Genomic DNA, 228,683 nt, shown 5'->3' with positions numbered 1-228,683 from the left:
TATTGAACATGTGTTCATTTAATCGCCAAAACCGACTCGGGTCAATCACCCTGTGGGGTGTGACGCCACGTCCAATGCGTGTTTCTAGGGTGGGTCAGGCCGACTGATAGACCGCGCTGACCTCGGCGCGAATGATGCGCGCGATCAGGGCACAGTCCTCGGTGTTGAACGTCAGGGGCAGGCGCATATCGATCAGCCCCGCCAGAACCGCGTCGGTTTGGGGCAGGTCCTGCGACGGGGCATAGCGCCAGTGCTGATAGCGCGAGGTAAAGGCCACCGGATCCGCCGCGCCGAACCATTTGAGCTCCACCCCTCGCGCGGCACAGCGGTTGATCACCTCAACCACGCGGTCCCCATCCCAACCGTCCAGCAGGAACTGGATGGACGACCCAACGATGCGTTCCTGCGGCGGGCGGGTGATGATGCTAAGGCCCGGTGTGTTTTCCAACCCCGCCTCAACAGTGCGATAAAGCGCGTTCCAACGATCCACCTGTGTCTCGATATCCCGCAACTGGGGACGCAGGATCGCCGCACGCAGGTTGTCCATCCGCCCCGACACATTGGGTGTTTCCATGCGCAGCGCCTCAAACACCTCGGGCGCGGGCGCGGCCAGATGGCGGTCGTATAACATATAGGACCCCGACAACAGGATCGCGCGCGCCATGATTTCGGGATCATCCGAGATCAGGAACCCGCCCTCGCCCGAATTCATGTGTTTATAGGTCTGCGTCGAATAGCACCCGATGACGCCGTGCCGCCCCGAGGGCACGCCGTTCCACGCCGCCCCCATGGTATGCGCGCAGTCCTCAATCACCTGAACACCGTTCGCATCGCAAATCGCCATCAGCGCGTCCATGTCGCAAAGATGCCCGCGCATATGCGACAACATCAAAACCCGCGCGCCGGTTTCGCCGATCATCCGTTCCAGATGGGTCAGATCAATCACCAGATCGCGGGTCACATCGACAAACACCGGCACCGCGCCCACGGCGGCAATCGCGCCGGGCACTGGGGCCAATGTGAACGCGTTGGTCAGAACCGGATCGCCCGCGCAAACGCCAACGGCCCGCAATGCCGCCCCAAGCGCATAGCCCCCCGACGCCACGGCCAGCGCGAATTTCGCGCCGGTATAGGCGGCGAATTCCTGTTCCAACAGGGCGACCTCGGCCACCTCATCCCCGATGGTGTTATAACGGTGCAGGCGTCCGCCGCGCATCACCGCAATCGCGGCCTCAATCCCCGCCTCGGGGATGGGCTCCTGTTGGGTAAAGGCGCCGGTGAACCGCTCCATCACGCACCTGCGGGGATCAGGCGGTCCACGATGCCATCCAGATCGTCATAGTGATCCAGCAATGCCTCGGGGTTCAGGTCGGCCACCGCACGTCCCGTCGGGCCGAAAGTCACCAGAACACAGGGGATACCCACGGCGGCGGCGGTTTTGCGATCCGTGATCGTGTCCCCGATCAGGATGCTTTGCGCGACATCGCCGCCCACCCCGTGGACCGAGGCGACATAGGGCGCGGGGTCGGGCTTGCGCGTCGGCAATGTATCCGCCCCGATGAGCGAGCCAAACAGATCCCGCACCCCCAGACGCGTCAGCAACTCTTGCGCCAGCCCCTCGGGCTTGTTCGTGCAGACGCCCACACGAACACCGGCCGCGCGCAGACGTTCGACCGCCGCGACCGCACCGTCGTACATGCGCGTATGCCGGTCCAGATCGCGCGCGTAATGATCCAGAAAGATCGGATGTTCTCGGTCAATGTCGCCTTCGGTGAACTCGGGCAGGACCCGCTCGAACCCAAGGGTCAGCATCGCCCGCCCCCCGCGAAACGCCGTTGCCGCATCCGCCACAGGGTCCAAAGGCGCACCATGCCCCAAGGCCACAAAACAGGCGTTCGCCGCGTCGATCAAATCGCGGCTGGTATCGGCCAAAGTGCCATCAAGGTCGAAAATCACGGTGCGCATATCTGCCCCCTGCTCGGCCAAATACCGCCGATCTATTGAAACTGTTCGAAACGCGTTTTGAACACGCTGGGCCTTGCGATCAAGCCATTCCCCGATAAAAGGTGCACATAACGCAAATAAAGAGGCGAGAGCATGGCAACCGCGCTGATCATTTTGGCCGCAGGTCAGGGAACACGCATGAATTCGGACCTACCCAAGGTCCTGCACCCGCTGGCGGGTGTGCCCCTGATTCAGCACGCAATCGACAGCGGGGCCGCCGTTTCGCCCGAACGCACCATCGTTGTGACCGGCCACGGTGCCGATCAGGTTGAGGCGGCTGTCGCCCAGATCGACGACACGATCACCTGTGTGCGCCAAGAGGAACAGTTGGGCACCGGCCACGCGGTCTTGCAGGCGCGCGCGGCGCTGGACGGGTTCACCGGCGATGCGATCGTTCTGTACGGTGACACGCCGTTCATCGGACAGGACACAATTGAGGCCCTGACCGCCGCCCGCGCCCAACACGACGTGGTCGTTCTGGGGTTTGAGGCCGCCGATCCCGCGCGCTATGGCCGTCTGGTGGTTGAGGGCGATCAACTGACCCAGATCGTGGAATATAAGGACGCGACCGAGGATCAGCGCGCGATCACCCTGTGCAACAGCGGGGTTATGGCCGCCGATGCGGGGGTTCTGTTCGATCTGCTGGACGGTCTCGGCAACGACAACGCCTCGGGCGAATACTACCTGACCGATGCGGTGGCGATTGCCCGTGCGCGGGGCCTGTCGGCGGGCACCGTGACCTGCCCCGAGGCCGAGACGCTGGGCATCAATTCACGCGCGGAACTCGCCCGCGCCGAGGCCGTGTTCCAAGCCGCCAAACGCGCCGAGGCGATGGATAACGGCGTCACCATGTACGCCCCCGACACCGTATTTTTCGCCCATGACACCTATGTCGGGCGCGATAGCGTCATCGAACAAAACGTCATCTTTGGCCCCGGTGTCACCGTCGAAAGCGGCGTCAAAATCCGTGCGTTCAGCCATCTTGAGGGCTGTCACGTCTCGCGCGGGGCGACCGTTGGACCATTCGCCCGCCTGCGCCCCGGCGCGGAATTGGCCGAGGAGGTCCATATCGGCAACTTTGTCGAGATCAAGAACGCGGTGATCGACGAGGGCGCCAAGGTCAACCACCTGTCCTATATCGGCGATGCGCATGTGGGCCAGGCCACCAATATCGGCGCGGGCACGATCACCTGTAACTATGACGGCGTGTTCAAACACCACACCGAAATCGGCGCGCGCGCGTTTATTGGGTCGAACACCATGCTGGTCGCGCCGGTGCGCGTCGGGGATGAAGCGATGACCGGCTCTGGCTCGGTCATCACGACGGATGTGCCGGACGGGGCCATCGGCATCGCCCGCGCCCGCCAAGCCAACAAAGACGGCCTTGCCCGCCGCCTGTTCGCCAGCCTGCGCGCCGCCAAGGCCGCAAAAGCCGCCAAAAACAAGGAAACCAACTGATGTGTGGAATTGTCGGAGTTCTGGGCCAGCACGAGGTCGCGCCGATCATCGTCGAGGCGCTGAAACGGCTGGAATATCGCGGCTATGACAGCGCGGGCATCGCCACTGTGAACAACGGCGTTCTGGACCGTCGCCGCGCGGTGGGCAAGTTGATCAACCTGTCCGACCATCTGGTGCACGCACCGCTGGCCGGTAAAGCGGGGATCGGGCACACCCGTTGGGCCACCCACGGCGCGCCCAGCGTCAAGAACGCCCACCCCCATACCTCGGGGCCCGTCAGTGTCGTGCACAACGGCATCATCGAGAACTTTCGCGAATTGCGCGCCGAACTGGCCGAACAGGGCCGGACCTGCGCCACGGATACGGACACGGAAACCGTGGCGATGCTGGCCGCGATGTATCTGGATCAGGGCATGACACCGGTCGAGGCCGCCCGCGCCACCATCGCGCGGCTGGACGGCGCATTTGCCCTGTGCTTCCTGTTTGAGGGTCAGGATGACCTGCTGGTCGCGGCGCGCAAGGGCTCACCCCTTGCCATCGGGCATGGCGACGGTGAGATGTTCGTCGGATCAGACGCCATTGCGCTGGCCCCGATGACCGATCTGGTGACCTATCTGGATGAGGGCGACATGGCCGTCGTCACCCGCGCAGGCGCAACGATCACGGATGCCTCTGGCGCGCCCGTTACCCGCGAAACCCGCCAGATCGCCCAAGAGGCCACCCGCGTCGAAAAGGCGGGCCACAAGCATTTCATGGCCAAGGAAATCGCCGAACAACCCTCGGTCCTTGGGGATGCGTTGATGCACTATCTGGGGCGCGATGGGCATACGATCACCCTGCCCGACGCCCTGCCCGATTTCACCCAGTTCGACCGCATCACCATGGTGGCTTGTGGCACGGCGTCCCTTGCCTGTCAGACTGCGAAATACTGGTTCGAACAGATCGCCCGCATTCCGGTCGAAATCGATGTGGCATCCGAATTCCGCTATCGCGAACCGCCGATCCCCGCGCGCACCTTGGCCGTCTTTGTCAGCCAGTCGGGCGAGACCGCCGATACGCTGGCCGCGCTGCGCTATTGCAAGGGCAAGGCCGCGACGATCCTGTCGATCGTGAACGTGGCCGAAAGCTCAATCGCGCGCGAAAGTGACGTTGCCCTGCCCATTCTGGCCGGTCCCGAAATCGGCGTCGCCTCGACCAAAGCGTTCACCTGTCAGTTGACCGTGCTGGCCCTGTTGGTGATGCGCGCCGCCCATGAACGCGGCGAGATCACGCAGGAACAACTGTGCGATTTCATCGGATCGCTGCGCAACCTGCCCGGTTTGATGAGCGCGGCCTTGGGCATTGAGGATCACACCCGCGACATCGCCGCCAAACTGGCCGAGGCGCGCGATATCCTGTTCCTTGGGCGCGGAGCGATGTTCCCCTTGGCCCTTGAGGGCGCACTAAAGATCAAAGAAATCAGCTATATACACGCCGAAGGTTATGCATCGGGCGAACTGAAACACGGCCCCATCGCACTGGTCGATCAGCACGTGCCGGTGATCGTGATGGCCCCCCATGACCGCCTTTTCGACAAGACCGTGTCCAACATGCAAGAGGTTCTGGCCCGTGGCGGTCGCGTGGTTCTGATCACTGATGCCAAGGGGCTTGAGATCGCGGGCGACGGCGTGTGGCAACACATCACTATGCCCACGATCGATGAGGTCTTCGCGCCGATCCTCTATGCCCTGCCTGCGCAACTCTTGGCCTATCACACGGCGGTGGCCAAGGGCACGGATGTGGACCAACCGCGCAACCTTGCCAAATCGGTGACCGTAGAATGACCCGCGATCAGGTGCTGAGCGCCCTGCGCGCCGCCGCCGATCCGGCGCGCGCCGAGGGTCTGTCGAAACACCACCGCACCGCGTCCATGGTGATGGGCACGGGCAACGCGGTTTTGGCCGATCTGGGCGCGCAAATCCGAGCGAGTCTGGACGTTTCCGAACGTGTCGCACTGGCGCGGGAGTTGTGGGCGACCCAAATCCACGAGGCACGGATCGTTGCCACACAGGCGCTGAAACAGGCGCGTTTGCGCCCCGATGACGATGCGTGGGCCGCGATGGTCGATTGGGTGGCCGAGGTCGATTGCGCCCCCGTCGCTGATCACCTGATCCGTGCGGGGCAAAAGCGTGTTCTGGCCGATCCCGCACGTTTGGACACCGTGGCCGAATGGGCCGCCGATGACGCCCTTTGGCCGCGCGTGATCGCGCTTGGGCTTGGGCAGTCGTGGACGGGGATGAAATTCCCCAAGGACGCCGATCTGACCCACCGCGCGCGTGTGGTCGAGATGACCATCGCCGCCCTGCCCGATCACCGCCGTCCGGTTCAGGGCGCGGTGACGGAGGTCCTGTGCGATCTGGCCAAGGTCGATCCCGACACGACGCGCCACATCCTGAGCACACATGGCGACGCGATGGCGGGCGCGGTGCGCAAATCGCTGCTCCGCGCGCTGCCTGCCTAGCCCTTATCGCGCAGCTCGCGGCGCAGAACCTTGCCCGTCGCGGTCATGGGCAGGCTGTCCGCGCGCACCACGCGACGCGGGGCGACGTGGGGGCTGATCCGGTCTTTGACAAGGGCGATCAGCCGCGCCTCGGCCCCCTCCCAAACGGCCCCATCGCGCAGAACCACATGGGCGACGACGATCTCTGTGCGCTCGGGGTCGGGCACACCCACAACGGCGGCCATCAGAACATCGGGATCGGACAGCAAACAGTCCTCAATCTCGGCCGGACCGATGCGGTAGCCCGCCGAGGTGATCACGTCGTCGTCCCGCGCAACAAAGGTGATCAACCCCGTCCCATCGTCCCAGCCCAAATCGCCAGTACAGAGCCAATCGCCACGATATTTGCGCGCGGTGTCCTCGGGCTTATTCAAATAGCGCAACATGGCCACCGGCGTATCGCGGCGCACGCAAATCTCACCCGCTTCACCGGCGGGCATCGGCGCACCGTCGGGGCCCTGAACCTGCACCTCGACGCCCGGCACCGCGCGGCCCATCGCACCGGGGCGCGTGTCCATCATGCCGGGCACCGAGGCAAGTGTCAGATTGCATTCGGTCTGGCCATAAATCTCGGAAATCTCGACATTCAGTGCCGCCCGCCCCCATGTCAGCAACTCGGCCCCCAAGGCCTCTCCGCCGCTGGTGATCGACCGGATATCGACGCCCGCCGGCACCGGTGCCTGTCGCATCATCTTGAGCGCGGTTGGTGGCAAAAACAGGTTGCGCACATTGTGGCGCGCGATCAGGTCCCACGCGGCGGCGGGGTCGAATTTGCGCATCCGCATACTGACCAACGGAACCCCGTAATAGAGACACGGCATCGCCAGATCCATCAGCCCCCCGATCCACGCCCAATCCGCAGGGGTCCAGCCGCAATCGCGGGGCTGGGGGAACATGCGATGCTGCACCTCAATCGCGGTCAGATGGCCGATCAGGAACCGATGCGCGTGCAACACCCCCTTGGGCGCGCCGGTGGTGCCCGAGGTATAGATCAGGACCGCTGGATCATCGGCATTGGTATCGACGGGGGTCTCAATCGGGGTAGCCTCGGCGATCTGGTCCCAGAACCCGCCGTCCTGATCCGCGCGCACCACCGCACCAATGTCGGGCAGATCGTTACGTATCCCATCCAGCTTCGCCGCGCCCTCGCCATTCGTGACGACCAAGCGTGTAGAACTATCCGACAGCCGATAGTGCAGCGCATCCGCGCCAAACAAGGAAAACAGCGGCAGGATAATCGCGCCGACCTTATAGGCCGCGAAATGGGTGATCAGAACGGGCGCCCCTTGGGGCAGGATCACCGCCACCACATCGCCGCGCCCAACCCCGTGACCGCGCAACACCGTGGCCAGACGGTCGGATGCATCGCGCAACTCTCCATAGGTCCAGACGCGGTCGCTATCGGACGCATCAATCAACGCGGTGCGCGTCGGGTCGTCCTCTGCCCAACTGTCACAACAGGCACGCGCGATGTTGAACCGCGCGGGCACATCCCACGCAAACCCCGCGCGCATCTGTTCCCACGACGTGCTTTCAGGCAGTAACCGGCGATTGTCCAAATTTGCCCCTCCTCAAAATTGAACGCCCGTTCAGATTTGCAGATTTCGCGCCACTGTCAATCCCCTGCCCCCGACCAAGGTCGCAAGGTCAGGCACAGCTATTTTATGCCTTGGCGCTTGCCCTTGGGGATGGGCGCGCTTACCTTCACGCAATGGCGCCCAGATTGATCGATCCCTTTGCCCGCGCGATTACCTATTTGCGCGTTTCCGTCACCGACCGGTGCGATTTTCGCTGTGTTTATTGCATGGCGGAAAACATGACCTTTCTGCCGAAAAAAGAACTGCTGACGCTCGAAGAACTCGACCGTATGTGCAGCGCGTTTATCGGCCTTGGCGTGGAAAAGCTGCGGATCACGGGCGGTGAACCCCTTGTGCGCAAGGGGATCATGACGTTTTTCAACAGCATGTCGCGCCATCTGGACAGCGGCGCGTTGCAGGAACTGACGCTGACGACCAACGGCTCGCAACTGGCGCGCTATGCGGATGACCTTTATGCCGCCGGTGTGCGCCGCGTAAACGTCTCCCTTGATACGCTGGATGAGGACAAGTTCGCCCGCGTGACCCGCTGGGGTCGGTTGCCGCAGGTTCTGAACGGTCTGGATGCGGCCCAACGCGCGGGCCTGCGCGTCAAAATCAACGCCGTCGCGTTGAAAGGGTTCAACGAGGATGAGCTGTTCACCATGACCGAATGGTGCGCCAGCCGCGGCATGGACCTGACATGGATTGAGGTCATGCCGATGGGTGATCTCGGCAATGAGGACCGCGTCGGGCAATACTGGTCCCTCAAGGACGTGCGCGCCATGCTGGCCGAACAGTATACGGTCACCGATCTGGCCGAGCGCAGCGGCGGTCCCGCGCGCTATGTCCGTCTTGAGGAAACCGGTCAAAAGATCGGGTTTATCACCCCGCTCAGCCATAATTTCTGTGAAAGCTGCAACCGCGTGCGCATGACCTGCACGGGGGAACTCTATATGTGTCTGGGCCAAGAGGACCGCGCCGATCTGCGCGCGCCCCTGCGTGACAGCCCCGGGGACGACGCCCCCCTGATCGCCGCCATTCACAAGGCCATCGGACTGAAACCCAAGGGCCACGATTTCGACTATTCGCGCCAGCGCGCCGATGGTCAGGTGTCGCGCCACATGTCCCACACGGGCGGGTGATCCGCGCGCCCTTGACCTTCCGGACACGGTCTATCACGGTTGGCCAAACGCCACCTGAATAAGGCCTGATATGAGCACCCCAATTGATCCCGATGCCCTGAACCGACTGGCCGATGTGGCCGTGAATGTCGGTCTGAACCTGCAACCGGGTCAGGACCTGATCCTGACCGCCCCCGCCGAGGCCCTGCCGCTGGTGCGCGCCGTTGCCGCCGCCGCCTATCGCGCGGGTGCGGGCGTGGTCACGCCGATCCTGTCCGATCCGGGGGTGACGCTGGCGCGGTTTGAACATGGTTCGGACGACAGTTTCGACACGGCTCCCGCGTGGCTCTATGCCGGTATGGCAGACGCCTATAACAAGGGCGCGGCGCGCATGGCAATTGTCGGCGAGGACCCGATGCTCTTGTCCGAGCAAGACCCTGAAAAGGTCGCCCGCGCGGGTAAGGCCAATTCGATTGCCTATAAACCGGCGTTGGAAAAGATCGCGAACTTTGCCATCAACTGGTCGATTGCGTCTTACCCGACGCTGGACTGGGCGAAACGCATTTTCCCCGATATGACCGATGACGACGCCGTCGCGGCCCTTGCCGATGCGATTTTCGCGGCCTCGCGGGTCAACACGCCCGACCCTGTCGCCGCATGGGATGCACATAACGCCGCCCTTGCGACGCGGACCAAATGGCTGAACGAGCAACGGTTCTCCGCGCTGCACTTTACCTCACCGGGTACCGATCTGACCGTGGGTCTGGCCGATGGCCACGAATGGCACGGCGGCGCGTCTGAGGCGCAAAACGGCGTCGTCTGTAACCCCAACATCCCGACCGAAGAGGTCTTTACCACCCCACACGCCGACCGCGTGAACGGCACGGTGCGTTCGACCAAACCTTTGTCGCATCAGGGCTCTCTGATTGACGAGATCGAGGTGCGGTTCGAAAACGGCGTGATCGTCGAGGCCCGCGCGGCCAAGGGCGAGGCCGTCCTGCAAAAACTGCTCGACACCGACGAGGGTGCCCGCAAATTGGGTGAGGTCGCGCTGGTCCCGCATTCCTCACCGATCTCGCAATCGGGCCTGCTGTTCTACAACACGCTCTACGATGAAAACGCGGCCTGCCACATCGCGCTGGGGCAATGCTATTCCAAATGTTTCCTCGATGGCGCAAGCCTGACGCCCGAACAGATCGCGGATCAGGGCGGCAACAGCAGCATGATCCACGTCGACTGGATGATCGGCGGGCCGGACACCGATATCGACGGGATCACCGCCGACGGAACCCGCGTTCCGGTGTTTCGCGGTGGCGAATGGGCCTCGCCGGCCTGAAAGGCCGCAGATGAATAACAATAAAACGGGGCGCAATGCGTCCCGTTTTTCATTTTAACAACCGGCACCAACGCAAGTCCTTGCGCAACCTGTTGAAACCCCCACCGGTTTAGCGATAGCCTTAGCCAACGCGAACCTTACCCTTACTGCGGAACACTCCCCGATGATGAACGGCGAAACCGTGATGATCGTTTCGACAATGCGAAACGAAGGTCCCTACATCCTGGAATGGGTCGCGCATCACGCGGCATTGGGCGTGGATGAGTTCCTGATCTTTACCAACGACTGCGACGATCACACCGACGAGATCCTGTCGCGTTTGGGCCGGACCTTGCGCGTGCGACAGGTGCCCAATCCCAAAACCATGTTCCCCGAGCGCGGCAACTGGCAGGTGATGGCGCAACGCTTTGCACGCAAGTTCGGGGATTATCAGGCCGCCGACTGGATCTACCACACCGATGCTGACGAGTTCCTGCAAATCCGCACGCCCGAGCGCACATTGGACAGCTTTTACTCCGCCGCCGCGGAACAGACGGGCGATTTCCACGCGGTCTCCTTTACCTCTGTGCCGTTTTCCTCAGCCGGGGAAAAGGCTCTGGACGCGCGCCCCGTCCAGAGCCGCTATACCCGCATGAACAAACATTACGCGGATCACAGCGAGGGTGACAAACCCCTGATCAACGCGGTCAAAACCATGTTCCGCAATGACGTCAACTTTGACCTGCGCCGCAATCACCGCCCCTATATGACCGCCTTTTCCACGGAGGGCCTGACATGGGTCGATGGGTCGGGCAATGCGCTGGGTCCCGAATATACGGACACGAAATACAAGGCGATCAACGCCACCACCTCAACCAAACTGGCGCAGATGAACCACTATGCGATCAAATGCGCCGAGGCCTATCTGATCAAGCTGGACCGTGGCGACGTGGTCGGTTCGGACCGTCTGGGACGGGACACGAATTACTGGACCAAATACAACGCCGACGGCGATGAAACGACCGAATACGCGACCCTCTCCCCACAGGCGCAAACCCTGTTCGATCAGTTCCTTGCAGACCCCGCTCTCGCCCGCCTGCATCAACAAGCGCTGGAGGTTCACCAAGGCAAAATCGCCGCGATGAAACGGGACCCCGAATGGTGTCGCGTGGCCGGTATGCTCGGCCTGGACTGGGGCACGGATGTGGTCGAGGCGACCACCTGAGGCCCCAAAAACAAAGGCGGCACCCGTGGGAATGCCGCCTGTGCGTAGATCAAATAGGACTGGCGATCAGGCCATGCCCAAGGCCTCTTTGTACATCTCAAGAACCGCCTCTTCCTCGGCGATTTCGTCGCTGGACTTTTTGCGCAGGGCGATGACCTTGCGGATCACCTTGGTGTCGTAGCCGCGCCCTTTGGCCTCGGCCATCACCTCTTTTTGCTGATCGGCGATGTCTTTCTTTTCGGCCTCAAGACGCTCATAGCGCTCAATGAACTGGCGCAGCTCTTCTGCGGTCACACGATAGGTGGTGTCGGTCACGGGATCATTCATCGCGGTCGGCCTCATGCGTTTATGGGTTTCCTGTTCGATAGCCTTGCCGCCCGCGCCATGCAAGGGCTCAAAGGGTTGCGCCCCCACGCGTCATGCGATAGCGGCAAGGAAACCGCACGAAGGAACATCGCGATGGAATGGTTGATCTGGATTGGGGCCGCAATTTCGGTGGTCGGCATGGTGGGGCTGGTCTGGTGCATCCTGCGGGTTGCCCGCGCCAAAAAGGCCGGTCTGCCCGAGGACGCCATGCGCGCCGAATTGAAAAAAGTCGTCGCCCTGAACATGGGCGCGCTGTTCGTGTCGACCATCGGGTTGATGATGGTTGTCGTCGGTATCTTTCTGGCGTGATCAGAACCGGTTGCGGTCGGCGAAACGCTGGCCGTTTTTGATCAGATCGGTGATCAGACCGGATTCCGACCAGAACCCCGCGTCCTCGTCCTGAAGGGCGCGCAGGGTGCGGCGCAAGGCCATCAGGCCATCCTCATCCGCGACCTGCATCGGACCGCCCTTCCACTTGGGAAAGCCATAGCCACTGACCATCGTCAGGTCGATGTCCAACGGGTTGTGCGCGATCCCTGCCTCAACCAACAGGGCACCGGTATTGGCCATCGCCGCCAAACAGCGCTGGATGATCTCGTCGGCGGGCATCACACGCCCGTTTTCGGTTGGATGCGCCACCGCGCCAGAGCGCAGCGGATTGCGCGTGAACCCATAGTCGCGAAACGCCGCCATCACCGTGTCCCGCGTTGCGCCGCGTTTCAGCGCATCCTCGGCCGCCCACATGCACGCCCCCCACACGGACGACCCGATGCCGCCCGCGCTGGCCCGTGACAGGACCGGATGCTTGCTGAGCTTGCGCAGCAACACCACCAGCCCCGACAGGGCCGCCAGATCGGTGTCGACTGTGTGCAGCACCTCAAACAGTTTGCTGAGATGCGGGCGGTCGGCCAATTGCACGCCAACAACGCGGTTGGGCGCGGGGTAATCGGCAAAATCGCCCGCCTGCCCTAACGGCAAACCGACGCAGAGCAAGGCCGCGCCGTTCAGACGTTCTTGGGTCGCCTTGCCCTGTGCCGCGTCCGTCTGGATCACCAGATCCGAGCTCAGCGCGCCGGTGCTGGGCCCCGCCGCGCTAAGGCGCAGCAAACGGTCCTCACGGACCTGCGGCACCATGCGTTTGGCGGCGATCGCCTTGGCGTAGACCTCTTTCACCTCATCGCGCGCGGCCTCGGCCCTGTCATCAAGGATCGCCACCCGCATCCCCGCGTCCAGCGCCATGATCGCCCAACCGGCCATCGCCGCGCCACCGCCCATGATCACGCAGGTCTCAAAGGTTTTGGGCACGGTCCCCTTGGGCAAACGCATCTGACCTGCAACTTTTTCGGCCCACATCACATGGCGCATCGCACGCCCCTCGGGCGCACGGCGGCATTCGTCATGCAACTCGGCCTCAAAGGTCAAACCCACCTCATAGGGCAGCATCTGCGCGGCCTCGACGGCCTCGACGATCTTTTGCGGCGCGGGATGATTGGCGCTTGCGACCTTGTCGCGATAGGTTTTGATCGCCGCCGCAAAGCCCTTACCATCCCTAAGCACATCGGTTTTCGCCCCGACCGGACGGGGGCCCGCCCCGGCCTCAAGCAGTTTGCGCGCATAGTCCAGCGCGGCAACGCTCTGGTTGCCCAAAAGGACCTCGTCGATCATGCCAAGGCGTTTTGCCTCAAGGGCCGCGATGGGTCGTCCGACCAACATCAGCTCCAGCGCAACCGCCGGTCCCACCAGACGCGGCAAGCGTTGCGTGGCCCCGCCCGACGGCGGCAGGCCCACGGTCACCTCAGGCAGGCCCACGTAGGATTTGTTCGCCGCCGCGCGGTAATGCCCTGCCAACAACAGATCACACCCCGCCCCAAGCGCGGTGCCGTGGCTGCAGACCACAACCGGTTTTGAACTATGTTCAATCGCCAGACAGAGGTCAGACAAGGTCGGATCGGCCTGCGGCACGTCGATCTCGGCGCGCTCAACACTCGACGGAAAGGTGCGCCCCTCGGCGCGGATCAGGATCAGCTTGATCTCGGGATCGGCCAGAGCCGCGTTCAGCGCATCCATCAGATCCGCACGCATCCGCGCCCCAAGCGCATTCGCCGGGGGATTGTCCAGAATGATCTGCCCGATCCCACTGCTTGTCGGCACCAACCGCGCGCTTGTCTCTACACCGTCTTTCACACCACACACCCTACGAAAAAGGGCGACCGTTTCGGGCCGCCCGTGCGTCCTTGGACAATTTGTACCTGTACAAGGAAAAATCGCAAGATTTTAGGATGTTGGGCCGCGCTTAAATCGGCATGTTGTCGAACAAATCGTCGGCATCATCATCTTCGAGTTGCTGCTCGAATTTCCGCAGATCGGCGGGCACAGGAAGACCCAGCGCACGGAATTCGGCGATTTTTTCCCGCAATTGTTCCTGCAGGACATGCCGGTCATCGGGACGTTTCTCAATCTCTTCAAGGATCAAGGCGATGCCAGCTTTCAAACTTTCCAGTGCCATTTTTAGGTCCTCCCTAATAGCCAGTGAAACTCAGGACGCGCAGGTCGCGCAGAACGGGGTGGCGGGCAGAATGTCCAGCCGCTTGGCCGAAATCTCATCGCCGCAGGTCACGCAGACACCGTAGGTGCCATCATCAATACGCGCTAACGCATTGCGAATACGTTCAATTTCAGCGATGCCATCAACCCCGATACGCTCGAGCACTTCGTCCTCTTCCCTCTCGGTGGCCAGGTCCTCCCAGTCCTTGGCCTGATGAGAGTCCAGTTCATCTTCGATATTATGAAGCCGTGTGTCCAGTTCACGCAACCGTGCGATCAGGGCTTTTTTACGCTGTGCCAGATCAATCATCACATGCTTCCTTTCTGTGCATTTTTCACAGAAGTATCACCGTTTTACGATTTCGTGACCTTGACCCAAGTCAATTCGCTCGGACGCATCTTGAAACACATTGCAAAAATCGCATATGTTATATGAAAGCTAGAAAGGAGTGACTCGTTATGTCGCCGGAAGTTAAAGCATTTTTCGACGAGGCCACCTTTACCGTGTCTTACGTCGTCAAGGACCCGATGTCCAACAAGGCCGCCATCATCGATAGCGTGCTGGATTTCGACTATGCCTCGGGTCACACCGACACGACCTCGGCCGATGAGGTCATCGCCTATGTCAAAGAACAGGGGCTGGATATCGAGTGGATTCTCGAAACCCACGTCCATGCAGACCACCTGTCGGCCGCGCCCTATATTCAGGAACAGGTCGGTGGCAAAATCGGGATCGGCGAAAAGATCACCGTGGTTCAGGACACGTTCGGCAAGGTCTTTAACGAGGGCACCGCGTTTCAACGTGACGGCAGCCAGTTCGACAAGCTGTTCGTGCAAGGCGACAGTTTCCACATCGGCCAGTTGCGCGGGGATGTCCTGCACACGCCCGGTCACACGCCCGCCTGTCTGACCTATGTGATTGGCGACGCGGCCTTTGTGGGGGATACACTGTTCATGCCGGACTTTGGCACGGCGCGCTGCGACTTCCCGGGCGGTTCGGCGGAAACCATGTACGAAAGCGTGCAGAAAATCCTGTCCCTGCCCGAAGAGACCCGCATCTTTGTCGGTCACGACTACAAGGCCCCGGGGCGCGAGGAATTCGCATGGGAAACCACCGTGGGCGAGCAAAAGGCCAAGAACATCCACGTCGGTGGCACCAACCAGCGCGAGGATTTCGTGCGGATGCGGACCGAGCGCGATGCGACCCTTGGCATGCCGCGTCTGATTGTCCCCTCGTTGCAGGTGAACATGCGGGCCGGTCAGATGCCCGAACCCGAAGATGACGGTCACGTCTATCTCAAGGTGCCGGTCAACAAACTGTAATCAACCATCCGCCCGCCCTGTCACGGGGCGGGCGCAGCGGGGCTTTGGTCCCGACAGGAGCGCGAACAAGTGATTGAACAAGATTGGATCTACGGCTTTGTCGGCGGTTTGCTGATCGGGCTGGGCGGGGCCGTTTACCTCTTGGTGAACGGCCGCATCATGGGGGCGAGCGGTATTCTGGGCGGCCTCATCGACGGCAGCGGGATGCGCACGTTCTGGGAACGGGTGTCCTTCATTGCGGGCGTGGTTTTGATGCCCGTGCTGCTCTACCCGATGTTTGAAAATGTGGACACCCACGCGACCTCGAACCTGTTGGTTCTGGTGATTGCGGGGCTGTTTGTGGGGGTCGGCACGCGGCTGGCCAATGGCTGTACCTCGGGGCACGGGGTGTGCGGGATTTCGCGCCTGTCGCTGCGCGGGATTTCGGCCACGGTGTTTTATATCATGGCGGGCGGTCTGACGATTGCCCTGCTGCGTCATGCGTGGGGGCTGATCTGATGCGGAACCTGTTTGCTTTGCTGGCCGGCGCGTTGTTTGGCGCGGGCCTGTTTATCTCGGGCATGACCGACACAACCAAGGTCCAAGGGTGGCTAGACGTGTTCGGAGCATGGGATCCGACGCTGGCCTTTGTGATGGGCGGCGCGATCATCCCGATGTTCTTTGCGTGGCGTCTGACCGAGCGGCGCAAGCCCGTTCTGGGCGGTGACTTCCCCACCCCGCCCGAGCCCAAGATCGGCAAGAACCTGATCGTCGGATCGGTCATGTTCGGTATCGGTTGGGGCATGGCGGGTCTGTGCCCGGGTCCGTCGATGGCGTCGCTGTCCTATGGCGGGGTTGGCGGATGGGTGTTCTTTGCGGCGATGGTGGCGGGGATGATCCTTGCCGTGCCGGTCAAGAAACGCGTCTTTGCCACGGCCTAACACCCGCGATTAGGTTGCAATTGCGCGCCCCGGTGCCACGTCAGGTGCCGGGGCGTTTTCCGTTTGCACACCCGAGATATCGTCGCCAATCGCCTTAGCCCCATCGGCCACCGCGATACGGATCGCCCGATCGCCGCGCCAGCGCCCCAAACGCCCGTGCATCACCGGCGCGTGTCCAAAGGTCTCAAGCGCGACATCCCCGACATCCGCCCCCGAAAGGGCAATCGTATCCCCGACGGCCCAGTTGGACACCGCCGACACGGGCGCGCGGAACCGTGACAGGATCGCCTCCATCTCAACCGAACAGCCAAGGGCGGCCAGATCGTCGCCGGATGGCGCGACCTCCGCCCCCGCCGGTTCGGGGTCGGCGTCGCGCGACCGGTCGGGCAGCAGGATTTCGATCTGTTCCACCGTGCCGTTTTCGAATTCCGCAGACAGGCGATGACGCAGGAACGGCCCCTGCCCCATTGCAAACCGCACGACGCGCGGATCGGTCAGGAACCCGTCGATCCGCGCCTCCTCAAATCCGGCACCGCCCAGAACCGCATCGACAAAAGCGCGCAGCATTTCGTAATCCACACGGGTCGGCGCACGGGGTTCTGGCGCACCCGCAGGCAAAATCCCCGTCAGGGCAAACACGACCAGCGTTCCGACAAATCCCGATGGCAGGGCGCAAATTCCCCCGCCCTTGACCAGCAGGAACAGTGCGCCCGCGCCCATATCCGACACCGGCGCCACATCAGGGGGGACATCCACGCCAAGATCGCGTGCGGTGACGCCCAACCCGTGCTGCATCTGGGCGACCTGCATCAGGGCCAGCGCAAGGGACGTTTCCGCCGTCTCAACCGGTGCACTGGCCACGGCTGCGCGTTGGGCCACCATCCGGCGCAGAACCGATTGCGTCATGAACCCCGTTCCTTTGCATTGTCAAAACCAATGCGGCCAGAATGGCGGCCCATCCTTACCAAAGCGTTAGCGCGTGGCGGATTTGTTCAACGGCAATGTGACCCGAAACGCCGCGCCGCCCTGCCCCGGCAGATAGGCAATCGCGCCGCCCAGTTTGGTCATGATCTCACGACAAATGGCCAAACCCAGACCCGCGCCACCGGCGGCGTTCCGGTCCGACAGGCGCGCGAACTTTTCAAAGATAATCGCCTGACTTTTCTTGGGAATTCCCTGTCCGTTGTCGATGAAATCGACCGCGACGCGCTTGCCGATATTGCGCACCTCGACCCGCAGAACGGGGTCCTTGGCGTCACAATATTTCTGGGCATTCGCGATGATGTTGATGAACACCTGCGACAGGCGATCCGTGTCGGTGAACAACGGCACCGCCTCGGCCAGTTCATTGCGCCGGATGCGCAGCGCCCGCCCCTCCCCGGGCACCGAGGTCGCCGCCACCGCGCGGTCCAGCAGATCGCGCAGCGACCCCGGCTGTTCGTTCAGCGACACCTGCCCGTTTTCCAGCACGCTGAGGTCCAGAAGGTCGTCCAACAGCCGCGTCAGGCGAATGCCCTCTTCGTGGATGATGCGGGAATAGCGTTGGCGCTCGTCCTTGGAGACTGAGCCCTCATCCATCAGGATTTCGGAAAACGCGCGGATAGACGTCATCGGCGTGCGCAGCTCATGGCTAATCTGGCTGAGGAACGCGTCCTTTTGCACCGACAGTTCGGTCAGCTTTTCGTTCGCCTCGCGCAACTGGCGCGCGGTGCGCTGAAGCTCGGCCGATTTTGCCTCAAGCTGGTTCGAGTATTCCATCATCTGGGCGGTCTCGTCGGCCACCTTCATCAGGTCCTCAACCGAAATCGAGGCGCGCCCGACGATCTGACCGACCATGGCATGCGCCGTGGCCGCCCCCACAGAGCCCGCCAATTCCCGTTCCAGCCGCGCCAGAAACGCGGGCGTAGTGTCGGGCAGGAAGCCGCCCTTGCCTTGGGTTTCGGCGGCGTTCTGGAACAGGGTCTGCGCCTCGTCCGAGCCCAAGATCCGCTGGGACATGATCAACAGGTCCTCGGCCTCGGCGCTGCCTTCTTGCCAGCCGTGACCGGCGTTTGTGTGTTCAAACACGTTGACGAATTGCGCGCCCTGCAGACGCTCCAATGGCGACGGGAAGGTCATGGTCGACACGAACAGAAACACGATTGTGTTCAAGGACATAGACCAGAACAACGCATGCAATAGCGGGTCGTCAATGCGCACGGTGAACAAGGCCTGCGGGCGCAGCCATCCGATGCCCCACGGCCCCTCGGACAAGAGCGCCGCACTCATCACGCCATCGGGGCCAAAGCTGGGCAGGAACAGCGTATACATCCAGACGACAAAGCCGATGATCAGCCCGCCAATCGCGCCCTTGCGCGTTGCCCCGCGCCAGAAAATCCCACCGATCAGCGCGGGCAATGCCTGCGCCACGCCGGTGAACGAGATCAACCCGATGGACGCCAGCGCGGCCGATCCCCCCGTCAGGCGAAAATAGAGGTAGCCAAGGACCAGAACCCCCGCGATGGAGATCCGCCGCGCGCCAAGGACGACCTTGCGCACGTCGCCCGATACCGTTGCGCCCTCATGCTGAAAGCTCAGCCACAGAGGCATGACGATGTGGTTGGACACCATAGTCGACAGGGCAATCGCCGCCACGATGACCATCGATGTGGCCGAGGAAAACCCGCCCAGAAACGCCAGCGTCGCCATCGCCTCTTGACCCATGGACAGGGGAATGGTCAGCACGAACAGGTCGGGGTTTGCGCCGACGGGCTGTGTGGCAAGGCCCACAACCGCGATGGGCACGACAAAGAGGCTCATCAAAAACAGATAGAGGGGGAAGGCCCAAGAGGCAGTCGCCAGATGCCGTTCGTCGGCGTTTTCCACCACCATGACCTGAAACATCCGTGGCAGGGTGAAAATCGCCGCCCCCGCAAGGAAGGTCACCCCGATCCAGCGCCCGCCGTTGATCGGCGTGTCGGCAATGGCGGAGTTGCGCATCGTCTCGGCCACCGCCGAGGGACCGCCGCCCACGCCCCAGACCACAAATACGCCCACAGCCAGCAACGCGATCAGTTTCACGACCGCCTCCACCGCGATGGCGGTGACCACCCCGTGGTGGCGTTCATTCGCGTCCAGATTTCGCGTCCCGAACAACACGGTAAAGATCGTCAGACCGGCCGCCACCCACAATGCCGTCGCGTTCAGGTCTGGCAGGGTCCAACCGGAATTCGAGCCGCTTGCAAAGACCGAGAACGACAGCGTAACCGACTGAAGTTGCAGCGCAATATAGGGTGTCGTCCCCACCACCGCCAAGAGGGTCACCAGCACACCCAAGGCGTTCGATTTCCCGTAGCGCGACGAGATCAGGTCGGCGATGGAGGTGATCCTCTGGGTCTTGCCGATCCGTACCAGCTTGCGCAGGGCCCACCACCAGCCCACCAGAACAAGGGTCGGCCCAAGGTAAATCGGCAGGAATTCCAGACCCGAGCGCGCCGCATAGCCCACCGCCCCGTAAAACGTCCACGCCGTACAATAGACCGACAAAGACAGGGTATAGACCAAGGGCGAGCGCAACCACCCCAACCGCCCGCGGATCGCGCGCCGTTCGGCCACAAAGGCGACGATAAACAGCAGGGCCACATAGGCCAGACAGACCCCGACCAGCAGGTTAAAGGCGATCATCAGACGCCTCCGCGCGGGTGGGATCCTGTGTCTCTTCCTGATGGCGGCGCAACCGCGCGGCCAACAGGAACGCCGCCGCGATCAAAACAAACCAGACGATAAAGATATAGACCACCTGCTCCACCAGACGCGGCTGCCCCCCCGTTTCGCGGGTGAACAGAACCAGCATCATCAGAAACAGCCCCAGAAACGGCAACAGGCGGGACATGTCCATCGCCCGCCGCCCGCGATAATTGCGCCGCGCCAGATACAGAGGCTCGCGCGGGCGCTTCACTGGGCTACGAGGTCCCGAACAGCGGCAAGGACATCAGTGTTGGAAAACGGCTTGGTCATAAAGCGGCTGACCCCAAGGTTTTCGGCGATCTCGCGATCCTTGCTCTGGCCCTTGGCGGTCAGCATCAGAACCGGCATCCCCGAAATCGCGTCATCGCCACGGATGTCGCGCAGGATTTCAAACCCGCTGCGCCCGGGCAGCATGACATCAAGGATCACCACATCGGGTTGCTTGTCGCGCACGGCCTCAAACGCGTTCTTGCCGTCGGAATGGGTTTGCACATGCCATCCGTCGCGCGCCAGAATGAACCGGATCGCCTCAATGATATTCGGCTCATCTTCGATAAGCAGTACGTCTCGGCCCATCAGTCTCCCCCCTGAATACGCCTTGTAGGTCGGTGAACTATCACCAAAGTCGTAGCCCATGTCAAAGGGCGTTACCGCCAACGCCGGACACATCCGCGAGAATTGACGGCTCGCGCCGCGCGGCACAGTTGTCTTGGGAACAGATCCGGCAGGACGTCCCGATCGGCAGTACAGGCTCGGCACTATCGCTGGTTGCAGGCAAGATCAACATCGCGGCCTCGAAAATCGGCGGATCGCTGAACGCGCCGCCCAGACGCGGGCGGCAAATCGCATAGGTCTGGAACCGCTGTGGCGGGCGGCCGGATTGCTCAACCACCGCCGCGATTGGCGTCATCGGATGGGTCAGCGCGGCGTAGAGCGGCCACAGAGGACAGGCCGCGCCATAGCGGGGCAGCTCAAACCCCGCGACCGGTTTGCGCACGGTCAAAGTCCCCGACCCGTCGCACATCACCAAACCGGGGGTCAGGCCGATGTCCTCTTCACCCAAACTGGCGATACGGCGAAAAACCGTCATGATATCAACGCCAAACCGCGCCGAAATCACACCGGGGTCCAACCCGTTCTCGGTGATTGCGGCGATCAGATCGGCCCGTAGCAAATGCGCGGCGTCCGTCTGATACTGGCCCAAGGCGCGCAAGGCCAACTCCCGCGCATGCGGGGATTCAAGCTCGGCCGCGCCCTCAATCAGGGCCTCTGGCGTGCCCGCCTGTCCCTCTAGTTCGGCAAGGTGATAGTCATGGCGGCGCAGGAAGGCGTCGACCTCATCCTGTGGCAGGGTCTTTTCCTGTGCCCCCTCGGCCCCATCGTCTAGATAGGTCACCAGCGCCTGCGCCCCTTCGGCCAAGCGGTGACTGTCGTCGCGCAAGTTCCGGTGGAACCGCATTTGCCAGTCGCGGTCCAGATCGGTGGTGTCCGCCAGAATGTCCGCAGTGGACCGGATCGCGGTCACGGTCGACAGAACCTCATGCAACGCCGCCGACAGGAACGGGTCATGGGTCAGACGGTCTGACAACATTTCTACCAGTCGCTCCAGTTCTTGGACACGTTCCTGCCGCTCGACCAGAATCTGCGCCCATGCGGGAAAGCGATCCGCGAACCCCTCGACCTGAAGCGCCTCTTGGGGCGCATCGGTCTGGGCGGCGACCACCTGCCGCAACCCGTCCAGCAGCGCGACCTCGGCCCCTTCTGTTAGCGCTGACGCATCCACGGACAGCGTTTTGGCTATATCTACAAGGAGTTTGCCGCCGATTCTGCGCTTGTTATGCTCAATCAGGTTGAGGTAACTGGCCGAGATGCCGACCGCACGCGCCAATTCCGATTGTCGCATACGTAGCATCATGCGTCGTTCGCGAATCCGCGTCCCCGTCAAAGCACCGCGCGACATGGTGAAACCCCTGTGTTTTCATGCACTTTCTGCAGGTGCACGTTAAAATGTTTACAAGACACCCTACACACCTGTTTAATTTTTTACAAAAAAATTGTTTCTTTAAAAGCCGTTGTTGCGAAATTTTCGCTCAAGGCCCGATACTGGACACACCTTGTAAAAGGTAGTGGTCCGCGCGGAGGAGGCGCTTTGGGCCACGGTTCACAAAACGGGAGGATTTAATGTCCAAATCGAATTTCACGCGTCGTGGTGTTCTGAAGACGGGTGCCGTTGCCGGCGCAGGTCTGGCACTGCCGACTTATCTGAATGCTGCAAGCCACGGCTTTACCAACGAGCCCACCGGCGGCACGGTTACGCTTGGCTTTAACGTGCCGCAGACCGGCCCCTACGCGGATGAGGGTGCGGACGAGCTGCGCGCATATGAGCTTGCTGTTGAGCACCTGAACGGTGGCGGCGACGGCGGCATGCTGAACACCTTCAGCTCGAAAGTTCTCGAAGGTAACGGTATCCTCGGCAAAAAGGTCGAGTACGTTACCGGCGACACCCAGACCAAATCGGACGCAGCCCGCGCATCGGCCAAGTCGATGATCGAAAAAGACGGCGCTGTCATGATCACCGGCGGTTCGTCCTCGGGCGTTGCGATCGCTGTTCAGGGTCTGTGTCAGGAAGCTGGCGTTATCTTTATGGCCGGTCTGACCCACTCGAACGACACCACCGGTAAAGACAAGAAGGCCAACGGCTTCCGTCACTTCTTTAACGGTTACATGTCGGGCGCTGCTCTGGCACCGGTTCTGGCCAACCTCTACGGCGCTGACCGTAAGGCCTATCACCTGACCGCCGACTACACCTGGGGCTGGACCCAGCAGGAATCGATCGCGGCCTCGACCGAGGCTCTGGGCTGGGAGACCGTCAACGACGTGCGCACCCCGCTGGCAGCGACCGACTTCTCGTCCTACATCGCTCCGGTTCTGAACTCGGGTGCTGACGTTCTGGTTCTGAACCACTACGGCGGCAACATGGTGAACTCGCTGACCAACGCTGTTCAGTTCGGTCTGCGTGAAAAGCAAGTCAACGGCAAGAACTTCGAAATCGTTGTTCCGCTGTTCTCGCGTCTGATGGCGCGTGGTGCTGGTGAGAACATCAAGGGCATCCTTGGTTCGACCAACTGGCACTGGTCGCTGCAGGACGAAGGTTCGAAAGCCTTTGTGAAGTCCTTCGGCACCAAGTACGGCTTCCCGCCGTCGCAGGCCGCACACACCTGCTATGTACAGACCCTGCTGTACGCAGATGCGGTTGCCCGCGCCGGTTCGTTCAACCCCTGTGCAGTTGCAGAGGCTCTGGAAGGCTACGAGTTCGACGGTCTGGGCAACGGTCCGACCCTCTACCGTGCCGAAGACCACCAGTGCTTTAAGGACGTTCTGGTTGTGAAAGGTAAAGAGAACCCGACCTCCGAGTTCGACCTTCTGGAAGTTGTCGAAGTCACCCCCCGTGCTCAGGTTGAGTACGCCCCCGACCACCCGATGTTTGCCGGTGGCTCGCTGGGCAGCTGCAACCCGGGTGCATAAACCTGTGAACCCGTTCGGTCGCGCCTTATGGCGCGGCCGGATGTCTATGCCGCGCCCGACCGCATGGGGCGCTAAAAACCTTCAAACACACAGCAGGGGTGGGGACCGATGGACGCGATCCTTCTTCAGACCCTAAACGGGCTAGACAAGGGCTCGGCCTATGCGCTTATCGCGCTAGGTCTCACGCTTATTTTCGGCACGTTGGGCGTTGTCAATTTTGCGCATGGTGCGCTGTTCATGATCGGAGCTTTCTGCGCGGTGACATTGTCGCGCATTTTCTCGTGGAGCTACACGGTCATTGACGAAACCAAAACAGACTTTCTGGGCAACCCCCTTAAGGTCGATGTTCCCTATGTACAGGCATGGTTTGGCGATGAGATGGGGGCGGCGATCATCGACTGGTCCGTGCCTCTGGCGATCCTTTTTGCCATTCCGATCATGATCTTCATCGGCTACGCGATGGAGCGCGGCCTGATCAAACATTTCTACAAGCGTCCGCACGCGGACCAGATCCTTGTGACCTTTGGTCTGGCGATCGTTCTGCAAGAGGTGGTGAAATACTATTTCGGCGCGAACCCGATCCCGACCCCCGCACCTGATGCCTTTAAGGGCAGCTTTGATTTCGGGGCGTTTCTGGGGATGGAGCCGAACGCGATCATCTACCCCTATTGGCGCATGGTCTACTTCATGTTCGCAGGCATCATCATCGCTGGCGTGTTTGCGTTCCTGCAATTCACGACCTTTGGTATGGTGGTCCGTGCAGGCATGGCCGATCGTGAAACCGTGGGCCTCTTGGGCATCAACATCGACCGCCGTTTCACCATCATGTTCGGCATTGCCGCCGCAGTCGCGGGCCTTGCCGGTGTGATGTACACCCCGATCAATTCGCCGAACTACCACATGGGCATGGACTTCCTCGTTCTGTCCTTCGTTGTGGTGGTTGTTGGTGGTATGGGCAGTTTGCCGGGCGCCGTTCTGGCGGGCTTTATGCTGGGCATTCTGGAAAGCTTTGCCTCGATGAACGCGATCAAGTCGCTCATCCCCGGCATTGACCAGATCATCATCTACCTCGTTGCAATCGTGATCCTGTTGACCCGTCCGCGCGGTCTGATGGGGCGCAAAGGCGTGATGGAGGACTAAGATCATGTTCGGCCTTGATAGCAAAGACACCAAGCTATTGCTTATCGTTGCGGTGCTGGCCCTTGCGGCACCGTTCATCCTGAACCCCTTCCCCGCCGGCAGCGAACTGGCTCAGTTCAACGCAGGCTATCCCGACCTGATGCAGCGTTTCGTGATCTTCGGGATTTTCGCGATCGGGTTTAACATCCTGTTCGGTCTGACCGGATACCTGTCGTTTGGCCACGCCGCGTTTCTGGGCGTGGGCTCCTACTCGGCGGTTTGGATGTTCAAACTGTTGTCCATGAACGTCATTCCGGCGATCATCCTGTCGGTCATCGTGGCGGGTCTGTTTGCCCTGCTGATCGGCTATGTGTCGCTGCGCCGGTCGGGGATCTACTTCTCGATCCTGACGCTGGCGTTTGCACAGATGTCGTTCAACCTTGCCTATTCGGTTCTGACCCCGATCACGAACGGTGAAACCGGTCTGCAACTGACGCTGGACGACCCGCGCGTCCTTGGCCAAACGGCCACGGCTGACGGCTCGATCCCCGTGACCAACCTGTTCGGTCTGGAAATGCGGTCGACCTATGAGCTGGTGCTGGGCGCATGGAACTTCCAGTTCAACGCAGGCTACTACCTCAGCGCGATCATTATGCTGGCCTCGTTCTACATGGCGATCCGCATCTTCCGCTCGCCCTTTGGTCTGATGCTGCGGGCGGTGAAAACCAACCAGACGCGTCTGAACTATACTGGTATGAACTCGCGCCCCTACACGCTTGCCGCGTTTGTGGTGTCGGGCATGTATGCCGGTCTGGCCGGTGGCCTGATGGCGTCGATGGACCCGCTTGCCGGTGCCGAGCGGATGCAGTGGACCGCCTCGGGTGAGGTTGTTCTGATGACCATCCTTGGCGGGGCTGGCACGTTGCTGGGTCCGGTTCTGGGGGCTGGTTTCATCAAGTATTTCGAGAACATCTTCTCGAAAATCAACGACAACGTGCTGCACGGCTGGTTCGCCTTCCTGCCCGACGGGATGGAAGATCTGCTGGTCACCATTGTTCACCCGTTCGTGGGCAAGGGTTGGCACCTGACGCTGGGTCTGTTGTTCATGATGGTTGTGATCTTCTTGCCCGGTGGCCTGATCGAAGGTGGTCAACGCCTCGGCAAACTGCTGCGCCGCAAGTCGGCCAAGCAGGACGACGAAGATGCCAACAAATCCGCATCCACTGCGGCCGAATAAGGGAGGTTTGACCAATGGGAATCCTAGAAGTCAAAGGCGTTGGTAAAAACTTCGGCGGCCTCAAGGCACTGTCGGATGTGAACCTCAGCGTTCAGGAAAACACCGTTCACGCGATTATCGGCCCGAACGGGGCCGGTAAATCCACCCTGCTGAACTGTCTGGTGGGCAAGCTGATCCCCGATACGGGCTCGGTCATGTTCAACAACCAGTCGGTTCTGGGTCGCAAGCCGCACGAGATCAACCAGATGGGCATCTCGCGCGTGTTTCAGACGCCGGAAATCTTTGGCGATCTGACGGTTCTGGAAAACGTGCTGATCCCCTGTTTCGCAAAGCGTGACGGCGCATTCCGCCTGCACGCCTTTGAAGGGGTCCGTCGCGAAAAGGAACTGATGGAAAAGGCGATGCAGATGCTGGAGGACGTCAACATGGCGGACAAACGGCATATGCATTCGGCCTCGATGAGCCGCGGCGACAAACGGCGTCTGGAGATGGCGATGTGCCTTGTTCAGGAACCGAAACTGCTGCTGCTGGACGAACCCACCGCAGGGATGGCGCGCGCCGATACCAACAACACGATCGACCTGCTGAAGGAGATCAAGGAAAAGCGCGACATCACCATGGCCATCATCGAACACGACATGCACGTGGTGTTCAGTCTGGCCGAACGCATCACCGTTCTGGCGCAGGGCACGCCCCTGGTCGAGGACACTCCGGAAAACATCAAAGGTCATCCTAAAGTACGGGAAGCCTATCTGGGCGAAGCCCACTAAGGTGCGCGGAAAGGACAAGTCATGAATGTAAAACCGGACTTCTCGAAAAACGCCAATCAGGCAGCAACCGCACCGGCCTTTTTGTCGGTCTGGGATATGCACGCCTACTACGGCGAGAGCTATATCGTCCAAGGTGTCAGCTTTAACGTCCATGAGGGTGAAATCCTTGCCCTTCTGGGTCGTAACGGTGCAGGCAAAACGTCCACCCTGCGTGCGATTGCACGTCTGGACGATCCTCAGGTCACCCATGGTGAAATCTGGCTGGATCACGCCCCCCTGCACAGCATGAAAAGCCACGAGGCCGCCGCCGCAGGCATCGGCCTTGTGCCCGAAGACCGCCGGATCATCCCCGGTCTGACGGTCGAAGAGAACCTGCAACTGGCCCAAATCGCCCCGCCTATCGGCTGGTCGATCGAACGTCTGTATGAGCTGTTCCCGCGTCTTGGCGAACGGCGCAAACAAGAGGGCGTCACCCTGTCGGGTGGGGAACAACAGATGCTGGCGATTGCGCGGGCCCTTGCCCGTGACATCAAGGTTCTTTTGCTGGACGAACCTTATGAGGGTCTGGCACCTGTGATTGTGGATGAAATTGAAAAAACACTGATCCACATCAAGGAACAGGGGATCACAACGGTCATTGTTGAACAGAACGCCGTGCGCGCTCTGGAACTGGCAGACCGGTCTGTGATCCTCGACACCGGATCAATCGTCTTTGATGGCAGCGCGGCCGAAGTTCTGGAAAACGAAGAGTTGCGCGCCGAATATCTGGCGATCTGATTTTTAGCCGCATCGGGGCGCACACCGCCCCGATGCACTTTTACGAGACGTCTTTGACGAGGGAAGACAGACAATGACCGATAAGACATATCCCCCTAGCGAGGATTTTGCGGCCAAGGCACATATCAATGCGGAAAAGTACCAAGAGATGTACGCCGCATCCGTCAACGACCCCGATGCATTCTGGGGTGAACATGGTAAACGTCTGGACTGGATCAAGCCCTACTCCAAGGTCAAGAACGTCTCTTTTGCCCCTGGCAACATTGACATCAAATGGTTCGAAGACGGTAGCCTGAACGTCGCCGCCAACTGTATCGACCGCCATCTGGAGACCCGTGGAGATCAGACCGCGATCATCTTTGAACCCGATGATCCCAACGAAGCCGCCCAGCACATCACCTACAAAGACCTGCACCGCAGCGTCTGCCGCATGGCCAACATCCTTGAGGATATGGGCGTGCGCAAAGGTGACCGTGTCATCATCTACCTGCCGATGATCCCCGAAGCCGCCTATGCCATGCTGGCCTGTGCGCGCATCGGCGCCATCCATTCGATCGTGTTCGCGGGCTTCTCGCCGGACGCTCTGGGTGCACGGATCAACGGCTGTGACGCCAAGGTCGTCATCACCGCAGACGAGGCCCCCCGTGGTGGCCGCAAGACCGCACTGAAATCCAACACCGACGCTGCCCTGCTGCACTGCAAGGACGACGTCAAATGTCTGGTCGTACGCCGCACCGGTGGTCAGACGACTTGGATCGACGGTCGTGACTATGACTATAACGAACTGGCACTTGAGGCCGACGATCACTGCCCCGCCGTTGAGGTGAACGCCGAAGATCCGCTGTTCATCCTCTACACCTCGGGTTCGACCGGTCAGCCCAAGGGCGTCGTGCACACCACCGGCGGTTATCTGGTCTATGCCTCGATGACGCATGAGTACGTGTTCGACTATCACGAGGGCGACATCTTCTGGTGTACCGCGGACGTGGGTTGGGTCACCGGCCACAGCTACATCGTCTACGGGCCGCTGGCCAACGGTGCGACGACCATCATGTTCGAAGGTGTGCCCACCTACCCCGACGCCGGTCGCTTCTGGGCCGTGTGCGAAAAGCACAAGGTAAACCAGTTCTACACCGCACCGACCGCCATCCGCGCCCTGATGGGTCAGGGCAACGAGTTCGTTGAAAAATACGACCTGTCCGACCTGCGCCTGCTGGGCACCGTGGGTGAACCGATTAACCCCGAGGCATGGAACTGGTACAACGACGTTGTCGGCAAAGGGAACTGCCCGATTGTGGACACGTGGTGGCAGACGGAAACCGGTGGTCATCTGCTGACCCCGCTGCCCGGTGCGACGCCTCTGAAACCGGGCTCGGCCACCACGCCGTTCTTTGGGGTTCAGCCGGTCGTTCTGGACGCGCACAGCGGTCAGGAAATCACCACCACCGAGGCCGAAGGCGTGCTGTGTATGAAAGACAGCTGGCCTGGTCAGATGCGCACCGTTTGGGGCGATCATGAGCGGTTCGAAAAGACCTACTTCTCGGATTACAAAAACTACTACTTCTCGGGTGACGGGTGCCGCCGCGATGCGGATGGCTTCTACTGGATCACCGGTCGTGTAGATGACGTGATCAACGTGTCGGGTCACCGTATGGGTACCGCCGAGGTCGAAAGCGCCCTCGTCGCCCACGCCAAAGTGGCCGAAGCCGCCGTGGTCGGGTATCCGCACAACATCAAGGGTCAGGGCATCTATGCCTATGTCACCCTGATGAACGGGATCGAACCCACGGACGAGCTGCGCAAAGAGCTGGAAACCTGGGTCCGTTCGGAAATCGGACCGATCGCGAAACCCGACCTGATCCAGTGGGCACCGGGCCTGCCGAAAACCCGTTCGGGCAAGATCATGCGCCGCATCCTGCGCAAGATCGCCGAGAACGATTACGGCGCTCTGGGCGACACCTCGACCTTGGCTGATCCGGGCGTTGTGGACGAACTGATCGACAACCGGATGAACCGCGTCTAATCCACGCCCTCCGACTCAAGACACGAAAACCGCTGCGCATTGCGTGGCGGTTTTTTTATGGCAGCCCGCGAACACAGGGCCGTGACGCACGCAAAAGTGCAATTATCCGGTGTGCCATGCGAATAATTGACCATTTTTTAGGCAGAAATACCTGTGCACACCCCCGAAAGTCGGGGGCGCATTAACTTTCTGTCATAATCACCGGCTATGTCAGGCAGTATAGATTTACGTTACCAGATATTTGTCCGACCCGTGTTTTGGGCCGGTGAGTAAGTAAAAGGGTCGGCCACGCCGACCCTTTATTTTGTTCAGCACCCTGCGGGGGTGATATCGCCGATCTGGCTCAGGCCATCGACACCCGCTTCGCACTGGCCGGTCTCGGTGAACTCCACCACATCGCTACACGCCGCCACACCCAGCATCAGGGCGATTGCCAAAAGAACCTGTTTGCTCATCCCGATCTCCATCATCTATCTGGGGTCATAATCGCCCCCCTGCCCCGAACCGTCCATGATCCAGCGCAAAAAGAAAAGGCGCCCGTGTGGGGCGCCTGATCCGTGGCAAGGGTTTGCCGGTTATTTCAACGCGGCGTCGGTGACGGCGCTGGTCCATGCGGCCTCACCCGGATGGGCGGTGATGACCGGATCAGACCCGCCCGACAACAGCGAGGCGACCGTGCGCTCAAAATCAGCGGGGTCCAGCGCGCCGTTCGACCCAGCGGTCAGTTTAGCAACCTCGCCCATCATGCGTTTTTGGTGCTTTTCGGTCTGTGCGCCGGTTTCGTCATATTCCAGAACGATCTCGGCGGCCTCATCGGGGTGCTCTTCGGCGTATTTCCAACCCGCCATCGAGGCGCGGACGAAACGGGCCAGCTTGTCGACTTCGGCGGGATCGGACAGCTTGTCCTCCAGCACGTAAAGACCGTCCTCAAGCGTCGCGACGCCCTGATCCTCGTATTTAAAGGTGATCAGATCGTCCGGCGAAATGCCCGCATCCACGACCTGCCAATATTCGTTGTAAGTCATGGTCGAGATACAATCGGCCTGTTTCTGCAACAGCGGATCAACGTTAAAGCCCTGCTTCAGGACCTCGACGCCATCATCGCCGCCCTCGGTCGAAATGCCCAGTTGCGACATCCAGCTGAGGAAGGGGTATTCATTGCCAAAGAACCAAACGCCAAGGGTGCGACCCGGGAAATCCTCAGGGCCGGTCACGCCGGTTTCCTTGAGACAGGTCAGCATCATGCCCGAGCTTTTGAAGGGTTGGGCGATGTTCACCAAGGGCAGACCGCGTTCCCGCGCGGCCAAGGCGGCGGGCATCCATTCCACGGTCACATCCGCGCCGCCACCTGCAATCACCTGTGTGGGCGCGATGTCGGGACCACCGGGTTTGATGGTGACGTTCAGGTCCTCATCGCCGTAGAACCCTTTTTCAAGGGCGACGTAATAGCCTGCGAACTGGGCCTGCGTGACCCATTTCAATTGCAGGGTCAGATCATCCGCCGCATAGGCCCCGCCCGTGGTCAGGAACGTTGCGGCCATCAATGCCGTCGTTAGCTTTTTCATAATACAACCTCCAAGTTGCGTGCGTTTTTCATCCGCTTTGTTGTGTGGGTTAACCCCTTTGAGAAGGGTGCCAGAAGGTCACCCCCTTTTCTATCGCCGCCACGACGCCATAAAACATCGTGCCCGCGACGGCCGCGACCGCGATCTCGGCCCAGACCATATCAAGGCCCAGACGCCCGACCTCGGTCGAGATACGAAAGCCCATCCCCTTGATGGGCGAGCCAAAGAATTCCGCGACAATCGCCCCGATCAGGGCAAGGGTGGTCGCGATCTTTAGCCCGTTGAAAATAAACGGCATTGCCGCAGGCAGGCGCAGTTTGAACAGGCTCTGCCAATAGCCCGCCGAATAGGTTTTCATCAAATCACGCTGCATCGCGGTGGTGTCGTTCAGACCGCCCACCGTGTTCACCAGAACCGGAAAGAACACCATGATCACCACGACCGCCGCCTTGGAATGCCAATCGAACCCGAACCACATGACCATGATCGGGGCGACCCCGACAATGGGCAGGGCCGCCACGAAGTTTCCGACCGGCAGCAATCCGCGCTTCAGGAACGGCACGCGGTCGATCACCACCGCCGTGACCAGCGCGGCCAGAACCCCGATGATGTAACCCGACAGGGCGCCCTTGACGAACGTCTGCACGAAATCGACCCACAAGATGTCCAACGATCCGGCAATGGTCGCGCCAATCGTGCTGGGCGGCGGCAGGATCACCGCCGAGACGTTCAGACCGCGCACCATGCCCTCCCACAGGATCAACAGGGCCGCGCCGAACAGAACCGGCGCTCCGATCTTGGCCGCGCGGGTTTTGCCCATGGGACCGTTCACCAGACGTACGTTGATCCACCACAGGATCGCCCACGCCGCTAGAGATGCCAGAACCCAGATCATCGCGCGCCCTCCCCCATCAAACGCAGGGCGAGGCGTTCAAGCCCCCCCACCGCGATGACCAACAGCGCCGCCAGAATGGCCGCCGCGAACAGGGCCGTCCACATGATCATCGGCTCGCCAAACTGGGACCCGATCAGCATCCGCGCGCCCAGACCTTGGATCGCGCCGGTGGGCAGTTCGCCCACGATGGTGCCCACAAGGCTGGCCGCGATGGCAACCTTCATCGAGGCAAAGAAATAGGGCAAGGACGCTGGCAGACGCAGTTTCGAAAAGATCTGCCCGCCACTGGCGTTATAGGTCCTGAGCAGGTCAATTTGCATCGCATCGGGACTGCGCAGCCCCTTGATCATGCTGACCAGCACGGGGAAAAAGCTGAGGTAGGCCGCGATGATGGTTTTCGGCACCTCGCGGTTTTCGATCCCCACCGCGTTGGACAGCACGATGATCATCGGGGCCAGCGCGACAATCGGGATGGTCTGGCTGATGATGGCCCATGGCATGACGCTTTGTTCCAACGTGCGGCTGTGCACGATCCCAAGGGCCAGAGCGACGCCAAACACCGCCCCCGTCACGAACCCGAACAACGTGGTCTTGAGCGTGATAAACCCGTGATAGATCAGGCTGCGTTTGCTGGTGATTTTCTTTTCCGCCGTCACCTCCCACAGTTCCGCCGCGACCTGATGGGGCGCGGGCAACAGGGGACGTTCTTGGGCCATGGTGTCGGCCACGATTTCGGCAAACGACGGGTCCGTGCCCTGTCGCGCCGCCTGATCCAGCGTCCATGTGGAATTCATCACAACGGCGCCCGCGTACCACAGCGCGATGATCGCCGCGACGACCACCAGCACCGGCAAGAGCGATATGCGCAGCCGCTCAATCATAGGCATGCCCCGCGCGCAGACCTTCGCGCACCCGATGCGCGATTTCCAGAAATTCTGCACTATCGCGGATGCTTAGAGGGCGTTCTTTAGGCAGAGGACTATCAATCACATCGGTGATCCGACCCGGTCGGGGGCTCATCACCACGATCTTGGTCGACAGATAGACCGCCTCGGGGATCGAGTGCGTTACGAACCCGATCGTCTTTTCCGTCCGCGCCCAGAGGTCTAGCAATTGCTCATTCAAATGGTCGCGCACGATCTCGTCCAGCGCACCGAACGGTTCGTCCATCAACAAGATGTCGGCATCAAAGGCAAGGGCGCGCGCGATACTTGCGCGCTGCTGCATCCCGCCTGACAATTGCCACGGGTATTTGCGCGCAAACCCCGACAGTTCGACAAGGTCCAGAACCCGCTCAACCCGCTTGTCCTGTTCGGCCTTGGAAAACCCCATGATTTCGAGGGGCAGCTTGATGTTCCCCGCAATCGTGCGCCACGGATAAAGACCCGCCGCCTGAAATACATAGCCGTATGAGCGTGCCTTGCGCGCCTCATCTGGCGACAGACCATTCACGGTCAGTTGCCCGCCCGTCGGCGTCTCAAGCCCCGCGACACAGCGCAGAAACGTCGTTTTCCCGCACCCCGACGGGCCAATGAACGATACGAAATCGCCCTTGTTGATCTGCAAATTCACATCCGACAGCGCATGCACGGGGCCATCGTTGGTCTCAAAGGTCAGGTCGACGTTTTGGGCGTCAATCACTGGCTTTTTCATAGGTTTTGTCTTTCATTCCCCGGGTTGGATCCGAGGTTATAATCCCTGTTTGGCCGCGCCCTGAGGCGCGACCGAAGTGTTCTTAGACGCCCGTCGCGGGAATGCCCGACCGCTCGACCGGGCGCGGGGCGGTCAGTTCTTTCCACTTGGACAAGGCGGTGTTGACGGTGCCATTCGGATCGCGACCCACAAACTCGCCATGACCCTCTTTCGCCTTCAACTCACCATTGTCCACGGCCACATATCCCCGCGTCAGAACATAGCGCGGCAGGGCGCTGACCTCGACACCCTCAAACACGTTGTAATCGATGGCCGAGGCCTGCGTATCCGCCGAAATGGTCTTTTTCATCGACGGGTCCATCACCACGATATCCGCATCCGCCCCGACAAGGATCGCGCCCTTTTTCGGATAGCAATTCAAGATCTTAGCGATGTTCGTGGATGTGACCGCGACGAACTCGTTCATCGTGATGCGACCGGTTTCCACCCCATAGGTCCACAGAACCGGCAACCGGTCCTCAAGACCACCGGTCCCGTTCGGAATCTTGGAAAAATCGCCAACGCCGAACCGTTTCTGTTCCGTGGTAAACGCGCAATGGTCCGTCGCGACACAGCTCAGCGTGCCCGACGCCAAACCGGCCCAGAGGCTATCCTGATGCTGTTTATTGCGGAACGGCGGGCTCATCACGCGGCGGGCGGCGTGATCCCAATCGTCGTTAAAATACTCGCTCTCGTCCAACACCAGATGCTGGATCAACGGCTCCCCCCAGACGCGTTTGCCCTGCATCTTGGCGCGCCGGATCGCCTCATGCGACTCCTCGCAAGACGTGTGAACAACGTACAAAGGCGCCCCTGCCATATCGGCAATCATGATGGCGCGGTTTGTCGCCTCACCCTCCACCTGCGGCGGGCGGGAATAGGCATGCGCCTCGGGGCCGTTGTTCCCATCGGCCAGCAACTTGGCGGTCAACTCGGCGACCACATCGCCGTTCTCGGCGTGAACCAGTGGCGTCGCGCCCAATTCGGCGCAACGTTTGAATGACGCGTAGAGCTCATCGTCATTCACCATCAACGCGCCCTTATAGGCCATGAAATGCTTGAACGTGTTGATCCCACGCTCTTGCACGACGGTCTGCATCTCGTCGAAAACCTGCTCGCTCCACCACGTGATCGCCATGTGATAGGAATAGTCACAGGCCGCCTGCCCCGACTTGTTGTCCCAGACCTTCAGCGCGTCCAGCAAACTTTCGCCCGGCGACGGCAGGGCAAAATCGACAACCATCGTCGTCCCACCAGCCAAGGCCGCGCGCGTGCCCGACGCAAAATCATCCGCCGAATAGGTCCCCATGAACGGCATTTCCAGATGCGTATGCGGATCAATCCCGCCAGGCATCACATAACACCCCGTCGCGTCCAGAACCTCATCCCCGCTCAGACCCTCACCGATCTCGACAATCTTGCCGCCCTCGATCAGAACATCCGCCGCATAGGTCAAATCCGCCGTGACAATCGTTCCGCCTTTGATCACCGTGCTCATATCCGCACTCCCTGTCCATCTTCGGGGCTTTTGCCCCTTCATCTTGGTTCAAATACTCCGGGGGGTCCGGGGGGGCTGGCCCCCCGGCGTCGCTCACCCCACCACCTCGGCACAATCCAGAACCGCGTGCAACAACACATCCGTGCCCGCAGCCGCCCATTCGGGGCTGATCTCTTCGGCCTCGTTGTGGCTCAGACCATCCACACAGGGGCACATGATCATGGCTGTCGGGTAAATCTCGTTGATCCAGCACGCATCATGCCCTGCACCCGACACGATATCCATGTGGCTATAGCCCAGATGCTCGGCCGCGCCCCGCACCATACCGACCAGTCGTTCGTCAAACGCGGGCGGCTCGAACTGGCCGACCACCTCGGTCTCTAGGCTCACCCCGATCTCTTCACACAGTTTCGGCGCGCGGTCGTAGAACTCGGTCAACATCGCCTCAATCACTTCGGGCAGGTGGCTGCGGAAATCGACCGTGAACACGACCTTGCCCGGAATGATATTGCGTGAGTTCGGATAGACATCCACATGGCCAATGGCGCCGACGGCGTTGGGCTGATGCTTCATCGCGATCTCATGGACCAGTTCGGTGATCCGCGCCATGCCGCGCCCTGCGTTCTTGCGCATCGGCATGGGGGTCGACCCGGTGTGGCTCTCCTTACCGGTCACGGTGCACTCAATCCAGCGCAGGCCCTGCCCGTGCGTCACCACGCCGATATCCTTGCCCTCGGCCTCCAAAATCGGGCCCTGCTCGATGTGCAACTCAAACATCGCATGCATCTTGCGCGCGCCGACCTCTTCGTCCCCGATCCATCTGATCCGGGACAGCTCATCCCCGAACTTTTTGCCCTCGGCGTCCACGCGGTCATAGGCCCAGTCCATCGTATGCTTGCCCGCGAACACGCCCGAGGCCAGCATCGCAGGCGCAAAGCGCGTGCCCTCTTCATTGGTCCAGTTGGTCAGAACGATGGGATGCTTGGTCTGCACGCCCATGTCGTTCATCGACCGGATGACCTCTAGCCCGCCGAGAACCCCCAGAACCCCGTCGTATTTCCCGCCCGTCGGCTGGGTATCAAGGTGCGATCCCATATAGACCGGCAGGGCCTCGGGGTCCGTGCCTGCGCGGGTCGCAAACATATTGCCCATCTTGTCGACGCCCATGGTCATGCCCGCGGCCTCGCACCATTTCTGGAACAACGCGCGGCCCTCGGCGTCGGCATCGGTCAGGGTCTGGCGGTTGTTGCCCCCCGCGATACCTGGGCCGATCTTGGCCATCTCCATCAGACTGTCCCACAGGCGTTGGGAATTGATTTTCTTGTTTTCGCCAGGTGCGGCCATGTCGGGTTCTCCGTTCGTATTGGGGGACCCGAGGTTCAGCCCGGATCGCCCGTGCAGTGCGTTAGTCCAGATTGTCCAGCACGTCTTTGAGCGTGCCAATCAATTGATCGATATGGGATTTTTCGATGATCAGGGGCGGCGACATGGCGATGATATCGCCCGTTGTGCGCACCAAGACCCCGCGCTCATAGGCGTCGAGGAAGGCTTGGAACGCGCGTTTGGTCGGTTCGCCCGTGATGGGCTCCAATTCAATCGCGCCGATCAGACCCATGTTGCGCACGTCAATCACGTGGCGCGTGCCCTTTAGCGAATGCAGCGCGTCCTCCCAATAAGGGGCCAATTCCGCCGCGCGCTCAAACAGCCCCTCTTCGCGGTAGGTTTCCAGCGTCGCCAGACCGGCGGCAGAGGCGAGAGGGTTCCCCGAATAGGTATAGCCGTGGAACAGCTCGATCATATGTTCGGGCCCCTGCATGAACGCGTCGTGGATTTGCGAGGTGGCCAGAACCGCGCCCATGGGCACAACGCCGTTGGTCAGACCCTTAGCGCAGGTGATCATGTCCGGCATCACCCCGAAATGGTCGGCGGCAAAGGGCGCCCCAAGACGACCGAAACCGGTGATCACCTCGTCAAAGATCAACAGGATGCCGTGTTTATCCGCAATCGCGCGCAGCCGCTCCAGATAGCCCTTGGGCGGCAACAGAACACCGGTCGAACCGGCCATGGGTTCGACAATCACGGCGGCAATCGTTTCGGGACCATGCAGCGCGACAAGACGTTCCAGATCATCGGCCAGATGCGCGCCGTGCTCGGGCTGACCACGGGTCCATGCGTTTTGATCGGGCAGATGGGTGTGGGGCAGATGATCGACACCGGTCAACAGGCTACCGAAAAACTTGCGATTATTGACGATGCCGCCCACGGAAATTCCGCCGAAATTCACACCGTGATAGCCGCGCTCGCGCCCGATCAGACGGGTACGGGTGCCCTCACCCCGTGCGCGGTGATAGGCGATGGCGATCTTCAGGGCCGTCTCAACGGATTCAGAGCCGGAGTTGGTGAAAAACACATGATCCATGCCATCGGGCGCCATGTCGCGCAGGGCACTGGCCAGTTCGAACGCCTTGGGATGGCCCATCTGGAACGCGGGCGCATAGTCCAACTCGCCCGCCTGCTGGCGGATCGCCTCGACGATCTTGGGACGGTTGTGACCGGCATTACAGCACCAAAGACCCGCCGTGCCATCCAGAACCTGTTTTCCCTCGGCGGTCGTGTAATGCATGCCATCGGCGGACACGAACATACGCGGGTTCTGTTTGAACTGGCGGTTTGCCGTGAACGGCATCCAAAAGGCGGACAGATCGTTGGGGGCGGATTTCCGGTCAAGCGCCATGGTGCGGGTCCTCTCGTGTCGGTTTTGGTTTATTTTGGCCGGTTGTACCCCGGCAGACGCCAAGTTTGACCATTTGGTCAGGAACACGCTAACAATTGGAAATCACCAGTCAAGCGCAACCCAGCCGATTCTACGGGGCAGATGTAGAATTATTGCCCACAGTTTAACAAAGTGATGAATTTTTTTGCGGTGCCAATTTCACCCGTGTTTGCGGGCTTTGCGACTAGACAAAAGGTGAGAGGACCACGTAAACGAGGCTGTCATGACAGAAAAGCAACCTCAGACCCGCATTCAGCGCAAAAACACCGCCGCCATCCTAGAGGCGGCGCTGGATGTGTTTTCGCAATATGGTTTCCGCGGATCGACGCTTGATCAGATCGCCCAGACGGCGGGTCTGTCCAAGCCGAACCTGCTTTATTATTTCCCGTCCAAAGAGGCGATCCACACCGGCCTGTTGTCGCGGTTGCTGGACACGTGGTTGGACCCGCTGCGCGAAATGGATCCCACTGGCGATCCGATTTCGGAGCTGATGGGCTATATCGACCGCAAACTGGAGATGAGCCGCGATTACCCCCGCGAAAGCCGCCTGTTTGCGAACGAAATCCTACAGGGCGCGCCGCGCATCATGGGTGCGATCGAGGGGGAGTTGAAATCGCTGGTGGATGAGAAAACCACCGTGATCCGTCAGTGGCAGGACGAGGGTAAAATCGCCAAGGTGCACCCCTATCACCTGATCTTTTCGATCTGGTCCCTGACCCAGCATTACGCCGATTTCGACGTACAGGTGCGCGCGGTTCTGGGTCCGGATGAGGTCGACCCCTTCCCCGAGGCCAAGACCTATATCGATACGTTGTTCACGAAACTGCTGACCCCGTAAGCGGGATCATCCGTCCGACTGCGCCTTTTTCTCCCACCGGCCCGATTCCTCGGACCAGTATTCGGCGGGCACACCCGCGCCGGTCAGGTCTTTCCATTGACCGCGCGCGTGTTGAACAGCGTTCGGATCGCGCCCGTCAAACAGGATCCACGCCCGTTGCACCAATGAGACATCGTTGGCCGTGACCCCTGCCCCATCAATACACATCACCGCGCCATATCCGGCGACGGCGGTGTCCTCGGGGCCGATCAGGATCGGTTGATCATCGTCAAAATCCCCGCCCCGCAGACCGTGGGGCAGGAACGCATCGTCGTGCATCGTCCACAAAGACGTGTCCAGCCGCGACAGACGATCCGCGTCCCGCCCGCGCACCAGAACCCGCATCTCGCGCTCATAGGCTTTGGTCAGCAAGGTCGCCGCCGTCGCCTCGGCCGAGTTGTGGGTCAGGTGATAGAACAGGACACGGGACAAGGCTTAGCCCTCGTATTTATCGGCGATCAGACGGTTCAGCGCCCGAACACCCCACCCCGTCGCACCCGCAGGCGCAAGAGTCGTGTCGGACTTGACGCTGGCCACACCGGCGATGTCCAGATGGATCCACGGCGTGCCGTCCTTGATGAACCGTTGCAGGAACTGCCCTGCGGTAATCGACCCCGCCGGACGGCCACCGACGTTTTTCATATCGGCCACGCGCGATTTCAACTGTTTATCATAGGCGGGCGACAGGGGCATACGCCATGCGCCTTCGGCCTCGCCCTTCGCCGCGGCCAGAAACGCATCACAGAACGCATCGTCGTTGGAAAACACACCGGCGTTTTCATGGCCGAGGCCAATGATGATCGCACCGGTCAGCGTAGCAAGGTTGATCACACCGGTGGGTTCGAACCGCTCTTGCGCGTACCACAGAACATCGGCCAGAACCAAACGGCCCTCGGCATCGGTGTTGATGATTTCAACCGTATCGCCCTTCATGGATTTCACCACGTCGCCGGGACGTGTAGCGGTGCTGGAGGGCATGTTTTCCACCAGGCCGACCAGACCGACGACATTCGCCTTGGCCTTGCGCAGGGCCAGAGCGCGCATGACGCCCGACACGACGCCCGCGCCGCCCATATCCATGGTCATGTCTTCCATACCGGCGGCGGGCTTCAGGCTGATCCCGCCGGTGTCAAACACCACGCCCTTGCCGACCAAGGCCAACGGCGCCGCATCCGCCGCCCCACCGTTCCAGCGCATGATCACAACCTTGGACGGGCTGGCCGAGCCTTGGCCGACCGACAGCAACAGGTTCATGCCCAGTTCGGCTAATTCGGCCTCTTCAAGGATTTCGACCTCTAGCCCCAGTTCCTGCATCGCCGCCAGACGGGCGGCGAAATCGTCCGTGGTCAGGATGTTGGCCGGTTCATTCACCAGATCGCGGGTAAAGAACACGCCCTCGGCCACGGCCGCCATCGGACCGGCCTTGGCGGCCAGTTCTTCGGGCTTGGACGCCATCATGGTGACAGGGCCGCGCGTCTTGGGCTCTTCGGATTTATGCGGGCCGAAGTCATAGGCGCGCAGAGCAAAGCCAAACGCGATTTCGGCGGCGTGTTTGTGGTTGCCGCTGAGGATCAGAACCGCCTGTTCGCCCTGCATCTTGGCCAATGCGGCACCTGCGGCGCGCGCCTCTTCAACCGAACAGCGTTTTTCCAAACGCACCACATCCACCGCATCGGCAGCCATGCCCATGGGATAGGTCACGCTCAGGATATCGCCATCCTTGGCCTTGGCGAATTTCTCGCCCGCGACCAGACGCATAATCCCTCCGCGCGTCAGCTTGTTCACCCGCCGCGCGCCCGCATCCAGACGGGCATCCGCGCCGATAAACACCACCACGCGACCGGGGGCGGCGGCGATCTGGTCCAGATCGGTTTCGGCAAAGGTGATTTCGGGGGGCGTGGTCATTGCGACTCTCTCCTGTCGGGGGAAATTGGCGGTTTTCCTCTTACCTAGCCCCTGTGGCCGTCCAAGACCAGTTTGCAGTTTTCCCTACCCCCCATTTCGTCTAGGTTGCGGCAGACTCGTAAAGGTCCTTGGGGGGACTGTGTGCCTAAATTCGACCGCTATCTGCTGTCCCAACTGACGGTTCTGTTCGGTTTTTTCGCGCTTGTCCTGGTATCGGTATACTGGGTCAATCGGGCTGTGCGCCTGTTTGACCGGCTGATCGGAGACGGCCAATCGGCGATTGTGTTTCTGGAATTCACCGCCCTTGCCCTGCCCAATGTGATCTCACAGGTCTTGCCCGTCGCGGCCTTTGCCGCCGCGATCTATGCCACCAACCGCCTGTCGTCGGACAGTGAACTGGTCGTGGTGCAGGCCACGGGATATAGCGCGTTTCGCCTTGCCCGTCCGGTGGTCATGTTCGGCATTCTGGTTGCGATTTTGTTGTTGTTGATCAACAACTTTCTTGTCCCCCAAAGCCGCGCCCAACTGGCCGAGCGTCAGGCCGAAGTGGCCGACGATGTCACCGCACGGTTGCTCAGCGAGGGGCAATTCCTGACCCCTGTCAAAGGCGTCACGTTCTACATCCGCGAAATCAACGCGGGCGGTGAATTGCTGGACGTGTTCCTAAGCGATGATCGCAGTGAGGGCCGCCAAACCATCTATACCGCCGAGCGCGCCCTGTTGTTGCCCAGCGATCAGGGCCCGCGCCTCGTGATGTTTGACGGGATGGTGCAGAACCTGTCGGGCAACCCCCAACGCCTTGCCGTCACTCGGTTCAGTGAATCCGTCTTTGATGTCGCCACCCTGATCAACGTCACCAAGGCGCGCAATCCGTCGATCAAGGAATTGCCGACCCTGACCTTGCTGCGCCCCAGTGCCGATTTGCTGACCCAGCTGGACCGCCCCGCGTATCAGCTTGCGCTTGAGGCGCATACGCGGTTGGCCGAGCCCCTGTTGTCCATTGCCGGTGCCTTGATCGGGTTTGCGGCGTTGATGTCGGGCAGCTTTAGCCGCTTTGGCACATGGCGGCAGGTGCTGACCGCGATCGGGATGCTGATCGTGCTGAAACTGATCGACAATAGCCTGATCGGCGCCGCCAATGATGGCGCGGGCCGCTGGCCGCTGCTCTACATCGCGCCGGTTCTCGGGGTCGTTCTGGCGGGGCTGGTTTTGTGGCGGATCGACCATCCACGCGCAGGGCGCAGAAAGGCGGTCGCGGGATGAAGCTGCAACTCTATATCGCGCGCAAGTTCCTGTTGTCGCTGGCCATGGTTCTGGGCGTCTTTGTGGTGTTCACGATGCTTTTGGACATGGTCGAACAAATCCGCCGGTTCGGGTCGGACACGATTTCCCTGTCGCAGGCGTTGGGATTGGCCGCGCTGAACACGCCTGCGAATATCTATGAAATCCTGCCCCTGATCGTTCTTCTGGCGACGCTGGTTCTTTATATGTCGCTGGCGCGGACGTCGGAATTGGTGGTGACCCGCGCGGCGGGTCGGTCTGCCGTGCGCAGCCTGTTGTCGCCGCTGGTGTCGGTTCTGTTGGTGGGGGCAATCTGCGTGGGCGTCCTGAACCCACTGGTCGCGGCCACCTCCAAAGAGCTTGAGACCCTCTCCAACCGCTATTCCCGCGGGATTTCCAGCGTTCTGTCGATCAATGCCGACGGGCTGTGGCTGCGCCAAGGGGATGAGGATGGCCAGACGGTGATCAAGGCCGCGCGCTCAAACCTTGACGGGACGGTGTTGTTCGACGTGACCTTTATCGGGTTTGCCGCCGACCAAGGCCCCACCTACCGGATTGAGGCCATTCGCGCGGAACTAACCGACGGGGCATGGGATTTGACGGATGCGAAACGCTGGGACCTGTCGGCGCCGGTGCACAACCCCGAACGCACCGCCGAGGTCAGCGCGACCCTCTCCGTGCCTTCGGACCTGACGCGCGACCATATCCGCGACAGTTTCGGCGCACCCGCCTCCATCCCGTTCTGGGACCTGCCCGCGTTCATTGACAGCCTTGAGCGCGCAGGCTTTAGCGCCCGCCACCACCGCGTCTGGTGGCACATGGAACTGGCCCTGCCCGCGTTCTTTGCGGCGATGGTTTTGATTGCCGCAGGGTTCACAATGCGCCATACGCGATTTGGTAAGACGGGCACGATGGTCATGGCCGCGTTGGGGGTGGGTCTCTCTTTGTTTTTCCTGCGCAATTTCGCCCAGATCCTTGGCAATAACGGCCAAATTCCCGCCGAGCTGGCCGCGTGGTCCCCGCCTTTGATCGGGATCATGATGTCGCTAGGCCTTGTCCTGCATCTGGAGGACGGTTGATGCGGGGGATGTTGCGGGCCCTGACACTGGCCGCCGGTCTGGCGCTGGCCGCGCCTGTGGCCGCACAGGATGCGCCGCCCGCCGCGACCCTGATTGCCGATCAGATCCGCGTGGATGGCCTGAACCGTCTGGTGGCTGACGGCCATGTCGAGATTTTCTATGACGGCTACCGCGTGCAGGCCGGATCGATCACCTATGACCAAGACACGGACCAGTTGCTGATCGAGGGCGAAATCCGCCTCACCTCGCCCAGTGGGACAGTCCTGACCGCCGAGGCCGCTGAACTGTCCGCCGATCTGACCAACGGGATTTTGCGCTCGGCCCGATTGGTGCTGGATCAACAGTTGCAACTGGCCGCCGCGCAGATCGACCGCATCGACGGGCGTTATTCGGTTTTGTCGAAAACGGTGGCCTCGTCCTGTCGCGTCTGTGCCGGTCAGGTGCCCCTGTGGCGCATTCGCGCCGAGCGGATCATCCACGACGAGGACGCGCAACAGCTGTTCTTTGATCACGCACGGTTTGAGGTGGCGGGCGTGCCCATCGTCTATCTGCCCCGTCTGCGCCTGCCCGACCCCACACTGGAACGCAGCAACGGGTTCCTGATCCCCGATCTGCGCGTCTCAAACACCTTGGGCACGGGTCTGAAGGTGCCGTATTTCTTTACGCTGGGCGATCATGCGGACCTGACCCTGTCGCCCTATTATTCGACGCGGACCAACACGCTTGAGGCGCGGTATCGTCAGGCGTTCCGCTTTGGCGAGATAGAGTTGAACGGCGCCATTAGCCGCGATGACCTGCGCCCAGGTGAGACGCGATATTACCTGTTTACCGAAGGCGAATTCGACCTGCCCCGCGACTTTACCCTGCGGTTCAAAACCCGCTCGGTCAGCGATCCGGCCTATCTGTTGGACTATGGCTATTCCGACGCGGACCGCCTGACCAGTTCCGTGTCGGTCGGGCGCACGCGCAAGGACGAATACATCAACGCCGAAATCCTGCATTTCAACTCGCTGCGGGCCTCCGAAGATAACGCGACCCTGCCGACGCTGTTGACCAATGTGGAATACAAGCACCGCTTTGCCCCCGCCACGATCGGCGGCGTGGCCCAGACCAAGGTGCAGGTGTTCAGCTTTGAACGCCGTTCGGATGCGGATGCCGTGGGCCGTGATGTCGCCCGCCTGAGCGCCGAAGGCAAATGGCGGCGCAACTGGCAGACGGGCAACGGGGTTCTGATCTCGGCCCTTGGGCAAGTGAATTTCGACTATTACGTCACCTCGGACGACACCACGACGCCCAGCCCCGAAACCCGCATCGCCCCCTTTGGCGCGGTCGAACTGCGCTGGCCCCTTGTCAAAGGTGGTGCAAACGGGGTGAGCCATGTTCTGGAACCCGTGGCCCAGATCGTCTGGAGCGACACAGATACCAGCGCCATCAACAACGAGGATAGCCTCAGCGTCGAGTTCGATGAGGGCAACCTGTTCTCGCTCAGCCGTTTTGCCGGTCAGGATGCCTATGAACAGGGCCTGCGCGCCAACATCGGGGCGACGTGGACGCGGTTTGACCCCGATGGGTGGTCCTTGGCGGTTGCGGGGGGCCGCGTTTACCGCGCCGACAACCAGAACCAGTTTCCCGATGGCACGGGCCTCAATGGACGTCTGTCGGATTGGCTGTTGGCGGTGCAATTTGCCACCGCGCAGAACTTTAGCCTGATCAATCGCGCCGTGTTTGACGACGGGTTGGATTTCACCCGAAACGAGTTGCGCCTCGATTGGAGCCACGACGCGCTGGACATCAGTTCGTCGTTTATCTGGCAAGAGGCCAACCTGACCGAAAACCGCCCCACCGACAGTTCGGAATGGGTGATGGATCTGGCCTATGATGTCACACCGAACTGGACCGCCAAGGCCGACTGGCGCTATGACTTTTTGACCGATGACGCGTCCGAGGCGGGGATCGGCCTTGAGTACCGCAATGAATGCGTCAGCCTTGACCTTTCACTCTCGCGCCGGTTTACATCCTCAACAAATGTCGACCCGTCCACGGATTTCGGTTTAACCATTTCCTTGGCCGGATTTGGCGCCACCGGTGACACCACCCGCTATCGCCGCAGTTGCCTGCGCTAGTAGCACACGAGCAGAACGAACGGACCGCAGAAATGAACAAAATCACGCGTCTCGCCACGACTTGCCTGCTGGGGGCGACCATGCTTGCCGGAGTGCTGCCCGCGACGGCCCAGCAATCCAACCCGTTCGCGCCCGCCGTGATGGTGAACAACCGCGCCGTGACCAATTACGACATTGAGCAGCGCATCCGGTTCATGGAGGTGCTGAACACCCCCGGCAACCTACAAGAACAGGCCTATGACGCGCTTGTCGATGACCGTCTTCGTCTGGACGCTGCCGCCGCAATCGGCATCCGCCTGAGCGACGAAGAGGTCCTCCAAGGCATGACCGAATTCGCCGGTCGCGCCAATCTGGGGCTTGAGGAATTCGTGGCCGCATTGGCCCAAGAAGGCGTCTCGCGCGAAGCGTTCCGCGATTTCGTGGCCGCCGGCATCGCATGGCGTCAGGTCGTGCGCGCCCGTTTCGGCCCCCGCTCGCAGGTGAGTGAAGCCGAGATCGACCGCGCGCTGGCCCTACAGACACAGGCGGGGTCTGCGCGGGTTCTGCTGTCGGAAATCATCTTGCGGGCCGACACGCCCGAATTCGCGGAACAAGCCCAAGAGCTTGCCCCGCAACTGGCCGAAAACATCCAGAGCACGGACGCCTTTGCCGCCGCCGCGCGCCAGTATTCGGCGTCGCAATCCGCACAACGCGGAGGCCGGATTGATTGGCTGGACCTGACGCAATTGCCGCCCGCGATTGCCTCGAACGTGTTGACCCTTGGCCCCGGTGAGGTGACCGATCCGATCCCCGTGCCGAACGCCATCGCCCTGTTCCAACTGCGCGCGCTGGAAGAGACCGAGCCCAAGCCGCTGGAAACCCAGTCGGTTGAATATATGCGCTATGCCGTACCCGCAGACGGGCGTCTGAGCGCGGATGAGGTGGTTGCGCGTCTGGACACCTGTGACGACCTGTACGGTATCGCCAAGGACCAGCCCGAAGAGGCGCTGAGCATTGAGACGCTGGCGATTGCCGATGTGCCCGCCGATGTCGCCCTTGAACTGGCGAAACTGGACGCGAATGAAACCGTGATCCGCCCGCGCGGCGAAGGGGCCGAGGTTCTGATGCTCTGCGCACGGACCGCGATTTTGGCCGAGGACATCGACCGTGAGGCCATCCGCGGTCGCCTGTTCAACCAGCGTCTGACCTCTTACGCCGACAGCTATCTCCAAGAGCTGAAGGCCGAAGCCATCATCCGCCAGCCATGAGCTCCCCCGCCCCGATTGCCCTGACCTGTGGCGATCCCGCCGGTGTGGGCCCCGAGGTGTCGGTCAAGGCATGGCAGGCCTTGAAGGACGAGGTCGATCTGTTCTGGATCGGCGATCCGCGCCATTTGCCCGAGGGCACCCCGTTTGCCGAAATCGGTAATCCGGGCGAGGCGCACGCGGTTGGCGCGACGGCCCTGCCCGTTCTGCGCCACGATTTCGCCGCGCCCGCCACGCCGGGCACGCCCGATCTGGCCAATGCGCCCGCGACCGTCGCGGTGATTGAGCGCGCCGTCGCCCTTGTCCAGTCCGGTGCGGCCAGCGCGGTTTGCACCAACCCGATCAACAAGAAGGTCCTGAAGGACGGCGCCGATTTCGCCTATCCCGGCCATACCGAGTTTCTGGCGGCCCTTGGCGGGGTGGATCGGGTGGTGATGATGCTGGCCTGTCCCGAGTTGCGGGTGGTGCCGGTGACGATCCACATCCCGATTACCGAGGTGCCCGCCGCCCTGACCCCTGATCTGCTGGAAGAGACCGCGCGCATCACGGTTAACGCCATGATCCGCGATTTCGGGATGCCCGCGCCGCGTGTGGCCGTGGCCGGTCTGAACCCCCACGCGGGCGAAGGCGGCGCAATGGGTCACGAGGACATTGACGTCATCGCGCCGGTGATCGAGCGCCTGCGCGCCGAGGGGATCGACATTCACGGGCCGCGCTCTGCCGATACGATGTTTCACGCCGAGGCGCGGGCAGGCTATGATGTGGCCCTGTGCATGTATCACGATCAGGCCCTGGTCCCGATCAAGACGATTGATTTTGCATCGGGGGTGAATGTGACGCTGGGCCTGCCGTTTGTGCGCACCTCGCCCGATCACGGGACGGCCTATAATATCGCGGGACGCGGAGTGGCGGATGCGTGCAGCCTGATCGCCGCGTTACGTCTGGCGCAGGACATGGCCAAGGCGCGGGCGTGAGCGCCCGCTGAAACGTTGGAATTTGAGTATTTTTGCCAAGATGAAGGACCAAGCGCATGGCACAGATGGATGACCTGCCCCCTCTGCGCGAGGTGATTGCGACCCATGAGTTGCGGGCGAAAAAGTCGTTGGGGCAGAATTTCCTGTTGGATTTGAACCTGACGGCCAAGATCGCGCGGGCGGCGGGCGATCTGAGCGGCTGTGACGTGTTGGAGGTCGGACCCGGCCCTGGCGGGTTGACGCGTGGGTTGTTGGCCGAGGGCGCGAGGCGTGTCTTGGCCGTCGAAAAGGACAGCCGGTGTTTGCCCGCGCTGGCCGAGATTGCGGCCGCCTATCCCGAGCGGTTGGAGGTGATCAACGGGGATGCGTTGGAGGTTGATGTCAGCGCGCATTTGACCCCACCGATCCGTGTGGTGGCGAACCTGCCCTATAACGTCGGGACGGAATTGCTGGTGCGCTGGTTGACGCCCGCCGAATGGCCGCCCGCGTGGGACAGTCTGACGTTGATGTTCCAGAAAGAGGTGGCCGAGCGGATCGTGGCGCAGCCGGGGTCCAAGGCCTATGGCCGGTTGGCCATTCTGGCGCAATGGCGGTGTGAGGCGCGGATCGTGATGACCTTGCCGCCCGAGGCGTTCAACCCGCCGCCCAAGATCCATTCGGCGGTGGTGCATCTGAACAAGCTGGACGCGCCACGGTTCCCGGCGGATGCGGCGGTCCTGTCGCGTGTGGTGGCGGCCGCGTTCAACCAGAGGCGCAAGATGCTGCGCGCGAGCCTCAAGGGACAGGCCCCCGATATTGAGGACCGGATTCGCGCGGCGGGTCTGGAACCCACGTTGCGAGCCGAACAGGTGTCGATCGAAGGGTTCTGTGCCCTTGCGCGCGAAATCGCCCGATAGCGCATGAAAAAGCCCCCGTTTCGGCGGTGAAACGGGGGCCAATGCCGGAAGTATTCAGCAGGATGATTATTCGGCCGCGGGGGCCTCGGCGTCGGGGGCCGGTGTCGCCGCCTGATCCTCTGCCGGTTTTTTCTTGCGGGTCGAGGTCGCAGGCTTTTTCGCGCGGGGTGCACGTTTGCGCGGCGCGTCTTCTTTGGCCTCGGGCGTTTCGACCAGCGTGCTTTGGGCGTCGTTGTCGCCCTCGACCGCCATCACGTCTGCCGCCTTGTCATCGGATGCAACAGGGGCCTCTTCGGTGTTGGTCGACTTGGGCTGTTGATCAGAGTTCTGTTGCGATTGATCGCGCGATTGACGGTCGCGTTGGTCGCGGTCTTTCTGGGCCTCTTGTTGTTCGCGGCGCGCTTCTTGTTCGCGCTGCGCCACACCCAAGAGACGGGTGTAATGTTCTGCGTGCTGCTGAAAGTTTTCAGCCGCCACCGGATCGTTCCCCAGTTGGGCATCGCGGGCCAACTGGTTGTATTTGTCGATGATTTGTTGCGGGGTGCCGCGCACCTTGCCCTCGGGGCCCGAACTATCGAAGACCCGATTGACGATATTGCCCATAGAGCGCGAACGGTTGTTCTTCGACCGCGAACGTGACTTGGAAGATCTCATGTTTTTCTTATATCCAGCCTGCTTTGGCTTGTTGGGTCGCGCGCTGTTGTTTCTCCGCCCAACAGGCACAACACGTCGACAGTTTTCCGGCAATTAAACAAGGGGGAGGCGAATGTCCGCGTCCCACATCCTGTTAGGACGACTAAAACCATGCCTGAAATAGCATGACAAGCAAAAAAACGCGAATTTGCCGTGTAAACCCCAGTGTCCGGTTATCTTAACACGAAACGGGGTTAGGAAAAGCTTAATCTCGCCAACGGGCCAAAGCGCGCGTTATGCGGCCCACCGAGGGCGGGCCGCATAGATGCCGTGAGTGTGGATTAGAAGGTCGGCAGCGCCGGCAGGGGTTGACCCAGCCAGGTTTCGGAAATGGTGTTCAACTCGCCGCCCAGTTTCTTGTGCAGGATGAACACGTTGACCCATTGCAGCAGGTCAAAGTTGCCCTTTTTAACGCCGATGAAGGCGGGGCTTTCTTTCAGGATGAACTTGGTTTGCAGGCCCATGTCCGGATTGCTTTCGGAAATCGCGGCGGCAAGGGTGTTGCCCGAGACCAGCACATCAACCTGACCCGACAGGAAGGCCGATTGGGTCGCGGCATTGTCGCCAAAGCGGACAATTTCGACACCTTCGGGCACCAGTTTGGTCAGTTCCAGATCCTCAAGCGTGCCGCCCGTCAGGCCCACTTTCATCCCGACCAGATCGGCGGGCGAGGAAATCTCTTTGTCCCCTGACGCAAAAGCACCGGAATAAAACGGCGCATATGCGGCCGAGAACCAGATCGATTTCGCACGGCCCGGGTTTGCACCCATGGTCGCGATCACCAGATCAACGCGGTCGGTTTCAAGGAACGGGATACGCTGTTTCGAGGTCACAGGCACCAGTTCCAGTTCCACGCCCAGATCCTCGGCGATCAGTTTGGCGACATCGACGTCATAGCCCTCATACTCGCCCGACGGACCCAGCGCGCCAAAGGGCGGAAAGCTCTCGGGGATTGCGATTTTGACCGTGCCGCTCTCCAGAATATCGGCCAGATCGGCCATCGCGGGCAGTGGCAGCGCCATGAGTGCGGCGGCGACCAGACCTTTGATCAGTTTCATTTTGCGTCTCCTGTTGGTTGCTTTGGTGTTTTTAGGCCGCGGCAAGACCCGCGTCCGTTTTGGCGGTCCCTAACCGTCGTTCCAATCGCCGGGACCACAGCGACAGGGGGAAGCACAGCGCAAAGTAGATCAGCGCCATAAGCGGGAAGATGACAAAGGGCTCGGTCCCGTCGACCGGCGCATTGGCCCAGCGTTTGCCAATCGCCATCAGGTCGTGAAAGCCGATGATATAGGCCAGAGACGTGCCCTTGATGATCTGCACCATCAAGCCGACCGTCGGGGCCAGAGACACCTGAAACGCCTGTGGCAGGATCACCCGCCGCAGGGTCGACAGAAACCCAAGGCCAAGCGCATAGGACCCTTCCCATTGGCCGTCCGGCACGCTCTCAAGCGCGCCGCGCCAGACATCGGCGAAATAGGCGCTTGCATAGATCGTCAGGGCCGCGATGGCCGCGACCCACGGGTTGACGTCGATCCCCGCCAGACGCGGCAGGCCAAGCCCCAAGATGAACAACAGCATCAACAAAGGCGTCGATTGGAACAGCCAGATATAGGCGATCGCAAACCGGCGCGCGACTTTGGACGGGACGATCCGGCAAAACGCCACCCCCGCCCCGATCAGGCCCCCGCCCAGAAACGCCACCAAGGACAGGTAGATCGTGAACTGGGTCGCGTGGATCAGTTGGAACAGGACCACGCCCTCGGGCGCGCCGAATATGGAGACGAACAGATCCTTCATCGCGCCGTCTGCCATGCAAAGAATTTCCGCTCTAGCGCATAGAGCAGCGCCTTGAACGCCAGCGAAATCAGGATGTAGATCGCCGTCAGGGTCAGAAACACCTCGAATGAGCGGAACGTGCGGCTGTCGATATAAAGACCCGCTTGGGTCAGGTCGCGCACCCCGATTTCCGAAATCACACCGGTGGTGAGGAACAGGAAAATGAACTGCGCCCCGATGGCGGGCACCATCATCGCCACCGCTTGGGGCAACAGCACCCGCAGCAGGATGACAAAGGGCGGCAGGCCAAGGGCGCTTGCCGCCTCAATCTGGCCCTTGCCAACGGATTGCAGGCCGGATCGGATGATCTCGCTGAAATAGGCGGAAAAGTTGATCGACAGCGCCAGCAGCGCATGCGCCCAGAACGGCCATTGATAGCCGATCAGCGCTGGCAGGCCAAAGGCGATGAAAAACAGCTGCACGATCAGGGGCGTGTTGCGGATGAATTCCACGTAACCCGTTGCGATCTGGGACAAAACCGGCACCTTATAGTACCGCAAACTGGCCAGACCGGCGGCCAGAGTGAACCCCAATATCCCCGCCAACAGTGTCAGGCCCGCACTGATCAGTGCGCCCTCAATCAAGAGGCCCAGATACTCCGGGCTTCGGTAAATCTCAAAGAACCTCAGGTCCAAAATGCGCATCCCCAGTCGTCAGACCCCAACGGGGACAGGCGGGACGCGGCGGGTCAATGCGGGTGGACCCACCGGCGGACACTGCACGGTGATCTGCCTAAAAAACCGGCTAAACCACGGGGAAGGGATGAAATTTTAATGACTATTTGGTCAAAATTTATGGCGCACGACCCATAACAACGCGATCGCGCCCGTCGAAATCGGGGGCAATCGCCACGTCGATCAGACCCGCGTCGCGAAACATCGCGGCGACGGCGGGCCCTTGGGTCGGGCCGATCTCAACCAGCACCCGACCGGCGGGCGTCAGATGATCCCGCGCCCGTTCGGCAATCCGGCGATAAAACGCCAAACCGTCCCCGAAATCGGTCAGGGCGATCTCGGGCTCATACCCGCGCACATCGCGCGACAGGCCGTCCATCTCATCGGCGGCGATATAGGGCGGGTTCGACACGATCAGGTCAAAGCGCGCGTTGCCAAGGCCGACATCCCACAAATCGCCCTGCCGGAACTCCGCACGCGCGGCCACGCCGACGGCCCCCGCATTGCCCCGCGCAACATCCAGCGCGGCCATGGAAATATCGGCCCCGAGCCCGCGCGCGCCTACCCGCTCGGCCAATAGCGTGATCAGGATACAGCCCGATCCGGTGCCAAGATCCAGAACCGTCTCAAAGGACCCCGACAGCGCCTGTTCGATCAGGATCTCGGTCTCGGGGCGTGGGTCCAGAACATCGGGGGTGACGTGGAATTCGCGCCCGTAAAACAACCGCTTGCCGATGATATGGGACACCGGTTCGAACGCGGCGCGCCGAGTAATGGCCGCCTGAAACGCCGTCACAACGTCGTCCGCAACCGGATCATGCAAGGCAATCGTCAACCGCCCCGCATCGACCCCCATCGCATGGGCCATCAAGCGGCGCGCGTCACGGACGGGATCGTCCACCCCTGCCCCGCGCAGCGTGGCAATGCCGCCCGCCAGAACCGTGGTGCCGCGCGGCGCGCTCATTCCTGCATATCGGCCAGTTTGCGCGCCTGATCATCGGCAATCAGGGCATCAATCACCTCATCCAGATCGCCCATCATCACCTGATCCAGCTTGTAGAGCGTCAGGTTAATGCGGTGATCCGTCATGCGCCCCTGCGGGAAGTTGTAGGTGCGGATACGCTCGGAACGGTCGCCCGATCCGACCTGCGATTTGCGATCGGCGCTACGCTCGTCATCCATACGCTGCCGCTCCAGATCATAGAGCCGCGTGCGCAGCACCTGCATGGCAATCGCGCGGTTCTGGTGTTGGGACTTTTCGGAACTGGTCACGACAATACCGGTGGGCAAGTGCGTGATCCGCACCGCCGAATCCGTGGTGTTGACGTGCTGTCCCCCCGCACCCGAGGCCCGCATCGTATCGATCCGGATGTCGGTGGCAGGGATGTCGATGTCGACCTCTTCGGCCTCGGGCAAAACCGCGACCGTGGCGGCCGAGGTGTGAATGCGCCCGCCGCTTTCGGTTTCGGGAACACGTTGCACGCGGTGGACGCCGGATTCGAATTTCATCCGCGCAAACACGTTGTCGCCCTGAATATTCGCGACGACCTCTTTGATGCCGCCCAGTTCGGTCTGGGTTTCCTCCAGAACCTCGAATTTCCAACCCCGCCCCTCGCAGTATCGTTGATACATCCGCAACAGATCACCGGCGAACAGGGCGGCCTCTTCGCCCCCCGTTCCGGGCCGGATTTCAAGGATCGCAGGGCGCGCATCGGCGGCATCCTTGGGCAACAGCGCCAGTTGCAGGGCGTGTTCCATCTCGGGGATGCGGGCGCGCAGAGCGGGAATTTCCTCTTCGGCCAGATCGCGCATTTCGGGGTCGGACAGCATCGCCTCGGCCTCGGCCAGATCGTCCAGCGAGGTGCGATAGGCGGCGATTTGTTCGGCGACCGGCTTTAGCTCGGCGTATTCGCGGCTGATCTTGGCGAAATCCTCAACCCCGCCTTGGGCCAGCGAGGCCTCAAGGAATTCAAAGCGGTTGGTGATTTGATCGAGTTTGTCAAAAGGAACCATGCGGTTGTTTTGCCGATGCAAAGGGCGCGGTCAAGTGGGGTCCGCCGCCAGCGCGTCCAACCATCCTTGAACACGGCGGCCATTCACACCCGTGTCCGACACGCCAAAGCGCAAACGGGACAGGATCACGGGGGCCGTACCGCCCTCAACCGCGACGACAGTTACGGTGGCATAGTCGGGAAACCCAAAGACCAAGGACCGCGTCACATAGGTGATCCGCCCCGACGCCACATCGCCCGCAATCCGTTTGGTACGGGGCGTGGCGGCGATGATCGCATCCAGCCGCGTCAGGACCTCGGACGGGGTGGCGTTCAACACGGGCACGGATAGATCACCGCCGTCAGGGCGCGCAAGAACACCCCCCGGTGCAGGGGATCGCGCGGTCAGGGGGTCGATATGCCATGCCGCCGGATCGGTCGGGGCAACGCGGACGGCCAAGACCGTACCGACAATGATCAACCCCACCATCCACAGCGTGTTTGACAGCCACCCCTGCATATCACTTATCCCTTTTATTCCAGCCATATAGGCAGCAAAGCTCAACCGCAACATGAGCACCCGCAATCGCCGTGGCGCCGGTGGTGTCAAACGGCGGGCTGACCTCGACCACATCGCCGCCGACCATATTGATCCCCGCGATATCGCGCAGCATGATCGCCGCCTGTGCCGATGTCAGGCCACCCCAAACCGGCGTCCCCGTGCCGGGCGCAAAGGCGGGGTCCAGCGCGTCAATATCAAAGGTCACATAGGCCGGATGATCGCCGACGATCTCACGGATCTGGCGGGCAGTTTCGGCCGCGCCCTGTTCGTGCACGCGGCGCGCGTCGATGATGTTGACGCCCATCGTGTCGGGGTTTTCGGTGCGAATGCCGATCTGAACACTGCGCGCGGGGTCGATCAGGCCCAGCTTGACCGCCTTATAAAACATGGTGCCGTGGTCGATGCGGGTCATGTCATCGTCCGCCCACGTGTCCGAATGCGCATCGAAATGGATCAGGGACAGCGGCCCGAACCGCTCGGCATAGGCGCGCAGGATCGGGAAAGAGATATAGTGATCCCCGCCAAGCGTCACCGTCCCCGCGCCAGCATCCAGAATCGTGCCGATATGCGCGGTCAGGCGGTCGGGAAACTGCGCCACATGGGCATAATCGAACGCCAGATCGCCGTAATCCGCGATGGCCAGTTCGACAAACGGATCATAGCCATCCCAGCCATAGGGCGGATCGAACGCCTGAAGCGTGCTGGCCTCGCGGATCGCGCGCGGGCCAAGGCGCGTGCCCGGACGGTTCGTGACCGCCTGATCAAACGGCACACCCGTGATGGCAAGGTCGACGCCGGTCAGATCCTTGGTGTATTTGCGGCGCATAAAGCTGGTCGCGCCACCAAAGGTATTCTCAAAGCTGGACCCGCGAATATCCTTTCGCGTGAAGGCGTTATCGACCTCTTTTGAAGCATCTTCCAGCGCCATAATCGCCCTTTCCCTATGTGATCCCGATCCGGTGTTGGGCCCAGATTAGACCAAAGGGCGGCGAATACCAGTGGCGTTTCATTCAGGGGAAATCGCGGGTGACGTCCTTGGCATAGATCCAGTCGAACCGGCCCAGAACCTGTTTCGGGGCGATCCGGCTGGCCAACCCCAGAACGGTATGCGCGGCCATGCGGACGGGCGCCGATGTCAGGTGATAGTTGCGCGCGTTTTTCGATGCGGCCTCGACGATGCGGGTACAGCGATCCTTGCGCGCGGCCTGATAGGTGCGCAGGGCCGTGGCGCGGTCCTCAGGGTGCTGCGCCAAAAGCGACGTCAGGGTCCATGCGTCCTCAAGCGCCATATTCGCGCCCTGCGCCATGAACGGCAATGTCGGATGGGCCGCATCCCCGATCAGGGCGGCGCGATCTGCCACCCAATGGGGCGCGACGGGATGGCGGAACAGGCCCCATTGATTGACCGTCTCCACCCGCGCCAACAGATCCTGAACCGCCGGTGCAAATTCTGAAAACGCGGCGCGCAGGTTGGCGGGATCGTCCTCTTGGGTCCAGCTTTCGGCACGCCACTCGGCCTGTTCCTGAACGGCGACGATATTGGCCATGGTTCCACCGCGCAGGGGGTAGCAGACCAGATGCCGACCGGGCCCCATGTAAACCGTGGCAACGCGGGGCATATCGGCAGGTGCTGGCACGGTGGCGCGCCACGCGACCTGACCGGTGAAAAACGGATCAGCCGCGCCATTCAGAACGGGACGCAGGCGGGAATGCAGACCATCCGCCCCGATCACCAGAGATGCGCCAAATTCCGCGCCTTGGGCCGTGGTGACGCGGGCGCAAGTGTCTGTCAGGTCAATCTCGGACACTTTTTGCAGCAGGCGGATTTTGACACCCGCCTCACGCGCGCCTTCGGCCAGAATGTCGATCAGATCGGCGCGATGGGCGAAATGGTATCCCGCCCCGTCACTTGGCAGGCTCAGGTGGCTGACCACCCTGCCCCGACGGTAATCGCGCAGGGCAACCGCCTGACCACGGATCGTGCGGGCGCGCAACGCCTCGCCCAGACCCAGCGCCTCTAGAACCACTGCACCATTAGGCGAAATCTGTAGACCTGCGCCGACCTCACGGATTTCTTCGGCCTGTTCCAGAACCGTCACCCGCGCCCCGCGCAGGGCCAGCGCCCGCGCCGCCGCCAATCCGGCGATCCCTGCGCCCAATACCGTGATTTTCTGCCCGATCAGCACTGCCGCCCCCCGTAATCGCCCGCCATCCAGTGCAGACAAAAACACCGGGACCCGTCGGCCCCGGCGCATATCGCATTTCAGTCCGCCAGAGGCGCCTGATCAATCGTCGCGGTGGACTTTTTCGCGACGCTCATGACGTTCCTGCGCCTCAAGCGACAGGGTGGTCGTGGGACGCGCGTCCAGACGTTTCAACGAAATCGGTTCGCCGGTGTCCTGACAATAGCCGTATTCGCCCTCATCAATCCGGCGCAGTGCAGAATCAATCTTCGACACCAGCTTGCGCTGACGGTCGCGAATCCGCAGCTCTAGCGCGCGGTCGGTTTCCTCGCTTGCGCGATCAGCGATGTCGGGAATGTTGCGTGTTCCGCCCTGCAGGCCCTCAATCGTGGACTTGCTCTCGTCTAGGATTTCAGCTTTTTGCGCCAACAATTTGCGGCGGAAATATTCCAGCTGCCGCTCATTCATGAAAGGTTCGTCCTCAGCCGGACGATAATCATCTGGCAAGAAATTCTCGGCCTTCATACCTGCTCCTTCTCGCAGGCCGGGCGCCGTAGACGTACTATTTACACTCACCCGGCTCTCCTATGGCTGGCGTTTATCCCAACGCGGCGAGGTTGTCACTAGCGTATAGACCGCGAATGTGGCTTTTATTAGGGCCAAGTTCATATTTACACGCACAAGCCCCCGAGGACCTATGAAATTTTCGTCGACGGACACATATGTCGCAACTGATGACCTAACTGTCGCGGTGAATGCCGCCGTGACGCTAGAGCGGCCTTTGTTGGTCAAAGGGGAGCCCGGAACCGGCAAAACAGAACTGGCGCGTCAGGTGGCGGCGTCCCTGAACCTGCCGATGATCGAATGGCACATCAAATCGACCACCCGTGCGGCGCAGGGCCTTTATGAATATGACGCGGTCAGCCGTCTGCGCGACAGCCAACTGGGCGATGAACGCGTCCATGACGTGTCCAATTACATCCGCAAGGGCAAGCTGTGGCAGGCGTTTCAGGCCGAGGGGAAATGCGTTCTGTTGATCGACGAGATCGACAAGGCCGACATCGAATTCCCGAACGATTTGCTGCAGGAACTGGACCGCATGGAATTCCACGTCTACGAGACCGGCGAAACCGTGCGCGCGACCACGCGGCCCGTGGTGATCATCACCTCGAACAACGAAAAGGAACTGCCCGATGCGTTTTTGCGCCGGTGCTTTTTCCACTACATCCGCTTTCCCGACATGGACACGATGCGCAAGATCGTTGAGGTCCATTATCCGGGCATCAAACCCGCCCTCCTGAGCAGCGCCCTAAGCGAATTCTTTGACATCCGCGAGACGCAAGGTTTGAAGAAAAAGCCCAGCACGTCCGAGGTTCTGGATTGGCTCAAACTGATCCTTGCCGAGGATCTATCGCCCGAGGACCTGAAACGGGACGGCGCGAATGCGCTGCCGAAACTGCACGGCGCGCTGCTGAAGAACGAGCAGGACGTGCAATTGTTCGAACGTCTGGCGTTTATGGCCCGTCGGGCGCGCTGATCGCAGGCAATTTACCGCAGAATGTCGCCGGTCCGACCGTGGACCGGTTGCGTCTGCCACGGAATAGGTCAACATCACCCTATGTCATCCATCACCATTCGCCCGATTCAGCCCGACGATTACGCCCAATGGGCCGAGCTGTGGCGTGGATACCTTACGTTTTACGAGACCACCCTGCCCGATGAGGTTTATCAGTCCAGTTTCGACCGGATGCTGGGCGATGATCCGCGGGATTTTAGCGGGATGCTGGCGCTGGACGGGGATCGGCCTGTGGGGTTGGTGCATTACCTGTTTCACCGCCACGGCTGGAAGGTCGAAGAGGTCTGTTATCTACAGGACCTGTTCACCCTGCCCGATATGCGCGGACGTGGTGTCGGGCGCGCGTTGATCGAGGCGGTCTATGACGCCGCCGATGCCTATGGCGCGCCGTCGGTTTATTGGCTGACACAGGATTTTAACGCCTCGGCCCGTATCCTCTATGATCAGGTCGGGACATTGACGCCGTTTATCAAATACCAAAGGACCTAGTGCGATGCGGTTTATGATTGCTGTTGGGATTGCGGCCTTTCTCGCCGCCTGTACGCCGCAGACCAGTGCGCCCACGGCGACGCCGGAAACGACACGCGCCACGGCGGCCCTGCCCGATCTGCCCGCGATGCGCCGCTTTTCCAGCACGACCGCAACCGCACCTCAACGTCCCAACAGCGAAATCGCCGCCGATTTCATCGACCTCGCCTTTCAGATGGAAAGCGGTCGCCGCCTGTTGTTCCTAAGCCGCTTTAACACGCCCATCACCCTGCGCGTCACCGGCCCCGTTCCGGCAAGTGTCGGCCCCGACCTGTCGGCCCTGCTGTCGCGGTTCCGCCGTGAGGCGGGCATCGACATCACCCGCGTCTCGGCCAGCGCCGAGGCCAATATCAACATCGAAATGCTGCCGCAGGCGGAACTGCAACGTCTGGTCCCCCAAGCGGCCTGTTTCGTTGTGCCGCGCGTGACCTCGTGGAACGAATACAAACGCGAACGGCGCAGTGCGACGCTGGACTGGATCACCCTGCGCACCCGCGAAAAGGTGGCGATCTTTATCCCCAATGACACCAGCCCGCAGGAAATCCGCGACTGTCTGCACGAAGAGATCGCACAGGCGCTTGGCCCGCTGAACGACCTGTATCGCCTGCCCGACAGCGTCTTTAACGACGACAATTTCCACACGGTCCTGACCGGTTTTGACATGCTGATCCTGCGCGCGTTCTATGACCCCGCGCTGGCCCCCGGCATGACCCGGTCTGAGGTTGAGGCCCGTTTGCCCGGCATTCTGGCCCGCCTGAACCCCGCGGGTCAGCGTCGCACCGTCGACGCAGCCCCCCGCGCCACGACCCGCGACTGGATTGATCAGATCGAAACCGCGCTGGGACCGGGCACCGGCCATTCCCGCCGCATCCGCTCGGCCAAGTCGGCGGTGAATATCGCACAGGCCAACGGATGGGGCGACAACCGCCTTGGGTTCAGCCTGTTCGCGCTGGGGCGTCTGGAACTGGGCGAAGATGCCGATCTGGCGTTTCAGGCCTTTGTCGACGCGGGCAACATCTATGCCCAGAGCAGCGTGACCGAAATCCAAGAGGCCCATGTCGCCATGCATCTGGCGGCCTTTGCCCTGTCGGCGGGTCAGGCGGATTTGGCATTGCGGGTGGTGAACGCCCATCAGGGCACGGTGACACGGGCGCAAAATGCCGCGTTGCTGGCAACATTGTTGATGATCAAGGCCGAGGCGCTAGATGACCTCGGGCGCGCATCCGAGGCGCAATCGGTGCGTCTCGACAGTCTGGGCTGGGCACGATATGGGTTCGGCACAGAATTGCAGGTGCGCGGACGTTTGGCGGAAATCGCCGCGCTTAGCCCGGGGAGTGGGAATTCATGATCGTCATCGCAGGCCTGATTATCGGTTTGGTATTCGGTTTCATCCAAGGCAAACGCCGCAAGGGAACCGGTTTTGACATCGCCCATAACATGGCTGTTTATGCGATCGCCTTTGCCCTGCTCGGGATGGTTCTGACGGTGATCATCGACCGCTCGGTCGGATAAGGCATGTTTCTGCCCTTTTTCCAGACCCTGCGCGACGCCGGTATTCCGGTGTCTTTGCGCGAATATCTGGGGTTTCTGGAGGGGGTTCAGCGCGGTCTCGTCACCTATGACATCGACGGGTTCTACTATTTGGCCCGCACCGCCATGGTCAAGGATGAGCGCAACCTAGACCGGTTCGACCGCGCCTTTGCCCATGCGTTTCAGGGTCTGGAACAGATCACCCCGCAGGATGTGATGAACGCGGTCGATCTGCCCGAAGACTGGCTGCGCAAGATGGCGGAAAAGCATCTAAGCCCCGAAGAACGCGCCGAGATTGAGGCGCTGGGTGGCTTTGACAAGCTGATGGAAACCCTGCGCGAGCGTCTCAAGGAACAACAGGGGCGCCATCAGGGCGGCAACAAATGGATCGGCACGGCGGGCACCTCGCCCTTTGGTGCCTATGGCTATAACCCCGAGGGCGTCCGCATAGGTCAGGACGAAAGCCGCCACAAACGCGCGGTCAAGGTCTGGGACAAGCGCGAGTTTCGCAACCTCGACGACACGATCGAACTGGGCACGCGCAACATCAAGGTCGCGCTGAAACGTCTGCGCCGCTGGGCGCGGGATGGCGCGGCACAGGAACTGGACCTCGACGGCACGATCAAGGCCACCGCCGATCACGGATACCTCGACGTCAAAACACGGCCCGAACGGCGCAACGCGGTCAAGGTTCTGCTGTTTCTGGATGTGGGTGGCAGTATGGACCCCTATATCCGCTTGGTCGAAGAGCTGTTCTCGGCCGCACGGTCCGAGTTCAAGCATCTGGAATATTTCTACTTTCACAACTGCCTGTACGAGGGTGTCTGGCGCGACAACGCGCGCCGCTGGGATCAACAGACCGCGACATGGGACGTGCTGAACACCTATGGCAGCGACTACAAATGCATCTTCGTCGGGGACGCCAGCATGTCGCCCTATGAAATCGCCATCCCCGGCGGCGCGAATGAGCATTGGAACGAAGAAGCAGGCCAAGTTTGGTTAAATCGTGCGCGCGAAAAGTGGCCATCGCATCTTTGGCTGAACCCTGTGCAGGAACGCTATTGGGACTACACGCAATCCATTGGTATGATCCGTCAAATCTTTGAGGACAGGATGGTGCCAATGACATTGCAAGGGATCGAACGCGGCATGAAGGAACTGGGCCGATAGCCATGCGCCGTCCGCCGCGATCCGCGCTGGCCTATCTATGGGCGCGCCACCCGATTGCCTTGGCCGGATTCGTTCTGGCCACGCTGGCGGTTCTGATCCTCAGCTTTCGCTTGATCACCCACACCATCTATTGGGCCGACCCCGCCAAACGCGACCAGAGCATTCAGCCGTGGATGACGCCGCATTACGTGTCGATGTCGTGGGATGTGGACCCCGAGGTCGTGCTGAACGTCACCGGCCCCAAACCACCCAAGCGCCGCCCCAGCACGATTGACGATTACGCCGAGGCACTTGGCGTGCCGGTGTTTGATCTGATCCGAGATATTGATACGGCCATCGCCGCAGAACGGGCTGGCCCATGATCGAGGGTCTGATCGAGCTGGTGCCGCGCTACGGGCCGTTCATCCTTGCGCTGGGGACGTTCTTGTCCTGTCTGGCCCTACCGGTGCCCAGTTCCCTGTTGATGCTCAGCGCGGGGGGCTTCATCGCCAGCGGCGATATCTCCGCCATCACCGCGATCGGGGCCGCGTTCATCGGTGCGGTTCTGGGCGATCTGACGGGGTTTCACATCGGACAACGCGGCGCACGGATACTGGCGCGCCTGTCGGGAGGGCCGAAACGCGCGCGTCTGATGGCGCGGGCGCGCACCGCGCTGCGCCAACGCGGCACGCCCGCCGTCTTCCTAAGCCGCTGGTTGTTCAGCCCCCTTGGCCCCTATGTGAATTTCGCGGGGGGCGCGGCCGCCCTGCCCCTGATGCTGTTTGCGCGCGCCGCCATCGCGGGTGAGGCGGTTTGGGTTCTGACCTATACCGGCGCGGGCTATCTGTTTGCCGAGAACCTGATCTGGATCGGCACGGTTTTGTCGGATGTGACGGGTCTGTTGGCGGCGCTGGCGGTTTTGACGGTCTGCGCGCTGTGGCTGCGCACGGCCCTGCGCCACCGCCACGACCGTGAGACATGACGCACGGTTGCCACCGCCCCGCCGCGCCCCAATATTAGACGCATGTTAAAGCTGACCCCGATTCTGCTGGCCGTGCTCTATGGCCTGATCATGTACCGGTTTTCCGTCTGGCGGACGGGCCGCGAGCTGACCGCGAAATCAAGCCCCATGTCGGACCCGACCCTGCAGGGGTTGCTGGATCACATGGCGCGGGCCTTGGAGATCAAAACGATCCCCGTGCACATCTATGACATCGAACCGGTGAACGGCTTGGCCGCGCCGGACGGGCGGATTTTCATCACCCGTGGCTTTTACGACAAATACCGCGCGGGCATCGTCAGCGCGCCGGAAATGGCCAGCGTGATTGCGCATGAGCTGGGCCATGTGGCGCTGGGACATGCGCGGCGGCGGATGATCGACTTTTCGGGACAAAACGCGATGCGCGTGGCATTGGGCATGGTGTTGTCGCGGTTTCTGCCCGGAATCGGGGTCTATATCGCGAATGCGCTGGGATCGTTGATGGCGGCACGCCTGTCGCGTCAGGACGAATATGAGGCAGACGCCTATGCCACCGCTCTGTTGGTCAAATCCGGCATCGGGGCAGAGCCGCAAAAAACATTGTTCACCAAGCTGAACCGCCTGACCGGAAACACCTCGGGCAAGGCCCCCGTGGCGGCATGGTTGATGAGCCACCCCAAGACCGAGGACCGGATCGCCGCGATCGACGCCAACCTGCAAAAGTGGAACGCCGACACGATCGCAGACTAAAGCGCGCCCGAGCGGCACAAGGGTCCCGTTCACCGGATTTCAACGCCACGCCCTCAAAGGCCCGTTTTTTCTGAACAGCAGGCCGAACCCCGCCCCGCGTTTCAGACGATCCGCCCCGATTTGACGCGAATTTCGCACCAATTCCCCCCGTTTCATCACACGAAACCGTCAATGGATGCTTTTCTCTGCTGCTTTGGTCGCGTATAACCGGCCCGATCAAAAGGCGCGGATCCCACGAAAAACGTGGGCGCAAGAGCACCATCGAGGACGGTATGACCAAACATTCCCATGACGCGGATGTGGCCTTTATTCAGGCCCTGGCAGAATTGCTGCGTGAAAACGACCTGACCGAGCTACAGGTAAAACGTGAATACGCCGAAGACGACAGTCTGGACGTGCGTGTCTCGCGTGCGGCCCCGGCACCGGTCGCCGCCCCTGCCGCCGCAGCCCCCGTTGCGGTTGCGGCCCCCGCTGCAGCGCCCGCCGCTGCTCCGGCAGCCGCCGAGACACCCGAAGATCCCGCACAACTGCCCGGCGCGGTGACCTCGCCCATGGTTGGCACGGCCTATCTACAGCCCGAGCCCGGCGCGAAATCCTTTGTTGCCGTGGGTGACAAGGTGGCCGAGGGCCAGACGATCCTGATCGTCGAGGCGATGAAGACCATGAACCACATCCCCGCCCCCCATGCCGGCACGGTCAAGCGCATCTTCATCGAGGATGGCACCCCTGTCGAATTCGGCGCCCCTCTGATGATCATCGAATAAGGGGCCTCCCATGTTCGAGAAAATCCTGATTGCCAACCGCGGCGAGATCGCCCTGCGCGTCATCCGCGCCTGTCGTGAGATGGGCATCAAATCGGTTGCGGTGCATTCAACCGCCGATGCCGACGCGATGCACGTGCGTATGGCGGATGAGGCCGTTTGCATCGGCCCGCCCTCGGGCACGCAATCCTATCTGTCGATTCCGGCGATTGTGTCGGCCTGTGAAATCACCGGCGCGGATGCGATTCACCCCGGCTATGGGTTCCTGTCCGAGAACGCCAGTTTCGTTCAGATCCTAGAAGATCACGACATCACCTTTATCGGCCCCTCGGCGGAACATATCCGCCAGATGGGCGATAAGATCACCGCCAAAGACACCGCCAAGGCGCTGGGTATTCCGGTTGTACCGGGCTCGGACGGGGGTGTGCCCGACGTCGAGACCGCCAAACGCGTGGCCGCCGACATGGGCTATCCGGTGATCATCAAGGCGACCGCCGGTGGTGGTGGCCGTGGCATGAAGGTCGCCACGACCGAGGCCGATCTGGAAACCGCCTTCCAAACGGCCCGCAGCGAAGCCAAAGCCGCTTTCGGGAATGACGAAGTGTACATGGAGAAGTACCTCCAGAAGCCGCGTCACATCGAAATTCAGGTGTTTGGCGACGGCCAAGGCGGTGGCGTCCATCTGGGCGAGCGCGACTGCTCGCTACAGCGTCGTCACCAGAAGGTCTTTGAAGAGGCCCCCGGCCCCTGCATCACCCCCGAAGAGCGTGAGCGCATCGGCACCATCTGTGCCAACGCCATCGCCGAAATGGGCTATCGCGGCGCGGGGACGATCGAATTCCTCTATGAGGATGGCGAGTTCTATTTCATCGAAATGAACACCCGTCTGCAGGTGGAACACCCCGTCACCGAAGGCATCTTTGGCGTCGATCTGGTGCGCGAACAAATCCGCGTGGCCGAGGGCATGAAGATGTCCTTTGCCCAAGAGGACCTGCAACTGTCGGGTCACGCGATTGAGGTGCGTATCAACGCCGAGCGTCTGCCGTCCTTCACCCCCTGCCCCGGCAAGATCACGGCGTTCCATGCGCCCGGCGGTCTGGGTGTGCGGATGGATTCGGCGCTGTATGACGGCTATTCAATCCCGCCCTATTACGACAGCCTGATCGGCAAACTGATCGTGCACGGTCGCGACCGTCGTGAGGCGCTGGCCCGTCTAGAGCGTGCCTTGGGTGAGCTGATCGTCGACGGTATCGACACCACGATCCCGCTCTTCCATGCGCTCTTGGCCGAGGAAGACGTCCAGACAGGGAACTACAACATTCACTGGCTGGAAAAATGGCTGGAGACCTATCAGGGCTAAACGCCTGAGGTTTTCAAACCGGTTATTGCACAGGCGTCCGTCCATCGGACGCCTGTTTTTTTGACCACACCGACAAAGGTATGCCCCCTGTCGTCAAACAATTGGCTTGCTCCAATCGGGCCATAGCCCCACATCTGAACCATGCGCGATTTTACCCTGACCCCTGAAATTTTGCTGAACGCCTATGCGTCCGGAATTTTCCCCATGGCGGAGTCGCGCGACGATCCGGACCTGTTCTGGGTCGACCCGCGCGAACGCGGCATCATCCCCATCGGCGGGTTTCACATGTCCCGCAGCCTGCGCCGCCAGATCACCCGCATGCCGCATGAGGTGCGGTTCGATACGGCGTTCGCGGACGTGGTGGACGCCTGTGCCGACCGGCCCGAGACATGGATCAACGATCTGATCTTTGACCTCTACACCGACCTGTTTGCCGCCGGTTTCGCCCACAGCGTTGAGGTCTATGACGCCAATGGCAAACTGTTTGGCGGGGTCTACGGGGTCGCGCTGGGGCGGGCGTTCTTTGGCGAGAGCATGTTTTCGCGCCAAACAGGCGGGTCGAAAATCGCGCTGGCCTATTTGATGGATCGGTTGGAACGGGCGGGATACGACCTGTTTGATACGCAGTTCCTGACCGATCACCTTGCCACGCTGGGCGGGATCGAAATCCCGCGCGCAGACTATAAGGCGCGTTTGGCCGATGCGTTAGAGGATGTTGCCGATTTCCATGGGGTCGACACCCCGACGCCTCAGGCGTTGGTGCAACGGATGACCCAGACGTCGTAACGCGGGTGGTCCAGCGCGCTCAGCGCGGGGCTGGACGCGATCATCCAACCGGCAAAGGCCACGTCGCCCTCACCAACATTGGTGACCGTCAGATAGGCGAACGCGTCACTGGCCGGATCATCGGTCGGAAAGCGGCATTCGCCAAGGGCGATCTCAATGCGCTGGTAGCCGGTCTTGGTGTTGTTGGGCAGATCAATCTCGGCCACCTGACCCGACACACGGTCCAGAACGCGGATCACCGCGCCGGTGCCCGTGGACACCTCAACCTGTGTTTCTTCGGTGACGAATTCATCCTGCGGAAGAGGCGAATATTCCAACGTCGGTTCGCTCTGGTCGATAGGCGGCAGCGGTTCGACCGTGATGTCTTGGGCCCACGCGGCCCCCGCCATCACACCCGCAACCACGGTCCCGCACAGCGCGCCGCGCATCAGCTATCCCCCGCCGCCGCGCCAACGAATTTCGTCAGCAACTCGATCAAGCCGACGGCCCCTTGGGTGTCGATGATCTCTTCTCCGGGTTCCAGATTGATGGGCGACCCACCGGGAACGATTTCGATGAAGTTCCCGCCCAGCAAGCCCTCGGACGCGACGATGATACCGCTGTCGTCGGGCAACAGGATGTCGTCCTGCACCGTAAAGGTCGTATCCGCGCGAAATGTCGTGGGGTTCAGATCCAGACCGGTGACGGTGCCGATTTTGACACCCGCCATGCGCACATCGGTGCCCACGGCGATCCCTTGGACCGAGCGGAACGACGCGCCCAGCTCGTACACACCGCTGGGGGTGCTGCCGACGCCGGTCGCGTTCACGACGTAAAACAAAAAGCCCGCAGCCGCCGCCAATACGGCACCGCCTACAGCCACCTCTGTCGCGTTTTCAGCCATCGAAACGGGCCCTTATTCCGGCTGCCAAGCCTCGTAATCGCGGCGTTCCACCGGATCGGGACGACGCAGCGAGCCCGCAGGCGCATAGGCCAGCGCGGTACCGGTCAGGTTCTCGGAATGGGGTTGTTCCCACGACTTGTGCGCAAGGGGCGCCTCGGTCGGGGGTTGGTCGTAGGTGTGGTGCAGCCAGCCATGCCAATCGGCGCTGATGCGGCTTGCCTCGACCTCACCGTTGTAGATCACCCAACGGCGGCCACCGTCGCGGGTCGTGTAATAGACATTGCCCTGATCGTCCTCACCGACTTTGACGCCTTTGCGCGCGGTGAAGATTTGGGTGCCGATGGTCTGGCCGTTCCACCAGGTCACCAGACGAAGAAGACCATTCACAATGCCCATGAAACCCTCCGGTAGCTATCCCATTCCATATGGACCATTGACGCGCCAAGGTCCAGTGCCAAGGCGCGCACAATGGGCCAGATCGGCTTATTCCTGCGTCTGGCGCGCGGTCACTTCGATCTCGATCTTCATTTCGGGGTCCAGCAGCGGGCAGGAAATCATCGTCGCCGCCGGACGGATCTCGCCAAAGAATTCCTGCAGCACGGGGAAACAGGCCTCAAAATCTTTCCCCTCGGGCAGGATATAGGTCACGCGAACGACGTCCTCCATCCGTGCCCCGCCCTGTTCCAGCGCGCCTTTGATCGTGTTCAGCGCATTGCGGCACTGATCCGCAACATCGGCGGGCATGGTCATGGTGTCATAGTCATAGCCCGTGGTGCCCGACACGAACACCCAGCCATCTTGAACCACGGCACGGGAATAGCCGATCTTGGCTTCAAACGGGGAACCGGACGAAATCAATTTGCGCGACATGGTGTGTCCTCTCTGAACGCGTGTTTTTCCCCATGTGCATCGGGTCCGTGTCCGCGTCCAGATCAAATCGGCAGGGCCAAGAAAAAACCCCGCCGGCGATGCGCGCGGCGGGGTTTTCGATGTCGTCTCAGCGCGGACTTAGCTGGCGCTGGCGTTTTCTTTTTTCTCGCTGTCGCCGTAGATCATCAGCGGGTTGGCGTCGGAAGTGACGGCCTCTTCGTTGACGACGACCTCGGTCACCTCTTCCATGCCCGGCAGGTCGAACATCGTGTCCAGCAGGATGTCTTCCATGATCGAGCGCAGGCCACGTGCACCGGTCTTGCGTTCGATGGCGCGTTTGGCAATCGCCATCAAGGCATCGTCGGTAAAGGTCAGCGTGGTGTCTTCGAGTTCGAACAGGCGCTGGTACTGTTTGACCAGAGCGTTCTTCGGCTGGGTCAGGATGGTGACCAGAGCGTCCTCATCCAGATCCTGCAGCGTGGCAATCACGGGCAGACGACCGACGAATTCGGGGATCAGACCGAATTTCAGCAGATCCTCGGGCTCAAGCTCATTGAACATCTCGCCCACGCCGCGGGTGTCGTTTTCCTTGACCTCGGCACCAAAGCCGATGGCCGACCCTTTACCGCGCTGCGCGATGATCTTTTCCAGACCGGCAAATGCGCCGCCACAGATGAACAGGATGTTGGTCGTGTCGACCTGCAGGAATTCCTGTTGCGGGTGCTTGCGGCCACCTTGGGGCGGAACGCTTGCGACCGTGCCTTCCATGATCTTCAGCAGGGCCTGCTGAACGCCCTCGCCCGACACGTCGCGGGTGATCGAGGGGTTGTCGGATTTGCGCGTGATCTTGTCGACCTCGTCGATATAGACGATGCCGCGTTGGGCGCGTTCGACGTTATATTCGCTGGCCTGCAGCAGTTTCAGGATGATGTTCTCAACGTCCTCACCGACATAGCCGGCCTCGGTCAGAGTGGTGGCATCGGCCATGGTAAACGGCACATCCAGAATACGCGCCAGCGTCTGCGCCAGCAGCGTCTTACCGCAACCGGTCGGACCGATCAGCATGATGTTGGATTTCGCCAGCTCAATCTCACCGGATTTCGACGCGTGGTTCAGGCGTTTATAGTGGTTGTGCACCGCCACCGACAGAACCCGTTTCGCATGGGCCTGACCGATCACGTAATCGTCCAGAACCTCACAGATTTCTTTGGGGGTCGGCACACCGTCCGAGGATTTCAGAGCCGAGGATTTGGTCTCTTCACGGATGATATCCATGCACAGTTCCACGCATTCATCACAGATGAAAACGGTGGGACCGGCGATCAGTTTGCGAACCTCGTGTTGGCTCTTGCCGCAAAAGGAGCAGTAGAGCGTGTTTTTCGAGTCGCTGCCGGAAGTGTTCGCCATGATAATCCTCTAAGGCTGTGCCCCGCCGTTTTACGGGGCCCGCCCTGTCCTGAACGTGTGTTACACCTCCAGCCTAGGGCAGAGATTTTGCGGGCACAACGCCAAAATCACGCGTTGTGCCCAAGTTCAGTTCACGCTTATGCGCCTTCGTCGCCTTTGACGCGATTTTCGACGATCTCGTCGATCAGACCCCAGTCTTTGGCCTGTTCGGGATCCATAAAGTTGTCGCGTTCCAGAGCGTCGACCACCTCTTTCATTTTGCGGCCGGTGTGTTTGACATAGATCGAGTTCAACCGATCCTTCAGCTTTTGCGTCTCTTGGGCGTGGATCATGATATCCGTCGCCTGACCCTGATAGCCGCCCGAGGGCTGGTGCACCATGATACGCGAGTTCGGCAGCGAGAAGCGCATGCCGGATTCACCCGCCGCCAGCAAGAGCGAGCCCATCGACGCCGCCTGCCCGACAACAAGGGTCGAGACCTTGGGCTTGATGTATTGCATCGTGTCATAGATCGACAGACCGGATGTCACGACGCCGCCAGGGCTGTTGATGTACATCGAGATTTCCTTGGACGGGTTCTCCGCCTCTAGGTGCAACAACTGTGCCACGATCAGGCTGGCCATGCCGTCATGCACGGGGCCGGTTACAAAGATGATACGCTCTTTCAGAAGGCGCGAGAAAATGTCATAGGCCCGTTCCCCGCGCGAGGTCTGTTCGACCACCATGGGGACAAGGTTCATATACGTTTCAATAGGATCGTTCATGTGTGCCTGCCTGTTGCTTTGGGCATCCTAAGCCCGAGAAACCAAAAAGAGTCTTAGGGCTGCGTCCGCCGACCTTCAAGGGGCGACGGGCGCGGCCGATGGTACTAGCGCTTGATATCGCCGTGATCGAGAACCGGCGACGCGTCGATGTCGCCTGCGTTCAATAGCCCCGCCACACGTTCCAGGGCGGCCACGATCATGGCCTGCTCCCAATCGGGTAGACGGTTGAATTCTTTGATATAACGCTCTTGCAACGGATCGGGTGCGCGGTCGATGGCCTCGCGCCCCGCCGTGGTGATGAACAGGTTCATCTGCCGCCGGTCGGTTTCCGAGCGCTGACGCTCAACCAACCCCTTGGCCACCATCCGGTCAATCAGCGTGGTGATCGTCGCCTGCGACACCCCCATGCGCGAGGACAGCGCCTTGGGCGTGGTGTGGTCCGTTTCGGCCAGAACCTGCAACACGCGGATTTGCACCGCGGTCAGTCCCGCAGCCTTGGCCAGTTCGCGGCCATAAATCTCGGTCGCGCGTAAAATCCGGCGCAGGGCGATCAGGCTGACATCCGTTCTGTTCACAAGGTCCTCATGCATTTTTCTATGGTCCAGTGAACCGGTAATCGCGCGCCCCTGCAACCAGATATTTCGTCAGCCAAACAAAGCACCATTAACCTTTCCTGACAGGAAAATAATTGTATTACTAATGATTTTTACCCTATTTTTGATGATTTTATGAATTTTTACTTAGGTTGTTGAAATTTTGTAAGACTAAGTATATATCCCCCAACGAACGGAAAAGAGGAAGAGATCATGCAGCCAGCCAAACCATCGTCCCGTGGACCCATTTCCTTTCGTCAGCCCGTACGCGGCGACGGCGAAGCGATTTGGAACCTTGTGGCCGACTGTGCGCCGCTGGATCGTAACTCGATGTACTGCAATCTCCTGCAATGCGATCATTTCGCCGACACCTGCGTCGTGGCCGAGCAAGACGGCCAGATCGTCGGCTGGATTTCGGGCTATATCGTCCCTGACGATCCCGAGACCCTGTTTGTGTGGCAGGTCGCTGTGTCCTCGGCCGCACGGGGTCAGGGTCTGGGGCGGCGGATGCTGCGCCACATCGTGGACCGCGAGGTCTGCGCCGATGTCAGCCGCATGCAAACCACGATCACGCGTGACAATGACGCGTCGTGGGGTCTCTTCCGTGCCTTTGCCAATTCCATCGGGGGCCGCCTCAGCGATGAGCTGCACTTTTGCCGCGAGCGCCACTTTGGCGGCGCGCATGACAGCGAACACATGGTGACCATCACGCTTGATAACGCGGTGACGGCCAAAGCCGCCTAACCCCGCCCCCATTTATCCAAGATTTCACAAGCAAGGACTTGTTATGACGACTGTATCGACAGGCGACACCACTATTTTTGAAACCCGCGAATCCGAGGTCCGCTCGTACTGCCGCGCGTTTGACACCGTTTTCACCACCGCGACGGGCAGCACGCTGCGCGACACGGAAGGCCGCGAATACATCGACTTTCTGTCGGGGTGTTCGTCCCTGAACTATGGGCACAACGATCCGGACATGAAAATGGCCCTGATCGAGCATATTGCCGGCGACGGCATCACCCATGCTCTGGACATGTACACCGACGCCAAAGCCGCGTTCCTGAGCACGTTTGAGGACCTGATCCTGAAACCGCGTGACATGGACCACAAGGTGATGATGACCGGCCCGACCGGCACCAACGCGGTTGAGGCCGCCCTGAAACTGGCGCGCAAGGTCACGGGCCGCCAGAACGTCGTCGCCTTTACCAACGGGTTTCACGGCATGACGCTTGGCTCGCTGGCGCTGACCGGTAACTCGGGCAAGCGCGGCGGCAGTGGCGTGCCCCTTGGCAACGTCACCCACCTGCCGTTCGAGGGCGCATTCGGCCCCGATGTCGACACCCTGCCGATCATCGAAGAAATGCTGGGCAACCCGTCCTCGGGCATGGACGCCCCTGCCGCGTTCATCGTCGAACTGATCCAAGGCGAAGGCGGTCTGAACGCCGCTACGCCCGCATGGGTTCAGGGCATTGCAGCCCTCGCTAAGAAACATGGCGCCCTGCTGATCGTGGACGACATCCAAGCCGGACTGGGCCGCAGCGGCAGCTTCTTCAGCTTTGACCAGATGGGGGTTGAACCCGACATGGTCACGCTGGCGAAATCACTGTCAGGCTTTGGCCTGCCCTTTGCGGCGCTGTTGCTGAAACCGGAACTGGATATCTGGTCGCCCGCCGAACACAACGGCACCTTCCGCGGCAACACCCATGCCTTTGTGACCGCGCGCGTCGCGCTGGAAAAATTCTGGTCCGACGACCGGTTCCGCAACCAGATCGCATTGAAGAGCCAAGTGCTCGAAGAGCGCCTGAACGCGATTGCCGCCCGCATCCCCGGCGCGACCCTGAAGGGCCGTGCGATGATGCAGGGTGTCGACGTCGGTTCGGGCGAACTGGCCGGTCTGATTTGTGCCGAATGTTTCGACAACGGCCTTATCATCGAAACCTCGGGCGCCCATGATGAGGTGGTCAAGGTTCTGGCCCCGCTGACCACGCCGATGGAACAATTCAAAGAAGGACTGCAGATTCTGGAACGCGCCGTGGACACCGTCCTGCCCCAGAAAATCGCAGCAGAATAAGAGAAGACTATGATTATTCGCGACTTTAACGAACTGAAGAACACCGACCGCGCCGTATCGGATGCGCAATGGACGTCCGTGCGGATGCTACTGGCCGACGACAAGATGGGGTTTTCGTTCCACATCACGACGCTGGCCGCCGGATCGGAACACACGTTCCATTACAAGCACCACTTTGAGAGCGTCTATTGCATGTCCGGCACCGGCTCGATCACCGATCTGGCCACCGGCGAGACCCACGATATCCGCCCCGGTGTGATGTATGCCCTGAACCTGCATGACCATCACACCCTGCGCGCGGATGAGGAACTGGTCATGGCGTGCTGCTTTAACCCGCCTGTGACGGGAACCGAAGTGCACCAAGAAGACGGCTCTTACGCCCCTGCGGATTAATAGAGGACGCCCCCTGAACACAGGGCGGCGAAACCATGTGACACATACTGTCGAAAAAATCGGCGGCACTTCGATGAGCCGCCTCGTGGAGCTGCGCGACACGCTGTTCCTGAACCGTGATGCCGATACCCCTTATGGCCGCATTTTTGTGGTCTCGGCCTTTGGCGGGATCACCGACCTGCTGCTTGAGCATAAGAAAACCGGCACGCCTGGTGTCTATGCCCTGTTCCGTGATGGCGCAGAGGCGGGTGACTGGCGCGCGGCGCTGGACGCTGTGGCCGCGACGATGATCGAAACGCACAGCGCGATCCTGACCGACGAGGGCGACATCCAACGGGCAAGCGCCTTTGTCACCGACCGCGTGGCGGGTCTGCGCGATTGCCTGGACGATTTCGAACGCCTGCGCGCCCACGGACATTTCCGTCTGGACGATCAGTTCAAGCTGGTGCGCGAAATGCTGTCCGGTCTGGGTGAGGCGCATTCGGCCTTTGTGGCGTCGCTCTATCTGGGCGACGCGGGCCTCAGCACGCGGTTCGTCGATCTGTCGGGCTGGGACAACGGGCCGGACCTGACGCTGGATCAACGCATTCAGGCGGCCCTGTCGGGTGTCGATCCCGCGCGAGAATTGCCCATCGTCACCGGCTATACCAAATGCCGTCGCGGGCTGATGACCGAGTTTGACCGCGGCTATTCCGAGGTGACATTCGCCAAAATCGCCGTGCACAGCGCCGCGTCCGAGGCGATCATCCACAAGGAATTCCACCTGTCCTCGGCCGATCCCAAACTGGTCGGCACGGATGCGGTGCACACGATTGGCCACACGAATTATGACGTCGCGGATCAGCTGTCGAACATGGGGATGGAGGCGATCCACCCCAAGGCGGCCAAGATGCTGCGTCAGGCGGGCATCCCCCTGCGGGTGACCAACGCGTTTGACCATGGCAACCCGGGCACCGTCATTGACGACACCCCTGCCCCCGCCCCGCGCGTGGATATGGTGACGGGTCTGAATGTGCAGGCGCTTGAACTGTTCGAACCGGATATGGTCGGCGTCAAAGGCTATGATGCGGCGCTGCTGGATATCCTGACGCGCCATGACGTGCGCATTGTCGCCAAGACCTCGAACGCCAATACGATCACCCACTATGTCGACAGCACGCCCGAACGTCTGGCCCGTGTCGAACAAGACATCGTCGCCCAATTCCCCGGCGCGAATTTCAGCCAGAGCGAACTGGCCGTGGTCGCCGTGATCGGGCGTGACCTTGGCGGGTTGCGTGTTCTGACCCGTGGTCTGGTGGCGCTGGAAACGGCGGATGTGGTGCCGGTGGCCGTGCAACAGACCACCCGCAACGTGGACGCCCAGTTCATCGTGCCCCGCACGGACAAGGACCGCGCGATCACCGCGCTGCACGAAACACTGGTCGAACAGGCGCGCGCGCCCCTGCGTCGCGCGGCATGATCTGACACAAAGCTTGCGCATTTGTTATCAAACGCCCCCGCCAAACGGATTTTTTCTGTGGCGGGGGCGTTCCTTTTTCGGTCAATATCGGCGCAACGGGATGCGAAAAAGGATAAGAACATGAAAGTTTTAGCGGCAAGCGTAGCAGCCACCGCAGTGATCGGCACCACGGCCTTGGCCGAACCGACCCCCGCCGATTGGGACAGCATCCTGTCCGCCGCCGAAGGTCAGACCGTCTATTGGAACGCATGGGGCGGTTCGACCGTCACGAACGATTTCATCGCATGGGCCGGTGATCAGGTGGCCGAACGCTATGGCGTCACGGTCGAGCACGTCAAACTGTCCGACACCGCCGATGCCGTCAGCCGCGTTTTGGCCGAAAAGACCGCCGGTCAAGACGATCAGGGCGCGATCGACCTTATCTGGATCAACGGCGCGAACTTTGCCTCGATGAAGGAGAACGGGTTGCTGTTCGGTCCGTGGGCGTCGGATCTGCCGAACTGGGCTTTTGTGAACCCCGTTGAAAACCCCGCCGTTGTGGGTGATTTCACCGTCCCGACCGATGGCTTGGAATCCCCGTGGGCCATGGCACAGGTGGTCTATTATTATGACACCGCCCGCCTGCCGTCCCCGCCGACAACGCCCGCGGCTTTTGCCGAATTTGCCGCCGCCAATCCGGGCCGGTTCACCTTTCCCCAGCCGCCGGATTTCCTTGGGACCACCTATCTGAAACAGACGCTCTATGATCTGTTGGACGATCCCAGCGTGTTGCAAAAACCCGTGGCGGATGTCGATTACCCCGCCGTGTCACAGGTCCTGTGGGACTATCTGGACGATCTGACGCCGAACCTGTGGCGTTCGGGCCGGGCCTATCCGCAAAACGGGCCGCGTCAGATCCAGCTGATGGCCGATGGCGAGATCGACGTCGCGATTTCCTTCAACCCCAATATCGCCTCGAACGCGGTTGAGAACGGCGAACTGCCCGACACGGTGCGCACCTTTGTCACCGACAATGGCACCATCGGCAACGCCAGCTTTGTCGCCATCCCCTATAACGCGACCGCCAAAGAGGGTGCGATGGTTCTGGCGAATTTCCTGCTGTCGCCCGAGGCACAGGCGCGCGCACAGAACCCCGCCGTTCTGGGCTATGGCACGGTGCTGTCGATGGACGCCCTGTCGGACGAGGATCGCGCCCTGTTTGACGCGATTGATCTGGGTGTTGCGACCCTGACGCCCGCCGAACTGGGCACCACCTTGGCCGAGCCGCACCCCAGCTGGGCCACCGCGCTGGCCGAGGATTGGGTCAAACGGTACGGCGTGACCCAATAAATGCTGCGCCTGTTTCCGGCGATCACGGTGATCGTGCTGTTGCTGCCCGTTCTGGCGGGTCTCATCGGCACGGTCGCGCCGGGATTTGGCTATTTTCCGGCGGTCGGGGGCACCTCCCTGAGCGTTCAGCCGTTTCGCGACCTGTTTGACTGGGCGGGGTTCATGCCCGCCCTTAGCCTTAGCCTGCGCACGGGTCTGGTGGCGACGGCGGCGTCCTTGATCATCACCATGGTTCTGCTGGCCGGATGGCATGGCACGCGCGCGTTTCGCTGGGTCGAACGGGTGCTGTCCCCCTTGCTCTCTGCGCCCCATGCGGCGGCGGCGTTCGGGATTGCCTTCCTGATCGCGCCCTCGGGCTGGATCGTGCGGGCCCTGTCCCCTTGGGCCACGGGGTGGGAGCGTCCACCGGATCTGTTGATCGTACAGGACCCCGGCGGCTGGGCCATGATCGCGGGGCTGGTGGCCAAAGAGGTGCCGTTCCTGATGCTGATGTCGCTGGCCGCCCTGCCCCAGACCGCGCCCGAGCACAGCCTGCGCATCACCGCCGCCCTTGGCTATGGGCGCGTTGCGGGCTGGTTCAAGGCGATCTTTCCCCGCCTTTATGCGCGCATCCGCCTGCCGGTTTACGCGGTTCTGGCCTATTCCCTGTCGGTCGTGGATGTGGCGATCATTCTGGGGCCGAACACACCGCCCCCGTTGGCCGTGCAGGTCGTGAAATGGATGGGCGATCCGGACCTGAGCATGCGTCTTGTGGCCTCGGCGGGGGCGGTGGTGCAACTGGCCCTTGTGATCGGTGTTCTGTGCCTCTGGCGGTTGATGGAACTGTTCGTGACCTATGCCGGTCTGCGCGCGATCGATGGCGGGCACCGGATGCGCCGCGACGGGGCCGTCCGCGCGGCGGGCCTTGGCCTTGGGGCGATTTCGGCGGGGATGGTGATCCTTGGCCTTGCCGGTCTGGCGGTCTGGTCCGTGGCGGGATTCTGGTCCTTTCCGAACGCCCTGCCCGACGCAGTCTCAAGCCGCAGCTGGATGCGGTTCGGTCCAAACCTGATTGCCCCCCTAGGCCAGACATTCGTCATCGCGGGCGCGGCCACGGGCATTGCCCTCTTCCTGACGATCGCATGTCTAGAGGCCGAGCATCGCCACGCCCTCACCCCCGCCAGCCGCAGCCTGTGGATTCTCTACCTGCCCCTGTTGGTGCCGCAGGTGGCGTTCTTGCCGGGATTGCAGGCGGTTACCCTGCTTCTTGGTGGGGGGACGCATCTGGGGATGGTGGTTCTGGGCCATCTGGTGTTTGTGCTGCCCTATGTGTTCCTGTCACTGGCGGGACCGTGGCGGCAATGGGATGCACGGTTTGATACGGTCGGCGCGGCCTTGGGCGTCACGCCGAACGCGCGGTTCTGGCGTATACGGATGCCGATGATGGTTGCGCCGGTTCTGACCGCGCTGGCGGTTGGATTGGCCGTGTCGGTGGGGCAATACCTGCCCACCCTGCTGATCGGGGGCGGACGTGTGCAGACTATCACGACCGAGGCGGTCGCGCTGGCCTCGGGCGGGGATCGTCGGGTGATTGGTGTGACCGGTTTGGTGCAAACCGGCGCGGCGATGCTGGGTTTTGCCGCCGCGCTGCTTTTGCCACGGATGCTGTGGCGCAATCGACGGGGGATGAGGGCATGACCATGCGCGGGCTAGAGTTACAAAACCTGCAAATCACGATCAACGGCGCGCCCTTGGTGACCGTCAACACCACCGTCGCCCCCGGTCAGGTCGTCACGATCATGGGGCCCAGCGGGGTTGGAAAATCCACCATTTTGGCGGCGATCACTGGATCCTTGGCGCCCGCGTTCCGGTTCTCGGGTCAGGTGATCCTGAACGGCACCGATGTGACTCGCCTGCCCCCGCCCGCGCGCCGGATCGGCATCCTGTTCCAAGAGGAACTGTTGTTCCCGCATTTGTCGGTCGGCGCGAACCTTGCCTTCGGGCTGCAGCGTGGGGCCAAGGACAGACGCGCAGTGATCGACGCGGCCCTGAACGACATCGGCCTGCCCGGTGTGGCCGACCGCGATCCCGCGACCCTGTCGGGCGGGCAAAAGGCGCGCGTGGCATTGATGCGGATGTTGCTGTCCGACCCGCAAGCGCTGTTACTAGATGAGGCGTTTTCCAAGCTGGACACCGACCTGCGCGCCCAGATGCGCGATTTGGTCTTTACCCATGCCCGCGCGCGGGATTTGCCGGTGCTTATGGTGACACATGATCATGAAGACGCCGCCGCCGCCGGTGGGCCTGTGATCACGCTCTAGTCCGGAAAATCCGACCGTTTCGGCAAGCCCGACAATTGGTTTGACCGCACACTGCGCAGCAGCTCGACCAGCATCGCGGTGTATAGCCCCATGTTCAACAGCCCATTCGCCGCCGTCATCCCGCCCAGGATGCGCCAACCCGGGTCCAGCAACACATCCCCGAACCCCAGCGTGGTAAAGGCGACGATGGCGAAATAGACCGCGCCCTCAAGCGTGTTGAACAGATCCAGCCACAGGAACGTAAACGCCCACAGCCACACCGTCGCCGTAAACACCCCAAGGATCATCAGCACCGCCAGCACAAGAACCAGCGTCAGCTTGGGCCGGTGCGGTTCACGCAACAGCCACGGCGTCATCCGCGCAACCATCCCCTCGGCCAGCCAGAACCCAATCGCAGCCATCACGATCGAGGCAAGGATCACAGCCGTTCCGATGATTAATTCCACATGCATATCAGGACCTTATCACGGATAGCTCGCGTAAAGACGCTGTTGGCTTTGCAATAGGGTCAGCTGCAACCCCAACCGGCTATACTCGCTGCGCAATGCGCCCACACGCGGGTCATCGGGGGCCAATGTGCCAAGGTCACGCAGGACCTCAGACCGACGATGTTCAAGTTCCGATATCTCGCGCCCAAGGTCGTAATAGCGCATGCCGTGGCGGTGGGCTTGGGTCAAGTCCGCCTGTGCCTGCGCGGGACAAACCGCGCGCATCGACACGCCCGACCGGCCAAGGGAATAGGCATTATCGACCGTACAATAGAGCGGCAGGCCCGCCTCACGCCCCGCCCGCCATGCGGCCACATCGGGGGCGACACCGTACTCGGCACAGGCCTCGGCGTGCTGATCGACATAGTTCAGATCGCGCCCTGCGGCCCCGTCGGCCTGACCAATCGCCTGCCAGTTTCCGGCGCGGCATTCATCCTCGCTTAGGGTCGCGCAGGATGACAGGACCATCGCCGCAAGCAGTGCCAATAAAATTCCGAAACGCATCGCAGACCCCTGAAATAAAAACAAAATCGGGCCCCGCCATAGGGCCCGATCCGGTGTTGATCGTCAATGCCAAAGGCAGGTCATTTTTTGCGCATCGCGTCCAGCAACGCCGCGCCAAGTGCCCCGTTGCCCCCGCCAGCATTCCCGCCAGTCCCACGCGGTGCGCCACCGCCACGGGGACCACCGCCGCGCGGGCCACCCTTGCCACGACCCGCGCCGTTTCCACGCGGGCCCGCATCACGGGCGTTACGCTCCTCTTTGGCCGAGGCCCCGCCGTCCTTGCGCATTGTCAGACCGATGCGTTTGCGCGGGATGTCGACCTCGGTCACACGGACACGCACCACATCGCCGGTTTTGACGACCTCGTGCGGGTCTTTGACGAACCGGTCGGCAAGCTGGCTGACATGGACCAGACCGTCCTGATGCACGCCGATATCCACAAACGCGCCAAAGGCCGCGACGTTGGTCACCGTGCCCTCAAGCGTCATGCCGGGTTTCAGGTCCGAAATCTCTTCAACCCCGTCGGCAAAGGTCGCGGTTTTGAACGTCGGGCGCGGGTCACGACCGGGCTTTTCCAACTCGGCCAGAATATCGCGCACGGTCGGCAGACCAAAGGTGTCATCGACGAACTGCTCGGCCTTAACCGAGCGCAGCGCCGCCGTATCCCCCATCAATGCACGAATGTCGCGCCCACAGGCCGACACGATCCGGCGCGCGACGCCATAGGCCTCGGGGTGGACGGATGAGGCATCCAGCGGTTCCTCGCCGTCGCGGATGCGCAGGAACCCCGCGCATTGCTCAAACGCCTTGGGACCCAGACGCGCCACACCCAGCAAATCCTTGCGCGAGCGGAACGCCCCCGCCTGATCGCGGTGCGCCACAATCGCATCGGCCAAGGTCGGCCCAAGGCCAGACACATGCGACAACAACGCCGCCGACGCCGTGTTCAGGTCCACCCCGACCGCGTTCACCGCATCCTCAACCACCGCTGCCAAGGCGCGGCCCAGACGGTGCTGATCGACGTCGTGCTGATATTGGCCGACGCCAATGGCCTTGGGTTCGATTTTCACCAATTCGGCCAGCGGGTCCTGCAACCGGCGTGCAATCGACACGGCCCCACGCAGAGACACGTCCAGATCGGGGAATTCCTTGGCCGCAAGTTCGGACGCCGAATAGACCGACGCACCCGCCTCGTTCACGACGACCTTGGTCGGGGCCTTGTGGCCCTTGGGGATCATGGCGATGACATCACCGACCAAACGCTCGGTCTCGCGGCTTGCCGTGCCATTGCCAATGGCGATCAGCTCGGGCCCATGACGCGCGATCAGACGCATCAGGGTGTCCTGTGCGCCGCGTGTATCGTTCTTGGGTTGGAACGGATAAATCGTGTCTGTGTCCAGAACCTTACCCGTGGCATCCACCACCGCGACCTTGACGCCCGTGCGGATACCGGGGTCCAGACCGATGGTCGGGCGCGATCCGGCAGGCGCGGCCAGCAACAGGTCCTTGAGGTTCCGTGCAAACACCTGAATCGCCTCTTCCTGCGCACGGGCACGCATGTCGCCCATCAGGTCCAGCATCATGCTCAGGCTCAGTTTCACCCGCCACGTCCAGCCCGCCATCTTGCGCAGCCACTGATCGCCCGCGCCACTGCCCCGCACGTTCAGGCGCGCCGCAACCATCTCTTCGGCGCGCGCGGCGCCGGTTTCGGGGTCCGGCGCGATATCGACGGTGATCACGCCCTCATTGGATGCCCGCAGCATGGCCAGCGCACGGTGCGACGGCACGCCTTTCCACAGCTCACGATGGTCGAAATAGTCCGAGAATTTCGCGCCCTTGGCCTCTTGGCCCTCGACGAGTTTGGCCACCACATAGGCGTTGTCCTGCATGAAGGCGCGCAAATCGCCCAACAACCCCGCGTCCTCGGACAGGCGTTCGGACAGGATATCGCGTGCGCCGTTCAGGGCGTCCTTGGTGCTTGGCACAGCTTCGGTGATGTAACCGGCGGCCAAGGCTTCGGGATCGGCGTTGCGGTCGGCCAGAATGGCCTCAAGCAGCGGCTCCAACCCGTTTTCCCGCGCGATCATCGCCTTGGTGCGGCGCTTGGGTTTATAGGGCAGATAGATGTCTTCCAGCGCGGATTTCGTATCCGCCTGCGCAATCGACTTGGCCAGATCATCGGTCAGTTTGCCCTGATCGGTGATCGATTGCAGGATCGTCGCGCGCCGCGCCTCCAACTCGCGCAGGTAGGACAAACGATCCGACAGCGTGCGCAGTTGTGTGTCGTCAAGGCCGCCTGTGACCTCTTTACGATAGCGCGCCACAAAGGGCACCGTCGCGCCCTCATCCAACAGGGCAACCGCCGCGTTCACCTGCTGGGGACGGGCCCCGATTTCCGTCGCGATGGTCTGGGAAATGCGATCCATTTGGCCTCCGTTCGAAATGGACTCCTGTTGTATCTGGCGCCATCGCCAAGGCCAAGAGCCGATCGACAGCCCCCACGCCGAACCACGTCAAAACGCGGCGGGGGCGCGGCGCGGGCCACAGGCGCGACGTTGACCCGCCGCCACCAACGCATGGAACGTTAGGCCACAGGTTCCAATGCGCGCTCGGCCCGCGCGGCCCAATCGGCGCGCTCTTCGGCCAACGCCTTGGCCGTCGGGTTGCGCCATTTCGACGGGGCCGAGACAAAGCCCAGCGCGCCAAGCTCTGCGCCCAGCGCCCTGATGTCCAGTTCGGTAAACAGCTCGCTCGTCTGCCCTACACCCGTGCCTTCAAACCGGTAGGCCGTGCCGTTCAACGCATCGATCACCGCCGGTCGCTTGCCGGTAAAGCTCTCGAATTGCCACAGAAAGTCCTCGAAAATCCGACCGGGGCGGCGTTTGACAATCGCGATCTGATCCTCGCCGCCCATGAAAAACGCCGCAAGGTGCAGGGCCGAGCTGTCGCTGGAAATGATATGCGTCGCGGCCTTGTATTTGGCGATCTGCACCTCAAGCGGTTCGGCCTGCGGATGAAAGATCGTATAGCCCTCATCCATCAGCAACTGCTCGATCCGCGCTTCGGCCAAATAGCGGCCGCGTTTGGAAAACAGCTTGGAGCGCGAGATATAGACCTTCTGCGCACCCGCCGCCGGAATGTCTTTGGCGAAATGGCCGTGGACATAGTCGCGATATTCGGGACAGGCCCACATCATATCGTTCGTGCCAAACCCCTGTGGCGCGATGATCAGACGCTCAACCGACACGGGCTCAACCGGCGCTTGGACATTGGCGAGCACCGGATCGAAATGCGCCAGCCATCCCCGTAGGGGCCGCGCATAGCGTTTGGGCCATGTCAGTTTCTTTTTCGGCAGAAAGACCGAGCCGTCCACGGGCATATCCACGTGGTTCAGGGCCCAGAACCGCCCTGTGCTCTCGGCCAGAAAATGCCCGAAATGCTGATACAACAACCCGCCATAGAGATGCGTGCCCTTAAGATGCTCAACCGGCTCAGGTGCCTTGCCCTTGGGTTTGGCAATCGTGGCCAAATCCGAGGTCCGGTAACAGGTGCTGTCGTCTACAAACACACCATCGGCGGTATAGACCCCTCCGGGACGACGGACGCCACTGCGCTTGCCCGCGCCAAAGGGAACAACGATCGCATTCTCTAAAACCTGAATGCGCGGCGCCAAGGGCACCTGCGGGTCAAAAGCCATAAAACACCTGTTCGCTCAACGCGTCTAACGTCCTCTAGTGTTCATGGCGCGTCAAGTCGCAGAATTCCCTCTGATCACGCCTTGCTAACGCTTGTGTCATAGGGTCATCCCCCCGTATATTCACACAAAAGCAATCACCAACAGGCAGATTTCCATGACCCTTACCCGCCGTCCCGTCGCCTCTTTGTGGATCGGGGAAAAGCTGAACTATCTGAACCAGCTGTGCCTCAAGTCCCATATCCTGCACGGGCATCCCACGACGCTCTATTGCACGGACAATGTGACCAACGCCCCCGAAGGTGTGGAAATCCGTCCCGCGTCGGAAATCATGGATATCGACATGGAACTGGTGAACGACACCTCGGCCAGCTTTCTGTCCAATGTGTTCCGTTACAAAATGATCCAGAAGACCGGCGCGCTGTGGATTGATTGCGATGCCTTCTGCCACAAACCGTTTCCCGACGAATGGGACTATGTGTTTGCCGGTCACGGCATGCGCGGCGCGCTGAACTGTGGCGTTGTGGGCCTACCCCAGTCCTGCGACCTGATGGATATGCTGCTGGATTACTACGACAACCTGCCGGACTATCCCGAATGGTGGAACAAGAACCAGCGCAAGAAGATGGACCGCATCGCCGGCAAGTTCAGCCACGGCGCCGCGATTTATAAGACCGAGCGCACAGCGTTCGGCCCGCAGGCCTTTACCCATTACGTCAACAAGGCCGGATTGATGGACAAGGCGATGACGCCTGATGTCCTCTACCCCGTGCCGTTCCAGTTGAACGACATTTTCTACGGTCCCTACTGTAACGTAGAGGGCCATTTCACCGACGCCACCGTCTCGGTCCATCTCTATACCAACGGGACCAAACCGTGGTGGCGCAAGAACCCGCCCCTTGCCGGTAGCTATGCCGCCCGTATGTGCGAGCAGACCGGCATCGACCCGACGCTTGCACTGGATTGATCCCTGACCAAGGTATGAACCTGCAAAAACACGTCAGCCCGCACGGCACCGTCATGGCGGTGTCGATGATGAAGGACGAAGCACCCTATCTGCTGGAATGGTTTGCGCACCATCTGGCAGTGGGGTTTACCGATATTCTGGTCTACACCAACGACTGTTCCGACGGGACGGATGATATGCTCATCCGGCTGGAAGAGCTTGGCCTTGGCTATCACCGCAGGAATGACATCCCCGAGGGGATCAAGCCGCAACCTTCGGCCCTGAAATACGCCCAAGCCGAACCCAAGGTCCAAGAGGCCGATTGGGTTCTGGTGTTTGACGCCGATGAATTCCTGTCGATCAACCACCCCTCGGGCACCATGGACGGGATGTTGGACGATGCGGTGGCCCAAGGGGCAAACGGCATCGTCATCACATGGCGGATTTTCGGATCGGGCCATGTGGTCGACTGGTCCCGCGATCCGGTGACCGAACAATACCTCTATGCCGCGCCCGCGCATTGGAACCTTGGCTGGGGTGTGAAAACCCTGTTCAAGTTCGATCCCGACTACTGGAAGCTGGGCATCCACCGTCCCAAGATCAAAAACCGCCATCTGAAAACCGGTTTCCCTGATGAGGTCAAATGGCTAAACGGGTCGGGAGTTCAGATGGAGGACTATTTCAAGTTCCGCGGCTGGCGTTCGATCCGGCGCACCATCGGCTATAACTGGGCGCAGATGAACCACTATGCGGTCAAGGGCATCGACGCCTATGCCGTGCGTAAATTCCGCGGCAACGTGAACAACAAGAAAGACAAGTACAACGCCGATTACTGGTCCCTGCAGGACCGGAACGAGGTCAAGGATACCGCGATCCTGCGCCACTCCGAAAAGCGGGCCGAGATCATGGCGGAACTCCTTAAGGATCCGGTGCTGAACCGGTTGCATTTTGCGGCGCTGGACCGGCTTGAGGCGCGCTTGGACGAGTTCAAACAGACCGAGGCCTATGAGACCCTGAAATCCAGCCTGATCGAAGCGTCCAAGGTCCCGATCACCGATGTGACCGCCAAACCCCCGAAACCCCGCGATCCGGCCAAGATCGCCGCATTGATGAGCGAGGTCGAACAGCAGGTCGCCGACAAACCCAAGACCGAGCGGCGCAATCCCGTTGTGGCGGGCTGGGACGATGATTTCCTGCCCGCGCCGGTGCACCCGCAGGCGCGCGATCATATCGAGATCGTCGTTAATCACGGTGTCAAAATGCCGGTGGACGCGGCCGTGTTCGGACCCAATGCGCTAGAGCGCGTCGCGGCGGGCAAATACGCGCGCCGTCACATGCGCTATATCGCGACGCTGGTCGATAATCCCGATCGCTTGCTGATCATCGGGGGCGAGCTTGGGATCGTCGGGATGCACGCCCTTCAGATGTTGCCGCAAGTCACCGTCATGGTGAATTTCCAACGCAGCGACCTGTTGCGGTTTGCGCGTGACATCGTGGCCCTGAATGACCTTGAGGACAGCGCGCGATTGAAACTGACCGACGGGCCGCTGTGCTTTGCCACTGATGGCGACGATCAGGCATCAGGCTTTGCGGCGATGATGGCGGATTACAAACCGACCGTCCTGCGCGTCTGTGACCCGACCATTTCCCCCACGGTTCTGGCGAACACCCCCCTTGGGCGGTTGCGGCGTGTTATTCTGCCCGAAGAATTGTATAAAACACCGGAAAAGGCGGCGGAATACGCCGATGCGCTTGCCCCCAAGGGGTTTGTGCGAAACGAGAATTGGGAAGATCGCGGCATGATCGTGTTTGACATCAAACCCGCCATGACCATGGCCCCGTCGGCAACTGCGGGGGCGGCAGATGCTTGAGCACGGGCGCAAGATTTTCATCGTCTCGTTCCAGAAAACCGGCACGACCTCGCTGGATCATGCGCTGCAATCGCTGGGTCTGCGGGTGGCCGAGGTCTATACCAGCCTGAACAAGATCCTCGACCCGACCGCGCCCAATGCGCGCGAGGTGATCCTGAACCACATCATTGAGCGGATGGAAGAGGTCGACGCCATTCAGGACAGCCCCCTGCCGTTCTTTTATGAGGATCTCGACCGCGCCTTCCCCGATGCGAAGTTCATCGTGGTGCATCGTGACGCCGACAGTTGGCTGAAAAGCTTTGTGAACTTCTTTCACAACAAGAGCACACCCCTGCGCCACTGGATGTACGGGGTTGACCAGATGGAGGGCCATGAGGCCCGCATCAAGGACATCTACATCGAACAGAACCGCAAGATCCGCGCCTATTTCGCGGATCGTCCGGGCAAGCTGCTGGAGATGGACCTGACACGCGGCGATGGCTGGTATGAGTTGATCACCTTTCTGGGTCCCGATTTCGTGCCGCCCTTTCCGCGCAAGAACGTCGGCAAGACCGAGGTCAAAGGCGCCAAACAGGCCCCGAAACCGGAACCTAAACCCGCACCAAAGGCCCCCGTGGTCCAAACCGGCACCCCGACGCCCCTTTTTGATGGTGACGGCATCCGCGCGCATCTGATCGACAGTGGCTCGGACCAACTGGTCGTCTCATTCCCCGATCTGGTCCATCCGATGGGGCGTGGTCATGCGGGTTGGGGCCACGGGTTTCTGTCCAAACGCGGTCTCTCGGCCGTCCATATCGAAAACGACAGCCCCGATTGGTACCAGACCCCCGACTTTTTCGCCGCGATGGAGGCGATCCGCGCCGCAACAACCGGTCGGGCCAAGATCACCTATGGATCGTCCATGGGCGGTTATGGCGCGCTCTTGGGCGCAGGCGCGGTCGGGGCCGAGCGCGCCTTGGCCCTGTGCCCCCAGTATTCGATTGATCCTGCGGCGGTGCCGTTTGAAAACCGCTATGCCCCGCATGCCGCGCGCCTTGGGGCGTTCCGCTATCGGCTGGACGATCATGTGTCGGCGGATGTGGAGTATACCCTTGCCTATGATCCGGTCCATGCCGAGGACCGCAAGCACGCCCGCCTAATCAAGGGCGCCCTGCCCGCGCATGCCCTGCCGGTCTATTGCGCAAGACATCATATCCTAAGCTGGATGCTCTATAACGGGGTCAAGGACACGCTGGCCAAGTTTCTGGCGGGCACGGCCACGCGGCGCGATCTGCGCGCGGCGGTGCGCAAGGGGCGCAACGCCTCGGACGGCTACCGCGAGCGGATGGAGCGGCGCGCTGTGCGCTTGGGGCATAAAAAATTGGCCAAACGGGTCTTTGCCCCCGTCCCTGCACCCGCGCCCATCAGCACACGGCGCGATCTGCGCGTGATCCTGCATGTGGGCCTGCCCAAGACCGGCACATCCTCCATTCAGGCGCATCTTTACGCCAACGCGGACGCCTACCGTGCGGCCGGCATCCATTACCCGACCGACCAGATTTCGATGCAGGACCTGAACCATACGTGGATGTCTCAGGACCTGCGCGCGGGTGGACAAACGGATGCGCTGATCCACGCGCTGAACGCAACGCCCGCGGTCTGTAACACCGTGATCCTCTCGGATGAGAGCCTGTTCGTCGAACTGCCCGGCCTGTCACAACCGGCGCGCGACGCCGCACGGGCGGCCCTGGCCCCCCATTCCGTCGATCTGGTCCTGTTTGACCGTGATCTGGACGCGTGGAAGCGCAGCTTTTACATCCAGTCGATCCAGAACCGCCGGAACAAGCGCCTTTTGCCCCATGAAACCGCGCTGAACCTGTGGCAAACGCCCCTGACCTATGACGCGTTTTTCGACACGGACTATTGCCGGACCCTGACCGATTTCGACGGGATGGAGACGCAATTGGCCGACTGCTTCGGGGCCGCAAACACCACGCGTATTCACTTTGACAAGGACAAGGACAGCATCGACACCTTTTGTGACGCCGTCGGCATTCCGCGTCTTGGAGGTGCGGTCGAGGTCCACAAGAACCCCTCGATCACCGATTGTGAGGCCGAAGTCCTGCGACAGGCGAATGCGCTTGGGAACCCGCATGCGTGGCTGATCAAGAACGTGATCGAACTGCCCCCGCATATTCCCGCCGATAAGGTGCGCAAAAATCGCGCGGCCAAGATCGCCGAGGCGGCGGCGGTCTTCCCCTGGGCCAAGTTGCAGTGCATCGAAAACGGCCCCCTGCGCCTGAACGCGGATGACTTTTCCGACACGGTCGAACGTCTGCGCAGCCGCGCGATGGCCTTCACCGCGCTGACCGGTGTCACATCGTGACGCGTAAGGGCGAAGACACGACGCGGCCCGTGATCCTGCGTGCGCGCAACGGGGATGTGATCCGCGCCGATGAAACCGGCCTAACCCTGCGCCTGTCCGATGAGGTGGTCGCGGATTTGCGCCGCCGCCTCGGCGCGACTGGTGCGCCCGCCTATATCGACGCGGCCTGTCTTGGGGATGTGGACGCGTGGGACCTGCGTGACATCGGGGATTGGATGCTGTTTCAGGCGCGCCTGCCCGGCACGGACGGGCCGCGCGGATACCGGCGCGCCCATGCGGGCGGTGCGGTGATTGCCGAAACCGGCGGTCCGGTCTGGGGTCTGTTTTCCATTGGCGGATCGCGGCGCGCGCTTGGTAATGGGGGCGCGGTGCGCTTTCCCTATCATGTGGTGACGGCGGATGATGACATCGGGGCCAGCGGCCATGCCGGTCTGTCCCCCGCCGCGCCCATAGCAACCGTCGATCACCTGCCCGAGGCGACCTTGGACAGCGCGATTGCCAATGCCTATGTCACCGCGCGCCACCGTGCGATGCGCGCTCTGCCCCTGATCTATACCCGTGGCGAGAGCGATGACGCCGCGCGCCTGTCTGACCTTGCCACCGGTCCCGCCTATGACAACCTGATGGCGGCGATTGGAAACCTCAGTGCCGTTGCCGACACCATGGGTAAACCCGCCCGCATTCTGGCCATCGGGATCGACTACCTGCGCGAGGATGTCCTGACACCGCTGGGCGCGTTTGAGTCGGCGATGCGGGATTTGGTTGCGCGGATCGACAATGCCCTCTGGACGCGCGGGTTTTCTGCGCCGGTCATCACCACGATGTTCGACGGATCGGTCCCCGACCGGATCGCGGCGCAATGGGCGCTGGCCCTGCGCCCGCCCAGCCCCTCGTACATCGTGACGGGGCCCAGTTACGCGTTTGACACCGACCGCCATCACCGCCTGACCCCCGCCGGTCTGGCCACCCGTGCCTGTGTCGAGGCGGCGGCGATTGACGCCATGCACGCGGGCGACGGGTGGCAATGCCCGATCCCCGTTCTGGCCGAAACGGACAAGCGGCGCACGCGCATCACCGTGCGATTTGCGGGCCTGTCACCGGTCTGTGTCGATGCGGACGACCCGTTCGGCGCGGGGGCGGATGCGGGGTTTGACCTGATGGGTGACACGGGCGGCGCGGCGATCACCGGCATTGCGCGCGACCCGAACGATCCTTGCGCCCTGATCATAACGCTGTCGGATGCCCTGCCGCGCGGGGACATCACACTGCGCTATGCCTATGGGCGGGCGGGCGCGGTGCGCGATGACTGGGCCAGCGACGCCTATGTGGGTGCGCGCCGATGGGCCCTGCCCGCCGAACTGGGGGTCTATGGATGAGCCTATTTATCGACATCGACCTGCCCAAGGGATGCCTGTTGACGGGTGATACCCCCACGCCAGTGGTTGAGGTCGGCGATCTGGGCGCGACCTATTTCACCGCGCGCGATCTGGGCGAGACGTGGAATGGCGCGCGCCCCGCGAAACCCAACAACGGCAACGCCCGCGCGGACACCATCGCGGGCCGTGCGGTGATGGTCACGACGGACGGGGTCAATTGCGGCTTTGCGGCCGAGGGGATCGCGGTCGGCACATCGGTATCCGTGGCGATCCTATTTCACCGGTTTCACGGCGCGCGGGCGGGCACCCTGTTCACCCTGAACCCGCAGGACGGGCGCGATTACCTGTTCCTATCCGGTGAAGTCGGCGAGGTGCGCCTCGCCACCCGCGACGGGGACAGTGACCTGACCCAGCCCCTAACTGCCGCGCCCTTTGACATGGTTCTGTGTCAGGCCGGTCAGACCGGCGTTCAGATGGCAGTGAATGGCGGTGCGCCGGTCAAGATGGCCCAGACGGGGGCGATCACCGGCGGCCTGTGCGATCTGTTCATCGCCTGCCGTTCGGATCGTGCGGGGATCAAGAAAACACTTGGCCATGCGGCGATTTCCGATCTGTGGCTCTGGCCCGAAACCGATATTTTCGCGCCGGAACAGGCGACGACGCGCGCCGCGCTCTGGCAGTTTCAGGAACAGGTGAACGCCCATGGGATTTGATCCGAGCAGCATTCAGGGCGACAACATCGCCGTCATCTGGATCGACGATATGATCGACGTGTTCACGTGGCGCAATGCGTTTGGCGTGACGATCCAGACCCCGAATATCGACCGGTTCATGGCGCGCGGTGTGCGCTTTGCCAATGCCTATGCGACCGTGCCCCTGTGCGCGCCGTGCCGCGCAGAGCTGGCCACGGGCCTCTCGCCCTATCGCACGGGTCTGGTCGATCTGAACCGGCTGTGGCGCGATGAACTGCCCCCGACCGCCGCGTGGCAATACGACCTGCGCCGCGCGGGATGGGAAACCTTTACCACCGGCAAGACCGATGGCAATTACAAACCCATGCCCGAGGAATACCGCCGCGTCCTGTTCCACCACGATGTGGAATGTTCCGACAAGGGTGGGCGCAAGGGCATCAAACCCTATCTGAACAAGGGTCCGGGGATCGAGGGCGTCAACCACCCCAACGATCAGGGTGAGCAGGACAATAAATTCTACGACTACTGGGTGGCGCAGAACGCGATTGACCACCTGAAAACCCTGTCGCCTGACCGCCGTCACCTGATCCAACTGGGTTTCAAACATCCGCATTACAATCTGGTCTGTCCCGACCGGTTCTATCAGATGTACGACCCCGATCAGATCACATGGCCCGAGATCGCGGCGGCCGAGGATTTCACCGGCCCGCAACCGGGCATGGCGGTCTATGAGCTTGCCTATATCGTCAACGGCCAGTGGACACCGGAAAAGGCGGGGGATGAGGCATGGCGACAGGTGGTACGCGGCTATTTCGCGGCCTGCTCGCATGTTGATCATGAGATCGGGCGGTTTCTGGACGCGCTGGAACAATCGCCCATCGGTCAGAACACGACGGTGATCCTGCTGTCGGACAACGGGTTTAATCTGGGCAACCACGACAGTTTCCATAAGATGAGCCAATGGGACAGCGCCGCCCATGTGCCGCTCGGCCTGTGGAACGCAAAGATGCAGGGCGGCGCGGAGATCGTCACGCCTGTGTCCCTGCACAATGTCCCCAAGACCATCATGGACCTCGCCGGTCTGCCCTATCGCGCGGATTGGGTGTCGGGGCAGAGCCTGTTGCCGCTGATCAACCCCGCGTTCGGCGATTATGACCAAAGCAAATCCCCGATCAGCAGCGTCTTTGGCACCCTGTCCGTGCGCCCCTCGGTCGAGGGTCTGAGCCAGTACCGCTATTTCCGCTATCCCAATGGCGAAGAGCATATTTACGACGTGGTGAACGATCCGGGCGAGACGACGAACCTTGTCGAAACCGGCCCGCTGGACGCGCTGCGCGAGGAATTGACGCGCGGGGCGCTGGACCTCGGGCTGGACCTGCGCGGGTTTGAAAACCCCGCCGATGGGGTCAATGCGATGATGGCCGTGGATGGCAGCGTCGTCATGGCGGGGGGCAAGCGCGATAACCACTATTGGGCTTACGGCGCGGCGGCGGAAAACATCCAAGAGGATGAGGACGGCGGCCACGACACCCTGTGGTATATGGCGGGGCCGGATGACTATGTCCTGCGGGTGCCGCCCAATATCGAAACCGTGCGCATCGCCACGGTCGTCGCCCGAAATGAGGCCGGTGCCGAAACCGGAGATCGCACCGCCAAGGTGCAACGCATCGTCGCCCACCCCAACAGCCCGATCACATTCGAGACCTCCGAACGGGTCAGCGTCCATGTCACGGGCAGCAACCGAGGCGACCGCATGATTGGCCCGAAATATTCCGGCGCAGAGTTCCACGGCGGCACCGGCGATGACGTCATGATCGCGAAATCCAAGCGCAAGAAAGACCAGAACCGGTTCTTTGGCGGCGCGGGGAATGACACGTTGCACGGCGGCGCGGGCAAGGACTATCTGGACGGCGGCACGGGGGATGACGTGATCCACGGCAATTCCGGCAACAACACGATTGTCGGCGGCTATGGCAATGACACGATCACCGACGGCCCCGGCACGTCCAAGATCGACACAGGGTTCGGGCGCAACACCATGGTGATCGAGGAAGGCGACGATATCCTGACCATCGGCACGGGCGAAAACACCATCACCGGCGGGCCGGGCAAGACACGCTATATCGTGGGATACGGCGGCAAGACGGTGATCACCGACTGGCACGCGGGCGTCACCATCGACCTGAGCGCCTGGCCGGATGAGCCCGAAGTCACCGTGTCGCCCGATGGGATCGACATCACCTTGGGGGCCAGTGTCATCGTTTTGAACGGCGTTCGCGACGTGGACGCGGTGCGCGCCACCTTGATCGGGCCGGACACGGAATGAGCACGGGCGCGCCCCATGACGATGACTTTGTTGCCGCGTCAATCGCGCTGCAACTGGGCGATATGGGCGCACATCCCTTGCGCATCGACGACACCACGCGCGCGGCGGCGGTGGCGGGCAGCAGTGGCTCGGCCCTGATCTGGGACGCGGCGGGCGAACGGCCGCACGCGGATAATGGCTGGACCCTGAATGCCGGAAAAATCGTTAATGAAAACAAGTTCGTAAATACGGACAAGGCCCTTGGCACCCTGAACGCATTGCGCGCGGCGGGGGCGGATTTTGACATGGTGATCGACATGCAGGATCGCCGGTTGAGGAACCTGATCCCGACAGGCGACCCCGCGCGCCATCCGGTCATCTGTTTCAACCGACGCGTCGGGGATACGTCCCGCATTTTGTGGCCCCTGCCCGGTTACCACGATCTGGACGCGGCGGGGTTTCTGGGCCCCCATCCCGCGCCCGATATCCCCTGGGCCGACCGACAGGCCAAAATCGCGTGGCGCGGTAATCTGAACGGGCGGCCCGACCCCTATGGCGATCCGCGCCGCGAGGGGCCGCGCCTAAAGCCGCTGATGCGCAAACATGCCCGTGGTCAAATCAACGACGCCCGCCTGAAACGCGCCATTCACAACTTCCCACGGATGCGGGTGGTCGCCCACACCTATAACGATCCTCGGTTCGATGTCGGGTTCACCGGCGCGGATTCGGTCGATTTGAACAATGTTCCCCATGCGCGCGACCTGATGCGCCCCACCATGCCACAGGCGGCGTTTTTCGATTATCGCTATATGCTGGTCCTGCGGGGGATGGATGTGGGGTCGTCGTTCTATTGGTCGTTGCGCTCGGGCGCGCTTGCTCTTGTGCAGGACTGCGCGTTTGAAACCTTTGGCTCGGGCCATTTCAAACCGTGGGAGCACTACGTCCCCTTTGCCGCCGATATGTCGGATTTTGATGAGCGGGTCGAGTGGTGCCTCAGCCACGACGCCGAGGCCCAAGAGATGGCGCAAAACGCGCGCGCCGTCTGTGAAATGCTGGCCCGCGCGGATTTGCGCGACCGGATCGCGCGGGGCGTGGTCGACGGGATCCGCGCCGCCCTTTAGTGCGGTGGGTTCGTGCTGTTCTGGAACTCTTGCACGCGCTCGGGCCAGGTTGACCGGATATAGGCCAGCACATCCCAGATCTCATCATCGCTTAGGACGTCACCGAAACCGGGCATGCCACTGGTGAACCCGGTGACACCCCGCGCGGCAAGCGCCGCCTGACCGCCCAGACGCGTATAGGAAAATAGCAGATCGTTATCGTGGTGCCACGTGTGCCCCGTCGCGTCGTGGGGCGGCGCGGGCAGGATTCCGTTTTCATCGGGGCTCTGCCAATCAGGCTGGCCCTCTAGATTGGCACCATGGCACACGGCGCAATTGTCCGCATAAAGCGCCTGACCATTGGCCAGATCACGCCCCTCCATCTCATGGCCCGCGTTTGCTGCTCCGGCCCAGAGACATAGAATAACCGCCAGATTCCGCATGATGGATTGCCCCCACTTCATGCATCAAACCTAGGACGCGGCCCCCGCCAAGGCAAGGGCCGCAGGCCATCACATATTCAGGATACGGCGCGCGTTTTCCTTGAGGATCAGGGGCTTGACCTCTTCCTTGATTCCGATGGTGTCAAAGTCCTTGAGCCACCGGTCCGGCGTGATCGCGGGCCAGTCCGACCCGAACAGCATCTTCTTCTTCAGGATCGAGTTCGCGTATTTCACGAAAATCTCGGGGAAGTATTTCGGCGACCAACCGGACATGTCGTAATAGACGTTCGGCTTGTGCTGGGCGACGGCAAGCCCCTCTTCGGTCCACGGGAAGGACGGGTGCGCCATGACAATCGGCGTGTCGGGGAAATCGACGGCGACATCATCCAGATACATCGGGTTGCTGTATTTCAGGCGCATGCCCATGCCGCCCCGCATGCCCGACCCGACACCGGTCTGACCCGTGTGGAACAGCATGATCGCGCCCTCCTCCGCGATGGCCTCATAGAGGGTATAGGCCGCCTCGCGGTCGTTGGGATAAAACCCCTGCATTGTCGGGTGGAACTTGAACCCTTTGACGCCAAATTCGCGCACCAAACGCCGTGCCTCACGCGCGCCCGCCTTGCCCTTGTGGGGATCGATAGAGGCAAACGGGATCAGGATGTCGCTGTTTTCCGCGCAGATCTCGGCGACCTCTTCGTTCTTATAGCGGCGGAAGCCGGTTTCGCGCTCGGCATCGACGGGGAAGATCACCGCGCCGATCTTGCGGTCACGAAAGTATTCGGCGGTTTGCTGAACGCTAGGCAGCATGCCGTCGGCCCCTGCCGGGTTTTTGAAATACTTGGCCATTGCGGCCTGAAAATCGTCATAGCCATCGTCACGCGGGCCACAGCAGGGCTCTTCGGCGTGGGTGTGGAAATCGATGGCGATCAGGTCATCTATGTTCATTGGCCTGTCCCTTTGGTTGGTGTGGTGTATTTCGTCAAAAGCTGGATCAGCTGGCCAACTTCGGCGGCGCTCAGCCCGTGGTGATGTTGGGTGTCATGCCCGAAAAAAGCGCCCTGATGTCGTAGGGTGAATGCGCTGCCCGCCTCGGTCAGGAACAGGCACACCGCGCGGCGATCCTCATCGGGAATGACGCGGCGGACGTGGCCCTGATCCTCAAACCGGCGGATCATCTTGGTCATCTGCGCGGCTTTGATCTCTAACCGTTCGGCCAGTTGCCCCTGACGCACGCCGGGGTTCTGATGGATCAGCCACAGCACGGAATATTCGCCGGGACGCAGGTCAACGCCCTGAAACGCGTCGAAAAAACGGTCATATGCGCGCAATTGGGCAAGGCGCAGATGCAACCCGATAGAGGTCTCTAGCCCCCTCAAGCGCACCGCATCTACCTGCGGCGCCTGCAAAACATCCGATGATTTCGCCACGCGCGATCCTCCACCCTCAAAATAGTGGTAGGCAATAACAGTTTCCTCGTAAAGTATTTTCTCTGGAAACTAATTCGACATGGACTTAGGCCACCGCCTGATGTACCTCGATCACATTGCCTTCGGGGTCGTGAAAGAACACCTGATGCCATTCCTTGGCAAAGGCGGTGCCGTAGTCCGAATAGGGAATGCCCTTGGCGTCGAGCAACGCAAGGAACGCGGCGATGTCGTCGGTGCGAAATGCGATGTGGCCGCGTTCGACCGGATTGATCACCTCGCCATTGTCAAAGGCCACGCGCAGGTTCTTTTCCGCCAGATGCATCTGCATCGCGCCATCCGTGGCAAAGCGGATCTTGCCCGCATAGCCCTTGCCATCCTTGGCCTCGGGGCGCGGAAAAGACGTGATCGGAATATCGTCCAACCCCAAGACGTTGGTATAGAAATCATGCAGCCGGTCGACGTCCTCGGACACATAGTTGATGTGATGAAATTCCAGCTTCATAACCGCCTCGCCTGTTGTCGTGCCCCATAGACTAGCACCACGCTCAGGCGTGCGAAACGCCCTGAATACGGGGCACATAAAAAGGCCGAGCACCTGATTGAACAGGCGCTCGACCGTGCGGGGTGGCTGGTCTAGGGCGGGATGTCCTGCCCTAGAAGTCGAGATTGAAGGTCAAAGACGCGCCATAGCTTTCATAACCCGAGGCCCCGATCCCGTCATAGAAACCGACGATCTCGGAATACATCCCGCCGCCGTTGTCATAGGCCAGACCCAGTTCGACCCGTGCGCGCGCGCCCTTAAGATCACTGGCGGAAATCGCGGCGGACCCACTGCCGTTGACGATGTTGTAGGACCCCTGCAGCCCCCCGTTAATCGTCCAACCGGGTGCGTTGTCGCCCAAAGGCGCCTCGAAATCGAGGGCCAGCGCGACCTGTCCGATCTCCAGCGTCTGCTTGCCGATCAGATTGCCCAGACCGTCAATATAGGCCTCTTGGGTGTCCGAGCTGTAGGTCGCCGAAATTGTCGGGAACAGGGTCACATCGCCGTGCTGCATCTCGCCCGAGAGATCACCGTGCACCAACAGACGCTCGGTATCGAAATTGTCGGTGAAGGTGCCAAACGGGCTGATGTCATTACTGGATTGGCCATAAAGGACATAGGCGTTGTAATAGAGCGCCTGATCCTTGGTCCGCCCCGAAAGATACGGCCCCACCAACCAACCGGTCCCATCGACCGAGACCGCGCCGTCGGTTTGATCTGCCTGATCGATTTGCAGCATCCCCCCAAAGGCAAGGTCCGGCGTGATCCACGTATGCGCGCCGAATGCCCCATGGACATAGGTCGTTTCGGCGGTGCCGATTGTGCTTTGGCTGCCCGTTAGATTGAACCAGAACGGCAGGTCCGCGCCCGACTTGATGTCAAAGGCGGTCGTGCCCCCTTTGGTCGAGAACTGGAACGCCCCGCCGCGACGCCCAAAGACGATGGAGCGCAGCTTGGGCTGATGGTTCAGCAACTGGGCCGAGCGCGCGGCGATAAAGGTCGCGATCTCTTCTTCGGTCTCTTCAACCGACTGATCGGCGATGGTTTCCACCGAAGATGCCTCATTCCCCGCGCCATTGGCGGCAAAGGCCACGCGTTCTGGTATCGACACGGTCACATCGCCCGCGCCCGACGGCGTGATGGTGATGGTATAGACCGCGCCACTGCCCGAAACGGCGGTTGCACTGCCGTTGGTGACCACAACGTCACCCGCAACGAACCCTGTGACCACCTCGCTAAAGGTGGCGATGACGTCAAAGGTCGTTGTGCCCGACACGGACGACGGCAGACCGGACAAGGTCACGGTCGGACCCGGATCGGCCTCGCCCTGCACAGTGACGTCGAACGGGTTTTCATCCGCATCATCGTTGCCCAAGGACCACGCGAATTGGAACGCGCCACTGTCATCGGGGCTGATGTTGAAGGTCAGTTCGGACGTCCCCCCCGGCGCGACCGTGCTGACCGAGATGCTGGTCGAGACAACGGTGACGTTGCTGGGGCTGGTGGTGGTCACGCCACCGAGGTTCAGGGTGTTCGTGCCCGTGTTACTGATCGTATAGGTCAGGGCCGCGGTCACCCCCTCAGGGCGGCTGTCGGTCAGGGTATCGGTGCCCCCGTCCGCGACCGCACCGCCGCTGCCACCCGAAGTGACCTCGATCTCGGGCGCCCCGACAGAGGTCCCCACCACCGCGATGTCATAGAGGTCATCCCCCACATCGTTGTTGGCAACGACCAGATCAAAACTGAACACACCATCAAGCGTCGGGGTATATGTCACATCGAACGTCGCCGTCCCGCCCAGGGGCGCAACGGACGAGGTGCTAAAGGCCGTGACGCTGTCGATCGTGACGTTGACCGGATTGGCCTGTTGCAGGTTGAACAGGGTCAGGGTGTCGGTGCCCGAGTTTTCCACCGTAAAGGTCACCGTCACCGGCACGCCTGCCGTCTGGGTCCCTTGGGCCAATGTGCCGCCATCGTTGACAGACCCGCCGATCGACGCCGAAACGCCAATGTCTGGAAAGCCGGAGGCGGAACCAGTGACCGCGATGTCAAAATTCGTCTCGTCCGCATCGTTACTGACCAGATCGATGTCGAACCCATAGGCCCCCGCAATCGTCGGGGCGTATTGGATAACCATGTTGGTTGTCCCGCCCGGAACAAGGGTCGTGCTGCCGATCACCAAAGACGACACGGTCGCATTGGCCTCCCCGCTAATCGCGTTGGCCAAAGACGGCGTCGTGATGTTCAGGGTATCCGTGCCCGTGTTTTCAATGGTGTAGGTCACCGACACCGTGTTCCCCGCAACCCGCGTGCCGTGCCCATCCGTGCCCCCATCAGTGAGCCCCCCCGAAATGGACGACGAGATCGCGATCTCGGGCGCGCCCGTCGCCGTGCCCGACACCGTTACGTTATAGGGGTTTTCGTCGCTGTCATCGTTCACCATCGACAGGTCAAAACCGAACGCGCCCGCAATTGTCGGGGTGTAGTTCACGGTGAAAGTCGTGGAGCCGCTAGGGGCAACCGTGGTGCTGGCCGGGGCGGAGATGCTGTTGACCGTCACGTTGCTGGCCCCCGACGACGTCGCCGTCGCCAAGGTCAAGGTGTCGGTGCCGGTGTTTTCCACCGTCACGGTCAGGGCAACCGCGCCTGACGCCGTCTGACTGCCCTGCGCCAAGGTGCCGCCATCGGCAACCACGCCGCCGATCGACCCGCTCAGACCGATTTCGGGCGCGCCCGTCGCCGTGCCCGACACCGTTACGTTATAGGGGTTTTCGTCGCTGTCATCGTTCACCATCGACAGGTCAAAGCTGAACGCGCCCGCAATTGTCGGGGTGTAGTTCACCGTAAAAGTCGTGGAGCCGCTGGGGGCGACGGTGGTGCTGGCCGGGGCCGAGATGCTGTTGACCGTCACATTACTCAGGGCCGAGGACGTCGCCGTCGCAAGGGTCAAGGTGTCAGTGCCGGTGTTTTCAACGGTAAAGGTTACCGCGACCGCACTCGCCGCCGTCTGCGTCCCTTGGGCCAAGGTGCCGCCATCAGCCACTGCCCCGCCAATCGACCCGCTCAGCCCGATTTCAGGCGCGCCCGTCGCGTCGCCGGAAACGGTCACGTTGTAGGGGTTTTCGTCGCTATCATCGTTCACCATCGACAGGTCAAAGCTGAACGCGCCCGCGAGTGTCGGGGTGTAGTTCACCGTAAACGTCGTGGTTCCGCTGGGGGCGACCGTGGTGCTGGCCGGAGCCGAGATGCTGTTGACCGTCACGTTGCTGGCGCCCGAGGACGTCGCCGTCGACAGGGTCAAAGTACCCGTGCCGGTGTTTTCAACGGTAAAGGTCACCGCGACCGCGCCTGCCGCCACTTGCGACCCCTGCGCCAAGGTGCCGCCATCGGCAACCGCGCCGCCGATCGACCCGCTCAGCCCGATTTCGGGCGTGCCCGTCGCCGAACCGGATACGCCGATGTCAAAGGTCGCCTCATCCGGATCGTCACTGACGATGTCCAGATCAAAGGTGAACAGACCCGGAGCCGTCGGCGTATAGGTCACGTCAAGCGTGGTTGACCCACTGGGCGCGACGGTCGCGCTGGCAAGGGAAATCGCGTCGACCGTGACGTTGCTTTCGTTCGAAATGCTGCTCATTAACGACGGCGCAGTCAGGGTCAGGGTCCCCGTACCAGTGTTGGAAATGGTGTAGGTCACGGTTCGCTGGACCGCGGCCGCCTGTCCGCCTTGGAAATCCGTATCTCCGTCATTCAGGCTGCCAACGGCAGAGGACGACACCACTGCGATGTCGGGCGTCCCGACCGCCGAACCGGTCGTGCTGAACGTGAACGGGTCCTCATCGGGATCGTCACTGCCCACGGCAAAGTCAAAGCTGAACGCGCCCTCGGCTGTCGGGACATAGTGGATGATCAAAGAGGTCGTGCCGTTCAGCGCCGACAGGGTCTGGGACCCGATGGTCACGGCGTCGATGGTCACGTTGCTTAGGTTCGACGCATCGCCCGCCGAAGGCAGGTCGATGTTCAACACATCTGTGCCGAGGTTCGAGATGTCATAGATGGCGAAATTGGTCGCCCCGACTGTCGCGCTTGAGCCTGCCGAACCGGTGCCGCCGTTGGCGACGGGGGTGCCTTGGGGGTCATCAAAGGCAATGTCGGGCGAACCTGTCCCCGTGCCCGAAACGGTAAAGTTATACGGGTTTTCGTCCGCGTCATCGTTCACAAAGCTCAGGCCAAAGCTGAACGAGGTCGCCAAGGTCGGCGTATAGGCGACGGTAAAGGTGGTTGTGCCACTGGCCGAGACTGTGCTGCTGGCAGGGGCCGAGATCGAGTTGACCGTGACATTACTCAGGGCCGAGGACGTCGCCGTCGCAAGGGTCAGGTCGGCGTCGCCGCTGTTGGCCACGGTAAAGGTGATCGTGGTCTGTGCCCCTGCTGCCTGATTGCCCTGCGCCAAGGTGCCACCATCGGCAACTGCACCGCCGATATCGGCAGAAACCGAAATCTCGGGCAGGTTGACGAGGGTATAAGTTTCTTCCGTGCTTGGTGTCGTGTTGCTCAGGGCGTTGCCAGCCAGGTCCTCGATATTCTGGGCCCCGTCGAAGGTCAGACCGACGGTTCCGTTAAAGGTGGCCAGATCGCCGCCCGATACGGTGACGTCATAGACAGACGCGCTTACCGCAGACACAGCGCTCACGCTGCCCGTGGTCCCACTGCCGTCAAAGTCGGAGGTGTCAACGTTCTGAACGTCCTCGTCAAAGGTAACGCGGAACACCAAAGTATCCGAATTGGTCGAGGCCGCCGCCGGAGTCTGGCGCAGGACGGATGTGACCGTGGGGGCCGTGGTGTCGCCACCGCCGCCGATCGCTCCACTGCCGCCCGAGAAGGTATAGACAAAGCTAAAAGGCACGCCGCCATAGCTGCCGCTGACCGTACAACCGGAATTACAGGTCACATTCGCGGAAGAGCCGTTGCTGATCGTGCCAGTGGTGCCGCTGTCATGTTGAACTGTATAGGTCAGAACACGCGGGTCGGGATCGGAGGGAAGATCCTGAATCGTGAAATTCGTCGTGCCGTTGGAAAACTGTTCAATGAAGATGAAATCGTCATTGAACGCCCAGTCGCCGGGGATAGGGCCACCGGTCACTTCGGCGCAATTGTCACGGATAAAGTTCAGGCCCAATTGCTGGTTCACGGCGATGCTGGGACAGTCGGTGACAGCCGCCTGCGCCGGACCACTTGGCGCAAGCCACATCGTCGCCGCCAGCATCACCATCATCAGCGCCGAAAAAACGCGCGTCATCACAGAGCGCCCTGCCCCAACCAATTTCCCGCCCGTCGCGCGGCCGTTCAAAAAATTTGTCATCTCTTCCCCAGTTGGCCCAATTGGCCTGTCCGTAACCCTTTGGCGGGATGCGCGAATGGGACCTAGCAGGTCAGTCGGCCCCAGACCGGCCCCCTCCGCACACAACCGCTTTGCCACAGGTGCGATCAATTTCTGGGGGCACACTGGCACAACCCATGGCCGAACCAGAAACCCAATCACACGTTTCTGTCACCCGCCTGACTAAAGTGTCGGAAAAAGATCATAGGCTGATTTTCAGACGCCCACGCCCAAGCGCGCATGGGCCAATGATTACTATGCCAAGGCCCACTTTATTTCGGGCCGCTCATTTCTTTTTCGGATGTGCCGGCGTCCATAGGACCCGCGACACACCACTCGGGGAGGATCAGATGTCAGAACCGTTTCTCGCGGAAATCCGCATGATGGGGTTTAATTTTGCGCCACGGGGATGGGCGTTTGTGGATGGGCAGATTTTGCCGATCAACCAGAACCAGTCGCTCTATTCCCTGCTGGGGACGACCTATGGCGGGGATGGGCGCACGACCTTTGCCCTGCCCGACCTGCGCGGGCGTACGCCCCTGCACAAGGGCGATGGCCATACTTTGGGTCAGCGCAGCGGGGCCGAGACCATGACCCTGAGCGCGGCAGAAACCCCCAGCCACAGCCACGGCGTCAAAGCCTCATCCACCCAAGGCAATAATCCCTCGCCCGCGAACGCCGTTCTGGGCGCTGAAACGGGTACGGAATTCGCCTATGGCGCGCCGGAGGTGGCGTCGATGACGCCCCTACGGACGGGGACCGTGACCAACGCGGGCGGCGGACAGGCGCATGAAAACATGCAGCCCTATCTGGCCGTCAGCTTTTGCATCGCCCTGCAGGGCCTGTTTCCCTCGCGCAACTGAATTATCGGAGGACATTGGAATGTCAGACCCTTTTGTAGGTGAAATCCGGATGTTTGCCGGTACCTTTGCGCCGCGGGGATGGGCGTTTTGCGACGGTCAGCTGTTGGCGGTGTCACAGAACGACGCGCTCTTTTCGCTTTATGGGACAATCTATGGCGGGGATGGGCGCACGACCTTTGGTCTGCCGGATATGCGCGGACGCCTGCCCATCCACCAAGGATCGGGCCCCGGCCTGTCGACGCGCCGGTTGGGCGCCAAGGGCGGTGCGGAACACGTCACCCTGACCACGAACCAGTTGGCCAGCCACACCCATGACATGATGGCAAACACCCAACCGGGCACTACGGTTGCCCCCGCAGATATGGTCACGGCCCAAGGTGTCGGCGTCAGTTTCTACGCCGAACAGGCCCCAGACACGATGATGGCCGCCACCATGCTGAGCAACTCTGGTGGCAGCCAAAGCCACACCAACCTGATGCCCGCGCTCTGTGTGAACTTTATCGTCGCACTGTTCGGCATCTATCCCAGCCGCCACTAGGAGATCGACATGTCAGAACCGTTTATTGCCGAAATCCGCATTTTCGCTGGGAATTTCGCGCCGCGCAGTTGGGCCTTTTGCGATGGCCAACTGTTGCCAGTGTCACAGAACACCGCCCTGTTTTCCCTGATCGGGACGACCTACGGGGGCGACGGGCGCACCACGATGGCCCTGCCCAACCTACAGGGACGCGCCCCTATGCATCCCGGTCGCGGCCCCGGCCTGACCGACCGGCGTTTGGGCCAAACGACAGGCGTGGAAAACGTCACCCTGAACGAGACCCAACTGCCCCGCCACTCGCACACCGTGCTTGCCACAACGACCCCGGGCGTGTCCGGTCCACCCACGAACAAAAGTGCACTGGCCCGCAACGGGTTTGGCGACACCCTTTATCAATCGGACACGACCGAGAACCTTGTCGATCTCGCCCCCGAGGCGATGTCGCATGACGGCGGCGGCCAGCCCCATTTCAACATGCAACCCTATCTCGCCCTGAATTTTATCATTGCACTGCAAGGTCTCTATCCGTCGCGCTCGTAACGCGCGCCGTGCTCACCGCAGTCCACACAAGGGACGACCACATGTCTATTGAACAAACCATCGACGACGCCACCCCCGTCATGCCCGACGACTCTGTGTCCTATTACCGCGTGTTCATCGCGGCGGTTCAGGACGACGGTGCGCTGGTCTATTTCGACCAAACCACGGAAAACGGCCCGTTCAACAGCACCGCAACCCGCCTTGGCGCAGCAAGCTATGCTACCTCGCCCCTGTCGGCATGGACCACACTGGACGGCTATGTGTCCATTCTGGCGCAGGACAGGGCGACCCATAACCTGACCTATATCACCGAAAACACCGCCGCAGGTGAGGACCGGTTCATCGACCCTGTTGATCTGGGCCGTCCCTCGGGGGTCAGTGCCTTTGGCAACTCTCTTCTGACCAGCGGCCTCGACGGTTTGACCAATGTCTTTGCCCTGTCTCAGGGCAAGGACGGTCAGATCTGGTGGAAATACGAAAACCCGCCACAGATCGTTGAGACGGTGCAATTCGTGGTTCCCCCGGGTATGACCGAGCCGGTGCAGGTCGTCGCCAAAACCGCCTACCCGCCGGAACAGCCGTGGTCGGACTGGGTGCAAATGCCCGGTGCCTCATCGCGCCTGACGGCCTGTGCCAATGCCGATGGCCGCATCATCCTGTGCAGCGTCAATTCAAACCGCCAACCCTATATCAATTTTCAAACCGGCACCGATCCGTTGGCCCCCGAAATCTGGGCCGGATGGCAACCGATGATCGATGGCGCGGTTGTTGCGATTGATCAAATCGAAATGGCGATGGATGGTGCGTCGCTTGTCCATATCTTTGGCCGTTCGGGGTCGCGGATTTATATGAAGGCGCAAACCGACGTGAACTCGGATACCTTCTCGGACTGGGTTCTCTTTGCCGCGTTTGAGCAGCAGATTCAGGACATTGCGGTCAGTTACTGCGCCGATGGCGGCCTTTACGTCGCGGCCCATGTCGGGTCGGGCAACGACAGCCCCATCTACGCCACCTATCAAGTGGCCAACCAGACGCATCACTGGACCACGCCGCGCGTGGCGACCTTTATGCGCGGCACGGGGCCGACGGCGATCTCCCTGTTTCCGAACGCGGACGGCGCTCTGAACATGTTCCTCTACAACGGGGCGGACCGGACCCTGTCCTACACCGCACAAGAGAGCGGCGCGTTCTGGCGCACAGGCTGGACCCCGATCGGGGAAAAGGTGGCCAATTACGCGGTTACACAGGACGTCACGCCATCGGCGGGTGACATCGGGGCGGACTAGGGTGACGCACCCCCTGCCCCTACATCACGCAACGCGCTATGGGCTGCACCTGCGGCCCATAACGGACGACGATATGGGTTTTCTGACCGCGCTTTACCGGTCAACCCGAGAGGACGAATTGAACCTTGTTCCGTGGTCCGAAGCCGACAAGCAGGCCTTTATCGAGATGCAGTTCACGGCCCAGCACAGCCATTACCAGAAACACTATCCCGATGCGCTCTGGCTGGTGATGGAACAGGCGGGACGGCCCATCGGGCGGCTCTATCTGGAACGCTGGGGGCGCGAACATCGCATCATCGACATTGCCCTGATGCCCGAGGCGCGTGGGCGCGGGATCGGACGGGCGGTGTTACAGGACGTGATGGATGAAGCCGCGCGCGCCGGAAAACAGGTCGGCATTCATGTGGAAAAGACCAACCCCGCCATGACGCTCTATCATCGGTTGGGGTTTCAACAGGCCGAGGATAAGGGCGTTTACGACCTGATGATCTGGACCGTGCCCGCCCCTGTCCGTGCCTAAGGGTTAGCCGAAAATCGCCTCATACTGCAGCCCCTCGTCCGTTTGGGCGACGGGCACCAGAAACAGATCAACAGGCCCCAGATCAACGTGGTTCAGGCGATAAGTCCCCTGCGCCAGTTGCAGGTCCGCAGGCCCCTGCCACAACAGCGAAAACGCCCCGCCTGCACGATCACCAGTGGCCAGCGGTTTGACCTCAACCAACCGCAAGCTCAGCGCAGGCTCCACCGAAACAACATCGAAGGCGGCCTCTAGAAAGGGCACGAAATCCTTTTGCGTGGCGTGTTTCGTGTCGAGCATAGCCAATTTCCCTCCAGCCATAACACTTTGAAGCTAGGGAATTTCGCGAGGCCTGCCAACCTTACGTCTCCGGGCTTGCGAGATGATTTTAGCATGCATGACGTAAACCCGCTCTGATCAGTAAACTACGCGACAGAAATCGTTAAATCACCGGCATTCCGCGCTGCATCAATTAACCATTTGTTAACCTTTATTAACGCCCGTGATAGCGTCAGTGCCACGTTCATGATTTGGCCTGTGGTATGTTCCGAAACACATTTATTACCCTCACCGTACTTGTATCCTCTATCACGCCGGCATTTGCCGACACATGGATTGAGGGCACCGTTACCCACATCCGCGATGTCGACACGATTGAGGTTGCAGACATCCCAATCCGTCTCAACGGGTTGGATGGACCAGAACTATCCGAAAAAGGCGGAAAAGCCGCCAAAGAGTGGATGATTAACCTCGTCACTGATGCCACCCTTAAATGCGCTTTAAACGGGGATAAAACATATGACCGCCTCGTGGGGAGTTGCTACCTAAACGACGGGACGGACATTGCGGCTCTTGCGGTTCAACAGGGGCATGCCCGCGATTGCCCACGCTATTCTGGCGGCCGCTATTCGGCTTTTGAAACCAATAAAAGTCAGCAACTGATCCTACATAAGTACTGCCGCTAGGCACTATGGCGATGACAATATCTAGAACCGCGCGGCCCATCGTCATCGCGTGTATTTTGACCTTAGCCCAGTTCCCAACCCCTTCGGCCAGCCACTCTGGCGGGTTGAATAAAGACGGCTGCCACGCAGGCTCTCGCCCCTATCATTGTCATCGCCCACAGGTCGAAACGGCGTCCAACAGTCCTGCTGTCAAGAAATCAAAAACCGGAATTTGTCACGCCAAAGGCACGCGGTATTACCATCAAACCAAAAGGTTCACCACCTACAAAAACGTAGATGCTTGCTTACGGTCGGGAGGCCGGTTGCCAAAACGTTGATCGGGCGAAACGCGGATAGCTTGGGTCATGGCGGAGGAGGTGGGATTCGAACCCACGGTACGCTTTCACGCACGCCGGTTTTCAAGACCGGTGCATTCGACCACTCTGCCACTCCTCCGGTCAGGGGTGCATACTCGCTGAAAATTGATTCTGAAAGCGTCCTTGCTGGCCGTTTTTTGCCACCGGTGGGTGCAGGCCACTTTCCATACCCCCTTGTGCCCGCTATCATGACGCGCAAAGGCTTGGGGACAGGCAGATCGGGCCTTTGGGACAAGCGAAACATCAGTTTTCGCGCACAGAGGGGCATGAGGAATGACGCAGTTGGCAAAAGGGCGGCTTTGGGTGGCGCTCTGCAGTATCGCAGCGCTGAGCGCCTGCGAGGAAGGCGCGTCCCTGTTCGGGACCACAACCACCGCACCGGAAACCAGCACGACGACCACCTTGGTCGAGCGCGACGTCGAAGCACCCGATGTGTTTCAGGCAAATGAAAACGGTCTGTGGGACGGGCGTCCGTCGCTGGGCGGGGTTTGGGTTGCCTCGACCGACGCGACCGACCCTGAGCGTGTGATCATCCGCAACGAGACCAACGGCAAGTTCGTGATCGGGGCGCTATTCCGCCGTGAACGCGAATTGCCCGGGCCGAAATTGCAGGTGTCCTCGGACGCGGCGGCGGCCATCGGAATGCTGGCCGGTCAGCCGACATTGTTGAACGTCACGGCCCTGCGCCGCGAAGAGGTTCCGGTTGAGCCGCCGGTTGAGGCAACCGCGCTGGCCCCCAGCGAAGAGATTGAGACCGAAACCTTGGCCGATGATGATGCGATTGCGGTTGCGGCCGCGGCCCTCGACGCCATGGACGACACCAAAGAGGGCGCCCCAGCCGCCACCACACCGGCACCTGCCGCGGCTCCGGCGGCGACCTCGTCCCTTGAGAAACCGTTCATTCAGGTCGGCATCTTCAGTGTCGAGGCCAACGCCACCCGCACGGGCAAGATCCTGCGCGATGGGGGTTTGGTGCCTGAAATCCTGGCCCAGGAAAGCAAGGGCAAACCGTTCTGGCGTGTGATCGTTGGCCCCGCTGGCAACAGCTCGCAGCGCGCCGCCCTTTTGAAGACTGTCAAAGAGTTGGGCTATACCGACGCCTATTTCGTTACCAACTAGACCGAAGCACCTGCGCGGAAACGAGACAAGAGACGCCCCATGCGACACCTGATTGCCTTTGTGACGGCGCTGTGCGCCCTGATCAGCCTATCCACCGCGGCCACCGCCGCATTCGAGACCCGCGCGACGGCGGCCTATGTTCTGGACCAGACGACCGGCACGGTTCTGTTGTCCAAGAACGCCGAAACGCCCCTGCCGCCCGCGTCGATGTCGAAACTGATGACGCTGAACATGCTGTTTGAGGCCCTGCGCGACGGGCGCGTGTCGCTGGACACCCAGTTCACCGTCTCGACCAAGGCCAAGAACATGGGCGGCTCGACCATGTTTCTGGACGAAACCGACCGCCCCACCGTGGCGCAGTTGATCCAAGGGATCATCGTCCAGTCCGGCAATGACGCCTGTGTTGTCGTGGCCGAGGGGCTGGCGGGCACCGAAGACGCCTTTGCCCGTCTGATGAACCAACGCGCACAGGCGCTTGGGATGACCTCCTCGACCTTTGCAAACGCCTCCGGCTGGCCCAACCCGAACCAGCGGATGAGCATGAAAGACCTTGCCACGCTGGCCAACCGGCTGATCACCGAATTCCCCGAATACTACGGCTATTTCGGTCAGCCCGAGTTTGATTTCGATGGCCGCGCGCCGCAAAACCGGTTCAACCGCAACCCCCTTCTGCGTCTGAACATTGGCGCCGACGGTCTGAAAACCGGCCACACCCAAGAGGCGGGTTATGGCCTTGTGGGGTCGGCCGTTCAGGGCAACCGCCGTGTGATCGTGGTGATTTCCGGCCTGAATTCCGAGGCCGAGCGCGCCGAAGAGGCCGAGCGTTTGGTCAACTGGGCGTTTCGTCAGTTCATTCAGCGCACGGTGGTCAAGGCCGACGCGCGCCTGACGGACACGCAGGTTTGGCTCGGCGATGCGCATCGCGTGGGTCTGGTCGCCGGTGAGGACGTCAACCTGTTGGTGCCTGCGGTTCTGCAGGGTGAGATCAGCGCGACCGTGGAATATGAAACCCCCGTCACCGCGCCGGTGACCAAGGGCCAACCCCTTGGCGAGTTGGTGATCGACATGCCCGACATGGAACAGGTGCGTGTGCCCCTGCTGGCGGAAAACGACGTGGCCAAGGGCGGCTTCCTGCCCCGTTTGCGCACCGCCGCAACGGTCCTGTTTGAAAAGATCAACTCCGAGGCCGCAGGCCTGTGAGCAAGGGTCGGTAAACATGGGCGCGGGCCTGTTCATCACGTTTGAGGGCATCGACGGCTCGGGTAAGTCGACCCAGGCCCGCCTGTTGGCCGAGCATCTGCGCGCTACGGGCCGCGCCGTGCATCTGACCCGTGAACCGGGTGGGTCTACGGGGGCCGAGGACATCCGCGCGCTGGTTTTGCAGGGGGATCCGGACCGGTGGTCGCCGGAAACGGAACTGTTGCTGTTCACCGCCGCGCGCCGCGACCATCTGGAAAAGACCATCTCGCCGCGCGTGGCCGCCGGTGACATCGTGATCTCGGATCGCTTTGTCGACAGCACCCGCATCTATCAGGGCATCACACGGTCCCAACTGCGCGCCGAGGTGGATCAGCTGCACGCGCTGATGATCGGGCGTGAGGCCGACCTGACCTTTCTGATCGACATGGACCCCGAAACCGGCCTGTCCCGCGCCAAGGGGCGTGGCGGAGCGGAAGAACGGTTCGAGGACTTCGGCCTGTCCCTGCAACAGGCCAGCCGTCAGGGCTTTCTGAACCTTGCCGATGAATTTCCCGACCGCATCGTGGTGATTGACGGCAACCGCCCGCAAGAGGCCGTCTCCGCCGACATCGCCGCCCATATGGACCGCGTATTGGGATGAGCACGGATCTCGAAGACATCCCCGAGGCTGACCGCGTCGAAGGTGCCCCGCACCCGCGTGACACCGCACGCCTGATCGGGCAATCCCGCGCCGAGGCCGCGTTTCTTGAGGCCTATAACACGGGCCGGTTGCACCACGGATGGCTGATCACCGGTCCGCGCGGCGTGGGCAAGGCGACGCTGGCGTGGCGGATCGCGCGGTTCCTGTTGGCGACCCCACCTGCGGGAGATGACGGGTTGTTCGGCGCGCCGCCCCCGCCCGAAACATTGGACATCGCACCGGATCATCCCGTGGCCCGCCGGATGCAGGCCATGGCCGAACCCGGTCTGTTCGTGCTGCGCCGCGCGTGGGATGACAGCAAGAAGCCAGCGCGGATGAAAACCGTCATCACCGTGGATGAGGCGCGCAAGCTCAAGACCTTTTTCTCCCTCTCCGCGACCGATGGCGGACGCCGCGTCGTGATCGTCGATAGCGCGGATGAGATGAACCCGAACGCGGCCAACGCCCTGCTAAAACTCCTCGAAGAGCCGCCCGCCGATGCGATCCTGATGCTGATCTCGCACCAGCCCTCGCGCCTGCTGCCGACGATCCGCTCGCGCTGTCGCGAATTGCGGCTGGACACGCTGGGCGCCGATGACATGGAACAGGCCCTGATCCAAGCGGGCGCGGATGTAACCGACCCGACCGCCTTGGCCGCGCTGTCCGGCGGATCCGTAGGCGAGGCAATCCGCCTGACAAACCTCGACGGTCTGGACATGTACCGCACCCTGCTGGCGCTGTTTGCCGGTGCGCCGCGTATTGATCGCCCGCGTGCCCTTGCCCTTGCCAACAGTGTCACCGGCAAAGGGGCCGAGGCGAAACTGGACCTGTTACTGCGCCTGTTGGACCTGTTCCTGATCCGTCTGGCGCGCACCGGTGCCGGCGCCCCGCCTGTCCCCGAGGCCGCACCGGATGAGACCGCGATCCTGTCCCGGCTTGCCCCGAATGTGACCGCCGCCCAAGGCTGGGCCGCGCTGGGTGCGGAACTTGGCGGCAGAATCCGGCACGGACGGGCGGTCAACCTTGACCCTGCGGCGCTGATCCTTGATACCGTCCTTAAGATTGATCAGACGGCGGCGAAATTTGCCGCCTGACAGGCAGGCGCATGAGCACAATTCCACATATCACCGACAGTCACTGCCATCTGGATTTTCCGGATTTCGCCGATGAATTGCCCGACGTTATTGAGCGCGCCGTCGCCGCCGGTGTGACGCGGATGGTGACGATCTGCACGCGCCTGCGCAACGAACCCACCGTGCGCGCCATCGCCGAACGGTTTGACCCCGTGTTCTATGCCGCAGGCACCCACCCGATGAGCGCGGCGGACGAACCCATGGCGACCGTGGACGAGCTGATCGCCCTGTCCCAGCATCCGAAATTCGTCGGCATCGGCGAGACCGGCCTTGATTACCATTACACCGCCGACAGCGCCGAGGTGCAGAAACAAAGCCTGCGCATCCATATCGCCGCCGCACAGGAAACCGGCCTGCCTTTGATCATCCACGCGCGCGCCGCCGATGACGACATGGCCGATATCCTGCGCACAGCCTACGACGAGCGGCCCTATAGCTGTGTCATGCATTGCTTTAGCTCATCTGCCGAACTGGGCCGCGCGGCACTGGACCTTGGGTTTTACCTGTCGATGTCGGGCATCGCGGCCTTTCCGAAATCGCAAGAGCTGCGCGATATATTTGCCGCCGCGCCGGTTGACCGCATTCTGGTCGAAACCGACGCGCCCTATCTCGCGCCCCCGCCCCATCGCGGCAAGCGCAACGAACCCGCCTACAGCGCCCTGACCGCACATGTCGGCGCGGATGTGTTCGGCATGGATTACCCCGCCTTCGCGGCCCAGACACAGGCCAATTTCGACCGCCTGTTCTCCAAGGTCAGCGCCTATAAGGCGGCCGCATAATGGCGCGGATGCATTTCACCATCCTTGGCTGCGGCTCATCGGGCGGCGTGCCACGGTTGGGCAATAACTGGGGCGATTGCGACCCGACCAACCCCAAGAACACGCGCACGCGCTGTTCCCTGTTGGTCGAACGCGAAGATGACACCGGCATCACCCGCGTGTTGATCGACACGACACCGGACATGCGCGCGCAACTGCTGCGCGCGGGTGTTGGCGAACTGGACGGGGTGATCTACACCCACGCCCATGCCGACCACGTGCATGGCCTCGATGACCTGCGCCAGATCGTGTTCAACATGAAATCCCGCCTGTCGGTCTGGGCCGATGGCGCGACGCAAGACGCCCTCTATTCGCGGTTCGGCTATGCCTTTATCCAACCGGCGGATTCGCCCTATCCCCCGATTCTGGACATGCACACGATCAAGGGCGACGTGACCATCTCCGGCGCGGGTGGCGACATCACATTTACCCCCCTGCGCGTCGATCACGGCAGCATCGACGCCCTCGGGTTCCGGATCGGCGATCTGGCCTATATCCCCGATGTGGTCGAAATGTATGACGAGACATGGCCGAAACTGGACGGGCTGTCGGTGTTGATCCTCGACGCGCTGCGCCGCACGCCGCACCCGACGCACCTGCATCTGGACAAGGCGCTGGACTGGATCGACCGCCTGTCGCCCGCGCGCGCCGTGCTGACCAATATGCACATTGATCTGGACCATGACACCGTGGCCGCCGAGACCGCCGATCACATCGATCCGGCCTACGACGGGATGACCCTGACGCTGGAGCTCTAGCATGAACGCGCTGATCGACGTCATCCTGCCGGTGTTCCTCGTTCTGGGCTTCGGCTATCTGGCGACGTGGCGCCGCTTCATCACCGAACCCGCGATTGACGGGCTGATGAAGTTTTCCCAGAACTTCGCGATCCCCTGCTTGCTCTTTAGCGGGATTTCGACGCTGGACCTCGGACAGAACTTCGAAATCCGCCTGCTGCTGTCCTTTTATACCGGCGCGATTTCGGGCTTTACCGTCGGCCTTCTGGGCGCGCGGTTCCTGTTCAAACGCGACTGGGAGGACTGCGTCGCCATCGGCTTTATCGGGCTGTTCTCGAACTCGCTCCTCCTTGGCCTGCCGATCACCGAGCGCGCCTATGGCCCCGACGCCCTCGCCCCAAACTACGCCATCATCTCGATCCACGCGCCGATCTGCTATTGCATCGGGATCAGCGTCATGGAAACCGTCCGCAACCGTGGTAACGACGCGCTCTCGACCCTGCGCGCGATCCTCAAGGCGATGTTCAAAAACGCGCTGGTGATCGGGATCACTCTCGGCTTTATCGTGAACCTCTCGGGCCTCACCCTACCCGGCCCCGTGTCCGAGGCGCTTGGCCTGATGATCCGCGCGGCCCTGCCCGCCGCGCTCTTCGCCCTTGGCGGCGTCCTCTATCGCTACCGGCCTGAGGGCGACCTGCGCGCCATCGCCTTTGCCTGCGCGCTCTCGCTGCTGCTCCACCCGATGATCACCTTCGGCATGGGTACGGCTCTGGGCCTCAGCACCGGCCAGATGCGCTCGGCGGTCCTGACCGCCTCCATGGCGCCCGGGGTCAACACCTACCTGTTCGCGAACATGTACGGCGCCGCCCGCCGCGTCGCGGCCTCCTCGGTGCTGATCGGCACGGCCATGTCGATCCTGACCATCTGGGTCTGGCTGGCCATCCTGCCCTGACGCCCCCTTCATCTTGGCCCAAATACTCAAACAAAAACCGGGCCCAAAGGCCCGGTTTTCTCTGTTCCAAAACTGTCAGCCAGATTAGCCCGGCGACATCCCGCGCAGCCGCTCCGAGCGACGGCGCAGCAACTCGACCGTGGTCAACAGGGCAATCGAAATCCCAACAAGGATCGTCGCCACCGCCAGAATGGTCGGGCTGATCTGCTCGCGCAGACCGGTGAACATCTGCCACGGCAGGGTCTTTTGACCGGCCGAGCCGACGAACAGAACCACAACCACCTCATCAAACGAGGTGATAAAGGCAAACAGGCCACCCGAAATCACACCAGGCAGGATCAGAGGCATTTGGATCTTGAAGAACGTGGTCACGGGATCCGCGCCCATATTCGCCGCCGCACGGGTCAACGACCGGTCAAACCCGACCAGTGTCGCCGTCACGGTGATGATCACGAACGGAATGCCAAGGGCCGCATGCGCCAGAACCACACCGACATAGGTGCCCTGTAGGCCGATCCGGCTGTAGAAAAAGTACATACCAGCCGCCGAGATGATCAGGGGCACAATCATCGGCGAGATCAGGATCGCCATGATCGCGCGCCGGAATGGCACGTGATCTTGGCTGAGACCCACCGCCGCCAGCGTCCCCAAGGACACCGACAACAGCGTCGCAACCGGCGCGATTTGAACCGAGTTCACCAGCGCTTGCTGCCAGTCGGGATTGCTAAAGAAATCCTGATAGTGCTTGAACGAATAGGCATCCGCCTCAAACGCCAGCATCCCCGGCGTGAAGGTGAAAAAGTTCTCGGCGTTAAAGCTGAGCGGGATGATCACCACAATCGGCGCGATCAGAAAGAACAGGATCAGGCCGCACAGCACCTTAAAGGTATAGTGCCAAATGCGCTGACCCGTTGTGGCATAAGGGGGTAGTTCCATGGTTTTTCTCCTTAGCCCAAGCTGACGTTGTCGATGCCGACGATCTTGTCATAGACCCAGTACAGGATCAGAACGACCGCCAACAGAATGGTGCCCAAGGCCGCCGCCAGACCCCAGTTCAGCGAACTGGAAATGTGATAGGCGATCCGGTTGGAAATGAACGTCCCGGTGGTGCCACCCACCAGTTCGGGCGTGATGTAATAGCCGATGGCCAGAATAAAGACCAAGATACAGCCCGCCCCGATCCCCGGCACAGATTGCGGGAAATAGACGCGCCAGAAGGCCACCCAGTTCGTCGCGCCAAGGGATTTGGCCGCACGCACGTAATAGGGCGGAATGGTCTTCATCACGGAATAGAGCGGCAGGATCATAAACGGCAACAGAATATGGGTCATGGCCACGATCGTACCGAACTGGTTGTTGATCATCACCAGACGATCCGCGTCATCCACAATGCCAATCCACACAAGGATATCGTTGATTACGCCCTGTTGCTGCAGCAGGATTTTCCACGCCGAGGTCCGCACCAAAAGCGAGGTCCAGAACGGCAACAGCACGAGAATCATCAACAGGTTCGACGTGCGCATCGGCAGGTTGGCCAGCAGAAACGCAATCGGATAGCCGAGGATCACACAGCTGCCCATGATCATCAGGCTCATGAACAAGGTGCGCTTGAAGAGCAGCATGTAGATCTGGCGATCTTCCGGCAGGCTCTCAATCCCGTCGGGCGACTTTTTCAGGTCAACCGAGGCAAGGAAATAGCCGCTGGTGTATTCGGGGGTGAAGGCCTTGATCGTGCCCCACACCTCGGGATCGGTCCAGCCTTTGTCGGCTTTGACGAACAGGTCCTTGGTGGTGGTGACCTCAAACGTGGGCACCGCAGCAGCAGCGTCTGCGATCAACGCCGCGCTCTCGCCGCTAAAGGCCGAGGCCGCGTCGGGGTTTGCGATCAGGTCCGTGTAAAGGGCCAGATAGACCGGATGCCACGGCTCTTCCTCGGTGACGCTATCGCCATCTTTTTCTGCAATCGTCTTGGCAAAATCGGAATAGATCGACGCGGTTTCCGGCAGCGCCTGCTCGGCGGCGGGTGAAATCGCGAAGGGATCGGTCGAAGCCGCCATCAGCGCGGCCCAAGTCGCGGGCTCTTCCCACGCGGGGTTCAGCGCGACGAATTGATCGGTGTAGTCCTCACCGAAATCATCAACGCGGCGGCCCGTTTTACGGAACATCGAGGAGATACCGGTGGTTTCATAGTTTAGACGCGAACCCAGACGGGTGTGCGTTTTCAGTTCTGCCGCCGTGACCATGTCATAGGTCATCATGCGGTAGACGTCTTCAGGCGGAGCCTCGCCCGCTTCGTGATCCCAGTCTTCCAGCGCGACAACAGTGCGCGGCAGGGTCTCGGAAACGATGGCGTTCTCGACCGAGCGGAACAGCATATCCGCAATCGGGCCAACAAAGGTCACCAGAATAAAGATTAGCAGGGGTGCGATCAGGGCAAGGGCACGCAGTTTCTGCGCCCGCAGGGCACGCTGCAAACTCTTTTTCAATGGGGTGCCGTCGGCCGCAAGCACCGGGCCGGCTTGGGAGGCGTCGCTCATACCGTTTCCTGTTGAAAATGTTGTTTTTATTTGGTGCGGGGGCCCGTTGTCAGGCCCCCGCAAGCGTTAGGTCAGAGACCTATTATTTCGCCAGCCACGCCTGGAATTTTGCATCCAGATCGTCGCGGTAATCAGCCCACCATTCGTAGTTGTACAGGAAGGTGTTGGTGGCGTTTGCTGGATCGGTCGGCATGTGCGGAGCCATGTCGATGCCCAGCGTTGCGTGCTGACCTACCAGCGGTGCGGACGATGCACGTGCCGGACCGTAGGAGATGTATTTCGCCTGATCCGCCAGACGCTGGGTGTCGGTTGCGAAGTGCAGGAAGTCCATGACGCGAGCCAGACGGTCTTCGGGCAGACCGGCGGGAACGATCCAGCCGTCAAGGTCGAACACCTGTGCGTCCCACAGCATCGCTACGGGCTGGTCCTGCTCTTCGATCAGCGAGAACAGACGACCGTTATAGGTCGAACCCATTACAACTTCGCCATCAGCCAGCAGCTGGGGCGTGTCAGCACCGGCCGACCACCAGACAACGTTGTCTTTGATGGTGTCCAGTTTCGCCAGAGCTTGGTCCTGACCAGCTTCGGTCGACAGAACGTCGTAAACGTCGGCCTTGGCTACGCCGTCACACAGCAGTGCCCATTCCATGTTGTTGATCGGACGCTTTTCCAGCGAGCGCTTGCCCGGGTAAGCTTCGAGATCGAAGATCGCGCAGATGTCGGTCGGCGCGGTGTCGCCCACCAGATCGGTGCGATAGCCAACGGTGGTCGAGTAAACGATCTGCGGGATGAAGCAATCCGAGACCAGCAGGTCGCCAAAGTCTTCCGAGGCGGGGGTGCCATCGGGCGCAGCGGCCAGAACTTCGTCGTGGTCGATTTCCAGAGCCAGACCTTCGTCACACAGACGGATCGCGTCCGAGGCCACAACGTCAACCAGGTCCCAGGTGATGTTGCCAGCTTCGTTCATGGCGCGCAGTTTGGCCACAGCTTCGTTCGAGCTTTCGTCCCAGACAACTTCCAGACCGTCGTGATCGGCCTTGTAGGGATCCGAGTATGCGTTGGTTTGCGACGCCTGATAGGCACCGCCCCAGCTGACCAAGGTCATGCTGTCGGCCATGCCGTGGCCTGCGGCGTACGCCGAGGCAGCAGCGGCGATGGCGCCGGTCGAAAGCATAATTGTCTTGAGTTTCATGCTTAGTCTCTCCTTGTTTACAGCCCGTTTGTCTTGGGGGCCCCACACCACCGGGCAAGGTCGCGGGGTCATCTCATCACGCGCGGGGACTTAGGCGTCCAGCGCGCGACAATCTTCTGCCAACCAACCGATCTCAATCATCTCGCCGGCTTGCAGGCGACGTTGGTCGGGGGCGTTACGGGTTTTGATGACGAAATCGTCACGGCCCGCGACGCGCAGTCGGGTTCTAAAGATATCGCCCATGTAGATGAATTCCATGACCTCAGCCTTGAGCGTGCGCGCATCAGGGCTTAGGCGGTCCTTGTTGAATTCAACGCGTTCGGGGCGGATCGACACCTTGGTGCGCTCACCGGCCTTGGACACGTTTACGGGCATTGCATCGATCAACTCACCACCGTCCAATTGGACCACAGCGCGTTCGGAATTGATTTCCTTGATCACGCCTTCAAGTGTGTTGTTCTCACCGATGAACTGGGCAACAAAGCTGTTCTCCGGCTTTTCATAGAGCAGATCCGGCGGCGCCAGTTGCTGGATGCGACCGTCGTCAAACACCGCAACACGGTCCGACATGGTCAAGGCCTCGGTCTGGTCGTGGGTCACGTAAACCGTGGTGATCCCCAGCGAGTGCGCCAGATTGGTGATCTCGAACTGCATGTGTTCGCGCAGCTGTTTGTCGAGCGCGCCCAGCGGTTCGTCCATCAGAACCAGTTCCGGTTCAAAGACCAACGCACGGGCCAGCGCGATACGCTGTTGCTGACCACCGGACAACTGGGTCGGACGGCGGCCGCCGAAATCGCCCATCTGGACCATCTCTAGGGCGCGTTTGACCTTGGCCTCACGCTCGGATTTGCCCAGCTTGCGTACCTCAAGAGGGAAGGCAAGGTTTTCGGCAACCGTCATATGCGGGAACAAGGCGTAGTTCTGGAACACCATCCCGATGCCGCGTTTGTGCGGGGGGATGTTGTTGATCGGCTTACCATCCAACAGGATTTCGCCGTGCGTTGCGGTTTCAAACCCCGCAAGCATCATCAGGCAGGTGGTTTTGCCGGACCCCGACGGGCCGAGCATCGTCAGAAACTCGCCTTTGCCAATCGAGAGGTTAAGATCTTTGACGACGAGAGTTTCGCCATCATAACTTTTTTGTACGCGATCAAAGACCACGAAACCGTTTTCGGGCGCGGTGGACAAAATGGCTCCCCTGTTTTTCTCGGGCCGATTTGTTCGGCCACTTAGAATCCTTATTGCTTTGACGGTATCATCCTATGTCACGCATGCAACCACGTTTCCAAAACGACCGGCAACCGGCATTTTGCGACTTGTCCGGCGCTAGCACTGTGGAAAATTTGACAGGTACATAGCCAAATTTCCGTGCAGATCCCTTTGAGCCATGGTGCCTTCACGAGTCAGCGTTTCGCGAAAACCGTTTAGCCTGACTAATTTTTTTCCATCTGGCAAAAGTTTAGGCCAGATCGGACCCCATAGCGAGTAAATTTTGGGCACACCATGCACAAGAGAAAGGGCGCCCAAAATGGACGCCCCTAGTTTCTGCACCAAAATGGCCTGACTTAATTGCCCGCGGCCTGATTGACGCCCGCCACAACCAGGCTGGGCGTGATCTGGTCGATCACACGACCCCAACGGGTGACAGGCTGCTCGGCGACAAAGATCACGTCGTTGGGACGCAATTCGAACCGTGTCGCGACCAGCAGGTTCGCGGCATTGCTGGCATCAAGGTTATAGGCGGTGACCGCGTTATATTCGCGGGGATCCTCGGACCCGCGCAAGACATAAATCTGGCGCACGTTCCCCGTTTCGGTCGGAATACCACCCGCCCCGTCATAAATCGCATCCGCAAGCGTGGCCTTTTGACCGAACGGCAGGGCAAAGCGTGTCTGCGTGCGCACCTCGCCTGTCAGATAGACATAGTCCTGTTTGACCGCGCCAAGTTCCAGACGTGTCTCAAAGTTCTGACGCGCCTCGGCCAATTGAGCACGGCGGATCGCGACCTCGACCTCCAGTTCATTCAAGGCCTGCACACGGGCGGTCTGTTTGAACTCGGCCAACCGGATTTGTTCGGCAAAATAGGCCTCGGCCTGATCCAGCTGGAATTCGGTATCGACAAAGACACTGTCCCCTTCGATCAACTGAATCCGTTGCAATCCGTCTTGCGCGTAAAGCTGACGCAAGGGCAATTGATAGAGCGCGCCCTGACGATAGAGCCGCACCGTGGTATAATCGGGATCGACATCGGTCACGCCACCGGACAGGGCCAGAGCCTCATCCAGATAGAGCGGCGTCAAGGTGATCGAGGCCACACGCGGCGAACTGACCGCGCCCCCGATCGACACTTTTTTCGAGTTGAACTCGGCAATCTCAAGGCTGAACGTGGGGTTGATCTGGTTTTCCACCAAGGCACGGAAAATCTCGGCCTCGGCCTCTTCCAGCGTCATCTGCGCAATCTTCACACGCCCCACATCGGGGATCGCAATCGCGCCATCGTCCTGCACGGTATAGCCTTGGCGACGGCTTTGCGCGGCAAGCAGACCGCTGAGTTGTTCAACGGATGTCTGCGCCCCGCTGGGTGTGGCCAGAACGATCACGTCGCCAACACCGATCTTATAGGGACCTTGGGTCACGGCGGGCGGCAAACGGGTCTCAAGCGCGGCGGGACGGCGTTCGGGCACATTGGCGGTGGGCGGCAGGGCCCCTGCCCCACGCAAACTGCTCGCGCTTCCGGCGGTCGTGTTGAAAATCGCCGGCAGGGCCTGCGGTTCATAGGTCGTGCGGTTTGCCACCAACACCGTTTCTGTCGTCAGCGGGACCACGCGGACCTTGGCCCCGTCCGACGCAATTTCCTGAACCTTGGGGCTGTGATAGGCGACGCCACAGGCCGACACGCCCATCGCCAGACACAGGGCCGCAGCCCGCGTCAGCGCGCGGCGGCTCAAGGACATTTCACTCACTGTCTTGGTCATTGGCGACCATCCCTCTTATTCATTCCGTCGTAACCTAGGGCCGCAGTTGGCGCAGTGTCACGTTTCCTATTGTCGGGCCCAGCCATTGGCTGGAATGCAAAATCGTCCCGTCTGTGTCGGCGATCCAGTAGAGGTTCAGGAACTCGGCCTGCGCACCATAGCAGTTCTCGATCATCAAACGGATGTCACGCGGTCCATCGGGCAATTCCAGAACCCCGGGACCACTGTCGGTGATATCACAGACAAAGGCGCGGGTATCGGCCTGAATGTCGCCGGTCAATTCGGTATGAAACCGCTGAACCCGGCCGGGTTGGCGCGCCTGCAACAGGGCATTGGTCTGGGACACATCCGCCGCCAGCAGATCGCCCCCCAATCCCCGCGTCGCAATAATCAACCCGTCGCGCGTCGATAGGGTTGAGCCATCCACGCCCAGCCACGTCACAACACCACGGTTTTCATTGATCGGTACAAGACCCGAGTTCTGCCCACGATCGGTCAGGATCACCACAGAAACCGGCGATCCATTATCAATTGCCCCCTGCACCCGCAGCGCCGCGAGATCCCGTTCCGCCGTCGTATAGAGGTCCGGCAAAACGGCTGCGGCCAGTTTGGTCTGGTTTGCACCGCTGCATCCGGCCAAGGCCAAGGCAAGGGCACCGGCCCCGAATATGCGCAGTCCCATACTCATCGCCAGAATTTCCCCCAGCGTTGTGCCAACAGCGGGTCATGCAGATCGCGCGTCACATCATAGAGACGGTTGCGCACGTTCAGGCGTTGCCCCCCGTCACGCGTGGTCGGCGAAATCGTGGTGCCAAAACCCGATTGGGACGGCTCGCCCGACAGCCACGACAGGGGGATGCTCAGACGGATGCCCTTATCAAAAGAGCCCTCTCCGAAATCCTCGAACGAGACATCTGTCAGGGTAAAGTAGGCCCCCACGCGCATACCGTTGGCAAACTCACGGTCCAGCGTAAACGTCGCGCCCCAGTCGCCCGCCAGATAACGGCCCGCGTCGATCCGGCCCAAATACCCGTTGCCAAAGTCATAATAGGCAGAGGCGTGACCGGTCAGGACATCATAATCCTGAAAGCCGAACAGGATATCGAAATCCCGCTGCTTGGCATAGTTGACCTCGACCCCAATGGCCAAGGGGCTATCGATCGGCTTCCACAGAACTTCGCCCGAAACGCCGCCGAACATCCGCTCAAGATAGCCCGCCGAAACACGACCATAGAGGTTCGCCCCCGGACGGAAGAAATATTCGCCCGTCAGGTGGGTGACCTCAAAATCGCTTTCGCGGTCATAGATGTTAAAATCCGAGCGCACATGCGGCAGAACGGAATTGGAGGGCCGTGTGCTCTGATCAAGGTTGCCGATCACCGGCTGACGGAATCGGCCCGACAGGATCACACCGGGGCGCGGCACATAAGACAGATCAAGCTGTGCCCCCAAATCGGCACGCACAGGGTTATCGGGATCAAACAACGACGGCGCCAGGTAGGCCCCATAGTCCAGCGAGAATTTTGGAAAGGCCGTCGCCAACAGGGCCTCGGGTGCGGGCGCGTCATCCGCCGCATCCGCGATATCGGCGCGCACATAGCTTTGCCATGTGCCGTCCAGTTCGAATTCCAGTTCTTCAAGATCGCTACGCTTCAGGGTGATGCGCGACAAAGGCACACCCGCCTTGGACGGGATCAGGACAAAGGTGTCCACCCCACCCGGCAGTGTATTGGCCAGAACGCGCCCTGCCCGTCCCAAAGCCTGTGGCGCGATGTCATAGCGACCGGTGGTCAGGTGGACCGTGACGCGATCGGCGCCAAGATTCACCGCCTCGACCGTCAGGCCCGCATCGGTCAGACGCTCGGCCACGCGGTTGCGCAGACCCGATGTCTGTGCCGCATCCGTGACCCAATCCTCGGACCAGCCAAGGGCGCTTGCCGACTGACGCGGGGCAATCGGTTCCGGCCCGATCTCACGCCCCCCCGGGATCGCAGGCGCACGCGGGTCCAGAACATAGCTCAGGACGACACCGACCTCGGATCCGTAGATGTAATAGCCGCCCAGATTGACCCCGTTATCAAAGGCGTAATCCGCGCCGAAACTGAAAGGGCTGCGCCGGTCAAAGCCAAGTCTGGCGACCTCTTCATCATAGGCGTCAGAGGAATATTCGGCCTTGAGGGTCAACCGGTCGTTAACGTCCCATTCTATTCCGCCAAACAGGGCCGCGGGACCACGGAACCACGTTCCGAAATCAAGCTGGCCCGTCTGACTGATATCCCCCGGTCCAGGTCGGGTATCAAAGCGGTCATCCAGAATGCCCAACGGGTTGTCGAAACTGTTATAGCTGCCCAGTCGCCCCCAGCCGATCCCGCCAGACGCACGCAGCGCCGGGCCAAAGGATTTAGAGGCCACCAGATATTCCGCCCCATACACGCCGGTTCCGCCAAAATCGCGCAGACCAACCGCAACGGCAGGCGTGTATTCGCCCTCATCCACGAACCGATAGTGAACGTCAAACGACCGGTCATAGCGGCTTAGGCTTCCCCCGAGATCATAATCCTCAAGATAGGCATAGCGAAAACTACCCGTCAGGCGATCGGTAATCTGAAACGTCAACGTGTTGCGAACCACGCCACTGTAATAGCCGCTGGTAAGTGCAAGGTTTCCGTCAGGCAGGCTATAGGCCGTTGGCGTATCAATAAGACCCGGCAAACCGTAAAACGACAGGCTGGGCCGTGTCTCGGCATGCACCACGGGCGCCGCCCCACCAAGGCATAGGCTCGCAAGTAGGATCTTGGGATATAGCTGCTGCGACATAAGCTCGGGGTCGAATGATTTATATTTATTGATGTGTACACAAATCCGTGCGGACTTGGCTAGTTTGAAACGAGATTTTTCTCTTTGGGGAGATCTAATTTTTTCTATATAAGCACCGAAAGCACATAGAAAAAACGACAAATCGAGGCCCCGGGCATGAAGGCACTGACATCGCTGTTTACACGCAAAAAACCGCGCACTGTGCCCCAGCGTTTTGACGCCCCGATTGCACCCGACGATGCGTTTTTCGCCATTGGTGACATCCATGGGTGCGATGACCTATTTGCCCGCCTGATCGACCGTATCCTTGCGCGCCCGGGCGATGCCCCGATCATCTGTGTGGGCGACTATGTGGATCGCGGCGAGGAAAACGCCGCTGTGCTGCGCCGTCTGATGGAGCTTGACCGCGCCCTTGGCGAGCGTTTTGTCTGTCTTCTGGGCAACCACGAAGACATGTTTTTGAAGTTTCTGGAGGCACCTGAAGAACGGGGCGCACGATGGCTGCGCTATGGCGGCTTGCAAACCTTGGCAAGTTTTGGCCTGCGTGGTGTCAGCGAGGGCACGAACGGTCAGGCCCTGATCGACGTGCGCGATAGGCTGCGCGATGAACTGGGCCCGATTGAGGCATGGCTGCGCGATCGCCCCTTGTCGTGGCAAAACGGGAATGTCGTCGTGGTGCATGCAGGGGCTGATCCGGCGGTGCCATTAGACCTGCAAGACCGCGCGACGTTGATGTGGGGGCATCGCGACTTTGACCACCTTCCGCGACAGGACGGGGTCTGGGTTGTGCACGGCCATACGATCACCCCGACACCGACGGTCAGCAACGGGCGTATCGCGATTGACACCGGCGCCTATGCGACGGGGCGCCTGACCGCGGCAATGGTCGTGCCGGGCGATGTGGAATTCATTCAGGCCTAAATTCCGACGCGCCCAACGAAAAACCCCCGACGCGCCTGCATCGGGGGTATTCAATGTGACCTGCGCTGGCCGCGATCAGTTGTTGTAATATTTCGCCCCATAGGCCGCATAGGACCCATAGCGCCCGCCATAGCCATAGCGCTTCATGCCTTCAGGGCTGACCTGGCCCAGAACAAGACCGGACACTTTCTGACCCACGGATTCAAACATCCGCAAGGCGTCTTGCACTTGGGTTTTCGAGGTCGTGTCCCATTTCACCCCAAACAGCACCGCATCCGCGTGTTTGGCGATGATACGCGCATCCGGCACAACCAGAACCGGCGGCGTATCAATGATGATGACGTCATATTGTTCTCGGGCTTTCGCAATAAAATCGCCAAAAGCCGATGACGAAAACAGGTCGGCCGCGTTCACCTTGGCTTCTTCGCCAATCAGGATATCGGCCTTGACCCGCGGATCGTTGATGACACAATCCTCAAGCAGGGCGTCGCCCTTGATGACAGCGACAAGCCCCTGTTTCTGATCGGTGTTCAGATACTGACCAAAGACGCGGCGACGAATATCACCCTCGACCAAGAGCACCTTTTTGCCCATCCCGACAAAGTTCTGGGCAAGGGACAGGGACACAGTGGTCTTGCCCTCGCCTGGAAGGGACGAGGTCGTCAGGATCACCTGCGGCGGCGTGTCGAAATTCGACAACATGATCGACGTCCGCAGGTTGCGCACCGCCTCGGCCGCGGCAGATGTCGGTCGGTCGGCCAGATACTGGATGACATCCTTGCGGCGACGCACCGGCACCATCGGCAATTGCCCCATCACAGTGTAGCCGGTCGTTTGCTCAAGGTCCGCAGCCGTGCGGAAGGTTTGCGCGCGTGTCTCCAACAACAAGACGATCAAAGCGCCGATGAAAAGCCCCACAATAGCAGCCATCGCAATCGAAATCCCCACGCGCGGTTCACTGGCTTGGGCGGGGATCACGGCGGTGGACAGAACCCGACTGTCGGCCTGTTGAATACCTTGCTGGGCAGCGGTTTCCTTGAGGCGACCCAAGAAGTATTCGTACAAAAGACGAGATGCCTCGGCCTCGCGCGTCAATTGCTGCAACGCGATCAGATCGTCACTTTGCTGGGCATTCTGGGCCTCTAGGCGGACCGCAGCCGCCTCAAGCGCGCCGACCTGCTGGGTCGCGCGGGTCAGGTTTGTCTGCGCCTGATCCAGCAAAAGCGCAAACCGCTGATCAAAACCGCGGGCCTGTTCCGGCGTCGGATCAAGCGGCAAACCGGCAAAGAGGCGATCCAATTGGGGATCTTGAGCAACCGTGACCTTGGCCGAACGGGTGTCGTTCATCACCTCTTCTAGCGCCTCAAGCCGCTGGCGTGCTGCGGCGGCGGACACATTCGCGGTCACAATGCGATCCCGCAGGTCCTTCATCTGACGCTCTTGCGCCTGAAGGTCCTCAAGGCTGATCAGATCGGTTTGCGCATTAAATTCTGCCACGCGGGACTCTGCGACCTCAAGCTCTTGCTTCAGTGTCGCAACCTGATCAGTCAACCAGACGGTCGCCTTTTCGGTGGCCTCGAATTTCACGGCGATCTGATTTTCGATATAGAGTTCGGCGATCGTGTCGGCGATCAGCGCGGCCTTAACCGCGGATTGGCTGGAGACCGTGATCTCAAAGACAAAGCTCTGGGGAATGTTGCGCACGGAAACGGACTTGAGCAGGGTCGCAATCACCCTGTCGGTCTCCATACGCAGGGCCTGTTCGGCCTCGGGCTCGGCGGCCTCAGGCCTGCCAAGCACCCCTTTCACCCACGACTTCAGTTCCGACACACGGCTGGGCGGGTTCAGAGTTTCGTTGAACTCGGGATCGTCGCGCAGGTTCAGTTCTTCAACCACATGCCGCATCAGGCCGCGACTGCGCAGGACTTCGACCTCCGAGTTCAGCTCAGTAGATTCTCCGCTCAGGCCCCCAACGACACTTTCGATATCCACGATCTGGGCAGGCTGGGTCTCTAGGATCACAACAGAGGTAGAGCGGTAGATCGGCGTCGCGACCCCAAGGGAATAGAACACACCCAGCGCCACGCAAAGAAACGCCACCACCGCGATAATGAACTTGCCGCGCCATAAAATGCCAAACACCTGCCCGAGGTCGATCACATCCTCCCCGCCAGAGGTCGCATGTGCCATTGGGCTTTTGGATAGCGAGGGAAAATTCTGGGTCATGCGCGTTTATTCTATTCCTGCGTATCTGCGTCTCAGATGTCCCTGTATCGGGACGAAAATCGTTTGAAAATCGCATCCGATTCTAGACGGATATACCCCGAAAGAGGGGCGTCGGTCCAATTTTGGTCAAAAACCACAAAAATGGGAAAAAACGCAACCCGTGAATCAATTAACCCTCACTGGCTGCGATAAATCACTAAAACCTCACCGAATTGGGTATTGATTCGCATCAAAAGTATGCAGGTCGTCGCAAATTTGACGGGCAGTTCGTCAGATTTTCTCGCATTTGCGGCAAAATTATGCCGGTTCAGGAGGTTAACGAGTTTTTTTTAAACTTCGTCGTTCCAATCGGTCCCGAATTCGGTATTTCGTGGTGACGTCAGAGCATCGCGTTGCTATGCGTAGAGACAATTGCCGACCTTATAGTTTGGGAGCCCTCCTCATGTTTAAGTTTTTGACCCCCGCCGCCGCAGCTCTCTGCCTGTTGGCGCCCCAAGCACAGGCGCAGGCCCTTACCGTTCAAAGCTGTCAGGCCGCCGCACAGGCGCTGGCCGCTGCCGGCGCTGCCAACGCAGCCGCGATTGGCCTGAGCCAAGCCCAGATCGCGCAATGCACCTCGATCCTGCAGGCCAATGGCTTTACCGCTTCGCAGGCTGCTCTGGCATCGACGGGTGTCGCAGCCGCAGGTGGCGCCGCCGCCCTGCTGGTGGCGCTGGTTGCCGGTGCAGGCGAAAGCACCTCGACGACCACGACGACCAGCACTACGTCGACCGCTCAATAATTTGTATGGGTCGGGGGGCCAATTTCTGGTCTCCCACCTCTTTCGTTCCTGTGACCGGTGCCACGCGTAGAGGGATAGTCCATTGAAAGACGACGCTTATTATGACCTCATTGAAGGTCAGATTGCTCCGTTTCCCACCACTAGACCGTCCAAACTGAATGTCCGGTCCAAGCGGTCATTTCGTACCTTTTACTTCGCTACGAAGCGCGTGCTCGATATTTTCGGTGCGGTGTTCGGGCTGCTTTTGATTTTTCCACTCCTGATCGGTGTGGCACTGGCCATCAAAATCAATTCCCGCGGTCCCGTCTTTTTCCGCCAGGAACGCTATGGCCTCAACGGTGAGCTGTTCCGCATTTACAAATTCCGCACGATGTATAGCGAAAGCGGTGATGCAACGGGCGTGAAACAGACCACCAGCAACGACAATCGTGTCACGCCAGTGGGTGCATTTCTGCGCCGCACCTCGATTGACGAACTTCCGCAGCTGATCAACGTCCTGAACGGCACCATGTCGTTCGTTGGACCGCGCCCGCATGTGCCGAACATGCTGGCTGCAGGTGTTCGGTATGAGGATTTTGACCGCCGCTACATGTATCGCCACGGCATGTTGCCCGGAATTACCGGCCTTGCGCAGGTCAACGGCTATCGCGGGCCGACCTCCAGCTATGAGGCCGCACGCGGTCGACTTGAACTGGATCTGGAGTATATCCGCACGGCCTCTCTGTACGGTGATTTCAAAATTCTGGTGAAAACCATTGCCAAGGAATTGCTGCGGGGCGGCTCTGGACACTGAACGCCGCAAAAGTGACGTAAGGGCATTTGAACCCCGCTCCGGTCCCTACTGGCGCGGGGTTGTTTGTTTCTCCTAAGCTGAGGTCAGGGGCCACGCACCCCACTGAGGGAGGAGAATTCATGAAGATCACTGCAGCGGTTCTTGAAACCAGCGGCATTGAGCGCGATTTCGACCGCGCCAAGGCCCTGACGGTACGCGATGACATCGACCTTGCCCCGCCTGGACCGGGTGAGGTCCTGATCCGGCTGGCTGCCGCGGGGGTGTGCCATTCGGACCTGTCGGTGATCAACGGCACCCGTCCCCGCCCCGTTCCAATGGTTCTGGGGCATGAGGCCTCGGGCTTTGTCGAAGCCTTGGGCGACGGCGTTGACGATCTGGCCGTGGGCGATCACGTGGTCTGTATCTTTGCGCCCGGCTGCGGCACCTGTACGCCCTGCGCGTCGGGCCGCCCTGCCCTGTGCACCCGTGCCGCCAAACACCACAGCGTGGGCGAATTGATGACCGGTCATCGCCGCCTGTCGATGGATGGCCGGCCTGTGAACCACCACACCGGCATTTCCGCCTTTGCCACCCATGCCGTTGTCGCGCGGCCAAGCCTGATCCGCGTGGACGCCGACATTCCCCCGACCATATCTGCCCTGTTCTCCTGTGCCATGCTGACCGGCGCGGGGGCCGTGTTCAACACCGCCAAAATCGCACCGGGGTCCAAGGTCGCGGTCGTCGGCCTTGGCGGTGTGGGTCTGTCGGCGATCCTTGGCGCGGTTGCCGCCGGCGCGGGTGAGGTCATCGCCATCGACCCGTTCCAATCAAAACTGGACACCGCGCGCGACATGGGCGCCACGCAAACCGTGACCGCCGACGCCCAAACGGTTGAGGCGGTGCGCGATCTTACGGGCGGCGGCGTGGATTACGCGTTTGAACTGGCCGGATCGGTCAAGGCGTTGGAAACCGCCTATGACTGCACCTGTCGCGGGGGCACGACGGTCACGGCGGGATTGCCCCATCCGGATGCGCGCATGCCGCTGAACGCGCTGAACCTTGTGGCCGAGGAACGCACCCTAAAGGGCAGCTATATCGGCTCCTGCGTGCCCAAGCGCGACCTGCCGCGCATGTTCGCCCTGCACGCCCAAGGGAAACTGCCGGTGGAAAAGATGCTGACCCATCGTCTGCGCCTTGATCAGATCAATCTGGCGATGGATCAGTTGGACAATGGCACGGCCATCCGTCAGGTCATCGAATTCGACTGACCCCTGCTGCCCCGGTTAGGACCGGGGCAGCAACCCCGACAGATACTTGCCATAGGCGGTTTTCTCGAAGGTCTTTGCGTGTTCGGCCAGCTTTTCCGCGTCGATCCACCCTTTGGCGTAGGCGATTTCTTCGGGACAGCCGGATTGCATCCCCTGCCGCTCGGACAGGGTGCGCACGAAATTCCCCGCGTCCAGCAATGACCCGTGCGTACCTGTGTCCAGCCACGCATAGCCACGGCCCAGACGTTCCACGGACAGCGCCCCCTCGGTCAGATAGCTCTCAAGCAAGGTGACAATTTCCAATTCACCACGCGCGGATGGGGTCACCTCCCGCGCGCGACGTGGCGCATCGCCATCAAGGAAATAGAGGCCCGTCACCGCATAGTTGCTGGGCGGATCTTCGGGTTTTTCGATGATTTCGGTCACCGTGCCCTCGTCGTCAAACCGCACCACGCCGTATCGTTCCGGATCGGCCACGCGATAGCCAAACACGGTGCCACCGGTCGCGCGCGTATCCGCCGCCATCAACATCTCGGGCAACCCGTGACCAAAGAAGATATTGTCCCCCAGAACCATCGCGGACGGCGCACCATCCAAGAAATCCTCGGCCAGGATATAGGCCTGTGCCAAGCCATCGGGGCTGGGTTGTTCGATATAGGTGAAGGACAGGCCCCATTGCGATCCATCGCCCAAAAGGCGTTTGAACTGGGCCTGATCGTCGGGGGTGGTGATCACCGCGATGTCCCGAATACCCGCCAGCATCAGAACGGAAATCGGGTAATAAATCATTGGCTTATCATAAATCGGCATCAGCTGTTTGGACACCGCCATCGTCAACGGAAACAGGCGCGATCCCGTTCCGCCCGCCAGAATAATGCCTTTGCGGTTGCTCATACCACGTCCTTCAACTCGGTTAAAACTGCACTCAATTCACTGCGCCAAGCGGGGCGGTCGATCCCGAACACATCCGCCGTCGCCGCACAGTTCAGGCGCGAATTGGCGGGGCGTTTGGCGGGGGTGGGATAGTCCGCGCTGGGGATATCGGTGACCGCCACGTTGCGCCCCGCCTGCGTGAAAATCTCGCGCGCGAAATCGGCCCAACTGACGTCCGGCGCGCCCGAAAAATGATAGGTGCCGGACGCGGACGCGTCATCGGTCAGGCGGCGCGCGATGATCACACAGGCCTCGGCGATCGCACGCGCGGGCGTGGGGCCGCCCACCTGATCCGCGACGATGGTTAATGCGTCGCGGGTTTCAGACAGGCGCAGCATGGTTTTGACGAAATTCCCGCCGTGGGCCGAAAACACCCAAGACGTCCGCAAGATCGCATAGGGCGCGCCGGACGCGATCACGCCCTGTTCGCCCGCCAGTTTGGTCCAGCCATAAACGCCCAAAGGGGCCGTCGGGTCGGCGGGGGAAAACGGCACCTCCCCCGCGCCATTGAACACGTAATCAGTCGAAATCTGCACAATCGGGATGTTCAGATCGGCGCAGGCCTGTGCCATCGCGGTCGGGGCCGCGCCGTTCACCGTGGCGGCGGTGGGTTCATCGGTTTCCGCCGCATCCACAGCCGTATAGGCGGCGGCGTTGATCACGGCATCGGGGCGCAACGCGGCTATCTGCGCCGCGCAATCGGCGGGCCGCGTCAAATCCGCCTCATCCCGCCCCAGGAACCGCGCATCGGGCAGGATACGGGCCAATTCGCGCGCCACCTGACCGGTTTTGCCAAAGACCAAAATCATGCGTTGATCCCCTGCCGCGTGCCAACCCCGTCGCGATCCAACAGGGCCTGCCACCACGCGGTGTTGTCCAGATACCAGCGCACGGTCTTGCGCAGGCCCTCGTCGACCGTGACGCTGGGCCGCCAGTCGAGTTCGTCGCGAATGCGTTTGGGATCAATGGCATAGCGCTGATCATGCCCCGGACGGTCGGCCACGAATGTGATCTGATCCGCATAGGAACCCGACTGTTTCGGGCGCATCTCATCCAAAATCGCGCAGATGGTTTTCACAAGGTCGAGGTTGGTGCGCTCATTCTCGCCACCCACATTATAACTGCGGCCAACCTGGCCCGCCTCCAGCACACGCAACAAGGCGTCGGCGTGATCCTCAACATAGAGCCAATCGCGGATGTTCGACCCATCGCCATAGATCGGCAAATCCCGCCCCGCCAGCGCGGTCAGGATCACCACGGGGATCAGCTTTTCAGGGAAATGATACGGCCCGTAATTGTTCGAACAATTGGTCAGCAGCACCGGCAGACCATAGGTTTCATGCCACGCGCGCACCAAATGGTCGCTTGACGCCTTGGACGCCGAATAGGGCGAACGCGGATCATAGGCGGTCGTTTCGGTGAACTTGACCGACGGATCATCGGGGAGCGAGCCGAACACCTCATCCGTGGAAATATGCAGGAACCGGAACGCATCGGGCCGCCCTGCCCCGTCCCAATAGGCGCGCGCGGCCTGAAGCAGAGTAAAGGTGCCGATCACGTTGGTCTGCAAAAACGCGCTGGGTCCGTCGATTGAGCGATCCACATGGGATTCGGCGGCCAGATGCATCACCTGATCGGGGCGGTGCATCTCAAAGATCCGAGCCATCGCGGCGGCGTCACAGATATCGGCGTGCTCAAACGCATAATTCGGATCTTCCGCAACGCTGGCCACATTCTCCAGACAGGCCGCATAGGTCAGCGCGTCGACATTCACCACCTGATGCCCGCGCGCAATCGCCAAACGCACCACGGCCGAGCCGATGAACCCCGCGCCGCCCGTCACCAAAATCTTCATCAATAGTCCCCAAATTCAAACGGGCTGTGCCACTCGGCCAATGCGGGCGCGGCGATGTCCTTGTCCGACAGGACGGGCGTAATCCCCGCCAACGGCCAGTCGATCCCGACACTGTCCCAGCGCACCGCACCGTCACAGTCCGGCGCGTAATGATCCGTGCATTTATAGATGATTTCGCTGTCCTCTTGCAGGGTCATAAACCCGTGCAAAAACCCCGCCGGCACCCAGAGCTGCACCCCGTTCTCAAAGCTCAACTCGGCCCCGTACCATTGCCCATAGGTCGGGCTATTGCGGCGCACATCGACGGCGACGTCAAAGATCGCGCCACGACCACAGCGCACCAGTTTTCCTTGTGCATGCGGGGGCGATTGGTAGTGCAACCCGCGTACCGTTCCGACCTCACGCGATAGGGAATGGTTGTCCTGCACGAACTCGGGCAGGTCCACCCCCGCCTCAATCAACCGCGTCTTGTTCCAGCTTTCCGAGAAAAACCCGCGATGATCCCCGAACCGCGCCGGAGTGATGCGCAAAACGCCGGGTAAATCGACCTGTTCAACCTGCATGACTTGCCCCCTTAATCCGCTGCGACCGTAGGGCAAATCTGGTTAACCGTCCATGAAGCAAAACAGGTTTAAGAGCACCCATCGCGCAAAATCGTAGTCGATGCGGATGTCAGGAAAATGGTGCCCCCACACGGACTCGAACCGCGGACCCACTGATTACAAATCAGTTGCTCTACCAGCTGAGCTATAGGGGCACTGACGCCGATTTAGCGTTGGATTCGCGGGGGCGCAAGGGGTTACCTGTTGGCCCGCGCCAAAAGAAGCACCGCGACCAATCCAACGCCAATCACCAGCAGGGCTGCGGGCGATGCGTCGTTGATGTTTTCAAGCGAGGCTTTCTCATAGACCCGCGTCGCCAGCGTATTGAACCCGAACGGGCGCAGGAGCAGCGTGGCGGGCAGTTCCTTGACGCAATCGACGAACACCAACAGCAACGCCGTCCCGATGGAGCCACGGATCAGGGGCAGGTAGACCTCAACCAAGGTGCCCCGCGCCGACCGCCCGAGAGAGCGCGCCGCCATCGGCAAGCTGGGCGTGACGCGGCCAAATGCGGAATCCGCGGCGCCTTGGGCAATCGCGAAAAACCGCACGCAATAAGCATAGATGACGGCAAAGGCAGAGCCTGTCATCAACAGACCGACGCGGTCCTCGGTGAAACGTTCGAGAAACGCCGCCAAGGCATTGTCCGCCGCCGCCATCGGGATCAACAGCCCCACCGCCAGAACCGCACCCGGCGCGGCGTAGCCAAGGGTCGTCACCGGCAACAACAGGCGCGGGAGTTGCTTACCGCTGAGCCGGACGCCATAGACAAGGAACAGGGCCGCCGTCACTGTCACAAAGGCCGCAATCCCGCCCGCAGACAGGGTATGCCCCAGCGCCCGCAACAGACCCGGCGCCAACCAGCCCGAAGTCGCATCCGCCGCGTGATAGCCGATCACCGCCGTCGGCAAGGCAAAGCCAAGCGCAAAGGGCACCGCACAGAACAGCATCGCCAACAGGCCCTGCAGGCCGGTCAGTTCGATCTTGGTGATCGGGCGGCTGTGCCGTGGCGGGTTAAAGAACCGCATGCGGCGGCGGCTGACCTTTTCCATGCCCATCAGGAACAGGATCATCACAAGGATCACCGACGAAATCTGGGCCGCGCCGCCCGCGTTGCCACCCTCTAGCCAGACGCTAAAGATACCGGTGGTCAGGGTCTGCACGGCGAAAAATTCAACCACGCCGAAATCGTTGACCGTCTCCATCATCACGATGGCACAGCCCGCCGCGATGGCCGGACGCGCCAAGGGCAGGCCCACACGGCGGAACCGCCCGAAAGGACCGGCCCCAAGGGCACGGGCGACTTCATACGTGCCGCCGGATTGTTCGCGCAGGGCCGCGCGGGTCAGCAGATACACATAGGGGTAGAGCGACACCGACAGAACCAGAATGGCCGCACCACGCGACCGGATTTCGGGGAACCAATAGTCGCGCGCGCTGCTCCAGCCGAAAATCTGGCGCAACAGGGTCTGAACCGGCCCCGCGTATTCCAGAAAATCCACAAGCGCATAGGCCCCCACATAGGCAGGGATCGCCAGCGGCAACAGCAACAGCCATTCCAGCCACCGCGCGCCGGGAAAGCGGTACATCGTGACCAACCACGCCGCCCCCGTCCCCATCGCCGCCGCAAGGGCCGCAACGCAGACCATCAAGACGCCCGTGTTCATCACGTAACGCGGCAAGGTCGTCGAGATCAGGTGTGGCCACACGTTTTCCGCCGGAAACAGGGCCATGCCCACCACCACAAGGATCGGCAGCATCACCAAACCCGCAATCACCACGGCCCCGATAGACCACGGATCAACGGAAACCACGCGGCGGCGACCCGCCAGAACTTGAGCATTTTGGTCAGTCATGGCACCGCCCTACAGGAAAGCCGTTTTACTGTCCAGAAATCCTGATGTAACCATGTGGTAACGCACAGCAAAACGCAGGGTCCAATGCAGATAGCCTATCACCTTGGGGTTCATTGCACCGACGAAGAGCGGTTGCTCAAATGTCTGTTGAAAAACAAGGGCAAGCTGGCCGAACAGGGGATCGGCGTTCCCGGGCCGGGCCGCTATCGCAATGTGGTGCGCGAACAGATGGTGGAACTGCGCGGGCGCCCTGCCTCGGCCGAACATCAGGAAAAGCTGCTGGGCGTCATTGCCGAGAACGAAGAGATCAGCCGCGTCGTCCTGACCAACCCGTCCTTTATGGCGGCCCCTGCACGCGCGATCCAGACCGGCCAGTTTTACCCGAACGCCGATCAAAAGACCCATTGGCTGTCGCAACTTTTGCCGGGGGCGCAGGTGGAATTCTTTGTGGCCATCCGCAACCCCGCCACGTTCCTGCCCGCCCTGATGGCCGAGACCAAGGCCGCAGGCCCCGAGGTGTTTTTGGGCGACACCGATCCATTGGACCTGCAATGGTCGCCCTTGATCGAAAAGATCCGCCGCGCCAACCCCGAGGCCTCGGTAACCGTCTGGTGCAACGAGGACACGCCGCTGATCTGGCCGGAAATCCTGCGCGAGATGTCAGGGCATGAGCCCCACACCCAACTGGACGGCATCTATGACTTCCACGCCTCGATCATGACCGAGGCCGGTATCCGCCGCATGTTGGCCTATTTCCAATCGCATCCCCCCGTGAATGAGGTTCAGCGCCGTCGCGTGGTCGCGGCCTTCCTCGACAAATTCGCGAATGAAGACGAGATTGAGGTCGAGATCGACCTGCCCGGCTGGGACGAGGATCTGGTTGAATCCATGACCGAGGCCTATGAGGAAGACATCTTTGCCATCGAACGGATGGCGGGGGTGAACCTGATCACCCCCTGATCGCCCTCTGATACCCTCGGGCGATCGGCATCCGCGTCTCGACCACCTCTGCCCACCAGCTGCATCCGGCGGGAATGATGTCGTCGTTGAAATTGTATTTCGGGTGATGGACCGGCGCGGTGTCGCCATTGCCGATCAGGATATAGGCCCCCGGTCGCGCGTTCAGCATATAGGCAAAATCCTCCCCCCCCATGATCAGGGGCGCCTCGTCGCATGCGCCTGCCACACCGCGCGCCACATCCGCCGCATAGTCCGTTTCGGAGTCCGTGTTGGTCATCACCGGATAGTTGCGCCGATAGACCACCTCGGCCTCGGCGCCATAGGCGGTGGCCGTCGATTTGGCCAGCGTGGTCAGGCGGTCCTCGACCTGATCCTGCACCTCTAGTTTCAGCGTCCGCACGGTGCCGCGCAGATGCACCGATTGCGGGATCACATTGAACGCGGTCGATGAGGTCTGAAAGCTGGTCACCGACACAACCACCTGTTCCACGGGGTCGATATTGCGGCTGGCAATGGATTGCAGGCCCAGAACCACGTGACTGGCCACGACGGTCGGATCAATCGTGTCGTTGGGTTTCGCCGCATGGCCGCCCTTGCCGTGGATGGTGATGTCAAACACATCCGTGGCGGCGAAAAATGGACCCGGACGGATGGCAAAGCTGCTGGGCTCCATGCCCGGCCAGTTGTGCATGCCGTAGACCTCTTGGATACCGAACCGCTCCATCAAGCCGTCCTCGACCATCTCGCGACCGCCGCCGCCGCCCTCTTCGGCGGGTTGGAAAATGATCACGGCGGTGCCGTCGAAATTGCGCGTCTCGGCAAGGTATTTCGCCGCGCCCAGCAACATCGCCGTGTGCCCGTCATGGCCACAGGCGTGCATCTTGCCTGCCTCACCCGATGCATAGGGCAGGCCCGTTTCCTCATGAATGGGTAGCGCGTCCATATCCGCGCGCAGACCGACCACGCGCCCCTTGGTGTCCGTGCGCCCACGGATCACGCCGACAACGCCCGTGCGCCCGATGCCGGTGACCACCTCATCCGCGCCGAATTCGCCCAGCAACTCGGCCACCCGCGCCGCCGTGCGATGCGTATCAAACAGCAATTCGGGGTGGGCATGGAAATCACGACGCCATTCAGTGATCTCACCATGCAGTTCGGCGAAGCGGTTTTTGATGGGCATGGCGGACCTTTGGGCTGGATGTCATTTGCAACAAAACCTGTGCCCGAGACGGGGCAAGGTCAAGGGGCGATAACGCCCCCTCACCCGCATTTGCGCCCCTATCCCGCAGGGGTTGCACCCTTGCCCAGTTTTACCGCGCCCAGCCACGACAGGGCCAACATCCCCGCCGCCACCAACAGGCACAGGGCCACGCCCCCGATCTGATAGCTCAGCCCCGACAAAACCGTGCCCAGCAACCGACCGGCGGCATTCGCCATATAGTAAAACCCGACGTCCATGGTGACGCGGCTGTCACTGGTGAACGCAAGGATCAGATAGGAATGCAAGGAACTGTTCACCGCGAAAATCGCCCCGAACAGCAACAGCCCGATGATCAAGGTAACGGTCAACCACGGGGCGGCCCCGCCCGACACGGCGACCAAGGCGGCCAGCGCGGCGGGGATCGCGACCAGTGCCCCCACCCAAATACGCGCGGCCCGCACCATTTCGGCCGTCGGGCGGTCCTTGGCGCGCAACAGGCGCGGCGCGTTGGCCTGCACCACGCCATAGAGGATCGTCCAGAGCGCCATAAACGTGCCGATGGTAAAGAACGCGGCGCGGTTTCCGGCCTCGGACCCATCCGACAGAACCGCATAGAAATAGACCGGAATGCCGACGACAAACCACACATCGCGCGCGCCAAACAGGAATACCCGCGCGAAGGACAACCAGTTCACATCGCGGTTTTTCGACAGGACCTCGCGGAACTTGGCGTCCTTACGCCCGCGCGGCAGACCCGATGGCATACGCAGCGCCACAGCAATCAGGATCACCGCCAGAACAACCGCCATCCCGATGACCGAGGGCACAAATCCGAACAGACCCAGCGCCGCCGCCCCGCACAGGAACCCCGCACCTTTGACCGCGTTTTTGGACCCCGTCAGGATCGCGACCCAGCGGAACAAGCCGCCCTGCCCCTTCGGCGCCAACAGTTTGACCGCCGATTTCGACGACATCTTGGCCAGATCCTTGGCCACGCCCGACGCGCCCTGCACCGCCATTACAAACGCCACCGAGGCCGTCACGGACCAATCGGGGTTCAACTGCGCCAGCGCGATCAGCGCGACGATCTGAATGCCGAGACCCGCGTAGAGGGTGCTGGTCAGCCCGAACCGCGCCGCCAGCCACCCCGCAGACAGGTTCGTCACCACGCCCGCGATTTCGTAAAGGACGAACAGATAGGCCAGTTGGACCGGCGAAAACCCCAGCGTATGAAAGTGCAGCAGCACCAGCATCCTGAGCGCCCCATCCGACAGCATGAACGCCCAATAGGCCGCCGTCACCGCGATATAGGCGGCCAGACCCTCGGGACGGGCCGTGTCACTGTTCGTCCCCGTGCTCATAGCGAGGTGCCAACCATCAGGGCCACGTCGACCAAACGGTTCGCATAGCCCCATTCGTTGTCATACCAGACGTACAGTTTCACCTGCGTGCCGTTCACCACCATGGTCGAGGGCGCGTCGATAATCCCGCTGCGCGGATCGTTGGTGTAATCGGTCGACACCAACGGGCGCGTCTCATAGCCCAGAATGCCGTTCAACTTACCCTCCGCCGCGTCAGACAGCATCTGGTTCACTTCCTCAACCGTGGTTTCGCGGTTCACCTCGAACACGCAATCGGTCAGGGACGCGTTCAACAGGGGCACGCGCACCGCATGGCCGTTCAGCTTGCCCACAAGGTCCGGATAGATCAGTGTGATCGCCGTCGCGCTGCCCGTGGTGGTCGGGATCAAACTGTTCAGGGCCGAGCGCGCACGGCGCAGGTCCTTTGCCGGTTTGTCGACGATGGTCTGGGTGTTGGTGACATCGTGGATCGTGGTGATCGAGCCGTGCTTGATCCCCAGACCCTCATGGATGACCTTGACCACCGGCGCGATACAGTTGGTGGTACAGCTTGCGGCGGTGACGATGCGATGGCGGGCGGGCTCATACACGTCGTTGTTCACGCCAAACACGATATTGGCGGCGTCCCCGTCCTTGACCGGTGCGGACACAACGACCTTTTTCACGCCAGCGGTGAAATAGGGTTCGATCTTGGCCTCGGTCTTGAACACGCCGGTACAGTCGATGACGACATCCACGCCGTCCAGCGGCAGATCCTCAATCCGCTTTTCGCCAAGGCAAGGAATGGTCGTGCCGTCGATGGTGATCGAGGTCTCATCGGCGGAGATGTCCGCGTCCCAGCGCCCGTGCACGGTGTCGAATTCCAACAGATGCGCGTGCATCGCCGGATCGCCCACGGCGTCGTTGATGAATGCGATCTTTGCGCCGCGCTCCAGCAACGGGCGCAGGGCAAGTTTCCCCATCCGGCCAAGGCCGTTCAATGCATAGGTGGTCATAGCGTATCCTGTAGATGTGACAGACCGTCCAGACGCTGTTGCAGCGCCGAGCGGTCAAGGGTTTCAAAGGGCAGCGCGACAAAGGCCGAAATCCGCGATTTCAGCGCGCCATAGGCCTGTTGAAAGGCCAACATTCGTTCGGCCCGCGTGCCGGTTGCGGTGACGGGATCGGGGATGCCCCAATGGGCGCTGACGGGCAGACCGGGCCATGCCGGACAATCCTCATTCGCGGCGCGATCGCATACGGTGAACACGAAATCCATTTGCGGCGTGCCCGTTGCCATCATGTCATCGACGGTCTTGGGGTGCAGGCCGGTCGTGTCGTGCCCCTTGCTGCGCAGCAACTCGCCCGCGACCAGATGGACATCGCGCGCGGGCGTGGTTCCGGCGGAAAAGGCGTTGAACCGCCCCTGCCCCAGATCGCGCAACAGCGCCTCGGCGAAAATCGAGCGCGCGGAATTTCCGGTACACAGGAACATCACATTCATCACCCGATCCGTGCCCGCCACGGGGGCGGGGTTGCACAGGGCCGGACGCCCGCGACAGCAATCGGCGAACATGAACTCAACCAGACCCGAGGCCGTGTCTACGTCCGCCGTGTAACGCAAAGATGTCCCCGCGCGGTCCTGACGGATCAACCCCGCCCCACGCAGGGCGGACAGATAGACCGATAGGGTGGAAGGTTTGATCCCCGTTGCGGAGGCGATCTCACCGGCGGGCAGCGCATCGGGAAACCGGCGCATCAGCATCCGGAACACCGCCAGACGCTGGGGGTGGCCAAGGATCGCGAATTGGTCGTGATGATCTATTTCCATATTTCGTGAAATACGGAATTAGTCGAGTCGTCACAAGGCCAGAGTCACCCTGTCACAAAAGTTTCACGCGGCGGGGAACAGGCCCTCGGCACTGGGAATGGCGGGGGCGATGTCGTCCATCAACTCGACACAGCGCTCCGGCGTATCGCCTTTGGCGATGTCCTCGAACTGGGCCAGAACATTGCGCAGATGCATCGCGCCCAGCACGGCGGCGGCGCCGGCGGCCTTGTGCGCGACGCGGGCGGCATTGGCGTAATCGCCCTCATCCGTCAGCGCGCGCAATTCGCCCATGGCGGTTTCGCTTTCGCTGAGGAAGGTGTTGAAATGCTGCTGCAACAGATCATCGCCTAGCGCCTCACGCAGGCTCTCGAACAGTTCCAGATCCAGCAATTCGCCATTCACCGGCGGCAGCGCGCCCTCAGGGGTGACCGCCGCAGGGGTCGGATCGGGCGTGGCGGCAGGCGGCTCTGCTCCCTCGCCTTCGGCGGCGGGACGACCGCGCATAATGGTGTTCAGGGCCCGTTTCAGATGACTTTGACGCACTGGTTTCACAACGACCTCATTCATTCCACTATCGATAAACAGACGAAACTGATCGGGCATGGCATGGGCCGTGACCCCGACAATCGGCACATCGCGACAGGCCCCGCCCGCGCGAATATGTTTGGTGGCCTCGACCCCGTCCATGCGCGGCATCGAGATATCCATCAGGATCCCGTCAAACCGCGTGTCCGTGGCCAGATCGACCGCCTCTTGGCCATCGACGGCCTCGACCACCTCATGCCCCAGCGAGATCAGCGTCTCGCGCAGGATGCTGCGGTTGATCTCGTTGTCCTCAACCACCAACAGGTTCAGCGGGCGGAAGAGATCGACCACCTCGGCTGAGGCGGGTTGGGATGCGCTTTGGGCACGGCGGCGCGCGATGGGCAGACGAACGCGCAACGAGAACGTGCTGCCCTCGCCCAGACGGCTGGTCACGGAAATCTGGCCACCCATCGCATCGGCGGCCCGTTTCGCGATCCCGAGGCCAAGACCCGAGCCTTCATTCTTGCGGGCATAGGACCCGTCCAGCGTTTCGAAATTGTCGAATATCCGGTCGAGGTTTTCCTCTGCGATACCGGGGCCATGGTCACGCACCTCAATCAGGATATCGACATCCTGACGGGTGACGCCATATGTGGCCCCATAATACACCGATACGCCCGGCGGTTTGGTGAATTTCACCGCATTGCCGATAAAGTTGAACACCACGTTTTTAAACAGCTGTTCGGAGGCCAGAACGCTGATGTTGTCGACGCAATCGGGGCCAAGGGTCACCTCGACCATACTGCCCTGCGTCTCGGCCTGCAGCGCGGCCATACCGGCCAGATCGCGCACCAAGGCCAGCGGGTCGAAAACACTCTCGGGGTAAACGGCAGACGACCCGCTCTCCATGCGGGTCAGTTCAAGGACGTTGTTCACCTGTTCCAATGCGGTGACGCCGCACCGCTCGGCCACATCGACCAGCCAGTTCTGTCGGTCATCTAGGCGGGTCGTGGTTTTCATCAACTCGATCCCCGCCAGAATGCCGTTCAATGGCGTCCTGAGCTCATGGCTCATCACGGTCAGGAACCGCGTTTTGGCCTCTTCGCCCTTCATCGCGTCATTGCGGGCGCGTTTGAGGTGATCCTCACGTTGCAGACGGCGGGAAATGTCGCGCACAAAGGCGATGACCAACGGCTTGTCCCCTGCCCCATGCGCCAAACCGATCGACACCTCGACCGGTACAATCGTGCCGTCCGCGCGCCGCGCATCCATGCGGATCAGGCGGTCATAGGCCCGATCCGAGGTCGCCCGCTTGCGCAGGCGATCAATCTCGGCCTGAATAGAGACCTTTTCCACCCGCCCCTGTACGAACAGGTCCAGATCGCTGAACAGGATCGCGTCGCGCTTGTGGCCCAGCATTTGTTCGGCCGAGGGGTTGAATTCGATGATCTTGCCATCGGAATCGATCACGATGATCGCGTCCTGCGCGGAATGCAGAATGGCCTTCATATTGGCAAGGGCGCGGGAATAGCTGCGGCTTTGGTTGCGCTGTCGTTTCAACAAAACCGCCCCCATCACCAGCACAATCGCCAGCGCCACCAACATCAGGAACGTGCCCGAGGCGAACTGGATCAATGAATTGCGCAGGTCGGTGCGGCTGTTAAAGGCCTCTTGCATCAGCTCCTGCATGACCAGCAACACCACATCGCGTGTGCGGTCGTTCAAGGATTGCAGGGTCGCGATCATCTCGCCCATTGCATCGATCAGCCCTTGATCCGGACCATCGACAATCGGAATGAACCGGTCAAAGAACGGGCGGTAGAGTTTACCGCCGGTCAAGCCGTCATCACGCTCTTCGATCAACTGGCCCAGTTGACTGCGGTTCACCAGATCGACGCGACTGTAGAAAATGTCGAATTTCTCGCGGACAAGGTCCAGGGCCTCATCTATGTCGCCCTCACCGTGAAACGCGTCATCATGCGCCTCAAGCAGAGCGAATTGCAGGTTTTTCAGGTCCACCTCAAGCTGAGAGACGACCCATGTCAGGTCGTCACTCTCGGCAATGCGGCGGTTTAACTGGCGCTCGGTTTCCACCAACATGAAACCGGCCAAGACAAGGGCAAAGGACAGAAATACCGCCCCTAATGCGTAGATCGCATATCTTCCCCATGACGCACCTGCGGGCGCTAATGGGGCATCTGCAAAATCTCTACTCAACCACTCGTCCTAACCCGGCTGGCCGACCGTCACTCGACGGTCAGTGTTTCCAACTGCCATACGCTAAGACCATATACCAATTCCTGTTGGAATTCCTCACTGCGATCGTAGGGGAATACGATCCAAAGAGGACCTTTTTCACGGCGGGAAAAGGTCTCCCCATCCATGTGATAGGCGATAATCGGGTAATCGGGGCCGATATCGTCCTTGGTGATCGTCACCGAATAGTCGTTCAGGGCCTTTGCGATGATGCTCTCGGGTTCGCCGCCAAGCACCTCCATCAGATCGGACAGCGCGACGCCCGTGAACCGGATTTCCCCATCCGTCCAAATGGTTGTCGTGGTGTATTCGGTTTTCGGCAGCGCCATCAGCGCGTCCAGATCAAACGCCGCCGTGTCCCCGACATTGGTCAGGGAAATCGCGCCCGACACGGTCAGGATTGCGTCGTCTGCGGGCGGCGCAAAGTCGACATCTATCAATTGGCTATGTTCGAGCCCCCCCATTCGGGTGTGTGTTTTGGAATTTTCCATCAAGGGTTGTGCCAATTGCGCCTGCACAATCGACCCAGTTTCACCCGAAAATTGCAGTGCAGTCGCAGCATTTCCCGCCGCACCCGCAAAGGCCGCAACCGGAGTCGTTACGGCCATTCCCATGATCAGGGCTGCCGCAGGAATAGTATTCCCGAATTTTTTCAGTACGTTAAACAAGACATCCCCCATCAGAGTACATTTCTCACTCTAAAAGTGATATGTAAAACGCACGCTCGCCTCAATCTGGCCAGAAGGCCGTGCGATTATACTAAAGTATGTATCCGAAACTAATTGGTTGTGGGTCGGTTTACGGATTGCGTTTTTTCCCGATAATCAATGGTGCAATAAGTTATTTTGCCGCACTGATACGAGTATCGGCACACACGTAGGGATACATCACGGTGGAAGATTTTACCCCTAAAGAAACTGTAGGAACGGGTAGCATGAGTGATAGCGACAAGATCCGCATTTTGATCGCGGACGACCACGGAATGATTCTGGACGTCTTGTCCATGTACTTGCTGGCGCAGAACGACATGGAAGTGTCGACCGCCAGCAATCTGGATGAGGCCTTGGCGCTGGTCGCGGAACAAGGCACATTCAATGTGGTTTTGCTGGATTACAACATGCCCGGAATGAACGGCCTTCAGGGGCTGGGTCGCATGATCCGCGCGAACGGGGCGAACCCAGTGGCGATCCTGACCGGCAACCCGTCGCGTCGCATGATGGATGAGGCCATCGCCGCAGGCGCCGCCGGTATCCTGCCCAAAACCATCCCTGCCCGCAGCCTTGCCAATGCAATCCGGTTCATCGACGCCGGTGAGACCTACATGCCGCTCAGCCTGATGCGCGAAGAGGCCAATGCGCCCACGTCGGATTCCGGTCCGCTCAGCAACCGCGAGATGACCGTGTTGCAGTATCTGGGCGAAGGCAAACAGAACAAGGAAATCGCCAAGGCGCTGGACCTGACCGAGGCAACGATCAAGATGCACGTCAAGTCGATCTGCAAAAAGCTGACGGCGAACAACCGGACCCATGCGGTGATCAACGCGCGCGATCTGGGCCTGCTCTAAGGCCCATTTCTTTCCACATCACGGGCGGCGTGCGGATCAGGTCCGCATCGCCTCTTCGATAAAGCCGCGCGCCCGTTCGATCGCGGCTTTTTTGATCTGGGACACCCGCCCTGTGGTCACGCCCATAATCGCGGCGACCTCATAGACGTTCAGTTCCTCAACATAATAGAGCTGTAGCACCAGCGCCTCGCGCTCGGGCAGACGTTTGATCGCGCCCTTCAACAGAACCCGCATTTGCGACATCTGGGTCTGATCCTCGGGCGACATTTCATTGTCGCGGAACAGCATGGATTGATCCGTATAGACCTCATCCAGCGACGACACACGGTTGGCCTGAAACCGGTTCTGCCACGATTCATATTCGTCAATCGACAGGTCCAGCTTGTTCGCCACCTCTTGGGGGTCCGGCGTGCGCTGAAGCTTTTGCTCCAACTCCTGCGTGGCCGCGCGCACCTTGTTCTGCATTGTGATCGTCGTGCGGCACAGGTTCGAATTGCGCCGCAGGAAATCAATGATCGACCCGCGCACACGGATCGCTGCATAGGCGGCAAAGGCAACGCCCTCACGCGTGGTGTATTTCTGGGCCGCATCGACAAGGCCCAGATACCCCGCCTGCAACAGATCATCGATTTCGATAAACCGACCGACCCGCCCGTGGAAATGCCACGCCAACCGGCGCACCAGATCCATGTTCTCCTCGACCAGACGGTCGGTGTCGTTCTTTTGCTCTTGATAGGCCTTGGGTCCGATCATAGCCCCGCCTCCGCGGCATAGGCCCGTGTGGGCGACGGGGTCTCGACCGGCTCGACCTCTTGGGTAGGCATCGGACGGCTAAAGATGCCGCGACCGGTGGATTTCACCACCGCCTCAACCGGATCGCATGGATCGGGCAGACGCGGCGGGCTGAACGTCAGCCACTCTTGCGCCCAGTCCTTCAGCATCTCGCGGCTCGGCACGGTCAGGCAATCCACCATCGCGCCCCCCGAACTGACCCAGCCCAAGGGCAAGGCATGACCCGCCAGAACGGCCACTTCCTCGGCCAAGGGCGGCAGATCGTCCATCAGGTCCAGCGCAACAACCGGCGCGAACGGGGTCCACGGGGCAATCGTCTGGGCCAACCGGACGGGATGCATCCCCGTCGACAGGGCCAGAACCACCTGCACCGGCCCGCCTGCGCGGATGTCATCGAGCATGGCGCGCATCGCCTCACGCGTGCCCGCACAGACCGTGATCCGCGGGGCACAGGCCTTGGGCACGGCCACGGCGCGCTCCTTGGCGGGATCGGTATGCGTCACGGACCAGCCCAGCAAACGCGCCTTGGCGTCGATAAAGGCCGCATCCGCACGCGATCCGTCGGTGCACAGGGCAATCTCGGGACGGCGACGGGGCGATCCGGTCTCCATCGCGGCGGCAATACGCAGCGCCAAAAGGGATTTTTGCATCATCGACGGACCGACAATCACGATCCGTGGGGCGCGCATCACCCGCGCGCCACCCGGGGCCAATAAGGGACCGGCGACATTGGCCAGAAACCCGTCCAGATGATCCGCCATCTCGTCGCGCAACTCACCGCGAAAGGCGGGCGAATAAATCGGCCACCCCCCCGCAGGGGCGCGGGGATCGGGGGTAAAGGCCGCCACATTCGCACCACTGCGCAACGGCGTTCCCTCATCTTGGACCGGCAGACCGGCGCGCAACGTCTCACCTGTGGCGGGCACCGCCACAGGGGCGGCGCGGGCGGGCTCGATGCCCGACTGCGGCGCGGCGTCCTGCGCGACGGCGGGGGTCTTGCGCTTGCGTTTGCTCTTGCGCTTGGGCTTGTCTGCCACGGCAACGGGGCTGCTCGGCATCGGCGGCAGGGCCAAGGGATTGTCGATCTCCACCGGCGCATCCACCGCTACATCGACGGCCACCGGCGTCTCAACCGGCGCCTCTTCACGAAGACGCGCGTCGATCAGGTGCTGAAAATCCGGCACCAACGGCGCGGGGTCAGGCTCGGCCGCCGTCGTAGGGGCCCCAGCCGCCTCTTTGGGCGCGCCCTGCCCTGTTTCACCTGGAATGGTCGCGGTGATTTCAAACAATCCATCGCGCCGCCCCGTCGACAGGATCAAGGCCTCCGGCCCCAAACGGGCGACCACCTCTTCCATCGCGGCGGCGCTGTCTTTTGCACGTACGACAATCGGTACCATCACTCTGACCTCACAGGTTCACTCGACCCCATCGGCGCGGCGGGTTGCCCCCCGCCCAACGTGGCCACAACTTCGATACGGCGGTTATCGGGCAGTTCATTCACCGCCAGAACGATCGCGTCACTGCCCCGTCCCGAGACAAACCGCGAGAACGCCCGCCGCAGCAGCGGCGACACGATGACAAAGGGTTGACGCCCTTGGGCCGCCATATCCTCACTCACACGCGCCAAGGCCGTCAGCATCGTCTCCGCCAAGCCGTTCTCCAGCATCAGCGGTGCATCGGGTCCTTGCTGCTGCCGTGATCTAAGCAAGAGCTGTTCCAACTCCGGCTCCAGCGTCACCAAAGGCAGCGGTTGATTGAGCGGGACCAGCTGCTGGATCAGCAGCGCGGCCAGTTGCGGACGCAGGGACTCGGCCATTTCCGCAGGGGCCATGTTGCGCCCCGCCAGTTCAGACAGACCCTCCAGAATGCGGCGCATATCGCCAATCGGGATGCGGTCGGCCAACAGATGACGCAGAACGGCGGTCAGGCTGTGCAGCGGCACCAGTTTCGGCACCACCGCGTCCACCAAGGTCGGGCTGACCTTTTCCAGACGGCTCAGCAACACCTGCACATCATCGGGGCCCAGCAACTGGGACGCGTGTTTATAGAGCATCTGGCTGAGATGCGTGGCGATCACGGATTCCGGCTCGACGACCACGTGATCATCCGCTTCGGCCTCGGATTGCTGGTGCGGCTGGATCCAGACCGCATCAATCCCGAACGAGGGGTCTTTGACGTCAACGCCTTTGAGCTTCATCTTGGACAACCCGCCCGGCAGGGCCAGCTTGCGGTCGGGATAGCACGTGTCCTCGGCCACGATCGTCTGGCCGATGCGAATACGGTACTGGTTCGACCCCATCGTCAGGTCATCGCGGATACGTACCCCCGGCACGACAAATCCCATGGCCTGACTGACCTCGCGCCGGATCGAGGTGATGCGACTAACCAGAGGGCCGCCATTGCCGTCCTCGATCATGGAAATCAGGCCATAGCCAATCTGGATCGAGATCGGGGAATAATCCGTGACCTCATCTGCGGTGATTGTACCGGGTGCGTTGGTCGCCGGGACCTCGCCCATCTCGACGGTGGCGTCGTCCTCTTCGGCATTCGCGCCATCGGCGCGGTGGGCCAGAAACGCCGCCCCGCCCGCCGCCAAGGCCGCCACGATGAACAACATGTTCGGCATCCCTGGCACCAGACCAAGGATCATCATCACCGCGGCCACCGGCACCCATGCGCGCGACAGGTTCACCTGTTTGCCGATATGGGTCGCCATGTCATTTGTGGACGACACCCGCGTCACGATGATCGCCGTCGCAATCGACAGCAACAGCGACGGGATTTGCGCCACAAGGCCGTCGCCAACGGACAACAGGACATAAGCCTGAGACGCATCGATCAGGGCCATGCCATGCTGGCTTGCGCCGATGATGATGCCGCCTACGATGTTGATCACAAGGATCAGGATACCGGCCACCGCGTCGCCTTTGACGAACTTGGATGCCCCGTCCATCGCGCCGTAAAAATCGGCCTCTTCGGCGACATCGGCGCGGCGCGCCTTGGCCTCGTCCTGGGACAGGATACCGGCGTTCAGATCGGCGTCGATGGCCATCTGTTTGCCCGGCATCGCGTCCAGCGTGAAACGCGCCGATACCTCGGACACGCGGCCCGCGCCCTTGGTGATCACCACAAGGTTGATGATGACCAGAATGGCAAAGACGAAAATCCCGACCGCAAAATTGCCCGCGATCACGAACTCGCCGAACGCCTCAATCACGCGCCCCGCCGCGCCCGATCCCGTGTGCCCCTCGGACAGTACGATCCGCGTCGACGCCACGTTCAACGCCAGACGCAAAACGGTCGCGATCAACAAGAGGCTGGGAAAGCTCGAAAAATCCAGAGGGCGATAGGTGTGCATCGCAACCATCAGGATAAGAAGGGACAGCAGGATATTGAAAACAAAGAACATATCCAAAAGGAACACCGGCAGCGGCAGCACCATCATCGCCACCACAGCCAAGATCCCGAACGGCAGGAACATGCCGCCCAAACGCTCTACCGGACGCATGATCGACAGATCAGCCATGCGCGTATCCTTTGGCGTTCTGGGTCTGTTGGGCCAAGCGGTGCTCGGTCATGTGGGGTCTCCTGCTGGGCCGCGGGGCGGCGTCGGTTCCCCTGTTATTTGCAAGAGCCGTGCCACCTGAGGCGGCGTTGATCCTCACGCGCGCGCGAGGCCTGTCCGGACAGGTTTCGCGCCGGTCTGGCACGGGGCTTGCAGACCTTGGCGAAACGACGCGATCTGTTGATAGGAGAAAAAGATGCGCCGCCCCGCCTTTCCCATGCGCCTTGGCCTGATTGGCCTGACGCTTCCGCTGTCGGCCTGTTTGTGGTCCGGCTCGTCGCACACCACCGCGATGGAGGCCGTCCCGATGGACGCCAGCGCCAGCACCGAAATGCTGGCCCAGACCAAGGACAATCTGGACGCCCTGACCCCGCCGGCACCGACCCCCGCCAAGATGATGATGGTGACCGAGGTGACCCCGACGATCAAAGGTCTGGGCTATAGTCAGGTCAGCACCCAACCGGGCAAAAGCCTGAACGAAAAGCGCCTGATGGCGATCCGCGCCGCGCGCCTTGAGGCGATGCGCGATCTGACCGAACAGGTGCATGGCATTCGCCTGACCTCCCAGACCTCGATCCGCGATATGGTCCTGCGCTCGGACACCCTGAACGGGGTGGTTTCGGGTGAAATCCGCGGCGCGCGCACCGTGCGCATCACCCCCAAGGACAGCGATACGTTCGAGGTGGTTCTGGAACTGGACCAATCGACAATCGGCTATATCGTGAAATCGGCCAAAGGTCATATGTAACAATGATTTGGCGTGCGCTCCTCATCCTTATTATCAGCTTTGCAAGCCCCGCATGGGCCGCGAAAACCGAAACCCAGTGGGTTGAGGCCGTCGGCTATGGCACCATCGAAAACGGCGTCTCCAGCGACAGCGCACGGCGCAGCGCGCTGGCCGAGGCGTTGATCTCGGCGGCCATTTCGGGCGGCGCGAAATTGCAGGGCTATACGGCGATGGATAAGGGGCGGATCGTGGCCGATTTGAACCTGTTGCGCCCCACCGGATCGGTGCAACAACACCGCGTCGTCGAGCAGAGCCTCAGCGGTAATGTCTGGCGCGTCAAAATCCACGCCCTTGTCGGCGTTATGCCCCCGGACAGTTGCATCGGGCGCCGCCGTCTGGACGTGATCGCCTATGCGCCGCGCTATGACCTGACGCCCTACGCGCCCGCGTGGGTCGGCCCCATGGCACAGGACCTGTTCAACGAATTTCTGGACCGGATTGAGCGTCACCGCGCCACCGACCTGACCCGCGCCACATCGCGCGCCTATCACCACCGCCCGCGCGGGGATCGCGCAATGTATGACTATGCCACCCTGACCCGTGGCAGCATTCCCGACACGGGGGGCGAGCACGCCTTCACCGCCGAGATCAGCGCGAATATGCTGGCCGGTGACCGGATCGAGATGACCTATCGCCTGACCTTTATCGCGCCCGACGGCACCCCCGCCGAACGCATCCTGCGCACCGAGGCCGACCTGCCTGGGCAATCGGCGTTTTCGGCCCTGACGGGATCGAACCGGACCAAGGTCATGCGCACCCTGATCGCCGATGTGGGCCCCGCGTTGACGTCGATGGTGGACGGGCTGTCCTGCCTGCCCCCGACCAGCCGCGCGATTTATGCCGATGGTACGTTGCAGGTTCCGATCGGGCGCAAGCACGGTCTGAAACGCAATGCGCTGGCCTTTACCGGCGACCCGAAGGACCCGTTCGCGGTGCTGGAGATCGTCAAGCTCAGCAATACCATGACCACGCTGAAACCGCTGGACGCCAGCCGCAGCGCGGCCAGTTTCGCGGGCGAAGACATCTATTTCTTTGAGGCCGATCTGTGATCCGCGGGGCCCTCATATCGGCCCTGTGCCTCTGGCCCATGCCCGCCCTTGCCACCGTGGATGCATCCGACGGCCTAAGCCCCCGTGAGATCGAGGAAATTGTGATTTCTGCAATGACGGAGGCAGGCGTCTCAGGCACACCGGAATTGCCCAACGCGCGGTCCTTTCCGGCGTGCAGCACCCTGCCGTCCGTGACCCCGCGTGCGGGGGATTGGAACACGCTGTCCCTACGCTGTGGCACGCCGTTCTGGACCCGCGCGATCCGCACCAACGCGAACGCATCGACCACTCGCCCCACGGCCCCGCCCGTGGTCGCAGACGGTACACCGGTCGTCACCCTGACGCAGAGCCTGAGCAAGGGCGTGGTGATCGAACCGCGCCACCTGACGCTGGTCCCTGCGGGCGACGTAGTCGGCCAAACGGTTTTTGTCGACCCGGCCCGCGTGATTGGTCGCCGCCTCAGCGTGAACCTTGGCCGTGGTCGCCCCGTTCAGGCGCGCCATTTGGACATTCAACATCTCATCGAAAAAGGACATCCCGTGGCTATAACTTTTCAGAATTCGGTCGTTGAAGTAGCGATGCCTGGAAAAGCGCTGGAGAGCGGACAAAGAGGAGATCTGATCCAAGTTCGCAATATCGCCAGCGGGCGCATCCTTCGGGGACGAGTTGTGGAACGCAACAAAATCGTCGTCGAAGCTAAAATGAACTGAAAAATGGCCGTTCGCGTAAACAAATCAGGAGAGCGCCATGGTTGATTCCGTGTCCAACCCCGGCAACCGGGTCCGACTTCACAAGGTTGGAACGGATGCCACAAACACCGCTGGTAAAGGGGCCCAAGGGTCCGGGAATGTTGCGGGCACCAGCCCGACAACCGCCACAGACGATGTGTCCCTCAGCCAGACCGCCCAGACCCTGCCGTCGGGGCTTGATGTCGGACCGCCGTTCGATCTTGAACTGGTCAGCCGGATCAAAAAGGAAATCGCCGAAGGGCGGTATCCCATCGATTACGAACGCATCACCGATAGCCTGTTCGAGAGCTATCGCGACATCGTTAACTAAAGGACTGGCTGCCAAGATGGACCCGATTTACGTCTTTACCGTGGCCGGTCTGGCCGCCGCCGTGACCAGCGTGTGCAGCATCACCCCTGCCGTGATGATCATGCGCCGCATGCACACACGCAGCAAAGCCTTGGACGCGCAAATCAAGCGTCTGCAAGACACGATTGAACAACAGGATCAGCGCCTGCGCCGTCTGGACGATCTGGCCGCCGATCTGGTGCATATCCGTGCCGATATCGACTGGATGGCCAGCGAACAGATCGTAGACCGCGCTGTGGCGATGGTCCGTTCGGGCGCTGGTGCGGAAGATATCTCGACGGAAACGGGCGTCACGCTGGATGAAGCGCGCGCCCTTCAGAAACTACGCCGCCACTAAGATCGCTTTTGCGATCAGCGGCTCGCGCGCGTGGCACAGGAAACCCCCTCGTCCTGTCCGTCACGCGCGCACCAGTTATCAAACAGTTTAACCGCCATATCCTGCGCCTCTTGGCGGTCTTCGACCCCCATCTCTAGGGTCAGAGCATCGCGCAGCAGGCCCGCGTGTTCCACATTCACCGCCGCCGCAACCGTCATCCACGCCAGCGCGCCGATCTGATCGGGTTCCGGACGGACCTCGTTTTTCACGCGCCCGAGGGCCAGCATGGACGCCGCATCACCACCTTTGATCCGCAGCATCAGGTCTTTTTCCAACTTGGTCGCGACCAGTTCCATGGTGTCTTCGGCTGTTTCAAGCTCTAGCAACTGAACCAGTCCGACCGACTGTTTCACGCCGCTCAGACGCGCGCGCCACGCCCAATAGAGGGCCTCACGGTCGTTGCGCGGTACTCCCTCGCCCTTGACCAACAGGATGGCCAGATTGTGCTGGGCCTCGGGGTTACCGTCGGCCGCCAGATCGCGAAAGGCGCTGACCGCGATGATCTTGTTGCCCGCCTTATAGGCCGCGACAGCCTCGGCGAACTCGGCGTCGTTATGGGCCGCCGCCATGGCACCCCCTGCCATCCAAGCCGCCACGAGGGTCAGCCCGATGCGTGTCCTCAGTTTGTTGTGCATGTTATCGTCCCGCCATCATAGCCAGTTGCAGGTATAACAACCGTGTCCGGCGGCCGGTTTTGCCGCGCTCATAGACCACCACGCGCGGACGCATGGTTTCGGTCGTTTCGATTTCGATGTCGATCGAGTCCGGCAAATGCACGTCGTAATCGCGCAGCGTCTCGACCGGATCGAGCGTAAAGCGGCCCCGAAACGTCTGATCGATCCACGCCCGCGCCAAAGCTCGACCAAGGATGTCTGGCAAATACCGTTCCACTTGGGGGCGGTTGCGCAAATAGACCTCGGCATCGACGAGGTTCATGGTTTGATCAGGGGCGTCAGCGTCCAAAATCTCGGCACGGGGGGCGGACGCGCCGTATTGTCCACGGTGCGTGATCCGTCGAAGCGCGGGCACCAAGGCCCGGGAAATATTGCGGCGCAAATCCATACCACCCGTCCAAGTCTGATCCCCCGCCTGTTTTGCGGGTCCTAATCAGAGTAACGGCGCAAGGCCCGTTTACCTTAGGAATTGCGGGCGCGGGCCTGTGCGCGGGCCTCGGACATCTCGATCATGCGGCGCGTACTGAGCAGGGTCATCGGCATCCCATCCAGCCGCGATTGCAGACTGTGGCGGCGATCCTGAAGGGCGTCGACCTCGATCTGCAACAGGCGCTTGGACAGTTCCAGCGCCCCTAGGGCCCGCGCCTTGATCGCGCTGTCATGGGCCAGATCGGCCACCACCGACATCGCCCCGTCGTGCAAGGCTGCGTTGATCCGCGCCAGCGCGGTTTCGATCTCCAGAATGCTTGCACTGACCTGACGCGGATACTCCTCACCCGCGTTGCGGCAATAGGTTTCGAACGCCTCGATGTCCAACAAGGGCTGGGTGGAGGAGTCTGATTGATCCGCCGCGTCTTGCCATGCGCTTGACGCATGCGCACGCGGGGTGGCCTCGGGGCGATCTCCAACGACCCGCAACTGGTGCTGGATCTGGCGCAGGCTGATGGGTTTACTGAGAACCTCATACATGCCCGCCTCTTGGCACGGGGCCAACACGTCCTCAACCCGATGGGCGGTCAGACCGACGATGCGCGCAGTGTGCGACCTCCCTCCGGCGAGAATACGGCGTGTCGCCTCCAGACCGTTCAGGCGCGGCATTTCCAAATCCATAAAGATCAGATCGAACGCCTGTGCCTCAGCCGCGGCGAGAGCCGCCAAGCCGTCGCGCGCCTCGCTGGCACTGACGCCTTGCAAGTCCAACCAGTGATGCAAAAGCGACCGATTGATATCATTGTCATCGGCCACCAGAACGTGCAGCTTCTTTTGCGGCGCACCGGCTGGGGCACCGACAATTGTGTCCGCAATCGTGTCGCTGACATCGGGGTCGGGTCCAAGCAAAGCAAACCCCACCTTGACGCGGAAGGTCGTCCCCGCCCCCACGCGAGACCGCACATCGACCGTCCCCCCCATAATATTGACTGAACGTTTGACGATATTCAGGCCCAGACCCGTACTGCTGTGCAGTTTGTCGACCGCCAGACTACCGGTTTCAAAGGCGGTGAACAGATCGGCGATTTTGTCCTGCTCAATCCCCGGCCCCGTGTCCGACACCGACAGGGTCATGTCCAACCGGTCCTCTTGTACACTACAGCGCACCAACACCGTCACCGTCGCGCCGGGGGCGTATTTCAAGGCATTCCCGATCAGGTTTTGCGCGGCCCGTTGCAACAGGTGTTGATGACCGCGCACAAGGTACTGCCCGCCCAGATCCGCCTGAAAGCGCAGATCGATCCCTTGGGCCTTGGCCAACGGCATTTGAGCATTCACCAGTTCCCGTAGCAGGCGCAGCGGGTTGAAATCCACCGTCGGGATCACGTCCGAACCGACGTTTTCCATTCGCACCAATTCCAACAGGTTGCTGACCTCCTGCAAGGCCTCATTGGCGTTCAGGCGCAGCCCCGCAACCAGCTTGGCCTGATCAGCGGGGGAAATACCCCCGCCCTCAATCAAATCTGCCGCCGCAATAATCGCGGCCAAGGGGGTGCGCATCTCATGGCTGATCACGCCCAAAGCGCGGGTTCGGCGGGCCTCTTTCTCGCGCAGTTCGTCGCGCGCCTGTGTCAGGGCATCCTGACGGTCGGCCATATCGCCTGCGGTCGTGCGCTCATCCTCGCGCAGCACGATCACAAAACTATCCAACCGGCGAAACGAGACCGCACTGATCCGGATTTCGGCGGAAACCCCCTGCCCGTCCGGTGTGTCGATGCGCACACCAAAGGGCCGACCGGACAGGGACTGTAACGCCTCGGTGCGGTTGCCCTCTATCATCAGGCGCGACGCATTCGCCCCAAGGTCCAGCACACGGTCAAGCGGACGCCCCAGCAACTGGGGCTCCGTTTTCGACACCATGGCGGCGAACTGAGGATTGGCGGTTTCGATATTGCCCAATTCGTCCAGAACGGCCATGCCGTCCTCAACCGCATCAAACATCATCCGCAGGCGACGCTCTTTTCGGCGCGCACGCAGCAGATCGGCATTCAGCACCTCCACACGCTCACGCATGCGGCGGAACTTGCCCTCCATGTCCTCGACATCCAGCCAAATCGCATAAAGACCGCCAGGCGCGGCCTTTTCCAGATAGGACACGCCGCACACAACCTCACGTGACGCGCCGGCGTCATCAACAAAGCTCAGAACCGCGCGCATGGTGTCACCGACCTCGCGGGTTTGCTGAAGCAGCAACCGGCATTCAGCCGAATTCAGCGTCTCCACAACCGCAGCCGCAGAGATATCCAAAGCCTTGGCCTTTGAGTTCTCGAAGACGACACGCAGGTTGCCGTCCAGCAAGAAAACCGGAAAACGGCTTAGCTCGACAATTTCCTGCATGAGGTTGTTTTCGTCGCCACGTGACATCACGAACTTTCTAACGCCGTGCCTTGGCGTCGGAGGATCTGGTACAAAGCACAGCGCAAAACAGGGAACACACATCCCATGCCGCGATCCAAAAACAGCATGGTCTTTAGTACAGATACTGTTCTTTAGTTTTAGTCACAACGCAAGGGCGGAAGGAAGGTTTTCACACCACCGCCCCGCTTTCATGTGATTTTTCGCATAATTTTCAGGCAAGGCGCGTTCCCTGACCAAGTCACCGGGCCGTGGCACAGCCCTTGCATGGGTGGAGAAAACGAAAGGAATACCGATGTTTGATACCAGTGACGCCCGTATGGCTTGGCCCGCAGGGGACACAGAACCCCGCGCAATCACCGTGGAAATCGTACGGTTTGACCGGAAGGGCCGCGCGCGTCGTCGTGTCCGCGCCCTGAGCGATTATCTGGCGCGCTGGTTCGGCTGAACCGGCGCCTTAATCGCGGGTCTTGCGATACTGCCAATAGCGGACCGCAAAGGCGACCGAACCCGCCGCCATCATCACCCATGCTATCACATCGATGGCCGGCAAACGTCCGGCCAGTTCGACCATGCCCGCGGGTTTCATGCCGATCATCACGATCAGACCCGCCGCAATCACCAGAAACATCCGGATACGACGACACATGGCGCAGGTGGTCCCGAACATCGCTGCGCCCCTATTTCCGGCTATAGACCAGACGGATGCGCCGGTCCTGATCGCGGGCTTTGTGCAGGCGCTGTTGATGGGCCTGCATTTCGGCGCGCGCCTTGTTCACGCAATCAATCACCTCGCCCATCGTGGACAGACCCCATTCGGCCGTATCCCCCGACAGGGGCATGGTGCCCATGAACGCCATCGCCTCAGAGCGCAGGGTGTTGTCCAGCGACCGCATCCGTGCCGCATCGCCCTCTTTGGCGGCGGCACACATGTCCTGTGCCAAAGCCAACAGATGCGCCCCGTGGGCGGTATGTGAGGGATTGCTCATTCTTTGTCGGGCTTGCCTTTGCCCTGATCGACATCCGCCGCAATATCGGTCCACGCCGACAGGATACCGGAAATCGCCTCGTGCGCTTGGCTCAGCTCACAGTTTTCTTCGCGCTTGAACGCGCGCAGGGTCTGCAGGCGGCAATATTCATAGAGCTGGAACAGGCGCACCGCCAAATCCCCGCCCTTTTCGAAATCCAGGCTGGATTGCAGGATATAGATCGCCGTGAACGAGCGGTTGATGTGATCGCTGGGAAAGGCATTCCCGGCGGACTGGGCCGCACTAAGGACCTCTAGGGATCGCTCCAGTTCCCGCAACGTGGTCTGAATGATCTCGTGTGAGCTCTGCACCTCGACCGAGGCCGGATTGTTGGCCTTGCGGTATTTTGTGCGGGCGAACGCTATGTTCATCGGATCGTCCCCTGACTTCGAGTTTTCACCTTGTGATACATTCGACAACGTCACACATCCCTAAACTGTTAATGTTTTAAGGGCTTTTTGAACACTCAGGCCGCCCGCAAACGGCTTACTGCGAGAACCATACCAACTTCGCCACCGGCCAGCAGAGCAACGCCGGTTAAATCGCGGGTACGCGACAAAACCCCACGCAGCGGGCGCAAAAGCACCAGTTGCTGACCCAGCAATTCGTCGACCGGAATGGCCAGTTGCTGAACCGAGTTGCGCACGATGACATAGATTTTCTTGGCGTCGCCCTCGGGCGCGGTGTCATCGTTGTCGCTGGCATTCAGGCTCCCCGCCAGAGCACGGATCGGGACATGTTCGTCCTTACCAATGCGCAGGATTTTCTGGCCGCGTTCTGCCGAGATTTTCTTGATCGACGGACCGTCGCCCTGTTGGATGCGCAAGATGCTGTCGATGGGCACGACGTAGCGCACATCGCGCACGCGCACGACCATCCCGTCCAGCACCACCATCTGTAGCGGCATCGCCAGATAGAACCGCATCCCCCCACCCGGCAGTGTGACCGCGCGGAATTCGCCGTTCTTCTTCTTGATGATCTTTTTAACCTCGTCCCAGCGTTCGCCCTCAACGGCGGCGGAACTGTCGTCCTCAAGGATGATGCTGACGCGGTCTTCTTCGCGGTGAACCGAGGCGTGCAGTTTCGTGCACGGCTCATCCGAGCGCAAACGCAGCGTGATGATCGACCGCAGCAACCCGCGCAGTTCCTCCATCACGTGCTGATCCAGCATGGTGTCGCCGCCCTCGCTGGACAGGCGAACCTCACGCCCGTACTTGCGGGACTCTGTTTCCACAAAGGCCCCCAGCGGTTTCAGCAGCACATCAGCCGGACGCGACCGCATCGCGACGCTTTCTTCCTGCAGCATGTTCAACTGTTCGCTGAGTTGCGCCTCGGCCTCGCTGACCTGTTGCAGCTTCAGCGAGAACGCCTCAATCACATCGCGCAACACGCGGCGCTGTTTCAGGTCAAAGGCGGGGATCGCCGCATCGCGCACGGCGGTGTCCAACTCATGCATCAGATCGGCGCTACACAGATCGGCCAGCATGTGCTGCACCATCGACTGACCGGCTGAAATCTCACCAATCGTTTCCAGCATGGCCAAGGTCTGGGTCGTGCTGATCCCGCCGCCCATGTCTTGGGCCGGTCCGGCGGTGTCCGCGCCTTCCTCGTCTTCCTCTTCCAGTTCCTGAACCTCAAGCGCGAACTGAAGGCGCAGATTGTCCATCTTGGGACACATCAGCACGATCACCTCGGTCATCTGGGGTTCATCCAGCGTCGTCGCGATCAGGAAGTCAAAGATCGTCTTGTCTTCCTGAAACACGGTGACGTTGGTAATCATCGTCGCCTGACCGGAACTGACCCACTCAAGGAACTTTTCGGCCAGTTCATCGTCCTCGTTCAGGTCCGCGCGAAGAACAAAGAAGTTATTATTGTTTTCAATGCACTCAACGGCGACCTTAACGCTTTCTGGTGACAGAACGCGGTGGAACGACTTGGGCAGGCCTAGACGTTTTTCGATCGTGCGTGCCGTGACCAGACCGCTGGAGGCGAAACAGGCGTTCGAGGCTTCCTCGAACAGTTTCTCGATCATCGCGGTGTCAGGTGTATCGCCCTGATCCAGCGCGTCAAACACCAGTTCCATCGTGTCGACAAAGCCGCGCGCGATGTGGGTCAGCAGGCCATCCGGCTCGGCCCCGCCCAGTTCCACCCGCGAGAACAGGTCGATCAGGGCCATGGTCAGCTGGGCCGCCGTGTCCATCTGGTAATGACGGCTGGCGTGATAGGACAGGCGCATCAACCGGTCAAAGCGGCGGAAGTTGCGTGAGCGGTCATCGCCGCGCGCACGGATGTTGTCCAGCACGTCGCGGATCTGGCTCAGCGTGTCAAAGATATGATCCGCACACCACGTCGCCAGAACGGCACTGGGCAGGGTTTCGACCGACACGCTGCCCTCGGGCAGGACAGCCTCAATCGCGGCCAGTTCTTCGTAGAACTTCAGTTCGGCCGCGCGGAAATCCTCGTGGTTTCCGGCCTTGCCGAGGTTCTCGGCGGCCTCGACCACACGGACACAGCCCGTGGGTTCAGCGATGTCGATGATCCGCTGGGACAGGTCCTTTTGATCGGCGTCCGACGGTTGTTCATCGCCCGCCATCTTGAGGCCCATCGCGGACACTTCTTGGAAAATGCCCTGCAGCGCCTCGAACATGCCCGGCATGTCATTGGCCAGGTCGGTCTGTCCACCGCCCTCGCCAAATACCTCGGCCAGTTTTTTCTGGATCGTCTCGGTGACGGTTGCGATGTCCTCGGCCACACCTTCGGCGGTCGGGGCGTCGTTGGCCTTGGCGGCCGTCACGAATTCGCCCAGCGTCTCGGACCAATCGTCCAGACCCATCTGTTCGGCCGCATAGGCGAGGCTATCGACCTTGCCCCACGCAACCTTGAGCGTCGCCTCGGCGGTGTCGCGCGGCGTCTGGATCAACGAGGTCAGTTTCTCCACGGTGTCATTCACCATGTTCGTGAAGATCTCGCGATAGCCCGGTTCCTCAAGACGGCTGGATTTCGGCGGCGGGGCCGCGACGGCCTCGACCACGGCGGTCATGCCACCGGTGCCGCCACTGTCGATGGCAACCATCTGGGGACCGTCGCCCTCGGCGGGTTCGGGGGCCGGTTCGGGCTCGGGTTCGTCTTCGGAAACAGGGACGCCTTCGCCCTTGTCCTCGAAAATATCGTAATCGTCGTTTCCGCTGCTCGAGCCGTCATCATCGGCGGCCAGTTCGCCCAGCATGCTGAACGCATCCATCAGACCCGCGGGGGGTGCTGCGGGGGCCTCGGCGGGCGCGTCATCACCTGCGGGTTCTTCGGCGGGCTCTTCCGCCGTCTCTTCGGCGGGCGCGTCTTCGGCCGGCTCGGCCTCTTCCGGCTCGTCCTCGGCAGTCTCAGTCGGCGCGGCGGTCTCTTCGGGTTCAGGGATTTCCTGACCGGTGCAACGCGCGATCGTCGCCTTGAGCTGATTGTTAAGATCTTCGGACGGTGCGGGGTCCACGTCCGCACGGTTGGCGGCAGTTTCCTCCAGCATGTTACGCAGCACGTCGCCCGCATAGAGCAGCACCTCAAGGATGCCCTCATCCAGCGGCACGCCGTCGTCGCGCACCAGACCGATCAGGTCCTCGGCAAGGTGGGCGCGGCTTTCGACCACGGCCAGACCCAGAACCCGCGAGTTCCCCTTGAACGTGTGAACCGCACGGAAAAGGGCACTGACGTGTTCCGTCTGGTCGCCTTCACCATCCTGAAGCGCCAACAGCGCCTCTTCCATAGCGTCGAGGGATTGGCCGCCATCATCTGCGAAAAGGGCCCAGATTTCGTCCATTTCGTCCGACATCGTCTCCGCTGCCTTTCTGTTCGGTCACACGTCCCCAGGGGGGTCTTTCAAATCCCACACCTGTGGGGGGCGGATGATCAGGCGGCCATCAAGGACCGCATGACCCGTGTCAGTTCGTCGCCGGTTTTTTCCTGCAAATCGTGGGACACCGTACCCGACGGCTTTGCCACGACACCGTCGGCGCCCAGTTCCCGTGCCTTGGCCGCGTGGGGCGAACCCGACACCGTCACCGAGGACAACATGCAGATCTTGGCCCGCGTGCGCAGTTTGGCGTGGCGCAGGAATTCCAACCCGTCCATCACCGGCATCTCGATGTCCAAGAGGATCAGATCCACGTCGGGGTTCTCTTCCAGCTTGTCCAATGCCTCTTGGCCGTTGTTTGCCTGTGCAATCATGGTGAAGTCAGGCAGCGTTTTGAGGAAGCTCGAGATATACAGCCGCATCATCGCAGCATCGTCGACTACCATTACTTTGTAGGTCATGTGCTTTCCTTTTGTGCTTTCACACGTTTTGACCATGGGTAAGTGGGGCGGCGTCACACCGCCCCGCACCCATTAAAAGTTACCGAAACCGCGCTCATCGACATCGCCCGAGCCTGTCTTGCCGCGTGCCGAGGACGGGGCCGGTGCGCCACCGCCGCCACCGATCATCGACTTGATCTTGGCCAGCATGTCAGGCGACAGACCGTTCAGACCAAGGCCTTCCAGACCGGCGACCGAGGTTTCGACCTCTTTCAGCGAGAAGCGGTTCAGCTCCTCTTTGATCAGGTTGTTGGCCGAGGTCATTTGCTGGGCCGTCGCGGCCAGTTCATCCGCCTGCTCGCTGGTGGCCAGCGCCGTCTTGGCAACTTCGCCGATGGCGATGTTGATCTGGGCCACACCGCGCGACTGCTCGCTGGAGCTGCGGTTGATGTCTTCGACAAGGGTGCGCACGGCGTCGATGTCGTCGGCGATCTTTTCAAAGGCCTCGCTGGTCTCGCTGGCGATTTTCACGCCCGAGGTCACACGCTGGGCCGCATCTTCGATCAGATCCGAGGTTTCGCGTGCCGCTTTGGCTGAGCGCCCGGCAAGGTTGCGCACCTCTTGGGCCACCACTGCGAACCCGCGACCGTGCTGACCGGCGCGTGCCGCCTCGACCGCCGCGTTCAGAGCAAGCAGGTTGGTCTGGAATGCGATTTCGTCGATGACCTTGATGATCTTGGCGATATCCTGCGAGGACGAGTTGATGCCCTGCATGGCGGTGACCATGTCGGAAATCTTGCCCTTGCCGTTCGTAGCCATATCGGAGGCCGCCAGAACAAGGCTGTTGGCGTTGCGCGCGGCTTCGGCGTTGGCTGTGACCTGGCTGTCGGTTTCCTCGGCGCTGGCCGACACCTCATCCACAGACGAGGACGCGATTTGCGAGTTGGTCGCAAGCGAGCGCGAGGCCTCGTTCATCTGGATCACAGTCTGCGACATCTGGTCGACCTGCGATTTGATGTTCGAGAAGCTGAGGTTCAGGCTGTTATAGCAGCGTGCAAAGGATTCAATGATCTCTTTGTACTCGCCCTTATAGCCGCTGGCGTCGACCTCATTGGACAGCTCACCGCGGATGATCGCATCCGACAGTTCGGTGATATCGCCGACCATTTTCTTCATGTTGACGCGAACCGCCTCAAGCGTGTCGTAGATAAAGATACGCTTACCCGAATAATGCTCGGCATTGGGCAGAACGTCGAAATCGCCCTCGCCCCATGCGGCGACCACGGCCATCGCGCGTTTCTTGGTGCGGATGTGGGCCTGTACCATTTCGTTGACGCGGGTTGCGATCGCGGCGGTCATTTCCGGATAGCTGTCTGCATCCACGAAGACGTCGATATCACCCACGTCATGCGCAGCCGCCATCGCCACCAGTTCATCGTTCAGACGTTTGCGCACGTTGGTCGCTTCGATCTCGGCACTGCGGTCTTCCAGTTCGACCACCAGCCAGTCGCTTGCGTCGCGTTTGTTCGGGTCGAACATCGGCGTCACGGTGAAATAGAGATGCGTATCGCCAAGGTGGATTTCCCCGTCATGCGGGCCCGACATCCGGTCAAGGATGCGGCGCTGATGCGAGGGGTCTGCGTGGAAGATGTCCACGTTCTTGCCCACGAGGTCATTGGCGCGGAAATGCGGCAGGGCCGTGCGCAGCTTGTCCTCAATTTTCTGGAACATTTTCACCGTTGCGTCGTTCGCAAAACGGATCACGTAATCCGCATCCGCAATCAGGATGGGGGTCCGCATTTTCTCAAAGCACTTCGTAGCCGGCGTCTCCAGCCACTTGCCCTGTTCGCTTGCCGAGCTGTCCGTAGTCATTGGTTCGGTTCCTTCAAAAGTGTCACCCGTGGGGGACGTGTCTGTCTGTGTCTGTCCGGTCGGGGCCGGTGAGGTTGATGCCGCAGACCCTGATGCGGCGGCGGGTTGGGCTGGCTTTCGCCTTGGCGCGGCCCTTTTTCTCGGGGGCTTTGGCGCGGGGGCGGAGCTGGCCTGGTCTGGCGTGTCCGCTGTACTGCTCCCCTCGGGCGGAGCCGCGCCATCAACCCAATCCAACGGATTGTTGCGTAGGGTCTTGGGCGGTGCCTTGGGTGGGCTTTTGGACGGGCTACGGCCTCGCGGTCGCTTTTTGTCCTCGCTCATCCTGCTTCCCTTCGTTCCTCGTTAACCGGTTCACCTTGAAACCCGCTCAGCGCGATCTGCGCCAAAGCGGCATAATCTTCTGCCCCTGCTGTACCCGGGGCGTGGTCGAAAATGCTGACCCCCTGCCCCGGCGCCTCGGACAGGCGCACGGAATTGCGGATCGGCGTGGGCAACACGGCCTCTGCGCCGAAATGGCGTTCCAGAATGCGGCGCACCTCGCGATGCACCCGCAAACGCGGAATGTAGCGACACAGCAGGAACCGCAGCTTGTCCCAGCTCTGATCGTTGTCCTGCATCGTGCGCATCAGGCGGTTGATGCCCTGCAGGCCAAGGAAATCGGCCTCGACAGGGGCCAGCACGATGTCACTTTGCGCCATGATCGCGCCCAGACGGGGCGACCATACGGGCGGCGCATCCATCAACAGCCAGTCCGCGCCGCACATATCCAGCGCGACCTCGTCCACCGTCCAATCGGTCGTCGAGGTGCCCGGAATGATGCGCAGACCCTCTTCGCTGTCGATCTCGGCCGGCGTGCCGTCCTGACCTTCAAGCCACTGGGCCACGGTCCAGTCCGCACCTGCATCCCCAAGGCCCAAACCGGCGCTGAGATGCATTTGCGGGTCCAGATCGGCCACCACCACGTTCTGACCCGCGCGTGCCAATGCCGCGCCAAGGTTGATCGCTGTGGTCGTTTTGCCGACGCCGCCCTTTTGGTTGAAGATCATGATCCGCATGGCTTAGGCATCCACCTCGACAGCCAGTGAGACATCGCTGTCGGACACCAGCAGGTTTTCATCCAGCAGGATCGCCACGCGCTCATCAATCCGGCCAAGGCCGCTGACGACGCTGCGCCCTGCATTGGCGGGACCGTTGTTGGTGCGGTCGATCTGGCTGGCGGGGATTTCCAGAACCTCGCTGACGCGGTCCACGATCAGACCCATCGGCGCCTCGCCCACGTCCAGAACGATCACGACCGTGCGCTCGTCATACTCGCGCTCGGGCATGTTGAACCGCAGACGCACATCCATCAGCGGGATTACCTTGCCACGCAGGTTGATCACGCCCTTGATGTAAGCGGGCACATCAGGGATCCCCATGATGCGTTGCATCCCGACGATCTCGGTCACCACGCTGATGACCACGCCGTAATCCTCATCCCCGACTTTGAACGTCAGGTACATATCGTCGATGTTGTCGTCCTCGACCGTCCGAACCTCATCGGCTTCATTCGCGGCCTCGCGCGCCACAGCCTCGTTCATGTCATCGTTCCTTTCCCGTTTCGGTTCATTCCGACATCGCCCTATCGGGCTGGGGCCGTTTTTCCGCGTGCCCCGACCGAGTCGAGCAAGCACACGGGTATTTCATCCAATGGAACCAGTTGCTCGGCGGCTCCGGCCTCCCATGCTGCAAGGGGCATGCCGAAAACGACTGAACTGGTCTCATCCTGAGCCACACAGCGTCCGCCTGACGCTCGGATCTCCAGCAATCCCTGCGCGCCATCGCGGCCCATACCTGTAAGAACGGCAGCCGAGCAATTCCCGTTAGTCGCTTTGGCCACCGATTTGAAAAGCACATCAACCGAGGGGCGAGAAAAACAGACGGGGTCCCCGTCCACCATCGAGATGAAGTAGGACCGGCCATGTTTGACCACCGTCATGTGCTTGTCCCCACCCGGCGCGATATAGGCCACACCAGGGGTCAGCTCGTCCCCATCGCGGGCCTCGCGCACGCTGACCGTACAACTGTCATTAAGGCGGCGCGCAAAGGACGCGGTAAACCCTTTGGGCATGTGCTGGGTCACGACAATAGGCGGAGAAGTAGCTGGAAAATCTGGCAAAATCCGCGCCAACGCCTGCACCCCGCCCGTCGACGATCCGATCGCGATTACCCAATCGCGATTGTATTTCGCCGATGCCGTTTCGGCACTGGGCGGCAGGTGGTTGATGTGCTCGCCCAGCTTGCGCAGACGCGCCGTCGCCGCCGCCTTCACGCGCCGGCGGATTTCGACCATCATATCGGCCAGACCCGTGTCCGATCCGACCACAGGTTTTGAAATCACATCGACCGCACCCGCCTCAAGCGCCTCAACCGTGACTTGCGCACTGCGCCGCGTCATGGACGAGATCACCACGGTCGGAATCGCGCGGTCCGGCATGTAGGTCTTGAGAAAACTGACCCCATCCATTCCCGGCATTTCGATGTCCAACGTGATCACGTCGGGCTGCTTGGTCTGAAGCATCCGCGCCGCCATCTCGGGCGAGGCCGCCGTGCCCATAATCTCGATACCAGGGTCTTTGCCCAAACCCAGCGACAGGATCCGTCGGATCATGGCGGCATCATCGACGATCAGCACCTTGATCGGTGGACGATCCGCCATCAGCCGTCCCTCCGATAGATACCGGGTTCGACCTGTTTCCACTTGGATCCCAAATCACGGATCGGTTCGGTGACCGAGGTGACCAGCCATCCGCCGGGTTCCGTGACCTCATAGACCGCGTTCAGGGTTGCGACCTGATCGGCGCGGTCGAAATAGTAAAGAATGTTACGGCAGAACACGACTTGGAACGGGTTCTTGAACGGGTAAGGCGTCGCCTTGAGGTTCATCCGGCGGAAGGTACAGGTCGCGCGGATTTCCGGTTTCACCTGAAACTGTTCAATACCCATCGGCGTGAAATAGCGTGCAAGGATATCGGGCGGCGTCTGGTCGAACTGGCGTTTCGCGTAAACGCCCATCTCGGCGCGGTCGACCACCGGCGCACTGATGTCCGTGCCCAGAATACGGGTTTTCGCCAGCGCGCCCTGCCCCAGCGTTTCGGCAATCAGAATGCCGATCGTATAGGCCTCATCACCGGTCGAGGCGGCCGCGCTCCAGATGCGGATTTCTTCGCGGTGCTGCAGGTCCGGCAGGATCATATTGGTGAAGTTGTCCAGCACCTCACGCTCACGGAAAAAGAACGTGTGGTTGGTGGACGCCGCATGCATCACCGCCAATTGCACCTCATGGCGCTCGGACCGGATGACATCCACGGCCAGACGGTTCAGATCGCCGCAATCAAACGAGCGCACCACGCGCATCAGGCGCTGACGCAGCAGTTCCTTTTTATGATCGGGATAGGTGATCCCACAGCGTTGGCTGAGCCAGCTGCGCAACTGATCATACCCGTTCTGGTCAACTTGCGGATCGTGCATCAAGACGCGCCTCCTTGGGACAAACGCTCTCCATCCAGAACGACGGCCACTTCGCCCGTGCCCAAGAGCGCACAGCCCCAGCTGGCGCGGACATTGGCAAGCGCGCCCACCATGGGCTTCATGACCACCTGCTGGCGGTCCAGAACCTCATCCACGGGTACGGCGATCTGACCGGTTGTGGTTTTAAAGACGATGGTGACCATGTCGCTGAGGGGGCGCAGGTCGCTGACGTTCTCGTCATAGAAATGCTCTAGTCGGCACACCCGAACGAACGCGCCACGCAGGCGCATCATCTCGGCGCCGTTATCGGCCGAAATCTCGACCAGATCCTGCGAGTTGGGTTTGACGATTTCGGCGATGTCATCGACCGGAATGGCGAACATGCGGCTGCCAAGGCGCAGGATGATACAATCCAGAAACGCCAGTGACACAGGGATATGCAGGGCCACATCGGTGCCCTTGCCCTCGGCGCTGTCTACGGTAATGCGCCCGCGCAGTTCCTTCATGGTCTGGTTCAGAACGTCCATGCCCACGCCACGGCCCGACAGTTTGGACACGTTTTCGGCGGTGGAAAAACCGGGTTCAAAGATGACCTTGTTCAGAACGGCGGCTTCGGGCACCTCATCGGGACCGAACAGCCCCTTTTCGCGGGCCTTTTTCAGAATGCGTTCGTGGTTCAGGCCGCGCCCGTCGTCGGACACCATAATACGGACTTCGCTGCCGACCTGTGCGGCCCCAAGCGTAATGCGGCCCTTGCGGTTCTTGCCGTTGGCTTCGCGTTCTTCCGGGCCTTCCAGACCGTGGTCGGCGGCGTTGCGCAACACGTGCAAGAGCGGGTCATAGAGACGGTCCGACACCAGCTTATCAATTGCGGTATCGCCGCCCTCAATCACCAGATTGATGGATTTGCCGGTCTCGCGCTCCATCTCGCGGATCATGCGGCGCAGACGTTTGAACACCTCGTCCACCGACACAAGACGCAGGTCCGTCGCGGCATCCTGCACCTCGCGCACGATCATCGACAGACGGTGCGCGGCGGCATCAAAGCTGTTGAGTTCCAGCCCCTGCAATTCCGGCGAGTTCACGGTCTCGGACACGCTCAGCGACAGTTCCCCGACAAGATCCATCAAGCGACTGATCTTGTCCGAAGACACACGCATGAGTGCGCTGGCCTGTGGGGCGTCGGTTGCGACCTCGGGTTCGGTGCTCATAGTCAAAGCCCCTTTCCGCAGGAACGTGGCAACGGCCCCCGCCAATTATGTTGGTTCTGCTGCGTCATCATAGACACCCATGCCCATTGGTTCTCCGGCCCTTTGCAAAAGGCGGGCCGTTTCACCAATCAGGCGGCATCATCCTCGGACGCGTCGAAGTTGAAGATACAGACCCCGTCAAATCCGGTGGACTTGAACAAGAAGGTCTTCTTCATCGTTTCGACAAAAGTTCCGTGGGTTTTTTCAAAGTTCTTCAAATCCGCCATGGAACCGAAAAACACATTAACCGAGATATCCCCTTCCTTACTGATCAGAATGGTCAGTCCGGACAATTTGCACTCGGGGATTGCGCCCCCTAGTGTTTCAGTCACGAACGGTGCAGCAATCTGAGCAGCGTCGAGGTTGGGAAATTTGAGGTGGTACGTTTTTGAAAGCATCTGAGCCTGCCATTCATTCGGGGGACGTCGTCTGCTAGAAAAAACGGTCGTGGGGTGAATAATGTAAGGCTATCGGAGGTATGGATTCACATACTCTTTTGGGGGTCGAGTATGTACACCTTGGTGATTAGTCATTTATTTTTATATACTTAACTGTCACGAGTGCGACAAAGGCCATTCGACCCAACCTAACCCGCGTTGTCATTTTTCCGACAGGCGTCAATGACACATCACGGATCCGTGAGGATTTTACTACTTTAGCGTTTTTCAGGATTAAAATCGTTTTTTAAACCTCAAAATCGTTTTTAAATCCGCATTTTCTGCATGTTTTTTGTGAGTTTTCCCTAAAAAAGCCGAACACCGTTCCGTTTTGATCGGTTAACTGGCCATGGGCGCGCCGACTTGGCACGATCCCTGCTTTTTCATCCTCAGCAACTATGGGGATGACTATGTGCCAGATTACGATTATCGCGACCGGCCTTAATGTCGGGGATACGTTGAAGGACCTTTTGGCCCGCCGTCGCGTATCCGCGCTTGTGACCGAAGACCTGCCCACTGAAAAATCCGCGGTGCTTGTGTGTTCTGCCAAACACGAAGCCACCGTCGGCCACAAGGCCGTTCTGGATACCGCCCGCCGCATCGGCGCCCAATCCGTTATTATTATCGAAGAAGGCGCAAGCGCCCCGCTCTTCACGCAAGAGATGGGCGGGCGTCTGACGCGGTTTGCACTGACCGATGGGGGCGCGGCACCGCTGCGCAACGGTTGGTTGCTGACGCTGGTCGATGTGATGGCCGCACCGTTTTGCGGTATGGTTGCCGGTGACCGGGCCACGGGCAAGCTTATGGACATGGCCGCGCGCGTCGCGAAAACAGATGTGACCGTGTTTGTGAACGGCCCCACCGGATCGGGCAAAGAGGTTCTGGGCAAACTCATCCACGCCTATTCCCCGCGCAAATCGGCCCCGTTTATCGCCATCAACTGTGCAGCGATCCCCGAAAACATGCTGGAGGCGATCCTGTTCGGCCATGAAAAGGGTGCGTTCACCGGTGCATCCACCCCGAACAAGGGCATCGTGCGCGCGGCCCAAGGTGGCACGCTGATGCTGGACGAGATTTCGGAAATGCCGATGGGCCTGCAGGCGAAACTGCTGCGTGTTCTGCAAGAGAAGACCGTCACGCCGCTGGGGTCGCAAAAAGAGGAAAAGGTCGACATCCGTGTGATCGCCACCTCGAACCGCAACATGATGGCCGAGGTCCGCGCCGGTAAATTCCGCGAAGACCTGTTCTATCGCCTGAATGTTTTCCCGCTCAGCACTGTCGCCCTGAACGACCGCAAGGATGACCTGCCCGCGCTGGCCGTTGCGATGATCCGGCGCCACACGGCTGAGGGCACGGCCCTGCCGATTCTGTCCGATAGCGCGATCCAGACCCTGATGGATCACGATTGGCCGGGCAATGTGCGCGAGCTGGAAAACATCATCCAACGCGCGCTGGTTCTGCATGAGGACGGCATCATCACCTCCGACGATATCATGATCACCGCGACCGATGGCCTGTGTGCCGTGGCCGGTGACGTGGATCTGGCCGAGACCGCCGTCCACGCCGCGTAACGGAGGCCGCTATGAGCAGCATCACTGGTATCGGGGCGGCCCAGAGCCTTGCCCTATCCAGCGTCGCGGCCCCGCAAAAGCCCGCGCCTGTCGCCAAACCCCAAGAGACCCAAGGCCCCTCGTTCTCTGAACGGATGGGCGGAGCCGTGGACCAGCTTGCCGAAGCCCAGAAAAAAGCCGCCGACGCGGCCAAGGATTTCGAGATGGGCCGGACCGAGGATCTGGCGGGTGTCATGGTCGAACAACAGGTCGCCTCGCTGGGCTTTCAACTGACTTTGCAAGTGCGCAACAAGGCCCTGACGGCCTATCGCGACATCATGAACATGCCGGTGTGATCCCGCAAACCCGATAGAGGCCAGACCAGAGATGGACAGCACGACCAATATCACAAACACCGATCAGGCCTCGTTGACGGGGCGTGCCCGCGGGATGCTATCACAGGTACAACGCCTGTCCGACCAACCCGGTGTGCGCCGCGCCCTGCCCGGCATCGCGCTTGTCGCCGCCGCCGTGATCGGCCTGTCGGTCTATATGTTCCTCGGCCAGACCAGCCAGATGGCCCTGTTCCCCTCTATGCCCGAGGCCGACAAGGCCCGCGCGCTGGACGCTCTGTCCAGCAGCGGGATCGAGGCGAACCTCGACATCGCCACCGGCAACATTCGCGTCCCCAGCGACGATTACCACCGCGCCAAGATGATCCTTGCCACCGTCGGCCTGCCCCAAGGGACGCCGGACGGCTATGCCACCCTGACCGACATGCCCATGGGCACCAGCCGCTCGGTCGAGAGCGCCCGTTTGCGCCAGATGCAGGAGTTGGAACTGGCCCGTTCCATCACCGAATTGCAGGTGGTTCAGGCCGCCCGCGTCCACCTTGCCCTGCCCGAACGCACCGCCTTTGTCCGCGACACGCAACCGCCCCGCGCCTCGGTCTTTTTGCAACTGGTCCAAGGACGCAGCGTCGAAGAGGAACAGATCCGCGCGATTGTCAGCCTCGTCACCACCTCCATTCCCGGCCTGACCCGCGCGAACGTCTCTGTGGTCGATCAGACCGGCCGCCTGTTGTCCAGCGAGAGCGACGACCCCATCAACGCGATGACCAACACGCAGATGGCCCACCAGATGCGCCTTGAGGCCCTGTACCGCAGCCGCATTGAATCCCTCATCACCCCCATCGTGGGCTTCGGCAATGCGGCGGTTGAGGTGACGTTGGACATGGACTTCACCCGCTCGGAAATCACGCGTGAGGAATACGATCCCAACGGCATCGCCCTGCGCAGTGAGCAAAACAGCAACCAGCAAAACACCAGTGACAACGCCCGCGGCATTCCCGGCGCGGTCGCCAACACCCCGCCCGATGAGGCCGCACTTGAAAACGCCCGCCCGGGTGAAAACGTCACCGCAGGCGGCCAGAACGGCAGCAGCAGTTCCTCGGCTACCCGCAACTATGAGGTCAGCCGCCGCGTCGAAACCACCCAACCCGCCAGCGCCCGCATCGTTCGCATTAACGCCGCCGTTCTGGTGCGCGCCGCCGAAACCATCGCGGGCGAAACCGGCGAAGAAGACACGGCCGACACGGCGCTGCTTGATGACATCGAACGCCTGACGCAAACGGCCATCGGCTTTGATGCCGAGCGCGGCGATACCATAACCGTCTCCAGCCGCCCGTTCATCGAAACTTTCGAACCTGTCTCTGCCGCGTGGTATCAGGAACCTTGGGTCTTTGACGCCGGTCGTCAGGCCGCGCAAATCTTGGCACTGGCCGTGATCATCCTTGGCATCGTGCGCCCGATCCTGAACCGCGTGTTGCTGCCCGCCCCCGCCTCGCCCTTGGCCAGCCCGTCGCTGGGCACGCCCGTTGAGGTCGCCGAGGGCGATAGCCTAGAGGACCTGCGCCGCCGTCTGGGTGCCGATCTGGACCCCGAGGACTTCGACGGCACCAGCAGCTATGAGGCCAAGGTGTCCCTCGTCCGGCATCTGGCGGAGTCCGACACCACCCGCATCGCAACCGCATTCCAAGCCCTGATGGAAACCGAAGGGGAGGCCGCGAAATGAGCGCACTAGGACCCTCCGCCATTCCCGGCAGCCTGCCGCTTGAGGAACTGACCGGCACGCAAAAGGCCGCCATCCTGATGATGCTGTTTGGCGAACAGGGCGCATCGAACGTGCTGCGCATGATGTCGCCCAAAGAGGTTCAGGACCTCGGCGCGGCAATGTATTCGGTGCGTGGCGTCGATCATGACACGGTAAACGCGGTTCTGGACGAATTTCTGAACCACCTGCGCAGCCAGACCGGCGTCGGTGTCGGCGCGAACGCCTATGTGCGCACTGTGTTGACCGAGGCCTTGGGCAGCGACAAGGCCCAATCGGTCCTCAGCCGCATCACCAGCAGCAGCTCGGAACGCCCGATCGAAATCCTTGACTGGATGGACGCCAATTCCGTGGCCGAACTCATCCTCGATGAACACCCGCAGATCATGGCGCTGATCATTTCATCGCTGGACTATCAACTGGCGTCCGAGGTTCTGATCCTCTTGCCCGAGGACATCCAACCCGACATCGTGCGCCGGATTGCCTCCCTGAACACGGTTCAGCCCGAGGCGTTGCGCGATCTGGAACAGGTGATGCAGCGCAAGTTCAAGGCCAACACCACCCTGCGCTCGTCTCAGATCGGCGGCATCAAGGCGGCGGCGCGCATCATGAACTTTACCAAACAGGACGTCGAAGGTCGCATCCTCAAAGAGATCAAGAAAGAGGACAAGGACCTTATGCAGTCGTTGCAGGACAACATGTTCGTCTTCGACAATCTGGTCAAATCCGAGGACCGCGCCCTGCAAACCCTGCTGCGCGAGATCGCGCCGGAAATCCTTGTCATGGCGCTCAAAGGGGCCGACGACACGCTTCAGCGCAAGCTGTTCGGCTGTATGTCGACCCGTGCGGCGGCCAATATCATGGACGAAATGGACGCCCTTGGACCGGTGCGCCTGACCGATGTGCAGATCGCCCAGAAAGAAATCGTCGATGTTGCACGGCGTATGGCCGATGCGGGCACGATCGTTCTGGCCGGTCGCGGTGGTGAGGAAATGGTATGACCGACACCCCCGACCCGCAGGGCCCCGCGCCCCTTGGCCCCGACGACATCATGAACCTTGTTCGCGCCGCCCGCGCCAACGGGTTTCAGGCGCGGTTCGACCACACGACCGATCGCAATTTCCGGCGCGCCGATCTGGCCAAGGCGCCCCCCGCTGCGCCGGATGCGGCGGTTCTGGCCAATCCCGAAATCGAAGAAGACGCCGAGGATGTGGTCGAGGAAATCCTCGCCCCCGCCCCGCCCCCGATCGATCTGGAGACCGAACGCGCCAGCGCACACGCCGACGGGTTCGCCGCCGGTCTGGCCCAAGGGGACGCCGAGGGCCACGCGCGCGGCATGGCCGAAGGCCAGGCCCGGGCCGAGGCCGAACTGGCCGAGGCCCGCGCCCTATTTGAGGCGGCAACCCTGCGTCTGTCCCATCTTGAGGCCGCAGGACTGGGTACGCTCACGGACACAATTGCCGAGGCCGTCAAAACCCTTGCCGCCCAACGCGCGGGGCAAATGATCGACGAGATGCCCGCGCCATTCGTGAAACGGGTTGAGGCCTTGGCGGACCGTGTGGCCCAAGGGGTCGCCGCCGTCACCGTGCGCCTGAACCCCGACGATTTCGCCGCGATCAAACCGCATCTGGCGGGCTCGGACTTGCTCAACCCCGACCGGATCGGCCCCGATGACAGCCTGTCGCGCGGGGATGTCGACATCCGTTCGGGCGCGGTGCAACTGCGCGACGTCCTGTTTCCACAGGGGGCCGCATGAACGCGATCCTTGAACGCATCGGCCAATCCCTACAGGCGGTTCCGGCGCATCAGACGCTGGAACTTGAGGGCCGCGTGATCCGCTATGACGGGCTGATCGTGGAATGCTCGGGCTTTCCCGCCACGCCCGGTGCGATTTGTCAGATCGATACGTTGCGTGGCGCGCCTGCGACGGGTGAAATCGTCGGATTTCAGGACGGGCGCAACATGCTGTTTCTGGACACGCCCGGTGCGCAGATCACCGCCGGCGCGCGGGTCCGGCTGATCAGCAACGGCTATGCCGCCTCGGTGGGGGCGGATTTGTTGGGCCGAGTGCTGGACGCCGAGGGCCATCCGCTGGACGACCGGCCCATGCCGCACGCGCCACAGGACTGGCCCCTTGGCGGGCAGATGCTGAACCCGCTGGCCCGCCAACCGGTCGATACGGTTCTGGACGTGGGCGTGCGGGTGTTGAACGCCGCCCTAACCATCGGGCGCGGGCAACGCGTCGGGATCATCGCGGGATCTGGCGTCGGGAAATCGGTTCTGATCGAGATGATGACCAAGAACACCAACGCGGACGTCATCGTCGTCGGCCTGATCGGCGAGCGCGCGCGCGAGGTCGGGGCCTTTGTGCGCAACGTCATGACCGGAGAGAGCGCGGCGCGCACCTGTGTCGTGGCGACGCCCGCCGACCGTTCGCCCCTGTTGCGGCTGCGCAGCGCGTTTCGCGCCACCGCCATCGCCGAATATTTCCGCGCGCAGGGCAAAGAGGTTTTGTTGATCATCGACAGCCTGACCCGCGTCGCCCATGCCAAACGCGAGGTGGGTCTGGCGCTTGGCGAACAACCCACGGCCAAGGGCTATCCCCCCTCGGTCGTGTCTCTGATCCCGTCGCTGATCGAACGGGCGGGACCGGGTTTGGCAGGTCAGGGGTCGATCACCGCATTTTACACCATTCTGGCCGATGGCGATGATGCCAACGACCCAGTGGTCGACACCGCGCGCGCCATTCTGGACGGGCATTTGGTGCTGTCGCGCAAACAGGCGCAGATGGGTCTTTACCCCGCGATCGATATCCCCCAATCGGTCAGCCGCGTGATGAACGACATCGTGACGTCCAGCCACGCAGGTGCCGCGCGCAAACTGCGCCGCCTGATATCGCTCTACTTGGAAAACCGCGACCTGATGCTGATGGGCGGCTACTCCAAGGGGCAGGAGCCCGATCTGGATGAGGCCATCGCCCTTTGGCCCGACATCACCGCGTTGATCACCCAAAACAGCGACGAACCCGCCACATTCGACGACAGCCTGCTGCGTCTGATGGCCCTGACCGGAGGAGACAGATGAGCACCCAAGACCGCCTCTATCACCTGATGGCACAGCGCGAGAAACTGCGCCTGTCCAGCACCTCGGCCAAGCTGCGGACCATGCGCGAAGATCACGAGAACACCCAGAACGCGGCGCATAAAATCTCGTCCCTGCTGCAAGAGAAAAAGGGCGACATCAATCAGGTCAGCCACCCCGCGCAATTGCAGGCAACCCATTGGTTTGGCACCGAACTGGCCGCGCAACTGGACATCACGCGCAACCGCGCCGAGATGCTGGCCGGTCAACAGGACGGGGTTCAGCGCGAGCTGAGCCAGATCGAAACGCGCTTTGATATGCTGTCCGATCGCGCCACGACCGCGCGCCGTCAGGCCGCACAAGACAAACAGGATCGGGCCGATGAACAGAACGGCGGCACACGCCGTCGGTAAGTTTGGCACCGATCTTGCAATTTCACCGTGAACGTAACGATTTTTAACTGTTAGAGGTCAGGTATGACATCTGTTTCGCTGGGCGAAGGGGGTCTGGGCACCACCGGACATCTGTCGATGGGCACACAAAAGGTGCCGGGCGAAAATCCCCTATTCGCGGCGCTGTTTGCCACCCTAAACCCCGATCAGGCGGCTGAGGGCGCGGACGGCGACCTGCCGACATTGGATCAGATCAAGGAAACCCTTGGCGAGGGAAAGGTGGTTGAGGGCCTGCCGGTTCTGGATCTGGCCGCCCTGAACCTGCCCGCCGACGCCGAACCTGCGCAAATTCTGGCCGCCGTGATGCAGGCGGTGAAAACCGGCGACATGCCGGTTGAGGGCGAGATGCCCGCGCTAGAGCTGACCGGTGATCCCGAAACCGACGCCGCCGTCGTGACGGATGTGTTGAACCAGATCGGCCTGCGCCTGACGGGGCATGAGGTGCCGGTGCAAACACAGATCACCGTCCCCGGTGAACCCGGCGAAGCCACGCCAGAACAAGGTGGCGATGACATCACCGATATCCTGACCCTGCAGGCGGGCCCCATCGCGGCCCTACCCGCACAGGGTCTGCCGGTTGAGACCGTCACGGCGGCACCCGACACCGGCATCCGCGCGGCCCTCAGCACGGCAAGCGCCGCCCCCACCCTGCCCGTCGCGCAGATGGTTGGGCAACAGACGCGCACGCCCACCGCAACCACCGCCGCCCCGACCGCAACGGTTGCGGTCGATGCGCCCGTGACCGAGACACCGCAGGTCCGCGTGGCCCCGACCGCACCGGTCGCCGCCGTGAGCGAGGCCGAGCTTGCCCCCGAGGTGATCGCGCCGGTCACGAACGCCCCGCGCGTGGCCGAGGTGGCCCTGAAATCCACAACGGCACAGGCCCCGACCGTAGACATCACCCCCGCCGTCGTGACCGACGCGCCCGAGGGCACCCTGCCCTTTGCGCCCACGAACCCGCAGATCGTCAACGACCCCGCCGCGATGGCAAAAGCCGCCGATGCACGGGTCGAAGCGCCTTTGGACATGACCTCGCCCACATGGACCGACAGTCTGATCGAGGACATCCAGATGCAGGCCGCCGACGGGGCCGAGCAGATCGACATGACCCTGACGCCCGAACGTCTGGGCCGTCTGCAAATCCAGATCGAGATGCGCGATGGCGCGGCCAATATCCGCATCATCACCGAAACCGCCGAGGCCGCGCGCCTGTTCAATGACGCCCAAGGGCGCCTGTCCGAAATGATGGAACGCGCGGGCATGGATCTGGCCGGTCACACCGCGGGCCAACAGGGCGATGCCCGTGGCCAGCGCGATCAATCGGGTCCTGAGGGTCCGACCCTGAGCGCCGCCCAGCGCGGCGATGACATCGACACATCCGACACCACGCCCCCGCCGCGCACTGGCGCATCGGGGTCCGGCGTTGATCTATTGGCCTAAAGAGGGTTCCCATGGCTGATCAAGAAACCGAAGACGCCCCGAAAAAAGGCGGCCTAGTCAAAGTGATCCTGATGATCGTCGGGGCCATTGCCATGCTTGGCGGCGGCTTTTTCGGCGGGCAACAGTTCGGCGGCTCGCGCCTGTCTCCGTCCGAGGAGGTGCTGCGCCTGATCGAGCAATCCGAGATGGCCGAAGAAGGCGGCGAAGGCGAAATGGACACCGGCCCCAAGAACAAGGATATGCCGGATCCCGATGACGTCGCCCCCGAATTCGCCACCCATTACCACGAGTTTCAGGAACCGATCACCACGAACCTGAAGGGATCCCGCCGGTTCCTGCAGGTGGGTCTGGGCATGTCCACGCAATATGACAAAAAGGTCATGGACAACGTCGAGACGCACAAGCTGGCGCTGCGCTCGGATATCCTTGCCACGATCGGGGCCTTTACCGAGGAACAGGTCGAGGCCGAGGGCGGTCGCGATGTGCTTGCCACTGCCATCAAGGACACGATCAACCGCCGTCTGGAAGAGGCCGAAGGCTTTGGCGGGGTGGAAAACGTGTTCTTCAAAACCTTTGTCTTGCAGTAAGTAGGTCGCGCTATGGCTACGCCACACAAGCTGTCATCCAAAGAGGTCGCCGCGCTTGTCGGTGGTCTGATCCACGGGGATGACGACGACTCCCAAGAAGAAGGCGCCGAGGTACGGTCCTATAAATTCGGGACCAACGACATGTCGCTGTTGGGCGACTATTACGGCCTCAGGATGATCAACGAACGGTTTTGCCGGATTGCGCGCTCGGTCTTCCTGCCGATGCTGCGCATTCAGCCGCGTATTTCCGCCTTTCCGCCCGAGATCAAAAAGTTCTCGGAATACAGCGACGAGCTTGAGAATTTCGTCTCCCTGACCATCAGCCGCATCGAAGAGCTGCGGGGCAACCACATGGTGGTGATGCACCCGACCTTCGTGTCGCTGCTGACGGATTCCTATTACGGGGGCACGATCACCAACGAGCCCAACCGGCGGGCCGAATTCACCTCGACCGAGAACCGCGTGATCGAGATCGTCTCGCGCGGGGTTCTGGACGCGCTGGAACTGGCGTGGCGGGATCTCAGCCCGATTTCGTTCGATGTCGTCAACCGCGAGGAAAACCTGCAATTCGCCTCGTTCTGTGACGCCGACGACATGGTGGTGAACTGTTCCTTTCTTGTGCAATTGCCCGAGGCCGATCCGGCGACGGTGGATATTCTCTATCCCCTACAGACCCTGAAACCGATCAGTTCCCAGTTACGATCCCGCATGCAGAGCGACGTGATCGGCAACGACATGAGCTGGAAGCAACGTTTGGTGCACGCCTTGTTGGATGTCCCCCTAGAGGTCACGGCGCATCTGGCCGAACCCACGGTGCGGATGGGCACGCTAAACGCCATTCAGCCGGGCAATATCGTGCCCGTGAATATCTGGCCCCACCCCAAGCTGCTGATCGAGGGGCAGCTGATGTATGAGGGCGATCTGGGCGAACTGGCCGGTCACGCCGCCATCAGTATCACCGGCGAAATCACCCCCTAGGGCAGAAAGGACAACGCGATGAGCACAGAACAAGACAGCGCCCAGGAAGTTAACCAATCCAACCTCAAGGCGCTTGAAAACATCAAGGTCCGCATGACGGTTGAGGTCGGGCGCACCGAACTGACGATCAAGGAACTGTTGCGCCTGAATGAGGGCTCGGTGGTTGAACTGGACCGGTTGGCGGGCGATCCGCTGGATATCCTTGTGAACGGCACGATCATCGCCAAGGGCGAGGTCGTCGTGATCGGCGAACGGTTCGGCATCCGCTTTGGCGAAATCGTCGACCCCGAAGAGCGTATGGCGAACATTTAAACGGACCCGCGCGGGGATCACGCAACCCCCGCGCCTATTGGCACGAAACATGCAAGCGATAGGGGAATCCAGTTTCAGGAGGCCCCATTGACCCTTGTCCAGACGCAACATTGGCTGATCGTCGCCCTGTTCATGGCCGCCCTTTTGGTGGTCTGGGCGGTGGTCAAGCTGTTCAAGACGCCCCTGCGCCAACGTCTGAGCGCGGATCGCCGGATGGCCTTGACCGAGGTTCTGCCCTTGGGCGCGGATCAGCGCGCGGTGTTGATGTCGGTGGATGGGCGCGATGTCCTGATCGTGACGGGACGGCGCACGGGCACCGCGGTTGAGGTCCTGCCAAGCCGCGCACCGGAGGCTCAGGCATGATCCGTCTCCTTGCGCCCCTGTTCCTGATCCTGATCGCCTCGCCTGCCCTTGCACAGGACGGCCTGCCCGCGCTGAACCTGACGGGCGGGGATGGCGACACGACCTATTCCCTGTCCCTGCAAATCCTGATCCTGATGACGGTTTTGACGGTTCTGCCGTCGATTGTCCTAGGGATGAGCGCCTTTACCCGCATCATCATCGTGCTGTCGATCCTGCGTCAGGCGCTCGGGACCCAGCAAACCCCGCCGAACCAGGTCCTTGTGGCGATTGCCCTGTTCCTGTCGTTCTTTGTGATGCAGCCGGTTTTGACCGATATCTATGAAACCTCGGCCGGTCCCTATCTGGACGGGACCCTGCCCGCCGATCAGGCGCTTGAGATCGGGCGCGGGCATCTGGTCGGGTTCATGTTGGAAAACACCCGTCAGAACGATCTGTTGATGTTTGCCGATCTGGCAGGGGACGAACCCTATGCCACGGACAATGACGTGCCCCTATCGGTGCTGTTGCCCGCCTTTATCACGTCGGAACTGAAAACCGCGTTCCAGATCGGGTTCCTGTTGTTCCTGCCGTTTCTGGTGATCGACATGGTGATCGCCTCAATCCTGATGGCGCTGGGGATGATGATGCTGTCACCGATGCTGGTGTCGCTGCCGTTTAAATTGCTGCTGTTTGTGCTGGTCGATGGCTGGGCCCTGACGATGGGGTCCTTGGCCGCCAGCTTTGGTGTAGGACCGGGGGGCTGATCCATGGATTTTGACGCGAATATCGAGCATCTGCGGATTGCCTATTGGAACATCCTGCTGACCGCCGGTCCGGTTCTGGCCGTGGCGCTGGCCATTGGTTTGCTGGTCGGTATCCTACAGGCCGCGACATCGATCAACGAGGCCACCCTCAGCTTTGTGCCCAAACTGGCGATCGTTCTGATCACCATGGCCTTGGCATCGGGGTTCATGTTGTCGACGATGACCGACTATTTCGGCTACGTCTTTGAATCCATCGCGAACATCCAATAGCCATGCTGGATCTGGGCACAACAACCGGCATACCGGCCCTTGAGATCGCCACGTTGATGGGGGTGGTGATGCAGTTCATGCTGGCCATGCTGCGGATCGGGGCGTTTCTGATCGCCTCGCCCCTTTTTGGCGCGCGCTATGTGCCGGTGCAGGTGCGCATCGTCGCGGCGGCCGTTCTGACCCTGCCGGTGATGTCCTTGGTCCCGATGCCCGATCCGATGGCCTTGGCCACCTTGTCGGCGGTGCCCATTTTCCTGACCGAACTGTTCATCGGGGCCTCGGCGGGGATGATCCTGTCGATCCTGTTTGGCGCGGCTGCCCTTGCCGGTGACCGGATTGCCAACACCGCCGGTCTGGGTCTTGCGACACAGGTGGACCCGTCGTTCGGCGGGCAGACGCCAGTGGTCGCGCAGATTTTCACCCTGTTCCTGTTGGCGGTCTTTCTGGGTGAGGACGGCCATCTAGAGGTCATCCGTATCCTGATGGACAGCTATCGCATCCTGCCGCCGGGCACGGTTTTGTCGTTTGGTCCGATCCTGTGGGCGGGGGTTGAGGCCGGTGGCGCGATGTTCATGGCGGGGTTCAAACTGTTGATGCCCGTGGTGGCGGTATTGTTGCTGTTGAACCTTGTGATCGGGGTCATCACCCGCTCGGCGCCGCAATTGAACATTTTCTCCTTCGGCTTTCCCCTGACGATGATGGTGACGATCGGATTGCTGTTCCTTGGGGCACCGGTTCTGGCCGACGGGATGCTGGCCCTGATCCAAGAGAGCCTTGACCGGCTAACCGTCACATTCGGAGGTGTCAACGATGGCTGAAGGCGACGACGGTCAGGAAAAGACCGAAGAACCAACCCAAAAACGACGCGACAATGCCCGCCGCGATGGTCAGGTGGTCACCTCCAAGGAAATGTTCGTTCTGGCCAGTACGGTTGCGGCGGCGATGATGCTGGCCTTGGGGCCGCTGTTGGCCGGTGGTATTCCCGCGAAATGGGCGGGCTATTTCCGCTTCGGTCGGGCCGAGGATCTGGACGCGCTGGTGCTGGACCGGTTGGGGCAATCCATGACCGAGGTTCTGGTGATCGGCCTATCGGTGGGCGTGCCCCTGTTGGTCATGACCCTGCTCATGCAGGCCGCGATTGGCGGGCTGAACTTTGCGCCCAAGGCGATGGCGTTCAAGGCCTCCAAGATCAACCCCGGCGCGGGTCTGAAACGGATGGTGTCGATGCGCGCGCTGGTCGAGCTGAGCAAGGCGATCCTGAAGGTCGTGTTGCTGTTGCTGGCCGCCGTCGGGGTGATGTTTGAATTCCTGCCGCAACTCAATGCGATGATCCATATGGCGCCTGCGAATTCCCTTGGTCTGCTCACCAACGGGATGGTGCGCATTCTGGCGGCGATGTGCATCTCGCTTGCGGTGATTGGTGGCGTGGATCTGGGGTATCAGCTGTTCTCGCATAACAAGAAACTGAAAATGTCGCGCCAAGAGGTCAAAGAGGAAACCAAGGATTCCGAAGGTTCCCCCGAGGTCAAAGGCCAGATCCGCCGCCTGCAAATGGAGGCCAGCCGCAACACCGCCCGCCGCCGCAAGGCCGTCGATGATGTGCCCGAGGCCACCACGGTCATCACCAACCCGACCCATTTTGCCGTGGCTCTGAAATACATCCCCGGTGAAACCAACGCGCCCATCATCGTGGCCTTGGGGCGCGGAGCGATGGCCCATGACATCATCGACCGCGCGAAATCGGCGCGTGTCACCATCATGCAGGTGCCGCCTCTTGCCCGTGCGCTCTATTACACCGGTGATGTGGGATGGGAGATTTCCGAGCAACTGTTTGCCGCCGTCGCCGCCATTCTGGCCCATGTGCACCGGTTGGAGAACGGGTTGAATCCGCTGATGCCCGATATTGAGCTGCCCGATGAATTGATGCTGGACGAATTTGGTCGGCCCCTGAAAGGAGACACCGCATGAGCAACCGCAAACGCCGCCAGAGCCGCGGTGAAATGATCTCTTCCGTCACGTTTTTCGGGGTCTCGATGTGGCTGTGGGGCGAGGTATCTGTCTATGAGGGCGGACCGATGAACCGTGTCCTGCTGATCGGGGCGGCGATCAGTTGCCTGTTGGCCGCGTTCCGGTTCCAGATCGGCAACTGGATCGAAAAGAAACGCGCTGGACCCGACAGGACCCAGCGCGTTCATAAGGATTAGGGGTGGTTTAGAAAACCGGCTGAACCTGCACGCCCGCCGAAATCCTGAGCGCCCATGCTTCAACATCGGGGGCAAAGCGCGCGTGCAATTCGGGGTGGCCCTCAATCAAGGCGTCAATCGCGCGTTCGCGGCCCGTCAGGGGCGGTTCCTGTTCGCTGAGACGCACAGCGGCCCAATCGCTCTCGGGCAGTTTCAGGTGCACCGCATCGGCCACCTCGCGATAGGACCAGCGGAACCCGAACAGGTCGTATTCAAACGGCCCCGACCCACCCGGTTCACCGGACAGTCGGATCAGGTGCATCCGCACATAGTCGCGCAGGGCATCGCGGGTGCTGACCAGAATTTCCGCCGTCGCCTTTTGCCAACCACGGCTGCGCGGGGAACTCAGACGGTTCCACAAAGGCGTGCCCGCGGGGCGGTACAGCAGTTCTTCGTCATTCGACCCTTCGGCGATTTCATAGGAACTGTCGCCCAGCACCAGCTTGGCAAAGGGTTTGATCGGGCTTTCCGTTTCGGTGTCTGCGTCCATTCTCGGGGTCCTCTGACGGGTTAATTCAGGCAGTCGGACACGCGGTCCCGACAGAATTTGCAACGGCCCAAAAGCACAGAGTTTTAGGCGCGCAACCGGTCAGATACCCCCACTCAAATGGGCAGGATGGCACGGAATCTGCACAGGTCTACTCGCAAAAGCCTGCCGCAAGAGGAGCCCCCGATGAGCACCGGCACCCCGCAAAGTCTTGAAGACAGCATTCGCCTGGCCATAGAGGCCGCCGAGGCCGCAAATGACGTGGCCGCCGAGATCAGCCAGATGAAGGGCGAATACGAACGCGCCGCCACGCGTCTGGAACGCACCCGCAAAAATCTGGTGATCATCGCCCTTGGCGGGTTCGCGGCGGTGGCAACGGCGGTGACCTTTGGCGCCTTGGTCTATTTCCAGACGCTTGGCGACATGCAGGCCGCCAATGACACCCAGCTTGAGGCGCTGACGATGTTCTCGACCTCGGTGCAGGACCTGAACGGCGCGGTGGGCGAGGTCGACAAGATCGTCATGGCCTATATGGAAAACAGCGACGCCCAGAGCATGGCCGCCGCCCAGATGGCCGAACGCATGACCGCCTTTGAAACCGACATGGCGACGCAAATTGAGATGCTGACCGACAAGGCCGGCCAGATGCAGCCCCAGATGGCCACCGCCATCAAGATGCATATGGATGAGGTCGCGGGCGGCATGCTGGAGAACGTGCAACTGGCGATGTCGGACCTGCAACTGGCGATTTCCAAGATGCTGGCGACCGAAATGGCGACCATGGCTAAAATGATCCCTGAAATGGCGAAAACCATGGCCCCTGCCCCCGCGAAACCGGCACCGACCATGTCCAAACCCGCCACAACGACCACGAAAAAGACCACATCGACCACGCGGCGCACCACCGCGCCGAAACCCAAACCCAACCCGTTCAGCTATCCCTGAGGAAAGGGCGCAGACATGGCCAAAAAACCAACCGAGCAACCCGCAGCGGAAACAGACGGTGTGTCGGGTCTGATGGCGACGGGCCTGAGTTTGGCACAGGTCAACCCCGCAGGCGCGTCTCTGGGCCTGCAAAAGGGTGACACCCTGCAGGCGATCAACGGTGTGACGTTTACCCAAGGGATCAAGACCCTGCGCGAACGCCTGCCGAGCGATCATAGCAAGCTCTGCGTGCTGACCATCCGGCGCGGCGCGATGGATTTCGACGTTCTGACCGACACGCATGAGTTGGGCAAGTGGGCCGATGTCGCCCCGCCCGCCGAGCGTCCGAACAAACGTCTGAACCCCAAGGCCCTGTGCAATTGGGAACTGTTCAAATCGACGGACGAAACCCGTCCTGTCTATGACCTGCAACCCCTGCCCGTGCCGATGATGGCCCTGATCGCCGCGCCTATGTGGCTGGCCCAAACGCGGCTGTGGTCGGCCCTTGCGACACAGGTTGCGCTGGTCGCGCTGTCGCTGCCTGTGGGCATGTGGGTGGCGGGGGTCGTTTATGCGGTGACGTCGCTTTATGTGTGGCGCGCCTCGCGGGCGTTGTTCCGCGCGGACCGCATTGCCCAAGGGTTGACGCCCTTTGCCGTCATCGCGGCCCCCAATGAGATCGCCGCGCGCGAGGTGTGCGAGATGATGGAGCCGGACCTGACCTATGCGTTTCTCTACCGCGAGGACGCGGAGGATCAGGACGATCCGGACAAAGCAATGGCCGGGGGTTAACCCCGGCCTTTTTCTTTGCCGATCAGTGTTGGATTAGCGCAGGGCCAAGGCCGCGTTGCGACGGCGTTGGAACGAGGACGGGATTTTCAGCGCCTCACGGTATTTCGCCACGGTGCGGCGCGCCAGATTGATCCCCTCATCCGAAATGATCTTGGCAATCGTATCGTCGCTCAGCGGGCGATCGGCGGGCTCATCCTTGATCAGCTGCTGAATGCGATGACGCACGGCGGCGGCCGATCCGGCCTCATCGCTGTCATTGCAGCTAAGCGCGGCGGAAAAGAACGTCTTGAGCGGGAACGTCCCCTGCGGCGTGGTGATCAACAGACCCGAGGTCACGCGGCTGACCGTGCTTTCATGCACGCCCACGGCCTCGGCCACGTCTTTCAGGATCATCGGTTTGATGCGCGAAGGCCCGTGTTCCAGAAATTCGGACTGGCGGCGGACGATTTCCGCCCCGACCTTCAGCGTGGTTTGATTGCGATGCTCGACCGCGCGGCGCAACCAACGCGCCACCGACAGGCGTTCACCGACGTACTCGGCGCTGTCCTTGGCGTGGCTGACGGCGTCGGCCTTGTCCTCATTCACGATCACCGACGGCAGGGTCGACCGGTTCAGGTCCACGACCCAGCCCGCCTCGCCACGCGTGACGATCAGGTCCGGCGCGCGCTGGTTCACGGTGTCGGCGTCAAAGCTGGTGCCCGGTTTCGGGTTCAGACAACGGATCAGACGCAACTGATCGCGCAGCTCATCCATGTCACAGTCACAGGCACGGCACAGACCCTTGAGGTCGGCCGCCGCCAGCATCGGCAGATTGTCCAATACCGCGGCGAACAGCGGGGTCAGGAACCCCTTGTCGGCGGCCTGTAGGCGCAGACATTCGGACAGAGAGCGTGCGAACAGACCAGCCGGTTCAATGTCCTGAACGCGGGCCAGAAACGCCTCGGCCTCATCGCCGTTCATGCCGGTTTTCATCGCCAGCAGGTCCAGATCCTCACCCAGCCAGCCGGAGGGTTCCAGCGCCTCAAGGAACAGTTCCGCCGTCGCGCGATCCTGCGGGACCGTGAACATCAGATCGAACTGGGCCGAGACATGGGCGAACAGGGATTTCTCGGGCGCCTCGGCGCGCATCTGGATAAAGTCGAAATCGCCCGACGCACCGCCCTTGGCCGACGGCAGGGACGGCAATTCTCGGCGGCGTTCACCGTCGGACCCACGCAGTTTCATTTCAAGAAACGGGTTCTCTTCGGCTTCGCTTTCGATATAGGATTGGAGATCCGTATTGGACATCTGCAACAGGAAAATCGCCTGTTGCAACTGGGCGGTGACGACAAGGCTCTGTCGCTGACCGATCTGTTGGGACGCTTGAATTTGCACTGTTTACACTCCGTTACACACTGCAAAAGGTGCGCCGGTTTTAGGCGTCATTCAAACAATCTATTTGACGCGAAACACCCCTACTAAAAGACGCGAAGGCCAACTTTTAATGCTTTGAAAAATAATAAAGACCCGGCGATTGCGCGCCGGGTCCATTTTTGCGTGTCGGGAAACCGTCAGCCCCGCAGCAGGGACAGGACGTTCTGCTGGGACGAGTTCGCCTGAGCCAGCATCGCCGTTGCGGCCTGCGACAGGATCTGACCGCGGGCCAGAGCTGTCGATTCCTTGGCAAAGTCGGCGTCCATAACCCCCGAACGCGCGGCCTCGACGTTGACGGTGATGTTCGTCAGGTTCGAGATCGTGCTGTCCAGACGGTTGGACACAGCACCGAGGTCGGAACGGGCTTGGTTAACCTTTTGCAGGGCGACGTCCAGAACCGTCAGGGCCTTGGCGGCGCTATCGGCGTCGGACAGGTCGATCTCTGCAACCGATTCCAGTTCCGAGGTGTTGGCCGCCGCTTCAAAGAAGCTCTCACCGGCGGTGGTGTCGGTTGCACCAACCGAGAACAGCTTGGTCGAGGTCAGTTCGACTTGGCCGGTGACAAAGGCGTCGGTGATCGCCGAGGTCGTGTCGGTCATGGTGGTGGTGTGGGTCCCTGCGGTCGCACCAGCGGCCGTTTCGTCCGAGTTCAGAACCGTCACATCCATGGTGGTGTCATCCACGCCGGTGTCATAGCCGGTGATGCTGATGTCGTTGCCCGAAGCATCCGTCAGGATGATTTCCGAGTTGTCGGTGCCCATCTTGGCGGTCACGCCGGTCTGGCCGGTCTGGTTGTTGATCGCCGTTGCGATACCGCGCAGGTCACTGGTGTCCGAGATCGCAACGGTCCCGATCGAGACGTTGTTGACCTCAAACGTAACGGTCGAGGCCGCCGAGAAGTCCGACAGTTTCGCCTTGGTCACGGCAGATGCACGCACCGCGGTCGAGGCCGAGATGCTGTTGATCTCGTCTGCCAGTTCCTTGGCCGACATACCTGCGGTCGTGGAGATCTCAGCCGAACCTGCGAAACCGGTGATGTTCAGGGTCGTGCCTGCGGTGATACCGGTGTCGGTCGCAGCCGTGGTTGCATCCGCAGCCAGCGATACGTTCGACTTGATCTGGTGTGCACCGATGTCGGTTGCGGCGGCGCTCTCGACGTCGAGGTTCAGAACCTGACCCGCGTCAGCACCGATCTGGAACTGTTTGTTCGAGAACGAGCCGTCCAGAATGTTCATACCGTTAAAGGTGGTGTCTTTGGCCACACGGTTGATTTCCTGGATCAGCTGCTTGCCTTCTGCCGACAGGTTGTTCCGGTCGGACGAGGTGTTCGTGTCGTTGGCAGACTGAACAGCAAGTTCGCGCAGACGCTGCAGCATCGAGGACACCTCGACGTGCGCGCCCTCGGTGGTGTCCACCAGGTTCTTGCCGTCGGTTGCGTTACGGACCGCTTGGTTCAGACCCATGATCTGTGCGGTCATTTTTTCTGCGATCGCCATGCCGGCTGCGTCGTCCTTGGCTGCGTTGATACGCAGGCCCGAGGACAGGCGGGTCATGGCGTTGTTGAATTCGTCGTTGACGCGGCTCATGTTGGCCTGTGCCGAGATCGCGCCAATATTGGTGTTAATGGTGGTCATAGCCGTCTCCTTCAGGGATGCGCTTGGGGGCGCCTATTTTTGGAAACGGGGGGTTCGCGATTTTTGTTTAGAAAAAACTGAAATCCCCTTCATTTTCTTGTTTTTATCAGAAATGCGCATTTTCGCCCCCGACGCGGGTGACATTATAATGCGCGTGAAATCCGCGCGGCGACACACGTTGCGTCGGCGCATTATTTTCCCCTTCCCCTAAACTTTCGCCCGCGCGGGACGCTGCAGGTAACTGAGACCCGGAAATCTGTTTGGTACGGATTTTGCCAGTGAGGTCTTGGAAACAACACGCGGAGAAGCGGAATGGATATCGCCTCGCTTATCGGATTTATCGGCGCGATTGGCATGATCATCGGTGCGATGATTTCGGCGGGCGGTCTTGGCCCGTTTGTCGACGTGCCCTCGATCCTGATCGTGTTCGGCGGCACCTTCTTTGCGGTGATGTACACCGCGCCGATGGGCGTCTTCTTTGGCAGCTTTGGCGCGATGGCAAAGGTGTTCATGCCCAAGCCCCAGAATATAGAGGCCCTGATCGAACGGATGGTCGAACTGTCCAACACCGCCCGCAAGGACGGGATGATGGCGCTTGAGGGCCAAGAGGTCCCCGACAAGTTCTTTGAAAAGGGTCTACAGATGCTGGTGGACGGCGCGGATGAATCCAAGCTGGTCAAGCAGATGTCCCAAGAGATCAAGTCGATGAAAAAGCGCCACGAGGACAGTCAGGGCGTCTTGAAAGGCTGGGTCGATATCGGTCCTGCGATGGGCATGATCGGCACGCTGATCGGTCTGGTGCAGATGCTTGGCAACATGGCCGACCCCAAGGCGATTGGCCCCGCGATGGCGGTTGCGTTGTTGACGACCCTTTATGGCGCGTTCATCGCGAACGTTCTGTTTGCCCCCATGATCACCAAACTCGAAGGCTATACCGCAGATGAGGTGATTTACCGCGAGATGGTGCTTGAGGGTCTGCGCAACATTTCCCGTGGCGAAAGCGGGCGCAATGTTCAGGAACAGATGGTGGCCTCGCTGCCGCCCAAGGCCCAAGAAAAGCTGATGGCGGCCTAAGGAGCGCATGAGAGATGGCCAAAAAGCCGATCCCCCTTCCCGTTCCGGTCGAAGCGCCCCCCGAAGAGGATTGCCCGAAGTGTCCGCCGGTGGGTGCGCCCGCGTGGATGGCGACATTCGCGGATATGGCGACCCTCTTGATGGCGTTTTTCGTTCTGATCCTGTCCTTTGCCGAGTTCAACTCGCCCAAGTTCAAGATGATCGCCGGTTCCCTGAAAAATGCCTTTGGTGTGCAACAGGAAATGCCCGTCGTGGAACAACCGCGCGGCACCACCACGCTTGAGCTGAAATTCTCGCCCTCGCCCTCAATGACTGTGACCCAAGAGTTGAAACAGCAGACCACCGAGGTCGAAAAGAAAAAGGTCGAGACCACGCAAAAGGACGGCGAAACCGATAGTCAGGACGTCGCCAATGTGTCCCAAGAGGTGGCGCAGGAACTGGTCGATGCCCTGACCGAGGCGCTTAAGTCCGGCATGGTTCAGGCCGAGGTCAAGGACGGCGCGGTGACGCTGGACTTTCAAGGGTTTGAGGGCAGCAGCCCCGAAGAGGCCAAACAGAAAATGGCCGAACAATTCGCCGAGGCCGCCGAGGCCATTGATCAGGCCGAGGAAAAGACCGGTCAGGACGGCGAGGATGTGCAACTGTCCGGCCTAGCCGATGATCTGCGCCAACTGTCCGAGAGCCTGTCCGAGGCCAACGAGGGCGGCGATCAACCCAACTCGGGCGGCAATTCCCCGTCTATGGAATCCCTGCAAAACGCAGGCGTGTCCGAAAGCCGCCTACAGGTCGCCCTGCAACAGGAAATCGCCCAAGGCCTCGTGGAAATCGAACAACGCGACGACAAGGTGTTTGTGACCGTCGGCGCGGGCGGTGCGTTCCCCTCAGGCTCGGCCGATCTGACCCAAGAGGCGCGGGAAATCATGTCGCGCATCGCGTTTTCGGCCATGACCGACGCGGGCCAGATCACCGTGACGGGCCACACCGACAACGTGCCCCTCAGTGAATCCTCGCCCCTGCGGGACAACTGGGGTCTGGGCGCGGCGCGCGCGGCCAGTGTGGTGCGCGAATTCGGTGGCTCGGGCCTGATTGATCCGACACGGTTGACCGCCCAGTCCATGGGCGAAAGCAAACCGGTCGCCGACAATGACACCGCCGAAGGTCGGGAAAAGAACCGCCGGATCGAGATCGAAATCTCGTACTGATCTAAGACCGGCCCGCCCCTGTCCGTTGTTCAAGGTACAAGTGAAAGAGTTACGATGAACACCGATATCCTTAGCAGCCTCAATTCGTCGGGGTCGGGCCTGAATATCACACAGGTCGCCGGCGAATTGGCCGAGGCCGAAACCGCCCCACGGCGCAACATCATCGAGGACCGGATCGACGACGCGGAAACGTCGATTTCCGCTCTTGGCCTTGTGCGCGCCGAGATTGAGGCGCTCGATCAATCGCTTGCGCTGGCCTCGACCGCGCGTTCTACGGCGGTGTTCAGTTCCAACGCCTCGGTCACTGCGACCCTGAATGATGTGACGGCGGCCGAACTGACCGATACCCAGATTGAGGTCGTCGCACTTGCCCTGCCCCAAGTGCTTGAATTCTCGGGCTTTGCAGGGCCGGATGCGACGCTGGACGCGGGGACGATCACGATTGAGACCGGTGTCTGGTTTGGCGAGGAAATCCCCCAAAGTTTCGCCCAGAACCCCGACAACGCCCCAGTGACGCTTGAAATCGCCGAGGGCACCACGCTGCAGGATCTGGCGGATCAACTGTCCGCCGTGACCGGCGTCACCGCGCGGGTTCTGGACGTGGGCGACGGCACGGTGTCCCTTGGGGTCAGCAGTGAGTTCGGCGTCGGCAATGCCCTGCGCCTCACCGCGACACCGGCGGGCACCCCGACGGGCACCGGCATCGACATCGCGGGGTTCGACACGACCACGACCAACGCCGACAAACAGGTCCAAGCCGCCAGTGACGCGATGGTCTTGCTGAACGGGATCGCGGTTTTTCGCGACAGCAACAGTTTTGACGACGTGATCGACGGCGTGACCCTGCGCCTGAATGAGGTCTCGACGACCCCCGCCACCGTCTCGGTCACCGCAGATGGCGAAAGCGCCTTTGTCGTGCTCGACGCCCTGATCAATCAGCTCAACACCACCACCTCCTTTGTGCGCGATGTGACACGGCGCGCCTATGGTGGTGAGGCGGCTGGCGATCTAGCGGGCGATCCGGTGGCCGATGCGCTTGGTCGCCGATTGAACAGCCTGATCAACGGCGGGCTTGAGGGCTTTGGCGACGCGCCGGTCTATCTGTCCGATCTGGGGGTGCAGACCCTGCGCGATGGTTCGCTGTCGCTGAACCGCACCGTGTTTGATGAGGCGTTTGCCGCCAACCCCGCCCTCTTCGATGCGATTGTCACCGACCGTCTGCGCGCCGATAGCCCCGACATCACCGTCAGCGGCACCATCACCGGAGGCGCCCCCGCGGGCAGCTATGATTTCGTGCGTGACCCCGACACCGGATATGCCACTCTGAACGGCACCGAGGTCATCGCGACCCCGCTGGATGATGGCACAATCCGCTATCGCGCCTATTCCGGCGATCTGGCGGGCGTGTCGATCACCGTCCCCGCCGACACCACCGCCGCCACGATCACCTATGGCAAAAGCCTGACGGAAACCATGCGCGACGAGTTGGACGCGATCCTTGCCGACAACGGCATGATCGGGCGGCGTGAACGTGCCCTTGGCGACACGATCACCGAAGATCAGGCCAGCATCAATGACCTGAACCTACAGGCGATTGAGCTTGAGGAACGCTATATCCGCCGCTTTGCCGAGATGGAGCGGATCATCACAGAGATGAATTCGACGGGCCAGTACCTTACCAACCTCGTCAACGCGTGGAACGCGGATAACTAACGCGGATCACGAACGAAAAAGGCCCGCCAAACCGGCGGGCCTTTTCGCATCCCTTGCCCCGCTTACATCGGACGCGCGGCGGGCTTTTCGATCCCCAGCTTTTTGATCTTTTCAATCAGCGTCGTGCGCTGCAGACGCAGGGCATCGGCGGCGTGCGAGACACAGCCCTCTTTCTGACGCAGGGCGCTTTCGATCAGCGCGGCCTCGATATCGCGCAGGTATCCCCGCATGTCCAAGGTCTCGCTCTCGGGCAGGGTCACATGGAACATATCCGGCCCCGGCAAAGCACCGGGTTGCAGGGTGCTGCGTGCGCCACCGTTCGCCGCTCCGCCCTTGATCGCCCCGCCAAGAAGCGCGGTTTGCACATCGGCCTCTTGGATCAGACGACCGGGGAACATGACCAATGCGCGTTCCATCAGGTTGCGCAGCTCGCGCACATTGCCGGGCCAGCTATAGGCGGACAGCGCGCGGATCGCATCCAGCGTAAAATGCGGCGCGTTCAGGTTCGGCGAGCGCGCGGTTTGCTGTTCGATCATCCGTTCCAGAATTTCGGCAATATCGCCGGTGCGCTCCGCCAGACGCGGCACCATCAGGGGAAATACGTTGATCCGGAAATAGAGGTCGGCGCGGAACCGCCCTGCCTCAACATCCTCGGCCAACGTGCGGTGCGTCGCCGTCACAAGGCGAAAGTTCACGGGGATCTCTTCGTTGCCACCGACGCGCTGAATGCGTTTGCTTTCCAGAACCCGCAGCAGCTTGGCCTGCAGCGACAGGGGCATATCGCCGATCTCGTCCAGAAACAGCGTCCCACCCTCGGCCATCTCGACGCGGCCAATGCGGCGTTTTTCGGCCCCCGTGAACGCGCCCTTTTCATGGCCGAACAATTCGGATTCCAACAGCTCGGACGGGATCGCCGCACAGTTCACGGCGACAATCGGACCCGAGCGACCGGATGCGGCGTGCAATGCCTCGGCCACCAGTTCCTTGCCCACACCGGTTTCGCCCTGAACCATCACGGGGGCCTCGGCGGGGGCGACCATGCTGATCAACCGTTTGACCTGCTTCATGCCCTCGGAACTGCCCACCAACAGGCGTTCAACCTCTGGCAGGATGTCGCCCGCGTCTGTCTGATCCGATCCGTTCGGCGCCCAATGTGTCGTCATCCCGTGTCCCCGTTTCGTGAGTGGTGCCCGTGAGTGTGGCTGTTGGGTGTCATTTTCACTTTAGGGTAGATTGCCGGACGCGACGTTTCATTGACGCGAAGTGGTGGGACGCGGTGGCAAGGGCATAGTCGAAACTACGAATGCCCGTATGTATATATACTTTGTGGGGTATTTTTGGCGCGATTTGCGACCGTCAAAATCCAAACGTCGTTCCGTCGACACCCTTGTGGACAATGTTCATAGAATCGCCAACGGGTTGCGCGGCAAAGTCCGCCTGCAGCGCGCGCACCATATCCGCCCGCCCCATCAGGGCCTCTGGAATGGCGCGTGTTCCGTCGGTTTCGGGTGTGGCGGCCAGTTGGAATCCCTCGCCCGATGCGGGCATGTCGGGCAAGGTCGGATAGTCGGCAAAGGGGTCCTTGGCCGCAGCACCCGCAGGCACATGGATCAACGCCCCAAGGGCAGATGCCGCCGTGATCCCACGACCGCGAGACACGACACCGCCGCCCCGCGTATCGCCAAGGGTCGAGCCCATCGCAGGCGCGTCCGACATCGCCATCAACGCCCCCGCCCCCGTACCGGGCAAGGCGGGTGTGGTGCGGTTCAACTCGGCCTGCGCCACGCTAACCTTTTGGAAATAGGCGCTTCCCCGCGTCGGATCAGAGGAATGATAGCGCGCGGTTGCCGCCGCCCAATCGTCCAGATGCCGGTTCAGGTTGCTAAGATACAGCGCACCATAGGCGGTGTTCTGTTCAGGGTCCAGCATATCCGCCAGCGTCCGGAACTTTTCCCCGTGCCAGCGATAATTGATCTGCATACAGCCCACATCTATATTCGTGACACCGCGCGACACCGCGTCTTTGAGATAGCTCAGGGCCTCGTCGCGGGTCTTGAAATAGCGGCTCTGCCCACCCTCGTTCAGGGTCCATGGCCACGCGGTGCGCGCGCCACCCCCCATGTCGATCCCGGATTCCACCCGCGCAATGGCGGGCAGCAATTCCCACGGCAATTCGGTCTCAAGCCCCGCCACCCGCGCCAAGGCCTCGCAGTCGGGCACGGACGCATGGGCGGGCGTGAACACTGTCCACGTCAGGGCCAGCGTCAACAAACCGACGGCGGTGCGATAGGGGCGGGTTTTGCTCAGGCGTGTCATCATGCAGGGTTGATTGCAAACCCCGCGCCAACCGGCTTCAGATCAGCGGATATAGTCGAACAGAGACGTCTGAGTGATCCGTGCAAAGGTCTGTTGCGACGCATCACGGGTCAGCATCAGCGACTGCAATTCGGTGATCGCGGCGGCGACATCCAGATCCTCAAGCTCCGCGATGGCCTGTTGCAGGGCGACCATGCGGTTTTCGATCGTGTTCTGTTGTGCCTCAACCACAGCGCCAAGCGAGCCGACCTTGGCGCGCAGATCGGCCATGTGGTCACTGACCGTGCGCAGGGCAGAGACCTGGGCATCGGGCATCATCCGTTCGGCGACCACGGGGATACGGCCCCCGTCCTGATTACCGTCGCGATCATAGACGCCGACACGGGCCAGAATATCACGCCGCAACGGGTCGGTTTCAAACCCCGACACCGCCGCGCCCTCGGGGGAGTTCAGGACGATCGTCTGCCCGTCATCGGACAGGGTCGCCGTTACACCGGTATCAGCAGAGACCGCGTTGATCGCATCGACCATCGGTGCGGGCGCGCCGGCGACCAATTCCGCGCTGACCTCGGCGGCACCCGACGGGCCTGAGACGGTCATGGTCCATGTTTGCGGCGCGCGGGTCAGGGCGAGGTCCAGCGTGATGCCGAAATCGCCCTGCACCTCGTCCTGCCATTTGTCCGTGCCCACCCCAAGGGAGGCCGACAGATCGTCGATCAGGTCAAAGACCGAGCGCTCTGCCCCCTCGCCGGCGGCGATGGACATGAAGGCGTCCGAGCCGTTCAACCCGCTGGGCAAGGTTGAGGTTTCCGAAACCCGCAAGGCATGCACGCCCCCGTCGCCCAGAAACTGCACCCCGTTCGACGTGTCCTCAAACGCAGGCCCCGACATGCGATAGCCCCCGAACAGGTTGCGCCCCATCTCATCACGGGTATTGGCCAGATCCAACAGGCCCTGTTTCAACTCATCCACCTCGATCTGCAGCGTCTCCCGCTCGGCCGAGGTGACGGAACTGGACGCGGCGCGCAGGGTGATTTCGTTCAACCGCTGGGTCATATTGGTGATCTCGGACAGGGTCGTGTCGGTCAGGTTCAACCGGCTCTCCAACTGGCCAAGGTTCGTGTCATAGCGCTCAAGGCTGGATTTCTGTTCCCGCGCCACCGACAACCGCGCCGAGCGCACCGGATCGGCCGAGGCGCGCGGGTCGTTCTTGCCCGAGGAAATCTGTTCCTGCAGATCCGCAATTTCCGCGCCCACGCGGCTAAAGGCCTGAGCGTTCAGTTGCGAAAACATCGAGGTTCCAATGGTCATGGCCTAGCTCCCTCAGAGCGAGTTGATAAGCGTGTCAAACAGTTGGCGTGCCACCTGAATGACCTGCGCGTTGGCCTGATAGGCCTGTTGCTGGGTCATCAGGTTGGCGGCTTCGACGTCCAGATCGACCGCGGCACCCTTGGCAACGTCACGATCGGCGCCTTGCTTTAGGGCGGTGGCGGTTTCTTCACGGGTTTCGGCGCCCGTCACCTTGGCCGCCACATCGGTCAGCAACCGATTATAGAGAACGGCAAACCCGCCCACGCCCTCATCCGGATCGGACAGGCGCATATCGCCGATGGTTTCCAGATTGCGGGCATCCCCCGTCCCGTCCGTGTTGGGCGAGATCGTAAAGCGGTCGCCGGTGTTCAACTGGCCCGACAAGGTGACGGAAAACCCGCCAAGGGTCGCGCTGCCCGTATCGTCCAGAACCCGCGTCGCGATAGAGGCACCCGACGCGATATCGACCATCTCGACCAAGCCGCGCGCGCCATCCAGAACGCGCAGTTCCACCGGCCCGTTCAGCGGCGGATCGGCGGGGATATCGACCGCCCCCGCAAGGCCAAGCGCGCCCGTGTCCGACATGAACACCAACAGGTCCTCATCGGGCAGACCGTTCAGGGTGATGCGGTTGTCGGCAAGGCTGCTGGCGGTGATGTCGGTGTCCAATACGCGCCCGTCGGTCGTTTGCAGGATCAACGCGCCCTCTACCACGGACAGGGTCGCGCCTGCGGTCTGGAACCCTGCCGAGGTGGCGATCTCGCTGGGCGGGATGTCCACCGACACGGTCGGGTCGTTCAGGGTAAAGGTGATCTGCTGTGTGCCCGCGTCATAGGCAACCGCACCCGGAAAATCGGCGGGCACAGACGGGATCACGTTGCCGCCCGCGCGGGTCACGGTTATCGAATGCGTCGTGCCGTCGACCACCATGTCAAAACTGTTTGCGCCCGCGGGCAGCGTGTCGAAATCAACCGCCGTCCCGATCAGATCGCGGGTGACACTATCGACGCCAAAGGCCACCGCGTTGCGCGGCACGTCCCCAAGGCGCAGCGCATCGCCATTGACCGAACCGCCGACCGTTTCCACGACCAACTGGTTGCTGGTGTCGAAATAGGCCGTGACGCGCCCGTCCTCGGGGCCGGTCACGGTGATCTCACCGCCCTCAACCAAGAGGTCATAGCGTTGATCGCCCAAAAACACGCTGGTCCCCAATCCATCGGCGGGCAGCGCGGTAAGGGCGCGACCGGTGATCCGGCTGCTCGGGGCGTCTTCGCGATAGGCGGCGGCGATGGCGGCGGCCACATCGGCGTTGGTTTGCAGATCGTCCGACAGGCTGGTGACGGTCACGGCCCACGGATCGCCCGCGCCGGTGTCAATCGCCATGTCGTATTGCGCGCCACCGGCCAGTGAACTGACCCCGTCGCCCTGACTGGCGTCAATCGCGGGATCAAAGGCAAAGGTGAACGCCTGCGCGCCACCGGCCTGCGACACCTGTCGCATCACCATCCCCGATTGCAGCGTGTCGCGCGCGGTGCTTGCGGCGACGCCATCCACCGTGATGTCGAACTCCTGCGGCGAGGTCAGGGTCATCACCCCACGCAGCCGCGCCGCATCCACGCCCGTCGCCCCGCCAAGGGTCGTTGCGCCCTCAATCGGCTCACCCGCGTCATCGACGCGGGTCAGGTTCACCGCCCCGCCTGTGGAATGGGTGAACCGCGACAGGGTGATCGTTTCGCCCTGATCATGGGACAGCAGGATGCGCGAGCGATCCGGCGACAGTTCCGCGCGGATACCGGTCTGACCCGACAGGGTGTTGATCTCATCCGTGAGGGTGCCCAGATCGCCGCCCGATACCGTTGTGCTTAGGGCCAGCGGGGTCAGGTTGTCGCCCTCAAGGCTAAAGCTGACCGCCCCGTCATCGGGGATCTCCAGCATCACCCGCGTGCTGGCCGAGACCGCGACGGGGAACGCGTCAGACAGGGTTTCGGCGGCGCGCTTGGCGCTGCTGCCTTGGGGCAAGGTGACCGTGCCGATCGCGTCGCCCTGTAGCCACAGGGACACGTCGCTGATCGGGTCGGCGGGCGCGGGCACGGTGCCCGACCACGTCACCACCGGATAGGTCGCCCCGATGTCGGCGCGGTAATCCCCCGCCGCATTGGCCCGTGTCTGGGTCAGGGCCCGATAGCCCTCGGCGCGGTTCAACAGGGACGTGTCATAGGTCGCGCCCTCGACAAACCCGTTGCCTTGGGTGAGGAACGCCGCCGCCTCTTCGGGGGTCAGGGGGGGGCCGGACAACTGCCGTCCCTCGCGCGTGAACACGCGCACATCCGACCCGTCGGCGGCAATTTCGGTCACGGCGGCAGCGGTTCCCGCAAAGCTCGCGGCATCAATCGTGCCCGAACCGGCGGTCAGGGTCAGCGCCCCGTCCTGAACCGAGGCGAACACCCCCGCCTGTCCCAGCGTGATTTCATCGCCGGTCATCACATCGGGTCCGTTCAGGGCCGTCGCCAAACCGTCCAAATCCCCCCATGCGGGGAGCGCGGTCAGATCAAAGCTATAGGCCACCCCGTCCACCGTCACGTTCAGGGGCGAGCCCCCCGCCGCGCCGGTCCCGACGGGGAATTGCATCTGGGATTGCTGGCCAAGGCTATAAAGGGTCGCGGACCCCGCTCCCGCAGGGATCACTCCGACCGCGCCGCCCTGCAAAAACGTCACCGCATCGGTGCCATTTGGGGCCGCGCCAAAGATGGTGGATAGATCGGTCACCCCGTCGGGCGCATCAGGGCGCGAGGGCGCGGCGGAAATCACGCCGGTGCCTGTGTTTTCAGGCGCAGCCGCCAGAATGACCGATCCCGCGGCGGCGATCCGGCGCGGATCGTCAAGGACAAGCGTCATGTTCAACGCCGCCCCATCCGTCGGTGACAGAGACAGGGCATCGCCCGCCTCGGCATCGCCATAGAAATTCACGCTGAGGCCTGGCAGGTTTATGCGCCCCGCGCCCGCGCCAATCGCGTTCCCGTCGCCATCGGTGCCCTGCCATTCCGCGCCGTCAAACACAAATAGCATCGGCGCGTTTGGTGCGGGACCGCCATCGTTCAACTCGATCTCGGCATAAGCGGTGCCGCGGTTGATCACCGCAGGGGTCACCGCATAACCGTCCAGCGAAAAGATATCCCCGCCCGGTTGCCCGTCCAGATCGACGCCATTGGCGTGGACTGCGTTGATCTCGGCGGCCAGACCGCGCGCCCAATCGTTCAGATCGACCAGCGTATCGGCCACCACGCCCAGCGCGTCGTAAAGGCCCTGCACCTGACCGCCCGACGGGATGCGCGTCTGGGTCGTGGCCCCGACGGTCCCCGGTGTCACCTCGACCAACCCCGTTTCCGTGACCGACAGGGTCGCGGCGCGGCCCCGCTCCAACAGGATCGGCCCCTGCGGATTATCCCCAAGGGTCACGGTCGCCATATCGCGATCATCCAGCGTCACGCTGATCTCAACAATCCCTGCCAGATCGGACAACAGTTTATCCCGCCGGTCGAGGATTGAGTTGCGCGCCGCACTGTCGCCGGTGGCGTTCAACACCTCTTGGGTCTCGGCCAGTTGGCGCAGGATTTCGGTACCCATGGTCGCGGTTTTGGTGGCGCGATCCATCAGGCTATCGCCAAGGGCGGTCAGATCGGCGGCCAGATCGCGCACAGATGCGGCAAAGGCATCTGCGGCCTCAATCAGCACATTGCGCAGGCCCACATCGTCGGGGGCCACGGCCGCACCCGTCATGGCGGCAAACATCTTGTCCAGTGAATCGATCGGCCCGCCAAGGCCCGGCGTCATGCGTTCCTCAAGCTGTTCAATCGCGGGCAGATAGGTTTCGGCGGCAGACAGGGCCGATCCGGTATCGCGCGCCCGATCCGCCAGCAACGAGTCAAAGGCGCGGCGGATATCGGTGACCCGCACCCCCTGCCCCGATGTGCCCGAGACAAAGGGCGTCGGCTGTGCGCCGCGCAGTTCCTCTTGGACCACATCACGGCGGTGATAGCCCTCGGTCTCGACATTGGCGATGTTTTCACCCGTGACGCCCAGCGCGGTGCGATAGGCCTGCAGCCCGCTCAGGGCCACGTTCATCAGGTTGCCGGTGGTGGTCATCGTTTATACCCCCTGCCCAGAACATGGGGGGCGAATTGGTCATAGACCGCCTCGGCAATGCCCAGACCCGGCCCGTTGGTCGCGCTGTTCGTAACGGCCTCATCCAGCAGATCGCGGGTCGTATCGACGGCGGAACTGCCAAACAGGTCATCGCCCAGTTCGGTGTTGCGACCGGCCTTCATCATCTGTTGCAGGAAAATGCTCTCGAACGCGCGGGCGGCCTCTTGCAACTGCTGCTCACGCTGGGTGGCATCAGGGGCGCCTGCGTTCAGCGGCAGACCAGAGCGGGAAATGCTGGGCAGGTCCATCACTGCCCCCTAGATCACGATCAACTCGGCGCGCAGAGCACCGGTTTGATGCAACGCCTCAAGGATCGCAACCAGATCGGACGGGGTCGCCCCCACCGCGTTGATCGCATCCACCAGCGAGGACAGCGAGACACCGGGATCGAACACAAACGCCTTTGCGGGTTCCTCAAACGCGGTGACCTGAGTGTCCGGCGTCACCACGGGATCATCGGGGGCCACGACCACACCGTCATTGCCAGCGACAACCGTTGCGCCCTGATCGACGTTGAAATCCTCATTCACGCGGACGGTCAAACTGCCATGGGTGACGGCGGCGGGGGTCACGCGGACATTGCCGCCGATGACAATCGTGCCGGTGCGGGCGTTGACGATGACCTGTGCGGGCGGCGGGGCCGGATCGACCTCAATGCTTTCCAACAGACCCATGAACGACACGCGCTGTGCGGGATTGGACGGCGCACGCACGCGCACGGATGTCCCATCCAGAGGCACAGCGACCTCGGGGCCGAAGATCTCATTCACCGCCTCGGCCACGGCGGCGGCGGTGGAAAAATCGGGACGGTGCAGGTTCAGGATCATGAACTCGCTGTCCAAAAAGGCGGTCGGCACAGTGCGTTCGACCATGCCGCCACCCGGCACGCGGCCCACGGTCGGGATATTCACGGTCAGGGATGAGCCATCGCCGCCCTCAACCCCAAGGCCACCCACGACAAGGTTGCCCTGTGCGATCGCATAGACCTCCCCATCGGCCCCCATCAGGGGCGTCATCAACAACGTCCCACCTTTTAGCGACTTGGCCTGACCGGCGGTCGACACGGTGACATCCATCTGTTGACCGGGTTTCATGAACGGGCTCAGCTCCGCCGTCACCATCACGGCGGCGGCGTTCTTGGCGTTCAGGTCCGTGGTGTCCGTTTCCAACCCCAGACGCGAGATCAGCGATTGCATGGATTGCAGCGTCAGGCGCGAATTGCCGTCCCCCGTTCCCGACAGGCCGACCACAAGGCCATAGCCCACAAGCGGGTTCGACCTCACACCGGCGACCGAGGCCATATCCTTGAGCCGATCCGCCATCACCCCAGTGGGCGCAACGCAGAGGGCTAGGGCCAGAACACACCGCAAAAACACACGCATAACCGGATCCTTTACCTCAGATCAGAACGGAGAAATCGTATCGAGGGTCTGGCTGAGCCAGCCCTTTTTGCCCGCATCCGCGATCTGGCCCGCACCGATGTATTTGATTTCGGCGTTGGCGATCCGCTCGGACTGAACAATATTGCCGGAACTGATGTCGGCCTGACGCACGATCCCCGACAGGCGGATGTATTCATCGCCATTGTTCAGGGTCAGCTTTTTCTGGCCAAGGATTTCAAGGTTCCCGCCCGGAAACACCCGCACAACACTGACCGACATGCGACCGGTGAGAGAGTTGCTCTGCGTCGCCGAGCCTGTCCCGCTAAAGGACGAGGACGACCCGCCCCCCAGCAACGCGTCATCAAACCCGCCCGTCAGCAGATCGGGAATATCGACGCCGTAGTTGTCGGTCTTGCTGGTAGAGGACCCTTGCGATTTGCTGGCCGCGAAATTCTCGGACAGTTCCACGGTCAAGATATCGCCCACCTGCGCCGCGCGGCGGTCGGTGGCAAACAGACCTGCCGCCCCCCCGCCATAGATCGCGCCCGTGGGCATCAACCCGTCATCAACGGGGGCATTCACGGGATAGACCGGCGCGTAATCGGCGCTGCGGGCGTTTTCGATATCGGTGGAACAGGCCGCAAGCGACAGGGCCGCCAGACACAGGATCGGGGTTTTCATAAACGGGCTACCTTTTACAGATTATTCGACAAGAAGCGCATCATCTCGTCCGAGGCCGAGATGGATTTTGAGTTCACCTCATAGGCGCGTTGGGCCTCGATCATATCGACCAGTTCCTGCACCACATTGACGTTGGACGCCTCAAGCGACCCTTGGACCAGCTTGCCGGTCGCGTCCTGCAACGGGGCGCCGACCACCGGCGCGCCACTGGCCACGGTTTCAACGACGAACGTCTCGCCCACCGGCTCCAGACCACGGGGGTTGGCAAATGTCGCAAGCGTTAGCTGGCCCACCTCTTGGGGGTCAACCGCACCCGGCTGGGTCACGGACACGATCCCGTCGGCGGAAATCGTGACGTTCAGCGCGTCTTGGGGGATGTTGATTTCGGGCTGGACCACATAGCCACTGGATGTCGTCAGCGTGCCCTCGGCGTTCAGCGAGAACGAACCGTTGCGCGTATAGCCGATCCGCCCGTCGGGCAGCAGCACCTGAAAGAACCCCATGCCGTCCACCGCAACATCGAGCGCGTTGTCGGTGTTCATCATCGACCCTTGGGTATAGAGCTTTTCCGTGCTGACCATGCGCACGCCCGTCCCGATGGCCGAGGCCGAGGCCAGCTGTGTCGCCTCGGACGTCTGCGCGCCACCGGGGCGATGGACCTGATAGAGCAGCGATTCAAAATTGGCCCGATCCCGTTTGAAACCGGTCGTATTGACGTTGGCCAGGTTGTTGGAAATGACCTGAATGCGGGATTGCTGGGCATTCAAACCGGTCTTGGCGACGTGCATTGCACTGGCTGACATAGACTGCACTCCTGATACTCGTATCCCCGAACAGTGGGGTCAGACTATCTGTGCAAGGCCTGTGCCAAGTCGCGGGATTTTACCCTTCGGGCATGCGCAGCAGACGCGCGCCCGCCTCGTCCAGTTCCTTGGCCGTGGTGACCAGTTGGACGCCGAATTCGAACGATCGCTGGTTGTCGATCTGCATGATCAATTCGTTGATCGTGTTGACGTTGCTGCCCTCAAGCACGCCCTGCAATACCTTGCCGCCCTGATTGGGCGGGGGCAGATCGCCGTCGAGGTTGCGGATATTGGCGTCCTCGGATTTCGACAGGCGCACGGTGTCATCGGGAATGACGGTCGCAATCGTCGCGGCCAACTGGGTCGCGCCCGGCGCGCCGCCTACGGGTTCGATCCAGATTTCGCCCACCTCGTTGATCGTCACCGACCGGTGCGGCGGCAGGGCGATGGGGGCCAGTGCCGTGTCGAGCAGGGCATTCCCCGCCCCGTCGCGCAGCACCCCGTCCGCCCCCTGTCGCAGATCACCACGACGGCTGAGAGCGGGCTCGCCGTTTTCGGGCTGGATGTAGAAATAGCCCTGATCGGCAATGGCGATATCCATCGCCTCGCCGGTCGGGGACAGGAACCCCGCCTCATCGGAAAACCCGCTCTTGCCCATTTCCAACTGAAACGCGCGGGTGGTTTCACTGCCCATCGCCTCAAGAAAGCTGGTGCTGCCCTCGTTCGGCAGATCGGCGCGAAAGCCCGGCACGTTCTGGTTGGCAAGGTTTTGCGCCTGCACGACACGGGTGTCGCGCATGTTATGCAGCGCATTCAGGGCGGTGAAGATCATCCGATCCATGGCGGATTATCCTTAGTTCCGGATGTTGATGATGCTCTGGGCCAGACCCGAGGAGGTCTCAAGCGCCTTGGCCGACGCCTGATAGTTCCGCTGGGCCGAGATCAGATTGACCAGTTCCTCGGTCAGATCGACGTTGGAACTCTCAAGAGCGGAGGAGCGCAATTCGCCAAACCCCGCCTTGCCCGCCTGCCCCATGATCGGCAGGCCGCTGTCGGTCGAGACGGTGAAATCCGCGCTGCCGATGGGTTTTAGGCCTTGCGGGTTGGAAAAGTTGGCCAAGGCCACCTGCGCCACAGCCGTGGGCAGATCGTCGCCATAGCTGGCATAGATCACGCCGTTGTTGTCGATTTCCAGACCGCTTAGGCCTTTGACCTGTTCGCCGTTCTGGGCATAGCTGATGATGGCGGTGGCATTCTGTTGCAGGCCCGAGCCCGACATATCCACCGACAGATCGTAGTTTGCCGAACTGTAGTCTACCGCCCCGTTACCGGTCAGTTGCACGCCGAACTGGTCAAAGGTCAATTCAGCATCCGCCGGATCGGCGGGGGTCAGGATTTCGTCCTCAACCACCAGATAGGCGGTATAGGTCGTTTCGGTGTTCACCCCATCTGGTTCCGCGGTCTTGACGTAATAGACCATCGCGTCCAGCGATTTACCCTCGGCGTCCAGAACACTGATGGGCGAGCTGGAGGCATAGGTCGTCGGATCGGTGAAATCGAACGCGGCGGCGGGGGGCACGGCGGCCTGCTGTCCGCTGTTGGTGGTCGACAGGTTCACCGACATATCAATCGCGGTGGTCGCGGTCGCATTGCCCGATTGCAGCGGGATCGACACCGGTTGCAGGGCGCTGTTTTCCATCGACAGGACTTCACCGTTTTCGGCTACGGGATAGGCCATGAGGAAATTACCGCCCGAGTCCACCACGTACCCGTCCGAATTCAGACCAAAGGACCCTGCGCGGGTGTAAATTTCGGACCCGCCGTCCAATTCCGTCTGCATCACAAAGAAGCCCGCGCCTTGCAACGCCATGTCCAAGGTGTTGCCGGTGTTGGTGACGGTGCCTTGGCTAAAGTCCTGTTTGACCGCCAAGAGTTCCGTGCCCGAACCCACCGTGGTGCTGGGGTCTGTGTAGGGGGAACTGGTGTACATATCGCCGAACTCGGTGCTGCTGGCGCGATAGCCGATCGTGCCCACGTTGGCGATGTTGTTTGAGGTATTGGCGATGTCGGTCTGGGCCGCATTCAGGCCCGTGACGGCAATATTTACTGACATTTACTGGTACTCCTTGGTGAACGGTGTCTGCGTTACCGCAGGACCGTGACCTCCATGCTGTTCATTGCGCCGTAGTCTTCGATTTGCAGGGTGATGTCGGAACTGTCGGGCGACATCTCGACCGACATGACCTCGGCAAAGACCGAAGGCGTCAGGGTCGCCGGACCCGTTGCCGTTTCGGCCTCGATCGAGATGCGCACCTGCGTGTTCTGATCGACCAGATCCTGTGGCATCTCATCCCAATTGAACCCGACCAATCCGGCGGGCTGTGTGCCGTAATCCTGCACCGCCAGCACCGCGCCGGTTTCGGCGTTGCTGTAGGTGACGGTCAGGCTATCGACGGCGTTGGGCAGATCGACCACCCCTTGGATCGTGCCCGCATCATCGGGACGCGCGGTGGTGCCCGGCACCAGAACCTGCTGACCAAGGAAAGTGGACGCCGTCGCCACGCGGAACTGACCCATTTCGCCGATTGCCGCGTTCAATGTCGCATTCATTTGTTCGATACCCGCCACCGTTGAGAATTGGGCCATCTGACCCAGGAATTGACTGTTATCCATCGGCTCCAGAGGGTCCTGGTTTTGCAACTGCGCCGTCATCAGGCGCAGAAAGTCCTCTTGGCCCAGATCGGTCTGGCCACCACTGCCCTGCACGGCGGGATCGGTGTCATAGACCTGAACCCCCGTCGGGACCTGTGCTGTGTTAATCGTTGTGCTCATCGGCTACCCTTTCTGCAGATGGCTTAGCGGCCCATCTGCACGGTTCGTGCCATCATTTCGCGAACGGTCGAAACAACCTCCAAATTATTTTGGTATTGGCGGCTGGCTTCCATCATCTCGACCATCTCTTCGTCCACGTTTACGGTGGATTGGTAGACAAACCCGTTCTCGTCGGCCAACGGATGGTCGGGGCGATAGAGGCTGGCCGCCTCGCGGTTCAACGACACAACCCCCGAAACATCCACCGTGGACAGGCCCGATTGGGCCATGGCGTCACTATATTGGGCCTCGAACACAGGCCGCAGCGGACGGAACGCGCCCTCGGGTGTGGAACTGACGGAATTCACGTTGGCCATGTTCGATGCGACCGTGTTCAGGCGCATCATTTGCGAGGACATGGCGCGCGCGGCGACGTCGAATACGTTGCGAACCTCGGACATGATTATTCCCCTTTGATGGCGGTCATCAGACCGGTGATTTTACGGTTGAGCAGGGTCAGGCTGGTCTGATAGCGCAGGGCGTTTTCCGAAAACTCCATCTGCTCGACCGCCAGTTCGACTGTGTTCCCATCCAACGACGGGTTGGTCGGCACGCGGTAGGACAGGCCCCCCGCCCCCGCGCCTGCACCTGCACCTGTCGGAATATGGCGCGCGTGGCTGGTGTTCATCGGGCCCATTCCGCCCGCCTTTTCCAGTTCTGCGGCAAAGTTCAAATCCCGCGCCTTAAAGCCCGGCGTCGCCGCGTTCGCGATGTTGGACGCAAGGATTTCGGTCCGCTGTTCGCGCAGTTGCAGCGCGCTTGCATGTACGCCCAGATGGTCCCTGATCGAGGTCATTGGCCCGTCTTTCTGACTAATTACACTTTTTACGTGCCGGTTTCGGCAATCTGGACCGTTATTTGCAAGGAAAGTGCCAAGTTGGACGGCATCGACCACAAGAGGACCCCATGACCGGCAAAAAGACGTCGACCCCCGAAGGCGAAACGCCCTATGCCAAAGCGCTGCGCACAGGTGTGACCAATGTGCTGAAACGTCTGCGCAAGCATGACCCGCTGGAATTGAGTTCCAGCATGGGGGCCGCGTTCACGTCCGAGGGCGAACCGGCCGCGCGTCGTGTGTTGTTGTCCTCACGCCTGAAACTGCTCAATGAACAGCTTGAGGCGCTGAACAAACCCGCCAAAAAGGCGACCAAGAAAAAGAAGCCCGCCCCCGAGCCGGTCGAAGAAGAGGTGGTCGAAGAAGCCCCCCCGCCCAAACCCAAGCCCGAACCGGTCGTCTCGATGGTCGATCTCGACAGTGTCGCCTCGATGCTGGCCGAACCGGAACCCGAAGCCGCCCCCGACAATGACCTGTCAGACATGATGGCCGCCTTTGATGCGCCCGACGACGACGGTGATACGCCTGCGGCGGATGCGGGTGGTGATCTGTCGGATATGATGGCCGCGTTTGGCGATGACAGCGACGGCGATGCGCCCGAGACCCCGAAACCCGATACCGATCTCAGCGACATGATGGCCGCGTTCGGCAGTGACGATGATGACACCGATGCCACGCCCAAGGCGGACACCGACCTCAGCGATATGATGGCGGCCTTTGACGACGCGGACGCCCCCACGGACACGGCCCCGAAACCGGACAGCGATCTGTCCGATATGATGGCGGCTTTTGACCAAGACGACGCCGAACCCACCCCCGAGGCCGACGCCGAAACCTCGGATCTGTCGGACATGATGGCCGCGTTTGGGGACGGGGACGACACCCCGACCGCTGAAGACACAGGCGACGGGGATCTCTCGGACCTTATGTCTGCGCTCGATGCTGATGAGGGCGAGCCATCTGCCACCGACGAGACGCCCGAGGATCCGTTCGCCGCATTCGAAGACGCAGAAACCGCCGCCGATGATGCGACGCAGACTGAGGCGCTGGCTACAGACGATCCATTTGCCGCGTTCGAAGAGGCCGAGCCCGCACCACAGAACACGACCGAAACCTCGCCCCCCGAGACCGACGAAGAGCCCGGGACGCCCGAGGCAATCGACACCCCCGATCCGTTCGCCGCGTTTGAGGAGGACACGCCAACCGAGCCGACCCAAGACGATGCGCCCGACAAAGAGACGCTCGATCCATTTGCGGAAGACGAGGCCGACGCGGGCGACCAACCGACAGAACCAGCATCGGACGAGGTTGAAGAGGTGGCCGACGATCCCTTCGCTGCGTTTGAGGATGAACGCGCCGACACCACCGAGGAAGAGGACGCAGTTGCGGTCGACGACAACGACAACGGCGACGCAGAACCATCGGACGAAGACGACCCTTTGGCCGCGCTCGAGGCGTTTGATGCCCCCGAGGAGCCCACCCCGCCAGAACAGGATGAGAGCGCCGATCCCTTTGCGACCTCTGACGTCGACGAGGAACAAGACCTCGCCCCCGAAACCGAGAGCGATCAGCCCTCGGACGACGACCATGACGACGAAGCTGAGGATGATCCCCTGGCGGCCCTGCAGGCGTTTGACACCGCTGAGGACATGGACACCGAGGCGGATGAACCGTCCAAGGACGAACCGTCTGTCGAGGATGTACAGCCGCCCGAGGAGATCCCCACTGCGGACCCGTTTGCGGCGTTTGAGGAAAATGCAGAGGAAGCCCCTACCGCAGATGAGGACGAAGCGGCCAGTGCACTGAGCGTTGAAGAAGTTGCCGACGAGAAGATTGAGGAGATCACAATAGACGCGGACGACCCTACTGCAGATGTCCTTGATCAAGACGGGGATGCAGACACCTCAGAAGAGGCCGACCCTGAGGACGAAGCGCCGGACGCCCCGCCCGCGGCTACCGACATCACAGACGGCGTCGCGGACGAGACCGACATCGCAGACGATGGCACCGATGAAGTCGACGCGCCCGACGACAACGCCACACCGGACCCGTTTGCCGCGTTTGAGGATAGCGCCGAAGAGGAGCCGGTCACGCACGACGCGGCTGAGGTGTTCGACGAGACCATCGAAGAGGCGGACGGCGCCGCGCCTGTGTCTGAGGCCCTTGAGGAAGATGTAGATACTGCCGAAGAACCGTCCTTGATGTCTGAGATGATGGACGACATCGCGGACGAGGATGCGTCCGCGAAAGAGACCGTCTCTGATGACCTCGCAGTGCCCGCAGAGGACACCGCACCTGACCCGTTTGCCGCGTTTGAGGACCCTGCCGAAGAGGAGACGGTCACGGAAGAGACGGCTGAGGAGATTGTCGAGACAGCAGAAGAGGCTGACGGCACTGCGCCGGTCGATGAAGCTTTTGCGGAGGATGATGAGGACGTAGAAGATCCCGTCGACCTTCCTGCACCCGCCTGCGAGAGTGAAGCAGCAGAGCCGTCTTTGGACGTTGGGGACACAGACAACCTTGACGATGAGGAGGTTGATGCAACCGAGGGGGCGATGCCGGACCCGTTTGCCGCTTTTGCTGAAGAGACTGATGCGCAGGTTGGCGAGGATGATCTCGATGGAGGGCCTGTCGAACAGACCACTGATGATATGGGCCTCGGGGAACAAGCCGATGAGGAGAACGGTTTCGACGCCCTCATGGGCCTCGATGAGGTCGCCAAGGACGAGACGCCGAGTGCGGAATTTGACGAGGTGATAGAGGTCGGCGACGAAAGCGACGACGGCGATGATCCTGAAGACACGGGCGTGAGCATGGGCCTTGAGCCTGAGCCTGAGCCTGAGCCTGAGCCTGAGCCTGAGCCTGAGCCTGAGCCTGAGCCTGAGCCTGAGCCTGAGCCTGAGCCTGAGCCTGAGCCTGAGCCTGAGCCTGAGCCTGAGCCTGAGCCTGAGCCTGAGCCTGAGCCTGAGCCTGAGCCTGAGCCTGAGCCTGAGCCTGAGCCTGAGCCTGAGCCTGAGCCTGAGCCTGAGCCTGAGCCTGAGCCTGAGCCTGAGCCTGAGCCTGAGCCTGAGCCTGAGCCTGAGCCTGAGCCTGAGCCTGAGCCTGAGCCTGAGCCTGAGCCTGAGCCTGAGCCTGAGCCTGAGCCTGAGCCTGAGCCTGAGCCTGAGCCTGAGCCTGAGCCTGAGCCTGAGCCTGAGCCTGAGCCTGAGCCTGAGCCTGAGCCTGAGCCTGAGCCTGAGCCTGAGCCTGAGCCTGAGCCTGAGCCTGAGCCTGAGCCTGAGCCTGAGCCTGAGCCTGAGCCTGAGCCTGAGCCTGAGCCTGAGCCTGAGCCTGAGCCTGAGCCTGAGCCTGAGCCTGAGCCTGAGCCTGAGCCTGAGCCTGAGCCTGAGCCTGAGCCTGAGCCTGAGCCTGAGCCTGAGCCTGAGCCTGAGCCTGAGCCTGAGCCTGAGCCTGAGCCTGAGCCTGAGCCTGAGCCTGAGCCTGAGCCTGAGCCTGAGCCTGAGCCTGAGCCTGAGCCTGAGCCTGAGCCTGAGCCTGAGCCTGAGCCTGAGCCTGAGCCTGAGCCTGAGCCTGAGCCTGAGCCTGAGCCTGAGCCTGAGCCTGAGCCTGAGCCTGAGCCTGAGCCTGAGCCTGAGCCTGAGCCTGAGCCTGAGCCTGAGCCTGAGCCTGAGCCTGAGCCTGAGCCTGAGCCTGAGCCTGAGCCTGAGCCTGAGCCTGAGCCTGAGCCTGAGCCTGAGCCTGAGCCTGAGCCTGAGCCTGAGCCTGAGCCTGAGAAAGCTATGGATTCGCGGCCCGTGCGCAAGCCTATTCAGATGCTGGATATGGCGGCGGTCTTTGCCGAGGTTTCAGCCATCATGGCCGAAGAGGAAGAACGCGAGGGCGAGATATTTGTCGACGGGCCTGATACCCCCGCCACGGTGGCCGACGAGATTTAGGCCGGCGCGAATTACCCCCTAGGCGGGCAGGAACGACCCGTTTTGCGCGGCGATAAAGTCGTGGACGGTGCGGCCCGCTTGGGTCAGAGGCATGTCTTCATGGTGCAGCAAGAACCATTGCCGCACGAGGGGCAGGCCCGCCACCGGCAATTCCACCAACCGTCCGGCGGCCAGTTCATCGGTCACCGTATGACGTGAGATCAGCGCAAGCCCAAGCCCCGCCATCACCGCCTGTTTGATCGTCTCGTTCGATCCCAGTTCAACAGTCTTATAGGGGCGCCCCTGCCCCACGCGGTCCAGATAGCGCGCCATCAGGATACGGGTGCCCGAGCCCTCTTCGCGCGACAGGATCGTTTCATCCAGCAGGTCATCGGCAGGCACCTCGGCCATTTGCGCCAGACGGTGTTCGGGGGGCGCGATCATGACATGGGGGTGCTGACCAAGGGGGACCGACACCACCGGCGGCATCCGTGGCGGGCGTCCCATGATCGCCAGATCAAGCGCGCGGTTCTGCAACCACCCCAGAACCAGATCACGGTTGCCGACCTTCATCACCACCTCAATCCGTGGAAACGCCTTTTGCAGACGCGCCACCAGACCGGGGGCGAAATATTTGCCGGTGGACACCACGCCCAGAACCACCTGACCCTCTTTGCCCTCGTTCAGGGCGCGCACGTGTTGGGCACAGGACCCGAGGGTCGAATCGATAGCGCGCGCGGCCTCCAGAACCGTCTGCCCCTGAAGGGTCAATTTGGGCGAGGCCCCGCTGCGATCCAGCAACTTGCAGTCGAAATTCTGCTCCAAAAGACGCAGCTGCGTATGTACGGCGGGGGGTGTCAGACCCAAAAGTTGGGCCGCCTGCGTTATCGAGCCGCAGTCTGTTACCGCAATCAAAGCGCGTAACTGTTTGAAAGATATAGCTGCGTTGTTTGCCATTTATTTTTATTTAATCGACCTTACACCTTATTAAATTTCTTATTCCCTAAATTTTCGCCAGTTTCAATCCCGTAGCCCACCTCGGGCCACATGGGAGGAAAATATGAAAAGCTGCGTCACGATCGACAGATCGCCGCATATCCCGTCTGATTTGTCGGCGGTGATGGGGGCGCTTGCCGCTGTGGGGGCGGAACTGTCTCGCACTATTCAACGGGGGCCGCTGGGTGGGTCGCTGGCCGATGAGGTTGGCACCAACACAGATGGCGACGGACAAAAGGCGCTGGACGTTCTGGCCGATGATGCCTTTGCCGCGAAACTGGGTCCTGCGGGGGTGCGTTTCTATGCCTCCGAAGAACAGGAAGACGTGGTCGAGCTGAACCCTGAGGGTGCGTTTGCATTGGCCATTGATCCGCTGGACGGCTCATCCAACATCGACGCCAACGTGTCGATCGGCACGATCTTTTCGATCTTCGACGCCAAGGACACCGGTCTGGCCAGCGTGCTGCGCCCGACCGACGAACAGCGCGCAGGCGGCTATATCATCTATGGCCCGCAGACGATGATGATCGTCACCTTTGGCAACGGCGTTCAGGCGTACCTTTTGGACCCTGACACGCGGGAATGGACACTCACGGACGCCGAGATGCGCGTGCCGGAAACCTCACGCGAGTTCGCGATCAACGCGTCGAACTATCGCCACTGGGACAAACCGGTCCGTGCCTATATCGACGACTGTCTGGCCGGATCAGAGGGGCCGCGCGCGCAGAATTTCAACATGCGCTGGGTGGCTTCTCTGGTCGCGGAAACCCACCGTATCCTAAGCCGCGGTGGCGTGTTCCTGTATCCGGGCGACGGGCGGGACGGCTATGAAAACGGGCGTTTGCGCATGATCTATGAATGCGCGCCCATCGCCTTTGTGATCACACAGGCCGGTGGCGGCGCGACGGACGGGTCCGACCCGATCCTTGGCCAGACCGCCCCTGCCCTGCATGCGCGCACGCCCTTTATTTTCGGGTCAACCCACAAGGTCGCACGCGTCGCCGCCTATTACGATCTACCCGAGCATGAGGTCTCGGCCCTGTTTGGAAATCGCGGATTGTTCCGCGCCTGAGGAATTCGAAAAAATGAGCAAGAAACACCCCATCATCTCGGTGACGGGCTCGTCCGGTGCGGGCACGTCGACCGTAAAACACACCTTTGACCAGATCTTTCGCCGCGAAGGCGTCAAGGCCGTGTCGATCGAGGGCGATGCCTTTCACCGCTATAACCGCGCCGACATGAAGGCCGAGCTTGAACGCCGGTATTCCGAGGGCGACCAGACCTTTAGCCACTTTAGCTATGAGGCCAACGAACTGGGCGAACTCGAACGCGTGTTCCGCGAATATGGCGAAACCGGTCAGGGCAAAACCCGCCATTACGTCCATGACGATGACGAGGCGCGCAAATACGGCGTCGCGCCGGGGCATTTCACCGGCTGGAGCGCGTTCGACGACGACAGTGACCTGTTGTTCTATGAGGGCCTGCACGGCGCGGTGGTGAATGACGAGGTCAACATCGCCAAACATGCGGACCTGAAAATCGGGGTCGTGCCGGTCATAAACCTGGAATGGATCCAGAAAATCCACCGTGACCGCGCCAGCCGTGGCTATTCGACCGAGGCCGTTACCGACACGATCCTGCGCCGGATGCACGCCTATGTGCACTGCATCTGCCCGCAGTTCACCCAGACCGACATCAACTTTCAACGGGTGCCGGTGGTGGACACGTCGAACCCGCTGGTCGCGCGCTGGATCCCGACCCCTGACGAGAGCCTTGTGGTCATCCGGTTCGCCAACCCGCGCGGCATCGATTTTAGCTATCTGACCTCGATGATCCACGACAGCTGGATGAGCCGCGCCAATTCCATCGTCATTCCGGGCGGCAAGGCCGATCTGGCAATGCAACTGATCCTGACACCGATGATCGACCGTCTGGTGTCCGAAGCGCGCCGCGCCTGAGCCAAAGGGGACCGTCATGAAAGACCTGACCACCAGAACGGCCACTGAAATCCAGATGGCAAACGCCATCCGCGCCCTGACCATGGACGCGGTCGAGGCCGCCCAATCGGGCCACCCGGGCATGCCGATGGGCATGGCGGATGTGGCGGCGGTTCTGTTCAACCGCTTTGTCAACGTCGACCCGTCTGCGCCCAAATGGGCGGACCGCGACCGCTTTGTCCTCAGTGCGGGGCATGGATCCATGCTGGTCTATGCGATCAACCATATGCTGGGCTACGGCGATATGGACATGGATCAGTTGCGCAATTTCCGCCAGTTCGGCGCGCGCACCGCCGGTCACCCCGAATACGGCCATGCCGACGGGATTGAGGTCACGACCGGTCCCCTTGGCCAAGGGATTTCCACCGCCGTCGGCATGGCGCTTGCGGAACGGATGATGCAGGCGCGCTATGGCGACGATCTGGTCGATCACTATACCTATGTGATCGCGGGCGATGGTTGCCTGATGGAGGGGATCAGCCACGAAGCCATTGATTTCGCAGGGCATCTTGGCCTTGGCCGTCTGATCGTTCTGTGGGACGACAACCGCATCACCATCGACGGGGCAACCGATTTGTCGACCTCGACCGATCAGGGCGCGCGCTTTGCCGCCGCCGGTTGGCATGTTCTGTCCGTGGACGGGCATGATCACGACACGGTTGGCGCGGCGATTGAAACCGCCCGTCAGGACCCCCGCCCCACATTGATCGCGTGCCGCACCGATATCGGTCACGGCGCGCCCAACAAACAGGGCACCTCGTCCGTTCACGGTGCCCCCTTGGGCGGCGATGAAATCGCGGCGGCCCGCGCCGCCCTGAACTGGCCCCATGCACCGTTTGAAATCCCCGCCGAGGTCTATCAGGCGTGGCACGATGTGGCCGAACGCGGCCATCAGGCGCGCACCGCATGGGATCAACGCCTGAAGTCCAGCGCCAAGCGCGCCCAGTTAGACGCCGCCCACGCGCCCGTCGATCCGGTGACCCTGCGCACGGCGGTGGCTGATTATGTGACGACCCTCTGCGCCCAGCGCCCCAAGGTCGCCACCCGCAAGGCCAGCGAAATGGCCCTGAACGTCCTGACAGAAATCGTGCCGGACATGATCGGCGGTTCGGCCGACCTGACGGGATCGAACAACACCCGCGCGGGCAGCATGACGCCCGTGTCGGCCACGGATTACGGCGCGAACTACATTCATTACGGCATCCGCGAACATGGCATGGGCGCGGCGATGAACGGCATGGCCCTGCACGGCGGTTTGCGCCCCTATGGCGGCACGTTTCTGGTGTTCAGCGACTATTGCCGCCCCGCGATGCGCCTGTCCGCGCTGATGGGCGTGCCGGTGCCCTATGTCATGACGCATGACAGCATCGGTTTGGGCGAAGACGGCCCGACGCACCAGCCGGTCGAGCATCTGGCCAGCCTGCGCGCCATGCCCAACATGTTGGTCATGCGCCCCTGTGACGCGGTTGAGACCGCCGAGGCCTGGGAGGTCGCAATGACCCAATCCGCACGGCCCAGCACCCTGGCCCTGTCACGCCAGAACCTGCCGGTGCTGCGCGACGCGGGTGCGCCCAAGGACAACATGACCGCGCGCGGGGCCTATGTCCTGCGCGAGGCCGAGGGACCGCGCGACATCACCCTGATCGCCACCGGCTCCGAGGTCGAAATCGCCATCGACGCCGCCGAGGATCTGGCGGTCGAGGGCATCCAAGCGGCCGTGGTTTCGGCCCCCTGTTTCGAACTGTTCGCGGATCAAGACGCGGACTATCGCGCCAAGGTTCTGGGCACCGCCCCGCGTATCGGGGTTGAGGCCGCGATCCGGCAAGGCTGGGACGCGATGCTGCGCAGTGATGACACGTTCATCGGCATGACCGGTTTCGGGGCGTCGGCCCCTGCGGCGCAGCTCTATCAGCACTTTGGCATCACCTCTGCGGCCGTCATCAACGCGGCCCGCGCCTATCTGTCATAAGGACCTCCAGTATGACCATCAAAGTAGCGATCAACGGCTTTGGACGCATCGGACGCAATGTCCTGCGCGCCGTGATTGAAAGCGGACGAAACGACATCGAGGTCGTGGCGATCAACGACTCGGCCTCGGTCGAAACCAACGCCCACCTGTTGCGGTTCGATAGTGTTCACGGACGTTTCCCGAATGAAATCAAGGTTAAGGGCGACACTCTTGATGTGGGTCGCGGACCGATTTCCTTTACCTCGGACCGCGATCCAACCCGCCTGCCGTGGGACGGGATCGACGTGGCGCTCGAATGTACGGGCGCGTTCAACTCGCGCGACCGCGCGGCCCTGCATTTCGAAAACGGAACGCAACGCGTGTTGTGTTCGGCCCCCGCGACCAATGCGGACAAGACCATCGTGTTCGGTGTGAATGACGATGCCCTGACCCGTGACGATCTGGTCGTGTCGAACGCATCCTGCACCACGAATTGCCTGTCGCCGGTGGCCAAGGTGTTGAACGACACCGTCGGGATCAAGCGCGGGTTCATGACCACGATCCACAGCTATACCAGCGACCAACCCACGCTCGACCGCAACCACACGGATCTCTACCGCGCGCGCGCCGCAGCGGCCAGCATGATCCCCACCTCGACCGGCGCGGCCAAGGCCGTGGGTCTGGTCCTGCCCGAGTTGAACGGCAAGCTGGACGGCGTCGCGATCCGCGTCCCCACCCCCAACGTGTCCGTGGTTGACCTGACGTTTGAGGCAAACCGCGACACCACCGCCGAGGAAATCAACGAGGCCATGCGCGCCGCCGCCAATGGCTCGATGCGCGGAGTGCTGGGCTATACCGACGTGAAAAACGTCAGCTGTGATTTCAACCACGATCCGCATTCGTCGATCTTTCACTGTGACCAGACCAAGGTCATGGACGGCACCTTTGTGCGCGTCATGGCGTGGTACGACAATGAATGGGGTTTCTCGAACCGGATGGCGGACACCGCCGTGGCGATGGGGCGCTTTTTGCAATGAGCATCACCGCCATCACAGACATGGACGTCGCGGGCAAAACCCTTGTGGTGCGCGCCGATCTGAACGTCCCCTTGCAGGACGGCAAGGTCAGCGACGCCACCCGCATCACCCGCTTTGCCGCCGGTATGCTGCCGCTGTTGGAACGGGGTGCGCGTTTGGTCATCCTGTCCCATCTGGGCCGTCCCAAGGGCGAATTGAACCCCGCCTTTTCCCTGATCCAGGTGCGCGATGCCTTGGCACAGGCTTTGGGCCGCGACGTGGCCTTTTGCGAGACCTCCGCCGGTCCGACCGCCGAACATGCGGCGCGAGCGTTGAGCGACGGTCAGGTGCTGTTGTGCGAAAACCTGCGCTTTGAGCCGGGCGAGGAACGCAACGATATGACCCTTGCGCGCCAACTGGCCGCGCTTGGCGATATCTATGTGAACGACGCGTTTTCCTGTGCCCACCGCGCCCATGCGTCCACGGCGGCGATTGCCACCCTGATGCCTGCGGCCGCCGGCCCCTTGTTGATTGAGGAACTCGAGGCGCTGCGCGCTGCGCTGGATGCGCCCAAACGCCCGTCCGTCGCCATTGTCGGCGGGGCCAAAGTGTCGACCAAGATCGCCGTCCTGGAACATCTGGTGACTCGTCTGCAGGGCGTGATCATCGGCGGCGGCATGGCCAACACGTTCCTCTATGCCAAGGGCGCGGCGATGGGCAAATCCCTGTGCGAGACCGATCAGATCGACACGGTGCACCGCATTCTGGATCTGGCCAAACAACACGGCTGTGCGGTCCACCTGCCCGATGATGTGGTGATCGCGCGCGAATTTGCCGCCGGTGCCGCGCATGAGGTTGTGCCGTGGGACGCCTGCCCGCCTGACGCGATGATCTTGGACGCAGGTCCGAAATCCGTCGCAGGGTTTGAGGGCGTGATCGCAGGCGCGAAAACCGTGCTGTGGAACGGCCCGCTGGGCGCGTTCGAAATCCCGCCTTTTGACACCGGCACGGTGCGTCTTGCGCGCACGGCGGCCGAACTGACCCGCGCGGGTCTGTGCACCAGCGTTGCGGGCGGCGGGGACACCGTGGCCGCCCTGAACGCAGCCGGTGCCACCGAAAGTTTCTCGTATGTGTCCACCGCCGGTGGCGCATTTCTGGAATGGCTGGAGGGGCGTGTCCTCCCCGGTATCGCGGCGCTGGAACGCGCCCAAGAAGCCGCCTGAGGGAGGAAACCATGGCGCTTATCACCCTTCGTCAAATGCTGGATCACGCGGCCGAGCACGGCTATGGCGTGCCCGCGTTCAACATCAACAACATGGAACAGGGTCTGGCCATCATGGCCGCCGCCAAGGCGACCAATGCGCCCGTGATCCTGCAGGCCAGCCGCGGCGCGCGCTCTTATGCGGGCGACATCATGCTGCGCCATATGGTGACGGCCTTGGCCGAGATGAACCCCGATATTCCCGTCTGTCTGCATCAGGACCACGGCAATAACGAGGCGACCTGCCTGTCGGCGATCCGCCACGGCTTCACCAGCGTGATGATGGACGGCTCGCTTGAGGCAGACATGAAAACGCCCGCGTCCTATGACTACAACGTCGACATCACCGCCCGCGTGACCGAGGCCGCCCATGCTGTGGGTGCCAGTGTCGAGGGCGAGCTTGGCGTCTTGGGCAGCCTAGAGACCGGTGAGGCCGCAGCCGAGGACGGTTCGGGCGCCGAGGGCAAGCTCAGCCATGACCAGTTGCTGACAGATCCCGATCAGGCCGTCGATTTCGTCCTGCGCACCAAATGCGACGCGCTGGCCATCGCCTGTGGCACCAGCCACGGCGCGTACAAGTTCAGCCGCAAGCCCGATGGCGACATCCTGTCGATGGAGACCATCCGCGCGATCAACGAAAAGCTGCCCAACACGCACCTCGTCATGCATGGCAGCAGCAGCGTGCCCCAGTACCTGCAAGACCTGATCAACAGCTTTGGCGGGGCCATGCCCCAGACCTATGGCGTGCCCGTCGGCGAGATTGAGCGCGGCATCAAAATGGGTGTGCGCAAGGTCAACATCGACACCGATTGCCGCATGGCCATGACCGGTCAATTCCGCCGCATTGCGATGGAAAAACCCGACGAATTCGACCCGCGCAAGTTCCTGATCCCCGCGATGAGCGAGCTTGAGGATCTGTGCCGCGACCGTTTCGAACGCTTCGGCGCCGCCGGTCACGCCAGCAAGATCAAGGTCATCGCCATGGACGACATGGCCGCCCGCTATGCCAGCGGCGCACTGGACCCGCAAACCGATACCAAAGCCGCTGCCTGAGCACCCGCAGCGCAAGCCGACCTATAGGAGGAGAACCGGCATGAATGACCTGAGCAATCCCAAGGAAATCAAAGGGAAAGAACGCTACAAAGCCGGCGTTCTGAAATACGCCCAGATGGGCTATTGGGACGGGGATTATGAGCCCAAGGACACCGATGTCCTGGCCCTGTTCCGCATCACCCCCCAAGAGGGCGTGGACCCGATCGAGGCGGCCGCTGCCGTGGCCGGTGAAAGCTCGACCGCGACTTGGACCGTGGTCTGGACCGACCGTCTGACCGCCTGCGACAGCTACCGCGCCAAGGCCTATAAGGTCGAACCGGTCCCCAACAACCCCGGTCAGTACTTTTGCTATGTGGCCTATGACCTGATCCTGTTCGAAGAGGGCTCGATCGCCAACCTGACCGCGTCGATCATCGGCAACGTCTTTAGTTTCAAGCCGCTCAAAGCCGCCCGTCTGGAAGACATGCGCTTCCCCGTGGCCTATGTGAAAACCTTTGCAGGTCCGCCCACCGGCATGATCGTGGAACGCGAGCGTCTGGACAAGTTCGGCAAGCCCCTCTTGGGCGCAACGACCAAGCCGAAACTGGGTCTGTCGGGCAAGAACTATGGCCGTGTGGTCTATGAGGGCCTGAAGGGCGGTCTGGACTTTATGAAGGACGACGAGAACATCAACTCGCAGCCCTTTATGCACTGGCGTGACCGGTTCCTCTACTGCATGGAGGCCGTGAACAAGGCCAGCGCCGAAACCGGCGAGATCAAGGGCCACTACCTGAACATCACTGCCGCCACCATGGAAGAGATGTACGCCCGCGCCGAGTTCGCAAAACAGCTGGGCAGCGTCATCGTCATGGTCGACCTGATCGTCGGCTGGACCGCGATCCAGTCGATCAGCAAATGGTGCCGCGACAACAACATGATCCTGCACATGCACCGCGCAGGTCACGGCACCTATACCCGCCAGAAAAACCACGGCGTCAGCTTCCGCGTGATCGCGAAATGGCTGCGTCTGGCCGGTGTGGACCACCTGCACTGCGGCACCGCTGTGGGCAAGCTGGAAGGCGATCCGTTGACCGTTCAGGGGTACTACAACGTCTGCCGTGAGACCCATAACGAGATCGACCTGCCCCGTGGCATTTATTTCGAACAGGACTGGGCCGATCTGAACAAGGTCCTGCCGGTGGCGTCGGGCGGTATTCACGCCGGTCAGATGCACCAGCTGCTGGACCTGTTCGGCGACGATGTGGTTCTGCAGTTCGGCGGCGGCACCATCGGTCACCCGATGGGCATTCAGGCCGGTGCGACCGCGAACCGTGTGGCGCTTGAGGCCATGGTTCTGGCCCGAAACGAGGGTCGCGACATCAAGAACGAGGGTCCCGAGATCCTGCGTGCCGCCGCCAAATGGTGCAAACCGCTGGAGGCCGCGCTGGATACATGGGGCAACATCACCTTCAACTACACTTCGACCGACACGTCCGACTTCGTGCCGCTTGAAACCCCTGCGATGTAAGGAGACCAAAGATGCGTATCACTCAGGGATGCTTTTCGTTTCTGCCCGATCTGGACGACGCCCAGATCACGGCGCAGGTGGAATATTGTCTGCAGAATGAATGGGCGATCGGGATCGAATACACCGACGATCCCCACCCCCGGAACACCTATTGGGAAATGTGGGGCCATCCGATGTTCGATCTGCGCGATGCCAAGGGCGCGATGATGGAACTGGACGATTGCCGCAAGGTGCATGGTGACAAGTACATCCGCATCAACGCCTTCGAGGACGAGCGTGGCATTGAATCGGTGCAGATGTCCTTCATCGTGAACCGTCCCAAGGACGAGCCGAGCCTGAAGATGACCCGCGTGGATTACGTGGATCGGGCCCAGAAATACGCGTGGGACGTCGCGCGGTAACAAAACGGAGCCGGGGGGCCAGCCCCCCGGTCCCCCCGGAGTATTTCGGCCAAGATGAAAGGACAGGCGATGGGCGCGGATGGTGATGTGATGGAGACGGCGGCGGTTCCGGCAACGGTGGATTTGGCGGCTGAGTATCAGAGTTCGGGCGTTGCGGAGATTCTGGACGAGTTGGACCGGGAGTTGATCGGGCTTGAGCCGGTCAAGGAGCGCATTCGCGAGACGGCGGCGTTGTTGTTGGTGGATCGGGCGCGGCGTCAGATGGGGCTGAGCCAAGAGACGCCGACGCTGCACATGAGCTTTAGCGGCAATCCGGGTACGGGGAAGACCACGGTTGCCCTTAAGATGGCGGGGTTGCTGCATCGGTTGGGCTATGTGCGCAAGGGGCATCTGGTCAGTGTGACGCGCGATGATCTGGTGGGTCAGTACATCGGGCACACCGCCCCCAAGACCAAGGAAGTTTTGAAAAAGGCGATGGGCGGCGTGTTGTTCATCGACGAGGCCTATTACCTGTATCGTCCTGACAACGAACGTGATTACGGGCAGGAAGCGATCGAGATCCTATTGCAAGTGATGGAGAACAACCGCGACGATCTGGTGGTCATCATGGCCGGATATGCCGACCGTATGGACAAGTTTTTCAGCGCGAACCCCGGTTTCCGGTCGCGGATCGCGCATCACATCGAGTTCCCCGATTATCGCGATGACGAGTTGTTGGAGATCTCGCGTCAGATGTTGGCGGATCAGAATTACCATCTGAGCGCAGAGGCCGAGGCGGCGTTGGACGAGTATATCGCGCTGCGCCGTGGGCAGCCGCACTTTGCCAATGCCCGTTCTTTGCGCAATGCGTTGGACCGTGCGCGCTTGCGTCAGGCGAACCGGCTGTTTACCAGTGCCTCAGGCCCGCTGGATGCGGTTGCGCTGAGCACGATTGAGGCCAGCGACATTCGGGCCAGCCGCGTATTCAAAGGGGGTTTGGATGTGGACCGCCCCACCCCGCAAGGAGACTGACCATGAGCTTTGACCGTTCCATCAAGATCGCGCCGTCGATCCTGTCTGCGGATTTTGCGAACTTTGGCCAAGAGATCGAGGCCATTGAGGCCGAGGGCTGTGATTGGGTGCATGTGGATGTGATGGACGGGCATTTCGTGCCGAACCTGACCTTTGGCCCGCCCCTGTGCGCGGCGATCCGCAAGCACATCAAGACCGTGATGGACGTGCATTTGATGATCGCGCCGGTGGACCCCTATATTCAGGCCTATGCCGATGCGGGTGCCGATGTGATCACCGCCCATGTCGAGGCGGGTCCGCATACGCACCGCACCATGCAGGCGATCCGCGCCGCAGGGTGCAAGGCGGGTCTGGCGTTGAACCCCGGTACGCCGGTTGAGAGCGTGGACTATCTGCTGGATATGGTCGATCTGATCTGTGTGATGACCGTAAACCCCGGTTTTGGCGGGCAAAAGTTCATCCACAGCCAAGTCGAAAAGGTTCGCAAGCTGCGCGAGATGATCGGTGATCGTCCGATCCATATCGAGATCGACGGCGGTGTGACGCCCGAGACCGCGCCGTTGGTGGCCGCGGCGGGTGCCGATGTTCTGGTCGCCGGTTCTGGCGTATTCAAGGGCGGCTCGGTCCAGAACCCCGCGCCTTATGGCGAGAACATCCGCGCCATTCGTGCCGCAGCGGAAAACGCCGTGGGATGAATTTCATAGCGCATCATATTCATTTTTCTGTATGTATCTAGCAAACAGAACACGTGGAGGAGTGATGATGATGCGTTTTATGATGACAACGACACTGGGCGCGGCGGCGATTTTGGCCGCCCTGCCCGCACTAGCCAGCGAGGATATCGCGGATCAATACCCGGGCTCGGCCCTCTATTCGAAACCGGTTGAGGTGATCCCGAACGTGTTTTCGGCCATCGGGGCCACCGCACCGCCGGGTGAGGCCAACGCAGGCCATAACAACAACCTGTCCTTTGTGATCACCGGCGATGGGGTCGTTGTGGTGAATGCGGGGGCGAATAATGCGCTGGCCGCGGCGCTGCACGATGAAATCCGTGCGGTGACCGATCAACCCGTGCGCCTTGTGATCAATGAAAATGGTCAGGGGCACGCGATGCTGGGCAATGGCTATTGGGTGGATCAGGGCGTGCCGGTTTTGGCCCATGTGGAGGCGGCCGAGGAATTTGAGGCGCACGGATACGAAATCCTGAGCGGGATGCAAAATTACGCCGGTCCCTATGCCGGTGACAGCCGCGCCCAAGGCCCGACCGAGGTGTTTGAGGACCGCTATGACGTGCCCTTTGGCGATGTCGCGATTGAGGTGCTGCATCTGGGTCCGGCGCATAGTGCCGGGGATATCTCGGTCTGGTTGCCGGAACAGGGCTTGGTGATTGCGGGGGACATGGCGTTTCACGAACGCATGCTGCCGCTGTTTGCGGACACGGATACGTCCGACTGGATCGACACATGGGACAACGCGTTTGAACCCCTTGGCGCGACCTATGTCATTCCGGGGCACGGGCATCCGACGAATATGGATCAGGTCCGGCGGTTCACCCGCGATTATCTGGTCTATCTGCGCGACAAGATCGGCGCGCATATCGAGGCGGGCGGCACGTTGACCGACGCCTATTACGTAGATCAAAGCCCCTATGCGCGGCTGGACACGTTCGAGGAACTGGCCACCAAAAACGCAGGCAGGGTGTTTGAAGAAATGGAATGGGAGTAAACCATGGCAGCCACACCGCCCGTCTGTGATTTCGGATGGACCGCACCGGATTTCGAACTGACCGCCACCGATGGACGCCGTCTGCGCCTGTCGGATGTGCGGGGCGAAAACGGGACCTTGGTCATGTTTATCTGCAATCACTGCCCCTATGTTCTGGCGGTTCTGGACCGCATGTTGCGCGATGCGCGTGACCTTATGGACTTGGGCGTGGGCGTTGTGGCGATTTGTTCGAACGACGCGGACGCCTATCCGGCGGACAGTTTTGACAAGATGGCAGAGCTGGCCGCCGCACAGGATTTCCCCTTCGCCTATCTGCATGACGCGACCCAAGAGGTCGCCCGCGCCTATGGTGCGGTCTGCACGCCGGATTTCTTTGGCTTTAACGGCGATTTGGCCCTGCAATACCGCGGACGGCTGGATGCCTCGCGCAAGGAAACCGGCCCTGCGGATTTGCGCCGCGATCTTTATCTCGCGATGAAACAAGTGGCCGAAACCGGCCAAGGCCCCGCCGACCAAATCCCGTCTATGGGCTGTTCGATCAAATGGAAGGACGCAGCATGAGCGCAGTAATTTTCGACCTCGATGGCACGCTGATCGACAGCGCGCCCGACATCCGCGCCGCCGTGAACGCGATGCTGGCCGAACTGGATATGGCACCGCTGGACCTGCCGAAAATCGTGTCCTTTATCGGCAACGGCCTGCCCCGTCTGGTGGAACTGGTGATTGCCGATCAGGGCCTGTCGATGGAACAGCACGCGCACCTGACCGCCCGCGTTCTGGCGCATTATCACGCGGATGGCAGTGCCTTGACCAAACCCTATGACGGGGTGATGGACGTTCTGACGGGCCTGCGCGCACAGGGGATCAAAATTGGCCTGTGCACCAACAAGCCCTACAGCGCGACGATGGATGTGCTGAACGATCTGAACATGGGCGATATGTTCGACGTGATCGTGGGTGGCGATAGCCTACCTGAACGCAAACCCCACCCCGCGCCCTTGCAAAAGGTCATCGCCGATCTGGGATGCGCCGATGTGGTCTATGTCGGCGATAGTGAGGTTGACGCCGCCACCGCCGAGGCCGCCAAGGTGCGCTTTGCCCTGTTCACCCAAGGCTATCGCAAGACGCCGGTCGATCAGTTGCCGCATGATGTGACCTTTGACCATTTCGACGCCCTGCCCCGCCTGATCGCGGATATGCTGGGGGCGGCGGCGGCATGACACTGCGTGCGCTGATCTTTGACGTCGACGGCACCCTTGCCGAAACCGAAGAGGCCCACCGCGCCGCGTTCAACCGCGCCTTTGCCGAGGCCGGTCTGGACTGGCACTGGACGCGGGACATGTACCGCGATCTGCTGAACACCACGGGCGGGGTCGAACGCATGGGGGCCTATCGCGCGACCTTGGGCACCGAAGTGCCCAGCGACGCCACCCTGCGCGACATTCACCGCGCGAAAACCGCGATCTATGGCGAGATGCTGGCCGGTGGGGCCGTCACCCTGCGCCCCGGCGTGCGGGACTTGATCGACGGGGCTCGTGCGCGCGGCGTTCCTTGTGCCGTTGCCACTACGACCAGCCGCCCGAATGTCGACGCCCTGACCCAATCGGCATGGGGCGTTCCGGCGACCGGCATCTTTGACGTCATCGCCACGGGCGAAGAGGTCGCCGCCAAGAAACCCGCGCCCGACCTGTTCCAACTGGCCCTGTCGCGACTGGATCTGCCCGCCGATCAGGCGATTGCCTTCGAGGACAGTTTGAACGGCCTGCGCTCGGCCCAAGGCGCGGGATTGCGCGTGGTTGTGACGCCCGATTTCTACACCGAACATCAGGATCACAGCACCGCCGACTGGCTTGTGAACAGCCTGATGCCAGCCGATTTGCCCGATGATCTGGCGCATCTTCTGGGTGTGAACGCACCCATTGAAATGCCGTCTTGATAAACATTCATATTTTTATATATAAATAGTCCAACCCCAGACGCCTGATCCCCATGGGAGGACTTTATGGAAATCAAGCCGATCGCACCCAGCTTTGCCGCATCGCCCCAACTGTCCCCTGCGGACGTGGCGCGCGCGGCCGAGGCGGGCTATAAAACCATCATCTGCAACCGCCCCGACGGCGAGGCAGACGATCAACCCACAGCCGCCGAAATCTCGGCAGCGGCCCGCGCGGCGGGGGTGGATTTCCGCTATCTCCCGATCAAGCCGGGCGTGGTGACGGACGACATCCTGACCGCGTTCGAGGACACGATCAAATCCTGCAAGGCCCCGATTTTGGCCTATTGCCGGACGGGGACACGCTCGGCCACGCTCTGGGCGATGGCGCGCTCCAAACTGCTGTCGCCCGATGCGATTTTGGCGGCGACCGGATCGGCGGGCTATGACCTTGGCGGCCTGCGCCCGCGGATGGAGGAACGGTTCGGCGTCGATACCGGTTCGATCAAACCCGAAAGCTTTGATCTGTTGATCGTGGGCGGCGGTGCCGGTGGGGTGGCCACGGCGGCCTCGGCCCTGAAACGGCGTCCCGATCTGCGCGTTGCAATCATCGAACCGCGTGAAGACCACTATTACCAACCCGGCTGGACCCTTGTGGGCGCTGGCGTGTTCAACCGCGCCCAGACCACCCGCAAAATGCATGAGGTCCTGCCCGACGGCGTCAAATGGATCCGTGGCGCGGTCGCGGGGTTCTATCCCGACCAAGATGAGGTCACGTTGGAAAACGGTGCGCGCTATGGCTATGGCGTTCTGGTCGTTTCGCCGGGCCTAAAGTTGAACTGGGAAGCGATCGAGGGCCTGCCCGAGACCCTTGGCAAAAACGGCGTGACATCGAATTACCGCTTCGATCTGGCCCCTTACACCTATGAACTGGTCCAAGCGACCCGCAAGGGCAAAGCGATCTTTACCCAGCCGCCGATGCCGATCAAATGCGCGGGCGCGCCGCAAAAGGCGATGTATCTGTCGTCGGACTATTGGCTGCGCACCGGTGTGTTGAAAGACATCGACGTTGATTTCTGCAACGCCGGTGGGGTTCTGTTCGGGGTCGCGGATTACGTCCCTGCCCTGATGGAATATGTGAAACGCTATGACGCGTCCCTGTCGTTCTTCCACAACCTGATCAAGGTCGATGGCGACACCAAAATCGCGACGTTCGAGGTCACGGATGGCGACACCAAAACCACCGTGGAAAAACCGTTCGACATGATGCACGTCTGCCCGCCGCAAACGGGTCTGGATTTCATCAAGGCCTCGCCCCTTGCCGATGCCGCCGGTTGGGTCGATGTCGATCAGCACAGCCTGCAGCACAAGACCTACGCCAATGTCTTTGGCCTTGGGGACGGGTGCAACACGCCCAACGCCAAAACCGCCGCCGCCGTGCGCAAACAGGCCCCCGTTGTGGCCGTGAACGCGCTGGCCGTGATGGATGGCAAGGAACCGGTCGCGTCCTATGACGGCTATGGGTCCTGCCCGCTGACGGTTGAGCGCGGCAAAATCGTTCTGGCCGAGTTCGGCTATGGCGGCAAAATCATGCCCAGCCTGCCGACATGGATGCTGGACGGGATGAAGCCGACCCGCGCGGCGTGGTTCCTGAAGGAACGGATGCTGCCCCCGATCTATTGGCAGGGCATGTTCCGTGGCCACGAATATCTGGCCCAGCCCGACATGACCTTTAAAAAGATCGCCGCCGAATAGGGCGCATCTGCCTGAACCGTGATCAAGGGCGTCCCCATGGGGCGCCCTTTCACGTGAACGTGGCGCAAAATCCCATGGCAATCGCTGTCGTCTGCCGCTAGCTTGGCCTGAACCAAGGCCAAACACTAGGAACACGACCGCCCATGGATATCCGGCCCATTACCCCAGATTTCGCCGCCTCGCCCCAGATTTCCGTTGCCGATGTGGCCACGGCCGCCGCACAGGGCTATCGCACCCTGATCTGCAACCGCCCCGATGGCGAGGAACCCGGCCAACCCGATTGGGCCGCGATTGAGGCCGCCGCCAAGGCCGCAGGGATGGAGACGTTTTTCCTCCCCGTAAGCAACGCCGTCGGCCTGACCTTGGACACGGTGGAGGGGTTCGAGGCCGCATTGGCAAACGCCCCCAAACCCGTTTTGGCCTATTGCCGCAGTGGCACGCGGTCCACGATGGCATGGGGCGTGGCAAGCGCGTCGACGACAGACCCCGACACCTTGGTCGAGGCCGCATCGAAATTCGGCTATGACCTGAACGGTCTGCGCCCCGCGATGGACAGCCGCCGCGGGTAAACAGGCCTCAGGCCACGCGCCGCCCTTGGGACCACGTTTCGCGCACCAAGGGCGCGCCATCCACACGCATCACACGGCACAGATCGGCGCGTTTGCCGATCTGTAGACGGCCACGGTCGCTTAGGCCCGCCGCATCGGCGGGGGCCGCCGTCACCGTCGCAATGCCGCGCGCCATATCGTCCCACAGATCGCCCAGCATCACCGCCGCCATCATCAGGGCCGCAGGCACATAATCCGACGACATGATGTCCAAGAGGTCCATCTCGGCCAGCGTGGACGCCGCAACGTTACCGGAATGCGAACCGCCACGGATCAGGTTCGGTGCGCCCATCATCACCTTGATCCCGTTCAGGTGACAGGCCTCTGCGGCCTCGACCGTCGTCGGGAATTCGGCCAGTTGGATGCCATAGCTGGCCGAGGTCGTGACATGTTCAACCGTGGTGTCGTCATGGCTGGCCAGCACGGCACCGAACCGGCGGGCCTCGGCCACTGCTGCGGCCTCATGGTCGTCTCCAAACCGCGCGCGCAGATCCATCAGGTTCGCCACATGCACCTCGAAATCGGCGGGGGTCATGTTCTGTTTGCCCATGACATATTGGGCCAACTTGTCCAGATCGCGGAACTGACGCTGACCGGGGGTGTGGTCCATCAGGCTGACGATGCCGACGCGGTCCTCGGGGCCGAATTGTTCCAACTCGGCGATCAGGGTCTCGGAACACACCTCGGCGCGCAGGTGCAAATAGTGGCTGATGCGCAGAGCCCCCTTGTCGCGCAGCGCCCAGAGCTCGGACGCCAGTTGCCGCGCATAGGCACCATAGTTGCTTTTGCCCGTGGGGATCGACCCCACCCGCATCGCGTCAAATACCGTGGTGATCCCCGTCCCGGCCAGTTCGGCGTCATGTGCAAGGATCGCGCTGGCATGGGGCCAATCGACCTTGGGACGCGGTTGCATGTGACGTTCAAGGTTGTCGGTGTGCAGCTCAATCAAACCGGGCAGGATCATGTCCCCGCCGCAATCAACCGCACCCGCCGCCACGTCCGTGCCCGCGTCGATGTCGGTGATGATTCCGTCCGCGATCCGCAGCGAACCGGTGATCACCTCATCCGGCAAAACCAGACGCGCGTTGCTAAAAACTGTTTCACTCATGTGATGCTCCTTGTCGGGAACGGGCGGTTCATGGCAGGGCTGTCATACGACTGTTGCACCCCCGCATTAGGCCGTTGCCCATGACAGATTTCAAACGATATGCCGTGTATTTTGCGCCCCAACCGGGCGCGTTGTCGCAATTTGGTGCCGCGTGGCTGGGCTGGGATCCGGTGGCCGGTGGGCCCGTCGATCCGCCCGAGGTCAAGGACCTGCCCGCGCCCGTGCACGCGTTGACCGCGACGCCCCGCAAATACGGGATGCACGCCACGATCAAGGCCCCCTTCCGTCTGGATGACGGTGTCACGCAGGACCAGTTGGACCGCGCCCTTGGCGATCTCTGCGCGACCCTGTCGCCGGTCGAAACCGACGGGATCGAGATTGCGCAACTGGGCGGGTTTCTGGCCCTGATCCCCATGGGCGACACCCGCGATCTGAACGCGCTGGCCGGTCATGTGGTGGCCGCATTGGACAGCTATCGCGCCCCCCTGACCGCCGCCGAAATCGCGCGCCGCAAACCCGAAGCCCTGAGCGCCCATCAACGCGCCCTGCTGGAGCGTTGGGGATACCCGTTCGTGATGGATGAATTCCGGTTTCACATCACCCTGACCGGACGCCTGACACCCGAAGACGCCCGCGCCACGCGCACGGCCCTGTTGCCGGTCATGGGCGCGATGCTGCCCGCGCCGTTTGTGATCGACGCGCTGTGTCTGTTCGGAGAGGATCAGGACGGGATGTTCCATTATATCAGCCGTCACACCCTTGCCGGATAAAGCGCCGACAGGGCGGCGTCCACCGCCGCCTGAACGGTGCCGTTGTTGGCGATCCGAACCATGTTCACACCCGCAGGCATCGCGTAATCCGCCCGTTTCAGGCGACGCGCGATGTCCTCGGCGTCCTCACGCCCACGCGCGTTCAGACGCGCGGCCAGTACATCCGCATCCGCCGTTATGAACAGCGTTCTCATTTCGGGATAGCGCGCCAAGGCGGTGGTCAAAATCCCCCGTGATCCGTTGAACATCACGTCCCGCCCCGCCGCCAGATGGCCGTCGATCTCAACCGGAATGCCATAGCGCAACCCATGCGCGCCCCAGTGCAGGGCAAAGGCCCCTGCCGCCGCGCGGGTGTCGAAGTCGGCCTCGCTGACGCCCTCGAAATCCTCGCCCCCCGCTTCGGACGGGCGGGTGATGACACGGCGCGCGCGGATCAGGTCGGGGCGCGCCGCACACAGGGCGTCGATCACCGTGTCCTTGCCCGCGCCCGACGGGCCGACCACAACGATCAGGCGACCGGACATCAGTTCATCCCCGGCGTGAATGCGGTCACGTCGATTTCGCGATCACAGACGGCGGCGCGCGCCTCGGCGTCGTGAAAAATGCCGACGATGGCCGTGCCACGCGCCTTGGCCTCATGGATCAGGTCCATCACCACCGCGCGGTTCATCGCATCAAGACTGGCCGTCGGTTCATCCAGCAACAGCGCGGGAAACGCATGGGCAAAGCCGCGCGCGATGTTGACGCGCTGTTGCTCGCCGCCCGAAAAGGTGGTGGGCGACAGCGACCACAGACGTTCGGGAATGTTCAGCCGCGCCAACAAATCGCGCGCCCGCGCCTCGGCCACATCGCGCGGGGTGCCGACCCGCAGCAAAGGTTCCGCCACCACGTCCAGCGTCGGCACACGCGGCACGACGCGCAAGAACTGGCTGACATAGCCCAATGTATCGCGGCGCAGGTTCAGGATCTCGCGCGGCTCGGCGGTGACGACATCCACATCGCCGATCATGATCCGCCCGCCTTGGGTCAGGTAATTGCCGTAAATCATCCGCATCAGGGTGGATTTCCCCGCCCCCGACGCGCCCGACAGGGCCACGCATTCGCCAGGGGTCACCGTGAACCCCGCGCCCGACAGAACGGGGATTTCCGCACTGCCCTGATTGTGCAGGGTAAAGGTCTTTTGCACATTTTCCAGATGGATCATCGAATTGCCCTCAAACCTGCAAAACCGAACTGACCAGCAGCTGGGTATAGGCGTGCTGGGGATCGTCCAGCACCTGATCGGTCAGGCCGCTTT

The 228,683-nt window shown here is 61.5% G+C and carries 219 protein-coding genes, 2 tRNA genes and 1 pseudogene (1 of these 222 only partly in view); 113 read left to right on the top strand and 109 right to left on the bottom strand.

Annotation, left to right across the window (positions count from 1 at the left end):
- Nucleotides 1–94: 94 nt before the first annotated feature.
- The gene (locus R1W00_RS06340; RefSeq protein ID WP_317261888.1) at nt 95–1,294 is read right to left on the bottom strand and encodes a DegT/DnrJ/EryC1/StrS family aminotransferase; all 1,200 of its coding nucleotides are present in this window, start codon (nt 1,292–1,294) and stop codon (nt 95–97) included.
- A complete protein-coding gene (locus R1W00_RS06335; protein WP_317261887.1) occupies nt 1,291–1,965 on the bottom strand; it encodes an HAD hydrolase-like protein in 675 nt (224 codons plus the stop codon). Before R1W00_RS06335 ends, R1W00_RS06340 begins: the two co-directional genes overlap by 4 nt.
- A 132-nt stretch (nt 1,966–2,097) precedes the next feature.
- On the opposite strand from R1W00_RS06335, the gene glmU reads away from it, so the two are divergent.
- Genes glmU through R1W00_RS06320 form a run of 3 tightly spaced genes read left to right on the top strand, consistent with a single transcriptional unit; the run spans nt 2,098 to nt 5,962 of the window.
- The gene (glmU, locus tag R1W00_RS06330; RefSeq protein ID WP_317261886.1) at nt 2,098–3,462 is read left to right on the top strand and encodes a bifunctional UDP-N-acetylglucosamine diphosphorylase/glucosamine-1-phosphate N-acetyltransferase GlmU; all 1,365 of its coding nucleotides are present in this window, start codon (nt 2,098–2,100) and stop codon (nt 3,460–3,462) included.
- Complete coding sequence (gene glmS, locus R1W00_RS06325) at nt 3,462–5,285, top strand: glutamine--fructose-6-phosphate transaminase (isomerizing) (RefSeq protein WP_317261885.1); 1,824 nt, start codon at nt 3,462–3,464, stop codon at nt 5,283–5,285. Before glmU ends, glmS begins: the two co-directional genes overlap by 1 nt.
- Nucleotides 5,282–5,962, top strand: coding sequence for a DNA alkylation repair protein (locus R1W00_RS06320; RefSeq protein ID WP_317261884.1), 681 nt, complete (start codon nt 5,282–5,284; stop codon nt 5,960–5,962). The genes glmS and R1W00_RS06320 overlap by 4 nt, the downstream gene beginning before the upstream one ends.
- Here the strand turns inward: R1W00_RS06320 and R1W00_RS06315 are convergent.
- The gene (locus R1W00_RS06315) at nt 5,959–7,515 is read right to left on the bottom strand and encodes an AMP-binding protein (protein WP_410901539.1); all 1,557 of its coding nucleotides are present in this window, start codon (nt 7,513–7,515) and stop codon (nt 5,959–5,961) included. The two genes, R1W00_RS06320 and R1W00_RS06315, sit on opposite strands and share 4 nt — an antisense overlap.
- Before the next feature lie 197 nt (nt 7,516–7,712).
- Between R1W00_RS06315 and moaA the strand changes: the two genes are divergently transcribed.
- The 3 genes from moaA to R1W00_RS06300 all read left to right on the top strand — a co-directional run bounded on the left by moaA (nt 7,713) and on the right by R1W00_RS06300 (nt 11,239).
- Nucleotides 7,713–8,720, top strand: a complete 1,008-nt coding sequence (gene moaA, locus R1W00_RS06310; RefSeq protein WP_317261882.1) for a GTP 3',8-cyclase MoaA — start codon at nt 7,713–7,715, stop codon at nt 8,718–8,720.
- Nucleotides 8,721–8,790: 70 nt separating this feature from the next.
- Nucleotides 8,791–10,035, top strand: a complete 1,245-nt coding sequence (locus R1W00_RS06305) for an aminopeptidase (RefSeq protein ID WP_317261881.1) — start codon at nt 8,791–8,793, stop codon at nt 10,033–10,035.
- A gap of 163 nt (nt 10,036–10,198) precedes the next feature.
- Nucleotides 10,199–11,239, top strand: coding sequence for a glycosyltransferase family 2 protein (locus R1W00_RS06300; protein ID WP_317261880.1), 1,041 nt, complete (start codon nt 10,199–10,201; stop codon nt 11,237–11,239).
- Nucleotides 11,240–11,305: 66 nt separating this feature from the next.
- On the opposite strand, the gene R1W00_RS06295 is transcribed toward R1W00_RS06300, so the two are convergent.
- Nucleotides 11,306–11,566, bottom strand: coding sequence for a DUF2312 domain-containing protein (locus tag R1W00_RS06295; protein ID WP_317262396.1), 261 nt, complete (start codon nt 11,564–11,566; stop codon nt 11,306–11,308).
- 132 nt (nt 11,567–11,698) lie between these two features.
- Here R1W00_RS06295 and R1W00_RS06290 point away from each other — a divergent pair, with 132 nt between their 5' ends.
- On the top strand, nt 11,699–11,914 hold the full coding sequence (locus tag R1W00_RS06290) for a hypothetical protein (RefSeq protein WP_410901538.1): 216 nt from the start codon (nt 11,699–11,701) through the stop codon (nt 11,912–11,914).
- Here the strand turns inward: R1W00_RS06290 and R1W00_RS06285 are convergent, their stop codons facing one another.
- The 3 genes from R1W00_RS06285 to R1W00_RS06275 form a co-directional block, all read right to left on the bottom strand.
- Nucleotides 11,915–13,789 (bottom strand): enoyl-CoA hydratase/isomerase family protein, encoded by a 1,875-nt coding sequence (locus R1W00_RS06285; protein ID WP_317261878.1) that lies wholly within the window; start codon nt 13,787–13,789, stop codon nt 11,915–11,917.
- A 109-nt stretch (nt 13,790–13,898) separates the two neighbouring features.
- Entirely contained in the window at nt 13,899–14,111 is a 213-nt protein-coding gene (locus R1W00_RS06280) for a hypothetical protein (protein WP_317261877.1), read from the bottom strand.
- Nucleotides 14,112–14,141: 30 nt separating this feature from the next.
- On the bottom strand, nt 14,142–14,459 hold the full coding sequence (locus tag R1W00_RS06275) for a TraR/DksA family transcriptional regulator (RefSeq protein WP_317261876.1): 318 nt from the start codon (nt 14,457–14,459) through the stop codon (nt 14,142–14,144).
- A gap of 149 nt (nt 14,460–14,608) precedes the next feature.
- On the opposite strand from R1W00_RS06275, the gene R1W00_RS06270 reads away from it, so the two are divergent.
- From R1W00_RS06270 to R1W00_RS06260, 3 genes are all read left to right on the top strand, one after another.
- Nucleotides 14,609–15,472, top strand: coding sequence for an MBL fold metallo-hydrolase (locus R1W00_RS06270; RefSeq protein ID WP_317261875.1), 864 nt, complete (start codon nt 14,609–14,611; stop codon nt 15,470–15,472).
- 72 nt (nt 15,473–15,544) lie between these two features.
- Nucleotides 15,545–15,970 carry a YeeE/YedE family protein gene (locus R1W00_RS06265; protein WP_317262395.1) on the top strand — a complete coding sequence of 142 codons (426 nt, stop codon included), beginning with the start codon at nt 15,545–15,547 and terminating at the stop codon, nt 15,968–15,970.
- Entirely contained in the window at nt 15,970–16,392 is a 423-nt protein-coding gene (locus R1W00_RS06260) for a DUF6691 family protein (protein WP_317261874.1), read from the top strand. The genes R1W00_RS06265 and R1W00_RS06260 overlap by 1 nt, the downstream gene beginning before the upstream one ends.
- 9 nt (nt 16,393–16,401) lie before the next feature.
- Here the strand turns inward: R1W00_RS06260 and R1W00_RS06255 are convergent, their stop codons facing one another.
- The 5 genes from R1W00_RS06255 to R1W00_RS06235 all read right to left on the bottom strand — a co-directional run bounded on the left by R1W00_RS06255 (nt 16,402) and on the right by R1W00_RS06235 (nt 22,078).
- Entirely contained in the window at nt 16,402–17,298 is an 897-nt protein-coding gene (locus R1W00_RS06255) for a FliM/FliN family flagellar motor switch protein (protein WP_317261873.1), read from the bottom strand.
- 66 nt (nt 17,299–17,364) lie between these two features.
- Nucleotides 17,365–20,055 (bottom strand): ATP-binding protein, encoded by a 2,691-nt coding sequence (locus R1W00_RS06250; protein ID WP_317261872.1) that lies wholly within the window; start codon nt 20,053–20,055, stop codon nt 17,365–17,367.
- Nucleotides 20,042–20,329, bottom strand: coding sequence for a hypothetical protein (locus R1W00_RS06245; protein ID WP_317261871.1), 288 nt, complete (start codon nt 20,327–20,329; stop codon nt 20,042–20,044). Before R1W00_RS06245 ends, R1W00_RS06250 begins: the two co-directional genes overlap by 14 nt.
- Nucleotides 20,326–20,694, bottom strand: a complete 369-nt coding sequence (locus R1W00_RS06240; protein ID WP_317261870.1) for a response regulator transcription factor — start codon at nt 20,692–20,694, stop codon at nt 20,326–20,328. Before R1W00_RS06240 ends, R1W00_RS06245 begins: the two co-directional genes overlap by 4 nt.
- A gap of 61 nt (nt 20,695–20,755) precedes the next feature.
- The gene (locus tag R1W00_RS06235; protein ID WP_317261869.1) at nt 20,756–22,078 is read right to left on the bottom strand and encodes a short-chain fatty acyl-CoA regulator family protein; all 1,323 of its coding nucleotides are present in this window, start codon (nt 22,076–22,078) and stop codon (nt 20,756–20,758) included.
- Between the two features lie 221 nt (nt 22,079–22,299).
- Here R1W00_RS06235 and R1W00_RS06230 point away from each other — a divergent pair, with 221 nt between their 5' ends.
- From R1W00_RS06230 to acs, 6 genes are all read left to right on the top strand, one after another.
- Nucleotides 22,300–23,643, top strand: coding sequence for a substrate-binding protein (locus R1W00_RS06230; RefSeq protein ID WP_317261868.1), 1,344 nt, complete (start codon nt 22,300–22,302; stop codon nt 23,641–23,643).
- Nucleotides 23,644–23,751: 108 nt separating this feature from the next.
- Nucleotides 23,752–24,783 (top strand): branched-chain amino acid ABC transporter permease, encoded by a 1,032-nt coding sequence (locus R1W00_RS06225; RefSeq protein WP_317261867.1) that lies wholly within the window; start codon nt 23,752–23,754, stop codon nt 24,781–24,783.
- A 4-nt stretch (nt 24,784–24,787) separates the two neighbouring features.
- Nucleotides 24,788–25,999 (top strand): branched-chain amino acid ABC transporter permease, encoded by a 1,212-nt coding sequence (locus tag R1W00_RS06220; RefSeq protein ID WP_317261866.1) that lies wholly within the window; start codon nt 24,788–24,790, stop codon nt 25,997–25,999.
- Nucleotides 26,000–26,013: 14 nt separating this feature from the next.
- The gene (locus R1W00_RS06215; RefSeq protein WP_317261865.1) at nt 26,014–26,769 is read left to right on the top strand and encodes an ABC transporter ATP-binding protein; all 756 of its coding nucleotides are present in this window, start codon (nt 26,014–26,016) and stop codon (nt 26,767–26,769) included.
- Nucleotides 26,770–26,790: 21 nt separating this feature from the next.
- On the top strand, nt 26,791–27,546 hold the full coding sequence (locus tag R1W00_RS06210) for an ABC transporter ATP-binding protein (protein ID WP_317261864.1): 756 nt from the start codon (nt 26,791–26,793) through the stop codon (nt 27,544–27,546).
- Between the two features lie 73 nt (nt 27,547–27,619).
- Complete coding sequence (acs, locus tag R1W00_RS06205; protein WP_317261863.1) at nt 27,620–29,569, top strand: acetate--CoA ligase; 1,950 nt, start codon at nt 27,620–27,622, stop codon at nt 29,567–29,569.
- Nucleotides 29,570–29,877: 308 nt separating this feature from the next.
- Here the strand turns inward: acs and R1W00_RS06200 are convergent, their stop codons facing one another.
- From R1W00_RS06200 to R1W00_RS06165, 8 genes are all read right to left on the bottom strand, one after another.
- Nucleotides 29,878–30,024: a hypothetical protein gene (locus R1W00_RS06200; protein ID WP_317261862.1), complete on the bottom strand. Its 147-nt coding sequence runs from the start codon at nt 30,022–30,024 to the stop codon at nt 29,878–29,880.
- 120 nt (nt 30,025–30,144) lie between these two features.
- Nucleotides 30,145–31,134: an ABC transporter substrate-binding protein gene (locus R1W00_RS06195; protein ID WP_317261861.1), complete on the bottom strand. Its 990-nt coding sequence runs from the start codon at nt 31,132–31,134 to the stop codon at nt 30,145–30,147.
- A gap of 49 nt (nt 31,135–31,183) precedes the next feature.
- On the bottom strand, nt 31,184–32,029 hold the full coding sequence (locus R1W00_RS06190; RefSeq protein ID WP_317261860.1) for an ABC transporter permease: 846 nt from the start codon (nt 32,027–32,029) through the stop codon (nt 31,184–31,186).
- Nucleotides 32,026–32,910 (bottom strand): ABC transporter permease, encoded by an 885-nt coding sequence (locus R1W00_RS06185; RefSeq protein ID WP_317261859.1) that lies wholly within the window; start codon nt 32,908–32,910, stop codon nt 32,026–32,028. Before R1W00_RS06185 ends, R1W00_RS06190 begins: the two co-directional genes overlap by 4 nt.
- Nucleotides 32,903–33,682: an ABC transporter ATP-binding protein gene (locus R1W00_RS06180; RefSeq protein ID WP_317261858.1), complete on the bottom strand. Its 780-nt coding sequence runs from the start codon at nt 33,680–33,682 to the stop codon at nt 32,903–32,905. The genes R1W00_RS06185 and R1W00_RS06180 overlap by 8 nt, the downstream gene beginning before the upstream one ends.
- 82 nt (nt 33,683–33,764) lie before the next feature.
- Nucleotides 33,765–35,219: a dihydropyrimidinase gene (gene hydA / locus R1W00_RS06175; RefSeq protein WP_317261857.1), complete on the bottom strand. Its 1,455-nt coding sequence runs from the start codon at nt 35,217–35,219 to the stop codon at nt 33,765–33,767.
- 93 nt (nt 35,220–35,312) lie between these two features.
- Nucleotides 35,313–36,563 carry a Zn-dependent hydrolase gene (locus R1W00_RS06170; protein ID WP_317261856.1) on the bottom strand — a complete coding sequence of 417 codons (1,251 nt, stop codon included), beginning with the start codon at nt 36,561–36,563 and terminating at the stop codon, nt 35,313–35,315.
- A 61-nt stretch (nt 36,564–36,624) separates the two neighbouring features.
- Entirely contained in the window at nt 36,625–37,953 is a 1,329-nt protein-coding gene (locus R1W00_RS06165; RefSeq protein ID WP_317261855.1) for an aspartate aminotransferase family protein, read from the bottom strand.
- A 262-nt stretch (nt 37,954–38,215) separates the two neighbouring features.
- On the opposite strand from R1W00_RS06165, the gene R1W00_RS06160 reads away from it, so the two are divergent.
- Nucleotides 38,216–38,830: a TetR family transcriptional regulator C-terminal domain-containing protein gene (locus R1W00_RS06160; RefSeq protein ID WP_317261854.1), complete on the top strand. Its 615-nt coding sequence runs from the start codon at nt 38,216–38,218 to the stop codon at nt 38,828–38,830.
- Between the two features lie 6 nt (nt 38,831–38,836).
- On the opposite strand, the gene R1W00_RS06155 is transcribed toward R1W00_RS06160, so the two are convergent.
- Together R1W00_RS06155 and R1W00_RS06150 are read right to left on the bottom strand one after the other, a co-directional pair.
- Nucleotides 38,837–39,301, bottom strand: a complete 465-nt coding sequence (locus tag R1W00_RS06155) for a DNA polymerase III subunit chi (protein WP_317261853.1) — start codon at nt 39,299–39,301, stop codon at nt 38,837–38,839.
- Nucleotides 39,302–39,304: 3 nt separating this feature from the next.
- Nucleotides 39,305–40,774, bottom strand: coding sequence for a leucyl aminopeptidase (locus tag R1W00_RS06150; RefSeq protein WP_317261852.1), 1,470 nt, complete (start codon nt 40,772–40,774; stop codon nt 39,305–39,307).
- 141 nt (nt 40,775–40,915) lie between these two features.
- Between R1W00_RS06150 and lptF the strand changes: the two genes are divergently transcribed.
- From lptF to rsmA, 6 genes are read left to right on the top strand one after another with little or no spacing between them, the layout of a single operon-like run.
- Nucleotides 40,916–42,037 (top strand): LPS export ABC transporter permease LptF, encoded by a 1,122-nt coding sequence (lptF, locus tag R1W00_RS06145; protein WP_317261851.1) that lies wholly within the window; start codon nt 40,916–40,918, stop codon nt 42,035–42,037.
- Nucleotides 42,034–43,134, top strand: coding sequence for an LPS export ABC transporter permease LptG (lptG, locus tag R1W00_RS06140; protein WP_317261850.1), 1,101 nt, complete (start codon nt 42,034–42,036; stop codon nt 43,132–43,134). Before lptF ends, lptG begins: the two co-directional genes overlap by 4 nt.
- Nucleotides 43,134–45,257, top strand: coding sequence for an LPS-assembly protein LptD (locus R1W00_RS06135; protein ID WP_317261849.1), 2,124 nt, complete (start codon nt 43,134–43,136; stop codon nt 45,255–45,257). Before lptG ends, R1W00_RS06135 begins: the two co-directional genes overlap by 1 nt.
- A 32-nt stretch (nt 45,258–45,289) precedes the next feature.
- Nucleotides 45,290–46,504, top strand: a complete 1,215-nt coding sequence (locus tag R1W00_RS06130) for a peptidylprolyl isomerase (RefSeq protein ID WP_317261848.1) — start codon at nt 45,290–45,292, stop codon at nt 46,502–46,504.
- Nucleotides 46,501–47,475: a 4-hydroxythreonine-4-phosphate dehydrogenase PdxA gene (gene pdxA / locus R1W00_RS06125; protein WP_317261847.1), complete on the top strand. Its 975-nt coding sequence runs from the start codon at nt 46,501–46,503 to the stop codon at nt 47,473–47,475. The genes R1W00_RS06130 and pdxA overlap by 4 nt, the downstream gene beginning before the upstream one ends.
- 56 nt (nt 47,476–47,531) lie before the next feature.
- Complete coding sequence (gene rsmA / locus R1W00_RS06120) at nt 47,532–48,371, top strand: 16S rRNA (adenine(1518)-N(6)/adenine(1519)-N(6))-dimethyltransferase RsmA (RefSeq protein ID WP_317261846.1); 840 nt, start codon at nt 47,532–47,534, stop codon at nt 48,369–48,371.
- Between the two features lie 66 nt (nt 48,372–48,437).
- Here the strand turns inward: rsmA and R1W00_RS06115 are convergent, their stop codons facing one another.
- The 10 genes from R1W00_RS06115 to dksA form a co-directional block, all read right to left on the bottom strand.
- On the bottom strand, nt 48,438–49,025 hold the full coding sequence (locus R1W00_RS06115) for a DUF4167 domain-containing protein (RefSeq protein WP_317261845.1): 588 nt from the start codon (nt 49,023–49,025) through the stop codon (nt 48,438–48,440).
- 320 nt (nt 49,026–49,345) lie between these two features.
- A complete protein-coding gene (locus R1W00_RS06110) occupies nt 49,346–50,122 on the bottom strand; it encodes a transporter substrate-binding domain-containing protein (protein WP_317261844.1) in 777 nt (258 codons plus the stop codon).
- 31 nt (nt 50,123–50,153) lie between these two features.
- Nucleotides 50,154–50,876, bottom strand: a complete 723-nt coding sequence (locus R1W00_RS06105) for an amino acid ABC transporter permease (protein ID WP_317261843.1) — start codon at nt 50,874–50,876, stop codon at nt 50,154–50,156.
- Nucleotides 50,858–51,544: an amino acid ABC transporter permease gene (locus tag R1W00_RS06100; protein WP_317261842.1), complete on the bottom strand. Its 687-nt coding sequence runs from the start codon at nt 51,542–51,544 to the stop codon at nt 50,858–50,860. Before R1W00_RS06100 ends, R1W00_RS06105 begins: the two co-directional genes overlap by 19 nt.
- Nucleotides 51,545–51,692: 148 nt before the next feature.
- Entirely contained in the window at nt 51,693–52,538 is an 846-nt protein-coding gene (gene prmC, locus R1W00_RS06095) for a peptide chain release factor N(5)-glutamine methyltransferase (protein WP_317261841.1), read from the bottom strand.
- Nucleotides 52,535–53,587, bottom strand: a complete 1,053-nt coding sequence (gene prfA / locus R1W00_RS06090; protein WP_317261840.1) for a peptide chain release factor 1 — start codon at nt 53,585–53,587, stop codon at nt 52,535–52,537. Before prfA ends, prmC begins: the two co-directional genes overlap by 4 nt.
- A 30-nt stretch (nt 53,588–53,617) precedes the next feature.
- Nucleotides 53,618–54,085, bottom strand: coding sequence for a DUF1499 domain-containing protein (locus tag R1W00_RS06085; protein WP_317261839.1), 468 nt, complete (start codon nt 54,083–54,085; stop codon nt 53,618–53,620).
- Between the two features lies 1 nt (nt 54,086).
- Nucleotides 54,087–55,055: an agmatinase gene (gene speB, locus R1W00_RS06080; RefSeq protein ID WP_317261838.1), complete on the bottom strand. Its 969-nt coding sequence runs from the start codon at nt 55,053–55,055 to the stop codon at nt 54,087–54,089.
- 82 nt (nt 55,056–55,137) lie between these two features.
- Nucleotides 55,138–56,313: an FAD-dependent oxidoreductase gene (locus tag R1W00_RS06075; protein WP_317261837.1), complete on the bottom strand. Its 1,176-nt coding sequence runs from the start codon at nt 56,311–56,313 to the stop codon at nt 55,138–55,140.
- A gap of 99 nt (nt 56,314–56,412) precedes the next feature.
- Entirely contained in the window at nt 56,413–56,835 is a 423-nt protein-coding gene (gene dksA / locus R1W00_RS06070; protein ID WP_317261836.1) for an RNA polymerase-binding protein DksA, read from the bottom strand.
- A gap of 172 nt (nt 56,836–57,007) precedes the next feature.
- On the opposite strand from dksA, the gene R1W00_RS06065 reads away from it, so the two are divergent.
- From R1W00_RS06065 to aat, 11 genes are all read left to right on the top strand, one after another.
- Nucleotides 57,008–57,847, top strand: coding sequence for a MoxR family ATPase (locus tag R1W00_RS06065; protein ID WP_317261835.1), 840 nt, complete (start codon nt 57,008–57,010; stop codon nt 57,845–57,847).
- Between the two features lie 81 nt (nt 57,848–57,928).
- On the top strand, nt 57,929–58,375 hold the full coding sequence (locus R1W00_RS06060; protein ID WP_317261834.1) for a GNAT family N-acetyltransferase: 447 nt from the start codon (nt 57,929–57,931) through the stop codon (nt 58,373–58,375).
- A gap of 4 nt (nt 58,376–58,379) precedes the next feature.
- Nucleotides 58,380–59,762 carry a DUF2927 domain-containing protein gene (locus R1W00_RS06055; protein WP_317261833.1) on the top strand — a complete coding sequence of 461 codons (1,383 nt, stop codon included), beginning with the start codon at nt 58,380–58,382 and terminating at the stop codon, nt 59,760–59,762.
- Nucleotides 59,759–59,926: an apolipoprotein acyltransferase gene (locus tag R1W00_RS06050; RefSeq protein ID WP_317261832.1), complete on the top strand. Its 168-nt coding sequence runs from the start codon at nt 59,759–59,761 to the stop codon at nt 59,924–59,926. Before R1W00_RS06055 ends, R1W00_RS06050 begins: the two co-directional genes overlap by 4 nt.
- A 3-nt stretch (nt 59,927–59,929) precedes the next feature.
- Nucleotides 59,930–61,114 (top strand): VWA domain-containing protein, encoded by a 1,185-nt coding sequence (locus R1W00_RS06045; protein WP_317261831.1) that lies wholly within the window; start codon nt 59,930–59,932, stop codon nt 61,112–61,114.
- Nucleotides 61,115–61,116: 2 nt separating this feature from the next.
- The gene (locus tag R1W00_RS06040) at nt 61,117–61,476 is read left to right on the top strand and encodes a hypothetical protein (protein WP_317261830.1); all 360 of its coding nucleotides are present in this window, start codon (nt 61,117–61,119) and stop codon (nt 61,474–61,476) included.
- Entirely contained in the window at nt 61,473–62,075 is a 603-nt protein-coding gene (locus R1W00_RS06035) for a DedA family protein (RefSeq protein ID WP_317261829.1), read from the top strand. The genes R1W00_RS06040 and R1W00_RS06035 overlap by 4 nt, the downstream gene beginning before the upstream one ends.
- A gap of 42 nt (nt 62,076–62,117) precedes the next feature.
- Entirely contained in the window at nt 62,118–62,822 is a 705-nt protein-coding gene (locus R1W00_RS06030) for a M48 family metallopeptidase (RefSeq protein ID WP_317261828.1), read from the top strand.
- A 272-nt stretch (nt 62,823–63,094) separates the two neighbouring features.
- Nucleotides 63,095–63,586, top strand: coding sequence for an acetyl-CoA carboxylase biotin carboxyl carrier protein (accB, locus tag R1W00_RS06025; protein ID WP_317261827.1), 492 nt, complete (start codon nt 63,095–63,097; stop codon nt 63,584–63,586).
- 10 nt (nt 63,587–63,596) lie between these two features.
- Nucleotides 63,597–64,943, top strand: a complete 1,347-nt coding sequence (gene accC / locus R1W00_RS06020) for an acetyl-CoA carboxylase biotin carboxylase subunit (RefSeq protein ID WP_317261826.1) — start codon at nt 63,597–63,599, stop codon at nt 64,941–64,943.
- 141 nt (nt 64,944–65,084) lie between these two features.
- On the top strand, nt 65,085–65,729 hold the full coding sequence (gene aat / locus R1W00_RS06015) for a leucyl/phenylalanyl-tRNA--protein transferase (RefSeq protein ID WP_317261825.1): 645 nt from the start codon (nt 65,085–65,087) through the stop codon (nt 65,727–65,729).
- Here the strand turns inward: aat and R1W00_RS06010 are convergent.
- From R1W00_RS06010 to R1W00_RS05980, 7 genes are all read right to left on the bottom strand, one after another.
- Nucleotides 65,693–66,157, bottom strand: a complete 465-nt coding sequence (locus R1W00_RS06010) for a DUF2155 domain-containing protein (RefSeq protein ID WP_317261824.1) — start codon at nt 66,155–66,157, stop codon at nt 65,693–65,695. The genes aat and R1W00_RS06010 overlap by 37 nt on opposite strands.
- Nucleotides 66,157–66,612, bottom strand: coding sequence for an outer membrane lipid asymmetry maintenance protein MlaD (mlaD, locus tag R1W00_RS06005; RefSeq protein WP_317261823.1), 456 nt, complete (start codon nt 66,610–66,612; stop codon nt 66,157–66,159). Before mlaD ends, R1W00_RS06010 begins: the two co-directional genes overlap by 1 nt.
- Nucleotides 66,613–66,624: 12 nt before the next feature.
- A complete protein-coding gene (locus R1W00_RS06000; protein ID WP_317261822.1) occupies nt 66,625–67,008 on the bottom strand; it encodes an NADH:ubiquinone oxidoreductase subunit NDUFA12 in 384 nt (127 codons plus the stop codon).
- Nucleotides 67,009–67,095: 87 nt separating this feature from the next.
- A complete protein-coding gene (locus tag R1W00_RS05995; protein WP_317261821.1) occupies nt 67,096–67,482 on the bottom strand; it encodes a RidA family protein in 387 nt (128 codons plus the stop codon).
- A 138-nt stretch (nt 67,483–67,620) separates the two neighbouring features.
- Nucleotides 67,621–68,889, bottom strand: coding sequence for an ATP-dependent Clp protease ATP-binding subunit ClpX (gene clpX, locus R1W00_RS05990; protein WP_317261820.1), 1,269 nt, complete (start codon nt 68,887–68,889; stop codon nt 67,621–67,623).
- A 137-nt stretch (nt 68,890–69,026) separates the two neighbouring features.
- A complete protein-coding gene (locus tag R1W00_RS05985) occupies nt 69,027–69,653 on the bottom strand; it encodes an ATP-dependent Clp protease proteolytic subunit (RefSeq protein WP_317261819.1) in 627 nt (208 codons plus the stop codon).
- 104 nt (nt 69,654–69,757) lie between these two features.
- On the bottom strand, nt 69,758–70,228 hold the full coding sequence (locus tag R1W00_RS05980) for a MarR family winged helix-turn-helix transcriptional regulator (RefSeq protein WP_410901528.1): 471 nt from the start codon (nt 70,226–70,228) through the stop codon (nt 69,758–69,760).
- A 231-nt stretch (nt 70,229–70,459) separates the two neighbouring features.
- Here R1W00_RS05980 and ectA point away from each other — a divergent pair, with 231 nt between their 5' ends.
- The 7 genes from ectA (at nt 70,460) to R1W00_RS05945 (ending at nt 77,801) form a co-directional block, all read left to right on the top strand.
- Complete coding sequence (gene ectA, locus R1W00_RS05975; protein ID WP_317261817.1) at nt 70,460–70,990, top strand: diaminobutyrate acetyltransferase; 531 nt, start codon at nt 70,460–70,462, stop codon at nt 70,988–70,990.
- A gap of 43 nt (nt 70,991–71,033) precedes the next feature.
- Entirely contained in the window at nt 71,034–72,320 is a 1,287-nt protein-coding gene (gene ectB / locus R1W00_RS05970; protein WP_317261816.1) for a diaminobutyrate--2-oxoglutarate transaminase, read from the top strand.
- Nucleotides 72,321–72,329: 9 nt separating this feature from the next.
- The gene (locus tag R1W00_RS05965) at nt 72,330–72,713 is read left to right on the top strand and encodes an ectoine synthase (protein WP_317261815.1); all 384 of its coding nucleotides are present in this window, start codon (nt 72,330–72,332) and stop codon (nt 72,711–72,713) included.
- 37 nt (nt 72,714–72,750) lie between these two features.
- Nucleotides 72,751–74,172 (top strand): aspartate kinase, encoded by a 1,422-nt coding sequence (locus R1W00_RS05960; protein WP_317261814.1) that lies wholly within the window; start codon nt 72,751–72,753, stop codon nt 74,170–74,172.
- Between the two features lie 120 nt (nt 74,173–74,292).
- Nucleotides 74,293–75,501, top strand: a complete 1,209-nt coding sequence (locus R1W00_RS05955; RefSeq protein WP_317261813.1) for an ABC transporter substrate-binding protein — start codon at nt 74,293–74,295, stop codon at nt 75,499–75,501.
- Entirely contained in the window at nt 75,502–77,178 is a 1,677-nt protein-coding gene (locus R1W00_RS05950; RefSeq protein WP_317261812.1) for an ABC transporter permease, read from the top strand. It abuts the gene before it with no gap.
- Complete coding sequence (locus R1W00_RS05945) at nt 77,175–77,801, top strand: ATP-binding cassette domain-containing protein (RefSeq protein WP_317261811.1); 627 nt, start codon at nt 77,175–77,177, stop codon at nt 77,799–77,801. The genes R1W00_RS05950 and R1W00_RS05945 overlap by 4 nt, the downstream gene beginning before the upstream one ends.
- On the opposite strand, the gene R1W00_RS05940 is transcribed toward R1W00_RS05945, so the two are convergent.
- The 4 genes from R1W00_RS05940 to R1W00_RS05925 all read right to left on the bottom strand — a co-directional run bounded on the left by R1W00_RS05940 (nt 77,798) and on the right by R1W00_RS05925 (nt 82,490).
- Nucleotides 77,798–78,253 carry a potassium channel family protein gene (locus R1W00_RS05940; protein WP_317261810.1) on the bottom strand — a complete coding sequence of 152 codons (456 nt, stop codon included), beginning with the start codon at nt 78,251–78,253 and terminating at the stop codon, nt 77,798–77,800. The two genes, R1W00_RS05945 and R1W00_RS05940, sit on opposite strands and share 4 nt — an antisense overlap.
- 12 nt (nt 78,254–78,265) lie before the next feature.
- Complete coding sequence (locus R1W00_RS05935) at nt 78,266–78,793, bottom strand: DUF2799 domain-containing protein (protein WP_317261809.1); 528 nt, start codon at nt 78,791–78,793, stop codon at nt 78,266–78,268.
- A gap of 80 nt (nt 78,794–78,873) precedes the next feature.
- A complete protein-coding gene (locus tag R1W00_RS05930; protein WP_317261808.1) occupies nt 78,874–81,219 on the bottom strand; it encodes a Tex family protein in 2,346 nt (781 codons plus the stop codon).
- 158 nt (nt 81,220–81,377) lie between these two features.
- Nucleotides 81,378–82,490, bottom strand: coding sequence for a glycosyltransferase family 61 protein (locus R1W00_RS05925; RefSeq protein ID WP_317261807.1), 1,113 nt, complete (start codon nt 82,488–82,490; stop codon nt 81,378–81,380).
- 154 nt (nt 82,491–82,644) lie between these two features.
- Here R1W00_RS05925 and R1W00_RS05920 point away from each other — a divergent pair, with 154 nt between their 5' ends.
- Genes R1W00_RS05920 through R1W00_RS05890 form a run of 7 tightly spaced genes read left to right on the top strand, consistent with a single transcriptional unit; the run spans nt 82,645 to nt 93,163 of the window.
- Nucleotides 82,645–83,454, top strand: a complete 810-nt coding sequence (locus tag R1W00_RS05920) for a hypothetical protein (protein ID WP_317261806.1) — start codon at nt 82,645–82,647, stop codon at nt 83,452–83,454.
- A gap of 14 nt (nt 83,455–83,468) precedes the next feature.
- Entirely contained in the window at nt 83,469–85,304 is a 1,836-nt protein-coding gene (locus R1W00_RS05915) for a glycosyltransferase family 2 protein (protein ID WP_317261805.1), read from the top strand.
- Nucleotides 85,297–87,669: a sulfotransferase family protein gene (locus R1W00_RS05910; protein WP_317261804.1), complete on the top strand. Its 2,373-nt coding sequence runs from the start codon at nt 85,297–85,299 to the stop codon at nt 87,667–87,669. Before R1W00_RS05915 ends, R1W00_RS05910 begins: the two co-directional genes overlap by 8 nt.
- Nucleotides 87,666–89,045, top strand: a complete 1,380-nt coding sequence (locus R1W00_RS05905) for a hypothetical protein (protein ID WP_317261803.1) — start codon at nt 87,666–87,668, stop codon at nt 89,043–89,045. Before R1W00_RS05910 ends, R1W00_RS05905 begins: the two co-directional genes overlap by 4 nt.
- On the top strand, nt 89,042–89,758 hold the full coding sequence (locus tag R1W00_RS05900; protein ID WP_317261802.1) for a hypothetical protein: 717 nt from the start codon (nt 89,042–89,044) through the stop codon (nt 89,756–89,758). The genes R1W00_RS05905 and R1W00_RS05900 overlap by 4 nt, the downstream gene beginning before the upstream one ends.
- A complete protein-coding gene (locus R1W00_RS05895; protein WP_317261801.1) occupies nt 89,748–92,063 on the top strand; it encodes a sulfatase-like hydrolase/transferase in 2,316 nt (771 codons plus the stop codon). The genes R1W00_RS05900 and R1W00_RS05895 overlap by 11 nt, the downstream gene beginning before the upstream one ends.
- A complete protein-coding gene (locus R1W00_RS05890) occupies nt 92,060–93,163 on the top strand; it encodes a glycosyl transferase family 90 (RefSeq protein WP_317261800.1) in 1,104 nt (367 codons plus the stop codon). Before R1W00_RS05895 ends, R1W00_RS05890 begins: the two co-directional genes overlap by 4 nt.
- On the opposite strand, the gene R1W00_RS05885 is transcribed toward R1W00_RS05890, so the two are convergent.
- The 5 genes from R1W00_RS05885 to R1W00_RS05865 all read right to left on the bottom strand — a co-directional run bounded on the left by R1W00_RS05885 (nt 93,160) and on the right by R1W00_RS05865 (nt 100,855).
- A complete protein-coding gene (locus R1W00_RS05885; RefSeq protein ID WP_317261799.1) occupies nt 93,160–93,585 on the bottom strand; it encodes a cytochrome c in 426 nt (141 codons plus the stop codon). The two genes, R1W00_RS05890 and R1W00_RS05885, sit on opposite strands and share 4 nt — an antisense overlap.
- Nucleotides 93,586–93,654: 69 nt before the next feature.
- On the bottom strand, nt 93,655–94,533 hold the full coding sequence (locus R1W00_RS05880; RefSeq protein WP_317261798.1) for an amidohydrolase family protein: 879 nt from the start codon (nt 94,531–94,533) through the stop codon (nt 93,655–93,657).
- Nucleotides 94,530–95,015, bottom strand: a complete 486-nt coding sequence (locus R1W00_RS05875) for a MarR family transcriptional regulator (protein ID WP_317261797.1) — start codon at nt 95,013–95,015, stop codon at nt 94,530–94,532. Before R1W00_RS05875 ends, R1W00_RS05880 begins: the two co-directional genes overlap by 4 nt.
- 85 nt (nt 95,016–95,100) lie before the next feature.
- Nucleotides 95,101–95,517, bottom strand: coding sequence for a VOC family protein (locus R1W00_RS05870; protein WP_317261796.1), 417 nt, complete (start codon nt 95,515–95,517; stop codon nt 95,101–95,103).
- A 151-nt stretch (nt 95,518–95,668) separates the two neighbouring features.
- Nucleotides 95,669–100,855, bottom strand: a complete 5,187-nt coding sequence (locus tag R1W00_RS05865) for a choice-of-anchor D domain-containing protein (protein WP_317261795.1) — start codon at nt 100,853–100,855, stop codon at nt 95,669–95,671.
- A 431-nt stretch (nt 100,856–101,286) separates the two neighbouring features.
- Here R1W00_RS05865 and R1W00_RS05860 point away from each other — a divergent pair, with 431 nt between their 5' ends.
- Genes R1W00_RS05860 through R1W00_RS05840 form a run of 5 tightly spaced genes read left to right on the top strand, consistent with a single transcriptional unit; the run spans nt 101,287 to nt 104,683 of the window.
- The gene (locus tag R1W00_RS05860) at nt 101,287–101,799 is read left to right on the top strand and encodes a phage tail protein (RefSeq protein ID WP_317261794.1); all 513 of its coding nucleotides are present in this window, start codon (nt 101,287–101,289) and stop codon (nt 101,797–101,799) included.
- Between the two features lie 19 nt (nt 101,800–101,818).
- Nucleotides 101,819–102,337 carry a phage tail protein gene (locus tag R1W00_RS05855; RefSeq protein ID WP_317261793.1) on the top strand — a complete coding sequence of 173 codons (519 nt, stop codon included), beginning with the start codon at nt 101,819–101,821 and terminating at the stop codon, nt 102,335–102,337.
- 9 nt (nt 102,338–102,346) lie between these two features.
- Nucleotides 102,347–102,877: a phage tail protein gene (locus R1W00_RS05850; RefSeq protein WP_317261792.1), complete on the top strand. Its 531-nt coding sequence runs from the start codon at nt 102,347–102,349 to the stop codon at nt 102,875–102,877.
- 41 nt (nt 102,878–102,918) lie between these two features.
- A complete protein-coding gene (locus R1W00_RS05845; RefSeq protein WP_317261791.1) occupies nt 102,919–104,163 on the top strand; it encodes a hypothetical protein in 1,245 nt (414 codons plus the stop codon).
- A complete protein-coding gene (locus R1W00_RS05840; protein WP_317261790.1) occupies nt 104,144–104,683 on the top strand; it encodes a GNAT family N-acetyltransferase in 540 nt (179 codons plus the stop codon). Before R1W00_RS05845 ends, R1W00_RS05840 begins: the two co-directional genes overlap by 20 nt.
- Nucleotides 104,684–104,686: 3 nt before the next feature.
- Here the strand turns inward: R1W00_RS05840 and R1W00_RS05835 are convergent, their stop codons facing one another.
- Entirely contained in the window at nt 104,687–104,980 is a 294-nt protein-coding gene (locus R1W00_RS05835; protein ID WP_317261789.1) for a DUF6916 family protein, read from the bottom strand.
- A 242-nt stretch (nt 104,981–105,222) separates the two neighbouring features.
- On the opposite strand from R1W00_RS05835, the gene R1W00_RS05830 reads away from it, so the two are divergent.
- Nucleotides 105,223–105,645 carry a thermonuclease family protein gene (locus R1W00_RS05830; protein ID WP_317261788.1) on the top strand — a complete coding sequence of 141 codons (423 nt, stop codon included), beginning with the start codon at nt 105,223–105,225 and terminating at the stop codon, nt 105,643–105,645.
- Between the two features lie 345 nt (nt 105,646–105,990).
- Here the strand turns inward: R1W00_RS05830 and R1W00_RS05825 are convergent.
- A tRNA-Ser gene (locus R1W00_RS05825) sits at nt 105,991–106,080 on the bottom strand.
- 194 nt (nt 106,081–106,274) lie between these two features.
- Between R1W00_RS05825 and R1W00_RS05820 the strand changes: the two genes are divergently transcribed.
- From R1W00_RS05820 to R1W00_RS05790, 7 genes are read left to right on the top strand one after another with little or no spacing between them, the layout of a single operon-like run.
- Nucleotides 106,275–107,120 (top strand): SPOR domain-containing protein, encoded by an 846-nt coding sequence (locus tag R1W00_RS05820; protein WP_317261787.1) that lies wholly within the window; start codon nt 106,275–106,277, stop codon nt 107,118–107,120.
- A 39-nt stretch (nt 107,121–107,159) separates the two neighbouring features.
- Nucleotides 107,160–108,320 carry a D-alanyl-D-alanine carboxypeptidase family protein gene (locus R1W00_RS05815; protein ID WP_317261786.1) on the top strand — a complete coding sequence of 387 codons (1,161 nt, stop codon included), beginning with the start codon at nt 107,160–107,162 and terminating at the stop codon, nt 108,318–108,320.
- A 16-nt stretch (nt 108,321–108,336) separates the two neighbouring features.
- Entirely contained in the window at nt 108,337–108,960 is a 624-nt protein-coding gene (tmk, locus tag R1W00_RS05810) for a dTMP kinase (protein WP_317261785.1), read from the top strand.
- The gene (locus R1W00_RS05805) at nt 108,957–110,093 is read left to right on the top strand and encodes a DNA polymerase III subunit delta' (protein WP_317261784.1); all 1,137 of its coding nucleotides are present in this window, start codon (nt 108,957–108,959) and stop codon (nt 110,091–110,093) included. The genes tmk and R1W00_RS05805 overlap by 4 nt, the downstream gene beginning before the upstream one ends.
- 11 nt (nt 110,094–110,104) lie before the next feature.
- Entirely contained in the window at nt 110,105–110,911 is an 807-nt protein-coding gene (locus R1W00_RS05800; protein ID WP_317261783.1) for a TatD family hydrolase, read from the top strand.
- Nucleotides 110,911–111,708, top strand: a complete 798-nt coding sequence (locus R1W00_RS05795; RefSeq protein WP_317261782.1) for an MBL fold metallo-hydrolase — start codon at nt 110,911–110,913, stop codon at nt 111,706–111,708. The genes R1W00_RS05800 and R1W00_RS05795 overlap by 1 nt, the downstream gene beginning before the upstream one ends.
- 1 nt (nt 111,709) lies before the next feature.
- A complete protein-coding gene (locus R1W00_RS05790) occupies nt 111,710–112,639 on the top strand; it encodes an AEC family transporter (protein ID WP_317261781.1) in 930 nt (309 codons plus the stop codon).
- 84 nt (nt 112,640–112,723) lie between these two features.
- On the opposite strand, the pseudogene R1W00_RS05785 reads toward R1W00_RS05790, so the two are convergent.
- The 7 genes and pseudogenes from R1W00_RS05785 to R1W00_RS05755 form a co-directional block, all read right to left on the bottom strand.
- Nucleotides 112,724–113,578 (bottom strand): annotated as a pseudogene (locus R1W00_RS05785) (ABC transporter permease); the annotation flags it as partial.
- An 8-nt stretch (nt 113,579–113,586) separates the two neighbouring features.
- On the bottom strand, nt 113,587–115,176 hold the full coding sequence (locus R1W00_RS05780) for an ABC transporter permease (protein WP_317261779.1): 1,590 nt from the start codon (nt 115,174–115,176) through the stop codon (nt 113,587–113,589).
- Nucleotides 115,177–115,258: 82 nt separating this feature from the next.
- On the bottom strand, nt 115,259–116,368 hold the full coding sequence (locus R1W00_RS05775; RefSeq protein WP_317261778.1) for an extracellular solute-binding protein: 1,110 nt from the start codon (nt 116,366–116,368) through the stop codon (nt 115,259–115,261).
- Between the two features lie 90 nt (nt 116,369–116,458).
- On the bottom strand, nt 116,459–117,559 hold the full coding sequence (locus tag R1W00_RS05770) for an ABC transporter ATP-binding protein (RefSeq protein ID WP_410901537.1): 1,101 nt from the start codon (nt 117,557–117,559) through the stop codon (nt 116,459–116,461).
- Between the two features lie 374 nt (nt 117,560–117,933).
- Entirely contained in the window at nt 117,934–119,343 is a 1,410-nt protein-coding gene (locus R1W00_RS05765) for a polysaccharide biosynthesis/export family protein (RefSeq protein WP_317261776.1), read from the bottom strand.
- Nucleotides 119,344–119,377: 34 nt separating this feature from the next.
- Nucleotides 119,378–120,031 carry a YjbF family lipoprotein gene (locus R1W00_RS05760; protein ID WP_317261775.1) on the bottom strand — a complete coding sequence of 218 codons (654 nt, stop codon included), beginning with the start codon at nt 120,029–120,031 and terminating at the stop codon, nt 119,378–119,380.
- Nucleotides 120,028–122,160 (bottom strand): YjbH domain-containing protein, encoded by a 2,133-nt coding sequence (locus tag R1W00_RS05755; protein ID WP_317261774.1) that lies wholly within the window; start codon nt 122,158–122,160, stop codon nt 120,028–120,030. The genes R1W00_RS05760 and R1W00_RS05755 overlap by 4 nt, the downstream gene beginning before the upstream one ends.
- A gap of 156 nt (nt 122,161–122,316) precedes the next feature.
- Between R1W00_RS05755 and R1W00_RS05750 the strand changes: the two genes are divergently transcribed.
- On the top strand, nt 122,317–123,081 hold the full coding sequence (locus R1W00_RS05750) for a metallophosphoesterase (protein ID WP_317261773.1): 765 nt from the start codon (nt 122,317–122,319) through the stop codon (nt 123,079–123,081).
- A gap of 75 nt (nt 123,082–123,156) precedes the next feature.
- Here the strand turns inward: R1W00_RS05750 and R1W00_RS05745 are convergent, their stop codons facing one another.
- Nucleotides 123,157–125,307, bottom strand: coding sequence for a polysaccharide biosynthesis tyrosine autokinase (locus R1W00_RS05745; RefSeq protein ID WP_317261772.1), 2,151 nt, complete (start codon nt 125,305–125,307; stop codon nt 123,157–123,159).
- 442 nt (nt 125,308–125,749) lie between these two features.
- On the opposite strand from R1W00_RS05745, the gene R1W00_RS05740 reads away from it, so the two are divergent.
- The 3 genes from R1W00_RS05740 to R1W00_RS05730 all read left to right on the top strand — a co-directional run bounded on the left by R1W00_RS05740 (nt 125,750) and on the right by R1W00_RS05730 (nt 128,128).
- Complete coding sequence (locus R1W00_RS05740; protein ID WP_317261771.1) at nt 125,750–126,088, top strand: hypothetical protein; 339 nt, start codon at nt 125,750–125,752, stop codon at nt 126,086–126,088.
- 82 nt (nt 126,089–126,170) lie between these two features.
- On the top strand, nt 126,171–126,881 hold the full coding sequence (locus R1W00_RS05735) for a sugar transferase (protein ID WP_317261770.1): 711 nt from the start codon (nt 126,171–126,173) through the stop codon (nt 126,879–126,881).
- Nucleotides 126,882–127,000: 119 nt separating this feature from the next.
- A complete protein-coding gene (locus R1W00_RS05730; protein ID WP_317261769.1) occupies nt 127,001–128,128 on the top strand; it encodes a zinc-dependent alcohol dehydrogenase family protein in 1,128 nt (375 codons plus the stop codon).
- Between the two features lie 15 nt (nt 128,129–128,143).
- On the opposite strand, the gene rfbA is transcribed toward R1W00_RS05730, so the two are convergent.
- The 6 genes from rfbA to R1W00_RS05700 form a co-directional block, all read right to left on the bottom strand.
- Complete coding sequence (gene rfbA / locus R1W00_RS05725; protein ID WP_317261768.1) at nt 128,144–129,022, bottom strand: glucose-1-phosphate thymidylyltransferase RfbA; 879 nt, start codon at nt 129,020–129,022, stop codon at nt 128,144–128,146.
- Complete coding sequence (gene rfbD, locus R1W00_RS05720) at nt 129,019–129,870, bottom strand: dTDP-4-dehydrorhamnose reductase (protein WP_317261767.1); 852 nt, start codon at nt 129,868–129,870, stop codon at nt 129,019–129,021. Before rfbD ends, rfbA begins: the two co-directional genes overlap by 4 nt.
- Nucleotides 129,867–130,916 carry a dTDP-glucose 4,6-dehydratase gene (gene rfbB / locus R1W00_RS05715; RefSeq protein WP_317261766.1) on the bottom strand — a complete coding sequence of 350 codons (1,050 nt, stop codon included), beginning with the start codon at nt 130,914–130,916 and terminating at the stop codon, nt 129,867–129,869. Before rfbB ends, rfbD begins: the two co-directional genes overlap by 4 nt.
- On the bottom strand, nt 130,916–131,479 hold the full coding sequence (gene rfbC / locus R1W00_RS05710) for a dTDP-4-dehydrorhamnose 3,5-epimerase (RefSeq protein ID WP_317261765.1): 564 nt from the start codon (nt 131,477–131,479) through the stop codon (nt 130,916–130,918). The genes rfbB and rfbC overlap by 1 nt, the downstream gene beginning before the upstream one ends.
- A gap of 118 nt (nt 131,480–131,597) precedes the next feature.
- Nucleotides 131,598–131,673: transfer RNA gene (locus R1W00_RS05705), tRNA-Thr, on the bottom strand.
- Nucleotides 131,674–131,715: 42 nt separating this feature from the next.
- The gene (locus R1W00_RS05700; RefSeq protein WP_317261764.1) at nt 131,716–133,374 is read right to left on the bottom strand and encodes an iron ABC transporter permease; all 1,659 of its coding nucleotides are present in this window, start codon (nt 133,372–133,374) and stop codon (nt 131,716–131,718) included.
- An 84-nt stretch (nt 133,375–133,458) separates the two neighbouring features.
- On the opposite strand from R1W00_RS05700, the gene R1W00_RS05695 reads away from it, so the two are divergent.
- Entirely contained in the window at nt 133,459–134,334 is an 876-nt protein-coding gene (locus R1W00_RS05695) for a hypothetical protein (RefSeq protein WP_317261763.1), read from the top strand.
- Here the strand turns inward: R1W00_RS05695 and R1W00_RS05690 are convergent.
- The 6 genes from R1W00_RS05690 to R1W00_RS05665 all read right to left on the bottom strand — a co-directional run bounded on the left by R1W00_RS05690 (nt 134,324) and on the right by R1W00_RS05665 (nt 142,095).
- A complete protein-coding gene (locus tag R1W00_RS05690; protein WP_317261762.1) occupies nt 134,324–135,514 on the bottom strand; it encodes a M20 aminoacylase family protein in 1,191 nt (396 codons plus the stop codon). The genes R1W00_RS05695 and R1W00_RS05690 overlap by 11 nt on opposite strands.
- Nucleotides 135,515–135,612: 98 nt before the next feature.
- On the bottom strand, nt 135,613–136,896 hold the full coding sequence (gene arsJ / locus R1W00_RS05685) for an organoarsenical effux MFS transporter ArsJ (protein ID WP_317261761.1): 1,284 nt from the start codon (nt 136,894–136,896) through the stop codon (nt 135,613–135,615).
- The gene (locus R1W00_RS05680) at nt 136,893–137,891 is read right to left on the bottom strand and encodes an ArsJ-associated glyceraldehyde-3-phosphate dehydrogenase (RefSeq protein ID WP_317261760.1); all 999 of its coding nucleotides are present in this window, start codon (nt 137,889–137,891) and stop codon (nt 136,893–136,895) included. Before R1W00_RS05680 ends, arsJ begins: the two co-directional genes overlap by 4 nt.
- Nucleotides 137,888–138,706, bottom strand: coding sequence for a helix-turn-helix domain-containing protein (locus R1W00_RS05675; RefSeq protein ID WP_317261759.1), 819 nt, complete (start codon nt 138,704–138,706; stop codon nt 137,888–137,890). Before R1W00_RS05675 ends, R1W00_RS05680 begins: the two co-directional genes overlap by 4 nt.
- 63 nt (nt 138,707–138,769) lie before the next feature.
- A complete protein-coding gene (locus R1W00_RS05670) occupies nt 138,770–141,331 on the bottom strand; it encodes an ATP-binding protein (protein ID WP_317261758.1) in 2,562 nt (853 codons plus the stop codon).
- Nucleotides 141,332–141,477: 146 nt separating this feature from the next.
- Nucleotides 141,478–142,095, bottom strand: a complete 618-nt coding sequence (locus R1W00_RS05665) for an oxidoreductase (RefSeq protein WP_317261757.1) — start codon at nt 142,093–142,095, stop codon at nt 141,478–141,480.
- 326 nt (nt 142,096–142,421) lie between these two features.
- On the opposite strand from R1W00_RS05665, the gene R1W00_RS05660 reads away from it, so the two are divergent.
- Nucleotides 142,422–143,051, top strand: coding sequence for a response regulator transcription factor (locus tag R1W00_RS05660; RefSeq protein WP_317261756.1), 630 nt, complete (start codon nt 142,422–142,424; stop codon nt 143,049–143,051).
- A gap of 36 nt (nt 143,052–143,087) precedes the next feature.
- On the opposite strand, the gene R1W00_RS05655 is transcribed toward R1W00_RS05660, so the two are convergent.
- Genes R1W00_RS05655 through flhA form a run of 3 tightly spaced genes read right to left on the bottom strand, consistent with a single transcriptional unit; the run spans nt 143,088 to nt 147,369 of the window.
- Nucleotides 143,088–143,804, bottom strand: coding sequence for a FliA/WhiG family RNA polymerase sigma factor (locus tag R1W00_RS05655; protein ID WP_317261755.1), 717 nt, complete (start codon nt 143,802–143,804; stop codon nt 143,088–143,090).
- The gene (locus tag R1W00_RS05650; protein WP_317261754.1) at nt 143,801–145,240 is read right to left on the bottom strand and encodes a hypothetical protein; all 1,440 of its coding nucleotides are present in this window, start codon (nt 145,238–145,240) and stop codon (nt 143,801–143,803) included. The genes R1W00_RS05655 and R1W00_RS05650 overlap by 4 nt, the downstream gene beginning before the upstream one ends.
- Nucleotides 145,240–147,369, bottom strand: coding sequence for a flagellar biosynthesis protein FlhA (flhA, locus tag R1W00_RS05645; protein WP_317261753.1), 2,130 nt, complete (start codon nt 147,367–147,369; stop codon nt 145,240–145,242). The genes R1W00_RS05650 and flhA overlap by 1 nt, the downstream gene beginning before the upstream one ends.
- A gap of 235 nt (nt 147,370–147,604) precedes the next feature.
- On the opposite strand from flhA, the gene R1W00_RS05640 reads away from it, so the two are divergent.
- From R1W00_RS05640 to R1W00_RS05620, 5 genes are read left to right on the top strand one after another with little or no spacing between them, the layout of a single operon-like run.
- Nucleotides 147,605–148,156 carry an LPP20 family lipoprotein gene (locus R1W00_RS05640; protein WP_317261752.1) on the top strand — a complete coding sequence of 184 codons (552 nt, stop codon included), beginning with the start codon at nt 147,605–147,607 and terminating at the stop codon, nt 148,154–148,156.
- A gap of 2 nt (nt 148,157–148,158) precedes the next feature.
- Nucleotides 148,159–149,244: a hypothetical protein gene (locus R1W00_RS05635; RefSeq protein ID WP_317261751.1), complete on the top strand. Its 1,086-nt coding sequence runs from the start codon at nt 148,159–148,161 to the stop codon at nt 149,242–149,244.
- Complete coding sequence (flgA, locus tag R1W00_RS05630; protein ID WP_317261750.1) at nt 149,241–149,954, top strand: flagellar basal body P-ring formation chaperone FlgA; 714 nt, start codon at nt 149,241–149,243, stop codon at nt 149,952–149,954. The genes R1W00_RS05635 and flgA overlap by 4 nt, the downstream gene beginning before the upstream one ends.
- Nucleotides 149,955–149,991: 37 nt before the next feature.
- The gene (gene flgM, locus R1W00_RS05625; RefSeq protein ID WP_317261749.1) at nt 149,992–150,303 is read left to right on the top strand and encodes a flagellar biosynthesis anti-sigma factor FlgM; all 312 of its coding nucleotides are present in this window, start codon (nt 149,992–149,994) and stop codon (nt 150,301–150,303) included.
- 16 nt (nt 150,304–150,319) lie between these two features.
- The gene (locus R1W00_RS05620) at nt 150,320–150,679 is read left to right on the top strand and encodes a hypothetical protein (protein ID WP_317261748.1); all 360 of its coding nucleotides are present in this window, start codon (nt 150,320–150,322) and stop codon (nt 150,677–150,679) included.
- 14 nt (nt 150,680–150,693) lie between these two features.
- On the opposite strand, the gene R1W00_RS05615 is transcribed toward R1W00_RS05620, so the two are convergent.
- The 3 genes from R1W00_RS05615 to R1W00_RS05605 all read right to left on the bottom strand — a co-directional run bounded on the left by R1W00_RS05615 (nt 150,694) and on the right by R1W00_RS05605 (nt 154,245).
- Nucleotides 150,694–151,353 (bottom strand): hypothetical protein, encoded by a 660-nt coding sequence (locus tag R1W00_RS05615; protein ID WP_317261747.1) that lies wholly within the window; start codon nt 151,351–151,353, stop codon nt 150,694–150,696.
- Nucleotide 151,354: 1 nt separating this feature from the next.
- Nucleotides 151,355–151,780, bottom strand: coding sequence for a hypothetical protein (locus R1W00_RS05610; protein ID WP_317261746.1), 426 nt, complete (start codon nt 151,778–151,780; stop codon nt 151,355–151,357).
- Nucleotides 151,781–151,854: 74 nt separating this feature from the next.
- Nucleotides 151,855–154,245, bottom strand: coding sequence for an ATP-binding protein (locus R1W00_RS05605; protein ID WP_317261745.1), 2,391 nt, complete (start codon nt 154,243–154,245; stop codon nt 151,855–151,857).
- A 286-nt stretch (nt 154,246–154,531) separates the two neighbouring features.
- On the opposite strand from R1W00_RS05605, the gene R1W00_RS05600 reads away from it, so the two are divergent.
- Nucleotides 154,532–154,684: a hypothetical protein gene (locus tag R1W00_RS05600; protein WP_317261744.1), complete on the top strand. Its 153-nt coding sequence runs from the start codon at nt 154,532–154,534 to the stop codon at nt 154,682–154,684.
- Between the two features lie 9 nt (nt 154,685–154,693).
- Here the strand turns inward: R1W00_RS05600 and R1W00_RS05595 are convergent, their stop codons facing one another.
- The 12 genes from R1W00_RS05595 to R1W00_RS05540 all read right to left on the bottom strand — a co-directional run bounded on the left by R1W00_RS05595 (nt 154,694) and on the right by R1W00_RS05540 (nt 166,575).
- Nucleotides 154,694–154,906, bottom strand: a complete 213-nt coding sequence (locus R1W00_RS05595) for a hypothetical protein (RefSeq protein WP_317261743.1) — start codon at nt 154,904–154,906, stop codon at nt 154,694–154,696.
- A 10-nt stretch (nt 154,907–154,916) separates the two neighbouring features.
- Entirely contained in the window at nt 154,917–155,225 is a 309-nt protein-coding gene (locus tag R1W00_RS05590) for a hypothetical protein (RefSeq protein WP_317261742.1), read from the bottom strand.
- On the bottom strand, nt 155,222–155,635 hold the full coding sequence (gene fliS, locus R1W00_RS05585) for a flagellar export chaperone FliS (protein WP_317261741.1): 414 nt from the start codon (nt 155,633–155,635) through the stop codon (nt 155,222–155,224). The genes R1W00_RS05590 and fliS overlap by 4 nt, the downstream gene beginning before the upstream one ends.
- A gap of 95 nt (nt 155,636–155,730) precedes the next feature.
- Complete coding sequence (locus R1W00_RS05580; RefSeq protein WP_317261740.1) at nt 155,731–159,084, bottom strand: Hpt domain-containing protein; 3,354 nt, start codon at nt 159,082–159,084, stop codon at nt 155,731–155,733.
- 77 nt (nt 159,085–159,161) lie between these two features.
- Nucleotides 159,162–159,566, bottom strand: coding sequence for a response regulator (locus R1W00_RS05575; protein ID WP_317261739.1), 405 nt, complete (start codon nt 159,564–159,566; stop codon nt 159,162–159,164).
- Between the two features lie 72 nt (nt 159,567–159,638).
- Complete coding sequence (locus R1W00_RS05570; RefSeq protein WP_317261738.1) at nt 159,639–161,417, bottom strand: methyl-accepting chemotaxis protein; 1,779 nt, start codon at nt 161,415–161,417, stop codon at nt 159,639–159,641.
- Between the two features lie 317 nt (nt 161,418–161,734).
- Entirely contained in the window at nt 161,735–162,472 is a 738-nt protein-coding gene (locus R1W00_RS05565) for a ParA family protein (protein ID WP_317261737.1), read from the bottom strand.
- Nucleotides 162,473–162,475: 3 nt separating this feature from the next.
- On the bottom strand, nt 162,476–162,997 hold the full coding sequence (locus tag R1W00_RS05560) for a chemotaxis protein CheW (RefSeq protein WP_317261736.1): 522 nt from the start codon (nt 162,995–162,997) through the stop codon (nt 162,476–162,478).
- 41 nt (nt 162,998–163,038) lie between these two features.
- On the bottom strand, nt 163,039–164,115 hold the full coding sequence (locus R1W00_RS05555) for a chemotaxis response regulator protein-glutamate methylesterase (RefSeq protein ID WP_317261735.1): 1,077 nt from the start codon (nt 164,113–164,115) through the stop codon (nt 163,039–163,041).
- Complete coding sequence (locus R1W00_RS05550) at nt 164,115–164,927, bottom strand: protein-glutamate O-methyltransferase CheR (protein ID WP_317261734.1); 813 nt, start codon at nt 164,925–164,927, stop codon at nt 164,115–164,117. The genes R1W00_RS05555 and R1W00_RS05550 overlap by 1 nt, the downstream gene beginning before the upstream one ends.
- Nucleotides 164,927–166,138 (bottom strand): chemotaxis protein CheA, encoded by a 1,212-nt coding sequence (locus tag R1W00_RS05545; protein WP_317261733.1) that lies wholly within the window; start codon nt 166,136–166,138, stop codon nt 164,927–164,929. Before R1W00_RS05545 ends, R1W00_RS05550 begins: the two co-directional genes overlap by 1 nt.
- A 128-nt stretch (nt 166,139–166,266) precedes the next feature.
- The gene (locus R1W00_RS05540) at nt 166,267–166,575 is read right to left on the bottom strand and encodes a hypothetical protein (RefSeq protein WP_317261732.1); all 309 of its coding nucleotides are present in this window, start codon (nt 166,573–166,575) and stop codon (nt 166,267–166,269) included.
- Nucleotides 166,576–167,024: 449 nt separating this feature from the next.
- Here R1W00_RS05540 and R1W00_RS05535 point away from each other — a divergent pair, with 449 nt between their 5' ends.
- The 17 genes from R1W00_RS05535 (at nt 167,025) to R1W00_RS05455 (ending at nt 180,703) form a co-directional block, all read left to right on the top strand.
- Complete coding sequence (locus tag R1W00_RS05535) at nt 167,025–168,185, top strand: sigma-54 interaction domain-containing protein (protein ID WP_317261731.1); 1,161 nt, start codon at nt 167,025–167,027, stop codon at nt 168,183–168,185.
- Between the two features lie 11 nt (nt 168,186–168,196).
- Complete coding sequence (gene fliE, locus R1W00_RS05530; protein WP_317261730.1) at nt 168,197–168,520, top strand: flagellar hook-basal body complex protein FliE; 324 nt, start codon at nt 168,197–168,199, stop codon at nt 168,518–168,520.
- 31 nt (nt 168,521–168,551) lie between these two features.
- Entirely contained in the window at nt 168,552–170,237 is a 1,686-nt protein-coding gene (gene fliF, locus R1W00_RS05525; RefSeq protein WP_317261729.1) for a flagellar basal-body MS-ring/collar protein FliF, read from the top strand.
- The gene (gene fliG, locus R1W00_RS05520; protein WP_317261728.1) at nt 170,234–171,274 is read left to right on the top strand and encodes a flagellar motor switch protein FliG; all 1,041 of its coding nucleotides are present in this window, start codon (nt 170,234–170,236) and stop codon (nt 171,272–171,274) included. Before fliF ends, fliG begins: the two co-directional genes overlap by 4 nt.
- Nucleotides 171,271–172,029 (top strand): FliH/SctL family protein, encoded by a 759-nt coding sequence (locus tag R1W00_RS05515; RefSeq protein WP_317261727.1) that lies wholly within the window; start codon nt 171,271–171,273, stop codon nt 172,027–172,029. Before fliG ends, R1W00_RS05515 begins: the two co-directional genes overlap by 4 nt.
- Nucleotides 172,026–173,357 carry a FliI/YscN family ATPase gene (locus R1W00_RS05510; protein WP_317261726.1) on the top strand — a complete coding sequence of 444 codons (1,332 nt, stop codon included), beginning with the start codon at nt 172,026–172,028 and terminating at the stop codon, nt 173,355–173,357. Before R1W00_RS05515 ends, R1W00_RS05510 begins: the two co-directional genes overlap by 4 nt.
- Nucleotides 173,354–173,767 carry a hypothetical protein gene (locus R1W00_RS05505; protein ID WP_317261725.1) on the top strand — a complete coding sequence of 138 codons (414 nt, stop codon included), beginning with the start codon at nt 173,354–173,356 and terminating at the stop codon, nt 173,765–173,767. Before R1W00_RS05510 ends, R1W00_RS05505 begins: the two co-directional genes overlap by 4 nt.
- A gap of 63 nt (nt 173,768–173,830) precedes the next feature.
- Nucleotides 173,831–175,246, top strand: a complete 1,416-nt coding sequence (locus tag R1W00_RS05500; RefSeq protein WP_317261724.1) for a flagellar hook-length control protein FliK — start codon at nt 173,831–173,833, stop codon at nt 175,244–175,246.
- An 11-nt stretch (nt 175,247–175,257) separates the two neighbouring features.
- A complete protein-coding gene (fliL, locus tag R1W00_RS05495; protein ID WP_317261723.1) occupies nt 175,258–175,833 on the top strand; it encodes a flagellar basal body-associated FliL family protein in 576 nt (191 codons plus the stop codon).
- 12 nt (nt 175,834–175,845) lie between these two features.
- The gene (fliM, locus tag R1W00_RS05490; RefSeq protein WP_317261722.1) at nt 175,846–176,811 is read left to right on the top strand and encodes a flagellar motor switch protein FliM; all 966 of its coding nucleotides are present in this window, start codon (nt 175,846–175,848) and stop codon (nt 176,809–176,811) included.
- A gap of 18 nt (nt 176,812–176,829) precedes the next feature.
- On the top strand, nt 176,830–177,123 hold the full coding sequence (gene fliN, locus R1W00_RS05485) for a flagellar motor switch protein FliN (protein WP_317261721.1): 294 nt from the start codon (nt 176,830–176,832) through the stop codon (nt 177,121–177,123).
- A gap of 87 nt (nt 177,124–177,210) precedes the next feature.
- On the top strand, nt 177,211–177,486 hold the full coding sequence (locus R1W00_RS05480) for a flagellar assembly protein FliO (protein ID WP_317261720.1): 276 nt from the start codon (nt 177,211–177,213) through the stop codon (nt 177,484–177,486).
- Entirely contained in the window at nt 177,483–178,229 is a 747-nt protein-coding gene (gene fliP, locus R1W00_RS05475) for a flagellar type III secretion system pore protein FliP (protein WP_317261719.1), read from the top strand. The genes R1W00_RS05480 and fliP overlap by 4 nt, the downstream gene beginning before the upstream one ends.
- Before the next feature lie 3 nt (nt 178,230–178,232).
- Nucleotides 178,233–178,499, top strand: a complete 267-nt coding sequence (gene fliQ, locus R1W00_RS05470; protein WP_317261718.1) for a flagellar biosynthesis protein FliQ — start codon at nt 178,233–178,235, stop codon at nt 178,497–178,499.
- A 2-nt stretch (nt 178,500–178,501) separates the two neighbouring features.
- A complete protein-coding gene (gene fliR / locus R1W00_RS05465; protein ID WP_317261717.1) occupies nt 178,502–179,317 on the top strand; it encodes a flagellar biosynthetic protein FliR in 816 nt (271 codons plus the stop codon).
- Entirely contained in the window at nt 179,310–180,467 is a 1,158-nt protein-coding gene (flhB, locus tag R1W00_RS05460; protein ID WP_317261716.1) for a flagellar biosynthesis protein FlhB, read from the top strand. The genes fliR and flhB overlap by 8 nt, the downstream gene beginning before the upstream one ends.
- Entirely contained in the window at nt 180,464–180,703 is a 240-nt protein-coding gene (locus R1W00_RS05455; RefSeq protein WP_317261715.1) for a hypothetical protein, read from the top strand. The genes flhB and R1W00_RS05455 overlap by 4 nt, the downstream gene beginning before the upstream one ends.
- Nucleotides 180,704–180,710: 7 nt before the next feature.
- Here R1W00_RS05455 and R1W00_RS05450 read toward each other — a convergent pair whose 3' ends face one another.
- Nucleotides 180,711–181,232, bottom strand: coding sequence for a hypothetical protein (locus R1W00_RS05450; RefSeq protein ID WP_317261714.1), 522 nt, complete (start codon nt 181,230–181,232; stop codon nt 180,711–180,713).
- Between the two features lie 183 nt (nt 181,233–181,415).
- On the opposite strand from R1W00_RS05450, the gene R1W00_RS05445 reads away from it, so the two are divergent.
- Together R1W00_RS05445 and R1W00_RS05440 are read left to right on the top strand one after the other, a co-directional pair.
- Nucleotides 181,416–182,174 (top strand): hypothetical protein, encoded by a 759-nt coding sequence (locus R1W00_RS05445; RefSeq protein ID WP_317261713.1) that lies wholly within the window; start codon nt 181,416–181,418, stop codon nt 182,172–182,174.
- A 15-nt stretch (nt 182,175–182,189) separates the two neighbouring features.
- A complete protein-coding gene (locus tag R1W00_RS05440) occupies nt 182,190–182,945 on the top strand; it encodes a hypothetical protein (RefSeq protein ID WP_317261712.1) in 756 nt (251 codons plus the stop codon).
- Between the two features lie 33 nt (nt 182,946–182,978).
- On the opposite strand, the gene rpoN is transcribed toward R1W00_RS05440, so the two are convergent.
- Nucleotides 182,979–184,319, bottom strand: coding sequence for an RNA polymerase factor sigma-54 (gene rpoN, locus R1W00_RS05435; protein ID WP_317261711.1), 1,341 nt, complete (start codon nt 184,317–184,319; stop codon nt 182,979–182,981).
- Nucleotides 184,320–184,495: 176 nt separating this feature from the next.
- A complete protein-coding gene (locus R1W00_RS05430) occupies nt 184,496–185,992 on the bottom strand; it encodes a flagellin (RefSeq protein WP_317261710.1) in 1,497 nt (498 codons plus the stop codon).
- Nucleotides 185,993–186,304: 312 nt separating this feature from the next.
- Here R1W00_RS05430 and R1W00_RS05425 point away from each other — a divergent pair, with 312 nt between their 5' ends.
- Genes R1W00_RS05425 through fliD form a run of 3 tightly spaced genes read left to right on the top strand, consistent with a single transcriptional unit; the run spans nt 186,305 to nt 189,981 of the window.
- Complete coding sequence (locus tag R1W00_RS05425) at nt 186,305–187,066, top strand: motility protein A (RefSeq protein WP_317261709.1); 762 nt, start codon at nt 186,305–186,307, stop codon at nt 187,064–187,066.
- Between the two features lie 14 nt (nt 187,067–187,080).
- Nucleotides 187,081–188,268, top strand: a complete 1,188-nt coding sequence (locus tag R1W00_RS05420) for an OmpA family protein (protein ID WP_317261708.1) — start codon at nt 187,081–187,083, stop codon at nt 188,266–188,268.
- 54 nt (nt 188,269–188,322) lie between these two features.
- Nucleotides 188,323–189,981, top strand: a complete 1,659-nt coding sequence (fliD, locus tag R1W00_RS05415; protein WP_317261707.1) for a flagellar filament capping protein FliD — start codon at nt 188,323–188,325, stop codon at nt 189,979–189,981.
- A 62-nt stretch (nt 189,982–190,043) separates the two neighbouring features.
- Here the strand turns inward: fliD and R1W00_RS05410 are convergent, their stop codons facing one another.
- The 13 genes from R1W00_RS05410 to flgB all read right to left on the bottom strand — a co-directional run bounded on the left by R1W00_RS05410 (nt 190,044) and on the right by flgB (nt 204,344).
- Nucleotides 190,044–191,144 carry a sigma-54 dependent transcriptional regulator gene (locus tag R1W00_RS05410; RefSeq protein ID WP_317261706.1) on the bottom strand — a complete coding sequence of 367 codons (1,101 nt, stop codon included), beginning with the start codon at nt 191,142–191,144 and terminating at the stop codon, nt 190,044–190,046.
- Nucleotides 191,145–191,337: 193 nt separating this feature from the next.
- A complete protein-coding gene (locus R1W00_RS05405) occupies nt 191,338–192,300 on the bottom strand; it encodes a transglycosylase SLT domain-containing protein (RefSeq protein ID WP_317261705.1) in 963 nt (320 codons plus the stop codon).
- A 39-nt stretch (nt 192,301–192,339) separates the two neighbouring features.
- A complete protein-coding gene (gene flgL, locus R1W00_RS05400) occupies nt 192,340–193,608 on the bottom strand; it encodes a flagellar hook-associated protein FlgL (RefSeq protein WP_317261704.1) in 1,269 nt (422 codons plus the stop codon).
- A 12-nt stretch (nt 193,609–193,620) separates the two neighbouring features.
- A complete protein-coding gene (locus tag R1W00_RS05395) occupies nt 193,621–197,751 on the bottom strand; it encodes a FlgK family flagellar hook-associated protein (protein WP_317261703.1) in 4,131 nt (1,376 codons plus the stop codon).
- Complete coding sequence (locus R1W00_RS05390) at nt 197,748–198,059, bottom strand: rod-binding protein (RefSeq protein ID WP_317261702.1); 312 nt, start codon at nt 198,057–198,059, stop codon at nt 197,748–197,750. Before R1W00_RS05390 ends, R1W00_RS05395 begins: the two co-directional genes overlap by 4 nt.
- 9 nt (nt 198,060–198,068) lie before the next feature.
- Complete coding sequence (locus R1W00_RS05385) at nt 198,069–199,193, bottom strand: flagellar basal body P-ring protein FlgI (protein ID WP_410901527.1); 1,125 nt, start codon at nt 199,191–199,193, stop codon at nt 198,069–198,071.
- Between the two features lie 21 nt (nt 199,194–199,214).
- Nucleotides 199,215–199,874: a flagellar basal body L-ring protein FlgH gene (locus R1W00_RS05380; protein WP_317261701.1), complete on the bottom strand. Its 660-nt coding sequence runs from the start codon at nt 199,872–199,874 to the stop codon at nt 199,215–199,217.
- 14 nt (nt 199,875–199,888) lie between these two features.
- Nucleotides 199,889–200,677, bottom strand: a complete 789-nt coding sequence (gene flgG / locus R1W00_RS05375) for a flagellar basal-body rod protein FlgG (protein ID WP_317261700.1) — start codon at nt 200,675–200,677, stop codon at nt 199,889–199,891.
- 79 nt (nt 200,678–200,756) lie between these two features.
- Nucleotides 200,757–201,518: a flagellar basal body rod C-terminal domain-containing protein gene (locus tag R1W00_RS05370; RefSeq protein ID WP_317261699.1), complete on the bottom strand. Its 762-nt coding sequence runs from the start codon at nt 201,516–201,518 to the stop codon at nt 200,757–200,759.
- A 12-nt stretch (nt 201,519–201,530) separates the two neighbouring features.
- Nucleotides 201,531–202,790 (bottom strand): flagellar hook protein FlgE, encoded by a 1,260-nt coding sequence (locus R1W00_RS05365; protein ID WP_317261698.1) that lies wholly within the window; start codon nt 202,788–202,790, stop codon nt 201,531–201,533.
- Nucleotides 202,791–202,822: 32 nt separating this feature from the next.
- Nucleotides 202,823–203,509, bottom strand: a complete 687-nt coding sequence (locus R1W00_RS05360) for a flagellar hook assembly protein FlgD (protein ID WP_317261697.1) — start codon at nt 203,507–203,509, stop codon at nt 202,823–202,825.
- A 23-nt stretch (nt 203,510–203,532) separates the two neighbouring features.
- Nucleotides 203,533–203,949 (bottom strand): flagellar basal body rod protein FlgC, encoded by a 417-nt coding sequence (gene flgC / locus R1W00_RS05355; RefSeq protein WP_317261696.1) that lies wholly within the window; start codon nt 203,947–203,949, stop codon nt 203,533–203,535.
- A gap of 2 nt (nt 203,950–203,951) precedes the next feature.
- Nucleotides 203,952–204,344, bottom strand: coding sequence for a flagellar basal body rod protein FlgB (flgB, locus tag R1W00_RS05350; protein WP_317261695.1), 393 nt, complete (start codon nt 204,342–204,344; stop codon nt 203,952–203,954).
- 110 nt (nt 204,345–204,454) lie between these two features.
- On the opposite strand from flgB, the gene R1W00_RS05345 reads away from it, so the two are divergent.
- A complete protein-coding gene (locus R1W00_RS05345) occupies nt 204,455–208,318 on the top strand; it encodes a hypothetical protein (RefSeq protein ID WP_317261694.1) in 3,864 nt (1,287 codons plus the stop codon).
- An 18-nt stretch (nt 208,319–208,336) separates the two neighbouring features.
- On the opposite strand, the gene cbbR is transcribed toward R1W00_RS05345, so the two are convergent.
- Entirely contained in the window at nt 208,337–209,254 is a 918-nt protein-coding gene (cbbR, locus tag R1W00_RS05340) for a LysR family regulator CbbR (protein ID WP_317261693.1), read from the bottom strand.
- A 103-nt stretch (nt 209,255–209,357) separates the two neighbouring features.
- Here cbbR and R1W00_RS05335 point away from each other — a divergent pair, with 103 nt between their 5' ends.
- From R1W00_RS05335 to R1W00_RS05260, 16 genes are all read left to right on the top strand, one after another.
- Nucleotides 209,358–210,365: a class 1 fructose-bisphosphatase gene (locus tag R1W00_RS05335; protein ID WP_317261692.1), complete on the top strand. Its 1,008-nt coding sequence runs from the start codon at nt 209,358–209,360 to the stop codon at nt 210,363–210,365.
- A 13-nt stretch (nt 210,366–210,378) separates the two neighbouring features.
- Nucleotides 210,379–211,251, top strand: coding sequence for a phosphoribulokinase (locus tag R1W00_RS05330; protein WP_317261691.1), 873 nt, complete (start codon nt 210,379–210,381; stop codon nt 211,249–211,251).
- A gap of 16 nt (nt 211,252–211,267) precedes the next feature.
- Nucleotides 211,268–213,259, top strand: coding sequence for a transketolase (tkt, locus tag R1W00_RS05325; protein WP_317261690.1), 1,992 nt, complete (start codon nt 211,268–211,270; stop codon nt 213,257–213,259).
- Between the two features lie 11 nt (nt 213,260–213,270).
- Complete coding sequence (gap, locus tag R1W00_RS05320; RefSeq protein WP_317261689.1) at nt 213,271–214,275, top strand: type I glyceraldehyde-3-phosphate dehydrogenase; 1,005 nt, start codon at nt 213,271–213,273, stop codon at nt 214,273–214,275.
- Nucleotides 214,272–215,477 (top strand): phosphoglycerate kinase, encoded by a 1,206-nt coding sequence (locus R1W00_RS05315; RefSeq protein WP_317261688.1) that lies wholly within the window; start codon nt 214,272–214,274, stop codon nt 215,475–215,477. Before gap ends, R1W00_RS05315 begins: the two co-directional genes overlap by 4 nt.
- Nucleotides 215,478–215,488: 11 nt before the next feature.
- Entirely contained in the window at nt 215,489–216,568 is a 1,080-nt protein-coding gene (gene fba / locus R1W00_RS05310; RefSeq protein ID WP_317261687.1) for a class II fructose-bisphosphate aldolase, read from the top strand.
- A gap of 40 nt (nt 216,569–216,608) precedes the next feature.
- Entirely contained in the window at nt 216,609–218,075 is a 1,467-nt protein-coding gene (locus R1W00_RS05305) for a form I ribulose bisphosphate carboxylase large subunit (protein ID WP_317261686.1), read from the top strand.
- An 11-nt stretch (nt 218,076–218,086) separates the two neighbouring features.
- Nucleotides 218,087–218,476, top strand: coding sequence for a ribulose bisphosphate carboxylase small subunit (locus R1W00_RS05300; RefSeq protein WP_317261685.1), 390 nt, complete (start codon nt 218,087–218,089; stop codon nt 218,474–218,476).
- Between the two features lie 69 nt (nt 218,477–218,545).
- Nucleotides 218,546–219,487 carry a CbbX protein gene (gene cbbX, locus R1W00_RS05295; protein ID WP_317261684.1) on the top strand — a complete coding sequence of 314 codons (942 nt, stop codon included), beginning with the start codon at nt 218,546–218,548 and terminating at the stop codon, nt 219,485–219,487.
- A gap of 2 nt (nt 219,488–219,489) precedes the next feature.
- A complete protein-coding gene (gene rpe / locus R1W00_RS05290) occupies nt 219,490–220,182 on the top strand; it encodes a ribulose-phosphate 3-epimerase (protein WP_317261683.1) in 693 nt (230 codons plus the stop codon).
- Between the two features lie 79 nt (nt 220,183–220,261).
- Nucleotides 220,262–221,212 (top strand): MBL fold metallo-hydrolase, encoded by a 951-nt coding sequence (locus R1W00_RS05285; protein ID WP_317262393.1) that lies wholly within the window; start codon nt 220,262–220,264, stop codon nt 221,210–221,212.
- A 3-nt stretch (nt 221,213–221,215) separates the two neighbouring features.
- A complete protein-coding gene (locus R1W00_RS05280) occupies nt 221,216–221,773 on the top strand; it encodes a thioredoxin family protein (RefSeq protein ID WP_317261682.1) in 558 nt (185 codons plus the stop codon).
- Entirely contained in the window at nt 221,770–222,432 is a 663-nt protein-coding gene (gene gph / locus R1W00_RS05275; RefSeq protein WP_317261681.1) for a phosphoglycolate phosphatase, read from the top strand. Before R1W00_RS05280 ends, gph begins: the two co-directional genes overlap by 4 nt.
- The gene (locus R1W00_RS05270) at nt 222,429–223,148 is read left to right on the top strand and encodes an HAD-IA family hydrolase (protein ID WP_317261680.1); all 720 of its coding nucleotides are present in this window, start codon (nt 222,429–222,431) and stop codon (nt 223,146–223,148) included. The genes gph and R1W00_RS05270 overlap by 4 nt, the downstream gene beginning before the upstream one ends.
- Nucleotides 223,149–223,214: 66 nt before the next feature.
- Nucleotides 223,215–224,900, top strand: coding sequence for a bifunctional protein tyrosine phosphatase family protein/NAD(P)/FAD-dependent oxidoreductase (locus tag R1W00_RS05265; RefSeq protein WP_317261679.1), 1,686 nt, complete (start codon nt 223,215–223,217; stop codon nt 224,898–224,900).
- 143 nt (nt 224,901–225,043) lie between these two features.
- Nucleotides 225,044–225,469, top strand: a complete 426-nt coding sequence (locus R1W00_RS05260) for a TIGR01244 family sulfur transferase (RefSeq protein ID WP_317261678.1) — start codon at nt 225,044–225,046, stop codon at nt 225,467–225,469.
- A 7-nt stretch (nt 225,470–225,476) separates the two neighbouring features.
- Here the strand turns inward: R1W00_RS05260 and R1W00_RS05255 are convergent, their stop codons facing one another.
- Complete coding sequence (locus R1W00_RS05255) at nt 225,477–226,616, bottom strand: alpha-D-ribose 1-methylphosphonate 5-triphosphate diphosphatase (RefSeq protein ID WP_317261677.1); 1,140 nt, start codon at nt 226,614–226,616, stop codon at nt 225,477–225,479.
- An 80-nt stretch (nt 226,617–226,696) separates the two neighbouring features.
- On the opposite strand from R1W00_RS05255, the gene R1W00_RS05250 reads away from it, so the two are divergent.
- Nucleotides 226,697–227,386 (top strand): DUF1045 domain-containing protein, encoded by a 690-nt coding sequence (locus tag R1W00_RS05250; protein WP_317261676.1) that lies wholly within the window; start codon nt 226,697–226,699, stop codon nt 227,384–227,386.
- Here the strand turns inward: R1W00_RS05250 and phnN are convergent.
- The 3 genes in view from phnN to phnK are tightly spaced (at most 10 nt apart) and all read right to left on the bottom strand, a layout consistent with a single transcriptional unit that may run on beyond the window.
- On the bottom strand, nt 227,368–227,910 hold the full coding sequence (phnN, locus tag R1W00_RS05245) for a phosphonate metabolism protein/1,5-bisphosphokinase (PRPP-forming) PhnN (protein ID WP_317261675.1): 543 nt from the start codon (nt 227,908–227,910) through the stop codon (nt 227,368–227,370). The two genes, R1W00_RS05250 and phnN, sit on opposite strands and share 19 nt — an antisense overlap.
- Nucleotides 227,910–228,590 carry a phosphonate C-P lyase system protein PhnL gene (gene phnL / locus R1W00_RS05240; protein ID WP_317261674.1) on the bottom strand — a complete coding sequence of 227 codons (681 nt, stop codon included), beginning with the start codon at nt 228,588–228,590 and terminating at the stop codon, nt 227,910–227,912. The genes phnN and phnL overlap by 1 nt, the downstream gene beginning before the upstream one ends.
- Nucleotides 228,591–228,600: 10 nt before the next feature.
- A protein-coding gene (gene phnK / locus R1W00_RS05235; RefSeq protein WP_317261673.1) for a phosphonate C-P lyase system protein PhnK crosses the window boundary here: on the bottom strand, nt 228,601–228,683 show its 3' portion. It continues 694 nt past the right edge of the window; only the last 83 of its 777 coding nucleotides appear in the window; its start codon lies beyond the right edge, outside the window; its stop codon occupies nt 228,601–228,603.

The sequence above is a fragment of the Rhodovulum sp. FJ3 genome, from assembly GCF_032918305.1.
Lineage (GTDB): Bacteria > Pseudomonadota > Alphaproteobacteria > Rhodobacterales > Rhodobacteraceae > SAT37.
Note: the sequence above shows the minus strand (reverse complement) of the source record. Positions and strands in the feature narration are given on the sequence as shown.

What these genes read in the sequence shown, in the direction of transcription:
- fliE (WP_317261730.1), top strand. Translation starts at nt 168,197, where the DNA reads ATGAGCAGCATCACTGGTATCGGGGCGGCCCAGAGCCTTGCCCTATCC.
- R1W00_RS05860 (WP_317261794.1), top strand. Translation starts at nt 101,287, where the DNA reads ATGTCAGAACCGTTTCTCGCGGAAATCCGCATGATGGGGTTTAATTTT.
- R1W00_RS05330 (WP_317261691.1), top strand. Translation starts at nt 210,379, where the DNA reads ATGAGCAAGAAACACCCCATCATCTCGGTGACGGGCTCGTCCGGTGCG.
- R1W00_RS06250 (WP_317261872.1), bottom strand. Translation starts at nt 20,055, where the DNA reads ATGATCGCCTTTAACCTGCTGGTCGGGGTCTGTCTGGCCTATGTGGCC.
- R1W00_RS05615 (WP_317261747.1), bottom strand. Translation starts at nt 151,353, where the DNA reads ATGCACAACAAACTGAGGACACGCATCGGGCTGACCCTCGTGGCGGCT.
- R1W00_RS06220 (WP_317261866.1), top strand. Translation starts at nt 24,788, where the DNA reads ATGTTCGGCCTTGATAGCAAAGACACCAAGCTATTGCTTATCGTTGCG.
- R1W00_RS05600 (WP_317261744.1), top strand. Translation starts at nt 154,532, where the DNA reads ATGTTTGATACCAGTGACGCCCGTATGGCTTGGCCCGCAGGGGACACA.
- hydA (WP_317261857.1), bottom strand. Translation starts at nt 35,219, where the DNA reads ATGAGCACGGTGATCAAAGGCGGAACGATTGTCACGGCGGATTTGACC.
- R1W00_RS05895 (WP_317261801.1), top strand. Translation starts at nt 89,748, where the DNA reads ATGGGATTTGATCCGAGCAGCATTCAGGGCGACAACATCGCCGTCATC.
- fliR (WP_317261717.1), top strand. Translation starts at nt 178,502, where the DNA reads ATGCTGGATCTGGGCACAACAACCGGCATACCGGCCCTTGAGATCGCC.
- R1W00_RS06035 (WP_317261829.1), top strand. Translation starts at nt 61,473, where the DNA reads ATGATCGAGGGTCTGATCGAGCTGGTGCCGCGCTACGGGCCGTTCATC.
- tmk (WP_317261785.1), top strand. Translation starts at nt 108,337, where the DNA reads ATGGGCGCGGGCCTGTTCATCACGTTTGAGGGCATCGACGGCTCGGGT.
- R1W00_RS05650 (WP_317261754.1), bottom strand. Translation starts at nt 145,240, where the DNA reads ATGGTACCGATTGTCGTACGTGCAAAAGACAGCGCCGCCGCGATGGAA.
- flgB (WP_317261695.1), bottom strand. Translation starts at nt 204,344, where the DNA reads ATGACCTCGATCAGGGACCATCTGGGCGTACATGCAAGCGCGCTGCAA.
- R1W00_RS05385 (WP_410901527.1), bottom strand. Translation starts at nt 199,193, where the DNA reads ATGCGTGTGTTTTTGCGGTGTGTTCTGGCCCTAGCCCTCTGCGTTGCG.
- R1W00_RS06040 (WP_317261830.1), top strand. Translation starts at nt 61,117, where the DNA reads ATGCGCCGTCCGCCGCGATCCGCGCTGGCCTATCTATGGGCGCGCCAC.
- R1W00_RS06000 (WP_317261822.1), bottom strand. Translation starts at nt 67,008, where the DNA reads ATGGGCATTGTGAATGGTCTTCTTCGTCTGGTGACCTGGTGGAACGGC.
- R1W00_RS05820 (WP_317261787.1), top strand. Translation starts at nt 106,275, where the DNA reads ATGACGCAGTTGGCAAAAGGGCGGCTTTGGGTGGCGCTCTGCAGTATC.
- acs (WP_317261863.1), top strand. Translation starts at nt 27,620, where the DNA reads ATGACCGATAAGACATATCCCCCTAGCGAGGATTTTGCGGCCAAGGCA.
- R1W00_RS06305 (WP_317261881.1), top strand. Translation starts at nt 8,791, where the DNA reads ATGAGCACCCCAATTGATCCCGATGCCCTGAACCGACTGGCCGATGTG.
- R1W00_RS05605 (WP_317261745.1), bottom strand. Translation starts at nt 154,245, where the DNA reads ATGTCACGTGGCGACGAAAACAACCTCATGCAGGAAATTGTCGAGCTA.
- R1W00_RS05815 (WP_317261786.1), top strand. Translation starts at nt 107,160, where the DNA reads ATGCGACACCTGATTGCCTTTGTGACGGCGCTGTGCGCCCTGATCAGC.
- fliP (WP_317261719.1), top strand. Translation starts at nt 177,483, where the DNA reads ATGATCCGTCTCCTTGCGCCCCTGTTCCTGATCCTGATCGCCTCGCCT.
- R1W00_RS05660 (WP_317261756.1), top strand. Translation starts at nt 142,422, where the DNA reads ATGAGTGATAGCGACAAGATCCGCATTTTGATCGCGGACGACCACGGA.
- accB (WP_317261827.1), top strand. Translation starts at nt 63,095, where the DNA reads ATGACCAAACATTCCCATGACGCGGATGTGGCCTTTATTCAGGCCCTG.
- R1W00_RS05365 (WP_317261698.1), bottom strand. Translation starts at nt 202,790, where the DNA reads ATGTCAGTAAATATTGCCGTCACGGGCCTGAATGCGGCCCAGACCGAC.
- R1W00_RS06215 (WP_317261865.1), top strand. Translation starts at nt 26,014, where the DNA reads ATGGGAATCCTAGAAGTCAAAGGCGTTGGTAAAAACTTCGGCGGCCTC.
- R1W00_RS05865 (WP_317261795.1), bottom strand. Translation starts at nt 100,855, where the DNA reads ATGACGCGCGTTTTTTCGGCGCTGATGATGGTGATGCTGGCGGCGACG.
- R1W00_RS05870 (WP_317261796.1), bottom strand. Translation starts at nt 95,517, where the DNA reads ATGAAGCTGGAATTTCATCACATCAACTATGTGTCCGAGGACGTCGAC.
- R1W00_RS05545 (WP_317261733.1), bottom strand. Translation starts at nt 166,138, where the DNA reads ATGAGCACCGAACCCGAGGTCGCAACCGACGCCCCACAGGCCAGCGCA.
- R1W00_RS06260 (WP_317261874.1), top strand. Translation starts at nt 15,970, where the DNA reads ATGCGGAACCTGTTTGCTTTGCTGGCCGGCGCGTTGTTTGGCGCGGGC.
- fliQ (WP_317261718.1), top strand. Translation starts at nt 178,233, where the DNA reads ATGGATTTTGACGCGAATATCGAGCATCTGCGGATTGCCTATTGGAAC.
- R1W00_RS05280 (WP_317261682.1), top strand. Translation starts at nt 221,216, where the DNA reads ATGGCAGCCACACCGCCCGTCTGTGATTTCGGATGGACCGCACCGGAT.
- R1W00_RS06230 (WP_317261868.1), top strand. Translation starts at nt 22,300, where the DNA reads ATGTCCAAATCGAATTTCACGCGTCGTGGTGTTCTGAAGACGGGTGCC.
- R1W00_RS05655 (WP_317261755.1), bottom strand. Translation starts at nt 143,804, where the DNA reads ATGATCGGACCCAAGGCCTATCAAGAGCAAAAGAACGACACCGACCGT.
- rfbC (WP_317261765.1), bottom strand. Translation starts at nt 131,479, where the DNA reads ATGCAGGTTGAACAGGTCGATTTACCCGGCGTTTTGCGCATCACTCCG.
- R1W00_RS05555 (WP_317261735.1), bottom strand. Translation starts at nt 164,115, where the DNA reads ATGGCGGATCGTCCACCGATCAAGGTGCTGATCGTCGATGATGCCGCC.
- R1W00_RS05565 (WP_317261737.1), bottom strand. Translation starts at nt 162,472, where the DNA reads ATGCGGATCATGATCTTCAACCAAAAGGGCGGCGTCGGCAAAACGACC.
- arsJ (WP_317261761.1), bottom strand. Translation starts at nt 136,896, where the DNA reads ATGAGCACGGGGACGAACAGTGACACGGCCCGTCCCGAGGGTCTGGCC.
- R1W00_RS05445 (WP_317261713.1), top strand. Translation starts at nt 181,416, where the DNA reads ATGAGCACCGGCACCCCGCAAAGTCTTGAAGACAGCATTCGCCTGGCC.
- R1W00_RS05250 (WP_317261676.1), top strand. Translation starts at nt 226,697, where the DNA reads ATGACAGATTTCAAACGATATGCCGTGTATTTTGCGCCCCAACCGGGC.
- R1W00_RS05930 (WP_317261808.1), bottom strand. Translation starts at nt 81,219, where the DNA reads ATGGATCGCATTTCCCAGACCATCGCGACGGAAATCGGGGCCCGTCCC.
- R1W00_RS06280 (WP_317261877.1), bottom strand. Translation starts at nt 14,111, where the DNA reads ATGGCACTGGAAAGTTTGAAAGCTGGCATCGCCTTGATCCTTGAAGAG.
- R1W00_RS05680 (WP_317261760.1), bottom strand. Translation starts at nt 137,891, where the DNA reads ATGACCACCTATGCATTGAACGGCCTTGGCCGGATGGGGAAACTTGCC.
- R1W00_RS06060 (WP_317261834.1), top strand. Translation starts at nt 57,929, where the DNA reads ATGTCATCCATCACCATTCGCCCGATTCAGCCCGACGATTACGCCCAA.
- R1W00_RS05965 (WP_317261815.1), top strand. Translation starts at nt 72,330, where the DNA reads ATGATTATTCGCGACTTTAACGAACTGAAGAACACCGACCGCGCCGTA.
- rfbA (WP_317261768.1), bottom strand. Translation starts at nt 129,022, where the DNA reads ATGAGCAACCGCAAAGGCATTATTCTGGCGGGCGGAACGGGATCGCGC.
- fba (WP_317261687.1), top strand. Translation starts at nt 215,489, where the DNA reads ATGGCGCTTATCACCCTTCGTCAAATGCTGGATCACGCGGCCGAGCAC.
- R1W00_RS06290 (WP_410901538.1), top strand. Translation starts at nt 11,699, where the DNA reads ATGGAATGGTTGATCTGGATTGGGGCCGCAATTTCGGTGGTCGGCATG.
- rfbB (WP_317261766.1), bottom strand. Translation starts at nt 130,916, where the DNA reads ATGAAGATTTTGGTGACGGGCGGCGCGGGGTTCATCGGCTCGGCCGTG.
- R1W00_RS05405 (WP_317261705.1), bottom strand. Translation starts at nt 192,300, where the DNA reads ATGATGACACGCCTGAGCAAAACCCGCCCCTATCGCACCGCCGTCGGT.
- R1W00_RS05845 (WP_317261791.1), top strand. Translation starts at nt 102,919, where the DNA reads ATGTCTATTGAACAAACCATCGACGACGCCACCCCCGTCATGCCCGAC.
- pdxA (WP_317261847.1), top strand. Translation starts at nt 46,501, where the DNA reads ATGAGCTCCCCCGCCCCGATTGCCCTGACCTGTGGCGATCCCGCCGGT.
- R1W00_RS05765 (WP_317261776.1), bottom strand. Translation starts at nt 119,343, where the DNA reads ATGACCAAGACAGTGAGTGAAATGTCCTTGAGCCGCCGCGCGCTGACG.
- R1W00_RS05540 (WP_317261732.1), bottom strand. Translation starts at nt 166,575, where the DNA reads ATGCTTTCAAAAACGTACCACCTCAAATTTCCCAACCTCGACGCTGCT.
- R1W00_RS05335 (WP_317261692.1), top strand. Translation starts at nt 209,358, where the DNA reads ATGAAAAGCTGCGTCACGATCGACAGATCGCCGCATATCCCGTCTGAT.
- R1W00_RS05260 (WP_317261678.1), top strand. Translation starts at nt 225,044, where the DNA reads ATGGATATCCGGCCCATTACCCCAGATTTCGCCGCCTCGCCCCAGATT.
- R1W00_RS06170 (WP_317261856.1), bottom strand. Translation starts at nt 36,563, where the DNA reads ATGGCCGCACCTGGCGAAAACAAGAAAATCAATTCCCAACGCCTGTGG.
- R1W00_RS05380 (WP_317261701.1), bottom strand. Translation starts at nt 199,874, where the DNA reads ATGAAAACCCCGATCCTGTGTCTGGCGGCCCTGTCGCTTGCGGCCTGT.
- R1W00_RS05940 (WP_317261810.1), bottom strand. Translation starts at nt 78,253, where the DNA reads ATGCATGTGGAATTAATCATCGGAACGGCTGTGATCCTTGCCTCGATC.
- speB (WP_317261838.1), bottom strand. Translation starts at nt 55,055, where the DNA reads ATGGCGCTGGAAGATGCTTCAAAAGAGGTCGATAACGCCTTCACGCGA.
- R1W00_RS05795 (WP_317261782.1), top strand. Translation starts at nt 110,911, where the DNA reads ATGGCGCGGATGCATTTCACCATCCTTGGCTGCGGCTCATCGGGCGGC.
- R1W00_RS05410 (WP_317261706.1), bottom strand. Translation starts at nt 191,144, where the DNA reads ATGACGACACATTGGGCGCCGAACGGATCGGATCAGACAGACGCGGGC.
- R1W00_RS06050 (WP_317261832.1), top strand. Translation starts at nt 59,759, where the DNA reads ATGATCGTCATCGCAGGCCTGATTATCGGTTTGGTATTCGGTTTCATC.
- R1W00_RS05880 (WP_317261798.1), bottom strand. Translation starts at nt 94,533, where the DNA reads ATGAACATAGATGACCTGATCGCCATCGATTTCCACACCCACGCCGAA.
- R1W00_RS05425 (WP_317261709.1), top strand. Translation starts at nt 186,305, where the DNA reads ATGGATATCGCCTCGCTTATCGGATTTATCGGCGCGATTGGCATGATC.
- flgL (WP_317261704.1), bottom strand. Translation starts at nt 193,608, where the DNA reads ATGACCATTGGAACCTCGATGTTTTCGCAACTGAACGCTCAGGCCTTT.
- R1W00_RS05590 (WP_317261742.1), bottom strand. Translation starts at nt 155,225, where the DNA reads ATGAGCAATCCCTCACATACCGCCCACGGGGCGCATCTGTTGGCTTTG.
- R1W00_RS05955 (WP_317261813.1), top strand. Translation starts at nt 74,293, where the DNA reads ATGAAAGTTTTAGCGGCAAGCGTAGCAGCCACCGCAGTGATCGGCACC.
- R1W00_RS05635 (WP_317261751.1), top strand. Translation starts at nt 148,159, where the DNA reads ATGATTTGGCGTGCGCTCCTCATCCTTATTATCAGCTTTGCAAGCCCC.
- R1W00_RS06150 (WP_317261852.1), bottom strand. Translation starts at nt 40,774, where the DNA reads ATGACCACGCCCCCCGAAATCACCTTTGCCGAAACCGATCTGGACCAG.
- dksA (WP_317261836.1), bottom strand. Translation starts at nt 56,835, where the DNA reads ATGAAGGCCGAGAATTTCTTGCCAGATGATTATCGTCCGGCTGAGGAC.
- R1W00_RS05830 (WP_317261788.1), top strand. Translation starts at nt 105,223, where the DNA reads ATGTTCCGAAACACATTTATTACCCTCACCGTACTTGTATCCTCTATC.
- R1W00_RS05620 (WP_317261748.1), top strand. Translation starts at nt 150,320, where the DNA reads ATGGACCCGATTTACGTCTTTACCGTGGCCGGTCTGGCCGCCGCCGTG.
- R1W00_RS05575 (WP_317261739.1), bottom strand. Translation starts at nt 159,566, where the DNA reads ATGACCTACAAAGTAATGGTAGTCGACGATGCTGCGATGATGCGGCTG.
- R1W00_RS06235 (WP_317261869.1), bottom strand. Translation starts at nt 22,078, where the DNA reads ATGTCGCGCGGTGCTTTGACGGGGACGCGGATTCGCGAACGACGCATG.
- R1W00_RS05505 (WP_317261725.1), top strand. Translation starts at nt 173,354, where the DNA reads ATGAGCACCCAAGACCGCCTCTATCACCTGATGGCACAGCGCGAGAAA.
- R1W00_RS06065 (WP_317261835.1), top strand. Translation starts at nt 57,008, where the DNA reads ATGAAATTTTCGTCGACGGACACATATGTCGCAACTGATGACCTAACT.
- R1W00_RS05255 (WP_317261677.1), bottom strand. Translation starts at nt 226,616, where the DNA reads ATGAGTGAAACAGTTTTTAGCAACGCGCGTCTGGTTTTGCCGGATGAG.
- rpe (WP_317261683.1), top strand. Translation starts at nt 219,490, where the DNA reads ATGAGCTTTGACCGTTCCATCAAGATCGCGCCGTCGATCCTGTCTGCG.
- R1W00_RS05780 (WP_317261779.1), bottom strand. Translation starts at nt 115,176, where the DNA reads ATGAGCGACGCCTCCCAAGCCGGCCCGGTGCTTGCGGCCGACGGCACC.
- R1W00_RS06110 (WP_317261844.1), bottom strand. Translation starts at nt 50,122, where the DNA reads ATGAAACTGATCAAAGGTCTGGTCGCCGCCGCACTCATGGCGCTGCCA.
- R1W00_RS06010 (WP_317261824.1), bottom strand. Translation starts at nt 66,157, where the DNA reads ATGCGCGGCGCGCTGTGCGGGACCGTGGTTGCGGGTGTGATGGCGGGG.
- glmU (WP_317261886.1), top strand. Translation starts at nt 2,098, where the DNA reads ATGGCAACCGCGCTGATCATTTTGGCCGCAGGTCAGGGAACACGCATG.
- R1W00_RS05740 (WP_317261771.1), top strand. Translation starts at nt 125,750, where the DNA reads ATGTTTAAGTTTTTGACCCCCGCCGCCGCAGCTCTCTGCCTGTTGGCG.
- flhB (WP_317261716.1), top strand. Translation starts at nt 179,310, where the DNA reads ATGGCTGAAGGCGACGACGGTCAGGAAAAGACCGAAGAACCAACCCAA.
- R1W00_RS05995 (WP_317261821.1), bottom strand. Translation starts at nt 67,482, where the DNA reads ATGTCGCGCAAATTGATTTCGTCCGGTTCCCCGTTTGAAGCCAAGATC.
- R1W00_RS05755 (WP_317261774.1), bottom strand. Translation starts at nt 122,160, where the DNA reads ATGTCGCAGCAGCTATATCCCAAGATCCTACTTGCGAGCCTATGCCTT.
- fliF (WP_317261729.1), top strand. Translation starts at nt 168,552, where the DNA reads ATGGACAGCACGACCAATATCACAAACACCGATCAGGCCTCGTTGACG.
- R1W00_RS06300 (WP_317261880.1), top strand. Translation starts at nt 10,199, where the DNA reads ATGATGAACGGCGAAACCGTGATGATCGTTTCGACAATGCGAAACGAA.
- glmS (WP_317261885.1), top strand. Translation starts at nt 3,462, where the DNA reads ATGTGTGGAATTGTCGGAGTTCTGGGCCAGCACGAGGTCGCGCCGATC.
- R1W00_RS05420 (WP_317261708.1), top strand. Translation starts at nt 187,081, where the DNA reads ATGGCCAAAAAGCCGATCCCCCTTCCCGTTCCGGTCGAAGCGCCCCCC.
- R1W00_RS05675 (WP_317261759.1), bottom strand. Translation starts at nt 138,706, where the DNA reads ATGGAAATAGATCATCACGACCAATTCGCGATCCTTGGCCACCCCCAG.
- R1W00_RS05510 (WP_317261726.1), top strand. Translation starts at nt 172,026, where the DNA reads ATGAACGCGATCCTTGAACGCATCGGCCAATCCCTACAGGCGGTTCCG.
- R1W00_RS05885 (WP_317261799.1), bottom strand. Translation starts at nt 93,585, where the DNA reads ATGCGGAATCTGGCGGTTATTCTATGTCTCTGGGCCGGAGCAGCAAAC.
- prfA (WP_317261840.1), bottom strand. Translation starts at nt 53,587, where the DNA reads ATGGTTCCTTTTGACAAACTCGATCAAATCACCAACCGCTTTGAATTC.
- R1W00_RS05750 (WP_317261773.1), top strand. Translation starts at nt 122,317, where the DNA reads ATGAAGGCACTGACATCGCTGTTTACACGCAAAAAACCGCGCACTGTG.
- R1W00_RS05550 (WP_317261734.1), bottom strand. Translation starts at nt 164,927, where the DNA reads ATGCACGATCCGCAAGTTGACCAGAACGGGTATGATCAGTTGCGCAGC.
- R1W00_RS05560 (WP_317261736.1), bottom strand. Translation starts at nt 162,997, where the DNA reads ATGAACGAGGCTGTGGCGCGCGAGGCCGCGAATGAAGCCGATGAGGTT.
- R1W00_RS05935 (WP_317261809.1), bottom strand. Translation starts at nt 78,793, where the DNA reads ATGCGTTTCGGAATTTTATTGGCACTGCTTGCGGCGATGGTCCTGTCA.
- fliN (WP_317261721.1), top strand. Translation starts at nt 176,830, where the DNA reads ATGAGCACAGAACAAGACAGCGCCCAGGAAGTTAACCAATCCAACCTC.
- gph (WP_317261681.1), top strand. Translation starts at nt 221,770, where the DNA reads ATGAGCGCAGTAATTTTCGACCTCGATGGCACGCTGATCGACAGCGCG.
- R1W00_RS05670 (WP_317261758.1), bottom strand. Translation starts at nt 141,331, where the DNA reads ATGTTGGTGGAAACCGAGCGCCAGTTAAACCGCCGCATTGCCGAGAGT.
- R1W00_RS06270 (WP_317261875.1), top strand. Translation starts at nt 14,609, where the DNA reads ATGTCGCCGGAAGTTAAAGCATTTTTCGACGAGGCCACCTTTACCGTG.
- R1W00_RS06055 (WP_317261833.1), top strand. Translation starts at nt 58,380, where the DNA reads ATGCGGTTTATGATTGCTGTTGGGATTGCGGCCTTTCTCGCCGCCTGT.
- R1W00_RS05515 (WP_317261727.1), top strand. Translation starts at nt 171,271, where the DNA reads ATGACCGACACCCCCGACCCGCAGGGCCCCGCGCCCCTTGGCCCCGAC.
- R1W00_RS05360 (WP_317261697.1), bottom strand. Translation starts at nt 203,509, where the DNA reads ATGAGCACAACGATTAACACAGCACAGGTCCCGACGGGGGTTCAGGTC.
- R1W00_RS05850 (WP_317261792.1), top strand. Translation starts at nt 102,347, where the DNA reads ATGTCAGAACCGTTTATTGCCGAAATCCGCATTTTCGCTGGGAATTTC.
- R1W00_RS05900 (WP_317261802.1), top strand. Translation starts at nt 89,042, where the DNA reads ATGAGCCTATTTATCGACATCGACCTGCCCAAGGGATGCCTGTTGACG.
- R1W00_RS06100 (WP_317261842.1), bottom strand. Translation starts at nt 51,544, where the DNA reads ATGCGCATTTTGGACCTGAGGTTCTTTGAGATTTACCGAAGCCCGGAG.
- moaA (WP_317261882.1), top strand. Translation starts at nt 7,713, where the DNA reads ATGGCGCCCAGATTGATCGATCCCTTTGCCCGCGCGATTACCTATTTG.
- R1W00_RS06255 (WP_317261873.1), bottom strand. Translation starts at nt 17,298, where the DNA reads ATGACGCAATCGGTTCTGCGCCGGATGGTGGCCCAACGCGCAGCCGTG.
- fliG (WP_317261728.1), top strand. Translation starts at nt 170,234, where the DNA reads ATGAGCGCACTAGGACCCTCCGCCATTCCCGGCAGCCTGCCGCTTGAG.
- R1W00_RS06160 (WP_317261854.1), top strand. Translation starts at nt 38,216, where the DNA reads ATGACAGAAAAGCAACCTCAGACCCGCATTCAGCGCAAAAACACCGCC.
- R1W00_RS06165 (WP_317261855.1), bottom strand. Translation starts at nt 37,953, where the DNA reads ATGGCGCTTGACCGGAAATCCGCCCCCAACGATCTGTCCGCCTTTTGG.
- clpX (WP_317261820.1), bottom strand. Translation starts at nt 68,889, where the DNA reads ATGGCGAACACTTCCGGCAGCGACTCGAAAAACACGCTCTACTGCTCC.
- cbbX (WP_317261684.1), top strand. Translation starts at nt 218,546, where the DNA reads ATGGGCGCGGATGGTGATGTGATGGAGACGGCGGCGGTTCCGGCAACG.
- ectB (WP_317261816.1), top strand. Translation starts at nt 71,034, where the DNA reads ATGACGACTGTATCGACAGGCGACACCACTATTTTTGAAACCCGCGAA.
- R1W00_RS05345 (WP_317261694.1), top strand. Translation starts at nt 204,455, where the DNA reads ATGACCGGCAAAAAGACGTCGACCCCCGAAGGCGAAACGCCCTATGCC.
- R1W00_RS06295 (WP_317262396.1), bottom strand. Translation starts at nt 11,566, where the DNA reads ATGAATGATCCCGTGACCGACACCACCTATCGTGTGACCGCAGAAGAG.
- R1W00_RS05455 (WP_317261715.1), top strand. Translation starts at nt 180,464, where the DNA reads ATGAGCAACCGCAAACGCCGCCAGAGCCGCGGTGAAATGATCTCTTCC.
- R1W00_RS05730 (WP_317261769.1), top strand. Translation starts at nt 127,001, where the DNA reads ATGAAGATCACTGCAGCGGTTCTTGAAACCAGCGGCATTGAGCGCGAT.
- fliD (WP_317261707.1), top strand. Translation starts at nt 188,323, where the DNA reads ATGAACACCGATATCCTTAGCAGCCTCAATTCGTCGGGGTCGGGCCTG.
- R1W00_RS05395 (WP_317261703.1), bottom strand. Translation starts at nt 197,751, where the DNA reads ATGACCACCACCGGCAACCTGATGAACGTGGCCCTGAGCGGGCTGCAG.
- R1W00_RS05775 (WP_317261778.1), bottom strand. Translation starts at nt 116,368, where the DNA reads ATGAAACTCAAGACAATTATGCTTTCGACCGGCGCCATCGCCGCTGCT.
- R1W00_RS05985 (WP_317261819.1), bottom strand. Translation starts at nt 69,653, where the DNA reads ATGAACGATCCTATTGAAACGTATATGAACCTTGTCCCCATGGTGGTC.
- R1W00_RS06195 (WP_317261861.1), bottom strand. Translation starts at nt 31,134, where the DNA reads ATGAAAAAGCTAACGACGGCATTGATGGCCGCAACGTTCCTGACCACG.
- R1W00_RS05690 (WP_317261762.1), bottom strand. Translation starts at nt 135,514, where the DNA reads ATGCCCATCAAAAACCGCTTCGCCGAACTGCATGGTGAGATCACTGAA.
- R1W00_RS06115 (WP_317261845.1), bottom strand. Translation starts at nt 49,025, where the DNA reads ATGAGATCTTCCAAGTCACGTTCGCGGTCGAAGAACAACCGTTCGCGC.
- R1W00_RS05695 (WP_317261763.1), top strand. Translation starts at nt 133,459, where the DNA reads ATGCAGATAGCCTATCACCTTGGGGTTCATTGCACCGACGAAGAGCGG.
- R1W00_RS06085 (WP_317261839.1), bottom strand. Translation starts at nt 54,085, where the DNA reads ATGCAGGGGTGGCTGTCAAACACGCTGTGGATGGTGGGGTTGATCATT.
- R1W00_RS05910 (WP_317261804.1), top strand. Translation starts at nt 85,297, where the DNA reads ATGCTTGAGCACGGGCGCAAGATTTTCATCGTCTCGTTCCAGAAAACC.
- R1W00_RS05920 (WP_317261806.1), top strand. Translation starts at nt 82,645, where the DNA reads ATGACCCTTACCCGCCGTCCCGTCGCCTCTTTGTGGATCGGGGAAAAG.
- R1W00_RS06185 (WP_317261859.1), bottom strand. Translation starts at nt 32,910, where the DNA reads ATGATTGAGCGGCTGCGCATATCGCTCTTGCCGGTGCTGGTGGTCGTC.
- R1W00_RS06030 (WP_317261828.1), top strand. Translation starts at nt 62,118, where the DNA reads ATGTTAAAGCTGACCCCGATTCTGCTGGCCGTGCTCTATGGCCTGATC.
- R1W00_RS05945 (WP_317261811.1), top strand. Translation starts at nt 77,175, where the DNA reads ATGACCATGCGCGGGCTAGAGTTACAAAACCTGCAAATCACGATCAAC.
- R1W00_RS06180 (WP_317261858.1), bottom strand. Translation starts at nt 33,682, where the DNA reads ATGAAAAAGCCAGTGATTGACGCCCAAAACGTCGACCTGACCTTTGAG.
- R1W00_RS06335 (WP_317261887.1), bottom strand. Translation starts at nt 1,965, where the DNA reads ATGCGCACCGTGATTTTCGACCTTGATGGCACTTTGGCCGATACCAGC.
- rfbD (WP_317261767.1), bottom strand. Translation starts at nt 129,870, where the DNA reads ATGATTTTGGTCTTTGGCAAAACCGGTCAGGTGGCGCGCGAATTGGCC.
- flgG (WP_317261700.1), bottom strand. Translation starts at nt 200,677, where the DNA reads ATGTCAGCCAGTGCAATGCACGTCGCCAAGACCGGTTTGAATGCCCAG.
- R1W00_RS05665 (WP_317261757.1), bottom strand. Translation starts at nt 142,095, where the DNA reads ATGGCCGTAACGACTCCGGTTGCGGCCTTTGCGGGTGCGGCGGGAAAT.
- R1W00_RS05430 (WP_317261710.1), bottom strand. Translation starts at nt 185,992, where the DNA reads ATGACCACCATTAACACCAATATTGGCGCGATCTCGGCACAGGCCAAC.
- R1W00_RS06105 (WP_317261843.1), bottom strand. Translation starts at nt 50,876, where the DNA reads ATGGCAGACGGCGCGATGAAGGATCTGTTCGTCTCCATATTCGGCGCG.
- R1W00_RS06225 (WP_317261867.1), top strand. Translation starts at nt 23,752, where the DNA reads ATGGACGCGATCCTTCTTCAGACCCTAAACGGGCTAGACAAGGGCTCG.
- R1W00_RS05580 (WP_317261740.1), bottom strand. Translation starts at nt 159,084, where the DNA reads ATGTCGGACGAAATGGACGAAATCTGGGCCCTTTTCGCAGATGATGGC.
- R1W00_RS05595 (WP_317261743.1), bottom strand. Translation starts at nt 154,906, where the DNA reads ATGTTCGGGACCACCTGCGCCATGTGTCGTCGTATCCGGATGTTTCTG.
- R1W00_RS05535 (WP_317261731.1), top strand. Translation starts at nt 167,025, where the DNA reads ATGTGCCAGATTACGATTATCGCGACCGGCCTTAATGTCGGGGATACG.
- flgC (WP_317261696.1), bottom strand. Translation starts at nt 203,949, where the DNA reads ATGTCCGAGGTTCGCAACGTATTCGACGTCGCCGCGCGCGCCATGTCC.
- gap (WP_317261689.1), top strand. Translation starts at nt 213,271, where the DNA reads ATGACCATCAAAGTAGCGATCAACGGCTTTGGACGCATCGGACGCAAT.
- R1W00_RS06045 (WP_317261831.1), top strand. Translation starts at nt 59,930, where the DNA reads ATGTTTCTGCCCTTTTTCCAGACCCTGCGCGACGCCGGTATTCCGGTG.
- R1W00_RS05265 (WP_317261679.1), top strand. Translation starts at nt 223,215, where the DNA reads ATGGAAATCAAGCCGATCGCACCCAGCTTTGCCGCATCGCCCCAACTG.
- R1W00_RS05790 (WP_317261781.1), top strand. Translation starts at nt 111,710, where the DNA reads ATGAACGCGCTGATCGACGTCATCCTGCCGGTGTTCCTCGTTCTGGGC.
- R1W00_RS06320 (WP_317261884.1), top strand. Translation starts at nt 5,282, where the DNA reads ATGACCCGCGATCAGGTGCTGAGCGCCCTGCGCGCCGCCGCCGATCCG.
- R1W00_RS05915 (WP_317261805.1), top strand. Translation starts at nt 83,469, where the DNA reads ATGAACCTGCAAAAACACGTCAGCCCGCACGGCACCGTCATGGCGGTG.
- cbbR (WP_317261693.1), bottom strand. Translation starts at nt 209,254, where the DNA reads ATGGCAAACAACGCAGCTATATCTTTCAAACAGTTACGCGCTTTGATT.
- tkt (WP_317261690.1), top strand. Translation starts at nt 211,268, where the DNA reads ATGAAAGACCTGACCACCAGAACGGCCACTGAAATCCAGATGGCAAAC.
- R1W00_RS06240 (WP_317261870.1), bottom strand. Translation starts at nt 20,694, where the DNA reads ATGGGCCGAGACGTACTGCTTATCGAAGATGAGCCGAATATCATTGAG.
- R1W00_RS05305 (WP_317261686.1), top strand. Translation starts at nt 216,609, where the DNA reads ATGAATGACCTGAGCAATCCCAAGGAAATCAAAGGGAAAGAACGCTAC.
- fliM (WP_317261722.1), top strand. Translation starts at nt 175,846, where the DNA reads ATGGCTACGCCACACAAGCTGTCATCCAAAGAGGTCGCCGCGCTTGTC.
- mlaD (WP_317261823.1), bottom strand. Translation starts at nt 66,612, where the DNA reads ATGGCTGAAAACGCGACAGAGGTGGCTGTAGGCGGTGCCGTATTGGCG.
- R1W00_RS05500 (WP_317261724.1), top strand. Translation starts at nt 173,831, where the DNA reads ATGACATCTGTTTCGCTGGGCGAAGGGGGTCTGGGCACCACCGGACAT.
- R1W00_RS05300 (WP_317261685.1), top strand. Translation starts at nt 218,087, where the DNA reads ATGCGTATCACTCAGGGATGCTTTTCGTTTCTGCCCGATCTGGACGAC.
- R1W00_RS05700 (WP_317261764.1), bottom strand. Translation starts at nt 133,374, where the DNA reads ATGACTGACCAAAATGCTCAAGTTCTGGCGGGTCGCCGCCGCGTGGTT.
- R1W00_RS05570 (WP_317261738.1), bottom strand. Translation starts at nt 161,417, where the DNA reads ATGACTACGGACAGCTCGGCAAGCGAACAGGGCAAGTGGCTGGAGACG.
- aat (WP_317261825.1), top strand. Translation starts at nt 65,085, where the DNA reads ATGCGCGATTTTACCCTGACCCCTGAAATTTTGCTGAACGCCTATGCG.
- R1W00_RS06275 (WP_317261876.1), bottom strand. Translation starts at nt 14,459, where the DNA reads ATGATTGATCTGGCACAGCGTAAAAAAGCCCTGATCGCACGGTTGCGT.
- lptG (WP_317261850.1), top strand. Translation starts at nt 42,034, where the DNA reads ATGAAGCTGCAACTCTATATCGCGCGCAAGTTCCTGTTGTCGCTGGCC.
- R1W00_RS05390 (WP_317261702.1), bottom strand. Translation starts at nt 198,059, where the DNA reads ATGGACCTGCCCAGCATTTCCCGCTCTGGTCTGCCGCTGAACGCAGGC.
- R1W00_RS06135 (WP_317261849.1), top strand. Translation starts at nt 43,134, where the DNA reads ATGCGGGGGATGTTGCGGGCCCTGACACTGGCCGCCGGTCTGGCGCTG.
- R1W00_RS05315 (WP_317261688.1), top strand. Translation starts at nt 214,272, where the DNA reads ATGAGCATCACCGCCATCACAGACATGGACGTCGCGGGCAAAACCCTT.
- R1W00_RS06315 (WP_410901539.1), bottom strand. Translation starts at nt 7,515, where the DNA reads ATGCGCGCGGGGTTTGCGTGGGATGTGCCCGCGCGGTTCAACATCGCG.
- fliL (WP_317261723.1), top strand. Translation starts at nt 175,258, where the DNA reads ATGGCTGATCAAGAAACCGAAGACGCCCCGAAAAAAGGCGGCCTAGTC.
- ectA (WP_317261817.1), top strand. Translation starts at nt 70,460, where the DNA reads ATGCAGCCAGCCAAACCATCGTCCCGTGGACCCATTTCCTTTCGTCAG.
- flhA (WP_317261753.1), bottom strand. Translation starts at nt 147,369, where the DNA reads ATGGCTGATCTGTCGATCATGCGTCCGGTAGAGCGTTTGGGCGGCATG.
- R1W00_RS06200 (WP_317261862.1), bottom strand. Translation starts at nt 30,024, where the DNA reads ATGAGCAAACAGGTTCTTTTGGCAATCGCCCTGATGCTGGGTGTGGCG.
- R1W00_RS05950 (WP_317261812.1), top strand. Translation starts at nt 75,502, where the DNA reads ATGCTGCGCCTGTTTCCGGCGATCACGGTGATCGTGCTGTTGCTGCCC.
- R1W00_RS06210 (WP_317261864.1), top strand. Translation starts at nt 26,791, where the DNA reads ATGAATGTAAAACCGGACTTCTCGAAAAACGCCAATCAGGCAGCAACC.
- R1W00_RS05805 (WP_317261784.1), top strand. Translation starts at nt 108,957, where the DNA reads ATGAGCACGGATCTCGAAGACATCCCCGAGGCTGACCGCGTCGAAGGT.
- fliS (WP_317261741.1), bottom strand. Translation starts at nt 155,635, where the DNA reads ATGAACATAGCGTTCGCCCGCACAAAATACCGCAAGGCCAACAATCCG.
- R1W00_RS05760 (WP_317261775.1), bottom strand. Translation starts at nt 120,031, where the DNA reads ATGAGTATGGGACTGCGCATATTCGGGGCCGGTGCCCTTGCCTTGGCC.
- R1W00_RS06130 (WP_317261848.1), top strand. Translation starts at nt 45,290, where the DNA reads ATGAACAAAATCACGCGTCTCGCCACGACTTGCCTGCTGGGGGCGACC.
- R1W00_RS05800 (WP_317261783.1), top strand. Translation starts at nt 110,105, where the DNA reads ATGAGCACAATTCCACATATCACCGACAGTCACTGCCATCTGGATTTT.
- rsmA (WP_317261846.1), top strand. Translation starts at nt 47,532, where the DNA reads ATGGCACAGATGGATGACCTGCCCCCTCTGCGCGAGGTGATTGCGACC.
- R1W00_RS05610 (WP_317261746.1), bottom strand. Translation starts at nt 151,780, where the DNA reads ATGGATTTGCGCCGCAATATTTCCCGGGCCTTGGTGCCCGCGCTTCGA.
- R1W00_RS05835 (WP_317261789.1), bottom strand. Translation starts at nt 104,980, where the DNA reads ATGCTCGACACGAAACACGCCACGCAAAAGGATTTCGTGCCCTTTCTA.
- R1W00_RS05450 (WP_317261714.1), bottom strand. Translation starts at nt 181,232, where the DNA reads ATGGACGCAGACACCGAAACGGAAAGCCCGATCAAACCCTTTGCCAAG.
- R1W00_RS05925 (WP_317261807.1), bottom strand. Translation starts at nt 82,490, where the DNA reads ATGGCTTTTGACCCGCAGGTGCCCTTGGCGCCGCGCATTCAGGTTTTA.
- R1W00_RS05640 (WP_317261752.1), top strand. Translation starts at nt 147,605, where the DNA reads ATGCGCCGCCCCGCCTTTCCCATGCGCCTTGGCCTGATTGGCCTGACG.
- R1W00_RS05270 (WP_317261680.1), top strand. Translation starts at nt 222,429, where the DNA reads ATGACACTGCGTGCGCTGATCTTTGACGTCGACGGCACCCTTGCCGAA.
- R1W00_RS05745 (WP_317261772.1), bottom strand. Translation starts at nt 125,307, where the DNA reads ATGACCCAGAATTTTCCCTCGCTATCCAAAAGCCCAATGGCACATGCG.
- accC (WP_317261826.1), top strand. Translation starts at nt 63,597, where the DNA reads ATGTTCGAGAAAATCCTGATTGCCAACCGCGGCGAGATCGCCCTGCGC.
- R1W00_RS05855 (WP_317261793.1), top strand. Translation starts at nt 101,819, where the DNA reads ATGTCAGACCCTTTTGTAGGTGAAATCCGGATGTTTGCCGGTACCTTT.
- R1W00_RS06190 (WP_317261860.1), bottom strand. Translation starts at nt 32,029, where the DNA reads ATGATCTGGGTTCTGGCATCTCTAGCGGCGTGGGCGATCCTGTGGTGG.
- prmC (WP_317261841.1), bottom strand. Translation starts at nt 52,538, where the DNA reads ATGAGCGCGCCGCGCGGCACCACGGTTCTGGCGGGCGGCATTGCCACG.
- R1W00_RS05890 (WP_317261800.1), top strand. Translation starts at nt 92,060, where the DNA reads ATGAGCACGGGCGCGCCCCATGACGATGACTTTGTTGCCGCGTCAATC.
- R1W00_RS05370 (WP_317261699.1), bottom strand. Translation starts at nt 201,518, where the DNA reads ATGGATCGGATGATCTTCACCGCCCTGAATGCGCTGCATAACATGCGC.
- phnL (WP_317261674.1), bottom strand. Translation starts at nt 228,590, where the DNA reads ATGATCCATCTGGAAAATGTGCAAAAGACCTTTACCCTGCACAATCAG.
- phnN (WP_317261675.1), bottom strand. Translation starts at nt 227,910, where the DNA reads ATGTCCGGTCGCCTGATCGTTGTGGTCGGCCCGTCGGGCGCGGGCAAG.
- flgM (WP_317261749.1), top strand. Translation starts at nt 149,992, where the DNA reads ATGGTTGATTCCGTGTCCAACCCCGGCAACCGGGTCCGACTTCACAAG.
- R1W00_RS05440 (WP_317261712.1), top strand. Translation starts at nt 182,190, where the DNA reads ATGGCCAAAAAACCAACCGAGCAACCCGCAGCGGAAACAGACGGTGTG.
- R1W00_RS05285 (WP_317262393.1), top strand. Translation starts at nt 220,262, where the DNA reads ATGATGACAACGACACTGGGCGCGGCGGCGATTTTGGCCGCCCTGCCC.